Here is a 218,211-nt window from a genome sequence, read left to right as displayed (position 1 = left end):
TCGTCGCGGCAAAACGCGATGCGGCGACCGTCCTCGGGTTCGAGGGTGATGCAGAAACCGTCGCCCGCGACCTTACAGCGGCGTACGATTTCGAGACGGTCGTGGTCACCCGCGGCGAGGAGGGCGCACTCGCCATCGCAGACGGCGAGGTTTTCGAACAACCCGTCTACGAGGCGGACACGCTCGACCCAATCGGGACGGGCGACGCCTTCGTCGGCGGCCTGCTCACGAAACTCGTCGAAGGCGAGTCGGTAGCAGGCGGCCTCGCGTTCGGGGCGGCCGCCGCGGCGCTCAAACGAACCATCAGCGGAGACGTGGCCGCCATCACCCGCGCCGAGGTCGAACGCGTCATCGACGCGGGTGCGGCGGACATCTCTCGATAAGTCAGACGTCGCCGATTTCGGGGTTCCAGACGGGAGTTTTTGGGGCTTCGAGCCGTTCGATTTTCTCGTCGCTCAGGGACACTTCGAGTGCGTTCACACTCTCTTCTAGGTGCTGGACGGTTCGCGGTCCGATAATGGGCGCATCGACCACTTCCTTGTGCAACAACCACGCGAGGCTGACCTGCGATTCCGTCACGCCCTTCTCTTCGGCCACGGTCCGTACTTCGTCCAGTACGGTCCAGTTCTCCTCGGTGAATCGCTTTTGCATGAACTCGTCGCCAGCGGCCCGTCCCTCGGTGACATCCGCACCTCGTTCGTACTTCCCAGTGAGGAATCCTCCGGCCAGCGGTGACCACGGGACGACGCCAATACCTTCACTCCGACAGGTCGGGAGCACGTTCGCTTCTTCGTGGCGGTCGACGAGGTTGTACTCTGCCTGCATCGAGACGAACCGCTCGAAGTTGTTCAGGTCACTCTCGTAGAGTGCTTTCGTGAATTTCCAGGCGGGCATCGTACTCGCACCCACGTACCGGACTTTGCCCTGGCTGACGAGGGTATCGAGTGCCGAGAGCGTCTCCGTGATGGGCGTCTCGTCGTCCCAGCGGTGAATCTGGTAGAGGTCGATGTAGTCGGTTCCGAGACGGTCGAGACTGGCTTCGACCTGTTCTAAAATGTGGCGGCGCGAGAGGCCCTGCCCGTTCGGTCTGTCGGCCACCTTGCCAAACACTTTCGTCGCGAGGACCACCTCGTCACGACGACCAGACAGTGCCTCGCCGACGATTTCCTCGCTCTCGCCGTGTGAGTAGACGTTCGCCGTATCGAGGAAGTTGATGCCGAGTTCGAGGGCACGGTCGATTACGTCGTGGCTCTGTTCGTGGTTGTTTATCATCCACGGTTGACCAGACCCGAAGTTCATGCACCCGAGGCACAGTCTCGAAACTTCGAGTCCGGTTTCACCGAGCGTCGTGTATTCCATCGCACTCATACAAATTACACTACTCTTGGACGAGTAAAAATTATAGGCTACTTCTGCTGTCAGCGACGACGGTTCTGGAACACTCGAACTGCCTCGCGGGTCGGCAACGCGGTAATCGCGCCGGGTTCCGTCGTCGTGAGGGCGGCGACGGCGTTCGCGAATTCGAGTACCGACTCCGGCGCGGTTTCGCCACGCGCTAACTGCGACAGCACGCCCGCGACGAAGGCGTCGCCAGCGCCGGTCGTATCGACCGCATTCACCGGGTAGCCAGGGTGGGTCGTGACCGTCTCGCCCCACGGCGCGTCGGCCGTCGAGACGACGCGAGAGCCACCTTCGCCAATCGTCAGAAATGCGGTGTGTGGCCCCGCTCGCGTGAGGTTCTTTGCTACCACCATCGGACTCTCGTCGTGAAACGCCGTCACAGTGAGGTCCTCGACGGAAGTCTTGACCACGTCTACGAGTCCGACCATGCGCTCGATGACCTGCTCGAACTCTTCGTCACTCTCCCAGAGTTCGGGGCGGTAGTTCGGGTCGAAGACGACCGAACAGTCCTGTTCACGGGCGCGTTCGACCAACCTGAAGGCGGCCGACCGTGCCGGTTCCGCAGCGAGAATGACGCCGCCGACGTACAGCCACGCGCAGTCTGCGAGCGTGTTATCGCCGACTCGCTCTTGCGGGAGAACCGTGTCTGCCGTGTGATCGCGGTAGAACGTGAAGTCGCTGCCAGCGGATTCGTCGTGGCTCACGAACGCGAGGGTCGTCTTTCGCTCCTCGTCGCGCGTCACGAACTCCGTGGGGACGCCGTTTTCTGCGAGCGTCTCCGCGAGAAACTCTCCGAACGGGTCGGTCGAGAGATTGCTGAGGAAGTACGGCGCGGTTTCCAGTTGGGAGAGGGCGATGGCGACGTTCGCGGGTGCGCCCCCGGCGCGGCGGCTAAACGATTCGACTTCACCGAGGGGGCCTGCGGATTCGGGGAGGAAATCGACGAGCGTCTCGCCCGCGACGAGGATGGTCGGCGTGGTCATGTGCTCAGACAGACACTCGTTCCCCGCGCTCGTCACTCTTCTCGATGGCGTCGAGGACGCGCTGGACGGCCAGGCCGTCGGCGAAACTCGGCGCGAACGTGCCGCCTTCCGCGACGGTCGAGAGGAACTCGTAGTTCTCGTGGATGAAGGTGTGTTCCCACCCGATGACGTGGCCGGGCGGCCACCAGGCGTCGATGTAGGGGTCGTCTTCGTCCGTGACGAGAACCGTCTCGTAGCCCCGGTTTCCCTCGCAGAGCACCTCTAACTCGTTCAATCGTTCGAGCGAGAAGCGGAGGCTTCCCGCAGAACCGTGAATCTCGATGTGGTGGTCGTTCTTGTGACCGGTAGCGAACCGAGAGGCTTCGAACGTCCCGACAGCGCCGTTCTCGAATTCGGCCTGCGCGGTGTACGCGTCGTCCACGGTGACGGGGCGCGTTTCGTCGCTGCCCTCTACAGGTCGCTCCTCGACGAACGTTTTCAGGTTTCCACTCACGCTGGCGAGGTCGCCAACGAGGAAGTGCGCGAGGTCCACGGTGTGTGCACCGAGGTCGCCGAGCGCGCCGCTGCCGGCCAGTTCCGCGTCGTTGCGCCACGACCACGGAGCCTCGGGGTCCGCGAGCCAATCTTGCAGGTAGGTCCCCCGAAAGTGACGAATCTCACCGAGTTCGCCCGCGTCGATGAGTCGCTTTGCGTACTGGATGGCCGGGACGAACCGGTAGTTGAACGCACACCCGGCGAGCGCGTCGCTGTCCGAGGCCGACGTGGCCATCGCCGTCGCGTCCGCGGTGGTCGTCGCGAGCGGTTTTTCACAGAACACGTGCGTCCCCGCGTCGAGGGCGGCGATGGAGGGTTCTGCGTGCAGGTGGTTCGGGCCGAGGTTGTAGAACACGTCCACCTCCTCGACCACGTCCCGCCAGTCGGTGGCGGTGCGAGCGAAGCCGAAGCGGTCTGCCGCCTCGGAGAGCGCCTGCTCGTCGCGCCCGACCAGCACGTCGCGTTCGATTTCGGGGGCGTCCGGGAAGAACATGGGCAGGCGAGCCAGCGCGTTCGCGTGGGCCTTGCCCATGAATCGATAGCCGAGGATGCCGATTTGGAGGCTCATTCCGCCCAGTACGCCTCGCCGGGTTGGGTCTCGAAGACGGCACGCTGGAGCACGTCGACGGCCTTTTCGAGGCCTTCGCGGGAACTCGTGAGCGCGTCTTCGTGTTCGATGCTGAGTGCGCCGTCGTAACCGACCATCCGGAGGGTGCTGACCACGTCTTTCCAGTGGGCCTCACCGTGGCCGTAACCCACGGACCGAAACAGCCACGCGCGCTCTGTCTGCTGGTCGTAGGGAGTCATGTCGAAGACGCCTTTCGTCCGGGCGTTTGCCTCGTACACCTTCGTGTCCTTGGCGTGGACGTGGTGGATGGCGTCGTCTTCGCCGAGGAATCGGATGGCCTCGGTCACGTCGATGCCCTGCCAGTAGAGGTGCGAGGGGTCGAAGTTCGCGCCGATGCGCTCGTTCGTGGCGTCACGGAGCCGTTGCATCCCGTGGGGTTCGTAGACGAGCATGTTCGGGTGCATCTCGATGGCCACGTCCACGCCCTGTTCGTCCGCGTAGTCGGCGAGGTCGGTCCAGTAAGCGATGGCGACCTCCCACTGGTAGTCGTGGGCGTCCGAGTGCTCGGTCGGCCACGGCGCGGTCACCCAGTTCGGGACCTCGTCGTTCGGGCCGCCGGCTGGCAGTCCCGAGAAGCAGGTGACGGTCCCGACGTCGAGTTGTGCGGCGAGGTCGATGGCTTCGCGCAGTTCTTCGTCTGCGCGGGCCGCGTGGTCGTCGTCCGGGTGGATGGGATTGTTGTGCGTCGCGAGTGCGCTCATCCGGAGGTCGTGGTCTGCGAGGAGGCCGTGTAACTCGGCCTGTGCGTCCTCGTCGTCGAGGTACTGGTCTCGGGAGAGGTGGTCGTCGCCGGGGTTGCCACCACAGCCGAGTTCGACGGCCCCGACGCCGATGTCGGCTAAGTACGCGAGGGTGTCTGCGAGCGATTCGTCGCCGAATGGAACGGTGAGTACGCCAATATCCATGAGTGTGTACTGTGAGTAGTCGTCTGTCGATTCTTCAGTCGAGTCGGACGGCCCGCTGTTCTGCGTCAGAGCGGTAGATGCCGTCGATGATTCGCTGGACTGCGAGCGCCTGGTCGACCGTGTTTCGCTGCGGTGGGTCGCCGGTCCCCACCGCCTCCAGGAACGTACGGTCTTCTGCCTTGTGAAGGTCGATGTCGGTCGTCTCGATGGTCGAATCCGAGAAGTGGTCGATGCCGGCCCGCCCGGTCTCGAAGATTTCGAGGGCGCCGGTCTCGCGGTCGAAGTGCGCCCCGGCGTTCGAACCGTCGATGTGGAAGCCGTGATTCTTCCGCCGGTTGGTCGCCCACGCGACTTCGAGCGAGATGGTCTTGCCGTCGGCACACCGGATGAGTGCGGTAGCCGCGTCTTCGACGTCGAACCCACTCGCGCCGGCGTCTTCGCCCCACATCTCCAAGTAGGCGTAGTCGTCGCGCGACCCGAACTCGGCGTGGGTCGTGCCCGAAACTTCAACCACCTCGGGGAAGTCCAGAAAGTACATCGCGAGGTCGATGGCGTGGACGCCGATGTCGATGAGCGACCCGCCACCGGCGATTTCCTTGGTCGTGAACCACGACCCGCGTCCTGGCACGCCACGTCGGCGGACGTAGTTCGCCTCGACGTGGTTCACCTCGCCAAAGCGCCCTGCTCGCTGGTAGGATTTGAACACCTCCACGGCGGGCGCAAAGCGGTTGTTGAAGCCGACCATGCAGAAGCCGTCTGCGTCGTGGGCCGCTTGCGCGATTCGCTCTGCGCTTTCGAGCGTGTGGGCGAGTGGCTTCTCGAGGAGCACGTCGTAACCGGCTTCGAGCGCCGCGACGGCGTACTTCTCGTGGTACTTGTTCGGGGTGGTGATGACGATTGCCTCTACGTCCGTGTCGATGAGTTCGACGAAACTCGCGTACGTATCGACGTCGTACTTTCGAGCGAACGACTCACGGGCGGGTTCGCTCACGTCGACGCCGGCGACGATGTTGTGGCCGAGTTCCGTGATACGCTCTGAGTGATGATTGCCGATGCCGCCGAGACCGACGATACCGACGTTTACGGGTGCTTCGATAGAGTCTGTCATGTGGGGGTGAAACGAAATTTGTTCAGTATAACTGCTGTCGTTGGTCGTCGTGCTGTGCAGGTTGGTCGTCCGCGTCGCTTTCCTCGCGCTGCCCTCGAAGGGCCAACAGCGCCGGAATGAAGCGGTTCTTCAGGTCGCGGGCGAACGAGACGATGCCGTAGGCCCAGAAGAAAAACAGGAGTGTTCCACCGGCGAGGTAGAACCACCCGGCCGTGGTCACCACGGTCAGCGTCCCTCCATCTGGTCGCCCGAAATCCAGCCGTCGCCGCCGGGCAGTCCGTGTAGGAGCGCGTCTCCGGTCTTTCCGGAGAAGAGGTGCGCTCGCGTTCGGTCGATGACGACTTCGACGCGCTCGTCGGCCTCGATGTCGGCGTCCGGGTCGACGCTCATCAGGAGTTGCGAATCTGCATCCGGGTCCATGCCCTCGACCGAGCGACCCTCCGGCGTGAGGTAGACGAAAATCTCGTCGCCCATCGGCTCGAGCACGTCCGTCTCCATCGCTATCGGCTCCGTTTTGGCGGGCACGTCACCGGCGGCTTCGGCGAGGTGCACGTCCTCCGGACGCACGCCGAAGGTAAACTGGTCGCCTTCGTCGGCGTCGAGCGGTGCATCGTCGAGTGAGACGTCGAACACCTCGGTTTCGAGCGTGTCGCCGTGAACCGTCCCGTCGAGGAAGTTCATGCTCGGCGACCCGATGAACCCGGCGACGAACCGGTTTGCCGGTTCGTTGTAACAGTCGAGCGGGGGCGCACATTGCTGGAGTTCGCCGTCGTTCAACACGGCGATGCGGTCCGACATCGTCATCGCTTCAGCCTGGTCGTGGGTGACGTAGATGATAGTCGTGTCGAGTTCCTTGTGCAATCGCTGGAGTTCCGTCCGCATGTGGACGCGGAGTTTGGCGTCCAGATTCGCGAGCGGTTCGTCCATCAGGAACACGGCGGGTTCGCGCACGATGGCGCGGGCGATGGCGACGCGCTGGCGCTGGCCGCCGGACATCTCGTCGGGCATCCGGTCTAACATCCCTTCCAGCTGGACGATTTCCGCGGCACGTTCGACGCGGCGGTCGATTTCCGCCTTGTCGTACTTGCGAAGGCGGAGGCCAAACGAGATGTTGTCGTAGACGTCCATGTGGGGGAACAGCGCGATGTTCTGGAACACCATCGCGATGCCCCGGTCCTTTGGCGGGAGGTTCGTGACCTCGTGACCGGCGATGGCAATCTCGCCGTCTGACGGCATCGTCAGCCCGGCGATCGTTTCGAGCGTGGTCGATTTGCCACAGCCAGACGGTCCGACGAGCGTGACGAACTCGCCGTCTTCGATTTCTAGGTTCACATCGTCGACGGCGACGACGTCGCTGTACTGCTTTGCTACGCTATCGAGTGTGACTTTTCCCATAGTGAATCACTCCTTGAGTGCCCCCGAGGTGAGGCCGCTCACGATTTTTTCCTGTGCGACGACGACGAGAATGGCGACGGGGAGCACGCCGACGATGCTCGCGGCGGCCATGAGATTGTACGGCGTCTCGTGGTGGCCGCGGTAGCCGAGAATCCCCTCGACGATGGGTGCCCAGTTCTGCCAGGCGCCGTTGGTCATCAGCGAGGAGAAGAAATACTCGTTGTAGACAGTGATGAACGTGAGCACGCCAGCAGTTGCAATGCCGGGTGCAGAGAGGGGCACGATGACGCGGGCGAGTGCGCCGAGTCGGGTCGTCCCTTCGATTCTCGCGGCGTCCTCTAGGCCGTCCGGAATCTGGCCGTAGAACGTGGTGAGGATGAAGATAGACAGCGGCAAGAACAGCGCGCTGAACGGCATCACCATCGGCCACGGGGAGTTGTAGAGGTCCGGACTCTGGAGGCCGATGGTAATGGCGGACGTCTGGAAGTAGAGCGCCTTCCCGCCGGTGAACAGCGAGAACAGCGGCAACAGGAACGCCGCGGGCGGGAAATAGGAGATGGCCAGGATGACGAGCATGAGTGGCTTCTTCCCCGGGAAGTCGAGGCGGCCGAACACGTAGCCCGCGAGGCTCGCGAGCACGAGGACGATGATGGTCGTCGCCGTGGCGATGAGCAGGCTGTTGATGACGAACCGGTGGAACGGTATTGCCTGGAACACCTCGACGAACGCGCCGACGTTGGTTCCCTTCGGTAGGAGGCCCATGTCCACGATTTGCTCGTTCGGCGTGAGCGCGAGGACGACGAGCCAGTAGAACGGGAACAGCGTCGTGACGAGGAAAAAGCCGGTCACGAGGTAGAACATCGCCTGATAGACGTTTTCTGGATTCGATATCGAGCGGTTGACCCACGACTCGAACGGGCCGCGTTTTAGATCTGCGGTGTCGGTTGTGGGTGTGGTGTCTGTATCCTGTGACATGAGTTAGTCACCTCCGACCGAACTGCGAGCGAACTTCGCGATGTACACGGAGACAGCGACGCCGATGATGGCGGCGGTCACGAACGCGACGGTCGCGGCCGTGCCAATCTGTCGCTGGCTGAACCCCGCGACGACCATACAGGAAAGTGACGGCACGGTCTGGCAACTCGACACGGAATCGATGATGCCGTACACCCGCATCGCCGCGATGGTGCGAAACAGCATCGCGATGAGGACCGTCGGCAACACGAGCGGGAGCGTAATCAGCTTGAACTGTTGCCACTTCGACGCGCCGGCCACGCGAGCGACTTCGTACAGGTTGCGGTCGATGCTCTGGAGGCCCGCGAGGATGAGCAGGGCCATGAACGCCGAGGTCTTCCACACGTCGGCGACGATGATGATGAGCATCGTCTCGCCCGCGTTAGCGAGCGGCGTCTTGCCGAAGATGCCGAGTTGCTGGAGAATCGTCTGCTGAGCGTCGCCGATGAGGAAGCCGATGTTCGGCTGGAACAGCAGGTAGAAAATCATCCCCTGGATGACGACGGGCACGGCCCACGGGATGATGATGGCGACGCGAACCCACCGACGGCCCGTAAAGTCCTGGTCCAGAACGAGCGCCTGACCGAAGCCGATGATGGTCTCGAAGAAGACACTCACCACGGTGAACACGAGCGTCGCGCCGAGTGCCGTCGTGAACCAGCCCGTGACGTACGGGAACGTCCCCGTCAGCTTCGGCAGGAACGGCGCGGGCAGTGCGTAGGATTTCTGTCCGGTGAACAGTTCGACGTAGTTCTGGAGGCCGACGAACGAGCCGAGTTGGGCCGACCCGGTGAGGTTGTCCGCGAACAGCGACATGCGGAACGTGCTGAGCAGCGGCCAGAGCGCGATGACGGCGAGCAACAGCAACGCCGGCGTGAGCAGGAGGTAGGCGAACTGCGTCTCGCTTAACCCCTCCATCCAGCGCACTGCTGCGACGTAGGGGCCACTCCGGTCGCTGTCCCGGGGGCCGTCGTATGAATCGGTTTGTGTAGCCATGGGCGGGTTCTGGAGATTACTCGCCCTGACCCGCTTTCTGCTCGATCGTTTCGAGCGACGATTTGATTTCCGCGGTTGCGTCCTCGGGTGCGACTTCGCCGGCGATACAGGCGTTTATCCGGTCTGCAATCTTCCCCTTCTGCTGGGGCCAGACGACCGTCGTCGGACGCGGGATGGAGTTCTCCGCGGCGATTTTGAGGGTGTCCATGTACCGGCCCATGACGGGGACCTCCTTTGCCTTCTCCGAGTTGAACAGCGACGGAATCGGTGGCAACAACCCCATGATTTCCAGTAAATCGAGGCGGAACTGCTCGTTCATGAGCGCCTTTATGACTTGTAACGAAGCGGCCTTCTTTTTCGAATTCGGATTCATCGAGACGTGCCACCCGCCAAGCGAGGAGGTGTGCCCGCCGATGTTCTCGTAGTTCGACTCGGATTCGCTCACGGCGTGGGGAATCGGCATGATGCCGAGGTCCTCGCCGAACGCTTCCTCCTTGCCGTTTATCTTGATGGCGTAGGCCCAGTTGCGGTGGGCGACCGCCTGGCCGTTCGTGAAGGGCTTTCGCGATGGTTCCTCCGACCACTGGAGGACGGCGTTCGGGGCGAACCCGCCCGCGTAGCCTTCCATCGCGTGTTCGTCGTCCGCGCCGTGAACGAACGTCCGAATCATGCGCAGTGCGTCGTTGACCGGTTTCTCGTCCACCGTGATGGGGCGTTCGCCGACCGGGCCAAACAGGTTCTGCGTCCCGCCGAAGTACGCGCCACCCCAGCTGTGCATGAACTCGGGGAAGGTACAGCACGCGAGCCCTTCGTACACCTTCGCCTGGAAGGAAAAGCCGTACTTGGTCCCTGTCTGTTCTTTCGTTTTGGAGATAACTTCCGAGAACTGCTTCCATGACATACCCTCTTTTGCCCAGTTTTCACCCTCCGGATCGTACCCCGCTTCCTTCACGAGGTCTTTTCGGTACAGAATGGTCGCCACGGAGGGAAACAGCGGAATCCCGTAGAGGTCGCCGTCCATCTTCGCGGACTCGACCATCCGCGGGAGGTACTCGTTTTCGACCGGATCTATCATCTCCGCGGGGAGCGTCGCAGAGAGGTTCTGTAACTGCCCCCGGGCGATGAACGGAATCGTCCATCCGCTGTCCATCATCAGGAGGTCCGGCTCGCTCTGTCCCGCACGCAACCACTGCTGGTACTGAGACTGGCGCTTGTCCGTAACCTGCGATCCGGCGAGGATGTCGACGGTGATGTTGTCGGGAAGGCCCGCTTCGTGGAGCGCCGCCTTCACCTTTGGTGCGTTGTCCTTCATCCGGGAGTCTGCGGCCCACTGGACGGTCACCTCCTCCGTCGGCGCGGTCGTGTCGATGGGGGTTTCGGTATCGCCCCCGTTTCCTTTCGGTTTATTCTGATTTGCACCCTCTTTCGGGTCGGTCGTGATGCACCCGGCGACGCCCGCGACTGTCCCGGCAGCGCCCGTGTACTTCACGAACTCTCGGCGCGAGAGCCTGCGACGACGTTGATTCTGGCTACCATCTACCATGGTCGTTCATCAAAATGTGACAATCCATTATATAGCTTATGTCTTTTACTACTGTAGTTGTAAATAAATATTATTTACATGCATAGCTCCGCAGTCTGCTAATTACGACAATACTGTGTCAATAGTTGTATTCTTACAATGGCTAAATCAAACGTCTTTTGGCTACCGAATCAAGCTAAATCCCTACCATTGAAGGGCGTCACCCCAGAGGCAGTCACTATGGAACACCGCGACCGCCTCGACGCGTACCTCGCCACACGCGACCTCGAGGAACTCTGGTTCGCCCACCCGGCCTCGTTCGCGTGGCTGACCGGCGGAGACAACGTCGTGGACGCCCACGCTCCCGTCGGCGTCGCCGCCGCCGGCTACGACGGCGACCACGTCGAAGTGGTCACGAACACCATCGAGGCAGAGCGCCTCGCGACCGAAGAACTCCCCTCCGAGACGCTCGTCACGGCCTACGACTGGCACGAGTGGTCGCTCGCCGAGATGGTCCAGGCCCAGTCGAACGCCCCAGCAGCCGCCGACTTCGACGTTCCCGGGTTCGATTCACTGGACGCGAGTGCCCTGCGCCAACCACTCACCGAGGCAGACGTGGCCCGCTACCGGTCGCTCGGACGGGACACCGCCGCCGCCGTCGAGTCGGTCTGTCGCGACACCGACTCAGAGATGACCGAACAGGCCGTGGTGGCGGACCTCCGCCACACACTCGCCCAGCGGGGAATCGACGCTCCCGTCGCGCTCGTCGGTAGCGGGTCGCGTGCACCGCGCTACCGCCACTACACGCCAACCGAGACAGCACTTGGCTCGTACGCGCTCGTCTCCGTGACCGCAACGCGCGACGGACTCTACGCGAGCACCACCCGGACCGTCGCATTCGACCCGCCTGAATGGCTGCAACGTCGCCACGAACAGGCGGCCCGTGTCCAGACCACCGCCCTCGCCGCGACCCGCGAGACCGGCCGAGATGGGGGGACGGCTGGTGCGGTGTTTTCGGACATTCAAGCCGCCTACGCCCGTCTTGGACACGACGGCGAGTGGGAACACCACCATCAGGGCGGCGCGGCGGGCTACGCGGGCCGCGAGTGGATTGCGACGCCGGACTTCGACGAACCGGTGTCTCTGCCCATGGCCTACGCCTGGAATCCGACGATTCAGGGCGCAAAAAGCGAGGACACGTGGCTCGTGACCGAAGACGGCTTCGAGTGCCTCACCCGTACCGGCGAGTGGGAGACGACGCGACGCGACGCCGTCGGGTACGACTGCCGACTCGACCACCCGGACATCCTCACCCGCGCGTGAACCTGCAGCAACGACATCTTTTTCGCACTACTCCGCGCCTTTCAAGCTATGTTCCCCGAGGAATTCGAGACCGAGCGCCTGCGATTCGTTCAGGTCTCTCTCGACACGGTTGACCCCCTCGAACTCTACCCCTATCACTCGACGGAGGAAGGTATCGAGGAGGCGACCCAGTACATGTCGTGGAACCCCCACCAGACGCTCAAGGACACGTGGGATTTCGTGAAGCAGGTCGGTGACGCCGTCGAGGCCGGAAACGGCGCCGTATACGCCCTCTACCCGAAAGAATCAGAGAATGGGGCGGGTGAGTTCGCGGGCACGACTGGCCTCCACTGCGACTGGGACAAGCACACCGCCCGGTTCGGTATCTGGCTCAGAAAGACGTTCTGGGGCCGGGGCTACTCCGGCGAGCGGGCAACGAAACTCATGGAGATTGCCTTCGAGGACTTGGACCTGGACCTCGTCGCCGTCGAACACGCCGTCGAGAACGAAAAATCGAGGCGCGCCATCGAAAAGTACGTCGCCGCCCACGGTGGTCGCCTCGACGGAATGATTCGAAACCACCTCGTCCTCGACGGCGAACCCCACGACGGGCTGCGCTACAGCATCTCGCGCGAGGAGTGGGAGGCGAGCAGATGAGCCACCTGTTCCCGGACGAACTGAAGTCAGAACGCCTCACCTTCCACAGACTCAGCCGTGACAACCTCTCGGTTCGGGAATTCTACGACGCCTGCAAGCAATCCCCGGAGATGGAGACAGTGACCGAGTACATGCCGTGGGAACCCCACCAGACGATGAAGCCGAGTCGCGAGTTCCTCGAACGCCGCGAGAAGTTATGGGACGAGGGCGACGAGGCGACGTACTTCATCGTCCCGAAGGCTGGCGAAGACGGCGCGGGCGAGTTCGCGGGCGTGGCGACGCTCCACTGCCACTGGGACCGCCGCGTCGGCGGCCTCGGAACGTGGTTGAAAAAGGCCTACTGGGGGCGGGGCTACTCCGGTGAACGCGCCGGCGTGCTCATGGAACTCGCCTTCGAACGCCTCGACTTGGACTACGTGGAGGTCACCCACCACGCGGAGAACACGAAATCACAACGGGCCATCGAGAAGTACATGGCCGCCCACGGCGGTCAGCAGGACGCCATCCTGCGAAACTGGTTGCCCTACTCCGACCACGTCGCAGACGAGGTGTACTACTCGGTGAGTCAGGACCAGTGGCGCGAGGCGGTCTCGGCGGAATCATGAGGTCCCTGTTCCCGACCCGTGCCGAAAGCGACAGGCTTCGCTACGAACCGCTCCACGAGTCGCGTTCGCCGATGGAGTTGTACGAACTGCATCGCTCCGGCGAACTGGACGCGGTGATGCGTCCGCTCGGAGACCGCGTTCACGAAACGCCAAAACAGAGCCTCGACGAACTGACAGCCGTCCGCGAGAAGTGGGAGTCGGGCGACCGCGCGACCTACGCCATCGTGCAGCGGGCTGACGACGAGTTCGTCGGCGTCGCGGAACTCTGGCTGGAGTGGGACAAACGCACGGCGTCGTTCGGCACGTGGATTCGGAAACCGTTCTGGGGGCAGGGCTACTCCGGCGAACGCGCTGGCGTTCTGCTCGCCATCGCGTTCGACTGGCTCGATTTAGCCTTCGTGTCCGTCGGCCACGAACCCGACAACGACCAGTCGAGACGGGCCATCGAGAAGTACGTCGCCGCCTACGGGGGACAACAGGACGCCGTCTTGCGAAACTGGCTCCCACCAGGCGACACCGGCGGCCCCCGCGACCTGCGCACCTACAGCATCTCGCAGTTGCAGTGGCGCGAGGCTGTTACGGAGGCGGAACTGGCGAAGCTTCAGCTCGAACGCTAGCGCGGCAGGTAGTCGCGCGCTACAACTCCCGACAGACCAGTTCGCCCCAGTGGGCGAACTCGTGGCGGTCGTAGAACGCTTGCGCCCGGTCGTTTTGACGGTCCACGTCGAGGACGATTCGGTCGAGTGGGAGGTCCTGATCGCGGGCAAGCGCCAGTGCTCCCGCCATCAGGTCGTCGGCGACGCCCGTGCCCCGGTGTGCTTCGGCGACGAACAGTTCGTTGAGCACCGCGGCGTCCCAGATCATCGCCATCGTCTCGGGGAGGACGAACACGTAGCCGACGAGTTCGCCGTCCACCTCGGCGACGGTGATGCAGCGTTCGTCAGACTCGCAGCACCGCGCCGCCCACGACAGATACCGCTCTCGGTACTCGTCGGTGAGTTTTCCCTCGTACAGCTCCAGTTTGTCGTCGCCACCGGTCTCGCTGCCGAGGCCGAGTTCGAACTGTCGTTTCAGTGCCCAGAACCCATCGCGGTCGGTTGCGGGGTCGTACGGTCGAATCATACCAGTTCTCTCTCGGCAGGGGAGTCAAACCTTTGGCTCCTCGCGGAGTCGTCCCCACAGCACGATGCAACTGGTTACGATGAGCAGGAGTTGCCAGCCCGATTGGGCGACCGGGAAAATGCGGTCCACCCCCTCCGGTTCCGCCCCGCGATTCGGGTCGATACCGCTGTTGACGTGGACTTCGCTCGACGACCCAATCGCGCCGGGGTCGGGACTGCCAGTCGAGAAATCGACGAACGTCTGGACGAGGCCCCGGTTGGTCGAGTAGATGAGTTCCCCGGAGACGCGGTAAAACTGGTCGTGAACCGGATAGAACACGTTCGCTCCGGCGGTAAAGAGGTCGAGGCCGATACCCGCAACGGCGAAGGCGACGATGCTTACCCACGCCACCCGGACGCCGCGACGCCCCCACCGCTCCGCGAGCCACGAGGACTCCCGGCGGGTGTCGAGGTAGACGACGCCTGCTGCCGCGAGCGGGATAAGGAAGGTGTGCAAGACCGACCGGTGACCGCCGTCTACGAAGAATCCGGCGAACACGTCGAGGTCAGGAATGATTGTCACGCCGAGAACGACAGCGAGTGCCCGCCGGTCGAAGGCATCCCCGAGCAAGCCGGCGGCCAGCAGTCCAGCGAGCGCGAGGTGGACGACGGTCGAAGGCATGTCAACTCGTACCACTCGCGTCGCCCTGAGCATTTCGAACGAAACGTCGAAATCATTATCCGTCGAACGACGAAGGCCTACTTCAATGACCGAACGCGGCCCGCGGCGGGACCTCGCCGAGAAGATTGCCGGCGAAATCACGCTCAGCGACGACCCCGGCGCGACGCTTCGAAAGTGGCGCACCGATTTCGACGTTTCCCAGACCGACCTCGCCACCCAACTCGACGTCTCCTCCTCCGTCATCTCTGACTACGAGAGTGGCCGGCGAAAGAGCCCCGGCATCGGCGTCATTCGGCGCATCGTCGAGGCGCTCATCGCCATCGACGAACACCGCGGCGGTGGCCGCGTTCGTCAGTATGCCCGCGTCATCTCCGCCGGGTTCGAAAGCGACATCGTCCAGGACTTACGTGAGTATCCGACGACCATCCCGCTCACAAAATTCTACGACGCCATCGACGCGACGGAGGTGGCCACGGGGAAGCAGGATACCATCGCCGGACACACCGTGGTCAACAGCATCGAGGCCATCACCCGCCTGTCGAGCGAGGAGTTCTACCGGCTCTACGGACAGAGTACGAACCGAGCACTCGTCTTTACGCACGTCACCCGTGGAGAGTCGCCACTCGTCGCCATGCGCGTCGTCACGCCGACGCCGAACGCGGTGGTCCTCCACGGACTCACGGAGGACGACCTCTGGGAACACGCACCCGCCCTCGCTCGCATCGACGGCTTCTCGCTCGCGGTGACGACCAAGGACTTAGGCGATATGCTAGACGCGCTTCGCCAACTCCCCTAGAACTGGCGCTCTGCGTCTCGCAACCCCTTCGCGATCGCCTCGCGCATCTCCTCGTTCAACTCCTCGACTTCCATCATCACGTCTTCCGTGAGGACCTCCTCCGGTTCCATGTTCTCGCGCTCTGCACGCTGGCGCGCGCGGTCGACGGCGTCGTAGGTGACTGTCCCGACGAGGTCGTCACCCTCGAGGACGAGCGCCTGGTCGACGCTATAATTGTCCATCAGTTCCCCCGCCCGGACCACGGATGTCCGGGGCGAAACGGTCACGAAATCTCGGCTTCCGATACGGACGTGTTTGCCAGTCATGGGTAGGTTTCTGGGATGAGTGTCCCAGCGTAGGTGACACTTGGGCGGCTTGGGGTAAGAAGTAATGGTGGGATGGGGCATTTGCAGACTGCACCGCTTGCTCGCTGCGCTCGAAAAATCTGACCTGTGAAGCGTCGCTTCACAGGGTCAGCGAGACGCGGTGCGTCTCGCCCGACCCCAAAAAAGGGGAAAAGTCGGATTGAAGCTTACTCGACGAACCGGTACTTGCGCTCGTTCATGCGACCCCAGCCGTCGAACACGAATTCGTTTTGCGGGGCCGTGAACTCCTCTACGTCGACGTCCTTCTCGTGGTTGTGGACGTCGTGGATGTGCTCGTAGTCGTCGAAGCTAATCTCGTAGCGCGATTCGAGCTGGTCCATGATGTCCATCGCCTCCATCTCCTCCTTCCAGCCTTCCTGGACGATTTCGGAGTGGACCTCAGCCTGTGCGCCACTGCCGTAGGACCCGACGAGGAGTTGTTCGCCGGTCATGTCCGTGCCGGCTTCGAGGGCCTTGAGCAGGCCGCTGACGCGGGCGACGTGGACCGACCCGGTGTACCAGTTGCCGACGTGGCGTGCGAGGTAGAGCGTTGGGTCGACAGTCTCTGCGTACCAGGTCTGGTAGGCGTCGGTGCCCTTCAGGTCGTCCATGTACGCGCGGATGGCCTCGGTGTAATCTTCCTCCGAGTCGAACTCTTCTTCGCGTGGCTGGCGGCCGATTTCCGGCGCAAGTTCGTCCTCGACCTCGGTGTCGCGAATGATGTGGCGGAAGCCGAGCAGTGCGGCCTTGCGGACCATTCCGGGGAACGGCGTGTGGAATGGCGCGAGGGCAACGTCGTCGAGTTCGACCTTCCCGGCGACCGATTCGTAGTCTTCGAGCGCCTCGCGCATTCGGGCGAGGTAGACCTGCACCGAGCGCTTGCCGTCCACGCTCGGGAACTGCTGGTTCGGCTTCAGGAAGTCCGTCTCGTCTGCGCTGCCGAAGCCCTGCTCTGCGCTGAGCGAAACCAGTGACGGGTCCTCGCTGATGAGCATGGCCACCGCGCCAGCGCCCTGGGTCGCCTCACCGGGGTCGCCACGGGCGTAGAGGGCCGTGTCCGTGGCGATGACGATGGCCGAGCGGCCGCGGTTGCGGCCAGCGCGAATCCAGTTGTACGCGTCGTCGATGGACTGGGTCCCCGCGACGCAGGCGAACTTGCGCTCGCCCTTGTTCGCGTGGTGGAAGTCGCCGTCGAACACCTGTTCGAGACACCCGGCGATGTACGTCGAAACGGGCTTCGAGTTGTCGAACGCACTCTCCGTCGCGACGTCGATGCGACCGATGTCCTCGGGCGTGAGGCCCTTTCGCTCCATCAGCTTGTAGGCAGCGTTCGCCCCCATCGTCACGATGTCCTCGTACACGTCCGGGAAGGAACTCGCGTGGAGGCCAAGCCCCTTCGTGTACTTTTCGGGGTCGTCGCCCATCTCAGGGGCGAAGACCTCCGCGAGGTCCATTTTCAGCTTACCCGTGTAAATTTCAACGGCGTCAATCCCGACTTTTGTCATGGCTGTATCCTGTGTAGACCAGGTATATGTGTTTGTCGACTGGACTATCGACAGGTGTCGAAAAATACGCTATGTCACGGCATGGGCATCGTGCCTGACTGGTTGGGTTACGCCTCTAATCTCAGTTGTAGGAATTGATCAGAATCGTCGTTCAGGCTTTATCAGGTGCAAGGAAGTACGTTGCACTTTCACCGTTGGAGAAGGTGACCGAAACGACGATGAAATCGCCCTCTTTCACGTCGTGCTGCTTAGATTGCTTCGTATCTCCCCAAAATTCTAGTTGAACTCTGGTTGTGGCATCGTTTCCAGGCAACCCGATTTCTGGAGATAAATCGACGAATTCTCCTCTCACTTTCAAGGTAGTTCCACCGGAACCATCTGCTTGCCGAATTTTCGCATTATCGACCTCACCACTACCAGTCCCCGCGTCGTAGTAGAAACTGATTCGTGCCGAGGTGATTTGTGTTGTACTTGACCCCGTATTTTGGAGGACAAATTCTAGAATACTCTTGTCGCCGCCAATACCGTACTCAGAATCGAGCAGTCGAATATCCCCTGATTCACTCGGGTTAATCGCGTCCGTACCATCGTCATCATCGCCACCAGCCCCCGCACCGTCGCTCACGGTCACGTCGAACGTCACGTGCTCGTAGGCCTCATCGTCGTCGAGAATCGAGACGGTCGCCGAATCGGACCCCTCCGAACTCGGTGCGGTGTACTCGAACACCATCTCGCCGTTCTCGTCGGTCGCTTCCGTCACCGGTTCAAGATTCGATTCGCTCTCGTTCACGACGAACCCGCTCACCGGGTTGTTGTACTGGTCTTTGACCGTCACGGTGAACCGCTCGGTCGCGCCGGGTGCGACCGTCGGATTGGGCGTGTCCGTGGTGACGTACGTCGCGCCCTCTTCTTCGACCTGCGTCCCGACGCCGACCTTTGCGAGGCGGAGGTTGTACGTCTCGTCGCCCGTGAGCACGAGGGAAATCGTGCTCGGACTACCGGCGGTGTAAGTTGTCTCGTCTAAGTCAACGTACCCACCGTTTGCCACCGACTGGTCTTCGAGCGTCTCCATCCACTGCTCTTCGCTCATGCGCGTCGGAATCGTGATGGTCACCGGTTCGTCGGGCGCGGTGTTCGTCACCGCCACCGTCTCGGAGGAGACGCTCACCGGTCGGGCGTTGAGCGTGACGCTCCCAGAGGTCGATTCCTGGTAGGAGCCATCAAGGGTGATGAGCGTAATCTGTCGCCCGTTGACGATGCTCTGGTCTGCGAGGATGGTGTTGCGCGAGTCCTCGAACTGGTTGTAGAGCAGCGAGTGTTCGTACACCGTGTTCGGGGCGTTCTGGTACTCGTTGTAGGTGGGCCGGTACTGGAGGCCATTCGTCTCGTACTCGTGAGTGGTCCCAGAGCTCCAGTATGCGTTCTCGCCCACCGAGACGGCGTTCTCGATGGTCACGGTTCCGAGCGAGACGGTTTCGAGTGTCCCCCCCGGTGGCCCCGGATTCACTGCGAAGACGCGCTCGTCGTATTGGGTGCCGAGGGTGATGGAGACGGGTTGTTCGGTCCCCGTCGCCGCCGTCCGAACGATGGCGTTTCGCATGTCCTCCAGTTGGTCTAACACCCGGAGGTTGTGGTTGAACTCGACGTCCTTGTTGTTTTGCGGGACGACGTTCGCCTGATACAGCGAGAGTGCGATGATAAGTGTCGCAAAGAGGAGTATTGCACCTATCTGAATTGCCTGCCCCCGGCTGTCGCCCCACAGTCGCATGGGCTATGTCCGCGCGGGATAGATAAAAAGTCTCTGTCGAATGACTGTCCAGAAAAGCGAGTTATTCGTCGTCTTCTTCGACGACTTCGGGGTCGCTCATCGCGTTGTGGAGGCTGTCGAGGCCGTTTACCCACTCGGCGACGAGGCCGTATTCGATTTCCTCCGCGACAGAGAGGTCCAAGTCGTTGCCGTCGATGATGCGCGTCCCGGCCTGCACGCAGTATCCGAGCGCGGCATCAAGGTCGTCCTCTGCCTCCGCGTCGCCCGCGGCGAGGATGTACTCCTCCACGCTCGCGTCCTCGGCCGCCCCGTCGAGGATGTACTGCTCTGCGGCGTAGAACACGCAGAGCAGGGACGTCTGGACCCCATCGACGAGCATGACCTTTTCCTCGTCTTCGAACTCGACGTCCGCGAGGACGATGTCGCGAATCTTCCCGAGTTCTTCCTGCGCGGTGTCCGCGTCGATGTCACCGTCGTCGTAACTGGTCACGACCTTCACGATTGCGATGGCCGTGTCGTCCTGCAGGTTGAGCAGCAGGCGTGCTGAGTCTTCGTCTTCTGGGTCGATGTCCTCTTCTTTGATCCGGTCCAGCCAGTTCTGCCACCGGTCTTCGGTGTAGAACTCTCCAGGGGGCGTGCTCATACCGAGAGGAAACGGGTGATACGTGATAAGCCCTGTGTTCAGAAATCTGCCGTGTCAATGTCGTACACGGCCTTCGGCGTCTCGACGTGTGCGACCCTGACGGCGTCCTCGTGGCCCGATTCGAGCAGCCAGTTCACCCGTCGTGGCACCGTCTTCGGGCCGAGAACCGCGCCGGGACGGTCGGGGTCGTCGATGAAGTCGGTCTCCATCAGGAACGGTTCGTCCTGTTCCAGTGCAACCTCCAGTCGGTCGCGGTCAGCGAGCACGCTCGGCGTCGGCCCCGCCAGTTTCCCGACCGAGTAGTGTTTCACTACTTTGTGGCGCGGGAGGCCGCGTTCCTCGGCCCACTCGGCCACTTCGGTGAGGTCTTCGCTCGTCTCGGTGTGGAGTTGCACGGCGCAGTCGTGGTCAGCGCCAAGCGAGAAGGCGTGTTTCATCACGTCGTTCGACGCCTCCCACACGTCGTCTGAAACATCGTAGTGCGGGCGACCCGATTTGAGCGCGAGTGCCTCGTCGTCCGCGACGAACTCTGCGGCTACGTCGAGGCCCGTCTGCATCAGGTCGCACGCCTCGCCGGGAGTGAATCCGCGCTCGCCAACCAGCCGCGAGATGAGTGCGGGGTGGACGCCGAGGACGGCCCACGCCCGCCCCGCCAAAATCTCGGTCGCCTGTTCGACTGCGCCGATGGTCAGTTCGAACACTTCCCTGAAATCGCCGGGGCCTTCGACCTCGCGGTCCAGCAGGTGCCACGACGGTTTGTTGACGACGAGCATGTGGGTTCCGCCCGCGCGGGCGAAGTCCTTGACTGCTTCCTCGTTTCGCCCGTAGACGGGGTCGAGATGCAGGTGATTGTCGAGAATCGGCGTGTCGGGCATACCTGAGTGCGGGAGGCGCACGAAAAAAGGTCTTACTCGATGGTGATGGAGTCGTGGGCGGCGTTTCGTAGTGCGTCGGAGCGCCCGTGTTCGCCGGGGGCGATGGCGAGTGTCCGAACCCCGTAGCGGGCGGCCATTTCGAGCAACGGCTTGAAGTCGGTGTCTCGGGAGGCGATGGCGAGGACGTCGATCGACTCGGTCACGATGAATTCAGCCGCATCGACGGCGAGTTTCACGTCCACGTCGCCGCTCGTGATGACCACCTCGAAGCCGCGGGCCTCTGCGGCCTGGATGAGCGCGGGCGTCGCGTGTTCGTCGAGGTAGAGCCGCCGCGTCGCTAGCCAGCCTGCGGCCGTCCCCGCCTCTCGCACGTCGTCTAAGTCGACGTTGAATTCGTCACGCAACACGTTCGGCCCATCGACGAACAACCCAACTTTGGGTTCGTCGTGGTCCCCAACCAATTCATCGTTCCCACCGGGCATGGCCGGGCTAGGATGGGTACGCTAAAAGCGGTGGCGATTGGCGAACCTGTCAACTGAATTTCACCAGACTGTGAGCGAGTCTCTTCGGCGCCCAGGCTGCAGAATAATCGGGTCATCCACAGGGAAATCGCCCGTAGGAATGAAGCCCACCCGGCTTGCAGCCGGTGGGCGAAGTGGATGTGGTCGGTGCGGGAGATGACCCGCACGAACCGGATGACAGACACGTGTAGGTTGGATGACAGACACGCGTGTGGCCTGCGAACAGGCCGGGTGTTCCGTGATAGCCGAATCAGGCGGAGGTAGCGTTCACGGAGCCGTTTCCGCTCCCTTCGAGGACGGTTCCGTCTTCGGAGACGGACCCGTTCGTGAGGGCACCGAGGGTTGCGTTCAGTTCGTAGGCTGGGGTCTGAATCGTCACCTCAGTGTCAGCAGAGACGTTGACGAACCGGATGTTGAGTTCGTAGCTGCCGTCTTCTGCGATTTCGGTGGCCTCCTTCTGGTCCTGGTAGTAGGCCCAGGCGGCCTCGCCCGCGTGTTCCGGGTCGACTTGTCCGGTCACGGTCCAGGTCTTCGGGGCGTCCTTCGGGCTGGAGCCCTCCATCGGGTAGCCCTTCGAGCGCCACGCGCCGTAGCCCTCGTAGATGACGTACACGTTGCTGTAGCCTTCAGCCTTGAGAGCCGCGGCACGAATCGACGAGAGGTGGTGTGGGCAGTCGCAGTAGGCGACGATTTTGTCGTCCTTCGGCCAACTGGCCACCGGGTCGTCCTCCATGTCGCTTTTCGCGGGGCTGACGACCGCGCCGTAGATGTGGGAGACGTCGTACTCAGACTGGCTGCGGGCGTCGAGGAACCGCGCCTCGCCGCGGACGTACCAGTAGTAGGCGACGTCGAAGGGAACCAGCGTAATGTCGGTTTCCTCGATCGTGTTGGTTTCCCAGCGGGACTCGTCGACTTCGTAGTCTTCGAGCTTGATGTTGAACTCCGGCGGGTAGCCGTCGTTCGGGTCGGGGTCTTCTGGGAGGTCCATCTCGTTGGTTGGACCGTCGAACGCGAGACGCCCCTCTGCGGACATCTCGACTGCGACCTCCTGCTGGGCGGTGGTCGTCTCCGCCGCCGTGGTCGTCGCGTTCTCGGTCAGCTCCTGGGTACTCGTCGAGTTGTCCGAGCTACCGCCGTTCGAACAGCCTGCGAGCCCGGCAATAGCGGCCGCGCCGGACACCTGTAAGAAACGCCGGCGGGTCGTATTTCGATTCGTCATCGTCGTCATGGCGTTACCGACCATCCCCTATAATTATAGGGCTGGTAAGGTCACCCCACACGAAGCTTATCACCTCCATAAGCGCGTGTGAGTGTCTCGCACGCGCTTTTTCACTGTTTTCCCAATTCCCGTAGCTAACTGTTCAAAACATCGAAATTCAAAACTTTACGTAGAAACTGTCATGTGTGGCCGAACGATGGGACGCGCGCAACACCAAAACGTTACTTGGCGGGGGTGCGACCGGATGTGTATGGGTCTTCTCAAACCACCACTGCACGGCGTCCACGACGCCCGCGGTGCGAAGTTCACCGAGTTCGGCGGCTGGGATATGCCAGTCGAGTTCGACTCTATCCGAACCGAACACGAGAGTGTTCGGGAGGCCGCTGGCATCTTCGACGTGAGCCACATGGGCGAAATCATCGTCTCCGGCCCCGACGCCGAGGCGCTCATGCAGCGACTCACCTCGAACGACGTCACCGTCCTCTCGCCGGGCGACGCACAGTACTCGATGATTACGAACGAAGACGGCGTCATCATCGACGACACCGTCGTGTATCGGCTCCCCGACGCTATCGAGGGCGACTACCTGTTCATCCCGAACGCCGGGCACGACGGCGAGATGCAACGGCGATGGGAAACCCACCGCGACGAGTGGGGCCTCGACGCCAGCGTCGAGAACGTCACGTCAGACTGGACGATGTTCGCGCTCCAGGGCCCCGACGCGGAAAAGTTGCTCATGGCAGCGGTCGACGAGCACACGCCCGCCGAACCGACCGCCGTCCAGAACCTGAAGTCGTTCACGGCGACGGTGCTCTCGTTCGACGGCGCGGAGTGCATCGTCGCCCGGACGGGCTACACCGGCGAGGACGGGTTCGAAATCCTCGCACCGTGGGACGACGCAGAAGCCGTGTGGGAGCTGTTCGACGTGCAGCCGTGTGGACTCGGCGCACGCGACACCCTGCGCATGGAGATGGGCTTTCTCCTCTCCGGGCAGGACTTCCACCCGGAGGACAACCCGCGAACGCCCTACGAGGCGGGGCTCAGTTTCACCGTCAAACTCGACACCGAGTTCGTGGGCCGCGACGCGCTCGAACGCCAGCACGCAGAGGGCGTAGCGGAGAAGTTCGTCGGCTTCCAGCTCCTGGAGCGCGGCGTCCCGCGACACGGGTACGATATTACTAACATAGATGAGGAGCATATCGGCACAGTGACGAGCGGGACGATGAGTCCGACACTGGGCGAACCAATCGGACTCGGGTACGTTCCCGTCGACTATGCGGACCCGGACACGACGATTCACGTCCTCGTCCGTGGTAATCCGAAGAAAGCAGTCATCAAATCACTCCCCTTCAACCAATGACATTCGAAGTACCAGACGACCTCAAGTATCAGGAATCACACGAGTGGGCACGCGCAGCAGACGGAACGGCCAAAATCGGCATCACCGACTTCGCCCAGGACGAACTCGGCGACATCGTGTTCGTCGAACTGCCCGACGTCGGGGACGACGTGAGCAAGGGTGCGGAGTTCGGCGTCGTCGAATCCATCAAAGCCGTCTCCGACCTCTACGCACCGGTCTCCGGGACGGTCACCGCGGTCAACGACCAGGTGTTCGACGCCCCGGAACTCGTAAACGACGACCCGTACGGCGACGGCTGGATGCTGGAAGTCGAACTCACGGACGAATCTGAACTCGACTCCCTGCTCACACCGGACGACTACGAAGACCAGATCGCCTGACCCGGCGAGCGACTTTTTTGCGCCTCACCGAAGCGTGTCAGTCAAACACAATGCACGGGTGTGTATCGTCTGTCCCGGCAACCGCGTCGGATGGACACTGTCGTGATAATCGACGCAATCATATGCGATAGTCTGTAACCAACTACCATCGTGCGGCCACAAACCGGACAACAGCGGTTCTTCGCAAACTATGAGTGATTCAGCAACCCCCGGCAGTCCTTTCGCCCCGCACACGCCAGACGAGACGCAGGCGATGCTCGACGTTCTCGGCGTGGCGAGCGAAGAGGACCTGTTCGACATCCCAGACGACGTCGCGTTCGACGGCACGTTCGGCATCCCACAGCGCAGTGAGCAATCCGTTCGCGCACGCGCAGACAAGATGCTCAACCGAAACGCAAATCTGACCGAGTTCCTCGGGCGAGGCCACTACAGCCACTACATCCCCTCGCTCGTGGACAACCTCTCTATTCGGTCTGAGTTTCTGACCTCCTACACCCAATACCAGCCGGAAGTCGCCCAGGGCTTCCTGCAGGTGCTGTTCGAGTACCAGTCGATGCTCGCGGAACTCACGGGCCTCGAAATCGCCAATTGCTCGATGTACGACGCGGCGACCGCCCTCGGCGAGGCGGCCACGCTCGCAAATCGCCTGCGCAAGACGTCAGGCCACCGCGTGCTCGTCCCGAAAGCCATCTCCGTGGGTCGCCGCGACGTGCTCGAAAACTACGTCGATGGCTCCGAGATGGTCGTCGAATCCTACGCCATGGACGACGGAAACGCGGACCTCGACGTGCTCACCGACCTCGTAGACGACGACGTGGTCATGATTTACGCCGAGAATCCGACCGTCCGGGGGACGATAGAGGAGGGGCTCGCCAAACTCGGCAAACTCGCCCACGACAACGACGCCATCTTCACCCTCGGCAGCGACCCCGTCGCGCTCTCGCTGCTCGAAAAACCGTCCGACGTCGGCGCAGACGTGGTCGTCGGCGACGCCTCGACGCTCGGCATCCCGACGAGTTTCGGCATGGGCCTCGGCATCTTCGCCTGCCGCGAGGACTTCCTGCGGCAGGTTCCCGGTCGCCTCGTCGGCATCTCCGAGGATTCTGCGGGCATGCGCGCCTACACGCTCACGCTTCAGACGCGCGAACAGCACATCCGCCGCGAGCGGGCCACCTCGAACATCTGTTCGAACCAGGCGTGGGTCGCCCTCCGGGCGGCGATGCATATTGCCATGCTCGGCCCGGACGGCCTCGTGGACCTCGCGAGGGACTGCGTCACCCGTCCCGAGGAACTCGCAGAACGTCTCGACGATATCAGCGGGATTCAGGCCCCGGTTCACGACCGGTATCACTTCCGGGAGTTCGTCGCCCACACGGACCAACCTGCGAAGGCCATCGTTTCAGACCTCGCGGGCAAGGGCTTCGCCGTCCACCGGGTCGGCGAACACGAGGTGCAGGTGTGTGTGACCGAGACCAACGCCATCGCCGTAGACGAGTTCGTCGCGGCATTCGAGGAGGTAGCCTAGATGTTCTACGACCAGGCTCGCTGGACCCACGACTCAGAAGACGTGTACGAACCGCTGCTCTCTGAAAAGAGCACGAAGACGGTGAAAATCGACGAGTCACCGCTCCCGCCGTCGCTCACGCGCGACGACCTCGAACTGCCGAATCTCTCGGAGCCGGAACTCGCCCGCCACTACACCCGGCTGAGCCAGATGAACTACGGCATCGAGTCGGGGCCGTTCCCGCTCGGCAGTTGTACGATGAAGTACAACCCGAAATTCACCGACGACATCTCGACGATTCCGGCGGGAGCCGTCCACCCGGAGCGTCCAGACGAGACGATTCAGGGGACGCTCGAACTACTCTACAAGCTCCAGGACTACCTCGGGCGCATCGGTGGCATGGACGCGGTTACGCTCCAGCCACCTGCGGGCGCGGCCGGTGAGTTCACGGGCATCCTCATCGCCAAAGCCTTCCACGAGGCAAACGGCGACGACGAGCGGACGGAAATCATCATCCCCGACTCCGCTCACGGGACGAACTTCGCGACCGCTGCGCTCGCCGGCTACGACGTGGTTTCGCTGCCGAGCGACGAGGACGGGCGCGTGGACTTAGAAGCCCTCGAAGCCGCCGTCTCCAACCAGACGGCCGCGCTCATGCTCACGAATCCGAACACACTCGGACTGTTCGAGCGAAACATCGAGGAAATCGCCACCATCGTCCACGACGCGGGCGGCCTGCTCTACTACGACGGGGCGAATCTGAACGCCCTCCTCGGGCGGGCCCGTCCGGGTGACATGGGCTTCGACATCATGCACTACAACGTTCACAAGACGTTCGCGACGCCCCACGGCGGTGGCGGACCCGGGGCTGGACCGGTCGGGGTCACCGAACGCCTCGCCGAGTTCCTGCCACGTCCGCACATCAAACAGCACAAGGGCGGGTACCGACTGTACGACCCAGAACAGTCGGTCGGCAAGGTTCACGGCTTCCACGGCAACTGGCTCGTCCTCGTTCGTGCGTTCGCCTACATCGACCGTCTGGGTGACGCCGGTCTCGCCGACGCGAGCGCGAAAGCAGTGCTTAATGCGAACTATCTCGCGAGCCAGATAGACTACGACGTGCCGTACGGGCCGTTCCACCACGAGTTCGTCGCGAGCGCGGGCGACCAGGACGCAGCCGACGTGGCAAAGCGGATGCTCGACTTCGGCGTCCACCCGCCGACGACGAAGTGGCCGGACATCGTCTCACAGGCGCTGATGACCGAACCGACGGAAATCGAGAACCGCGAGACGCTCGACCAACTCGCAACTGCCTTCAACGCCGTCGTCGGCGAGGACGACGACGTACTCGAATCGGCCCCGTCTCGGACGGCGGCTCGCCGTATCGACCAGGTGCAGGCCGCGCGCAACCCGCGCCTGTCGTGGCACGCACTCGAGACGGAGGACTGAAGAAAGCCAGCCTTTTCTGAACATTTCGGGCACAATAAATAAAGTAACGCATGCCTCTAGTTCCGGTATGGATGATTGAGAAACTGGACCGGCGACGACTGGTGATTCTGTTCACGCTCGTCGTCGTCTTACTCTCGACACTGGTCCTCGCCCAGCCAACCACGGTCCAGGATGCTGCCCCTCCCGCAGAACTCAGGCAGACACCGGAGGGAGTTCACCTCGTCGAAGGCGCTCCGAACAGTTCGGCGATGCTCTGGCCCTACACGAGTCGCTCTCACTCGTTCTCCCAGCGGACGCTCCCGATAAATATGATCGTCCACGGGAACGCCTCGCGGGTTCGGTATATCCTGATGGAACAGACTGACGCCAAGTGGAACGTCACCAGAGACGAGTGGGTTCCGGCCCAACCCGAAGAGCAATTGGAAGGACAGCGCGGTCCGCGCATCGACTGGGGGTCTACCCGCGGTGCTGACCGCTTCGTCTACATCCACAACCCGGTCAGTCGGACCGGCCAGGTGGGTGTTGACCCCGAAACCGAAGGCGGCGGCCTCTGGGTTCCGGAGACGTATCAGGTCCACGACGGCACCTACCTCGGGACGCGCACGCACATCCGTCTCTACGCGGGCGGCTCTGGCGATTCGGCGTGGACCGCGATGCAGATTCACCACGAACACTGGGACTGGTTCCGCCTGCGACACACGGTCGGGAGTCTGGAGAAGGGGCGCACTGAGGTCGAACGCGACCTCATCGGTGCGCCCTTCGTGACGGACGTGACCCGTGAGTACCACGGCACGCGCCGCACCATCGACGCCGACGGCTGGACGACCATCATCGACCTCGATAGTCGCAACGCCACCGCGACCGGATTGTCGGTCGCACCGCTGCTCGGCCTCCTGTTCGTCCCGGCGCTTACCCGTCGGCTCGACGACGTCGCCATGCAGGTGAGAAAACGCACCCGCCACTGGCCGCTTCCGCCACGAAGCGTGCTCCTGTTCGGGTCGATGGTCGGACTGATGCTGTTCGTCCGCATCGGCGCGGTCACCGTGGAATCGTGGAACGTGACCGAATCGCCGAAACTCATCGCGGGGTTCTTCTACCCGTTCCTCGCTGCTGGGATTCCACTCGCGGCGTACAAGCTCGCCCAGGGACTGGAGCGCGACGACGCGTTCTTGCTCGCCATGTTCGGTCTCGGCTTTGGCATCCTCGCGGACTACGCCTACCTCGACATCGAGGTGATTCCCGTGAACGTGATGCTCCACCGCATCGTGCTCGCGGTGGCAATCGGCGTCCTCGCCGCTGGCGGTGCGCGCTACGGCGCTGGCGAGTCTCGGCTCAACAGACACCTCGTGGGCGGTCTCGTCCTCTGGATTTGCTCGCTCGTCTGGCCGCTGCTCGGCTGGGTGTGAGAAATCTACAATCTTTTTAGTGTTCGTTCAGTACAACGAAACACGTCAACCACGCTGTATTAGGCCCCCCGTAGTAACTGTGTAGAACGTATTGGAATGAAACGTACAACTATATCCCGGCACATACATCTACTCCCGAAAATGATTCACGGCATTCGAAAAACAGCGTAGAAAACGCTTTCATCTAACGAGCGACTCACGTTCACTGAACGAGACGCACGCCGATTTCGCCACCCCCATACCATGCCCCCTGACCCCTCATCTGCCCCTGCCCCTCCGCGCGCGCTCTCCCGTCGGACACTGCTGGCCGGTCTCGCGACGGGTAGTCTCGCCGCGACCAGCGGTTGCATTCGCCAACTGCGCACACTCGCGAACCGCGACGCCCCAGACCAGGTCTCACTCGAAATCAAAACCGCCCCGGCCGATGCCGACCCGCGGTCCATCTACATCGCCCGCTTTCTCTCCTCGAACCTGAACGCCGTCGGCATCGAGACGTCCATCGTCCCGATGAGCCTCGAGGAACTCCTGCGCGACGTGCTGTTGAACCAGTCGTTCGACATCTACGTGATGCGCCATCCGCGGACCGCCAGTCCGAACTTCGTCTACTCGCTGTTGCACTCGCGATTCGACGCGGAACCCGGCTGGCAGAACCCCTTCGGCTACGCCAACCTCGGCGTCGACGACATGCTTGACGAACAGCGCACCCAATCGGGCGACGCCCGCGAGGCGACGCTCCACGAGATACAGTCGGCCGTCGCACGCGACCAACCGTTCGCCCCAATCGCCATCCCCGACGAGATACGGGCGACGCGTGGCGACCGCTTTTCTGGCTGGTCGGCTGCCGACATGCACACGCTGCTCGGCTACCTCAGACTCCGTCCAACGACGACCGAGACCCCCGAACAACCGCAGAACGGACCCACCAACGAGACGACGACAGAGACGTCACAGCAGACGACGGCCCCGCCGCTCCGGATGACGCTCAAGGACCCTCGTGCGACGCGCAACCTCAACCCCATCGCGGTCGAGTTCCGCGGCGACGGTGACATCACCGAGATGCTGTACGACCCGCTTGCCCGCCCCATCGGTGGGGACCTCGTCCCGTGGCTCGCCCACGAGTGGTCGTGGGTCGATTCAGACACCGCCGGGCCCGCAGTCGAGGTCACGCTTCGCGAAGATTTGCTCTGGCACGACGCCACGCCACTCACGGCGGCCGACGTTGCCTTCACGTTCGACTTCCTCAGAGACACGTCAGGCGGGGCACTCGACAGTCCGGTGCCGGCCCCCCGCTATCGGGACCGTTCGACGTTGGTTACGCAGGCCGTCGAAACCGGTAGACGAACCGTCCGCATCGAGTTCGAACCGGTGAGTCGGGAAGTTGCCCAGACGGCGTTTTCACTCCCGCTGTTGCCAAAGCACATCTGGGAGACGAAGACGGGGCAGGCGACCATCGCGGGCCTCGATACCATCGGCGGCGTGACCGAGGCGCTCATCTGGAGTAACTCCAACCCGGTCGGGTCGGGGCCGCTTCGGTTCGTGAGCGCAACCGATGGCGAATCACTCACCCTCGCGCCGTTTGACGACCACTTCCTCACCCGGGACGTCTCGGATGGGCCGCTCGCCCCGTTCCAGGGTGGATTCGAACCGTCGGAACTCGAATTCGTCGTCGTCCCCTCCGACGGAGCCGCCCTCGCGCTGATGGAACAGGACGACGCGGACGCGACTGCCTCGCCGCTCGGCGCGGAGTCCATCTCACAGATTGGGCAGTCGGACGTCTTGCGCCTGCACGTCTCGAAGCCCACCTCGTTTTACCACGTCGGGTTCAACGTGCGCCAGTCGCCGCTCAGCAACCCGCGATTTCGTCGGGCGGTCGCGCAGCTGCTCGACAAACAGCACATCGTAAACGAGGTGTTCGGCGGCTACGCATCCGCCATCGCCACGCCACTCGCGCCCTATCCCGTGGCTGCGCCCGCCCTGCGCTGGGAGGGCGAAGACCCTGAGCTGCCGTTCCCCGGGGAAGATGGAGAACTCGACATCGAATTGGCGAAAGAGTCATTCCGGTCTGCTGGTTATCGATACAACGAAGCAGGCGAGCTGCTGAGGCGATAACTCGATGGCCCTGTTCGAAATCCTCGCGTATCTCGCGATCGGCGTCGGCGTCATGATTGCCATCGGGTCGGTGACGTTCATCGGCCCCAGTCAGCTCTCGGTGTTGCGCGAAAACTGGCGCTTCCGGTTGCGCGAGGTTTCCCCCTACCTTGGCTTACTTGCCGGTATCCTCGCGATAAACAAGGTCGCTCGCCAAGTCGGCCCCGAGATATCGTGGGTCGTCGGCCTCAACATCACGAGCTACATCTATCGCATCGAGGGTGACTTCGTCGCGTTCGTCCAATCAATCGCCACAGACCAGCTCACGGTGTATTTCTCGTTCATCTACCTCTACGGCTACGTGTTCTTGCTCGTGTTCCCGTTCATCCTCACGTTCGCGCTTCGGGAGACGAAGTACCTGAAACAGACGGCGGTCGCCTTCGCGCTCAACTACTCGCTCGGCCTCATCTTCTATATCCTGTTCGTCTCCTATGGGCCGCGAAATCTGATTCCGGACCTCGTGGACCCTCTCATGTACTCGATGTATCCACAATCACAACTCCTGACCGGGGAGGTGAACTCGAACACGAACGTCTTCCCGTCGCTGCACACCTCGCTTTCGGTGACGGTGGCGTACCTCGCGTGGTTCACCCGCGACCGGTTCCCCTACTGGTTCGTCACGAGTTGCTTCCTCGCCGCGAGCGTGGTTATGGCGACGATGTACCTCGGCATCCACTGGGGGACGGACGTCGTCGCCGGGACGATACTCGGCCTCGGCAGCGTCCACATCGCGAGAAAGCACTACGAAATCTTCGAGTTCCTCCGGGTTGACCTCTGGGCCCTCCCGGTCTTCAATCGACTGCGCTGAATTCTCCCTCCCGCTCGAAAGCGAGCGCGGAGTAGTACGGTGGCAGGTCGATTTCTTCGGTGCGGTCGAACCCACCCAGTGTCGCCACCGCAGCGGTTTCGTCGGTGCCATGTGTAAGGATTCTGCGGAGCCGCACTGCTCGCCGGCGACCACTGTTTCACTTCGCGGTCGGTCGTTTGACGACGACGAACCGACCGTCCGGTGAGCGCACGCCGAACCTCGCCGGCGAATGCCTGCTGATCTTCGACCCGTGATGGTGTTCGCCACGAGGACGATGTCGACCGCTGGCACGAGTGCACTGCGTTCGCGTGCGTCACCGGGTTGGCGTTCGACGTTCTCGACGTCGCGGGCCGAGAGTGCCGCGTCGAGTTCTGCGCGGAGTGATTCGTCGAGTTCGACGGCGGAGCCCGTTTCGTTACCGACGAGTGTCGCCCCGGGAATCGTGAAGTAGCCGTTGCCACAGCCAACGTCTGCGAGCGTGACCCCGGGGGTTTTGCCCACGGTTTCGAGAATCCTGCAGGTCGGACCAGAGTCTGCCTCACCACGCCCAGTCTGGCTGGTTCGTGCTCTGAAACCGGTCTACAGCGGTGCTACGCGACGGGCGCAGTAAATAGCACTGCCTCGAACACCGAATTCTCAATTTCATATCCCAGTATTTGGTTTATTCGTTCGCTCTCGACGGAGTAGCTTCGGGCACCTGACGCTCAGAACGCGGGAATTTCTCAAGATTTGGGTAACGTTCGCGATGTGCAACGGTGCCCGTGGGAAAGAGACACGCGCTGGCTGCACCACGCTCTTGCCCCCGCCAACCCCTGAGGTGGCGCACTCAGCGTTTCCACTCGCTGGTCGAGACGAAGAGAAGGGTGTGCTCAGGCGGAGACGCTGGAGTCGATGCCGTTGATCTTGATGAACGCGTAGTTGCACTCTGGACAGCGCCACTTGGTCTTCGTGCCGAGGTGGACCGTCATGCTCGCGGCCTTGTAGAACGTCCGCGTCTCCCCACACTGCGGGCAGTCGTGCTCGAGTTCGAGGCTCATATTCGTCCATCTATCCCCATCGCAATTTAACGTACTGGTTCGGTTACGGTGCAGGCTATGTACGCAACGATAGCACCCGAACAGTCCGCCCCGCGGTGGCCGCACGTGCGGCCACCAGGCAACTGAATTTGCTCGCATAAATGGTATGCGACGATACAAATTATTTCCTCAGGGATGTGCCCATCTATCTCCTAAAACCTGGCCACTTGAGTGCAATACGACCGCAGGAACTTCACCGAGTGTTGAATATAGAGAGTATGCAGCAGAAGATTCTGTTCAGCTATTAGCTGCGCTGCTAAATAGAGGGGCAGTTCTTAGTCGCTGTTCAGCGTGAGCACGCCTATGCGGAATTATCGAGTGTATTCGGGCGTCGGAATCGCAATCTGTCTCGCGGTGTCTGCACTCACGCTCGCTGCAGCCCCACAATTCATGCCAGAAGGCTACTCCTGGGTTAGCCACACGACCAGTGAGGCGGCGGCACAGGGGGTCTCGGCAGCGTGGGTTGCCCGACTCGGATTTCTCCTGTTCGGTCTCGGGGTTCTCTGGTTGACAGCAGAGCGACGCGTAGCCTGGAACCGGTTGCCAACAGTATTCCACTCCGGATTCGGCGCCTTCATGGTCGCAACAGCGGTGTTCTCGACGAGGTCGTGGGACGCTGCGGTAGCATACAATCCAGTGGAGGATGCCTTTCACTCAGCTACCGCCACCCTCCTGGGGTTCTGTTTCGCATTTGGCGTGTTGACGCTCGTACGACGACGCCAGAAGGACAAACTTGACGTTCGATGGTTCGATTTGTTCGCTCTTAGTTCGACTGTCGTGTTACCGGCAATGATGACGCTGTTAGCCCAATTCGCTGGCGTGTTTCAACGAATCATGTTCCTCGTGGCTTACGTTTGGTACCTGCGAGAGGACTATCTGTTTTCGAGTCGCTCTGACCCCGACACGAGGCAATAGTTGTGACCGACTCGCACACTGAGTTCAGCACGGCCACAGAAACGGTCAGAATCAGCGTGCAGCACTCAGAGGGCATGTTCATCGAAAAAGAACTCGGCATCTATTCTTTGCGCCAGTGAATCGTTATTTCCAATCAAGTCATTTATCCATTATGGGGCTCAGTAGTCTGCCGGACGTAGTGAAAGTAAACCTCATTATCTGGGGGTCACTGATTGCGGCCCTCAGTATCATTCTGTGGGATAAGATGTTCCTCGCTCAAGCAGTGCCATTGGCCTTCCTCGCTGCGATTGCCAGCAATCTCTTCCTCCTACGAGGGGCACGGAAAATGCGTGAAAAAGCGGCGGCTTGAGATCCAAGTATCGATTTTTTGTCGTGTTAGACTGGGTTCAATCCCGTTCGAGAACTGGTCGGTGAATCGATTAATGATGGATAGTATTTCTATTCAGTTCGACCGCTGAGACTATCCAGCCGTTGTTAGAATCGGCGTGCAACAAATAGAGAGTGTGTTCAGCAAACGCGCCACCCTCTGTTCCATGTATTCAGTATGTCGACTGAGAAACATTCGTACGAACTAAATGATTCAGTGGTCTCATTCGTCGAATGTTGCACCGGAGGCTACAACCAACGACGCCCCCAATCCCATTCTCACCGCGCTCCCCAATGCGATTCCGAGCGCGATATTATCTAGTACGACACCGAGGCCCGATTCGAGACCGGTTCCGAGAGCCATTCCCAATACAATCCACATCGACCAGCGATTCGTCGCTGAATCCCGCAGAGTCATCGCCACACATACCTGTTAGGTCGTCCCTGTGCCCAAAGTTTGTTTCCTCTGTAGTACGTAGAAATGGAAGGCAGTCGTGTGATCAACACGCGTACTTCAGCATGGCCGAAGAAACCTACGTGGGTTCTATCAGCAGATACGCGCTGCAGCAAACGGAGCCCACCTATTCCAACCGATTATTTGAGACGTGCCTGAAAGCAGTGTCCCCTGTGAGGAAGTGCCACACGTTTCAGGCACGAGTACTTACGATTTTTTGTCCAATAGCGACAAGCAAAGATGTATGAACGATTCGAGGGGGCGTCGCGGCGAATGACCACGGTGGGTGACTGGAACCCGCGTAGTCAACAATTCGTCTCGGCTCCGCCGCTATGAGGCTGCGCGTCGATTGGCGCGTCAGCGTCGCCTTCGTCGGCACGATAATCAAGTGGCTGTCGGTCCCGCTTCTGGTGCCGCTCATCGTCGCGATGTTCGACGGCACCTCGGTGTTCCCGTTCGTGTTGCCGATGGTCGGAACCGTGATACTGGGCGTCGCGCTCGAACAGCTCTCCGTCCGCCGGGACCTCGGCGCGAGAGAGGGGTTCCTGATGGTGTCTCTGACCTGGTTGAGTATCGCCGTCGTCGGGGCAGTTCCCTTCATCATCGCTGGCGAGGGGGTACTCGCTGAACCGGTGAACGCCCTGTTCGAGGCGATGAGTGGCATCACGACCACGGGTGCGACGGTGATACTCGACTTCGGCCTTCATTCCCGAGCGATTCTTATGTGGCGGGCAATCATCCAGTGGCTCGGCGGCCTTGGCGTTCTCGTCCTCGCGACGGCGGTGCTCTCGCAGTTGGCAGTCGGTGGGGCACAGCTCATGGAGACCGAAACGCAGACCCGCGACGTGAACAAACTCACGCCGCGAATATCGGAGACAGCGAGTCTGCTCTGGCAACTCTACCTCGGGTTGACCGGGCTTAATATCGCTGCGCTCTACGGGCTTCACCTCGTCGGCCTCGCGCCGGAGATGACTTTCTACGACGCCGTTGCCCACGCCTTCACGACGATTTCGACCAGCGGGTTCTCCCCGCGCCCGGAGAGTCTCGCCGCGTTCTCCCCGGTCGTCCAGTGGGTGACGATTCCGTTCATGGCCATCGGGGCGACGAGTTTCATCCTCATGTATTTCGTCTTGCAGGGGAACGTAGCCCGCCTTCGCAAAAGCGACGAGTTTCGCTTCTACGTGAGCATCCTCGCCCTGTTCACCCTCGGCGTGGCCGGCATCCTCATCGCGGACGGCGGTCCGCACACGGAACTCGAAGAAATCGTCCGCCACTCGCTGTTTCAGGTCGTCTCCATCGTGACCACTACGGGGTACGCGAGTACCGACTTCAACCTCTGGTCGTCGGGCGCGAAACACCTGCTGTTCGTCTGTATGTTCATCGGCGGGATGGCGGGCAGCACGACGTGTTCGATAAAGGCCCTCCGGTGGCTGGTCGTGTTGAAAGCCTTCCGTCGGGACCTGTTCACCGCCGCCCAGCCGAGTGTCATCCGACCAGTTCGACTGAGCGGGAGCGTCATCACCGAGGAGACAATCCGTGACATCTACGCCTACACACTGGTGAGCCTCGTCATCTTCATCTTCGCGACGATTCTGGTCGTCGTCAATTCGTCGCGTGTCGGCTCGCCCGTCACGGAGTTCGAGGCGATGAGCGCCGCCGCCTCGACGTTCTTCAACGTCGGTCCCGCCTTCGGCATCGCCGGCCCGTTCGCGAGCTACGAGCCGTTCCCCGAGACGACGAAACTCCTGATGACGTTCCTCATGTGGGTCGGGCGCATCGAAATCATTCCCGTGCTCGTGTTGCTCACGCCATCGTTCTGGCGTGGCTGACGAGTTTTAGCCCGAGTCTGACCCGAGAGAAAGTGCCTCCCCAGCGATGAAAAACGCGCCGACGATGATGATGGTCACCCACCCGAACACGAGCAGTGCGAGGACGAGCACGTCCAGTTCAGACTCGACGGGGAGCATGAGCAAGACGACGGTGCTCGCGACCAGTACGTAGACGAACCCCACCGCCAGAACCGCACGCAAACGAATGCGTGGCTCCCAGACGGAGACGGCAGAACCCCATCTCGAAACGCGCATATCTGACTAGACGCTCGCTGACCGGAAAGCCTTACAGCCGCGTTGCTCTGGCTGTGTACTACTCGAAAAACGGTGGTCCCGTACTTAGCCGAACAGCGAGCCGAGACCCTCGCCGGAGACGTCCTCTTCGTCCTCCTCTTCGTCTTCGTCACCGCCGGCTTCGGCTTCTTCGTCGGCTGCTTCGCTCTCGTCTGCGTCGCCCGAAGCGCCACCCGTCGAGGCGGCTGCGGCGGGCATGGCCGCTGCGTTGGCCATCGCGTCTTCGATGTCGACGTCTTCGAGCGCGGCGACGAGCGCCTTCACTCGGGATTCTTCGACGTCGAGTCCGGCGGCTTCGAGGACTGCCGTGACGTTTTCTTCGTTGATTTCACTCTCTGCTTCGTGCAGAATCATGGCTGCGTAGATGTATTCCATCAGTGTTCTCCCTCGGGTACATTGGTCTGCGACAGCGTAGGTGCTCACTTTCGTCGTGACGGACCCCGTTACTGGCGTAACTCCCCCTCCCCGATTACTCCTATATTCACGCTCAGTGATATTAGCTACTTCGCTGCCGCAGAAAAAGAAACCCTCTTACAACCGGTCGCGACCGGACCCAGCGTCGTCGAGACGGGACCGGAGCCAGTCGTGGATTCGAAGCCGAAGCGACGACTGCTCGCGGCGACTCGTGCGGTTGCGGCGAGGTGCTTCGTTTCGTGCGCGAATTCGTGCGACTCCCCAGCGTGACAGCGTCGGGAGCGTCGGAAGCGTCAGTCCAAATATACCTGTGACCCACCACGCCGGCGCGAAGAGTGCGACGAAGATGCCGACCGAGAGAAACCAGACGCCAACGACGGCCATCAGGTGATTGACCGTGACGAGTTTCGCCGCTGCCTGTTCTCGTTCGCGTCGCGCAGATGTGGCGAGCGGCGAGTGCCCAGATTGGTCGCTATGGCGATACGATCCGCCAAGTTGCCCTGCCATACGTGAATATTCCGTGGCACCCACAAAAACCCCCGTCAGACCGAAGTCTGACGTGTTTCGAGCCGCGTACAGGTAATCGAAGACAACGTACCAGCTGTGTGGTGTGTTACCAGTCCATCCCACGCGGCGACTCAGGGGGCGAAAGCGGACTTTTCGGGAGGTCGGGCGTTGGCTCCGGGCGGTTGTACTCTTTAGGTGCCACGTCGTTCGCCGCGTCGGGGTAGAACAACGAGGCGAGCGCGTGGATGTGCTCGCGTCCGACGTCCAGTTCGAACTGGCCGCCGCCGTACAGTTGTATTCCGGCTTCCTGGCAGTATTCGATGCTCTCTAGCACCGATTCGACGCTGCCAAAGCGCGAGGGCTTGATGTTGAGCCAGTCGGGTTCCCACGGCAGGTTCGTGATGTCGTCGAGTCCGTGGATGGCCGCGTCCCACGAGACGTGCCCCTCGTGGCCCTCGAACAGCGGGCGCGTCTCCGGGGTGAGCGCAGGGTCCTCGATGACCGCCTCGGGGAGCCCTTCGATGACGCGCCGATAGAGTTCGGGGTCGGGTTCCTGGTCTACGTCCGTCCCCTCGTACTGGCCTTTCAGGTCGCAGACGCGCACCGCGCCGGTCGCCGCGAGTTCGGCGACGAGGGCGTCGTCCCACTCGCTGGTCGGGTCGAGTTTGAACTCGTAGTCTCCATCGAACGAGAGCCACGTCTCGATGCGGTCTATCGAGGCGTCGGGGAGGCGCGTCGAGACGACGAACCGGACCGGGTCGTAGGTCAGGTCAAGCGCCTCGGCGAGGTTGGTGTCGGCCTGCCTGAGCGCGAGGTCGAGGGCGGCGCTCTCGAATCCCCACCGCCGGTAGTCACGAAAGTCGGGGCGGCCCGGCTCGCGGCCGTGAAAGAGGTCCGTCTCGCCGAGGTGAGCGGAGAACTCAGCAAACGTCCACTCACCTTCGAGGTCGAACGTGGGGGCGGCGTCCACGAGGGCGCGGTGGTCTTCGGCCTCGTAAGTCACGTCTTCGCCACGACCGGTTTCACCGTCCCCGGACAGGGAGACTGTGGTCGAAAGTCGGGTGAAGTCACTCGATGTTTCTGCTTCGTGGAGGTCGTACGAGACCGCGGAGATGGTGAGCGGCAGGTCTGAAAGCGCATCGAACAGTGCCATGTACCCGCTTCGGGCGGAATGCAGAAAAGTTAGGTCCCGCGCCAGTCCGTGACGACGGCGTAGATTTCGTAGGCGAAGATGGCGATGACGAGTGCCACCGACCCCCAGGCGAGGGCGGTAAACAGCGTCTGTCCAATTGCGCTCATCGTTCTTCACCGCCGTCCGTTCGCAGGTCGTCGATTTGCCGCACTTCTCGCGAGAGTTGTCCGAGGTCGAAGCGCCCGGGAGTCACCTGTGAGAGCACGAGAATTGCGACGCCGGACACGACTGCCGCGCCGACGAACGAGTTGAAGAACGACGCCGTCGGGAGTTGGTCGCCAACCACTGGCAGGAGTGCGAGTGGGGCGCGCAGCGTCGGGAAGTACGCGAGGCCGACGACGAGGCCGAGTAGACTCGATACGAGTGCGCCCACGCCAGTCGCCTTCGCCGAGTAAAGTCCGTAGAGCAGCGGGATGAACGTCGCGGCGGCGAGCAGGTCGGCGACGAGGAAGATAGTCAGGACGCTGTAGCCCTGCGCGCCGACGAAGATTGCGGCGAGCGCGACGACGACGGTGAGCGCACGCGCCGCTTTGGTGAGCGTAGACCGGTCGGGGTCGTCCATGATGAGCGGCAGGTCGGCAGTGACGATGCTCGCGATGGCGTTGAACAGCGTGTCTGCGGTGCTCATCACGAGCAGGATGGCGAGGATGACGACGACGAGCGTCACCCACTCGGGGAACGCGGCGTCCAGCACGAGGAAAAAGGAGATGTCCGCGTTGTAGCCCGCGCCGAACTCCGTGGTGACGAGGCCGAGGCCTGAAGCGGCGAGACCGAACAACCCGGCGAGGAACACCATCGGAATCACGGTAATCGCGGCGATGGTGAACGACCGGGCGAGCGTGCGCTCGTCTTTCGCGGCGTAGATGCGCTGCCACCACGCCTGATTCAGCATTTCCGCGGCGAGTACGGCGACAGCGATGTACGCGCCGAATTCGAGGCCCGGCAGGAAGCCGGGGTCGAGCAGACTCGGGTTCGTGTCCGCGACGGTCTGGTAGATTTCGCCCGTCCCGCCGAGGGCGAGCAGTGCCCCGGCGAAGCCGATGGCGAGGATGGGCAGGATGACGAGCGTCTGGACGGTGTCCGTGAAGATGCTCGCCTTCAGGCCGCCGTAGCCGGTGTACGCGAGGACGAACAGGCCAACGAGCGCCGCCGTCTGCCACGTCGGTACTCCGGCGACGAGCGAGAGCGCGCCGGCGATGCCGGTCATCTCCGCGGCGAGGAAGATGAACATGTACGTGATGCTCACGATGAGGACGTAGGCGTACATCGCGCCACCGTAGCGCGCGAGGGTGTACTCGGTGATGGAGTGGCCCTCGGGGATGAGTTCGCGGATGCGCGGCCCGATGACGATGAAGGCGAACAGCGGAAGGGCGCTGCCGATGGCGTAGCCGAGCACGGCCGTCAGTCCGCCGAAGGCCGCCCCTGCCTCGGCCGGACTGAAGAGAATCCACGCGCCCATCCCGGAGGCGATGAGCGTCGCGGTGGTCATTCCACTGCCCGTCGAGTTGCGGGCAGTGATGAAGTCTTCCACCGAATTAATGCGGCCGCGAGCGTACCACGTGCCGAGCGCGGCAAAGACGAACAGCGTGAGGACGGTGAGGCCGAGAGCGAGGCCCGCACTTACCATCGTCTCACCTCAGTGCGATTAGTCATACACCTCTCTCTGACAGGGGCGCAATTAAACGTTGGTAATACCACTCAATTATACCTGGTCGTAGGCGGCGTCGAAGAAATCGACTTCGAGGTCGACAGTCCGGGTGAACAGGCGACGAACGCGCTCCTTGCGCCGAGGCGAGAGCGTTCGTCCACACTCGTCGACCTGTGTTCGAAGCCACTCGACGAACGCCGTGAATTCGGGCGTCGCGTGCATCGAAATCCACTCGTCGTGGTAGAATCGTTTCGGGGTCGCGTCCGCGTGGGCAGTGGCCCAGGTGAGATACACCCACTCGGCAGGCAACAACACGGCGAGCGATTCTGCGTACCCGCCTTGATGGGTCGCCCGGACGAACAAGTCTTCGAGAGACTGCGTGACCGGCAGCAGTTTCGGATTGGTCCACTCTTCCTCCGGGACTGCGAGCGCGTCGAACGACCGCTCGAAGTAGTCGTTCTCCTCACCTGTGAGCGTGGCGAGAAACGACGTGAGCCGACGTTTTTCGGCCATCGTCGTGGCGTCTGCGATGGCACTCCCGACGAGTCCGGCGAGCGCTTCCACGAACGCGAAATCCTGCACCAGATATCGGCGAAACACGTCGTTCGGAAGCGTTCAGTCTGCCAGTTCTCGGGTGAACCGATGCTCCGTGGCCGCGGTCCACGCGGGCTCAGACTGACTCCGAAGGGAGGCAGAAAACCGTGGCTGGTCGCTCACACAGACCACTGCTCCTCGCGCCACGCTGCGTCCCAGAAGCGGTACTCGTAGCGAAACGAGGTGAGAAAGCGGTCGGTGAACTGCTCGCGGTCTGCCGGACTGGCCCGACCGGCCACCTCGTCAAGCAGGTCGAGACACCATTCGGTGAGTTCGGTGAACTCCTCACTCGCGTACATCTCGATCCACGCGGCGTACTGCTCGTGGTCTGGTTTCCCGCGCACGTCGAGGTGTCTGCCGGTCTGATTGAACCCCCACATACACGGCAAGAGTGCGGCGACGAGGTTACCGAAGGACTCGGTTGCGGCCGTCCGGACGAGGAAATCGGTGTACGCCTGCGTGGTCGGCGAGGGTTTCGTTCGTTCCAGGTCGGCTTCGCTGATTCCGAATTCGGCGGCGTACTCGCGGTGGAGGTCCATCTCGGTGTTGACGGTCTCTTCGAGAAGCGTTGCGAAGGTTCCCATCTCGTCGAGCGACGGGGCATTTGCGGCTCCGAGCGCGAACACGCGACTGTAGTCGACGAGGTAGACGTAGTCCTGTTTCACCCAGTATTCGAACGGGTCCGTAGAAAGCGTCCCCTCGCCGAGTTCGACGACCATCGGGTGGTCGAGAATCGCTTCGAGGATGGGGCGGCCCTCCTCGCAGAGTGATTCTGCGAATGACATAACTGGCCTTCGCAGACCGACGGGAAAACTATTCGCCCCGGCCTGGCCCGGCTATAAGTCGGTCCCGCCCCTCGATACGGACATGAAGATTTACACCAAACGCGGCGACGAGGGGAAGACCGACCTCTCGAACATGGCGCGCGTCTCGAAGGCGAGCCACCGAATCGAAGCCTACGGGAGCGTAGACGAGGTGAACGCGCTGGTCGGCGTTGTCCGACCGACGGGCTACGACGACGTAGACGAGATGCTTCGGTCGATTCAGAATCACCTCCACATCGTGCAGGCGGACTTCGCGAATCCCGACCCGAAGGCGGACGCGCCCGTGATTCGCGACGAACACGTCGAACAATTGGAGACGTGGATGGACGACCTCGATACGGAACTCGACCCGCTCAAGAGCTTCATCCTGCCCTCGGGCAGCGAACCCGGCGCGAAACTCCACCACGCCCGGGCGGTCTGTCGCCGGGCAGAGCGTCGTGCCGTCGCGCTCATCAACGAAGAGGAGGCGAACCCGGCGGCGGTGAAGTACCTGAACCGGCTCTCTGACGCGCTGTTCGTCCTCGCACGCGTGGTCAACAAACGCGAGGGCGTCCCCGAAGAGTCCCCCACCTACTGAGCGTCGGGCGTCAACCCGACCAGTTCCTGTGCCAGCACGTCCGCGTAGCCGTGTGGGGTCAGCTTGAGGGTGGGGACGCCGAGGAAGGTGAGCGTCGCCACCGCGAGCATCGGCTGGTCGGCTTCGACGCCGCGCTCCCAGAGCGCCTCGCGCACCGCCCGCACGCCTGCTGCGGCCTCCTCGATTGGGACGTCTGCGACGACGCCCGCGACCCGGCAGCGGTGTTCGGCGATGATTTCGCCCTCGTCCACCACGGCCCACCCGCCGCCGATTTTTGCGACGTGGGCTATCGCTTGCTGTATCGCCTCGTCGGTCGCGCCGACGGCGACGGTCATTCCTGCCTCCCAGACGGTGGTCGTCGCCACCGCACCTGAGCCGAGGCAGAAGCCCGTGAGAAAGCCCACGAACGCCTCGTGGTCGCTGTCGGGGTGGCGGTCGATGGCGACGACTTTGAGCACGTCGCGCTCCGGTGCGGCCCTGAGTGTGCCCTCTGCCTCGGCGGGTTCGACCGTCGCCATCCTCGAGAACAGGCCGGTGACGTACTCGATGGCGCGAACGCGTCCGCCTCGTGTGACGGTGGCTGGGACGCTCAGGTCGAGCGAGTCGGGGAGACCCACGCTATCGTAGAAGTGGGCGGGGTAGTCGTGGGGTCGGGGAGAGACAGTTGCGTCTCCGTTCTCGACGACGAATTCACCTCCCGAGATGACGGTTTCGACCGCGACCGATTCGAGGTCGGAGAGAAGGACGACGTCCGCCCGTGCGCCCGGCGAGAGGGTTCCTCGGTCGCGAAAGCCGAAGTGGCGGGCCGGATTGAGAGTGGCCATGCGGACGGCGTCTTCCGGGCTGACACCTGCTTCGATGGCACGGCGGACCACCCGGTCCATGCAGGTTCCTGCCTGCAGGTCGTCGGGCCAGAGGCTGTCGGTCGAGAGCGAAAGGTCCGCCGCGCCGACCTCCTGGTAGGCGTCTGCAATGGCCGCCGTGTCGTCGCGGATGGTTCCCGACCGCCCGATGACGTGGATGCCGTTTTCGAGGCGTTCTATCACCTCGTCGCCGGAAATCGCCTCGTGGTCGTTGTCGATGACCGAAGCGAACGCTTGCAGATTGGTCCCTTTGCAGCCAGCCCCATGGCCGCTGATTGGCTTCCCTGCCTCGCGGGCGCGTTCGTAGAGGTCGAAAAGTGGCGGGTCGCGCCCGACGACGTGAATCCAGTCCACCTCCCCGACGCCAACGACGCTGGGGTGCGAGAGAAGTGCGGTGAGTGCGTCTTTCTCCGCGTCGTCCGCCCACGCGGGACTGAAGGTGTTCACGAGCGGCTGTGGCGTGAGCGTGGCGAACACCGAGACGGGGAGGCCGTCGGTGGCGGAGAGCAGCTCCGAGACGCCTTCCGCTCCGTACATCGGCCCCATTCCCGTCACCTCGGTGACGACGCTGGTCGTCCCGCCTTCGAGGACGGAGGGGTAGGCGTATTCGAAGGCGTGCTGGGCCTCTATGTGCGTGTGGGCGTCGATGAACCCGGGGACGGCGACCTGCCCCGTGGCATCCACGACGGTGGTGTCGGGGCCGACCACTGACCCTGAGTCTGCGGGCAGCGCGGCGATGCGGTCACCGACGATTGCGATGGCGCGGTCGTGTTGGTCGCCCGTCTCTGGGAGCAGGACGCTCGCGTTCTGGATGACGAGGTCTGCGGGGGTGTTGCCGAGGGCCACGTCCTGTAGACGGGTCATGTTCGCTCGTAGACGATGACCCCGCCGTTTTCGTGGGCCGCGACCTTCCCGCGCGATTCGAGGACGTCCAAATGGCCCACGGCCTCGCTCATGCCTGGGAAGAACTCGGTGACGGGGAGGTCGCCGAACAACTCACCCATGATTTCGACCGCCGTCGTCGGCCCGTCTACGAGGCCGTACACCTTCTCCGTCCGCGCTTCGTGGGCGTCGAGCATCTCTCCGATTCGCTCGGTGAGATTCTCGATAATGGTCCGGTGGCCAGGGAGGAAGCGGTCGTACTCCGCTTCTTCGAGTCGGCGTAGCGATTCGTTGAACGCAGGAAGGGGACGTGGCCGTTCGTCTTCGCCGGGTTCCGGCGGCTGAAGCAGCGGATTCGGCGTAATCTCGTTCAGGACGTTGTCGCCGACGATGGCATGACGCTCGTTACCCTCGTCGAACGCGAAGATGAGTTCGCCGATTGCGTGGCCCGTCACCCGCTTTGCGACGAGGGGTTCGCCGTTGATTTCGATGCGGTCGTCCTCTGTGACTTCCGTGTCCGTCTCGACGCTCGGCGCGTAGGAGAGGTAGGATTCGGGAAGGTCCACGACCGCGTTGGCCGTCGCCGCGGACATCCCGTTGCGCTCGAAGAAATCGGCGAAGAACGTCTGCTCGTGCTGCAGTCGTCCGGGGAAGTCGGCCATGATGCGGGCAGCCTCGGGACTCGCGACGACGCTCGCGCCCTCGGCTTTCAGTCGTGAAGCCAGTCCGAAGTGGTCGGGGTGGGGATGGGTGACGACGACCTGTCGGAGGTCTGCCGGCGTCATTCCGTTCGCTTCGAGTCCGTCCAGGAGAGCCGCCCACGCCTCCTCGCTATCGGGACCGGGATCGACGACCGTCCGGCCCGAGAGATAGGCGTTTACCGCCCCGACCCGAAACGGCGTGGGAATCGAAAGCCGTGTGAACATATCACGAACTTCCGGCCGCGTCGCTAAAACAATTTGTGACAGGGCGGCATGGGACGGGTGCCTCAGAACGGGTGATGCCCACGGCCTGTAGGGGGTGTTCGCCGCACTCATCCAAGTCGGCATTGGGACAGACGCCGACTGCGACGAACGGTCGTCCACCGCGCACCGCCTGCAAGTTTAGGTCTGCCTAAAACAACCAAAAGTGTTGTGGTTTCGGTTCCGACGTTGATTTTTTCGAGGTGTCCCGTATCTGAAAATCCTTGACGAGAGTACTGTGAGTGGCACAAGGGTTTTATTTGGTGTTATCGTTATAACAGGTATGAACAAGCACTTTGAAGATACCCAGTACTACCTGAAGCGCGCGAGTGAGACGGCAAAGCGCGGCGTCACGGAAGAACTCTCTCCAGTTCAGGAGAAATTCCGCTCGATTACCGGCCGCGAGGAGGAGCCAGAACTATCCCGAATCGACGAAATTCGAGAGGAGCTTCGAAAGCTGCAGGACCGCGCCGAGGGTGAAACCCGCGAGGCAATCGCGAGTGCGCGCTCGCGCCTCGACGACTACCGAAGCCAGCGCTCGGAAGCGTCCGACTGAGCTGTTTTTTCGGCAGTCGAAAGTAACCCTTAAGGTTAGCCGCCGGAAACGAGGTACTGCAGAGGGTTGGTGATCTAGTCTGGTTATGATACCTCCTTCACACGGAGGAAGTCGGCAGTTCAAATCTGCCCCAACCCACTACTTCTGTCGCGAGCAACTCCGCGAGCGACTGCTGTTGTGACGCGGGGCAGTTTGAACCAGGGAGCGAGCAGCGCGAGCGACCAAGGTTCAAATCTGCCCCAACCTGTTGTCACACTACAAGCCCAATCGACACGAGTAGAAAGCCGAACAGTCCGAGAACTGAGGCGGAGACATACGCGTAGTCTCGTTGTTTCTTCGCGGCTTTTTCGGGGTCGGTTTGCCACTCCGCACCGTCGACCCAGTTTCGAGAGAATGACTGTGGGGCGAGCGCGCTCCCGGCAGCGAGCGCGAACATGAAGAGCCCAGTAACGACGACGAGCGGTTCCATGGCGATACTTGTTGACTGGGTGTCATGAACGTTCGGAAGGACACCGGCGTGCGTCCTAGCTGAGCCATGGCCAGTCGGTCGTTCACCTCCTATCGGCTCAGTTGGCCGTCTCGGTCGGCCCGGTCAACAGCCACCCCGAGCAGGAGCATTCCGAGGCCGAACGGCCACGTGAACAGGATCGGTGCGAGGTCGAAGCCGAGTGCGGTAGCCATCGGGTCCCAGAGGAGTTTGTCGGTGACGGCGAGCATCGGCAGCGAGACGGTCAGGAGCCAGGTGGCGGCGCGTGGGCCGTCGGTGCGGAGCAGGGAGATGCCGAGGAGCGTCCCGGCGGCCACGGCAAACGGGAAGGCGGCGAACACGAGTAGTCTACCGATGGCGGGATTCACGAGTCCGGCCACGCCGCCGGCGACCATGGCGGCGAACGCGAGTGCCATCGCGAAGACGGCCACCTTTCCGGTCCAACCTCGGACGAAGGTGGCGGCCACGCCGGGTAGCGACCCGAGGAGAAGGGCAGCAGCAACGGCGACCCACACCTGTCCGACGGTGTTCGTCGCGGGGATGGGCAGGCCGTTGAACTGGCCGGTGAGGAGGACGCCGAAGACGAGCAGTCCGGAGCGCGCGCCGTGCCGTTTCGAACCCACGGCTGGGGCGTCCCGTCGAAGCGTCGTATTCATACCCACAAGAACCGTGCGCTCAGGACAAAACTGTTGTTCGAGTTGCACGAACGCACGGCTGGTTGCCGTGGTGCATTCTGGCGGTGGCAGTGAGGCGAGGGGTGGGTTCGCTACTTGCGAATTCCCTCGTCGGTGGCGGCCACGCCGAGGATGTAATCGCAGGTCGGGCAGACCCACTGGGAGACGAGGATTTGTCCCTCCTCGATGACTTCTTCGACGGCCGAGACGGTGTTTTCGCAGTATGGACAGATTCCCATGGCCGGAGATGTGGGGGGTTGAGAATAGCTCTTTTCGCCGTAACGAGTCTCTGATGCCCGCTCGCTACTGACACCGATGGGCACGCGGAACGTGGGGCGTTTGAAATCCCCGTAGCCCAAATTCTCTTTTGTCGCCGAGTCCAAAACTCGCGCATGGAAGACGAACCAGAGATGCCGCGACTCGGTCTCGGCACCTACGACATGAAGGGCGACGAGGCGGCTGACGCCGTCGAGACGGCCATCGACATTGGCTATCGCCACATCGACACGGCCCAGCACTACGACAACGAGGAGGCGGTCGGACGAGGGATTGCGCGGGCTGACGTCCCGCGCGAAGACCTGTTCGTCGCGACCAAAATCTGGCACGACGACCTCGGATACGACGACGTCATCGAGGGCGCACAGGAGAGCCTCGACCGACTCGGCCTCGATTACATCGACCTGCTGTACGTCCACTGGCCGGCGGGCGACTACGACGCAAAAGACACGCTCGCTGCGTTCGACGAACTGTACGAGGAGGGCGTCATCCGCCACGTCGGCGTCTCCAACTTCACGACCGACCTGCTCGACGAGGCACAGGAATACCTCGACGCGCCAATCTTCGCCCATCAGGTCGAGTGCCACCCGCTGCTCCAACAGCGTAACCTCCGCATCTACGCCGCTGGTCACGACATCGAGCTGGTCGCCTACTCGCCGATTGCTCGCAACGAAGTTGCAGAAAACGAGGACATCAAGGCCGTCGCCGAGAACTACGACGCGACGCCCGCCCAGATCAGTCTCGCGTGGCTGCTCGCGAACGGCATCGTCCCGATTCCGAAATCGAGCGACGAGGAACATCTGCGGGCGAACTACGAGAGTCTCGACATCGAACTCACGCAGGAGGACAAAGAGCGCCTCGACAACCTAGACGACGAAGAGCGCCTCATCGACCCGGACTTCGCCCCCTGGTAATTCGGTCAGACCGGTCAGACGTGCTTCGTCAGGCCGCCGTCTACCCGGAGATTCTGTCCGGTGACGTAACTCGATTCGTCTGAGACGAGGTACGCGACGGCGTCGGCGATTTCTTCTGTCCTCGCGGCGCGATTCATTGGAATCTGCGCGCGAGTTTCGTCATCGATTTCGTAACTGTCTGCGAACCCGGGGAGCACGGCGTTCATGCGGATTCCCTCGCTCGCGTAGCGGTCTGCGTAGAGTTTCGTGTAACTGCCGAGCGCCGCCCGAAGCACGGAGGAGACGGGGAACTCGGGACTCGGCTCGAACGCAGAGAAGGTGGAGATGTTGACGATTGCTCCGCCACTGTCCTGCTGGCGCATGATGGGCGTGACGAGGCGGGCCATTCGAACCGCGTTCAAGAAGACGAGTTCGAACCCTGTCTGCCAATCTTCGTCCGGAATCTCGCCGATGGGGCCTTTCGGCGGGTGGCCGGTGTTGTTCACCACGGCGTCGATGCGGCCGTAGGTGTCGCGGGCGGCCTCGACCAGCGCGGCGAGGTCGTCGGAGTCGGTCACCGACCCCTCGAAACCGACGCCGCCGAGGGCTTCTGCCACGTCGATTGCTCCACCGGACTTCGAGAGAAGAACGGGTGTATAGCCGTCTGCGGCCAATTTTCGGGCGCTCGCGGCACCGATACCGCTGCCCGCCGCGGTCACGATTGCAACTCTGGAAGCGTCCATACAGTACCCACAGTGGTACTGACTTTGTGGGTTCTGAAAGCGGAAGGGGTTCCCGGTGACGTTCAGTCGTCTGCGGGTGCGGGCACTTCGTGGTCGCTGATGGTCGCCTTCGGTAGGAGCGTCTTCTCGAAGTCGAACTCGTCGAGGGCCTTGCCTTCGCGAACCTTCGTCGGCCAGTCTGGGTTCGCCAGTGCGCTCGTGCCGAGGGTGATGAGCGCGGACCCTGACTCGATTACGTCGCGGGCGCTCGCCGGGTCGCCGAGGCCGCCGTTTGCAATGACTGGTGCGTCACCGTGCTCGACTGCCGCCTCAGCGAGCGTTGGGCCGTCGTCGGCAAACGTCGCTGCTGTCGCGTCGCCGTCGGTCGTGTGGATGTAGTCTGCGCCGGTCTCACTGACCGCGCGGAAATAGACTTCGGCGTCGTCCTCGCCGCCGTCCCATTTGTGTTCTTCGTCGCTCACCATCGCCTGCGAGAGGCGGACGCCGACGACGAAGTCCTCGGGAGTCGCGTTCTGAACCGCCTCGATGACCTCTCGGGTGAGTCGAACGCGGTTCTCGGCGGAACCGCCGTATCCGTCTTTGCGTTCGTTGTACTCGGCGGAGAGGAATGTATTGAGGAGGTAACCGTTCGCGCTGTGAATCTCAACGCCGTCGAATCCCGCCGCTGTGGCCCGTTCTGCGGACGCGGCGAATCCCGCTACGACGGCGTCGATGTGGTCAGTCGTCATCTCGGTCGGGACAGGAAATTCGCCTTCACCGCCGTAGAGTGGGCTCTGTTCGCCCTTCGGTTGGACGGCGGAAGGGGCGATGGTCTCGTCGGTGTAGCGGTTACCCTGCGCCTGCGACCCGGCGTGCATGAGCTGGGCGAAGACGGCACTGTCCTCGTCGTGAATCTTCTCGATTACCGGCTCCCAGGCGGCCGCCTGCTCGTCGGTGGCGAGTCCGGGCTGATTGTGGTAACCCTGGCTGTGTGCCTCGTCGGTGTACACGCCCTCGGTGATGAGAAACGAGAAGCCGCCGCGAGCGAACTTGGCGTAGTAGCGAGCCATCTCAGGTGTGGCGTGCCCGTCTGCCGTGGCGCTCGTGCGGGTCATCGGCGCGAGGCCGACACGGTTGTCGAGAGTGAGCGATTCGAGATCGAACGGATCGAAGAGGGTATCGTCTGTTGGCATGACCGGATTCTGGGCACGGACGGCAAAAGCCGGCGGGCGGGTGTGCGAACCAGCTACCGTCCCGCCGTGATTGATTGTGTGATATCTCAACTGAGACGTTCGGACGATTGGCCAGTGGACGACTCTCGCTCCGTCGGTTGCTTTTCGGTCGTGAAATCCGCCGAGTGTACGCTTCGGCGACGGTGGCGGTATAGAAAATAGAAGATTTTTAAATTTATCGGAAATTCTCCTCTAAACGGTTCTATATTCTCTGTCTTACTAGGCACCTTCGATACTAAAACGACCTATTATTGACCTTATAGCCAACTTTTATCACCCCGTTCGTCCTTGCTGTGGATGTAATGTGTGAAACAGACGCGAAACGAGGTGGGGGTGGTCGATAGGACTCGCCACCCTCGGATCGATTACCACAATGACCACCATGGTCGTGCAAGCTGTACTATGGGTTAGCCACCCGGACTGACGCTGGGATGCGTCAGTCGCCTCTTTTGCTGGGTCAGGCACCAGGCCTCCCCTGGCATTTTACGTCAACGAACTGTCAACCTAACCGACGGTAAGGATACTCGCTGTGTGATATACTTTCTCCCATTCAGTGCACGCTGACTGTCGGCAAAACTATCGCGTTAAGGTCGGCTGAAACCGGGAGACTGAGACGGTGAGAAACGTTGACACCCACAATTATTCCACCCTCCTCGATGATACGATAATCTCCAACAATCATGTACGCTTACGAGACATCTTTTTCTCCTCAGCGTGCATTGTTTTATTCGGTGTAATACCATGCAGTATGAAGGCAGAATTCGGGCAAACTTCCTGGACTGGGCCTCGCTCATCCTCGTCATCGTGGGTGCGTTAAACTGGGGTCTGATCGGGATTGGGGGCTTTATCAATGCAAACTGGAACGTGGTGAATCTCATCTTCGGGTCCATCCCGACGCTTGAGAACCTCATCTACCTCCTCGTCGGCCTCGCGGGCGTCTACGAGCTGTACTTCGCGTACCAGCTCTACGACGCACGCAGCGAGCGCCCGATGACCGAAAAGCCCGCCTAAGCTTCGACTTTTTCGACGACACACCACCCCGTGAGCGGTCGCTCACGCCGTCAGTAAAAGAAAGGAAAAACCGAGTTAGAGGAACTCTTCGATGTGGTCTGCGACTTCCTCTGGAGTGTCGCCCACTGGAACGCCCGCGTCGTTGAGGGCGTTGATTTTGGACTCTGCGGTGCCCGTTCCAGAGCCGGAGACGATCGCGCCCGCGTGGCCCATGCGCTTTCCTGGCGGGGCCGTGCGACCGGCGATGAAGCCAGCGACTGGCGTGTCCATGTTCTCTGCGATGTACGCAGCGGCTTCCTCTTCGTCCTCGCCACCGATTTCACCGCACATGACGACGGCTTCGGTCTCTGGGTCGTTTTCGAACGCTTCGAGCGCGTCGACGAACGACGTGCCGATGATTGGGTCGCCACCGATACCGATGGCCGTGGTCTGGCCGATGCCGCGCTGGGTCAGGTTGTCGACGACCTGGTAGGTGAGCGTCCCCGAGCGGGAGACGAGACCGACGTTCCCGTCGGAGAAGATGTTGCCTGGCAGGATGCCGAGTTTCGCCTCGCCCGGCGTGATGAGGCCTGGACAGTTTGGCCCGATGAGTCGGGTGTCGACTTCCTGCAGACGCTTGTAGACCTTCGCCATGTCCTGGGTCGGAACGCCTTCCGTGATGGCGACGACGAGGTCTAAGTCGGAGTCGAGTGCCTCGAAGATGGCGTCCGCGGCGAACGCCGGTGGGACGAAGACGACAGAGGCGTCTGCGTCTTCTTCTTCGACGGCTTCACTGACGGTGTCGTAGACGGGAACGCCCTTTACTTCCTGCCCGCCCTTGCCTGGCACGGCGCCGGCGACGACGTTCGTCCCGTACTCCATCATCTGTTCGGTGTGGAACTTGCCTTCGCCGCCCGTAATCCCCTGGACGACGACGCGAGTGTCCTTGTCTACGAATACACTCATTGCTGGACCTCCTTTGCGCGTGCAACGGCCGCTTGAACGGCGGACTCGAGCGTGCCTTCGACCTGCACGAGGTCGGTGTTCAGAATCTCCATGCCCTCTTCTGCGTTCGTCCCGGCGAGACGCACGACGACGGGCTTTGGAATCTCGTCGAAGCTTTCGAGTGCCTCGTTGATACCCTTCGCCACCTCGTCACCGCGGGTGATGCCGCCGAAGATGTTGAAAACGACCGAATCGACGTTCGGGTCGGAGAAGACCATGTCCAGTGCGTTCGCCACACGGGAGGCCTTCGCACCGCCACCGATGTCGAGGAAGTTGGCTGGTTCGCCGCCGTAGTAATCGACGAGGTCGAGCGTCGTCATGACGAGGCCCGCACCGTTGCCGATGATTCCCACGTTGCCCTTGAGGCGGACGTAGTCGAAGCCGTACTCGCCGGCTTTGCGCTCTAAGTCGTCCTCGTAGGCTTCTTCTTCGAGTTCGGCGAGTTCCGGCTGGCGAAACAGCGCGTCGTCGTCGATGTTCATGACCGCGTCGGCCGCGATGACGTCGCCGTCCGAGGTGACCATGAGCGGGTTGACTTCGATGTCGCTCGCGTCCTTGTCGTCCCAGAGCTGGAACAGCGTCTGGAGAATCGAGGAGACTTCGCGGGCGACGTCTGCGTCCACACCGGCCCCGTAGACTGCACGACGGGCCTGGTATGGGTGCATGCCAAACGCCGGGTCGATGTGCTCGCGGGCGATGGCCTCGGGCGTTTCTGCTGCGACCTCTTCGATGTTGACGCCACCTTTCGTGGAGACCATGGCGACGGGTTTGCCCTCGCCGCGGTCCATCGTCACACCGACGTAGAGTTCGTCGACGAAGTCCACGGCTTCCTCTACGAGGACGCTCTCTACGGTGTACCCTTTGAGGTCCATGCCGAGGATGTCGTCGGCTGCCGCTCGCGCCTCGTCCTCGTCGGATACGAGTTTGATGCCTCCGGCCTTGCCACGTCCGCCCACGTGGACCTGCGCCTTTACAGCGACGGGATATCCAAGCGACTCTGCAGCCTCGACAACCTCGTCTACGGTGGTTGCAAGCTGGGAGTCCGGCGTTGGAATCCCCGCGTTTGCGAAGATGTCCTTCGCTTGATACTCGTGCAGCTTCATACGTATATTACCGTGTGAACACGTCGCTTAAATCCCTTTCATTCGGACTCCCGATTCTTGCCGCTACCAGTCCCCGTGTGGCAATATCTGCGGGGATTGCCAGCATGAGACACACTACCGTCGCCATCGAATCTCCGACAGGCGTACGCTTTTGCGGAGGGCGGCCGTCAACTCGGCCATGCGCGCCGTACGGTATCACGAACACGGTGGAACAGACGTACTCACCACAGAGGAACTGATGCGCCCGGAACCGGCAGCAAACGAACTGCTGGTCGCGGTTCACGCGGCCGGAATCAACCCCGTCGACACCTACTTCCGCGAGGGATCGTACAAACCCGCCACGCTCCCGTGGATTCCCGGCTCCGACGTCGCCGGCGTCGTTTCCGCCGTCGGGGACGACGTGACTGAATTCAAGGCAGGCGACGAAATCTACGCGACCGGTCTCGGGAACGGCCACCCCGGAACCTGCGCCGAGTACGCCACGGTTCCCGTCGAACTGGCCGCGAGTCTTCCCGACTCGGTCAGCTTCGAGCAGGCCGCCGCCGGGGCACTCGTCGGCGTCACCGCCTGGCAGTCGCTCATCGCGACAGCGAATCTCCAGCCAGCCGAGACGGTGCTCATCCACGGCGGGAGCGGCGGCGTTGGTCACATGGCCGTCCAGATTGCGAAAGCGACCGGCGCGACGGTGGTCACGACCGCCTCGCCGAAGTACCACGACGACCTCGACGCGATGGGTGCAGACGTGGTCCTTGACTACGCGCGCGACGACCTAGAGGACGCAATCGAGGAAGTCGGCAAGCCGGACGTCATCCTCGACCACCGCCTCGACGAGTATCTCCCGCTCGACTGTGCGGTCGCGGCGAAGGGCTGTCGCATCGTCGCCATCGGCAACGAGGACCAAGAAGCGACGTTTCCGAGCGTGCCAGCCGCCCGCGCGAAGGCGCTGTCGGTCCACCACGTCTCGATGTTCAACACGCCCGACATCGGCGACGTTCTCTCGCGACTCGCCACGCTCATGGAGGCGGGGGCCCTCACGCCGCGAGTGCACCAGACGTACGACTTAGCCGAGGTCGGTGCGGCCCACGACGACGTGTTGGCGGAGAGTTTCCTCGGGAAACTCGTGGTCACGCCCTGACCCGGCCGCCCCACCTTTATCCTGTTTCCGCACTAACCGGTTGCTATGAGTGTCGAGTTCGATTTCTCGGGAACGGTGGTCGTGGTAACCGGCGCGAGCGGTGCGCTCGGAAGCACTGTCGCAAACGAGTTCGCGAAAGCCGGCGCGACAGTCTGCGCGGCGGACGTGGTCGAACCGGACGAGGGGACGCTCGTCTCGGGAATTACGTTCTACGAGGGCGATTTCACGGACGAAACGGACGTCAAATCGACGTTCGACGAAATCGCAGATACCCACGGACAGGTGGATGCCCTCATCAACATTGCCGGGACCTGGAAGGGCGGAACGCACATCGAAGAAACCGACGTGGACACCTTCGACATGCTGTTCTCGGTCAACCTGAAGACGATGTTCCTCGCGAGCAAGCACGCGATTCCGCACCTCAAAGAGACTGAGGGTGCAATCGTCTCGACGAGTGCCCGCGCCTCGCTCGAAGGCGGCGAGGGTGACGGCCCCTATCGTGCCGCGAAGACCGGTGTTCGACTCTTGACGGAGACGATTGCAGAGGAGAACAAGGGAACCGTCCGGGCAAACGCCATCATGCCGAGCGTCATCGACACGCCACAGAACCGGGAGGCGATGCCCGATGCCGACCACGATAAATGGGTCGAACCAGCAGAAATCGCCCGCGTCATCATGTTCCTCTGTAGCGACGCCGCCGATGTGACCAGCGGCGCGGCGGTGCCGGTGTACGGCGAAGCTTGAGCCGTCTCCGACATCGCGTGACGGCGGGTCGAACCATTCAGTGATGTCGAACACGTTCTGATTTTTGCATGAAATTTAACATTGAAAGTTAGCGGCGGCGACTGCAACGCGTCCAGGTTTGCTCCCATAGACTTTATGTTCGTGCAATATTTGCTAGTTGGTACGTCGCTGGTCGCTAGATTCTCTGCTGCTGTTTTTACTATGATTGAATATTGATAAATTCGACTAGCTTCGGTGGGTGGTATTCTGTGGCGACCGTTCCGTGTCGTCATTTCACACATGTCCGATTAGGAAACCTAACAGTCATGTGGTTGGTAGGTCGCGGAAAATCGGGACATTTATTTGACCGATACTGATAGGGGGTTTCACACATGAGTGAAAGAGAGACATGGGCAACGCGGATGGGGTTCATCCTCGCGGCCGTCGGCAGCGCCGTCGGCCTCGGGAACCTCTGGCAGTTCCCCTTCAAGACGGCGACCAACGGTGGGGCGGCGTTCCTCATCGTTTACATCGGCGCGGTCCTCGCCATCGGTTTCCCGGCGATGCTCGCCGAGTTCGTCATCGGGCGACGAACCAACCTGAACACGATTAGCGCGTTCAAGAAACTCGGCTACGGCAACTGGCGCATCGTCGGCGCGCTCGGCCTCTTCACCGGGTTCTGGATTCTGTCGTACTACTCCGTGGTTGGCGGCTGGGTACTTCGCTACCTCGGCGGCAGCGCCACGGGCGCGTACTTCAGTGCGCCCGGTGAGTACTTCGCCACGATTTCGATGGGACCAGAGGCACTCGCACTCCACGCCGTGTTCATGGGCATCACCATCGGCATCGTCGCCTTCGGCATCGAGGGCGGCATCGAGAAGGCAACGAAGCTGATGGTTCCGTCCATCATCTTCATCATGGTCGGCCTCGCCGTCTTCGCGTTCATCAGCGACTCGGGCGCGGCCATGGAAGCGTACGCATACTTCCTCAACCCCGACCTGAGCGTCGTCCGAGCGAACTTCGGCGACATCGTCCCGTTCGCCGTCGGACAGGCGTTCTTCTCACTTTCACTCGGCATGGGTGCGATGATTACCTACGCTTCGTACCTCGGTAACGACGACAATCTCGCGAAAGACGGCCTCGCTATCGTCTTCCTTAATTCGGTCGTCGGCATCCTCGCAGGCCTCGTCGTCTTCCCGTTCCTGTTCGCACAGGGCATCAGCCCTGACACGAGCGGCCCCGGCGCGCTGTTCGTCGCCGTCGCCGGCGCGCTCGCCGAACTCGGAGCCATCGGACAGGTCGTCGGCGTCGTCTTTTTCTTCGTCGTCCTGATTGCTGCTCTCTCGTCGGCAATCAGCCTGCTCGAAGTCGTCGTCGCCTACGTCGTCGACCACTACGGCGTGAGCCGCAAACCGGCCGCCTTCGCCATTGGAGGCGTCATCTTCGCCCTCGGCATCCCCTCGGCGCTCGATACGGCGTGGCTCGGCTGGTTCGACACGCTCGCCTACAAACTGCTCTTGCCACTCGGCGTCCTCCTGCTCCTCCTGTTCGTCTCGTGGCAGCTCGGCCAGGACGCACGCACTGAACTCCTGAAGGGCATGAAAGACCGCACGACGTTCAGCGGGGTCTGGCTCTGGACGCTCCGATTCGTCGTCGTGTTCGCTGTCTACGAGACGCTTCGCCTTGGCATCGGTACGCTCGTCGAGACCGGCATCATGCCGCCCCTCTAGGGCGCTAACCCTCACCATTTTTACATCCAAATCGGCCGCCTGAGCGGCTGTGCTCCCATGTTATTACGGAATTGACTAATCGCAACTCGAAAGTAACTTAGGTGCGCCTTTGCGAGTGCGTTCCAATGACACGAGAAACCTGGGCAACCCGAGTTGGGTTCATTCTCGCGGCCGTCGGCAGCGCCGTCGGACTGGGGAACATCTGGCGGTTCCCCTGGATGACGGCGGAAAACGGCGGCAGTGCCTTTCTCATCGTCTATCTCGGTATCGTGCTCCTCGTCGGCGTCCCCGGTTTGCTGGGCGAATTCGTCATCGGACGGCGGGCGAAACGCAACCCCGCGGGCGCACTCAAGAAACTCTCTGGCTCGCGGGCGTGGGAATTGGTCGGCGGCTTTAGCGTGGTCACCGCGGTCATCTTGCTGTCGTTCTACAGTGTCGTTGGCGGGTGGATTCTCCGCTATTTCCTCGCCAGTCCGACCGGCGCGTACTTCGAGTCGCCGGGTGGGTACTACGACTCCATCGCATTCGGAACGACTGGGTCCGTCGGTTTCGGCCTCGTCTTCCTCGTGCTGACCGGTATCATCGTCTTCGCGGGCGTGCGCCGGGGCATCGAAGTCGCCACGAAGGTGATGATGCCGGCCATCGTCGCCCTGTTGCTCGCGCTCGCCGGGTGGGCGTTCTTCCAGCCGAACGCGATGGCGGGGTACGATTTCTACCTCGGGGCCGATTGGGGCTACTTGCAAGCGAACTTCTTCGACATCCTTCCGGCCGCCGCCGGACAGGCACTGTTTACGCTCTCCGTGGGAGCGGGGACGATGATTACCTACGCCTCGTACCTCGGCGAGGACCGGTCGCTTCCGTTCGACGGGTCAGCAATCGCCGTCCTCAACACGTTCGTCGGCGTGCTCGCAGGCCTCGTCGTCTTCCCACTGCTGTTCAGTTTCGCCCCCGACGCGGCGGGCACGAGCGGGCCGGGCGCGCTGTTCGTCGGCATCGCCGGAGCGTTCGCGAACCTCCCGTCCGTCGGTGGGATTCCGACGGGAATCCTCATCGCCACCCTGTTCTTCGGCGTGGTGACCCTCGCGGCGCTGTCGAGTTCCATCAGTATGCTCGAAATCCCCGTCTCGTTCCTCGTGGACGAATTCGGCGTCGAACGCAAGTACGCCACCGGCGGGATGCTCGCGCTGGTGTCGCTCACGATGACGGTCAATGCACTCCGGCCGCCGGTCTTCGAGTTCATCGCGGGCACGCTCGTCGACCTGATGCTCACCGCCGGCCTGCTCGCGTTCCTGTTGTTCGTCGGTTGGGTGCTCGGCCGGGACGCCATCGACGAATTCGCGAAGGGAGCGTCCGATTTCGGTCGCGCACTCGCATCGCCGTGGCTGCTTGCCGTCGGCGTCCTTCTTCCACTGTTCTTGCTGTTCACGCTGCTCACGGGCATCTTCGGGGCGCTCGGTATGGCGGGTGCAATCGAGACGTGGATGACCGTCGTGCTCAGCGTCGCACTCGGGCTGGTGGCCTTCGCCGGCCTCCGGGGTCCGACCTCCGTCCTGTAAATTCGACAACTGTCGAAGGGAGATTTGCCTCCTTGCGGAACCCTTTTTGTGGCGCTTCTGTATCGACCTAGCATGAATGCGGTTTGGGGTGATTCCCCGTGACCATGGAAGAGAAGATCGAGGAGCTACGCGAGAAACACGAGGAAGCCCTCCTTGGCGGCGGCGAAGACCGAATCGAAGCCCAGCACGACAAGGGCAAACTCACCGCGCGCGAGCGCATCGACTATTTCTTAGACGAGGATACGTTCACCGAGTTCGACCAGCTACGCACTCACCGGTCGCACAACTTCGGGATGGAAGAACAGCAGATTCCCGGGGACGGCGTCGTGACGGGCTACGGCGAAGTGGACGGGCGCACTGTCTTCGTGTTCGCTCACGATTTCACCGTCTTCGGCGGGTCGCTCGGTGAAGTGTTCGCCGAGAAGGTCGTGAAGGTGATGGACAAAGCGATGGAAGTCGGCGCACCAATCATCGGCCTGAACGACTCTGCCGGCGCACGCATCCAGGAAGGCGTCGTCTCGCTCGCGGGCTACGCGGACATCTTCCACCGCAACCAACAGGCGTCGGGCGTCATCCCACAGATTTCGGCCATCATGGGACCGTGCGCCGGCGGCGCGGTGTACTCTCCTGCCATCACTGACTTCATCCTGATGGTCGAGGACACGAGCCACATGATGATTACCGGCCCGGAGGTCATCAAGACCGTCACGGGCGAGGAAATCACGATGGAAGAACTTGGCGGGGCGGGCGCTCACAACACGAAGAGTGGCGTCGCCCAGTTCTCGACGGCCTCTGAGAAGGAGGCCCTCGACGACATTCGTCGCCTGCTCTCGTACATGCCCTCGAACAACGTCGATGACCCACCACGCGTCGAACCGTGGGACGACCCAGAGCGGATGGACGACGAACTCAAGGAAGTCGTCCCGGACCAGCCACAGAAGCCCTACGACATCGTCAACGTCATCGACAAAGTCGTCGACGAAGGGTCGTTCTTCGAAGTTGCGGAGAAGTACGCCCGCAACATCACCATCGGTTTCGCCCGACTCGACGGCCACTCCGTCGGCGTCGTGGCGAACCAGCCGAAAATTAACGCGGGTACCCTCGACATCGACTCCAGTTTGAAGGGCTCTCGCTTCGTGCGCTTCTGTGACGCCTTCAACATCCCAATCGTGACGTTCGTGGACGTGCCCGGGTTCATGCCCGGCACCGACCAGGAGCACAACGGCATCATCAAACACGGCGCGAAACTGCTCTACGCCTACTCCGAGGCGACGGTTCCGCTGCTCACCGTCATCACGCGCAAGGCCTACGGCGGCGCCTACGACGTGATGGCTTCGAAGCACCTCGGGGCGGACGTGAACTACGCCTGGCCGACGGCCGAGCTCGCCGTGATGGGGCCACAGGGCGCAGTGAACATCCTCTACCGCAAGGAACTGGCCGACGCAGACGACGTGGAGGAAAAACGCCAGCAACTCATCGACGAGTACCGTGACGCCTTCGCGAACCCCTACGAGGCCGCGGAGAAGGGCTACGTAGACGACGTCATCGAGCCACAGGAGACGCGTCCGCGCCTCATTCAGGACCTGAAGATGCTCCGGACGAAACGCAAGAGCCAGCCGGACCGTAAACACGGAAACATCCCACTCTGAGATGAACGTAGAAGACCTCCTCGCCGCACTCGACATCGACGACGCGGACGCAGACGAGGCCGCCGCCATCGCCGCCGCCATCGGCGCGCACTTACAGGACCTCGCCGCCGCCGCGGCGGACGCAGACGAGGAGACGTGGGAGGGCCGGCGCTGGACGTTCGCTGGCCGAATGGAAGCGCTCCAACAACGTACCGTTCGGGTTCCCGACGGTGCTCCGCAAAGCGCGTGGGCGGCCGCAGGCCGAACCGATAGAATGAGATAACCGGATATTCAACACACCCATATTCACAAATGTTCGATAAGGTTCTCGTCGCCAACCGAGGTGAAATCGCAGTCCGCGTCATGCGTGCCTGTGAAGAGCTCGGTATCGGCACCGTCGCAGTGTACAGTGATGCAGACAAAAACGCCGGTCACGTCCGCTACGCGGACGAAGCGTACAACATCGGTCCAGCCCGCGCCGCGGAGTCCTACCTCGACCACGAGGCTGTCATCGAGGCCGCAGAGAAGGCTGATGCAGATGCCATCCACCCCGGCTACGGTTTCCTCGCGGAGAACGCAGAGTTCGCCGGCAAAGTCGCCGACGCGGGCATCACCTGGGTCGGCCCGAGTTCGGAATCGATGGAGCAACTCGGCGAGAAGACGAAAGCTCGCAAACTGATGGAGGCCGCAGGCGTCCCAATCGTCCCCGGGACGACGGACCCCGTCACCTCCGGCGAGGAAGTCGAAGCCTTCGGCGAGGAACACGGCTTCCCCGTCGCCATCAAGGCAGAGGGTGGCGGTGGCGGCCGCGGGATGAAGGTCGTCAACTCGGCGGACGAAGCACAGGACAAGTTCGAGTCGGCCCAGCGCGAGGGTGAAGCCTACTTCGACAATCCGTCCGTATACGTCGAAAAGTACCTCGAAGCGCCACGCCACATCGAGGTGCAGATTATCGCAGACCAGCACGGCAACGTTCGCCACCTCGGCGAGCGCGACTGTTCGCTCCAGCGCCGTCATCAGAAGGTCATCGAAGAGGGGCCAAGTCCGGCACTCTCCGACGAACTCCGCGCCGAAATCGGTGAGGCCGCCCGCCAGGGTGTCATGGCCTCCGACTACGTGAACGCGGGGACCGTCGAGTTCCTCGTCGAGGACGGCGAGTTCTACTTCCTCGAAGTGAACACCCGGATTCAGGTCGAACACTGCGTGACCGAGGAAATCACGGGCATCGACATCGTGAAGTGGCAACTGCGAGTCGCCATGGGCGAAGAACTCGGCTTCGAACAGGAGGACGTCGAAATCGAGGGCCACGCGATGGAGTTCCGCATCAACGCCGAGAACGCGGCGAACAACTTCGCACCTGCAACCGGCACACTCGAGACGTACGCCCCGCCGGGCGGCATCGGCGTCCGCATGGACGACGCGCTCCGCCAGGGCGACAAAATCGGCGGCGACTACGACTCGATGATTGGCAAGCTCATCGTGTACGGCAAAGACCGCGAGGAGTGTATCGCCCGGTCGAAGCGCGCGCTCAAAGAGTTCGACATCGAAGGCATCGTGACGGTCATCCCGTTCCACCGCCTCATGCTCACCGACGAGCAGTTCGTCACGGGTACGCACACGACGAAGTACCTCGACGAGGAACTCGACGTCGAACGCATCAAGGACGCTCAGGAAAAGTGGGGGCCGACGAAGACCGGCGACGCCGAAGACGAGGAGACGGTCGAACGCGAGTTCGTCGTCGAAGTCAACGGCAAGCGCTTCGAGGTCAATCTGGAGGAACACGGCGCACCGGCCGTCGCCGCAACCGCGTCGAGCGGCAAGAAGCAGTCCTCCGCCCCGCGCCCATCGAGCAAGAACGGCGACGACAGCGACTCCGGGAGCGCCCCAGCAGACGGCCAGCAGGTCAAAGCCGAGATGCAGGGCACCATCCTCGCCGTCAACGTAGACGAGGGCGACGAGGTCACCTCCGGCGACGTCGTCTGTGTCTTGGAAGCCATGAAGATGGAAAACGATGTCGTGGCGAGTGCTTCGGGTACTGTCACGCACGTCAGCGTCTCCGAGGGCGAGAGCGTCAACATGGGCGACGTGCTCATAGTCATCGAATAATCGCGTCTTACTTTTCGATTTTTCAGGCGGTGAGCGACTGCATCACTCGACCAAACCCAAAAGAGCCTCGCGCACCAATACACCGCCATGAGCGAGCAACCAGCCACCCGAGAGATCCCAAAATCTGACGACGAGTGGCGAGAAATCCTCACCGAGGAGGAGTACAAAGTCCTCCGCGAACAGGGGACGGAACCGAAGTACACCGGAGAGTTCATCGACAAGGACGACCCCGGCACATACACCTGCAAGGGATGCGGCCAGAAGTTGTTCACCTCGGATACGAAGTTCACCTCCTCGGGGTGGCCGAGTTTCTACGACGCCATCGAGGGGGCAGTCGAGTTCGAGCGTGACACCAGTCACGGGATGGTTCGCACCGAGGTCCACTGCGCGAACTGCGGCAGCCACCTCGGGCACATCTTCGACGACGGGCCGAACCCCACTGGGAAACGCTACTGCATCAACTCCATCTGCCTCAACTTCGAAGAAGAGGCTTGAGTTACTGGTTCCACGGCGCGGCGTCGAATTCGACGGTGCGCTCCTCGCGCTCGATGCCGTCTATTTTCGCGATATCTGCGTCGGTGAGCGTCAGGTCACGCGCGGCAAAGTTGTCGGCGATGTGCTCGCGGCTGGTCGCCTTCGGGATGACCTTCGCACCCTTTTCGCGGAGCCACGCGAGGCTGACCTGAGCTTCGCTCACGTCGTGCTCGCTGGCGATTTCCTGCAGTTCTGGAATGTCGAACACCTCACCCTGCGCGAGTGGCGAGTAGGCGACGAAGTGGTGGTCCCCGTTTCCTGCCATCGCTCTGAGTTCGTCCTGTTGGCAGAGCGGGTTCATCTCGACCTGATGGGCGTAGAGCGGTGCGGAGAGCTGACCGAGCCCCTCGTCGAGCAGGTCCGGCGTGAAATTCGAGAGCCCGACGTGGCGAATGAGGCCGTCGTCGTACAGTTCGTCGAACGCTCGAAGCGTTCCCTCGGGGTCGTACTCCCCGAGTGGCCAGTGGACGTAGAGCAGGTCGAGGGTGTCCACGCCGAGCCTGTCGAGGCTCTCGCGAGTCGTGGAGAGAACGTCTTCGTAGGCGAGATTTCCGGTCTCGACTTTGGAGGCGAGGAAGACGTCCTCGCGTGGAACTGCCGCGTTCTCGATTCCTTCGCCGACAGCGGCTTCGTTGCCGTACTCCTGGGCGGTGTCGATGTGGCGATAGCCGACGTCGAGTGCCGTTTCGACGCTCGCGACACACTGGTCGTGGTCGTCTTGAAGGTACGTCCCGAGGCCGAATGCGGGGAGGTCGTTCATGGTTCGTGAAAGCGGGGTGGGGCAGTTAACGAGTTCGACTCGGTGGCGCTGTCACTCGCGTGGGTAACGGTCTAAAATGACGTCCGTCGAGGAAACCGGTGAGCGTACGATTCAGTCCGGTCGGCGTAACTCGACGGGAGTCGCGTGCCTCTGACGGTTGCGGTAAGTCAGCACACCCGTGTCGGGGGGACGCCACGGGCGGTTGAGGTGGGTGGGGGTAGGGGTACACTTCGATTTCGGTCCACGAAGCGTGGGATTGCTCACTTTCCGCAACTGCACTCAGTACTCTTCGAGACATAGGTTCGTACACTAGTCATTTCGTACGATGGACGGTGTGAACTCTAGTCACCTAGAGTCGCCTCGAATACGAGTTCGAACAGTTTGCGCTCTGCGGCCCGCAGATGGTAGAGATACGTCGGCGAGGAGATGTCGAGATGGTCTGCGAGTTCTTCTGCCGAACTGTGTCGTGGCCACTCGAAAAAGCCCCCGTAGTACGCGATTTTGACCGCCTCTGCCTGGCGGGGCGTCAGGCCTTCGAGGAATCGGCCGCGAATCTCGGTCACCGATTTTGCGGGCCGCGAGACCTCTCTTCGCGCGACGAGTCGAATCCGGGGATAGACGTCTTTGAGGGCGTGGACGAACGCTCGAACGGGCGCGGTCGCTGGCAGGCGGATGACGAGCGTGGAGTTCCCGTCGGTCGATTCGTGTGATTCGAGTGACGCACCAAATCTGGCGATGACGGGCAGGATGTTCAGTTCCGTGATGACTGCCTCGTATATCGCGCTCGTCGTTTCTGCCACCAGTAGACGCACGGACTCGATGGTCTCGGAGACGGCGAGGAACTCGGCTTCGGAGCGCTCTCCGCCGTCCTGGACGCCGATATATGCGATTGCCGTCTCGGTATCTTCGGGGACGTATCCCTCCAGGGTTACCGTACAGCCGAATCCCGCAGAGAGCTGGTTGAGCAACGAACTCTCGTCGTCGCTTTCGAGTTCGAGTTCGAGGGCTGATTCGGTGAGCGTCGAGGACTTTCGCACGATCGATTCGAGCGCGTAGCCGATGAGCTGGCCGAGTTCCCCGATTATCTCCTGTTCTCGCTCTCCGAAGGTGAACGCCTCCTCTGCGTGTAAAAAGAGGATACTCTCTGCCATGTGGCGGCCAATCGGAACCGCGGCGACGGCGTTGTAGGACCCGGAGAGTGCGTCCTTGCGCAGCGACCGCCACTCGGGCACGGCGAGGACGTTCTGGACCACCTGAACGACGTTCGTATCGAGCGCGTCTTGCCCGAGTGCGAACAGTGGGGCGTCCGGGCCGGCGGCGGCTTCGAGCTGTGCGGCGTACTGGGAGGAAATCCCCGCCTGCACCACCTGCGTGAACCCGCCGTTTACGGGTTCCCCGACCCAGGCGAACGCGTACTTCGACGACGCCTGCAACTGCTCGCAGACGGCGTGGAGTATCTCTTCGCGACTCCGCGCCTGCAACAGCGACCGGTTGATGCGTCGAATCGTGTCGTTGATCTGGTTCAGGTGAGCGAGCGCCTCGGTCTGTTCTGCCAGTCTGCGGTCGCGGTCGCGTATCGCGCGCTCGGTGTCTGCTCGTTCGAGGGCGTTTTCGACGTACACAGAGAGGAGGTTCGCCAGTTCTTTCGCCGAGGTGGAGAGCTTTGGCTCGGTCTGGGACCCGGCGACGAAGACGCTGTGGACGCCGATTGGTATCGCCAGACAGCTGCGAAGCGGTTTGTCGATGGGGCTGTCGTCCGGGTCTGCGTCCTCGATGTACGCCGGTTCGCCTGAAACGAAGATGTTCCAGAGGTTCGAGCCGCGTGGTTCGGCGTTCCGTTCACCGTCCAGTGTCGGCGTGGCATCGACGAGTGTGTCACCGGTTTCGTCGAGGTGATAGAAGGTACTGACAGGGAGTCCGATGATGTCTTTCGCCGCCCCGATTGCGACGTTGTACACCGCCGGGGCCGTCGTACAGGTGATAAACTGGGTCGCCGTCCGGTGGAGTTCGGTGAGTGCTCGTTCGTAGCGCGCCTGGTCCGTGATATCCTTGATGTGTGCGAGAAGCGCCCGCTCGCCGTCGAAGACGATGGGTTTCGAGATGGCTTCGACGATTCGCTGCTGTCCATTTATCAACACCTCACGCTGGAGTGGCATTTCGACGTCCCCACCAGTGAGCAACTGCTCGATGAGTTCTGTCGCCTCGTCGTGATCGTCCTGTGGGAGGAAATCGAAGATTCTCGCACCGAGGACGGTTTCGCGGTCCTGACTGACCATCGAGAGGAACGCTTCGTTCGCGAATACGAGCGTGTCGTCCGTCGTTACGACGATCGGATCCGGCGAACCTTCGACGAGCGTCCGATATCGGGTCTCGCTCTCTTCGAGTGCCCGTTCTCGGACCACTTGCTCCGATATGTCGCGACCGATGCCACAGCGACCGATTGGCGCTCCATCCGGGCCGGAAAGCGGGATGCTCCGGAACTCGTAGGGCAACCGGTCGCCGCCTTTCATGTACACGTCCATCTCGATGACGACCGGCTCAGTCGCCGGGAGCGCCTGCAGGTGTTGTCTGACCCGGTCTCTTTCTTCCGGGGCGACGAGTTCGACGATGTCGATTGCCGCGAGTTCCTCGTCCGTGTATCCGCTCACCGTTCGCAGGGCGCCGTTCCACTTCACGAGCCGGTTTTCCGGGCTGTAGATGTAGAAGATGTCCTCGATGCCGTCCAGAATCGTCTGCTCTCCGTCGGCGATTGCGCCGTTGTCGGCCGCTCGTTCGACGGCGCTTTCGATTCTGTCCGGCAGTGTGAACAGGGCTGTGGTCGGGACGTAATCGATAGCGGGGTCTGCGGCGACGAGTGACGCGACGTGAATCGGGGCTGACTCGGCGACGCAGATGAGGGGAAGCGTCGGAAATGCGGGACGGAGCCGTTTGACGGACTCGAAAAACTCGTCCCCAGCGACGAGGACGAGGCAATCGAACACATCCCGCTGTAGTCGCGCTTCGAGGGCGTCGCTGTCCGGTTCGAGGCTGGTAGAAAACGTGGTCGAAGGTACGGCCTCTTCGAGCACTGCAAGCACCGGGCCCGACTCGCCGTCACCCCCTACCAACACCGCGTATTCGCGGGAACGCGAGTCCGCAGGGTATATCGCGGACACGATAGTGTTGGTACGCTGGGAGGTGAGATAATCTCGCCGTTTCTCACGGTGGACGATTGTACGGAGAATCAAACCCTTTAACCACGGGCCACGGCAACCGAGACTATGGACCGAGAGGAGCGCGTACACCTCGTTTCGCGCAATACAGAGGAGGTCGTCACCGAGGAGGAACTGGAGGCCATTTTCGACGAAAAGGAGACGCCCACTGTCTACATCGGGTACGCTCCGACCGGCGAGATGCACATCGGGCACTTCACGACGATGCGAAAGCTTGCGGACTTTCTCAACGCTGGCCTGAAGGTGAAGGTGCTGGTCGCCGACCTGCACGCTCATCTGGACGACGAGAAGAGTCCGTTCGACCTGCTCGACGCCCGGACCGACTACTATCAGGAGGCCATCGAGGGCATGATCGACGCCGCCGGTGCGGACGGGTCGCAAATCGAGTTCGTCCGGGGACGCGACTTCGAACTCGATAGCTGGTACTCCCTCGACTTGCTTCGCATGGCCGCGGACACGACCATCAGTCGCGTCCAGCGTGCGGGCAGCGAAGTCGTCCGCCAGAGCGACAACCCGAAACTCGGCGGCCTCATCTACCCGCTGATGCAGACGCTCGACATCCCCGCGCTCGACGCCGACATCGCCTACGGTGGCATCGACCAGCGCGGCATCTACATGCTCAGCCGCGAGATTCTCCCAGAACACGGCTACGAGGCTCCTATCTGCGTGTTCGCCCCGCTGCTCTCCGGCCTCACGGGCGGCAAGATGAGCGCTTCGGACGAATCCTCGAAGGTGAACCTCACCGACGACGAGGACGACGTCATCGTGAAGATAAACGACGCCTACTGCCCGCAGGGTGAAGTCGAGGAAAACGGCGTCCTCGAATACCTCCGCTTCCTCGTCTTCCCGATTCTCGCAGAGCGCGGCGAGACCTTCGTCATCGAGCGCCCGGAGAAGTACGGCGGCAACATCGTCTACGAGTCGTACGACGAACTCGAAGCCGATTTTGTGTCAGAAGAACTGCACCCGCTCGACCTGAAGAACGCGACGGGTGCGTACATCTCGGACATCATCGACCCGATCCGCGAACGCTTCGCCGACCAGCATGACCTCCTCGCCGACGCCTACCCCGAGAAATACGCCTGAGCGCGACACTGCTTTTCGCCGTGTGACCCCGTAGCAATTACATTCGTGTAACGTGGGGGCATCTATCCACCCTGGTTACACCAATGTCAGCTAAATCATATATTCGCGTGGGTCCGAGCCAGTAACGTGATGCAACCAGCTACCCACACGAAATTCAGTATCGTCGTGCAACCTCGTCGGCCCGAGGAGGTGCGCAAATAATGGTGTTCGAGACGACCGGTGCGGCGGTCGCGTTCCTGCTCGCTCGTGTCCTGCTCGGCGGGATGCTCGCGTTCACCGGATTCAACCACTTCATGCAGACCGAACAGATGACTGGCTACGCTGACATGAAGGGCGTGCCCGCGCCGAAGCTCTCGGTGCTCCTCTCTGGAGGCCTCCTCGTCTTCGGCGGCCTCTCGGTGATTCTCGGGTTCTATCCCGTCGTCGGAGCCGGCGCGCTCGCGGTGTTCCTCCTCGTCACGACGCCGAAGATGCACGACTTCTGGAATGCGCCGGCAGACCAGCAGCAGTCGGAAATGACGGCCTTCCTGAAAAACGTCGGCCTGCTCGGTGGCGTGCTCCTCTTGCTCGCCCTCGGCGGCGTGACGTGGCCCTACGCGGTGGGCGTGGGCCTGTTCTGAGCGTCGGCTAGCACATCTCTTCGACGCTGACGAACGACCCCTCCGCCGCGGAAATCCACGTCGTCAGCCGCGCCTCCTCGCTCGCGTTGAGCGGGAAGAGCGTACACTCGTCGGGTTCGTCTTCGTATGGTTCGACGATGCAGCAGAGTGGCTCTGCCACGTCAAGTGCTGCCCACGCATCGCCGGTCGTTTCCACCCCACTCCCCTCTCCTACTGCGTTGTTGAACATGGTGTTATATCGGTTGTTAGTCACCGTTCGACCCCCCAGTCTCTCACTGACAGTCCCACGTGCCAGTGATATCGCTTGTGTAATCAGCAGTCTCCTATAAAACCCTGCCTACTTTTGGCTGAACAACCATGAGGGTCGTACACGTTCCGTCACCAGCACTCTCATTTGTACCCGGCGCTGAACCACAGGCATCTCGCAGGCGGGGCGATCCCGTCCGGGCACACTACTCATGGAAATCGACCCAACCACGCTCGATGGAACGTTGTACAGAACGCTCGCCGCCGGCGTCGTCCCCCGGCCAATCGCGTGGGTGAGTACCCGCAGCGAAGCCGGCGTCGATAACCTCGCGCCGTACTCGTTTTTCAACGTCGTGAGCGTCGACCCGCCGACGATAATGTTCGCGCCCGTGGACCGCGGCGACGACCTCAAAGACACGCCGAAGAACGTCCTCGACACCGAGGAGTTCGTCGTGAACGTCGTCACCGAGGAGTTCGCGACACAGATGAACGAGAGTTCCGCGACGCTCCCTCACGGCGAAAGCGAGTTCGACCACGCCGGCTTGGACCGCGTGGCATCGACGAAGGTGGCTCCACCGCGCGTCGCAGGCATCAAGGTCGCCTACGAGTGTCGCCTCGCCGACTTCGTGGACGTCGGCGCGTCCTCGATGGTCCTCGGCGAAGTCGTGAACGTGTACGTCGACGATTCGGTGACGACAGGCGGCAAACTCGACGTGGAGAAACTCGATGCCGTGGGCCGTCTCTCTGGAAGTTGGTACGCGAAGACGACGGACCGATTCTCGCTCGAACGCCCGGAGTAATCAGAACTGGTAGCGACGCTCGTCGTCGCGCTGGGGGTAGTCGTAGCCGCCGCCGGTCATGTCCTCGTAGGTCATCCCAGAGAGGTACTCGTCGTAGGTCACGTCGTAGCGCCGTCGGAGGTGGAAATCGAGCGTCCCGCGGTCGACGATGGACTGGAACAACAGGTGGACCGCCCGGCGGACGAGCTCGTCCGGGTTGTCAGGTTCGAGGGCGGTGGTGAGCATGGCGAGTTCGTTTTTCGTCTCCCGGTCGAGCGACACGGGCAGCGAATCGTCGAGTGCGGTATACTGATGCTCGATGTCTTCCGACAGGTCGTCGAGACTCATAGCGGGTAGGTGGGTGGCCGTGGCAAAACGATTTTCGCCTGCTCACTCGGTGGTGCGATTTTCTGCGTCGATAATCGACCCGAACACGTACCAGAACAGGCCACCGAAGACGGCGGAGAAGCCAAAAATCGTCGCTCCACTATCGCGAGAGAAAACCCCCACAACGAGGCGCACAATCCTCACCAGAAAGAGTGCGACGCGCCTGGTTTCCATACCCTCCACCCGAGGCGGGTTTCAGGAACCTTCTCAAAGTGGTGGCTCTGTAACCACGGCCTCGGCTTCGATTTCGACGAGCATCGCCGGGTCGATGAGTCGGCGTACCTCCACCATGCTCGTCGCCGGGCGAATCTCTCCGAACACCTCGCCGTGAGCTCGGCCAATCGCCTCCCAGTCGTCGATGTCGGTCACGTAGATGCGCGTTCGAATCACATCTTCGAAGCCTGCGCCAGCTTTTTCGAGCGCCTTGCCCACATTTTCGAGGGTTTGCTTCGTCTGGGCGGCGGGGTCGTCTTTGCCGACGATGGTCCCCGATTCGTCTGTGGCTGTCGTTCCCGAGACGGACACGCGGTTTCCGACACGAACCGCCCGCGAATACCCTACAAGCTGTTCCCACTCCGTCCCACTCGACACGTTCTGTCGGTCCATGCTGTCTCCACCACGGGATACCAGAAAATCACTACCCCTAAACGCGCGCTTTTCCTACCCCTCGGCATGTCTGATGTTCAGTGGTCCCTGTCCGAGGACCTGCCTGCGGTCCAGCAGGCGCTGGTCGAGTGGTACGAGGCGGACCACCGCGACTTCCCGTGGCGGCGGACCGACGACCCCTACGCCATTCTCGTCTCCGAGGTGATGAGCCAGCAGACGCAACTGGGGCGCGTCGTCGAGGCGTGGGAGGCGTTTCTCGAAAACTGGCCGACTCCGCAGGCGCTCGCCGACGCAGACCGCGCCGACGTGGTTGGCTTCTGGAGCGAAATGAGCCTCGGGTACAACAACCGGGCGAAGTACCTCCACGAGGCCGCCCGGCAGGTGGTCGAGGAGTTCGACGGCAAGTTCCCAGAGACTCCCGACACCCTCCAGGAACTGATGGGCGTCGGCCCGTACACCGCCAATGCGGTGGCAAGTTTCGCCTTCAACAAGGGCGACGCCGTGGTCGACACGAACGTAAAGCGCGTCACGTACCGTGCCTTCGACCTACCCGACGACGATGCCGTCTTCGAGGAAGCGGCCAACCGGCTCATGCCCGAGGGCGACTCCCGCGTCTGGAACAACGCCATCATGGAACTCGGCGGGATTGCGTGCGGAAAAGTCCCCGACTGCGACGGGGCGCAGTGCCCGTGGCGAGCGTGGTGTCACGCCTACGAGACGGGCGACTTCACCGCGCCGGACGTGCCAACTCAGCCGAAATTCGAAGGGAGTAGACGACAGTTCCGCGGGCGCGTCGTGAACGTCCTGAAGGAGTACGATTCGCTCACCCTCGACGAACTCGGCCCACGCGTCCGGGTCGATTACACACCCGAGGGTGACCACGGCCGCGAGTGGCTCGCCGGACTCCTCTCCGACCTCGACGCGGACGAACTGGTCGAGTTCGACGCCGCGACGGGCGAGGCGTCCCTGCGTCGCTGACGGCAGAAACCACCTCACTTTTGACGACCCGGCGGCGAATCGAGACTATGGCACCTACCCCTCACGTCGTCGCCGTTTGTGGAAGTCTGCGCGACGAGAGTTTCACCAGAATCGCCCTGCGTCACGCACTCGACGAGGCGGAGCTAGCGGGGGCGACGACGGAACTCGTTGACCCTCGCGGGCTCGACATCCCGATTTTCGACGCCGATAACAGGGAACCCGGCGACGTGCCGGAACTCATGGCAACCCTCCAGCAGGCAGATGCCATCATCCTCGGGACGCCTATGTACCACGGGTCGTACTCCTCGCCGCTCAAGACCATCCTCGACTACGCTGGATTCGACGAATTCGACGACAAGACGGTCGGGTTGCTCGCGGTCTCTGGCGGACGTTTCCCGACCACCGCCCTCGAACATCTCCGGAGCGTCGGCCGGTCGCTCGGCGCGTGGGTACTCCCCCACCAGGCCGCGATTCCGGGCGTCCGAAACCAGTTCTACGACGAGGAGTTCGTCGACGAAGACATGGAAAAGCGGGTTCGCACGCTGGGCCGTCGTGTGGTGCAGTTCTGGAACATCGAGGCTGACCCGGACACGGTCGAGAGCGAAGAGAACGTCGGCGCGAGCGACTAGCGGTTCCTGACTGTCTGCCCGCCGTGATTGACAACTATTTTGATGCTAGCTCGTTCGTCTACAGGGTATGCACGCAATCACCAACAGCGGGTGGATCGAGGTGGTCTCCGGCTGTATGTTCTCCGGGAAGACAGAGGAGTTGCTCCGCCGACTCAGGCGCGCTGAAATCGCCGGGCAAGAGGTGGCGGCGTTCAAACCCTCCATCGACGACCGCTACGGAACCGAAACCATCGGCTCGCACGACGGCGCGAAGTGGGAGGCGCTCGTCGTGGACCCTGACGACCCCGGGCCGGAAATCTTCGAGGCACTGAACGGCGAGCAGGTCGTGGGCATCGACGAGGCCAATTTCTTCTCCGACGAACTCGTCGCCGTCTGCGAGGACCTCGCGGCTGACGGTCGCCGGGTCATCGCGAGCGGGCTGGACCAGACCTTCCGAGGCGACCCGTTCGACCCGGTTCCTGACCTCATCGCCGTCGCCGAGTACGTGGACAAGGTTCAGGCCATCTGCGTCGAGTGTGGCGAACCGGCGACCCGCACCCAGCGGTTCATCGACGGCGTTCCAGCCCACGAAGACGACCCGACGATTCTCGTGGGCGCAGAGGAGAGCTACGAGGCGCGCTGTCGCAACTGTCATACCCTTCGCAGCGACTAGACCACCTGTGACTCAGTGGGTCGAAAACCCGACCGGCGGACGTGACCGCGGCCCGGTCGCGCTCGCGCAGGCGTGGGTCGAAGTGCTCGTCCGCCCTCGACGATTCTTCCGCGCAGCGGTCGCGCCCGGCGACCAGGCTCCTGGCCTCGTGTTCGCCGCGCTCGTCGTCAGCGTGGAGGAAGCGACTCGCTTTCTGCTCGTCGAGAACGCCTATCCCGTCCTCGGCGGGCAACCCGCGCTCTCGTTCGTTTTCGCGCTCGCGCTCGCCGCCCTCCTCGTCGCACCGGCGGCGCTGCACCTGACCGCGGCGGTCCAGACGCTCATCCTGATTCCGTTCGCGCCCGAGCGCGGCGGCGTGAGCGAGACGGTGCAGTTGCTCGCCTATTCTGCGGCCCCCTGCGTGTTCGCGGGACTTCCGATACCCGAACTCCGGGTCGCCTGTACGGCGTACGGTGCGTTTTTGCTCATCCTCGGCGTTCACCGCGTCCACCGCGTCTCGATGCCGCGTGCGGCCGTCCTCGGTGCGATTCCCGCGGCCATCATCTTCGGCTTCGGGTTCCGCGGTTTCGCGGCGCTCGAAACGGTGCTCCTCGGTATCGTTTAGACCCCGCGCCCACAAGGGGCGGGCATGCTCACGCTCAGCCTCTCTGAGTTCATGGTCGAGTTGAAAGACGGCGCGCTCAAGAACGTCGGGCCGGCGAACAAGTCCGCGACGGCGAAGTTGTTCGACGTGACCGAGGCGGAAGTACGGGAGTTTGGCGACAAACGCGTCAAACTCGTGTTCCACGACGAGGAGGGAAACGAGGTGCAGGTCGCCCTGTTCCCCGAGGACGCCCGAAACATCCGTGAGGGACTCCAGTCGCTCGAAGCAGACAGTCCGGTGTTCGAGTAGTTTGCTGACAGCAGGAATCCGATAACCGTTTTAGGCCGGGACCGTTTTTACCGGCTAATGGATAAGTGTATCATCTGTGGGGCCGATGCTAACGGCCCAATTTGCGACGTCCACCAGGAGGACGTCGTCTTCGAGTTCACTGGTAACCGACCCGGACAACTGAAACCCGGCCGCTTCTACAAAGGCTCGGTCGACGGCTTCGCCGAGTTCGGTGTGTTCATCGACATCGGCGACCACGTCACTGGTCTGCTGCACAAGAGCGAACTGGACCGGCGCCTCGACTCCCTCGACTGGGACACCGACGACGCCGTCTACGTGCAGGTCAAGAAGGTTCACAACAACGGCAACATCGACCTCGCGTGGTCCATCCGGCAGGCGGACAACGAGTTCCGCGGCAAACTCATTCAGACGCCAAGCGGCGACGAACTCCCCGAGAACTCGCCGAAGAAAGAAAAGCGCGCCGTCGTCCGACAGACGCTTTCTGACAAGCAGAAAGCCAAACAGGAAAAGGACGAGGCACGCCGCAAGCAAAAGCAGGCAGAACAGCAAACGGAACGACAGTCTGAACAGCAAGCAGACCAGCAAACCGAAACCGAGACCGAGCGCGAAACGCCAGACGAGACGCCCGCGACGCCGGCAGAATCCGACGAAGACGACGGCGTCACCTACGAGCGCGTCGAAATCGGCACCCTCTCTGACCACGTCGGCCAGAAAGCCCGCCTCGAAGGCACCGTGACCGGTGTCCGACAGACGAGCGGCCCGACCGTGTTCACCGTCCGCGACGAGACTGGCACCGTCGATGCGGCCGCGTTCGTTGAAGCAGGCGTCCGCGCCTACCCCGAAGTCGAAGTCGGCGACATCGTCGGCCTGAACGGAGAAGTCGAGATGCGCCGCGACGAACTCCAGGTCGAAACCGAAGACCTCGACATCCTCGAAGGTGGCGAGCGCGACGCCGTCGAAGGCCGACTCAAGAACGCTCTCGACGCCCGTGCCCGTCCCGAAGCGGCCGAACCGCTCGCAGAAGACGAAATCGTCTCCGCCCTCTCCGAAGAAATCCGAGACGTCGCGACGGCCATCCGCCGCGCAGTCATCGAGGGTCGCCCAGTCATCGTCCGCCACAGCGCGACGGTAGACGGCTACCTCACCGGGGCCGCAATCGAGCGTGCGACGCTGCCTCTCATCCGCGAGGAACACGCCCGCGAAGACGCGGTTTACCACTACTTCGACCGCCGCCCGCTCCAGGACGGCGTCTACGGCATGGACGACGCAACCGGCGACGTCACCAACATGCTCTCAAACCGCGACCGCCACGACGAGCAGTTCCCACTGTTCGTGCTCGCCGCCGCTGGCTCCACGAAGGAGTCCTTAGACGGCCTCGAACTGCTCGACATCTACGGCGCGCCGAAGGTCGTCATCGACGCGGCCGTCGCAGACGAGGAGATTGCAGCCGTGGTTGACACCATCGTCAACCCGAACCTCGCAGACGAGTCCTTCGACGCGAACGTCACGAGCACCGTTCTCGGCGCGAACGTCGCCGCGAACGTCAACAACGGCGTCCGCGACGATCTCGCACACCTTCCCGCGGTTAGCTTCTGGGAGAACGCCCCGGCACAGTACGTCGACCTCGCCGCCGAGGCTGGCTACGACGAAGCAGCCACGCGCGAACTCCGTGAAGCAATCGCGCTCGAAGCCTACTACCAGTCCTACGAGGACAAACGCGAGGTCATCACCGACCTCCTGTTCGGCGAAGTCGGCGGCCTCGCGAGCCACATCGCCCAGCAGTTCCGCACGAAACTCGACGACGAACTCGAAACCGCAGAGGCCAACTTAGATTACGTGGACGAAGGCGGCGTCAACTTCGCCGTCCTCGACACCGACGCTTACACGAACCGGTTCGACTTCCCGCCGACGGAACTCCTCTTAGACGAGGTCCACCGTCGCAACCGCGGGGGCGAACCGTTCGTGACCATCGGCCTCGCAGACGACGAGATTCACATCCGCTCGACCACGGCTGTTGACGTCCGCGAAATCGCCGAAGCCGCCCGCCTCCGCGTCCCGAACGCGGGTGTCACGCCGCGCAGCGCACACGACGGAAAACTCGAATTCCTCGTCGGCGAACGCGACGCCGTTCTCGACGCCGTCATCGCGACGGTTGCAGAAAAGCTCGCGTAATCGGACCTTCTCTCCGTTCTCACCACCCGTGAGTGACTACGTTGCGTCGAGGTCGAAACGCACGATTGGACGGGTCTTCTTGCGCCGGGCGACTTCGACGAACCCCGCCTCCGCGAACGCGCTCGCAAAGCCGTACCACGCCGAGGTGGGTGAAACGCGCTCGCCCTGCGGGTCCACTGGGTAGCCTTCGAGCACGGAGCCACCCTGCTCGCGGACGTACTCTTTTGCGGCTTCGAGGAGGGCGACGGTGAGTCCCCTCCCACGCGCGGCGCGGTCGACGTAGAAGCATACGATGGACCAGACGGGCGTGTCGTCTATGGGCTTCATGACGGGCGAACGGGCGAGTCTGACAAATGTCTCGCGTGGGGCGACCGAGCACCAGCCCGCCGGTTCCCCATCGAGAAATGCGAGGATACCCGGTCTTCCGTCGTCGTGGATGATGTCGTGCATCTGCTGGCGGTTTGCCGCGCCGCGGTTCGCGTTGTACTCCGCTTGTGTCTGTCGGTTCCACATACACCAGCAGCCGTCACAGGCCCCGCTCTCGCCGAACAGGGTCTCGAAGTCCTCCCAGCGGTCGGGCGTGACGACGTGGAATTCGAGGACTTCGGGCGGATTTACGGTGGGACGCGCCATGGTGCCACTACAGCGGGTGGCCACAAATACGTGTGCCAACTGGGGCCACGGACCCCGAACCGACGGTTTTCGAGCGACAATCTTATTCGCAACACGCCACGACCTACCCATAGCAACAGCTGATGCGAACTGACACGCAAGACCCGACGGAGACCGAGGCGTTCGAGCAGGCCTGTGCTGAGCTCGTAGACCGGATTCTCGCCGGCGACATCACGAGCGACAATTTGGAGAAAGAGAAACTGAACGTCTGTTCTGCGTTCTCCTCACCGAAGGTTCCAAAGAACACCGAATTGCTCGATTATGGCCCGTTCGAGCGTCGTGAGGAACTCATCGAAGTCCTCCAGCGAAAGCCGGTTCGGACCGCCTCCGGCGTCTCGCCGGTGGCCATCATGACCAGTCCGCACATGTGCCCCCACGGGAAGTGTCTGTACTGCCCCGGCGGGCCAGCCTCCGAGTTCTCCAGTTCGCAAAGCTACACCGGTCACGAACCCGCCGCCGCCCGCGGCGTCCAGAACGACTACGACCCCTACGGGCAGGTCACACTCCGCCTCGAACAGTTGCGTGAGATCGGCCACCCCGTGGACAAGGTCGAACTCATCCTGATGGGCGGGACGATGACCGCCCGGAGCCACGACTATCAGGAGTGGTTCGTCAAACGCGCACTCGAAGCCCTGAACGACTACGACGTTGACAAGCGCCCAGAACCAGCAGAGGGCGTGAGCTTCGCCCAGGATTTTGACGACTACGAGTTCAAATATCTCGAAGATGTCATTGCCGAAAACGAGACGGGCGACATCCGCAACATCGGGACCACCTTCGAGACGAAACCAGATTGGTGTGACCCGGAGCAAATCGACCGGATGCTCGACCTCGGCGGGACGAAAGTCGAGGTGGGCGTTCAGACGACCTACGAGCGCGTAAACCGCGATATGCATCGTGGGCACGGGATTCAGGCGTCGCTCGACGCCAACCAGCGCCTGCGCGATGCCGCGTTTAAGGTCGGCTTCCACATGATGCCCGGCCAGCCCGGGATGACACGCGAGATGTGTGTCGAGGACTTCCGCCAACTGTTCGAGAAACCAGACTGGCGGCCCGACTTCCTCAAAATCTACCCGACGCTCGTGGTTCGGGACACCATCACCTACGATATGTGGCGACGCGACGAGTACGAGCCACTCGACAACGAGGAGGCCGCGGACATCGTCGCCGAGGTCATGGACATGATTCCGCCGTACACCCGTCTCCAGCGCGTCCAGCGCGACATCCCCGCGGACTTCATCGACGCCGGCGTCTGGAAGTCCAACCTCCGTCAACTCGCAGAACAGCGACTGGAGGAAAAGGGTGGTAAATGCCGCGACATCCGCGCCCGCGAAGTCGGCATGAACGACGAGGACCCCGACCCCGAGAACATCGAGTTACAGGTTCTCGAATACGAAGCCGCAGGCGGTACAGAACACTTCATCAGCTTCGAGGACCCCGTAAAGGACCTCCTCATCGGCTTCTGTCGCCTACGCTTCCCCGGTAACACGGTGCGCCGGGAACTCGACAACGCCGCGCTCATCCGCGAACTCCACGTCTACGGCAACGAAATCGGCGTTGGGAAAGGCGAGGGCGACTGGCAACACCGCGGCTACGGGAAGAAACTCCTCGCCCATGCGGAGGAACTCGCCCGCGACGCCGGCTACGACAAGATGAGCGTCATCTCCGGCGTCGGCGTCCGCGAGTACTACCGGAAGAAACTGGGCTATCACCAGGACGGTCCGTACGTCTCGAAACACCTCTGAGGGCGCTCCCGGAGACCGTTTCACGGATTATGCCGAGAATAACGACTGTTCTACGCGCCTGATAATAAATACCCCCTGATGCTAACACACGTACAATAAATGGCAGCGAGAGGACGCAGGCGAGCAGTGTTGGCCGCAATCGTAGCCGTCGTCGTGGTCGCGAGTGCAGGCGCCGCGCTTTTTGCAACCGGTGACGGGTCGGCTCCCTTGGACGCTGATGCGGTCCCTGACCCACCGGGTGCAGCGGGTGCCCAGCAGACGACAGCGACCACGCCGCGCACGCCGTGGCCGACGCCCGAACCGTTCCCGAACCCCGACATGCAGGTCCTCTCGGAGTCCGACAACCAGACCGTTTCGACGTACAAACTGGCCCCCGGAACGGTGAACGAGACGGAGGTGTACGTCGTCGAATCGAGCGAACCGGGACCGACCGCGCTCGTCGTCGGTGGGATGCACGGCAACGAGGTGTCGGGCTTTACCGCGGCTCACAACATCGCCAACTGGACGATAGAACGGGGCACGCTCGTCGTGATTCCAGAGGCTAACAAGGCCGCGGTGACGACCCGGACGCGCAAAGCCTTCGGCACCGACCTGAACGACGAGTTCCCCGTCGGCGGCGTGTCCAACTCCACGCTCGCCAACGCCATCTGGACCGCCGTCGAGTACCACGACCCGGACGTCGTCATCGACCTCCATAGCTCGAAGGGCATCTACAAGGTGGACGAAGGCGGCGTCGGGCAGGCAATCTTCCCCGGCGCGACGGGCACCGCCCGCGAAGACACCGCCGCGGCAATCAACTATCTCAACGAAAACGAGGTACCCGACGAGATGCAGGAGCACAAGTTCAAACGCGGAAACATCCTCAAAGGCTCCGGCAAATCGCTGACCCGACGGGTGGTCGGCGACCTCGGCGCGTCGGCCATCCTGATTGAAACTGCAAAACGCGACACGACACTCGACCAACGCGTCCGCTGGACCGAGGTAGCGGTGCGAGTGATTCTGTCCCGACACGGGATGGTGGCCGCGCCCGGGACGTGATTGAAGCTGGAGTACGCGGGTCGGCCGTGGCGGATTTCTTCGGTCACGCGCCGGCATGGCTTCGCTGTCGGCGCGGACTAGTTCACGCCACGGCACGGCTTGCCTCGCCAACTGGCTCGGCGCTGCTGCCGGCGGAGTAGTTTCTCTGGTCACTCCACGGCATCGAATGCGCCACCTCCCGGTGGCGCGAGTCAGCCGTGGAGGACACTACTAACGACATATCTTTCCCACACTACCCGCTTGTACCGATATGGACCAAAAACGGGAACTGACGAGCGTCGACCTCGCCGCGCTCGTCACGGAGTTCGGGTCGTACGAGGGGGCCAAAATCGACAAGGCCTACCTCTACGACGACGACCTGCTCCGGCTGAAGATGCGTGATTTCGAACGGGGGCGCATCGAACTGATGATCGAAGTCGGCGAGCAAAAGCGCGCACATCTCCTCGCGCCAGAGCACGTCCCGGACGCGCCGGGCCGCCCGCCGAACTTCGCGATGATGCTCAGAAACCGGCTGTCGGGGGCTGATTTTGCCGGCGTCGAACAGTTCGAATTCGACCGCATCCTCTCGTTCCACTTCACGCGCGAGGACCAGGACACGACTATCGTCGCAGAACTGTTCGGCCAGGGGAATCTCGCCGTCCTGAACGAGGACAACGAGGTCATCAGCAGCTTGGAGACTGTTCGGCTGAAGTCGCGGACGGTCGCACCGGGGTCGATTTACGAGTTCCCCTCCTCGCGATTCCACCCGTTCAAGGCGAGTTTCGAGCAGTTCGTCGCGCGAATGGAGCAATCCGACACGGACCTCGTGCGGACGCTCGCGACCCAACTCAACTTCGGGGGCCTCTACGCTGAGGAACTCTGTACTCGCGCCGGCGTCGAGAAGGCGAAGGACATCGGGAACGCCACCGAAGACGAGTTCCAGGCGCTCTACGACGCACTGACGCGACTGAAGGACTCGCTCACGCCGGGCAATCTGGAACCCCGTCTCTACACCGACGAGGACGGCCGGCCCGTGGACGTGACGCCGATTCCGCTCGAAGAGCACGAGGACCTCGACGCCGAGGCGTACCAGACGTTCAACGCGGCGCTCGACGAGTACTTCGTCAAACTCGAAGCCGACGACGCGAAACAGCGCGGGAAACCCAAACAGAGCGCCGGGAGCAATCGACCCGATTTCGAGGAACGAATCGAACGCCAACAGCGCATTATCGAACAGCAGGAACAGGCCATCTCCGGGTTCGATGAGCGCGCGGACGCAGAGCGAGCACGCGCAGAACTGCTCTACCGCGAATACGACCTCGTAAACGACATCCTCTCGACGGTCAAGGGCGCCCGCGAGGAGGGCGTCCCGTGGCGCGAAATCGAGGAGAAGTTCGCAGAGGGCAAAGAACGAGGGATTCCTGCCGCCGAATCCGTCGTGAACGTGGATGGCTCCACCTCGACGGTCACGATTACTATCGACGACTACAAAATCGACCTCGACACGACGCAGGGAGTCGAACACAACGCAGACCGCCTCTACACCGAGGCAAAGCGCATCGCGGAGAAGAAGGAAGGTGCGCTCGCGGCTATCGAAGACACTCGCGAGGAACTCGAAGACCTCGAGCGCCAGCGCGACGAGTGGGAAGCGGGCGACGAAGACGACGCGGACGAAACCGAGGAAGCAGAAGAAATCGACTGGCTCACAGAACAATCGATTCCGATTCGCAAGAACGAGCAGTGGTACGAGCGCTTCCGCTGGTTCCACACGTCGGACGGCTTCCTCGTCATCGGCGGGCGCAACGCAAACGACAACGAGGAACTCGTAAAGAAATACCTCGACAAGGGCGACCTGTTCTTCCACACGCAGGCCCACGGTGGCCCAATCACGATTCTCAAGGCGACCGGCCCGAGCGAACCGGCCCGCGACGTAGACATCCCCGAACAGAGCAAAAAGGAGGCAGCGCAGTTCGCCGTCTCCTACTCTTCGGTCTGGAAAGACGGCCGCTTCGCTGACGAAGCGTACATGGTGAACAAAGACCAGGTGTCGAAGACGCCCGAGAGTGGCGAATACTTAGAGAAGGGCGCGTTCACGATTCGTGGCGACCGGACCTACTTCAAGAACACCGAAGTCGGCGTCGCCGTTGGAATCCGTTGTGAACCGCGAACCGAAGTCATCGGCGGGCCGCCGTCGGCTATCGAGAAGCAGGCGGTGACCACCATCGAACTCGAACCCGGCCAGTTCGCCCAGAACGACATGGCGAAGATGTGCTATCGCGAGTTCCGTGAGCGCTTTACGGACACGTCGTTCGTCAGGAAAGTGGCGTCACCGGACAAAATTCAGGAGTTCCTCCCGCCGGGTGGGAGTCGGATGCGCGAGTAGGCTCAGGCGATTCTGTCCGCGAGTCCTGCGGCGATGGGGATGCGCGGGGTCTTGCCCTGGTAGGCCCGGACCATCATGTAGATCCACAGCGCGAACGAGCCGACGGCGAACACGAGGTACACGAGGCCGAGCAGCAGCGACAGGATGCTGAACAGGGCGAACGACCCGCCGTTGCCGACGAACAGCAACGACGTGAGTATCGTCCCAATGAAGCTCAGGACGATGCTGATGACGACGATGACCGCAGAGAGCGCGATGCTCTGGGCAGCGTGGAAGCGCACGAACTCGTTTTCGGGCTCGACGAAGTACATGATGATACCCGTGATGAATCCGAGGAGGTACGAGAGCGCTCCCGCGACGTTTTCGTCTAACCCGGTTCCCGATTCACGGGTTACTTGCGTCTCGTCCATTGGTTGAGTGGTTTCAGTAGCCATAGACCCTAGAGAGACGGTGTGACGAGGCTATTGGTATGCGGGGCTTACATTTTAGAAGTCCGACAGATGGGTGGCGGCAATCGATTCATCATCAGTTAATTTGAACGGTCTGTCGAAATTGTCTGTGACACCAGTGCGAGCAGTCGGCGCGCTAATATTTCCCACATTGTTTAGTATAAAATATAAGATGTATGGCGGCCAAGGGCTAGTCGTAATGCTTAGTGAAGCACTGTCATATCCGCGGAACGGTGACAACTGGCTCAAGACCATCGCGATCGGAGGTGTTCTGACGTTGCTCAGTTTCCTCATCGTCCCCATCTTCCTGGTGCAGGGATACTTCATGCGAATCCTGCGCTCGGCAGTGCGGGGTGAGGCGGGCGCACCGGAGTTCGACGAGTGGATGGACCTGCTGACCGAAGGGCTCATGTCGTTCGTCATCGCCCTCGTGTACGTCGGCATCCCCGGCATCATCTTCACCGTCGGGATGTTCGTGCTGGGATTCGGCGCGGTAGCAGGCGCACAAACTGGGTCGAGCGGCCTGATGGCTGGCCTCGGCATCGTCGGCCTCCTGTTCGGCCTCGTGATGTTCGTCGTCCTGTTGCTCGCCGGGTACGTCGTCCCAGCGGCGATGGCGAACTTCGCGACCAAGCAGTCGTTCGGCGCTGGCTTCGAGTTCGGGACCGTCATGAGCATCGCGCTCACCAGCGACTACCTCGTCGCCTGGTTGCTCGCCATCGTCGTCTCCATCGTTCTCGGAACTATTGCAGGGATGCTCACGGCGATTCTCGTCGGCATCTTCCTGCTGTTCTACGTCCAGATGATGGTGTACTACCTCTACGGACGGGGCTACGCGAACGCACAGGAGACGACTGGTCCGCGGCCCACGGCACAGACTGCTGACTAATCAGTAGGCACTTACGGTCGCAGAGACGACCAATAGGCAATGCGAATCGCGAGCCGGACACGGACAGAGGGCGGCCGCGAGCGAATCGTGCTCGTGCCCGAAAGCCTCGACGACCTCTGGCATCTCACCTATATTTTAGAACCCGGAGACCACGTCTCGGGCGACACGACCCGCCGCATCCAGCGCGACGACGACATGATGCGCGACACGGGCGGCGAACGCGAACACATGAACGTCACCATCGAAGTTGACGAGACGGAGTTCCACAAGTTCGCGAACCGCTTGCGGGTTGGCGGCACCATCGTCGGCTGTTCGCGCGAAGACCAACTCGGCTTCCACCACACGCTCAACGTGGAGGAACGCGAGGAAATCACGGTCGAGAAAGTGTGGCAGGCAGACCAGTTAGACCGACTCGAAGACGCCGTCGAAGCCACCGAGAATCCCGACGTGGCCATCGTGACGGTCGAGGAGGCGCAGGCCTACGTCCACACCGTCGCCCAGTACGGCACGGAGGAGTACGCCTCGATTTCCGGGCCGACGGGGAAAGGCGAGTACGCTCGCTCTCGAAGCGAACTGTTCGAGGAGATTGCGAGCGTCCTCTCGCACTTGGAGGTGGACGCCATCATCCTCGCGGGACCGGGATTCACCAAGCAAGACGCGCTCAAGTTCCTCCAGGAGAACGCGAAGGACATCGCCGAGAAGATTACGACGGTGGACACGAGTTCCGTCGGCGACCGCGGGGTCCACGAAGTCCTGAAGCGTGGGGCGGTCGACCAGGTGCAGGCGGAGACCCGAATCGCCGAGGAGGCCGAACTCATCGACACGCTGATGGAGAACATCGCACAGGACGCGAAAGCCGCCTACGGCGTCGAAGAAGTGCAGAAAGCCTCCGACTACGGCGCAATCGAGAACCTGCTCATCTTGGACGAACGCCTCCGCATGGAACGGGGCGGACAAGGCGACTGGGACTTCGACGTGAACGACCTGATTCAGGCCGTAGAACAGAAAGGCGGCGAAGTCACCGTCTTCTCCAGTGAGTTCCCACCGGGCGAGCAACTCTCGAATTTAGGCGGGATTGCGGCGATTCTCCGCTACCGGTTGCAGTAGTCACTCTTCGTCGATACCGAGCGACAGTCCATCTTTCGCGAACCGTACGTCTCCCTCGTAGTGTTTTCCGATGGAATCGAGCATCTCGCGGTGTTTGCCGTCGGTGTGGGGGTAGAGGTGCGTCAGATAAACTCGTCCAATGTCGAGACCAGCGAGCGACTCGCCGAGCTGGCTCGGCGTCGGGTGGTTCGACACGTCGATTTCGTCCGGGAAGGAACAGTCGTGAGCCAACACGGCGGAGCCTTCTGCAAACTCGGCCAGTTCGCGGATCGCCTCTGAATCGCCCGAGAAGGTGAACACTGGGCCGTCGCTGCCGGTCGGGGTGAATCGGTAGGCGAGACAGTACATGGAGTGGATGGTCTCCCTCGCAGTGATGTCGAAGCCCTTGAGCGTGAATGGTGCATCCGGGTCGACTTCTTGAAGTTCCAGTTCGACTCGGCCTTTCAGATAGTCGTGAACGTCGAGCAGGTCGCTCACGAGGTCCGCGGTTCCTTGCGGTCCGACCACCGTCAGCGATTCTTCCCCCGCCAACCAGCGGGCCTTGAGGAGAGGCAGGAGGTCCGCGATGTGGTCTAAGTGGTGGTGGGTCAGCAAAACTGTGTCAACGGCTTCGTAGCCCGCTTCCGTGCGAGCGAGCGCGTTGAGGACGCCACTCCCACAGTCCACGAGCAGTCGCTCGCCGTTCGATTCGAGGAGGATGCCGGTCTGGTTGCGCTCCCCTGTCGGCATTGCGCTGCCAGTCCCGAGAAACGTCAGTCGCATACAGAACCAGACGCCCGCCTGCGGAAAAGGACTTTTCCTCGCTACCTCGCCCACTCGACCATGCGGGCGTAGAGGTCCATCGTCGAGAGCGCACCCTCGTCGCCGACGAGGACGAGTGCCTTTTTCGCCCGGGTGAGGGCGACGTTCACGCGGCGGTGGTCCTTGAAAATGGGGCTGTCGAGCGTCTCCGTCGTCACGAACGAGACGATGATGACCTCCTTGCTCGACCCCTGGAATCGGTCTACCGTGTCCACAGCAACCGCTTCCGGCACTGCTCGCGAGATTTCTGCTACCTGCGCCCGATACGGCGCGATGACGCCGATGTCCTCGTGGGGGACGCCAGCGGCGGCGTAGGCAGCCACCACGTCAGCGACGGCCGTCGCTTCGTCCGGGTTCGTGTTCCCGACCGCCTTTCCGTCCGGGTCCACGAACGAGACGGTTTCGCTGAGATGCGCTGGGAGCGCCGTCGCGTCCACGCCCGGCAGTTGATCGATGCGCTGGGCGGCCACCTCCGGGGTCGCCGGACGGAGTTTGCCGCCGTAAAATTCCCGCGAGGAGAACGCCTGAATCTTCTGTGCCATGCGGTACTGGCGGTCGAGCATCACCGAGGCCTCGGGAAACTGCTCGTGGAGTCGCTCGAACAGCGACCGCGAGAGGTCGCGGTCTTCGTCTTCGGGTTCGGATTGCACGACTGGCGGCAGTTGCTCGTGGTCGCCGACGAGGACGAACCGCGTTACGAGGTTGATGGCCGCGAGGGTTCCCGGTTCGGTGAGTTGGGCCGCCTCGTCGACGAGCGCCACGTCGAATTCCTGTTCGCGCATCATCCGCGAGCCGCAGGCCGCCGTCGTGGCCGCGACGACGGGGGCGTCGTTGACTTTCGCCGCCTGCGCGGTTGGGTCCCCGCGCGTCTCCAGGCGTTTGTCCTGCATGTCGTGGCGAACGCCAGTTTCTGACCCGACGCGCACGAAGTCCTCGAATCCCTGGTCGCGGAGGGCTTCGAGGGCGTTGTCCACCGCGCGATTCGTGAACGCAGAGAGGAGCACGCGGTCGCCGCGCTCTACGAGAGCCCGAATAATTCGGGCGATGGTGTACGTCTTCCCCGTCCCGGGCGGGCCGTGAATCAGGGCGCAGTCTTCACAGGTGACGGCGAGGTTCACTGCGGCGTTCTGTGATTCGTTATTGTCGATGTACGTGACCTGTTCGTCGCGGAATTCGGGTTCGCGACGGCCGAAGAGGATGTCCTTGCGGCGGACCTCACCCGTGAGAATCGCGTCGTGGAGCGCGACGAGCATCCGGTCTGCCGAGAGTTCGGATGGATACACGTCGAGACGCCGAAATTCGACTGGTTCGTCGGTGACGACGGTGATGTCGGAGCCGAGTTTCTGGATGCGCCCGAGTTCGGCGTGGCCCTGGACCGGGTCGCCGTCGCTCGCGAGTACGACGTCGCCCTCTCTCACCTTCGACACTGGGTCCTCACACGTCGCGTAACACTCCCAGCGACCGTCGTCGAGTTGCTGCTGGCCGGCGGGTTCCAACTCGATGAGTGCGAGGTCGGCGTCTGCACGCTCTGCTGCCGTCTGTTTCCAGAGTTTCGCGTACTCCGCGTGGACGGCACGGCGCTCGTGTTCGACGAGACGGTAGAACTGCTCGAAGTAGTCGCGTTCCTCGTCGGGGACGGATGCGCCAATCGTCCCGGCTTTCGAGTGCTGGCCGAGTCGCCCGGCGATGACCATGCAACTGTCGCGCTCGAAGCAGTACTCGCACTTCGCGTTCGCCTCTTCGCCGGTCGGGACGGACATGTCGTACTCCATCGCGGCGATTTCGTTGCGTTTTCGCAGGACGAACGCGAGAAAGCCCTTGCCCATCGAGAACTCTTTGGCTGGCGAGAGGTCGCCGGTGGCCTCTGCGCGGTCGAGCGCGGCATTTTTCGTGTAAAGCAGGGTTCCCGTGTCGGGCATCTCCCCACGGTCTGAGAGCAGGAGCGAGTAGCAGGCGACCTGCACCTTGTCGTGGAATCGAGGCTCTCGATTCGTGTTCTTCCCGGTCTTCAGTTCGACGGGATTTCCCCGGCGGAGGGCGTCGGCGCGGCCCTTGATGCCGTAGGTCTGGCTGATGAGCATCTGCTCGCTGCGCCAGTTATCTTCGGTTCCGAGCGTGCCCTGGGCCAGCCAGCCTTCGATGGCGCGGGCGTTCGCTTTCACGTCCTCGCGAACCTCCTCGACGTCTTTTTCGAGCAATCCGAGGTCGAGACCAGCCTCCTCAACGCGGTCTGCGACGGCTTCGTCCAAGTTGCCTCCCCGAAGGAGGTCGCCGAACACCTCGTGGACGATGGTCCCCTTGATGACGGGGTAGTTGAGCGGGATGCCGGTAATCTTGTTGAGGTAGTACATCCGCGGGCACTGCACCCACGAGCGGATGTCGGTCACGTTCACGAGGAAGGCGGGCTCGACGACGACCATCGTCTCCTTGGTCGTCGAGTACTGCGTTTCACCCTGATACTCGCGCTCGCTTGCGTCCTTCACCACGAGTTCCATGCCGGGTTCGAGATAGTCGGCGGTCTCTGCCCACTTCCCCCAGAGCGTGAGTTTCACGGGGTCTGCCTGCCCGTCTTCGGGGCGGAGCGTGACCTCTGCGAGGTCGCTCTCGCCGTATTTCGTGTTGACTTGTCGAACGTCCCCTACCTCGACGACGGGTCCCCGTAGATGCACGCCTGCACTCTGTGGCGAGCGGGCAAAAATCCTGCCCGTTTCAGCCACCTGCTGCGTTCGGAAGGGCTATTCGACGGGTGTCCCGAATTCGTGTGTACAAAGAGACCAGTTGCAGTTCTACGCCCTCTATCTCACCCGGTTTGCCGCCGGCTTTGGTCTCGTGACCCTACTCACGTTGCTTTCTGAATATATCGACCTGCTCAACCCCTCCAGGTTCGTCCTCGGCCTGTTCGTCACCTCGCTCACGCTCGCCCAGACCGTCGCCGTCATTCCGCTCGCCTACGGTGGCGACCGCTTCGACAAACGGCTCATCCTCGTCGGGAGTCTCCTCGTCAGCATCGCGGCCTACGTCGGGTTCGCGCTGGTCGATTCGACGACTGGCTTCCTCCTTGCCCGCGTTCCTCCCGCTGGTCGCCCTGAGTGGTCTGCTCGGTGTCGCAGACAGCCTCCGTGAACCGGCGAGCATGGCGCTGTTCGCACACGAGGGGAGCGAGGGTGGCGGCGTGGCGTCCAGTTTCGGTATCCGCGAACTCGTCTGGCGACCGGGCAGCGTCGTCGCGCCCATCGTGGCGGGCGTCGTCTGGGCCCGTTTCGGCATCGAGTGGGTGTTCTTCATCGGCGGCGGGGCGGCCCTCTCGGGCGTGCTCACCTTCGCCGGCATCCTCTATGCCACCCACGGAACGGACGCACTGAGCAGTTGGTAGGATTCCAGCAAGGTATCTGCGCCACCCTGCAAACGGGCAAAAAGTGATGAGGGGCGATACATTCATCCTCGCCCCCGGACTACGAGTGGTATGCGCGTACGGGACTGGCAGGACATTCTCGCAGACGTCGTCGAGAGCGGCGCGGACGCGGGCGACTGGCGGGCCGTCGCTGGCAATCGGTCGCGGGGCCTCGGCGAGGATTTGTACATCGGGCACCCGAAAGCCGGCGTCTTCCAACTCAAGACGTACGCGAAAAACCCCTTCGAGGTGAAGGGCGTTGGCACGCGCGTCGCCCGACGAATCGACGACGACATCGAGCCCTTCTTCCCGAACGAGAAGGTCGGCGGACGCTTTGGCATTCAATCTCCTATTGACGAGTCGAAGGCAGAACGGGCGGGGAAGAAACTCACGGAGATTCTGAACGCTCACGCCGCCGCGCCGACGACGCCGAACGACTTCTTCGAGGACGTCATGGGCGCACTGGAAAGTCCTGCCTTCGGCCCCCTCGAATTCGACCGCACCGAGCGGTCTGCAAAACTCGGGGACCTCGCGTCGACGTTTGAGGAGGCGGAGAAACTGCTCTCGGCCGAACTCGACGACCTCATCGAGGAAGACGAGGTCGGCCGCGGCTTCATGTGACCGGCGATCGAACGCACGGACGTTAAGATGCAGGCGGCCGTTTTCCGACGTATGACTCTCTGCGAGGAATTCCACTGATGGTCGGGCCCTTATCGAGCGAGGAGCGAACGGAGGCGACGACGCGGCTGAAAATTGGGTTCGTGTTGCTGGTCGGCTTCTCGGCCGGGCTGATCACCCTTCCTTCTGAGCCGACGTTCGTCGAATTCGGTGTGGCGTTCCTCGCCGGGTCGGCGCTCGGCGTGTTGCTCGTCTGGCTCGTGTTTCCCGGAACTGGCGACATCGCGGGCGACGCACGCAGACGCCGGTGAAGCGGACAGCGATGTCGGAATCACACGATTGATTACCGTGAAAATGAGAGTTCCAGTGAGAACAGATGGCACGAGCAAGCATCGTGGGAGCCGGCATGACGAAGTTCGGCGTCCACGAGGAAACCTTACCTGAACTCTTCTCCGAAGCAGCCCTTCCAGCGATGGACGACGCCGGTGTCGGAGCCGGAGACGTAGACGCATTCTATCTCGGCAACGCGATGGGCGGACAGACAGAAAACGACACGCACCTCGCGCCGACGCTCGCCTCGCACGTCGGCATCGCGGGCGTTCCGTGTCAGCGCTTCGAGGACGCGTGTGCGACCTCTTCGAACGCCTTCAAACACGCCGTCCAGGACGTGGAGTCCGGACTCCACGACGTGGTCCTCGTCGGCGGGGTCGAACGCTGTACCCCTGAGACGGGCCTCGGCACCGGCGAGATGACGCGCATCTTCGCCTCCGCCAGTCACCGCCAGTACGAACAACCGACGGGGCTCACCTTCCCCGGCGTGTTCGCGCTTCTGACGAAACGACACATGTTCGAGTACGGCACGACCGAGGAGCAACTGGCCGCCGTCGCCGTCAAGAACCACGCTCACGGTGCGCTCAACCCGCGCGCACACTTCGGCCGAGACATCACCGTCGAGGACGTCGTCGACTCGCCTATCATCGCCGACCCGTTCCACCTGATGGACTGCTGTCCATTCTCCGACGGCGCGAGCGCGGTCATCGTCGTCTCCGACGACCTCACAGCGAGTTTCGACGCAGAACCCGTGGACGTGACCGGCGTCGGCCACGGCACGGACATCGTTCCGCTCTCCGACAAACCCGACCTCCCGGCCACGATGTCGGCCCGGCGGGCCGCACAGCAGGCCTACAAGCAGGCGGGTATCACGGCCGATGACGTAGACTTCGCCGAAGTCCACGACTGCTTCACCGGCGCGGAGGTCATGGCCTCCGAGGCACTCGGCCTGTTCGAGGACGGACAGGGAGGCCCGGCTGCGGCAGAGGGACGCACTCGCATTGACGGCGACATGCCAATCAACCCGAGTGGCGGCCTGAAAGCGAAGGGCCACCCGATTGGGGCGACTGGCACGGCACAGATCGTCGAACTCGTCGAACAACTCCGCGGCGACGCTGGCGACCGGCAAATCGAAGATGTCGAAACGGGTATCGCCCACAACCTCGGTGGCGACGCCGGTACCACGCTCGTCTCGGTCCTGGAGGTGCGCGCATGAGCCAACTCGAGATTCCCGAACACCTGAAGTACGACAGCTGGAGTGAAGCACTGAAACAGGGCACGCTGCTCGGCCAGGAGTGTGCCGACTGCGGCCACCAGACCGCCGCGCCGAAAGCCGCGTGCGTCCGCTGTGGTAGCCGCGATATCGAAACCATCGAACTCGAAACCACCGGCGAAGTGTACTCCGAGACGACCATCGCCGTCTCTCCCGTCGGTTTCGAAGGCGGCTACAAAATCGCCATCGTCCACCTCGGCGAGGCCAAAGCGGTCGGCCGCGTTTCCGGCGACGTGGAGATCGGCGACACGGTGACGTTCTCCGGCGCGTTCGAACACGACGGCCAGCCGACGCCGCAATTCGAAGTCGTCTCCGAATAACCCACACTCGTCTTTTTCTCTCGAAACAGCGGTTCTGTTACTGTGCGAGCAGTCGTCGCAATGGTTGGCTAGCCTGCCAACTCTCGCCGAAGCAACACGACGCCAGCACGGACGAGAATGCCGACACTGAACGCGAGCGACCCGAGGACGACGCCGGCGATGGCGAAGAAGGCAAGTCCATCCCACTCGAAAACGACGGAAAGCTGCTCGCGAATCGATAGCCTCGAAATCCCGAAGAAAGCGTGGTCTGCGGTGAAGCCGAGGAGCGAGGCAAAGGTGCCGAGCCACGCGAACAGGAGGCCGTTCTGGGAGTAGCCGATTCCGAAGGCGGCAGCCATCCCGACGAGCGCCGCGTCGCCCGGGATAATCATGAGACAGCCCCCGACTTCGAAGAAACCGAGCGCGTACCCGGCGAAGGTGAACAGGAACAGGGAACTGCAGAGGGCTGCCCAGAACATTCGGTACGATGCGGTTCGATTCGTACCGAGGAGGACCGATTGGAGGGACGGGCGCATATCTCCAGTTTATTGGTCAATTACTTACCAGTTCGTCCGGACCAGTGTCCCGATAGCCGTCAACCTATCAGATTGCCTGAAAGCATTTATGGGCACATTTGAATGGTGGAATTATGTCCCCCCGTTCTCGCAGACACGTCCTCCGGTCCGGCGTCGTTTTCGCCGCCGCACTCGCGGGATGTGTCTCTGACTCGCCGCCACTTGGTGGCGATGGTGAAACGACCACGCAGGGACCGACTGCTACCGACGCGTCGACGCAGACAGCCGCGACTCCAACCGAAACACAGACTCCGGCGTACGACACGTCGGTGCTCACGACCAGTGCGAGTGTCGTTACGCAAGCGACCGCGGACCATCCGGCAGTCGTCAAGCTGCGCCTCACGAACGAAGGCGAGGAGGCGATTCCCATCCAACCCACGGAGGGCGGCGGCTATCCGCTCGAATACTTCCCCACGCTCGACGGCTCCGAGACGAACCTCGTGCTGTACCCGCGGGAACCGACTCACTGGCAGTTCTTCGGGGGCGACGAACTCGCCGACTCACAAACGAACGGCTGCTGGCGGTTCGTCACGGAGGAAGGTGAGAAGCCTCGGGAGGGGGTCCAGCAGCTGGGGTCTGCGGTGACCATCGAACCTAGGAAGTCGTACACCATTCGCCACGAGGTGTACGACCAATCCCCAGAGGGGCCGTGTAGGTCGGCCGGTGAGTATCGTTCGTCACAATCGCTCATGCTTGCGGAGACGCACGAAGAGGGGCCGACGAAAGCGTTCGAGTACACGCTGACCGTCGCCGGGTCGGGCGATATCTCCGTCGTCGCCAATAAACAGTAACCGCCCGCAACCGCTCGGTTTCTGCGATTCAGGCGACCCGGGCAATCCAGCGTGCCGGGTTCTCCAACTCGTCTTTCGTCGGTAGGTTCTCTGGCCGTTCCCAGACCAGTGCGGCCGTCTCGATGTCGCGGACTTCGGCCACCGTCTCGAAGAACTCTTTACCGAGTTCGTACTGACGGCGTTTCATTCCCATGCCGAGCATTCGGCGGACCAGTTGTGCGACGGGGCCGCCGCCCTTGCGTTTCTCGTCTAGTTTCCGTCGGAGGTCTGCGTACTCGCCGTCGAAGGCGTGGTCCATGATGAGTTCTGCATACCCCTCGACGGAGGTCATCGCCACGTTCAGTTCGGTGAACGCCTCGCGGTTCAGGTGTCCGCCGGAGAGGTCTTCGATGCCCTCGCGCATCTGCGCTTCGAGATGGTCAGAGAGCCACGGTGCAGCGCCGAACTCGGCGGCGTGGGCCACTTCGTGGAAGGCAATCCACCGGCGGAAACGCGGGAACGGGACGTCGAGCATGTCGGCCACCTTCTCGATGTTCGGGTGGACGAAGTAGAGGCCGTGGTCGATTTGCTCCTTGGATTCCTCTGCGAGCAGGAGCGGGTCGTACTGCCCAAGGACGTTGTTCGCGAGGAAGGAGAGCGCGAAGGCCATCGTCGCCGTGTTCACGACCCGGGCGACGCCCGGAATCATCGACAGCTGCTGGTCTTCGAGCGGGGCCATGACGCGCTCGAAGGTGGTGATGTTCGCGTCTACCCAGTGGTGTCGGTGCTGGATTTCGACGGTTCGGGGCACGTCGAAATCGATGCCGGACACCTCACGAACCCGCGAGCGGGCGTCGCGGACGTCGTCCGCATAGCCCTGCTGGGTTGACTCGTCTAGCGACAGGTCGCCGGGGTCAGTCGCGGCCTTGGTCGCCTCCGCGACAGCGTGCCAGTCGATGGGGCCGTCGCCCGAGGCGTTGGTGACCGCTCTGACGCTACGAAAGAAGTTCACGGATTGTCTTGGGATGGGCTGGTAAAATGGGTTGTGCCTACTCCAGGTCGACTTCCGACTCGCCGCCCTTGAGTTTCTTTACGACCATCGCCGCGCCGACGAGGAACAGAAGCGCGAGGAGGACGCCTTTCCCACCGACTGGTTTCGCGCGTCCGGACTCGTCGTCGCCGTCTTCGATTTCGATTTCCGTCTCCGATTCGGTATCGATTTTGTCGATGTTACTTTCGCTGTCCTTGTCCGAGCGGCGAAGGCGGCTGAGCCGCCCTCCTTTCTTCGACTCGGACGACTCGTCTGCAGTCGATTTACTGCCCTTTTTGCCACTCGTCTTGCTGAAGGACGGTTTGATGTCGAAATTACCGTCTTCGCCGTGCAGGTGGACCTCGAACAGGGTGAAGTTCGCCATACTATACCCTTGGCTCACCAACTGTTTAGTGGTTGTGGCCTGCTTCGGGAGATTGATACGTTACCCTCACCGAAACTGGGCCATGGACGACACACACCGCGCCTTTCTCGACTCGTTGCTCGACGCGGCGAGTCCATCCGGTTTCGAACTCCCGGCCCAGCGCGTCTGGGTGGAGTACGTCTCGCAGTTCGCAGACGAGGTCACCACCGACGCCTACGGCAACGCCATCGCCGTCTACGAAGGCGGCGACCCCAAACTCGCACTCACGGGGCACGCAGACGAAATCGGGTTCATCGTCCGAACTATCACGGACGACGGCTACGTCATGCTCGACCGAATCGGTGGGGCGGACAAGACCGTCTCGCGTGGTCAGCACATCATGGTTCACGCCGGAGACGGGCCGGTTCCGGGCGTCGTCGGCCAGGCAGCCATCCACCTGCGCGACCCCGAAGACGAGAAAATCTCCGACATCACCGAACAGCACGTCGACATCGGCGCGAGCGACCGGGAGGAGGCCGAGGAACTCGTCGAAATCGGTGACGCCGTCACCTTCTCGACGACGCGTCAGGACCTCCACGGGACGCGCCTCGCCGCCCGGGGAATGGACAACCGCATCGGCATCTGGGCCGCCGCAGAGGGACTCAGGCGGGCGGTGGAGGCGGACGTGGACGCGACGGTGTACGCGGTGAGCACCGTCATGGAAGAGATTGGTCTACAAGGTGCGAAGATGATCGCCCACGACCTGAACCCGGACGTGGCCATCGCCGTGGACGTGACCCACGCGACGGACAGTCCCGACGCGCCCTCGAACAAGGGCGGCGACATTTCACTGGGCGAGGGACCGGTCGTCGCCCGCGGGTCGGCCAACCACCCGACAGTGGTGGACCTGGCCCGACAGGCAGCGGAGAAGGCCGAAATCGACGTGCAATTGCAGGCGGCGGGGTCGTTCACCGGCACAGACGCTGACGCCTTTTTCACGACTCGCGGGGGCATTCCCTCCCTCAATATTGGGCTGCCGAACCGCTACATGCACACGCCGGTCGAGGTCATCGACACCGAGGACCTCTCTGCGATGGCTGACCTGCTCTGTGCTATCGCGGACCATGCCTCCGAATACGGGGAGTTCTCCGTCTCGCTTTGAGACAGGCCGGTACGTTTAATACCGCGACGAAGGGCCGTATGGGTATGAGTGGACGACCGCTCGACGTCCTCGAGGCGTCGTTAGGGGAGGAAGTCACCGTTCGCCTGAAAGACGGCGAGGTGTTCACCGGCGAGCTTGCCGGCTACGACCAGCATATGAATCTCGTGGTTGAGTCGGATGAAGACACAACCATTATACGCGGCGATAACGTCGTCACGATTACTCCATGACTGGTGCAGGCACTCCAAGCCAGGGTAAGAAGAACAAGACGACGCACGTAAAGTGTCGTCGCTGCGGGAACAAGTCCTACCACATCAAGAAGAAGGTCTGTGCGTCCTGCGGCTTCGGGAAAACGGCAAAGCGCCGTGAGTACGCCTGGCAGTCGAAAGCCGGCGAATAGACGCGACGAACGTGCGGCCGCGGTTGCGGCCGCGTAGCAGTTCTCTCTATGCTTCCTGTGGGACCAGCCCACAGGGTGCGTGTTGTTCTCATCCGACCCAGCGCACCGCTACCCGTACCACTCTCCATAAGCGGGCGTTCCCCACCATCGAATATACACGAACGTGTATATTTGCGTGAAAACTACAGGCGATTACGACACAATGGCGGGGGTTTTTAGGGTTGGCCACCACACCATCGACCATGGCAGATGGGCGGGATTCCCCACACACCCAATACGGCTTGACCGAAAAGTGCGGCGTCGTCGGCATCTCGCTGGCCGACCGGGCCGCCGCTCGACCCCTCTACTACTCCCTGTACGCACTCCAGCACCGCGGCCAGGAGTCTGCGGGCATCGTGACTCACGACGGCTTCCAGCAGTACAGCCACGTCGAGATGGGCCTCGTCGGCGACGCCTTTACGCTTTCAGACCTCTCGGGCCTCCACGGGCGCGTCGGTATCGGTCACGTTCGCTACCCGACGGCGGGCAGCGTCGATTCGAGTTGTGCCCAGCCCTTTTCGGTCTCGTTCAAGAGCGGGTCGCTCGGCCTCGCCCACAACGGCAATCTGGTAAACGCAGACCAAATTCGCGAAGAACTCGAAGGCCAGGGCCACGCCTTTACCTCCGACGGCGACACCGAGGTCATCGCCCACGACCTCGCGCGAAACCTCTTAGACGGCGACCTGATTCGAGCCGTGAAGAAGACCATGAACCGCATCCACGGGTCGTACGCACTCACCATCATGCACGACGACACGGTGATGGGCGTCCGTGACCCGGAGGGGAATCGCCCACTCGTCCTCGGCAAACTCGAAGACGGCTACGTGCTGGCCTCCGAAAGCGCGGCCATCGACACGCTGGACGGCGAACTCGTCCGCGACGTTCGACCGGGCGAACTCATCGTCCTCGCCGAAGACGGGTCCGAGTACGACTCCTACCAACTCGTCGAACAGGAGAACACGGCACACTGCTTTTTCGAATACGTCTACTTCGCCCGCCCGGATTCGGTCATCGACGGCAAACTCGTCTACGAGGTGCGTCGGGAACTCGGGCGCAAACTCTGGGAGGAGAGCGGCATCGAGACGGACGTCGTCATGCCCGTGCCCGACTCCGGCCGCGCGTTCGCCTCCGGCTACGCGGACGCCGCTGGCGACGGCGTCGAGTTCGCAGAAGGCCTGATGAAGAATCGCTACGTCGGGCGGACGTTTATCATGCCGACACAGGACGAACGCGAGCGAGCAGTCCGACTCAAATTGAACCCCATCAAGTCCACCGTCGAGGGCAAGACGGTCACCCTCATCGACGACAGTATCGTCCGGGGGACGACCTCGAACCAACTCGTCCAGTTGCTCAAAGACGCTGGCGCGACGGAGGTCCACATGCGCATCGGCGCACCCGCCATCATCGCGCCGTGTTACATGGGTATCAACATGGCTACTCGCGAGGAACTCATCGCCGCCGACAAGACGACGGCGGAGATTCGCGACGTCATCAACGCCGATAGCCTCTCCTATCTCTCCATCGACGCAATTGCGGAGACGCTCGACAAAGAGCGCCTCGACCTCTGTCTCGGCTGTGTCACTGGAGAGTATCCGTACGATATCGACGGTGAAGAGACCGACCGGAACGTCGCCAGACCGGTGCTGTCGGACGATTGAACGTCCGTCAGAAGATGATGTAGAGCAGCAGGTAGACACCGATTCCCATCGAGAACGACACGAGCCAGAGCGCCGCGGCGACCCGGCCGACGCGCTTGTGGTTCGATTTCGGAATCTCGTTGATGGGGCGCGTCACCGCCGTCAGTACCACGTAGTAGAGCAGCGGGATGCAGACGATGGCGAACACCATGTGGACGGCGAGAAACGGGTAGTAGAGGTAGAGTTTTACCGTCTCTGGACCCGCAAAGCTGGTCGTCCCGACGGAGGCGATGCGATAGAGATAGAGTAGCAGGAACAGGGCGAACAGGCCGAGCGCCGTGAGCATGGCTGCGCGGTGTTTCAGAATCTGTCCCTGTCGAATCCAGCGCCATCCCTGGACGATGGTGAGGATGGCGACGAAGCTGATGGCGGCGTTCGCGTGGGGAATTGCGTCGTAAACCCATGCTGGTGCGCGTGGCAGGACGCCTGCTGGAATCGCGCCGAGGACGGCCCCGAACACGAGCGCCAGCGAGATGGCCGTGAGCAGGCCGGTAAGGGCTGGCACACGGTCTCTGGTGAGGACCTCCATGCGTCTTCTTGCGCTTGCGGACGGATAGCCGTTACTCGTTGCTTTCAGCCGACGGCGCGATTTAACTCAGTTATAACCATCATCGTGTCGCGCCACCTATACGAGCAGATGACGCTACGCCGCCGCCACTTCCTCGTGACTGCTGGACTGCTCTCTCTTTCAGGCTGCTCCGTCACCCAGCCGGAACCGACCACGACCACGCGCACGGGAGACGACGAACCGACGACCACGACCACGACGCAGACGAGCACCCCCACAGCGACTCCAACGGAGACCCCCACCCCGACGGAAACCGAAACGCCGACCGAAACCCCCACCGAGACAGAAACGCCGACTGAGACGCCCGTCGAGACACCAGCAGAAAACGAAGACGCACGAGCAGCCCTCACTCGCGCCGACTTCCACGTCGCCGAGGCCGTCGAGATTTACAGCGACTTCGGGAACGGCGGGTTGATTCTCGGCGTGACCGGCGCGACCGAGGGATTCTCCTGGACGCGCGTCGCCAACAAGGTCCGCGAATCGTGGGACGAACTCGACACCGCGGACGCACTCGGTTCGGACGCCCAGCGCGAGCGCAGCGCACAGCTTCGTGACGTTGGCGAGTTCCTCCGCCTCGCAGCGCGGTGTCAGGACCGCCTCGTCGTCGCCTATCAGGAGACGGTCCGGGCGACCGACGGGCTTTACGCAGCCGACAATTTCGAGTTTACGGCGGGCCTCAACCGCGCCTCGGATGCGAGGACCAGCGCGACGAACATCCTCGAACGGATTCGCGAGGACACAGATCCCGAGAACACCCGTGCGACGGAGGCGCTCTCTATCTCCGAGTACGAGCAGAAACTCGCCCAGTTCGAAGACGAACTCACGGCGAATGCGGCGCTCGCCGACCTGCTCCGCGACCTCGACACGGCACTCGGGATCTACGAGGAGGCGGTTTCCGCGCTGTTCGCGACAGAGTACGCCACTGCGATGGAGGACTTCGAGGAGGTCATCGGCGAACTCGACGTGCTCATCGAGGATTTCGCGGACCTCGATCGCCCACGGGCCTACGACTCGCTCGTCTCCGAGCTGGAAGCCGCCACGTCGGTCTTACAGGACGCAGCAGAAGACCTGCGCGACAGCGCGATTGCCGGCGACGAAGACGACGACGCCACCCGCGACGACGCCCTCGAGGACGCGAGAGCGCGCCTCATGGCGAACGCAACGGTCGCCGAAATGGCACTCGCGGAAGCCGTCGTGGACGGCGAATTCAGCGCCTGACAACAACGGGTTTACGTCCCGGGCGGTCTCTCCTTTTCGTATGCGCATCGAGAACAGTTTCATTCCCGTTCGGGGGGTCGGTGAAGGGACCGAGCGCTCTCTCTGGCAGTCGGGAATCACCCACTGGGACGAGTTCGACCGCGACGCCGTCTCGGCGCGGAAAGCCGACGCGATAGAGCAGTTCATCGTGACGGGGTACGAACGCCTGGACGCAGGCGACGCCCGCCACTTCGACGACATCTTCCCGTCCGGCGAGCAGTGGCGTATTTACGAGAACTTCGCAGACGACGTCTGCTTTTTCGACATCGAAACGACGGGCCTCAGCCACCACAATTCCGTCGTAACGACGGTGAGCTTTCACCAGAACGGCGAGACGACCACACTCGTCCGCGACGACGACCTGACCGCTGACGCACTCTCTGCCATCTTCGACGACGCGAAGGTCATCGCCTCGTTCAACGGCAAGCGCTTCGACGTGCCGTTTCTCGAAGGGTCGTTCGACGTGAACATCGACCACCCTCACATCGACCTCATGTACACCTGCAAGAAGCTTGGCCTCTCCGGCGGGCTGAAGCAGATTGAGAAAGATATCGGCATCGACCGTGACGAACCCGACATCACGGGCCGAGACGCCGTTCGCCTCTGGAAGGAACACGAACGCGGGAAAGACGGGTCGCTCGACACGCTCGTCAAGTACAATCGCGCCGACACGGTGAATCTGGAGACGCTGATGCAGACGGCCACTCGCCGCCTCCACGAGAACGTGTTCGAGGCTGGCTGCAACGGGAACTGAACGACTTTTTCACTTCGCTCACGCGGTTCGACGTTCGTACTCAGCGAGCCGACTGCTCACCGATGGACCTCTACAGGACACTATCTGTCGAGACTACCGGCTGTTGAATATTGGTTCCGTAGTAAGTTTGTGCGTGGGTGCTGTCTCTGAGACGAGCACCCGCACTGTGGCGCAAATGAATGCGCCGGGCAGTGCGTGGGACCGGATTTGAACCGGCGGACCTCTACAGGACAGCGCCCTCAACGCTGCGCCGTTGGCCTGGCTTGGCTACCCACGCAAGCCGTTCTTTGTAAGCAATCTTTGTTTTCTCGGGGGTAAATAAAAGGGTGTTCATTTTCTGTCGGGGTCGGGAGGCGGTCACATGGCAGACGGCGGCCTGATTTGGCGGTCGGCTGTGCCCCGCTCACGAACGAGAAGTGCTTTTTCTCTCCGGCCGATACTCTCAGTTATGCGACCCCGGACGGTCCTCGCCCTCGCCCTCGTCGTGGTCACCCTCGGCAGCCTGGTCGTCCTCGGCGCGACGAGCGTGTTGAACCCGAGTGGCACTCTCACCGAGCAGTGGGTCTCTGACACCGGGCGGTCCGTCCAATCGAATCATCACGCCCCCGCCGCGGGTCGGATTCACGGGCAACCGTGGGTGTACGCCCCCGTGAGCGGCCCCACTGACCCCGAGGGCTGTGCGCTGGTCGCCCTCTCGGGTAGCGACGGACAGACGCGCTGGACTCACGAAATTCCCGAGGAAGGCTGTGAAATCCACTCCGTCGCCGACCCGGCGCTCGCCGACTACGACGGCGACGGTACCCGCGAGGTCATCGCGGCCACGACCGAGCAGGCCGTCATCGCCTTCGACCCACTGACCGGCGACGAGGAGCTGCGCTACGAACTCGGTTCGTATGGCTACACCCAGCCTGTCGTCGCGGACGTGACCGGTGACGGCGCGTCTGAAATCGTCGTCGTGGACATCAAGGGAACCGTCGCGGTCATCCGCCCGGACGGGACCGCCCTCTGGACGACGAACCTCTCTACGTACGTGTGGGGTCAACCCGCCGTCGCGGACTTCGACGGCGACGGGGAGGGGGCAGAAATCGCCCTCAGTCTGTCGAATGGCGAGATTCGCCTGTACGAAGCGGACGGGACGGAACAGTGGACGAAACAACCGTTCGACGGGTCGATAACCTGGATGACCACCGGGCAGGCAGACGACGACCCACAACACGAAATGGTCGTGGCGACAACCGCCGGAGTGGTCGGAATGGTCGATGGGGCGGACGGCACAATCGAGTGGGAGCACTCCTTTGGCCGTCTCGCTGCGGTTCACGCCTTTGGCGACGGCGACCGCGACGGCGACTCAGAGGTGTACGCCACGGCCAAGGACGGGAAACTCCGAAGCATGGACGCCGCCACGGGCGACATCGAGTGGGAGACGACCCTCACCACCGAGTCGGTCCAGATGATGCCGCCGCCGAAACTCGGCGACGTGGACGGCGACGGCGAGGACGAACTGGTCGCCGTTTCGAACGACGGTATCGTGTCGGTCGTCGACCCAGTTTCGGGCGACGTCCTCGGCTCTAGCCAGCGGGACGTGCAGATTTTCACCCACCCGGCGCTCGCGGACACAGACGGTGACGGAAAAGCAGAAATTTACGTCATGTACGGCGACGGACGGGTCTTTGCCTTCGACTACGACGAGCGCTGAAACGTCATCGGTTCCATGTCGATGAACGCGGTTTCGTACCCTTCGTGGCGGGCGACCTGCGGGACGATGTCCACGGTGACGCCGAGTTCGTCCCACGAGGCGTCCGCGTCTACGAGGGCTCCGTAGTGGTAGTTCAGAGCTGGGTCGAGCGTCCGCGTGAACTGGAGTTCCGAAACCGTCTCACCGGCCGCAGAGAGCGTTCCAGAGAGCCCCATCGCAGGGATGACGTACTGATTGTACGGCGTCCGCGCGGACAGGGCGAGGTAGGCGTCGCCGTCAATTCCCGCGGGTACCTCGTCGCCCGAGAGCAGAGTCGCGAGGAAGACGGCATCCCCGCTCGTCGCCTCACCGACGAGCGTCCCCGGAAGGTCGTCTTTCGCCGGGACGGTGCCGTTCGGCATCATCTCCATGTTCATCGGTTCGAGCGCCCCGCGATTTCCAGCCTCGTCTTCGAGGAGACGGTAGGGCAGTTCCTCCAGTTTCGATTGGCTGAACTCGAAGTCGATATCGACGGACGCCGGGTCGCCGAATTTGTCCTGGAACGCGCCGGTTCGGCGGATGTTGATCCCGCCCACCGAGATGGTCGCGGTGTAGGTGCCGTCACCGGACAGCGGCATGTTGTCCCCGTAGTGGAAGCCCATCTGCTGGGCGAGCATCGGGTAGATAACCTCCTCTTCGCCGTCGATTTCGACCGACAGGCCCGTCTCGGGGAGGACGACGCCCGTTTCCGGGTCCCAGACGGTGGCCATCAGGTGAACCGAATCGTCAGACTGTGCGTCCGTCCGCTGGGTAGCGCCCTCGTTCATGTTCCAGAAACGGTGGGGATAGCTGTACATCAGGGCGAACTGGTAGTCCCCGGATTTGCCCATGCCGACCATCTCCATGCCCTCTGCGTGCGTTGGAAGATAGACCGCGTTCGGGCGGAAGTCAGCGAGTGGGGGTTCGCGGACCGACCGAGTTTCGAACATCCCGGTACAGCCCGCGAGCGCGGCGGTTCCGACGACGCCGCTCGCCCGGAGAAAGGTGCGCCGATTCATTGCCGATTTCTTCGCACGGGCAAAGAAAGACGCTTCTGGTTCAGTTATCGAATGCGTGAACCAGTCTCATGCGACGGGGTTGAGAGGACGGTGGTTCGCTGCCAACCACGTCGAAAGCCCATCGAGGCCCGGAAAGAGCGTTCGGTGGTTGACGTTAGAGCGGTCGTGCCGGGCGCGAACCTCCCGTTTTCGCTCGGCGAGAAATTATCCTGGGCGGCTTTCGACTCTCGACAGCCCGGTTTTCACCGCTTGCGCCCGAGGAGGACGCTGAGGAGGGTCACGCCAGCGATGGCGCTCAACAGCCCGAAACCAGGCCCGTCGGTCGAAGTCGTCGTGGTTGCGGCGGGTTCTGTCGTCTCGGTGGCCGACTGGGTAGCGGTCGCAGACGGTGTGTTCACCAGTCCCCCGTCGCCGTTGTCGTTTCCGAGTGGCTTTTTGACCGTGAACAGCGACGCGACGGGTTGGTCGCCTGCGGTCACGAGTCGGTCCGTCTCGGGGTCGAACGTCCCGTCGCCGTCGTCAGCGTACACCGTCGCCCAGAGTAGGAACTGAGCCTGCTGGTCGTCGTAGTAGGCCAGGTCCACCGCGACAGAGACGTTGGTCGTCGTGCCGGCTTCGAGGGCGGTGTGGCCGACGATGGTCCCGGGCTGGCCATTCGTGTTCGTCTTCAGGACGACGAAACTCGACTGGCTCGTGGTGATCTGCGGGAGGAACACGGTGCCGTTCTGTGCCTCCTTCACGCTAAACCCGGAGGCAGCGACGGCGACTGACCCTGCACCCTTCCGGACGGTAATCGGGGTGGCAGCGGCTCCGCCAAAGCCCTGGAGTTCGCCATCGGTTTCGGGGTCGAACGTGCCGTCGCCGTTGTCCTCGTGAAGCACTGCCCACACGGTTTCGTTGCCGCTCATCGACCCCCAGAACTCGTCGCTCATGTTCACGCTAATCGGCGAGTGGAAGCCGCGGCGTAGTGGCTTGTGGCCGATGACCTCCCCCGGTTCGCCTTCGTCGTCTGCGTGCAGGACGAGGTACGAGTCCTGGTCGACGAACAGTCGTTCCACCATCACCGACCCGTCGCCGGATACCTGGCTGTCGGCACTGAGGTGGTTTCCGTGAGCGCTAACCGCTGTGGCTCCGGCGAGGAGGGACGCCGCGACGACCACTGCCACGACCACTCGACTGGCGCGTTTCATCGATTGTCGCCACGTTCTCGTTCGGCAGATAAAACCTCACTGCCCGGTCAGTGAGATTTCCATCTCACGCATCTGGAGGAACGCCTTCTCGTAGCCTTCGTGACGGGCGACCTGCGGCGGCGTGTCCACCGTCACCGTCAGCGTATCGCCCGGTTCGACGCCGGAGACGCCCGCTCCATAGTGATAGTTGAGCGTCGGGTCAAGCGTCCGTTCGAAGGTTCCACTATAAATCTCTTCGCCACCGCGCGAAAGTGTTCCACTGAGCGCCATCGCCGGGATGACAAAGCGGTTGTAGGGCGTGCGCGCCGAGACGGCGAGATAGTGGTCGGCGTCGATTCCCGCCGGTACTTCGTCGCCTTCGAGGTGGGTCACGACGAACACGGCGTCGTCGCTCGTCCCCTCGCCGAGGACAGTTCCCGGCAGTTCCTCGCGGGTCGGCGCATAGCCGAGGGGCATCATCATGTCCATCGGTTTGACCGCGCCGGGGTCCCCCGCCTGCTCGATTTCGGTGATTGAAATCTGCTCGCGGGTGTCCTTGTTGAACTCGAAGTCGATGTCCGCGCTCGCGGGGTCGCCGAATTTGTCCTGGAACGCGCCGGTTCGGCGGATGTTGATCCCGCCCACCGAGATGGTCGCGGTGTACGTCCCGTCACCCGAGAGTGGGATGTTGTCCCCGTAGTGAAACCCCATTCGCTGGGAGAGCATGGGGTAGATAACCTCCTCCTGCCCATCGACCTCGACGGAGACGCCGGTTTCGGGCAACACAGTTCCCGTTTCGGGGTCCCAGACCGTAGTCATCAGGTGAACCGAGTCGGATTCCTCGATGGTCGTCTTGCTCAGTTGACTCCCGTTTACGTTCCAGAAGTCGTGGGTGACGGTGTACATCAGGCCCACCTTGTACGGGCCAGCGTCGGCCATCCCGGCCATGTGCATCCCCTCGACGAACGACTGGATGTAGACGCCGTCTGCGTCAGGTTGTCCGGTGGTCGTCGGGGACTGGTCGCCGGCCGTCGTCGTGGCTGTGTCGGTTTCAGCGGGAGTGCCCTGGTCCAGACACCCCGCGAGGCCGACGCTGCCGAGGGCGCAGAGATGGAGGAGGTGGCGGCGATTCATGCCTGAGTGCGTGTGACCATGCTACATAGTCATTCTGGTCGGATTGTCGAACGGCCCGGAAAACAGTGAGAAGCGCGCATTTTTTACAGTCAGTTTACCTAAACCCGGACATGGCCAAGTACTCGACCGGCAGCAACCGCGGGGGCGGCGGTGGCGACTCGTGTGAGCTCTGTGGCAAGACCACCGGCGATTTGCGGACGGAAACGATAGCCGGGGCTGAGTTACTCGTCTGTCGCGACTGTGCGCCCCACGGCGACTCGAAGCGCGAACGAAAGGAGCGCGCAAACGAACCCGAGGAGCGCCGCGAAAGCCGCAAGAAACGCGCCGCACGGAACGTCGCGCGGATGGCGGATGCGCGAAAGGGGGACCCGACCCACTGGGAGAAAGAGGGAACCCACTATGACGAGGACCCACTTCCGTACCTCGTGAAGGGATACGGCGACCTCGTGACCGCCGCGCGCCAGGAGGCGGGTCTCACGGTCTCGGACCTCGCTGAAGACCTCGAACTCGACGAAGACGACGTCCTTGCGGTCGAACAGGGTCGCGCGACGAGTGCCGGCGTCGGCGGGTCGGTCATCGAAGCCCTGGAAGAACGCTTCGACCTGACGCTCGCCGAGTGAGGAAAGGGGCAACTTTTTCGACCCGCACTCCAGATTGTGGGTATGGAACTCACGCCAGAACAACAGGCGATACAGGAGGCCGTCCGCGAGTTTTCGCTAAACGAGATTCGGCCCACCGCCGAGGAGGCAGACCGCGAGCAGGTATTCCCGGAGGAGGTCTGGCAGGGCCTCGCCGACCTCGACCTGCTCGGGCTCAACATTCCCGAGGAGTTCGGCGGGTTCGGTGGCGACCGGATGACCTACAGCATCGTGAACGAGGAAGTCGCCTACGGGATGCTGGCGGCGGCGACGGCGATGTCCGTCCAGTACCTCGTAAACGCCTGTATCGACGAGTTCGGCAGCGACGACCACCGCGAGCAGTGGCTGCCCCGACTGGCGAGTGGCAAATCCATCGGCGCGTTCTGTCTCTCTGAACCAGGTGCGGGTTCGAACCCGGCACAGATGGAAACCGAAGCCAAGCGCGAGGGCGACGAGTACGTCATCAACGGCAAGAAACAGTGGATTACGAACGGCCAGCGTTCGGACGTCGCGGTCGTGTTCGCCAAAACTGACCGCGCCGACCCCCGCAGCGTCACGCAGTTCCTCGTCCCGAAGGACACCCCGGGCGTCGAAGTCGGGAAGAAAGAGGACAAACTCGGACTTCGGGCGAGCGACACGACGGGCCTCCTGTTCGACGACGTGCGTATTCCGGCGGAAAATCGGCTGACAGAGGAGGGCAAAGGCCTCTCGGCCGCACTCTCGATTCTTACGGGCGGGCGCATCGCCATCGCCTCACAGGCAGTGGGCGTCGCTCAGTCAGCGCTCGACGAGGCCGTCTCGTACGCACAGGAACGCGAGCAGTTTGGCAACCCCATCTCCGAGATTCAGACAATCCAGCACAAACTCGCCGACATGCAGACGAAAGTGCAGGCGGGGCGGTTGCTCGCTCGCGACGCCGCCCGCCGCGACGACGCCGGCGAGGACGTTCAGATGGCCGCGAGCATGGCGAAGTACTTCGCGAGCGAGAACGCCGTGCAGGTAGCCAATCAGGCCGTCCAGATTCACGGCGGTTACGGCTACACCACCGATTTCCCCGTCGAACGGATGTACCGCGACGCGAAGGTTACGACCATCTACGAGGGAACGTCGGAGATTCAAAAATTGGTCATCGCCCGGAACCTGCTCGGGTGAGCGTCTGACACCAGGAAACACGACAATCAGCTATACAGCAACCTTTTATCAATCTCCCGCGAAGGGTGTGTAAATGGTTCTCACGGGAACACCGTCGGTCGTCGGCTTCGACGTCGAATCGGCCATCGAAGCCGCACACGCCGTCGTCGGTGACGACCTGCTCATCGGCGTTGAGTACGATCGCGAGGCGTTCAACATCCTCTACGTCACCGAACCCGTCTCGTCGCTCTACACTGACGATGCGCAGATGGAGTCACACTTCGACAGCATCCACTCCTACGTCCACCTCGATTTCACCGAACGCGAACTGTTCAAAGACCTGTTCGTCGACCCCGTGGGCGTCCGGGCGTTCGTCACCTACATGGGGAACATGATTGCCATCCGGTTCATGGCCGGTGAGGATGGACTGTTTCTCGGGCTCGCGCCCGGAGCCGAAGTGACCGACGTGGTCTCGCAGGTGGAAGCCGCCATCGAAACCTGATGGCCGAAGGGGTTTTGAGCGGAGGGATGGATGATATGGCTGTGAATTCCTCCTCGCTCGCGTCGGCGGATGCGATCGTGTACGACCTCGACGGGACGCTGGTACGACTCGATGTCGATTGGAAGGTGGTTCGGGACAACGTGACCGCGGCGCTCGAAAAGAAGGGCGTCGAGACGAATGGCGAGGACCTCTGGGGCCTGCTCGACCTCGGGAGAGAGACGGGCAACGGCCCGCTCGTCGAATCGATAATCGCCGACCACGAGCGAACCGGCGCACAGACCTCGACGCGCCTCTTTCTAGCTGATGCGATTCCGACGACCGTGCCGGTTGGTGTCTGCTCGCTCAACTGCGCTTCTGCGGTCCACATCGCGCTCGAAGCCCACGACCTCACAGAGCGCGTCGCTGCTGTCGTCGGCCGCGACTCGCTCCCGGAGCAAAAACCCCATCCAGACCCGTTGCTCGCGGTCATCGAGGAACTGGGCGCTGACCCGGAGAACACGGTGTTCGTCGGGGATTCGAAGAGCGACGCAGAGACGGCAGAACGAGCGGGGACGAAGTTCGTCTACGTCGAGGCGCTTCGCCGGGCGTAGGTGTAGACGGAAAGCGCCGTGCAAATCCAGATGATGGCACCGATGCGGATGGCGAACGAGGCGCGGGCCGACCACGTCGGGAGCGAGTAGGGAATCGAGAGGACCGTCACGACGGGCGCGCCGATGAGGATGGTGAGGACGAACGTGACCTGCATTATCCACGTGTAGTCGATACCATCGACTTCGGTCGTCTCGACGCGTGTTGGCACAGGGTGACGTAGCGGGGGTGGGAGGTTAACGGTTGCCGTTTCGGGCCTGTCGGCGACCGAATACGTTTAATCCTCCCCCATCCACGTTTGGGATATGCCCACGACGGTCACGGATATCCGCAAGATGGCGGGCACGGCGCGCATCGCGATGATGACGGCGTACGATGCGCCGACCGCGAAAATCGCGGACGAACAGGGCCTCGACATCCTCCTCGTCGGCGACAGCCTCGGGAACACCTCCCTCGGGTACGATTCGACGCTGCCGGTGACGGTAGACGACACGGTTCGCCACACGGCGGCGGTCGCGCGCGCCGCGAAAAACGCACTCGTCGTCGCCGACATGCCGTTTCTGAGTTTCGGCGTGGACGACGCAGAAAGCGTCACGAACGCCGGACGGATGATAAAAGAGGCCGGCGCGAAGGCGGTCAAAATCGAGAGCGGACCGCACACCGTCGAACTCACGCGCAAGCTGACCCAGCTCGGAATTCCGGTCATGGCGCATCTCGGGTTGACGCCCCAGCAGGTGAACCAACTCGGCGGGTACACCCGGCAGGGGACGACTCGCGAGTCAGCGACCCAGATTCTCGACCTCGCAAAACATCACGAAGAGGCGGGCGCATTCTCGCTCGTCCTCGAACACGTCCCGGCCAACCTCGCCGCGCAGGTGACCGAGGCGCTCGAAATTCCTACTATCGGCATCGGTGCGGGCCCGGACACGGACGGGCAGGTGCTCGTCGTGGACGACGTCGTCGGCTTGAGCGACTGGCAACCGCCGTTCGCAAAACAGTTCGGCAACGTCCGCAAGGAGATGGAGCAGGCAATCGGAACGTACGCAGACGAGGTCCGGTCCGGGTCCTTCCCCGACCCCGAACACAGCCACGTCGAAGAAGACTTAGACGACCTCTACTGAGCGAGGAAGCGTTCGATTGCGTTCGCGAACGCAGCAGGTTGTTCTATCATCGCGAGATGGGCCGCATCTTCTATCATGGCAAGCGTCGCGTTCGGCATGTGTTCGACCAGATACTCGTGGTAGGACACGGGTGTCAGCCGGTCGTATTCGCCGACGAGCGCGAGCGTCGGCGTCTCCACGTTGTCGAGTTGGTCGCGAACGTCGAATCGGTGGCAGGTACGAAAGTCACGCTCTGTGACCGCGCTTCCGACGGCGTTCATCGTGGCTTTCGAATGGTCGACGACCGTGCTCGTGGTGTCGTGAAACAGCATGTCTTCGCCGTGGAGGAACTCGACCGCTCGCTCGTAGTCGTCGTCCAGCCAGCGGAGCAAGTCGTCGAGGACGGAGAGTTTCGCGCCCGTCCCCGCGAGGACGGCGGCTTCGAGTTCGACGTCGCGCTCGACCAGCAGGTGGAGGATGACCGCGCCGCCGAGTGAGTTGCCGACGAGGACGGACGCGCCCGTTTCTTCGACGACGGCGAGCACGTCGTCAGCGTAGGCCGCGAGCGTGCTAAAGCCAGGCTCTGCGTCGATGTCGTCGGATTCGCCGTGGCCACTCAGGTCGAGGGCGACGGCGGGTCGAGTATTCGCCCGCCGGCCATAGATGCCCGTCCACACGCGGTGGGTTCCACCGCTCCCGTGGACGTAGCAGATTGGCTGGCCAGCGTCGCCGAAATCGGTGCGTCGATACGCCGTCTCGCGGCCGTGGTGGGAAACTGTCTTCATACCGGACCAACACAGGCGCGATAGATAAATTTAGGACCCCTGAACCGCAATACTACCACAATCGATCGACCCCGTGCAGTACGCCGATTACCGGCGACAGTTTTAAATATTAATATGACTAACTTAATGTTAGTATGAAAATCTCGCTACACGACAGTCCGAGCGGCGATGAGGGGGCATTCACCCGCTACGACTACGCCGGGACGACCGTCTTCGCGGCGGACCTCGGCATGCGCGGTAACGCGTCGGTCGATCTCGTCGACCACACCGCAATCGTCGTCTGGGACGACGACGAACAACTCGAATTCGAGATTCCCGTCGAGGGTGCGGCACGAGCGTTTATCAAAAATGGCGTGCTAACAATCGAGGTAGACCGATGAAGCTCACCGTCAAGCCCCTGAAGCAAAAAGACGCCGGCCGCGGTCTGGCCGCCATCGACCGCGCAGCAATGGCCGAACTCGATCTCGAAAACGGCGATTACATCGTCATCGAAGGGAAAGACGGCGGCCGCGCCGTCGCACGCGTCTGGCCCGGCTATCCGGAAGACGAAAATCGCAGCATCATCCGCATCGACGGCCGCCTCCGTCAGGAAGCCACCGTTGGCATCGACGACCGCGTGACGGTCGAAAAGGCGGACGTAAAGCCCGCCAAGAAGGTTACTGTCGCCCTCCCACAGAATCTTCGTATCCGCGGAAACATCGGCCCGTACATCCGCGACAAACTCGCTGGACAGGCCATCACGAAGGGGCAGACGGTCCCCTTCTCGCTCGGCTTCGGCCCGATGACGAGCATGTCGAACCAGAAGATTCCGCTGCGCATCGCTGGCGTCTCCCCCTCCGGGACGGTCGTGGTGACCGACTCGACGGAAATCGACATCAGCGAGAAGCCCGCGGAGCAGATTTCGGGCGCAGAGCGCACCAGCCCGCTCGGCGGCCCCTCCATCACCTACGAGGACATCGGCGGCCTCGACAAGGAGTTAGAGCAGGTTCGCGAGATGATCGAATTGCCGATGCGCCACCCGGAACTGTTCAAACAACTCGGCATCGAACCGCCAAAGGGCGTGCTCCTGCACGGCCCACCGGGGACGGGCAAGACGCTCATCGCGAAGGCCGTCGCCAACGAAATCGACGCCACTTTCGAGACCATCTCCGGCCCCGAAATCATGTCGAAGTACTACGGGGAATCGGAAGAACAACTCCGTGAGGTGTTCGAACGCGCAGAAGAGGGCGCACCGGCCATCGTCTTCATCGACGAACTCGACTCCATCGCGCCAAAGCGCGGTGAGACGTCGGGTGACGTCGAACGTCGCGTGGTCGCCCAACTCCTGTCGCTCATGGACGGCCTGAACGAGCGCGGACAGGTGACGGTCATCGGTGCGACCAACCGTCTCAACGCCATCGACCCGGCGCTGCGCCGCGGCGGCCGGTTCGACCGCGAAATCGAAATCGGCGTCCCCGACAAACAGGGGCGCAAGGAAATCCTGCAGGTCCACACCCGCGGGATGCCCCTCGCAGACGGCATCGAACTCGACATGTACGCCGCGAACACGCACGGGTTCGTCGGCGCGGACTTAGAATCGCTCGCCCGAGAGGCGGCGATGAACGCGCTGCGACGTATCCGCCCCGAACTCGATCTCGAGGCCGACGAAATCGACGCGGACATCCTGGAGACGATTCGCGTTACCGAAGACGACTTCAAACAGGCACTCAAGGGTATCTCGCCCTCGGCGCTTCGCGAGGTGTTCGTCGAAGCCCCGGACGTGACCTGGGAAGACGTCGGCGGTCTCGAGGACACCAAAGAACGCCTCCGCGAGACCATCCAGTGGCCGCTCGAATATCCCGAAGTGTTCGAGACCATGGGCATGGAAGCCGCAAAAGGCGTCCTCCTCTACGGCCCACCGGGCACGGGGAAGACGCTGCTCGCGAAGGCGGTCGCCAACGAGGCGGAGTCGAACTTCATCTCCATCAAAGGCCCCGAACTGCTCAACAAGTTCGTCGGCGAATCGGAGAAGGGTGTCCGCGAAGTGTTCGCCAAAGCCCGCGAGAACGCCCCGACGGTGGTGTTCTTCGACGAAATCGACTCCATCGCCTCCGAACGCGGCCAACGCATGGGTGATTCGGGCGTCTCAGAGCGCATGGTTTCACAGTTGCTGACAGAACTCGACGGCCTCGAAGAACTCGAAGACGTCGTCGTCATCGCGACGACCAACCGGCCTGACCTCATCGACTCGGCGCTCCTTCGACCGGGTCGCCTGGACCGCCACATCCACGTGCCCGTCCCGGACGAAGACGCCCGTCGCGCCATCCTCGACGTCCACACCACGGACAAGCCAATCGCCGACGACGTGGACTTAGACTGGCTCGCAAAGGAGACTGAGGGATACGTCGGGGCCGACTTAGAAGCGCTCGTCCGCGAGGCGTCGCTGGCCGCAAGCCGCGAGTTCATCAAGAGCGTCTCGAGAGAAGAGGTCGCAAAGAGCGTCGGCAACGTTCGCGTCAACCGCGAGCACTTCGAGAAGGCGCTCAAGGAGATTCAACCGTCGGTCACCGACGAGACGGTTCGCCGCTACGAGGAAATCGAACAGCGCTTCCAACAGCGCGAACCCGAAACCGAAGAGCGGGAGTTCAGCCGGACGTTCCAATAGCAACTTTTTGAGTGCGCGGCACGAGTCCGCGCACGAAAAACTTGCATGAAAAAACCGCTGTGATGGGCGTGTATTCCCCTCGCAATTTGAAAACGTTCATAGAAGCAGGAGACCTGCTTCGAGCCCTCGTTCGCTACGCTCACGAAGACGTGAAAAAGGGTTGCGAGCACTCCGTGCTCGCACGAAGAGGGTTCGAGATACGACTTTTGATTATTGAGCTTTGAGATTGTTGAAGTTCGAGATTGTAGAGGTTTGAGGATAGCCGTGTCGAGAGAATTCGCTTTGGGGAGCCGCCTGTAACGCGGTTCAGCCCTGCGCTTCGACTTCTTCGTGGTCGTACTTCGTCCGGAACTCCTGGATGAGCGTTCCCATCTTCGCGTACCAGTCGTTGAGCAGTCGCTGGAGGTCGTCTGCGACATCGTCTGCGTTCGCAATCTTGTACACGTGGTGGTAGCCGCCCTGTTCGTAGTTCACCTGCTCTTTCTGGACGAAACCTGCCGTGAGCAATCGCTGGACGGCCCGGTAGGCGGTCGATCGCTCGCGCCCCACGCGGGTCGCGATTTCGTCTATCGTGAGTGGTTCGTCGGTGGTCGCGAGCACCTGAAAGCATTCCCGGTCGAGTTCGCGAAGGCCGTGGAAACATTCGAGGAGCCCCTCACACTCCATGTCCTTTCGCAGTAGTTCTGCCATCGAGTCAGGCATCGGTTATCACTACCTACTCGGCGGAACGGCAATAATGGTTCGTATGCGGACCGTTGGAGGGTGTCGGGCGACCAATCATTCATCTCGCCAGTGCGCGAAGTATCTGGTATGGTTGCTCGCATCTCCGCTTCGGATCTCCGTCGGCTCGTCGACGACGACGCCGATTTCGAACTCATCGACACGCGCCCGCCGGACAACTTCGCGGCGTGGCACGCCCCCGGTGCGCGAAACGTGCCGTTCAAACCGGGAGACGTAGACGTCGCCCAACGGCTCCGCGAGCAAACCGGGCTCGAACCCGACGCCCGAATCGTCACCATCTGCGCGATGGGTATCACCTCGGACCACTTCGCCACGGCACTCGAACAGGCAGGCTACGAGAACGTCACCGTCGTCGAGGGTGGAATGCGCGCGTGGAGCGCCGTCTACGACACGGTCACCGTCCCGACAGACGCAGACGACGTGACCATCATTCAGGTTCAACGCCGGGCGAAGGGTTGTCTCGGCTACCTCGTCATCTCCCGTCGAACCGGAACCGCCGCGGTCATCGACCCGACCAGACACACGGCCGAGTTCGTCTCGCTCGCAGACCGCCACGAGGTCGAAATCACGGACGTCTTCGACACCCACGTCCACGCAGACCACATCAGCGGTGGCCGAAAACTCGCGGACGAAGTCGGGGCGACGTACCACCTCGGCGAACGTGCGACGGAGCGTGGCGTCCAGTACGAGTTCGACCCGCTCTCGCGAAACGACGTCGTCACTGTGGGCGACCTCTCGATAAAGGCGCTCGCCGTGCCGGGACACACCACCGAAATGGCGAACTATCTCGTAAACGACGTCGCCGTCTTCACCGGGGATACGCTGTTCACCGCGTCGGTTGGGCGAACGGAACTCCAATTTGGCGACGCGGCGGCCGCAGACGGTGCGGCGCTCCTCTACGACTCACTCCACGGCACCCTGCTCGCAGAACCGGACAGCGTCCTCGTCTGCCCTGGGCATTTCGCCCTCGAAGCCGACGGAACGTCCTCCGAGGTGACGCCGGGCGAACCGGTGTTCGCGACGATTCGAGCCCTCCGCACGGCGGCTCCGTTGCTCCAGTTGCCCGAGGCAGAGTTCGTCGCTCGACTCACGGCCAACCTCCCGGAGAAACCGCCGAACTACGAGACGGTCATCGCCATCAACACGGGGGCGCGGGACCTGACGGACGAACAGGAGGCGACGAAGTTGGAACTCGGGCCGAACAACTGCGCGATAGCCGAACAGACCTAGCTGAAGAATAGCCCTAGTTGAGTGGTTCCGCCGCGTCGCGGTCGACGAGCGGTTTTGCGTTCGCAGACGGCAGCGTCACCACGTCTTCGGCCGAGAGGAAGTAGGTTCGCTGGTCGATACCGAAGATTTCGCCGATGTCCTTCGTGATGCGGACGGTCGTGCGCTCGTCGTCTGCGTCGGCAGCCGATTCGTCCGCGTCCTCCGGCGATTCCTCGCCGTCGGTTGCTGTCGGTGCGTCTCCGGCGACCGCATCCGCTTCGGCCTCCTCGACGGCGTCCGGTCGATTCCCGTCCGGGTGTTCTGGCTCGTCTGGTGGCACTTCGGGTGTGGGGTCGTCCGGGGCTGGTTCGTCCGGCGGAATCGGTTGCGTCTCGTGGTCGGTTGCTGTCTCGTCGCCCGCGCCCATCATTTCGGCGGCGCTCACGCCGCCGGTCGATTTCGTCGGCTCCGATTCTGGGTCCGCGTCCGGTTCCGGGCCGTCGCTCGACTGTGGGCCTTCACCTGCAAGCACTGAGAGGACGTGGGCACGATTTTCCTCGATGGCGGTGACGAGCGTCTCGTAGACGCCCTGTTCCTCTGCGGTCAGGCCGTCGTCGTCCACCGGCATCCCGGCGGCGTCGAGACTCGCCATCTTCACGAGTTTCCCGATTCGACGCTCGTAGACGGCTTCGACGGTGCTCTCTGCGGTTTTGATGTCGTCCGAGAGCCGCCTGACCTCCGGTGAATCGAAGGGGTCGTCGGCACGCGCGGCGGCGGCCTCGCGCTCGTCGCGTAGCGACTGGATGAACTCCGCGGCATCTGCATAAAAGGTCTCGCGAAGATGCTGCAGGCTGTCCTTTTGGCGCTCTTTGCTCCGGACAGATTGCAGGTCGTCTAAATTCATTCTTTCCCCTTCTCGGCACGCCCTCTGGCCATGAGGAAGATGCCGAGATACTCTGGAACTGTAACATCTCCTTCTGACAGTGTAAAACTATCGCCACCGAGTTCGACCTCGCCGCCCGTTGTCACTTCGACCGTGATATCGTGTCCGACGAACGTGTCCGGAACCGCGGCGCGGAGCGGGTCGAAGTCGTCGAGTTCGTCGCGTTCGAGCCTGAGAACCTGCAAGCCACTGCCACCGTGGAGGCTCCCCGGCAGGCGGATGAGTCGGTTCGTGTCAGTCGTCACCGGTTCGTCGATGGGTGCGTTGTCGAGTTCGACGACCTCTGTCATCACGCTGCGGGCGATGCGGTAGAAGGCGGCGTGAACGTCGATGTTGCCTGTGGCGATGGCGTCTCGATTCGACTGGATTGCCGTGTAGGCGGCTTTCGCTCGGCCCTCGCCGACGCCCTCGATTGACTGGAGTCGAGCGAGCGCCGCCTCTTCTTCTGCTTCCAGCACGTCGTCTACGAACGCCATGAGGTGGCGGTGTGCTCGCTTGCCCCAGCCACCTCGGGTGCGGAGGGTTCGTTTGTCTGCGGGCGTCTTTCGACCCAATCCCTGAACCGATTCGGTCGCGATGAGTTCGTCGAAGTCGAGGCCGATGCCGCGGACGTAATCGACGATTTCGCGCCGTTCCTCGCGTTCGAGTGCGTTCACGCTCTCGTCTCTGACGTGGACGTGGTAGCCTCGGCCGCCGGAGAAGACCACCTGCATATTCGAAAACCCGAAGTCGTCTTCGAGAAACGAGAGCAGGCGAAGGAGTGCTGCCTTACATTTCGCGAGCATCTCCGCGTAGGAGTCCTCCCCGAGCGTCACTGCGGGCAGGTGGTCCGCGTCGAGGTCGAACACGAGGTCGGAGCCCTGCCAGCGTTTCTTCTGCATCGAGTTCGCACTCGGGTCTGCGTACTGCCCGGCCGAGAAGTAGACGTGGCGCGGACGCTTGTGTCTGAGAAACTCACCGAGGTCGCCTAAATCGAGCAGCGACCGGTGGCGAACCATCGTCGTGCCCGGACTGTCGGTCCACGGGATGAATCCCCACTCTCGCTCGTGGGCGTTCGGTGGTGGCGTTATCTCGTGGCGTCTGTAGTAGTCGCGAAAGCGGCCACGGAGATACGCACGCGTACGCTCTTCCATCGACCGGGATTCGTCGTACGGTTAGAAAGGACTTGCCCTTCACCGTCGCATGAACTCGGAGAATCGACTCGTAATCGAGTTGTTCCCGAGTCGCAAGTAATAGGCCGCACCGCCGTCTTCGTAGTAGTTCGTGACCTCCCGGACCACCCGGAAGCCGACGTGTTTGTAGAAGCCGAGCGCCCGCTCGTTCGTCGTCCGTGCGTGGCAACTCACCGACCCGTACTCCTCTGCGACAGCGCCGATGAGTTGTTCGGCGAACCCTTCGCCGCGATAGTCGGCGTCGATTGCGAGAAAGAGTATGTACCCGTCACGACGGACCGAGCAGAAACCGACGAGTTTCTCGACCGGTCCGTCTTCGATGAGGAGGTACGCCGTAGACCGGCGGTAGGCGTCCATGAAAAAGCCACGTCGCTGGCGCAGGAACCCCTCGTTCTTACGGATGTGTTCTTTGAGCTCCCAGGCCTCCTCCGCGAAAGCGTCATTGCCAGGCCCGGCGACGCGCAGTTCGATGTTGACGCTCACTACCACGGATGATAGCGACGGAGTTGATATAATACCACCGCCCCTGCCACAACATTTTCGGTAGTGCACCCATTCGACATGGCTAATGGAATCCGGAGACGGCGAAGCGAATCTACAACGCGGTCACGCGCAGGGGGCCAAACAACGGCTCCGTCAAGTGTTTTTAAGCGGTGCGGCGTTGACGATTCCACTCATCATCACGTTCATCGTTCTGGGATTCGTCATCAGATTCGTTTCTGACATTTTGGCTCCGTTCGTGATGGTCGCGAACATGGTCTGGACCATCAACATGCCGGGGTATCTGGTGCAGGCGACGGCAATCGTCGCGACGGTCATGCTCATCTTCATCGTCGGCATCATCTCCGAAGGGACGAGCGGCCAGCACATGGCCGACCGTTTCCACACGCTCGTCGAAGCCATCCCAGGCGTCGGCGGCGTCTACCACAGTTTCCGACGGATGAGCGACGTACTCATCGAGAGCGACACCCAGAGTTTTCAGGAGGTCAAAATCGTCGAGTTCCCACACGAAGGGGCCTACACCATCGGTTTCCTCACCGCGGACACACCCGAAGAAATCGAGACGGCTGCGGGTCACTCCGACATGCAGACGCTGTTTCTCCCGCTCGCACCGAATCCCGTGATGGGCGGGTTTCTGGTTCACCTTCCGGCCGACAAAGTCCACGACGTGGACATGACCGTCGAGGAAGGCGTCCGGGCCATCGTCACGAGTGGGGTCGCCGTGGGTAAATCCGGGGAGTCACACGCCGCGCTCTCCTCTGACCAACTCACCCGTCTCACGGGGATGTCCACGGCGGGCGAAGTCGAACCTGACGACAGCGAACAGGGCGTCACCGCACCGAATTCGGAGGGAACCGGCGGACAGAAAGGCGACGGTAGCTAATTGGGCAATATGACCGATTCCGAGGACGCACGATTCGAACTCCGTGAACACACCGCAGACGTCGGCGTCGCGGCCACGGGCGACACCCTCGGCGACCTCTTTGCGGCCTTCGGTGACGGCCTCACCGCCTGCATGTGTGACGCGTTTCCGGACACCGGCGAACGCTTTTCGTTTACCGTCCGCGCAGAGAACCGCGAGGCCGCCCTGTTCGACTATCTGGACCAACTCATCTACGAACGCGACGTGCGCCTCGTCCTCCCCGTGGACAACGAAGCGATCGTCAGCGAGGAGGACGGCGAGTGGGTCGTCGAGGCGAGCGCCCGCGGCGTCCCGCTCGCCGACGTCACCGCCCGCGACATCAAGGCGGTCACGTACGCCGAGATGCGAATCGAGGAGACGCCAGCGGGCTGGGAGGGCTACGTCGTATTTGACGCCTGACCGGGAGATGAAAACCTAAACCGGGTGGCGCTCGTAGAGTCAGCTATGACTACCTACGAAGCCGGTGACATCACGCTTCACAAGGTGCGCGAGTTCGTCTGGGAGATTCCCAAAGAAGGCGACATGCGCGTCCCCGCTCGCGTCCTCGCGAGCGAAGCCCTCTTAGACGAAATCAGCGACGACCTGACCCTCTCGCAACTCAAAAACTCGACGCACCTGCCGGGTATCCAGAAGCACGCCGTCTGTATGCCGGACGGTCATCAGGGGTACGGCTTCCCGGTCGGCGGCGTCGCCGGTATCGACACCGAAAACGGCTGTATTTCGCCCGGAGCGGTCGGGTACGACATCAATTGCGGCGTCAGAATGATGAAGACGAACCTCACCTACGACGACCTCAAAGGCCACGAGGAGGAACTCGTAGACGCGCTGTTTCGGGCCATCCCGTCGGGCCTCGGCGGCGGCGGCGTCGTCGAAGACGACATCGACACGGTGAACGACGTGCTCGAAAACGGGATGCGGTGGGCGTTAGAAAACGGCTTCGCAACCGAAGCCGACCTCGCCCACTGCGAAGACGAGGGATTCCGCCCGGACGCGCAACCGGAGAAGGTCTCCGAGAAGGCGAAAAACCGTGGCCGAAACCAACTCGGGTCGCTCGGCTCTGGGAATCACTTCCTCGAAGTCCAGCGCGTGACCGACGTGTTCCGTGAGGACGTGGCAGAAGCGTTTGGCCTGTACGAGGACCAAATCGTCGTCCTCATCCACTGTGGGTCGCGCGGCCTCGGGCACCAGGTCTGTACTGATTACCTGCGGAAAATCGAGAAACAACACAGCGGCCTGCTCTCGCAGTTGCCCGACCGGGAACTCGCCGCCGCGCCCGCCGGGAGCCAACTGGCCGAGGACTACTACGGCGCGATGTGTGCGGCCATCAACTTCGCGTGGGTGAACCGCCAGCTCATCATGCACCGCACCCGGCAGGTGTTCGCACAGGTGTTCGACCGGCCGTGGGAGGACATGGAGATGGAACTGCTCTACGACGTGGCCCACAACATCGCCAAGAAGGAGCTGCACGACGTAGACGGCGAACAGCGCGAACTGTACGTTCACCGGAAAGGGGCCACGCGGGCGTTCCCCGCCGGGCGACCGGAACTCCCGCCCGCCTACCGGGACGTGGGCCAGCCAATCATCATTCCGGGGTCGATGGGCACCCACAGCTACATCCTGCGGGGCGGGGAGAACTCCCTCGACCTCACCTTTGGCTCGACCGCTCACGGTGCGGGCCGAGTCATGAGTCGGACGAAGGCGAAACAGCAGTTCTGGGGTGAGACGGTCCAGGAGGAACTGCGCGACCAGCAACAGATTTTCGTCAAGGCCCAGTCCGGCGCGACGGTGGCCGAGGAGGCCCCCGGCGTGTACAAGGACATCGACGAGGTCATCCGCGTCTCGGACGCGCTCGGCATCGGCGACCGCGTCGCCCGCACGTTCCCCGTCTGCAACATCAAGGGGTGAGACGCGGACCCAGAAGTTCTTTTGCCCCGAACGAGAAGCCTCAGGTATGATAGACGAGACGGTCGAGGAGATTCTCGAGATGCAGACCCACAGCTCCTCGGTGGTCGCGGTGAAAGCCGCAACTGCGCTCGCAGACCTCACGGACCGCGAGTTCGTGACCGTAGAGGAGTACATCCGTGACCTGGAACGAAACAGCAGCGCGCTTCGCCGGGCGAACCCCTCGCACGCCTCGCTGTTCAACACGCAACGGCAGATCGTCGACCTCGTCACGGAGGGCAACCCCGAATCGGTCGAGGAAGCGAAAAAGCTCACCATCGCCGCCATCGAGGAGGTCGTAGACCAGGTCGAGAAGGCAAAAGACCGCGCCGCGGAGAACGCCGCGAACGCCATCGAAGACGAGATGACGATTCTCACCCACGACTACTCCTCGACCGTCCTCGAAGCCATCGAACTCGCGGTCCGCGACGGCAAGCACCTGACGGTCTACGTCACCGAGGCCAGACCACGCTACCTCGGACGAAAGACCGCCCGCGTCCTCTCGGGGATGGACCGCGTCGAAACGCACCTCATGGTCGACAGTGCATGCGGTCACTTCCTGCCCGACTGTGACGTGGTGCTGTTCGGGATGGACTGCATCGTCGGCGACCAGTTTTACAACCGCGTCGGCACGTTCCCGATTTCTGCGACGGCCGCGCAGGTGGACGTCCCTGTCGTCGTCATCGGGTCGCGGGCGAAAATCATCGAGGACGGCTTCGTCTTCGAAAACGAGATTCGCTCGGGCAGCGAGGTCATGCTCGAACCGGCAGAGGGCTTCAAACTGGAGAACCCCGCCTACGACGCGACGCCGATTCGCCTCATCGAGTCCGTCATCACCGACCACGGCACCCAGCAGTTCTAGCCGAGCAGTTTCTCTTTGAGGTCGGCCGGTCCGTTCGCCACGTCGTCTGCCGCCGTGAGATTCTGCCCGGGTGAATCGGGTGCGTAGCCGATGCAGTACATCCCCGCCGCAACGGCCGCCTGGACGCCGTGGGTCGAATCTTCGACGACCACGCAGGCCGACGGCTCGACAGAGAGCCGTGAGGCGGCGTGGAGGAAGATGTCCGGTTCCGGCTTGCTCGCGCCGTCGATGTCCTCTGCGCTCACGACGAGGTCAAACGCCTCGTGTAAGTCGAATCGGTCGAGGACCATTTCGATCCAGTCGTGTTTCGACGAGGAGACGAGGGCGACTTTCACGCCCGCCGCTCGCAGCGAGGCGACGAGGTCGCGAAAGCCCTCCATTAGCGCGACTTCTTCGCGGTAGATGTGAGAGGCTGCGGTGTCGTAGCGACCGAGGAACTCGGCCTTCGACACCAATGTCTCGAACTCCGCGTCGAGGAAGTCGTAGATGTCTTCGACGTTCATTCCGGTCGTTTCTGCGGGTGTGATGTCACCTTCGACCGTCTCCGGGAAGATGTGGTCACGTTCCTGTTGTATCCAGTAGCGTTCCGAATCGACTATGACGCCGTCCATGTCGAACAGCACGGCTTCAGTCTGGTTCACACCGTGTCCCACCGCAGATTCGATAAAATAACTACCGGGCGTGGGTTCGCCTCCCTCCCGCGTCCCGCCTCACATGTACATTCGGTCTTCGGGTTTGGCCTTCGATTCGACCTTTTCGAGCCGATTCGCGAGGTCGGCGTAGTGTTGCTGGACGGCCTTCGCGAACGATTCGAGCGGCTCTGTGTCCACCTTCAGGTCGTACACCTGGTTCATCGCCTCTAACAGTCTGAGCGCGGCTTCCACGTCGGGGGCCTGCCCGTGGACTGGCGTCGTGTAGACGCAGGCGGAGAGCGACGAGTCGATGCCGCGCTCGATGATGCTCCCGTTGATGCCGTCGAGATAGCCGTTTGCCATTGCGGGGATGGTCGCTCCGTCGAGTCTGCGCTTTCTGTAGTCTTCCGTCGCGATGTAGAACGTGCGGTGGTCGTCCGGTCCGTGAGGGACGGGAACGCCCGAGAGGATGCAAATCTCGTCGACGTCGCTTTCGTCTGCCCACTTGAGAATCGCGTCCGCGAACGGGTCGGCCGCCCAGACGGGGACGAACAGTTCGCCCACGAGGAACGTGATGTCGAGGCCATCGCGGGAGAACAGTCGCGTGTGGTGGCGCGGACGACCGTTTTTGAACGGCGTTATCGACGGCAGGGCGTCGGTCGTGATGTAGCCGGTCTGGCGGAGGTCGAGATGTTCGACGAGGTAGTCGACCGCCGTCAGGCCGGCGAGTCCTGGCTGGGAGAACCCCGCGACGAGCGTCGAGGACGGCTCTTCTTCCTGTGTGACATTGAACATGCGTTCGAAGGCGGCAGGCATTCGATAGTCCATAGGTTCGTGTTCACACGCAACCCGTTTAGTCGTTGTCGCGGGGCGGTACGCAACGCTTTTTTCGCCGGCCGGTGACGGGGTGAACATGACGAGACTGGGATGGGTGGTGCTCCAGAGTACGGAGACGACGACGGCAGCGGGCGACCAGCCGTCGCTGTTCGACGGACTCCCCGGATTCATCCCTGAGATTATTCCGAGAATAATCATCGCTGTCGCCATCGTCGTGGTGGCGTATTTCGCCTCACGGACGCTCGTCCAGTTACTGAGTCGCCGTATTGCGCGGCGCTTTCGTCGGCCCAGCCTCACGCGAACCGTCCTGCGGTCGATTCAGACCCTCATTCTGCTGGCCGCCGGGTTCCTCGCCATGTTCATTCTCGGGCTCGAAATCTCTGACCTCACGCTCTCTGTGACCGTGTTCTCCGCAGCGGTCGGTTTCATCCTCGCGCCCATCATCGGGAGCATCGTAAACGGCCTGTTCGTCCTCTCTGACCAGGCCTACGAAATCGGCGACATGATCGAACTCGTAGACCGGGGTCAGACTGGCTTCGTCGAGGACATCACGCTCCGGTACACCAAGATTTTCACTCTCGACAACACCTTCCTCGTCATCCCGAACGGACAGATTCGGGACCGCGACGTCGTCAACTACTCCGCGGAGGACGAACGGACCCGGCTCGCTCTCGACATGACGGTCACCTACGAGGGGGATTTGACCGAGGCCCGCAGGCTCATGGAACAGGCGGCAGCGGAGGTCCCCGACGTCATCGAAGGCGGCCCGGACATCCGCATCGGGAGCGCCCGGTATCCCGCGAAACCCACCTGTTACATCGACACCTTCGCAGACCACGGGGTGAACCTGCGGCTTCGTTACTGGGTGAAACAGCCGTACAAACTGCTCTCTGCGCGGTCTGCGGTTCAGGAGAACGTGTGGGAACGCCTCGACGAAGCCGACGTGTCGATTCCGTACCCCCACTCACACGTGGTGTTCGACGAGACGAGCGGCGAACTCAACGTCTCGATGGACGAGGGACTCAGGCAGCAGACGCGGTAATCACTTTGCAGTCTAACTTTTCGTTCAGGTAGCGCTCGATGTCCGGGTCGTCGATGAGCGCCCGAACCATGCGCCGCCAGCGGCTCACCTGTTTGCGTCCGATGACGACCACGTCCGCGCCCTCCGCGGCGACTTCGTCGAGGATGGTCTCCTCTACGAGAAAGCCCTCACGGGTGACGTAGCGGGCGCGGGGCAGGCGTCCGAACTCGCGTTCGACGGCGGCCTTCAGGTCCGTGCGAGAGATGTGCCGACCGGACTGGTAGAGATTCACGTGTAACACCGTGAGGTCTGCGTCCTGCTCGTCTGCGACCTGAATTGCCTTCTCGACTGTAGCGCGTGAGTGCTCGGTCAGTGGGAACCGGACAGGGACGATGACGAGCGTCATTGCATTTGCGAACACGGGCGAACGGCCTGAACCTTTTGTTTACAGCCCACATCGTCTGACACGTTTCGTCACAAGCGGAGATGGGACAGTTCTTTATCGAATGCCGTCGAAACTACCCGACATGGACGCGATTGCGACCGATAGCGGTGAGACGCTCTACGTGACAGAGTCGAATGCCGAGCGCGGGTCTAAGGGTCCGTTTTTCGTCGTCTTCGAATCTGAGAGTGGCGAGGAACGCTGGGGCTACTACTGTACGAACTGTGAGTCGCTGAACACGGCCATGGATTCGATGGGCCGAATCAAGTGCAACGACTGTGGAAACCTCCACAAAGCCGACGAGTGGGACGCAGCCCACGAGTAAGGCACCTGGCTGCTTGCGTGCGGTTTCTGGAACGGGCCGAACAGTTAAGAGCCTCGCCGTGGTAAAATATGTCGAATGGGGCCTGTTAACACGCCACCAGTCGAGGAGGCGCGGTCGATTTTCACCACGCTCGGATACACGGTGTCCGGGTCCGGCACTGAGTTCACGGCGGAGCGCAAGTGGCGCACGGTAAACGTCACTGCCACCGACGGCGAGGGACGACTACCGTCGTCCGGCACATTGCGTTGTTTCGTGACCTGGCGACAGCGCGCCGACCCGCTGCGCCGTCGCCTGCTCGAAGAAAAACCGGACTACGACTGGGCGATTATCAGCGTCGACGCAGACGACGATTACGAGGTCATTCACCCTGTCGTCGGCCCAGCCCCCGTCGCGTAACTCAGAGCGCGTCGTTCGCCGCGGCGAGGCCCGCAGACACGTCCACGTCGACACCCTTTTCGTCTAAGACGCTTCCGAGCGCCCCGAGCAGCGAGAGCACGTTCTTCGGGCGCGCTGCGTGTCCCATACAGCCGATGCGGAAGATTTCTCCGGAGAGGTCACCGAGACCGCCCGCGATTTCGATGTCGTACTCGTCGAGGAGCGCCGAGATGACTTCGCCGTCGGTCACGCCGCCGGGAACGCGCACGGCATTCAGACTCGGGAGCCAGTACTCGTCGGGGGCGTTCATTTCGAGACCCATCGCTTCGACGCCGGCTTTGAGGCCGCCTGCGACCCGCCGGTGGCGGCTCCACCGCTCTTCGATACCTTCCTCTGCCACGAGTCGCAACGCCTCACGCAGCGCGTAGACGTTCGTGATGGGCGCGGTGTGGTGGTACGACCGGTCGTCGCCCCAGTAGCCCTGCAACAGCGAGAGGTCGAGGTACCACGAGCGGGTGTCTTCTTCGCGGGAGAGTACCTTGTCCATCGCCCGGTCGTTGAGCGTGAGCGGGCTCGCTCCCGGCGGACAGGAGAGACACTTCTGTGGCCCGGAGTACGCGACGTCTACGTCCCAGTCGTCGACGCGCAGTTCGACGCCGCCGAGGCTGGTGACGGTGTCTGCGATGACCAGCGCGTCGTGGTCGTGGGCGATGTCCGTGAGTTCGGGGACGTTCGGCTGGAGAACGCCCGTGCTCGTCTCCGCGTGGACGAACCCGAACACGTCCGGCTGGTGTTCGTCGAACGCGGCTTCCACGTCCGCCGGGTCGAGCGGTTCGCCCCACGGTGCGTCCACCTCGACGACGGACCCGCCCGCCCGGCGCGCCATCGAGGCCATCCGGCCGCCGAAGTAGCCGTTCGTCGGCACGAGGACGGTGTCGCCGGGTTCGGTGAGATTACCGATGGCCGCTTCCATGGCGGCAGAACCGGTCCCGCTCACCGGAATCGTCCACTGGTTCTCCGTCCGGAACGTGTACCGAAGCAAGTCCTGTACCTCGGTCATGATGTCGATAAAGTATGGGTCTAGGTGGCCCACGAGGGGCGTGCTCATCGCCTTGAGGACGCGGGGGTGTACGTCGCTCGGCCCGGGACCCATGAGCGTCCGCTCAGGGGGTGCTAACTCGGCTACATCAGGTCGCTTCATACCACGGCAGACGAACTGATGGGCAAAAAATGATGGCTCCCCGGCAGACGGCCACGGGAATTAATGGCGCACCTCTCACAATGTAGGCCACATGATAGCTCTGCAGACTGGAACAGAGTTGGTACAGACCGCTTTCGACCAGTTCATCTCCAACATCACGACGGCGCTTCCGGACCTCATCAGCGGACTCGTCTTCCTCATCATTGCGGGCACGTTCGTCCAACTAATCATGTTCGTGGTGAAGTCATTGCTGAAACGAACAATCGCGGGTGATTCGCCCGTCTACCGCCAGTTCATCGCGACGGTTATTGCGGTTTTCCTCTGGTTCGGCGTCGCCCTGTCGTTTCTCTCCATCGTCGGCCTCACGGCCATCGCCGCCTCCCTCGGGACGGCGACGGGCTTTCTCGCACTCGGCGTCTCCTACGCGCTCTCGGGGATGATAAAGGACGCCGTTGCGGGCGTTTACCTGCTTCGCGACCCGGATTTCATGCCCGGAGACACGGTGAAGACGAGCGACACCGAAGGCATCGTCAAGTCCATCGAACTTCGCAAAACTCGCCTCTCGGTGGATGGTAACACCGTCATCCGGGCCAACGGCGATATCGAACAAAAGTGGACGAAAGTCGACGACGAGACGTAATCGTGCCACGCTGACCCCCGCGAAGTTTATATTTTTCCTCGTCGCAGTTGCATGCGATGTTTGTCGGTCACGCGATGGTCGCGTTCGCCATCGCCGCCGCCGTTGGCGCGCGATTTGGGCTTCCGAGAGAGCGCGCGCTCGCGCTCGGCTTCGCCGCCGGGGCGTTCGCCATCGTCCCCGACGTGGACATGAGCTACGCCGTTTTCGGTCTCATCAAGACGAGTACGACCGGCGTGTTCGACGCGGCGGAGACGTTCTGGGCGTCGAGTACGCTCGTTCACCGCGTCGTCACCCACTCGCTCGTCGTGGGGTTCGTCGCGGCAGTTGGCGTCGCCGCGTGGAGTCGCGCCGATGCTGGCGACTGGTGGGCCTACCCGGTGACCGGCCTCGTCTTTGCCGCCCTGCTCGTCGCGGCGTTCGCCACCACCGGCCTCCTTGGGGGCGCTGTCATGCTCGCCTTCGTCGTCGCCGCACTCGCCGTGACGACCGCGATGCGCCGTCTCGCGGGGCTCTCGGGGTCCGTTCTGTTCGCCACCGCGCTCCTCGGCTTCCTGAGCCACCCGTTCGGTGACCTCTTTACGGGGAGTGCCCCGCACTTGCTCTACCCGCTCGACATGACCGTACTGGCCGGACGGGTGACGCTCCACCCCGACCCGACGGTGCACCTCGTCTGTGCGTTCCTCGTCGAACTCGCAACTATCTGGCTCGCCCTCTGGGTGTATCTCTCGCTCGACGGGCGCTCTCCGGTCGCCTATCTGAACCAGCGAGCGACCCTCGGTGGCGGGTACGCTGCGGCCGCCTTCCTGCTCCCCGCACCCACGCTCGATGCGTCCTATCACTTCGTGTTCAGCGTCCTCGCGCTCGGCGTCGTCGGAGTGCGTCCCCGGCGGCCGACCCGGTGGTCGATTACCGAACCCAACCTGCTCGAAACGCTGGTGACTGGACTCGCGGCAATTACCATCGCCGTGGTTGGCTACACCGCGGTGTATCTTGCGCTTTGAGGGAAGGTTACTAACCCCTCCGCCCTATAGTGAATGTATGGCACGGACGGGAAAACTCGGGAGCGTCGTCGAAGATGCGAGTCTCAACGCCGTTCTCTCGTGGTTTCTGGTCGGATTCGTCCTGGTCGTAATCGGCGAAAGTCTGCTCGGGGGCGACCTCCTCTGGGCAGTGTTCGCGCTGGGCGTGGCCGTGCTCGCACTCATTCCCGCCATTTCGTACCGAAACCCGCGAGCGATGCTTCCGTGGGAAGTGCTCGTCCTCGCCGTCCTCCCAATGCTTGGGAGGGCGTTTTCGACCATCCCGGTCACGGGCGAACTCGCCACCTACCTCTCTGTGGCCGCGCTCGCGCTCATCGTCGCGGTGGAACTCCACGTGTTCACGCCCGTCCAGATGACCCACGGGTTCGCCGTCCTGTTCGTCGTCATCGCGACGATGGCCGCCGCGGGCGTCTGGGCCGTGACCCGATGGGTCGCAGACCTCTACCTCGGAACGGGCTTCATCCTGAACGAAGAGGCGCTGATGTGGGAGTTCGTCTGGTCGACGGCGGCAGGCGTGCTCGCAGGCATCATCTTCGACCTCTACTTCCGGCGTCGGGCACCCATCGAGGTTCGCCTTCCGGAGGGCCTCGGAGGGATGGGTAAATGAAACTGCGCCACCGACTCGGCATCTCGAAGCATCGCCAGCGCCAGCTCACCCGCCTGATGGAGATTCTGCTCGTCGGGATGTTCTTCATCGGTCTCGAACGTCGTAACGGTGGTATCATGGTCAACACGGCCGTCGCGCTCCTCGTCGTCCAGCTGCCGCCGCTGCTCGAACGCGACTACAACATCCCGATGGATGCCGGTCTGACGCTCTGGATCACTTCCGCGGTGTTCCTCCACGCACTCGGGACGGTCGGCATCCCCGGTACCGGAATCGAGAGTTTCTACCGATACACCGGCACCTGGTGGTGGGACCACCTCACCCACGCCCTCTCGTCGTCAATCGTCGCCGCCGTCGGCTACGCCACCGCGCGGGCCATCGACGAGCACTCGGACAACATTACCCTGCCGCCGAAGTTCATGTTCGTCTACATCCTGCTGTTCGTCCTCGCCTTCGGCGTGTTCTGGGAGGTCATCGAGTTCACGCTCGACCAGACCGCACGCATGCTCGGCGTCGGGGGCGTCCTCACCCAGTACGGCCTCGAAGACACCATGCTCGACCTCATCTTCGACACTATCGGCGCGGTCGTCGTGGCCATCTGGGGCACCGCCCACCTCACGGGCGTCGTCGACGCGGTGCGGGTCAGACTGGATTCGCGGACCACCGATTAATTGCGATTGGCGACTACCTTTTTAAAATAGTATCACGAACCATCACTCGATGGTCTTCAAGAAGATAACGCTCATCGGGAGCAGCGAGGAGAGTTTCGACGAAGCCGTAGACGACGCCGTAGAGCGCGCAAAGGAGACGCTCAACAACGTCCAGTGGGTGGAAGTAAAAGAACTCAGCGTCGAAGTTGCCTCTGTCGAGGGGCACCAGTACCAGGCAGAAGTAGAAGTCGCGTTCAGACTCGAATAGGCTTCAGGTGCGGAAGCTTTCGCCGCAGCCGCACTCACTCACGACGTTCGGATTTTCGACGTGGAACCCGGCACCCTGGAGGCCGTCCTCGAAGTCGAGGACGCTCCCCTGGATGTAGTTCATACTCGCCGGGTCCACGAAGATTCGCAGGCCGTGGTGGGTGAACACCCGGTCGTCTTCTTCCGGTTCGGTGTCGAATCGCATCCCGTAGGAGAGGCCGGCACAGCCGCCTTGCTGGACGTACAGACGGAGGCCCGCCTCGTCGGTCGGGAGTCCCTCGTTCTCGATGAGTGAGAGGGCTTTCGCCGCCGCAGGCTCGGTCACCTCGATGAAGGTCTCAGAGCCGCTTTCGGCCGTACCTGTGCTCATAGCTACCTATTCTTGGTCCACGGTGTTAACCCTGACGCCGATTTCACGCCGTCGCCTCGGTCGATGGCGTCGATTCGAGTTCGCCCTTGAAGAATTTCTAATTCCTTCCCGAGTTGCCCGGCCATCAGCCGGCGCATCAACGGCCCGAGGACGGTGAACATGACCTTCGTGAACCGGCCGTCGGCACCGGCATCGATGCTGTTCGTGACGCGCGTCCCGGTGGGCGTCGCGGTGAGCAGCAACTCGCCTTCGAACGGGAACGGTCCCGTCCCGACCATCGCAAAGCGGTTCGGTGGCTCTACGGCGGTGATTTCGTAGGACATCTCCGTCGTCCGCCCGCTGTAGGTGTACTCGCTCGTGTACGTCGCGCCCACCTCGTTTTCCGCGCCCGAGACGTACCGAACGTTGCGCACGCCATCCGCCCAGTTCGCCATGTTCTCGACGTTCGAGATGTAGGCGTACACGTCTTCTATCGGGCGGTCTACGGTGATGGATGCAGAAGATTGCATTGGTCGTTCTCCGGCAGGAAAGACGCGTTGTGAGGGTAATTCGGTTGTGCCTGGGGTGAAAGTGGTCGATGTTCGTTCCAGAAAACTTATCATTTGATGTCGAATCAACGACATCATGGACCGCCGCCACTTTCTCGCCGCCGCTGCTGGCGCGAGCACCCTCCCCCTCGCTGGCTGTCTCGGGTCGTCCGAACTGGATTGGAAACGGCTACCCGACGAAGACCTGGGTGGTCTCGTGTTCTACGAGAGCGGGACGCGAACCGCAGCGTTCTCCGTGACCGAACGCCGAATCGAACCTGAAAACGGACGCTTCGGGCTCGCGCTCAACCTTTGGCACCGTGAAGACACGCACCTCGACTCGCTTCGCTACGAATTACGCGCCCCCTCGAATCCGAACGGGCCGCAGGTCGCCGTGTGGCTCGAACGACCTGGTGCGAGTCCCTGGCCGGAGATGACGTTCGGCAAGGGTCGGGACCTACACACCACTATAATCGACGTTCCGGAAGTCGGGTCGGTCGGCGTCGGCTCGCTTGGCATAGAACTCCGCCTCGAAGCCACTGAGATGCCGGATACGCTCCCGGCCCGCCTCGACCTCTCGTTCGACCTCTCCCACGAAGACCGCCTGTTCGAAACGTATACCGCAGAATCGTCCCTCGAATTCGACCTCCACCGAAACCCGAACGCTCAGTCCTGAAGTCGCGTCCGGACGCTTTCTGCGTGCGCCTCCAACCCTTCTGCCTCGGCGAGCGTCGTAATCGTCTCAGAGAGGTCTGCGAGTGCATCCTCGTTCAGTCGCTGCACCGTCGTCGAGCGCATGAACGTGTCCACGGAGAGGCCGCCGGTGACCTTCGCCTGCCCGTTCGTCGGCAGGACGTGGTTCGTCCCGGAAGCGTAGTCGCCGGCCGCCACGGGCGTGTACGGGCCAAGGAAGACGCTTCCAGCACTGGCGATGCGCGCTAAGATGGACTCGTCGTCGTCGGCCTGAATCGAGAGGTGCTCTGGGGCATACTCCTCTGCGAACAGAATCGCCTCGGACATCGAGCGGGCGACGAACAGGCCGCTCGCGTCGTTGTCGAGTGCCTCGCGGATGATGTCCTCGCGTTCGCGCTCCCCTGTCTGTTTCTCGACTTCCTCGGCGACGGCGTCGGCGAGGTCCTCGCTGTCGGTGACTGCCGCGACGGCCGCGTTCGGGTCGTGTTCGGCCTGCGCGACCAAGTCGGCGGCTACGAACTTGGGGTTCGCCGTCTCGTCTGCGACGACGAGAATCTCGCTCGGCCCGGCGAGCATGTCGATTTCCACGTCGCCGCGGACTTCAGCCTTCGCGGCGGTGACCCACTTGTTGCCCGGCCCGACGATTTTCTCGACGCGGGGGAGGGTTTCGGTCCCGTAGGCGAACGCGGCGATGGCCTGCGCCCCGCCGACCTGATAGACGGCGTCTGCGCCGGCGATGTGGATGGCCGCGAGCGTGACCGGGTTCACCTTCTTCGCCGGTGGGGTGGCGACGGCAATCTGGTCCACGCCGGCGACGTTCGCGGGGATAACCCCCATGAGGGCGCTCGACGGGTACGCCGCCGCGCCGCCGGGGACGTAGACGCCGACGCGCTCGATGGGTCGAAACCGTCGGCCGAGTTCGCGGCCGTCGTCCGCGACGCGCCAGTCGTCGGGGACCTGGCGCTCGTGGAAGGCGCGAATGTTTGCGGCGGCCGTTTCGATGGCCGAGCGGATGTCGTCGTCTATCGCATCGGCGGCGCGTTCTGCCTGGTCCGTGATGTCGAGGTTGCCGACGTCCACGCCGTCGAACTCCTTCGAGAACTGGCGCAGGGCTACGTCGCCCTCGTCTCGGACCCGAGAGACGATGTTCGCGACGTCACTGCGAATCTCGTCGATTCCCGCATCGCGGGAGAAAAGCGCGCGTCGCTCCCCGGGGCCGAGGTCTGCGACGGGTGTAGGTTCCATGCCCGGGCCTTCGGGCGAGACGGGAAAAACGGTTTCCACTCAGGCTTGCTGGTAGGCCCACCACGAGATGGCGAGCAGAATGATAAACGACCCGCCGAGGAAGAACGCGAGCGCCGGGTCGAGGAAGGGAGCCGACTGTGCTGCGGATTCGGCGGCGACTTGCGTGGTCTCCTGGGCGGCCATCGCGCCGTCTGCACCCCCGCTGCTTGCGTCTGCCGACGGCCCGCCGGCCGACTGTGCGAAGAAGTTCGCGAGTGCGTACTGCAAGCCGAGGGTCGCTCCTGCGAGCAGAACGATTGTACCGACCAGTCGAGTGAGGACGCCGCGAAGCAGCGACTGCTGGCGCTCGTCGCCCGCGAACAGTACGACAGACTCGCTCGTCGGTGCGAAGACGGTCATCTCCTTTCCCTTCTCCGAGTAGCCCGTCCCCGCCGCGGTGATGAGCCCGGCGCTCTGGAGTTTGTCGAGGTGGTAGTGGACGTTCTGGAGTGACGTTCCGACTTCCTCTCGAATCTCTGTCGGGGTGCGTGGGCTTTCATAGAGGACAGCGAGGATGCGACGTGCGGTGCGCGAGGAGAGCGCCTCGAACACCTCGTCTGCGGCCTCGCTGTCTACGTCCACCAGCCGGGGGTCCCCCGGCGCGACTTCCGGGTCCGCCCGGAGCGGAAGCAAACGGGCCATTGTGGCTGACTACGATACCGTAGAAAAAGGCCCTTCGCATAATTCAAATGGCCATTTGACTCTTCAAATCCCGATTTGAGGCTTTCACTCCTCTCGAATTTTGGCGACGCCGAGCGCAGAGAGGGTCCCCCGTGCGAGCAGATAGACGACGAGTACGAAGGCAGCGAACGTCGTCGGCGCGGCGAGTATCCGCGCGGTCTCGTAGGGGAGGACGAGCCGTGAGAAGCCGAGAATCACGAAGCTCACGAGGATGAGACCGAAGGCGAGCGCCGCGAGCTTGACGAACTGGTTTTGGTTCATGGCGTCGTCTGTGTCGTCTCGGCAACGCGCCCCAACAAAACCGTTTCTACTCCAGTAGGTCACTCGTCTGCGGCGTCCGACTCCCACCCTTCTGTGTAGATATTTGCCTCGTCTACGCCCGCATCGACGAGGAGGTCCTCCGTCTCGACGACCATCTCGGGGACGCCACAGATGTAGAAGTCGGTCTTTTCGAGGTTATCGAGCAGGTCCGGGAGGTGGTCCTGGACGTGTCCGGTGGGACCGTCCCACGCTTCGTCGGCGTCGGAGAGGACGTAATCGACGGTCAGCGTCTCGTTTTCAGCCTGCAACTGGTCTACACTCTCGCGAAAGATGATGTGTTCGCGGTCACGCTCTCCGAAGACGAGGTGGGCGTGACCCTCACCGTCTGCGGCGTACTGTCTCACCATCGGGTAGAGTGGCGTAATGCCGGTTCCGGTGGCGATGAACACGGCGTCTCGGTCGGGGTTCCGAAGGTGGAGGTTGCCGTCTATCTCCTCGATTTCTATCTCGTCCCCGCGCTCGCGCTCGTGCATGAAGACGGAGCCGTTTCCGTCGTCGTACCGCTTGATGACGAGGACGAGTTCGTTCGTCCCCGGGAGGGTCGCCGCCGTGTAGGGGCGGGCTTCCTCCTCGCCGTCGTTCACGAAGTGAACCATCGTGTGCTGGCCGGGTTTGTACTCGAAGGTGTGGTCCTTGGCGACGAGGCGGAATTGCTTCACGTCAGGCGTCAACTGGTGGACGTCGGCGACCGTGACAGTGAGCGTCATTGTAGTCGCAGATTAGGTTGACGGAAGTAAAGGCGTGGTGGCAGGAGTCTGCTGGAGAAATCGGTCGTCACTCTGATAATTTCTTCGAGTGGAACGACCGCCGCGACAATACACAGCGTCCCGAAGATGACCATGAGGATATACTGGACACGTGTCTCTCGGTTCGCACGCCGTATCTCTGACAACATAGACGTGGATGTAGGGGTTTTCGGCGTTAAGCGTGCACCCTAACCACTCCGGTTGTCGCCGCGTGGGTTCGCGCATTTTGGCGCGTTTCGGCGATTAGTCTCGTGGAGAAGAACGATATTCACCGCGTGAAAATATTCACTAGATAAGTACACCTTTCCGACTGCTGACTGTCAATGTGCTAAGAGGCGAACCTTGCAAACCGGTCGGCGAACCAGTGATTCGACGGTGGCGCCCGCTGTTGCCTGCCGGGAATCGTGTTCGCACCCGTCGGCGAGTTCGTCGCTTGGTGGCACGTGATCGAAATGATTCAAAACAAACAGGCGGTACCGGTGAGCATCGATTCGCCGGACGCCGTCGCGCGACAGCAGATGAACTTCGGCGACACGAGCGGCTACGGGGATTTCAGTGGCGAATACTTCACGCTCGCTGCCGGGACAGATATCACACCACTCCTTGAGGGACTCGAAGACGACCACTGCCAGTGCCCACACTGGGGCTACGTCATCGAAGGCAGACTCACGACGAGGTATTCTGACGGGCGCGAAGAGGTAACGCAAACCGGCGACCTCTTCCACTGGCCGCCCGGCCACACGGTCAGCGCGAACGACGATTCCGCATTCGTCATGTTCAGTCCACAGGAGGAACACGCCGCAGTCCTCGACCATATCTTGGAGAAAATGGGTGGGCAGGAGCCATGAGCGAACGCACGCTTTCCCAGACGCTGGAACTGGTCGCAGAAGTCTCCTGTCCCCACTGCGAACAACCGGTAAACGTTCCCGTGCCGAATCGGGACGTCGAACTGAACGTGCGACCGTACGTCGCCGCGTTTGGGGACCACCGCGTCGTCAACTGTCCCGCAGACCACCGGTTCTGGGTCTACTTTTGTTGAACGTCGTCTGCCCTCTCCCAGTCCAGATTTTTGTCTGGAACCAAGGATTTTATAGCTGCTATGCTATTCTTTAGCATGGATTCCGCGATTCGGGCCATCGAGTTTTTGGCGCGGTCAGAACACCGTCTCGCGGTACTGGAGGCGCTTTCTGAGGACCGATACGGCCGACGGGACTTGCGCGAAGCGACTGGTGCGTCAGACCCCACTATCGGTCGCATCGTTCGGGACTTCGAGGACCGCTCGTGGGTAACCCGCGTGGGACCATCCTACGAACTCACACCACTGGGTACGTTCGTGAGCGAGCGATTCTTCGAATTACACGAGGGAATGCGAACCAGCGAGACGCTTAGCGAGGTCTGGCGGTGGCTTCCGCGCGAGATGGAGGGATTCGCCGTCGAACACTTCGAAGATACGGTCGTCGCGTACCCCGGGCCAAACTATCCGTACACACCCGTCGAACGAGTCACGCACCTTCTCGAATCGACCGACTCCATCCGAGGGCTCGGAACGACCATCTACAAGTCGGGCAACCTCGACGTGTTTTGTCGGCGCGTCATCGAGGGGATGGAGATGGAGTACATCTATTCGCTCCCGGTCCTCAAAGCTATCATCGACTGGAATCCCGAGTTGGTTGCGCGCGCCTTCGAGCGTGACAACTGCACGGTCTACCTCCACGACGGCCTTCCCGACGACTCGCGATGCGGCCTCAACATCATTGACGACTGTATCGGAATTTGCGGCCACGACCCAGAGACGGCCCAACTCGAAGCCGTAATCGACACGACCTCTCCTGAGGCCCGCGAGTGGGCGACCGCCGTCTACGAGCGATGTCTGGCTGAGGCGCGACCGTTCGATGTACAGGAACTGGACACTTCTGGGGACGGTTCACGGGACGAAACGTATCAGGTCGAACCGGACTAGCAACCGGTCGAAATTAGCCTTCGCTCAACAAGCAGTTCTCACCTAAGTGGAGTGTGTCGCCCAGGACACTAACGGCCGGCGTCATCCCGAGGCGGCGTGCCGCGTCAGCCGGGAAACCCTCGTGCCAGGCGCCGTCGATTGACGGAGTCTCCGAATGTCGCGTGCCTGGGTTCGCCGCGCAGTCATTGCACCCTGAACAGGTACGCTCGGGCGGGGACTAATGGCACGCAGAAATCCGTAGGCGGCCCGGCCGTTTAAGCCTTCTCAGGCGGTGTACTCGTCTTCGCGAATCTGGACGTACGAGTGGTTCCGGTAGCCGAGTTTTATTTTGCGATACTTCGCGAGGAGCTTCGCCCCGGAGATACCCGAGGAGATGGCCTGTGTGGTGCTGTAGCCGCCGCGGTCGAGCAGGCGGTCCACGGTCCGGAACGTGTGGTCCCAGTCGCGGGGCGTAAAGTTTGTGACGTAGTCTGCCATCGCAATGCTCCGCAGAACCTCGTCGCCGAGGGCGCGTTTCCAGGCGGTGTTGTACGACCGCAGCGTTCCGCTCGCGGCCATCGCGCCGGCGAGTTTCCCGGTTCGAACCGCGACGTGGTCGCCGCCCTCGTGGAAGTGGGAGGTGCCGCCCATCGCACCGCCGGTCACGGCGATGTTCGCGGCCACGGGCGAGTCGATTGGTCGCGTCGAGGAAATCGGATAGGCTTCGGTTCCGCCGCTCTTGCCGCGGTCCTCCACGAGCGGGAAGTCGTCCTCGATGTCGTACTCGTCGCCGTAGAGCATTTCGAGCAGGCGTCGGAGGTACACCCGGCCCGGCGGAAGCTGCCGGTCGTCGTGGCGCAGCAGTTTGTATTCGTGTGGGTATTCGATGTTCCCCATTTCCATCCCGATGGGCATCGTGAGGCCGACGCGCTGGACGTTCCCGTCGTTGGGGAAGACCCACGGGTAGGCGGTGTGGCCGGGGATGACGCCCCACCAGAACTTGATGAGGTTGTCCTCGACCAGTTCTGCGGGGAACTCGCGGTGTTCCTGATACGCGATGTGATTCGCCTTCTTCGGGCCGAGGTAGTCGGCCACCGACCGTCCCGCGGGCATGAACTGGTCGACTGTTTCGAGGGTGACCTGTCGCTGGGGGCCGTCTGCGAGAATGAGGTATTCCGCTTCGATTTCAGCCCCGTCGCGCAGCGTCAGCGTGTGTTTCGGGCCGCCCGCGAGCGTGGTCGTCACGTCCTTGACCGCCGCTTTCACGCGGTACTCGGCCCCGGCTGCCTCCGCTTCGTCGCGAAGCCAGTCGTCGAACCGGGCCCGGTGGAAACAGAAGCCAAAGCCGTCGTACTTCGCCGGAATCCCGGTCTCCTGGAGCGTAAACTGCTCCGTGGGACCGATGAACTGCGCGCCGTCGAGTTCCGAGAGGATGGCCTCCTCGGGGAACTCGTGTGGCTCCATGTCCATCAAGTCGATCCAGTAGTCTAGCATCCCGGCGGCGTCGGTCGAGTCGGGACCGAGTCGCTCGCGGTCTGCTCGCGGCACCCCCTTTTCGAGAACGACGGCATCGGCACCCCGTTGGGCCGCCGCCTTCGCCGCCGAGGAGCCAGCAGGCCCCCCGCCGACTATCGCAACGTCAACGCGCTCCATACCACTACCCGTGCGTGGCGGGGTTAAATTCCTGACCCTTTGGGCCATCCCCTGATACGAATCTGCCGTCGCAGTATGGCATCCGGTAATGGTCGGCCTAATCTCTAGCCGTTCCAATCCTTTCAGCGATTACCGCCCGGATAACAATGTATCACATGGTGCTTGCTAGCATCGGAGTCAGACAATGCCAGCATGCAACAACTGCGGTGCGTTCGTGACGCCCGACTTCGCCCGCGTGTTCGGGGACAACCACAACCAAGTCAGTGCGTGCCTCGACTGTGAGACGCGTAACGTGCTTCAGGCAGGCGGCGCGAACGCCCGTCGAGCGAACTGAACGACGCTACAGTTTTCCCGGTGCCAAACACTCTGTGTGCCATGTCCGAATACGAGTACGTCTCGACCGACCAGACGGACGCCGTCCACACCATCCGCATCGACCGCCCAGCGGCGCACAACTCCTTCGACCGCCAACTCGCCGCAGAACTGCGCGAAGCCACCTACGACGCCGTCTCCCGCGACGACGTTCGCTGTCTCGTCCTCCGCGGCACGGGAGCGACGTTCTGTACTGGCGCGGACCTGGGCACGCTTGACGGCGATGAAACCGATGAGTCTCGTCTTCGCCACCTCGCCACCGACCTACACGCCATCGTGAGCGCCCTCGTCCACGCACCGATGCCCGTCGTGACGGGCGTAAACGGCGTGGCCGCCGGTGGGGGCCTCGGCCTCGCGCTGTGCGGCGACATCGTCCTCGCTGCCGAGTCTGCTCGGTTCGAGTTCGCCTACCCGCGCATTGGCCTCTCCGGGGACGGGGGTTCGACCTACTTCCTGCCGCGCCTCGTCGGCCTTCGGCAGGCCCAGCGACTCACCCTCCGTGACGAACCGGTCGGCAGCGAGGAAGCCGTAGACCTCGGACTCGTCACCGAACGGGTCGCAGACGAGGCGTTCGACGCGCACCTCGCGGACCTCGCCGCGAGCGTAGCGAGCGGGCCGACGGCCGCCTACGCTGAGACACGGCGATTGCTCCACGAGAGCTTCGAGAACACCCTCTCGGAGCAACTCACGTCGGAACTCGACCGCATCGCGGGACTGGCGAACACCGACGATTTCACCCGCGGACACGACGCCTTCTTCGAGAAATCCCCCGCAGAGTTCGAGGGTCGATAGGCGGGATATATAGGCGTCGGCGAAAACCTCGTCGTATGCAAGTGAGGTGGTCACACTGACCAACGACCCGGACGTGCTGATACTGCGCCGGTGCGTCCACGGCATGCCCGTCGAGGAGTACGCCGCGGCTCTCCGGGCGCGACTCCCCGACCACGATATCGCGGTTGCGAGAACTCCATCGGAAGAACGCGAGCTCATCGAACACGCGCCGGTCGTCACGGGCGGCGTCATCGACGAGGAGTTGCTCGACGCCGCGGAGAACCTCGAACTGTTCGCCTGCGTCTACGCCGGGTACAACCACCTGCCACTCGAAAAACTCGCTGCCCGCGACATCGCCGTCACCACCGCCTCCGGCGTCCACGGCCCGAACATCGGCGAGCACGTCGTCGGGTCGATGCTCGCGCTCGCCCGATCGTTCCCCGAAGGCTGGCGACGCCAGCAGACGCGCGAGTGGCGCCACTACGAGACCCGTGAACTGAAGGGTTCGACGGTGACCATCGTCGGCCTCGGAGCGATTGGCACGGCCGTCACGGAGCGGTTGCAGGGTTTCGACGTCACGACGCTCGGCGTGCGCTACTCGCCCGAGAAGGGTGGCCCAACCGACGAGGTGGTCGGATTCGACGACCTCCACGAGGCACTCGCCCGGACCGACTACCTCGTGCTCGCCTGCCCACTCACGGAGGAGACGCGGGGACTAATCGGCCGCGAGGCGTTCGCCACGCTCCCCCCGGAAGCCGTTCTCGTGAACGTCGCCCGTGGCCCCGTCGTGGACACGGACGCGATGGTCCGGGCGATTCGCCTCGGAAAACTCCGCGGGGCGGCCCTCGACGTGACCGACCCCGAACCGCTCCCGGCAGACCACCCGCTCTGGGGGTTCTCGAACGTCATCATCTCGCCGCACAACGCGGGCCACACGCCAGCGTACTACGAACGGCTTGGAGACATCGTGGCGCGGAATCTCCAGACGGTCGCAGAAACTGGTCGGTACGAAACACTCGAAAATCAGGTTCGCTAACGCAAAACGACCGCCCCTCAGGCCGTTTCCCTACCCACCCCGTGACGGAACCGCCAGACCGTACTCGTTTCCATTCGGCGCGGAAACCACAGCACACGTGTGCGCAATCCGGAGCAACCCCCATTGCAAACGGATGCAAGTTGTACTAACACCGAGTAGATGATATACTCATTTACTGTTCACTGTTCACGCCGTGAACACGACACAATACCTGAACACGGGAGCCACTTCTTTGTTTCAGAGATAGTCTCTGTCGAGAAGAAGTTCGCCGTTCAGCACGCTCGCGCCCGCCGCGCCGCGAATCGTGTTGTGCGCGAGACAGTTGTATTGCAGCCCGAACGTTGACGCGGAGAGGCCACCGACAGAGATGCTCATGCCGTCGCCGAGGTCGCGGTCGAGGCGTGGCTGTGGGCGGTCGAACTCCTCGAACACCTGGATGAACGGGTCCGGGGACAGCGGGAGGTCGAGGCCCGGATAGTCGCGCATGGCTTCGGCGGCGGCCTCGGGCGTGAGTTCCTCGCTGGCTTCGACCCAGACGTTCTCTAAGTGGCCGTCGAGCGTCGGAATCCGGTTACACGAGGCGGAGACTTCCACGTCGTGGAGGTTCACTTCGGCCCCGTCGAACTCGCCGAGAAGTCGGCGCGATTCAGTTTCTAACTTCTCCTCTTCGCCGCCGATGTGCGGGATGGCGTTGTCGATGATTTCCATCGACGTGACGCCGTCGTAGCCCGCCCCAGAGACCGCCTGCAGGGTTGCGACGTGGACGCGCTCTAAGCCGAAGTCGGTGAGCGCGGCGAGCGTCGGCGTGAAGGTGATGGTCGAACAGTTGGGGTTCTTCACGATGGCGCCGTCCCAGCCGCGTTCGTCCTGCTGGACTTCGAGCAGGCCAAGATGGTCTGCGTTCACTTCGGGAATGATGAGCGGCACGTCCGCGGCCATCCGCCAGTTCGAGGAGTTAGAGGAGACGACGTAGCCCGCTTCGGCGAAGCCTTCTTCGACGGCGGCCCCGACCGACGAGGGCAGCGAGGAGAACAGCAGGTCCACGTCGTTGGGTACCTCGTCGGGATTGGTGTCGGTGACGGTGAGGTCCGCGACGGAGTCTGGGATGGGCGTGTTGACCCGCCACTTTGCGGCGTCGCGGTACGACTTGCCCGCGCTATCCGCGCTCGCGGTGAGCGCGGCGATTTCGAACTGGTCGTGCGGTTCCAAAAGCTGAATGAGCCGTTGCCCTACGGCACCGGTGGCTCCAAGAATGCCTACCTTGACAGTCATCACCTGACGTAGAGAGAGGCCTGTTCAAAACAATTGTGGAACCTGCACTTGTTACTGCCCGCAGCCGGGGGACGAGGCCGTCGCTCGGGGGCGGGAAACGCGCAGAGAGGAGAACTGATTACGCTGCCGACGTCTTGATCTTGCGGGTGACGTAGCCCGCGATGCGGTTGCGAACGCTCTTCGACTCGATGTTGGTGAGCTCTTCGACGGTGTCCTTGTTGTGCTCGAAGTCCGTGTTGAAGGCTTCTGGGTACTTCTCCATCAGTCGGTGGCCGGTCTTCTTGACGTAGGCGGGTTTGATTGCCATTACCGTCTGGTTCCCCGTTCAGCGACTAAAAACGTTCGTTCTCACTCCCACGAGACGAGCGACCGCAGACGCTTCAGCGCCTCGCGTTCACGCGGTCCGCCACAGGTTTCGACCACGTCTGCGAGATACGACAGCCGTGCGGCCAGCGTCTCGGTGTCGTACTCGAGCACATCGAGGCGTGAGGCGGCCACAGTTGCCTCGATGACGGCGTTGAATCCCCGATTGATGGTCGGGACGGCGGCCGCGACCTCGGCAGACTCGACGGGCGTGAGTTCCCACGTCTCGACTGTTATCCCACCGCGCGCTTCTTCGCTCACCCGTTTCGTCTTCACGCGTGCCCATGCGGAGGCGCTATCGAGAATCGGGTCGGCCACCTCGTACACCGACAGTGCCCCCGCGACGAAATCGACGGGGTCGGTCGGAAATTGCACGTATCCCTCGCCGCGTGCGTGGAAGTTACGCCAGGTGCGCGTCCGACCGAAGGTTCGCGCGGTCACCGGGCCGCCCGCGTGGAGGCCGAGGGCCGCGACGTTCCACTTCCCGTTCGGGCCGCGCGTCGTGACGAGCGATTCGGTGACGCCGCGCAGTTCGACGGGCCATCCTGGCTCCATCGTCACACCTTTACGCCCCGTTCAAGGGCGATGAACAGCGCGGCCGCGACGATGTCTGCGGTGGTTCCCGGGTTGATTCCTTCTTTCACGAACTGGTCTGCCAGTTTCTCGGGGTCCGCCTTTCGCCGGAGATAGGCTTGCGCGCTCTCACTTGCCTCCTCGGCCACCTCGCGCCCGTGGTGCTTCTCGACGAACGTGTCCGGTTCGTCGGCGAGCAGTTCGAGGAACACCTGGGCCGCTCGGTCGGTGACCGGACCGTCGAGGCGACGGAGGCGTTCCGCACCGGCGAACGAACGCTCGAACCCGGTCGTCCACTCCTTCGCGACGCCGTCGGTCGGGGCGCTCATCTTCATGATATCGTACAGCGTGAGCTCGCGCGCTTCGAGCGTCGGAATGGCCCTCCGTCCGCGCCGTACGTCAAGGTCGTCTGCGTCTGCTGGCGGGTCGCTCACGAACACGTCCACGTGCTCGAAGGCGCGGTAGAAGTTTGCTGCATCCTCTACGGTCGTGTCCCTGACGAGGCGCTTTGCGGCCGCTGGAGAGAACTCGCCGGTCGCGGTTCGGACGAGCGGAACGAGCAAGTGGAGCGCCCCGAACTGGGTGTTCCCGCCGCGCTGTTCAGCCATGCCGGCCACCGCGCGTTCGAAGGCGTGACCGAGCGGTTCGCCCGCAGCGGCGAGTTGGAGACCGTTCTGCGCCCCCACCGCGCCGGCGAGGAAGTGCTCGAATCGCAGGTCTGCGTGGTCGCGGTGGCGGTCTACGTTGCCGGGCTTTGGGGTACTCGCCACTTCGAGGAGCAAGGCGAGTTCGGCGTTCTGTGCCGGCGTTCTCATGGCCGCCCTCCGAACCACTGCTGGGTCGCCCGCCGAACGCGAGCGAGCACCGTCGGATTGTCACTGGGGCGGCCCACGCTCACGGCGTCGGCCCCGAAGGCGAGGTACTCCCGCACCGTTTCTGTGCCCCGAACGCCGTTGTTGGCGATGACGAACAGGTCCGCGTTCGACACCTCCGCGATGACGGCCTCAGAGTCCATCGCATCGACGTGCAGGATGTCCGCGCCGGCGGTTTCGACCCCGCTGGCCGTCTCCGCGAGGTCTACACCTTCGACTTCGGCGCGGACTTTCACGCTGACCGTCGCGCCGGTTTCCGCCGCCACGTCGACGTACTTACAGAGGCGCTCCGTATCTGCAAGCAGCGTCTCTCCGGCCCCGACGGCGCACATTTCGTCCTGTCGACAGTGGGCGTTCAGTTCGAAGATTGCGTCGTGGCGTTCGCACACGGCCGCCGCCTCGCGCACCGGTTCTGCGGTGACGGTCCGGACGTTCACGCCCGGTTGGAGTGTCGTCTCTGCGAGCGCGCCGAGTTCGGTATCGATGAACGCGATGGGGTCTGCGGGCAGGAACTCCGTTCTGTCCCGGGCGACCAGTTTTCGGGCCGCGTCCCGTGTCTGGTCGTCGAGCGAGACGCCGCCGAGAAACGCGGCCCCAGCGTGGGCGGCTCCACGACGTGCCCACTGGGCGTCTGACTCCCCGGAGAGGCTCGCGAGGACAACGCGCGGTTCGAACACTCAGACCACCTCCAGTGCGTCTGCGACGGCGTCTACGACGCGCCTCGAATCGGCTTGTGTGTCCATTCGCGTATCCGTCCTGACCACGGGACGGTCGAGTCGCGTGCCGTCTTCGGTGTCGAGGACGAATGCATCCGCGAACGGGTAGGCCGCTGCAACCCCCGCCGTGCTGGGGTCGTAGCCCGACGCCGCCATCAACTCTGCTGCCGGGCCAGAGAAGACAGTGTCCTCGACGAACGGCGAGACGGCGACCACGGTTGTCGCTTCGAGCGCCTCGCGAATCTCGTCGATGGCGAGCATGGGCCCGATGCTCGTGATTGGGTTCGACGGGCCGATGACCACCGGTTCGGAGAGCGCGTTGAGAACCTCTTTCGTGGCGCTCGCCTCCGCTTCCCCGCGGAATTCGACGCGCTCGACTTCCGGCGCGGCGCGGTGGCCGACCCAGAACTCCTGGAAGTGCAGCTCGCCGTCCTGCGTGTGAACGATGGTCGCCACGGGGTCGTCGCTCATCGGGAGCAACGAGATGTCGAGGCCGTACGCGTCCGCGAGCGTCTGGGTGACTTCGGTGAGCGAGTTACCCTCGTCCAGCAGGCTCGTCCGGGTGATGTGAACCGCCCGGTCGCGGTCGCCAATCGTCATGAACTCGGCGACGCCGGAAAATCGTCGCCAGCGGGCCAATCTTCGCCCGGCAGTCTGGGCGTCGTCCGGGAGGTAGCGCGGGCCGGTTTCGAGGCCCGCGTCCGCCGCGAGTTCGAACAGTGCGTGATTCGTCTCGTCCGTGTCGTCTGCGATGCCCCACCACCGGTCGGTGTCGAGGACGCCGCCGCGTGAGAAGAGGACGGTGTCCACGTCGGGGCAGACGAGCAGGCCGCCGAGTTCCACGTCGTCCCCGGTGTTGCCGATGACGGTGGTATCGGCGGGCGAGAAGACGGCGTCGGCACCCCAGAGTAGCTTGGGGGTGCCAGTGCCGCCTGCGAGAAACGTGACCATGCGAGAGTGGTGACTGGCCGGCAGGTTAAACGCTCCCCCTCGAACGTGGAGCATCTGAACACCGTCTGTACCCGCGCCGAAAATTAGTAACAAGAACGTCGAGGCGGCTTACGCGCCGTTCAGCAGTTCGGCTTTACCTTCGAAGGCGTCGTCGTCGAATTCGAGAACGCGGACGCGCACTTTCTCGTCGACGTGGGCTTCCGTTGCCCCGTCGACGAAGAGGTGGGTGTCGCCCACGCGAGCGACAGCCCCGTCAGTGTCATACCCAGTGATGAACACCGAGAATTCCTGGCCCGGCTCGAACGACGGCGTGGAGGTCCGAAACAGGTTCGAGAGGAAGCTCATACGCGGGCCACCTCCTTCGATTCGCGGTCAGGAATGTACTCCCGCCCGTACCCGGTGAGGGCGGCGAGCAGGAACACGCCGACGAGGAACCAGCCGTGGAAGACGAACGGAACCACGTCGATGGCGTTCACGACCATGTCCGTGGTGAACCACGAGAACTGTCCCTCGTTTGCGGCGAGTTGCTCCATCTGAGTCACGCCGACGAGGACGCCACCAGCCCACGGGAAGATGTACCCGAGTGCGGAGGTGTTCGCGTCCAGGATGTTTGCCCGGCGGTAGCCGTTGATGTTGAACTTCTCACCCATACGAGAGATGTACGGCGCGATGGCGATTTCGGCGGCCGTGTTGATGGTAATCATCGCGTTCACGGACGCGGTGCCGAGTACCATCGTCGTCTCCGCACGGCGCACATTCGTCGCCACGGCGCTCAGCAGGAAGTTCTGGAGGGCTTCGAAGCCACCACCGCGAATCATGATCTGCGCACCGGCGACGATGAGCAGGGTCAAGACGATGAGCGGGAAGAACCCGGAGGCTCCGGTGACGAGTGCGCCACCGACGCCGGCGCTTACGTCTGCGCCTTCCGCGAACGTCTCGACGAACGGGAGGAATGCGAGCTGCGTGGCGAATGGCGCGCCCTCAGGGGCCGTGAACACCAGCATGTCGGTGACGGAGGCGAGACCGAGGCTGAGGTTCGCGATGAGGGCAGTAATGATCCCCCAAGAGATGGCCTCGACGATGTGGCGACCCCTGATGGCCGTCACGATGACGATCCCCATCGAGAGGAGGTGTACGAGACCGAGCGGGTTGCTCTGTTCTGCGAGCAACTGCTGGGCGTTCTGCCCGATGTCGATTCCCGGCATCGACATGCCAAGGACGATGTAGGCGGTGAAGGCCATGACGGCGGCGACGATTGCATACTTAAAGCGCGACTGCACGACGCCACCGATGTCGGAGTCCTGCGTGACAGCACTCACGATGGTCGTGTCGCTCACTGGGGCGAGATTGTCGCCGAACACTGCGCCCGAGAGAATGGCACCGAACAGGAGGACTGGATTCGCTCCGAGCAGGAGACCCGCCGGGAAGAACAACCCGGTGAACGCGATGGTGGTCCCGTAGCCAGTCCCGATACCCGTCGCGAGGAGTGCGGCGAGGATGAACGTCACTGCCGGGAAAATCTGTGGCAGAAGCGTCTCGCTTACGGGAAGCACCTGTGCCGCCCAGACGAGGCCGTCGACGAAGCCGCCGTCCTGGAGCGCCTGGGCGAACATGCCGGCCCAGAGCCAGGCGACGATGGCCGTCGCCGCGACCCGACGGGTCATGCCCTCGAAGATGGTGTTCGCGTAATCTTTCCAGTCGCCTTTGACGAACAGCATCCCGACGGTCAGGGAGACGAGCATTCCGATAGCAAGCCCTGTTGTGTCACCGATTCCCAGCAGCCCACTCTGGAAGATTGCCCAGGCGATGAACAATGCGATAGGGAGGGCGCTCATCCACTTCCCTCCGTAGAATTCTAATTTCGGCCCGGATTGACCCGACGCCCCCGCCAACTCCTGGCGGAGATTCTCGTCGAGTTCGTCGGACCCGGCTTGCTTGTCACTAGACATCATGGTCGCTTTGCCAATCCGCCGTTAACAATCTACCTATTTTTTCCGAAACTTCTCAGCGAATTGAATGAGGCGTGTTCTCAACCCTCACGAATAATCATCGTCTGCCCGATTGCCGGCCACGATGTTTTGTACCAAGGCGGCGAAGGGTGGCGTATGAAGCACATCAAGGATAGCGTCCACGACCACATCGAGGTCGCGGGCGTCGCCCAGGCGTTGCTCGATACGCCAGCAGTCCAGCGACTGCGCCACATCAAGCAACTGGGCACCGCCGGGCTGGTCTATCCTTCTGCGAACCACTCTCGGTTCGAACACAGCCTCGGCGTCTATCACCTGGCGACGCAGGCGCTTCGCCATCTTCGGGTCGAAGGGCGACAGGCAGAACGGGTCCGAGCCGCGGCACTGCTCCACGACGTTGGTCACACTCCCTTCTCTCACAACATCGAGACCATCATCGAACACCACACGGGCAAGTACCACGACGACGTTCACGAACTCCTCGCGACGGGAGCGGTCGGTGACGTGCTTCGGGCGCACAGTCTCGACCCCGACAAAGTGGCTGACCTCGTCGCTGGCGAGGGAGAACTGGGGCAACTCGTTTCTGGCGAACTCGACGTCGACCGGATGGACTATCTCGTGCGCGACGCCCACCACACGGGCGTCCCCTACGGAACAATCGACCACGGCCGACTCGTCCGAGAACTCCGGTTCGTGGACGGTGAACTCGTCCTCGGCGAGGGGAACGTCCAGACCGCAGAGAGTCTGTTGCTCGCCCGTGCGTTGATGAATCCGACCGTGTACAACCACCACGTCGCCCGCATTAGCAAGACGATGCTCCGGCGGGCGACCGAACACCTCCTCGAAAACGACGTGGTCACGCCGGACACCCTGCGCCGGATGGACGACCACGACCTCATCGTCGCCCTTCGGGAGTTCGCCGGAACGAAGGAGTTCGCAAATAGGCTCACGTACCGAAACCTGTACAAACGCGGCGTCTGGGCGGAGATGCGCGACGTTTCGGATGCCGTCATCGACGCCTCCCGGGAACAGATTCACGAGTGGGAGACGGACATCGCGGTGCAGGCGGAGGTGGACGTAGACGAGGTGCTCCTCGACGTCCCGAAACGGCCGAAGATGAAAGAATCCTCGACGCGCGTCATCGTCAACGGCGAAATCCGCCAGTTAGACCAGCAATCGACGCTCGTGAGTGCGCTCGAAACCGCCCAGCTCGACCAGTGGCGACTCGGTGTGTACGCCCCAGAGGGAGTCGCTGAACGGGTCGGCAATGCAGCCGTGCGCGAACTGGGCCTCGACATCGACGGTTCACTCGTCCAGGACGTGCGCCACGGCTTGCACGCTCGACTCGACGAGTTTGAATAAGGTGGCCCGGAAAACTGCATCCATGGAACTCACGGGTACGATACTTACCGGTCGGTCGTTCGACCCGATAGAAGGTCGCGTCGTCGTGGAGGATGGACGAATCACCGCGATAGAGGAGACATCGACGGATTCGACTGATATCATCCTCCCAGCGTTCGTCAACGCCCACACCCACATCGGCGATTCGATTGCCAAGGAGGCAGGCGGTGGCCTCTCGCTCGACGAACTGGTCGCGCCGCCCGACGGGCTGAAACACCGTCTCCTGCGAGCCGCAGACCGTGCCGACCTCGTGGCTGCGATGCGTCGGTCGATTCAGTTCATGGCGCAATCGGGAACCGCGTCGTTCATCGAATTCCGCGAAGGAGGCACGGACGGAGTCGAGGCGCTTCGCGACGCCGCAGACGGCCTGCTGGTCGAGCCAGTCATCCTCGGGCGCGAAGAAATCGAAGCGATGGAACTGGCAGACGGGTATGGCGCAAGTGGGGCGCGAGACGCCGAGTTCAGCCGCGAGCGAACCGCCACCAAGAACGCCGGCAAACTGTTCGGCATCCACGCGGGCGAACGCGACGAACTCGACATCAACGCGGCACTCGACCTGGAGCCAGACTTTCTGGTTCACATGGTTCACCCGAAATCGATTCACTACGAGCGCGTCGAGGACAATGAAATTCCCATCGTCGTCTGCCCGCGGTCGAATCTCGTGACGAAGGTGGGGCTGCCGCCTATCGCCGAATGGGTCGAGCGAACGACGGTCGCCCTCGGGACGGATAACGTGATGCTCAACAGTCCCTCGATGTTCCGCGAAATGGAGTTTACGGCGAAACTCACGGATGTTCCAGCCGCTGAAATTCTCCGCATGGCGACGGTGAACGGGGCCGAAATCACCGGCCTCGACTACGGCGTCGTCGAGGAGGGCAAACGGGCGAAACTCCAGGTTCTCGACGGCGACTCGCACAATCTCACGGGAGCCAAGGAACTCGTACGCGCCGTTGTCAGACGGGCCGGTGCGAGCGACGTCAAAGACGTCGTCCTCTAGTTACAAGAACACGCCAACGAGCACGCCGACCGGCCCCGCAACGAAGAGTAGGATGTCGAGCAGTTCGAGCGGATTTTCGAGCGCACACGAGGCGATTCCCACGAGCAAGTCGAGAAGCGTGAGCGGGAGCAAGAACAGCGCGATGATGCTGTCGAGGCTGATGGTCCCGCCACTGAGGAGTGCAGCCATCGTCTCGAAGAGCATGCCCACCGCGTCCAGTTGCTCCGGAAGCGAACGACAGGCAGGTTCGCCGGCGGGTTGCTCAGTCTGCTTCACCACTTCGCCGAGAATGTCCACACCCATTTCTCACACCCAGAGATACATAGTTTCGGTTACACGATAAACGAAACGTAACTATCAGAATAAAATTACTATCCAGTAATTCGTCGTTTCAACGAAGCAAAACGAGTGGTCGGTGGCGATTTTCGCTACAACAGTTAAGAGGCGTCGGCCTAAATGTGTTATCGACTAACACGATGTACGAGCGCATCCTCGTTCCAACTGACGGCTCTGAGGGGATGGACGGCGTCATAGAACAGGCCGTAGAGTTGGCCACGGTTCACGACGCGACGATACACGCCGTCTACGTCATCAACACCGCAAGCTTCGCAAATCTCCCGATGGAGACGTCGTGGGACGGCGTGAGCGAGATGCTCTCGAACGAAGGCAACGCCGCGCTCGACGAAGTGGAAACGCTCGTCGACGGTCGGGTTCCGCTCGAACGGTCGTTGCTGGAAGGAGCACCAAGCCGGGAAATCGTCCGCTACGCGGAAAACGAAAACTGCGACCTGATTTTCATGGGCACCCACGGACGGGGCGGCATCGACCGATTGCTCCTCGGGAGCGTCGCAGAAAAAGTCGTCCGCACCTCGGACGTTCCGGTGTTGACGGTACGCGTCTCCCATGACCGGGACTAACCTGAACTACACCGGCCGGAGGTGGTCACAATCGCCCGACGAAACCCTGACCAGGCCCTCGTCCGTTTCAATACAGAGGGTTCCGGGGAACTCGACGTCGACAGCTTTGCCAACGACGTCGCCGTTTGGCGTTTCGACTCGCACTCGCTGGCCGAGCGTGTGAGCGTATTCGCGCCACGCCGAAAGAATGTCGTCGCTTTCGCTGACTAAATCATGGAACTCTTCGAGGACGCGCTGGACGAATACGCGTCGATTCACCTCACCGCGCTCGACGAGCAGGCTCGTCCCCGTCTCCGGAATCTGGTCCCGTGTGAGGTTCGCGTTGACACCGATTCCGACCACGACCCAGGAGACGCGGTCTGCTTCCCCTGACATCTCGGTGAGGATGCCACACAGTTTCTTCTCTCCGTCATCAGTGGTCACGAGCACGTCGTTTGGCCACTTGATGACGGCTTCGACGCCCGCCTCTCTGGCTGCCCGGGTGACGGCAACTGCCGCGCCAAGCGTCAACAGCGGTGCGTGAGCGGCCGGAAGGTCGGGTCGAATGACGACGCTCATCCAAATGCCACCAGCCGGCGCGACCCACTCACGATTCAACCGCCCGCGTCCGCCGACCTGTTCGTCCGACAGCACGACGACGTTCTCGGCACCGTCCTTCGCGAGGTCTCGCGCCCGGCGGTTGGTACTGTCTATTGAATCATGGTACTCAATCGTGTACGGGGCTTCGAGGCCGTATTCGACGGCGGGACCACCGTACTCCGGAACGTCCGCGATGATGTACCCCTCGTCGCCCGATTCGATCGTGAATCCGGCGTCTCTGAGCCCCTCTACGTGTTTCCAGACCGCGGCCCGGGAGATGTCGAGTGAAGCGGCGAGTTCAGGACCGGACACCGGGCCTGCGGCGAGTGCCGCTAAGACTCGCGCTCTCGTTTCGTTCATACCTCGAGCAACGTACCGGGAGGTAAAAAGGCGTTTAGAAGGGGGCCTGTGGGCGGTTCTCGTCGTCGTCACGCCCCGAGAACGACGGCATCGAGGGTGCGGCGTCCATCCCGGTGTAGGCATGGACGGTGGTGATTTCGGGAATCTCCATGACCAGTCGGTGCTTGAGTGCCTGTACCGTCATCGGCGAGATACCACACCCGCTGCACGCCCCGCCGAGTGAGATAGACACTTCGCCCGTTTCGAGGTCGAGGTCCTGAATGGCCGCACTCCCGCCGTGCATCTGAATTTGTGGGAAGTTGCGCATCATGAACAGGCGGATCCGTTCCATAACGTCCGCTTCTGTCGTTTGCGTCTCTGTGCTCATGACTGAACGAAGGAAGTCCACAGATATAGCGCTTCGCACCGGTGAGGCGGCTGTTCTACCCGATTAGTCACGTCCCGCGAGCCAGCCAAAAACCCGTGAGCGCGATGGAGAGGGCGACGCCCACACCGACGCCCAGTCCACTCGGGAGACTCGCCGCGAAATCTTTCGTCAACATCCCGATACCTGTGGCCAGCAGGAACGCGACGACCCCCGCGACGAACGCCCGGCGAAGAACTCCACGGTAGATAGACATACTGCTACCTGGACGCCGGGAGGTAAAAATGAGCGGGAAGGGACCGGTCGGCAAACATTGAATGAAGATAAGTTTCTGACCCCTTCAACCCTTTCCAGTAGAAAAATCAATAAATAAGGCAAATGGACATTTTTGTATGGGGAGACTGGTCGATAACTTGAAAATATACGGTGTGTTGCTAATTGCCACCTTTTTGATTTTGAGTGTTGCAGGTATCTGGGATGATTTTGGATTTGGAGGGCCGTTTGGTGCGTTGAAATCGTTTATGAACCTGATATGGAACCCAATAATACATGGATTCCTGATTATCTCACTTGTTGCATTGATAGTCATTGACCATATTGAAGGATGATGAGAAGAAATGGAAATACAACAATTTTTGGCTGCGGCTATTACTATATTGGTGTCAATATTTGTATTTGATTGGATTGTTTCCAATCCTACGATAGCAAAAAGCCAAGCTGATGTCGCAATTTTGCCTCCAGAAACACTTGGTTTACTAATATTTATTGGAACTCCGACAACTGCGCTGTTGATATTTGCGGTCCGAGTGCTATTTTCTAATTAACTTTGACAAGATTATCAGCGCTCGAGCGTCCCGCGTTCGACCACTTTCAGGATGAACTTCATGTTGAGGTAGATGTCCTGTGGGGTGGTCTCTTCGTCTGGATCGTAGAGGTCGCTCACGCGGTACAGGAGCGCGGAAATCTTGTCGGCCTCGTCTGACCCGTCGCGGATTTCGTCTGCGATTTCCCGGATGGTTGCCATCCGTTCGGTGTCTTTCTCGACCATGGTTACTGCATTCCGCGACGGAGCAGAATTCCGATGTTCGTGGCAGTAGTCTCCGTAAACGCTCGAAATGCCGCGCCGGTCTCAGAGTCCTCGTCCATGACGACTGGTTTGCCTTCGTCACCGCCCGTACGCACGTGGGGGTCGAGGGGGATTTTCCCGAGGAACGGCATCTCGACTTCGTCGGCGAAGCGTTCGCCGCCGCCCTCACCGAAGATGGCGTGTTCACCACCGCAGTCGGGACAGCGGAAGGAACTCATGTTCTCGACGATGCCGAGAACGGGGGTCTGGTGTTTGCCGAACATCCGGAGCGCCTTGCGAGCGTCGTCGAGGGCGACTTCCTGCGGTGTGGTGACGATGACGGCACCGGTGACGGGAACGGTTTGGAGGAGGGTGAGTTGGGTGTCGCCGGTTCCGGGTGGGAGGTCGATGACCATGTAATCGAGGTGGCCCCACTCGACGTCCTCCCAGAGCTGGGTGAGGAGCTTGTGAACCATCGGGCCGCGCCAGATGACGGGGTCGTCCTCGCCCGTGAGCATGGCCATGCTCATGAGTTTCATGCCGTACTTCTCGGGTGGGACGATTTTTTCCTCGGCGGTGGCCTTCGGTCGTTCGTCAGAGCCGACCATCCGGGGGACGTTCGGCCCGTACACGTCGGCGTCGAACAGTCCGACGCGTGCGCCCATCTGCGAGAGGCCAGCGGCGAGATTCACCGCGACGGTCGATTTTCCGACGCCGCCCTTTCCGGAGGCGACGGCGATGATGTTCTTGACGTTCGGGAGGATGCTCTCTTCGGGGGTGATACCGCGGTCTACGTCCGCAGAAAGTTCCGGTTCGATGCCTTCCTTTGCGAGTACTTCGCGGACGCGAGCGGCGATTTGCGATTCGTGTGGCGAGTAGGGAGCTCCGAGTGCCAGGGAGATGTGGACGGTTCCGTCGGCGTCTGTCGTGACCTCGTTTACGAGATTCAGCGAGACGATGTCGTCGCCGAGGTCGGGGTCCTCGACGGTGCCGAGCAGGTCGAGGATTTCCGCTTCGTTCATGGTCGCATGTACATCACGACGCGGCGATAAGGCTTGTGAAGGGTTTCACTACCAGCTGGTTTGACGTGTTGACGTCTCTGGCAATGCAAGAGCTGCTAGTTTCAACGATACTCGATTCGTAACTGGTTGTGGTTACGTCCCCCCCCGATTTGTCCCGCCAATTTAAGCGGACGGAGGAGTAGTGTGTGATATGCTCACGGACGATTTTGGCCGCGAGGTGACGGGTGTCAGGGTCTCCCTCACCGACCGGTGTAACTTTGATTGCGTCTACTGTCACAACGAGGGGCTGGGCGACACGCGAGGGCCGATGGACCCACAGGACAACGAGATGAGCGCGGACGACGTCGTTCGCTTTCTCGAAGTGGTCGAGGAGTTCGGCGTAGAGAAGGTGAAGTTCACAGGTGGCGAGCCGATGTTGCGCCAGGACTTAGAGGAGATAATTCGGCGCACGCCAGAGTCGATGGAAGTCTCGCTCACCACGAACGGGACATTTCTACCGGGGCGGGCAGAAGGGCTGAAGGAGGCGGGTCTCTCGCGCGTAAACGTTTCACAGGACGCCCTCGACCCGACGGAGTTCGCGGAGATTACGAAATCGGGGGCATACGACCGGGTGTTAGAGGGCGTTCAGGCAGCCCTCGACGCTGGACTCGACCCAGTGAAGTTGAATATGGTCGTGTTCAAGCAGACGGCCGGCTACGTTCCCGAGATGGTTGACCACGTCGCGGAGAACGAAGGCCTGCAATTACAGCTCATCGAGTACATGCCCGAGTTGACGGGACACGACGAGTGGGCCATCGACATCCAGCGCGTTCACGATTGGTTGGCTGAGCAAGCAGACCACGTGGAGCGACGGGAGATGCACGGGCGAAAGCGGTACTACATCGGGAAGGGGATGGTCGAAATCGTCGACCCGGTCGGGAACAAGAGCTTCTGTGCGAACTGCCATCGCGTGCGCGTGACGCACGAAGGGTATCTCAAAGGTTGTCTCAATCGCAACGACGACCTGCGGCCGATGGGTGCGATGACGAAACCCGAGATTCGCGAGGCGTTTCGTGAAGTCGTGGCGAACCGCGTTCCGTACTACGGCGAGTACCTCATCGAGGAGGACGGCGAATGGGTGGTTAACGAAAAATACCTCCCCGACCAGAAACCGGCTGGCGCGTGAACGGGTAACACGGAAGGCCGGTTCAGTCATGCGGTTTTCTCGGTGATAATTTCACTACGCGGTCGACTTCTTTCGTTGTGTTTAAGTACCCCAACCGGGTTGGTATCAACGTAAGCGAATAGCTGTAGGGGCCCGCGCCCCGAGTCCAGCCGGGCGAAGATACTGAGCGCAGGTCGTGGTAGCCAAGTCTGGCCCAAGGCGCAGGGTTGCTAACTCTGTGGCGTCAAGCCTCCGGGGTTCGAATCCCCGCCACGACGTCTCGAACGTCCACTAACGGACACTTTCGACCGAAGCAATGAACTTGCTTCATCAACCATCCAGCAACAATGAGTGCAGAAGAACCCAACGCGGACGAAGAACAAGACGACATTAGATACTTCGTTCGCATCGGACAGACAGACCTCGATGGGACCAAAAGCATCGAGCGCGCACTGAGCGAGATGAACGGCATTGGCCGACGGACGGCCCGCATCATCGCGAACAAAGCCGGCATCGACCGACGTGAAACGTTTGGCCGCCTCGAGGAAGACGAGATCGAATCGATCGTCACGCTCGTAGAGGACTACGCTGACGAGGTGCCAGTTTGGCTCACCAACCGTCAGTCTGACTTCTACACAGGGCAGACGAAACACATCACCGGCAACGACGTGAGTCTCACGCGAACCCGTGACATCAATCGCATGAAGATGATCAACTCCTACAAGGGCGCACGCCACAAGCGCGGCCAGAAGGTCCGCGGGCAGCGCACCAAGTCCACCGGGCGTTCGGAGGGGACCATCGGTGTCAACGTCGAAGCCATCAAACAGGAGGAATAACGTATGTCGCTTCCCGGACAGAATACGAAGTTCTACGAAACCCCGAATCACCCGTTCCAGGGCGAGCGAATCGCCGAAGAGCACGGTCTCCTCGGCCGCTACGGCCTGAAGAACAAAGAAGAACTCTGGAAGGCGCAGTCGGAACTGCGTAACTACCGCCGCGAAGCCCGTGAACTGCTCGGGCAGACGCAGGGTGACACGGAAGCCGCGACCGAACTCGGCTCGCCGTTCCTCACGCGTCTCAAGCGCATCGGCGTCCTCTCCGAGGACGACGGCCTCGACGACGTCCTGAGTCTCGACGTGAACGACGTGTTAGAGCGCCGTCTCCAGACGGTCGCCTATCGCAAGGGCCTCGGCCACACGCCGAAGCAGGCACGCCAGTTCATCGTCCACGGCCACGTCACCGTAAACGGCAGCCGCGTCACGTCGCCGTCCGCGAAAGTGTACGTCGACGACGAGGACTCGGTCGCGTTCGACGAGACCAGTCCGCTCGCAGACGACCTGCACCCTGAGCGCTCGGAGGACCAACAATGAGTTCTGAAGAAAAGAAATGGGGCATCGCCCACGTCTACGCATCGTTCAATAACACCATCATCACCGTCACCGACCAGACCGGCGCCGAAACCATCGCCAAGTCCTCTGGTGGGACGGTCGTCAAGCAGAACCGTGACGAGGCATCCCCGTACGCGGCCATGCAGATGGCAGAGACCGTCGCCGAGGAGATCAAGGCGGCCGGCATCACCGGCCTCGACGTCCGCGTTCGCGGTCCCGGCGGGAACCTCCAGAAGAACCCCGGACCCGGTGCGCAGGCGACCATCCGCGCTCTCGCTCGTGCCGGTCTCGAAATCGGTCGTATCGAAGACGTAACGCCAATTCCGCACGACGGTACTCGCGGTCCCAAGAACAGCGGGTTCTAACAATGGCTATCGACTACGAAGTGGAGTTCATCGACTACACGGATCGCAGGTCGCGATTCCTCGTCCGTGGGGTCACCCCGGCATTCGCCAACGGCATCCGCCGAGCGATGATTACGGACGTCCCCACGATGTCGATCGACACGGTTCGGTTCATCGAGAACTCGAGTGTCATGTTCGACGAGATGATCGCCCTGCGGCTGGGGCTCGTCCCTCTCACCTCGCCAATCGGCGAGTTCGAGCTGGGTGAATCGGTCACCCTGAGTCTCGACGTGCAGGGGCCGGCGACGGCGTACTCTGGTGACCTCGTCTCGGCTGACGACCTCGTCCAGCCGGCGGACCAGAACGTGCCCATCGTCGAACTCAAAGAGAACCAGCGTCTCGAATTCGAGGCCGACGCGGTCCTCGACACCGGCAAATCCCACGCGAAGTTCCAGGGTGGGGTGGCCGTTGGCTATCGTCACCTCCAGCGCGTGGAGGTCGTCGGCGACGCGGGTGAGTTCGAAGACGACGAACCGAACATCCTTCGTGGTGTCATCGAAGCGGACGGGGAACTGGTCGGCACAGAGGAGTTCGACCACGACCTCACGCAGCGGTACCCCGGCAAGGAAGTGCAGGTCACCGACGTTCCGAACGCGTTCGTGTTCGACGTCGAAACCGACGGGTCGTTCTCCGTCGCCGACCTCGTCCTCGCCGCCGCCGACAGTCTCGGCGACCGTGCTGCGGAACTCGAAGAAGCAGTCCAGCTGTAACACAGACAAATGATACCTTCAAACCACATTCAGACCCGGACGCCCGCCCACAAAACCACCGGCGGGACCGGGTGCGCAATCGAAACAGGTTTGAAGGGCAACCCAAAACACATGAACACGAGCAGGGGTAGCCAAGTCAGGCCAACGGCGCAGCGTTCAGGGCGCTGTCTCGTAGGAGTCCGCAGGTTCAAATCCTGCCCCCTGCACTCAGTTTTCCATCAGGAGCGATATTATGAGTAAGACGAATCCGAGGCTCGCCAGTCTCATCGCCGACCTGAAGTCGACCGCCCGTGATTCGGGCGCAGACGTCTGGAGCGATGTTGCTGACCGGCTCGAAAAGCCCCGGCGTAACCACGCGGAGGTTAACCTGGGTCGCATCGAGCGGTACGCGAAAGAAGACGAAACCGTCGTCGTGCCTGGAAAGGTGCTCGGCAGCGGGATTCTTCAAAAGTCGGTCACCGTCGCTGCAGTCGACTTCTCGTCGTCCGCAGAGACGAAGATCAAGCAAGTCGGTGAGCCAGTCAAGCTGGAACAGATTCTAGAACAGAACCCCAACGGGACGAACGTCCGGGTGATCCAATGAGCGCAACCGAATTCGACGTCGACATCGTCGTCGACGCTCGCGACTGCATCATGGGCCGTGTGGCCAGTCAGGTCGCACAGCGCGCGCTCGACGGCGAGCGTGTCGCCGTGGTGAACGCGGAAGAAGCCATCATCACCGGGAGCAAGGAAGACGTGTTCTCCGTCTACGAGAAGCGCGTCGAGGTCGGGTCCGACCAGGGTCCGTACTACCCAAAGCGACCGGACATGATCTTCAAGCGTGCCATCCGTGGGATGCTTCCGTACAAGAAGTCCCGCGGCCGCGAGGCACTCGAATCCGTCCGCGTCTACGTGGGCAACCCGTACGACGAAGACGGCGAGGTACTTGACGGTACGTCGCTGGATCGCCTGTCGAACATCCGCTTCGTCCAGCTGGGCGAAGTGAGCGAAAAACTGGGAGCCAACGTCACATGGTAACGAACACGAGTGGTAAGAAGAAGACGGCCATCGCCCGTGCAACGGTCAAAGAGGGCGAGGGTCGCGTGCGTATCAATTCCCAGCCAGTCGAACTGGTCGAACCGGAGCTCGCCCGCCTCAAGATGCTGGAACCGTTCCGAATCTCCGAAGGCCTGCGCGACACGGTCGACATCGAAGTGCACGTCCAGGGCGGCGGCGTCGTCGGCCAGGCCGACGCAGTCCGCACCGCTATCGCACGTGGACTGGTTGAGCACTCCGCGGACGCCGAACTCCGCGACGCGTTCATGGAGTTCGACCGTTCCCTGCTGGTGAACGACGTTCGCCAGTCTGAACCGAAGAAGTGGGGTGGGCCCGGCGCTCGCGCCCGCTACCAGAAGTCCTACCGTTGAGGTGACCACGCCATGATGATACCAGTCCGGTGTTTCACGTGCGGCAAGGTTGTCGGCGAACACTGGGAAGAATTCGAAGCACGCGCCTTAGAGGGCGATGAAGACCCCGAAGAAGTACTCGACGACCTCGGGCTGGACCGCTTCTGCTGTCGGCGCATGCTTGTGTCGCACCGCGACCTCGTCGACGTCGTAGCCCCATACCAGTGATATCCATGCAACGATACAGCCGGTACGAGAAAGCACGCATCCTCGGGGCACGCGCCCTGCAGGTGTCGTACGGCGCACCCGTCCTCATCGAGACGGACGAATCCCAGCCGATTCTCATCGCGGCCGAGGAGTTCGACGCAGGCGTCCTGCCGTTCACCGTCAATCGGGGTGGACCGCAGTGACCCTCATCTCCGAGGTTCGCCTTCGCGCGATTCTCGACTCGCGGGGGAACCCGACAGTCGAGGCTGACGTGCGTACAGAGAGCGGCGGATTCGGCCGTGCAGCAGCCCCGAGCGGGGCGAGCACGGGTGAATTCGAGGCCATCGAACTTCCTGTCGAGGAGGCCATCGCGGCCGCCCGTGAACACGCCGTCCCACGACTCGTGGGGAACGTGTACGCAGGCGACCAGCGCAGTGTCGACGCGGCCCTGCGCGCCGCAGACGGGACGGACAACTTCTCCGAGATTGGTGCGAACAGCGCCGTTGCCATCAGTATGGCTGCGGCGAAGGCGGCCGCCGACCTGCTCGGTGCGCCCCTCTATCAGCACCTCGGAGGCACGTTCCGCGGGAACACGTTCCCCGTCCCACTCGGCAACGTCATCGGCGGCGGCGAACACGCCACCGACGCGACGTACATCCAGGAGTTCCTTTCGGCCCCCGTCGGCGCACCGAGCGTCGAGGACGCGGTGTTCGCAAACGCAGCGGTTCACGACACAGTCAAAGAACTGCTCGCAGACCGCGACATTGCGGCAGCCAAAGGCGACGAAGGTGCCTGGGCGCCCGCGATCGACGACGCAGAGGCGTTCGACATCATGGCTGCGGCAACCGACGCGGTCGAAGACGACGTCGGCTTCGAGATTCGGTTCGGCCTCGACGTGGCCGCCTCCGAACTGTTCGAAGACGGCGCGTACCACTACGGCGACATCACGCGCACGCCCGACGAGCAAGTCGAGTACATCGCCTCGCTCGTCACCGACTACGACCTCGTGTACGTAGAGGACCCCCTCGACGAGAACGACTTCGACGGCTTCGCGGCGCTCACCGAGCGCGTCGGCGACCAGACGCTCATCTGTGGCGACGACCTGTTCGTCACCAACACCGAGCGACTCGCCGACGGCATCGACATGGGCGCGGCCAACAGCATCCTCATCAAGCCAAACCAGATTGGCACGCTGAGCGACGCTTTCGACGCCGTCGAACTCGCCGTCCACAACGGGTACGACCCGGTCATCTCCCACCGCAGCGGTGAGACAGAGGACACGACGATCGCACACCTCGCTGTCGCGACTGACGCACCGTTCATCAAGACCGGTGCCGTCGGCGGCGAGCGCACTGCAAAACTCAACGAACTCATCCGAATCGAGGCAAACGCATGAGCGACAACGAACAAGAAGAAGGCCTCGAGGCGGCCGAAGAGGAGATCGACCAGGAGCCGACCGGCGAGTCCGGTGCGGAACCCGCGGTCGACCCCGACACGGACGTCCGAGAGGCAGACGAAGAAGAGCCGGCCGCGGAGGCCGAAGAAGAGAGCCCCGTGCTCGACGAGGACGTGATGGACAACCAGGAGGAAGCAGACCTCCTCATCCCGGTCGAGGATTACCTCGCCGCTGGTGTCCACATCGGTACCCAGCAGAAGACCAAGTACATGGAGCGGTTCATCCACCGCGTCCGTGACGACGGTCTGTACGTGCTGGACATCTCGAAGACCGACCAGCGCATCCGCACCGCCGCGGACTTCCTCGCCGAGTACAACCCCGAACAGATTCTGGTGACCTCCAGTCGCCAGTACGGTCGGTTCCCCGCCGAGAAGTTCGCCGACGCGGTCGGCGCACGCGCTCGCACGGGCCGGTTTATCCCCGGAACGCTGACCAACCCGGACTACGCGGGCTACATCGAACCGGACGTCGTCGTGGTGACTGACCCAATCGGTGACAGCCAGGCCGTAAAAGAGGCTATCACCGTCGGGATTCCCGTTATCGCGATGTGCGACTCCAACAACTCGACCAGCAACGTCGACCTCGTCATCCCGACGAACAACAAAGGTCGCAAAGCGCTGTCGGTCGTCTACTGGCTGCTGGCCAACGAGACGCTCGACCGCCGCGGCGCAGAGCCGTCCTACGCCCTCGACGACTTCGAGAGCGACATTTAAGCGAACCTTTTTCGTTTCTAGTCCTCGTCCGCGAGCGACGGCGTTCGCTCGGGGAGTGGCAACTGGTGTAACTCCGGATGCTGGAGCCGTGTCGGCAGCACGTCCCACCACTTGACGGCGGCGACTTCGCCCGGTTCGGGCGTGGGTGTTCCCGAGAGATGCTGACCGTCGAAGACCACAGAGAGGTTGAACAGCGTCGGTCGAGTGGGGTCTGTGGCGTCGGTGACCGCGGTGACGTGGACCTGATTCAGTCCGGTGAGCAGGCATTCGACGCTCGTCTCCTCGCGGACCTCCCGGCGGGCGGTCTGCTCGTAGGTCTCGTCGGGATTGATGTAGCCGCCGGGGGCGGTCCAGGTGGTCTCGCCGTCGCGCTGGATGAGGAGCACCTCGCCGTCGCGGTTCGAGAGCCAGACGCCGGCCCCGCCGAGGTCGCCGGTTTCGTCGAAGTGGGCGGCGACCTCGTCGTAGCGCTCGGTCGACCAGGTGGCCTCCTTCTCTACGATTTCGTAGGTGCCGTAGGCCGCGTCGAATCGTCGAATCGTCTCCTCGACGTGGCGACGCATTCGCGCGGTGATGGACATATCTCCACGAATGGTAGTCATCACTATTGAATTGTAAGGAAACTGGGCGAAGGGACAAATCCGCAACTACTGTTACGCCTCGCGCCTACGGGCACGTAATGACCATTTCAAGTGCTCCAGGCAAGGTCTATCTCTTTGGTGAGCACGCCGTCGTCTACGGGGAACCGGCAGTCCCCTGTGCCATCGAACGACGGGCGCGAGTCACCGTCGAGGCCCGCGACGACAACCGATTGCGCGTCGAGGCGGCCGACCTCACCCTCGATGGGTTCACCGTCGAATACAGCGGCGATGCCGACGGCGCGCCGGACGTGGACGTGCCAAGCGGCCTCGTTCGTGCGGCGATGGGCTACATCGACGGAGCCATCTCGACGGCCCGCGAGGCGGCCGACGACCCCGACGCCGGCTTCGACATCACCATCGAGAGCGACATTCCGCTCGGGGCCGGACTTGGATCCTCTGCGGCCGTCGTGGTCGCCGCCATCGACGCCGCCACCCGCGAACTGGGCGTCGAACTCACGAAAGACGAACTCGCAGATAGGGCGTATCAGGTCGAACTCGCCGTCCAGGACGGTCAGGCCTCGCGGGCGGACACCTTTTGCTCCGCGATGGGCGGGGCGGTTCGGGTCGAGGGCGACGACTGTCGCACCATCGAGACGCCCGCGAATCTCCCGTTCGTCATCGGCTACGACGGTGGGGCGGGCGACACCGGTGCGCTCGTCGCGGGCGTTCGCAAACTCCGCGAGGAGTACGATTTCGCGGCGAACACCGTCGCGGCCATCGGCGACATCGTCCGCCACGGTGAGCAGGCGCTCGCGGACGGTGACCTCGAGGAACTCGGCCGACTCATGAACTTCAACCACGGCCTGCTCGAAGCCCTCGGCGTCTCCTCGCGCTCGCTCGATACGATGGTGTGGGCGGCCCGCGACGCCGACGCACTCGGGGCGAAACTCACGGGCGCGGGCGGCGGTGGCTGTATCGTCGCGCTCGACGAGACGGACGCGACGACGACGGCACTGCGCTTTACGATGGGCTGTGAAGACGCCTTCCGGGCGGAACTGGACACCGAAGGCGTTCGGGTGGAGGAACGATGACGACGATACTCAAACTCGGCGGGAGCGTCATCACCGAAAAAGACGGCGTCGAGAAGATAGACGCCGCAAACCTGGCGCGGGCCGTCCACGTCATCGCGGAGGCGGACGTAGAAGACCTCGTGATTGTCCACGGCGGGGGAAGCTTCGGCCATCACCACGCGAACAAACACGACGTTTCGACGACGGCTGGGAGTCACGACCCCGACGCCGTCCTCGACATCCACGAGGCGATGAAGCGGCTGAACGAAGTCGTCGTCAATCGGCTGAACGAGGAGGGCGTTCCCGCCGTGCCCGTCCATCCGCTCTCTGCGGCGGCCCGCGACGAGGAGGGGGCGCTTACCCTCGCGACGACGGCGGTCGAAACGCTGCTCGGTGAGGGGTTCGTCCCCGTGTTGCACGGCGACGTCATCGCGCACGCTGGCGAGGGCGTGACGGTCGTGAGCGGCGACGAACTCGTCACGTCGCTCGCGCGGTCCCTGGCGGCAGACCGGGTGGGTCTCTGCTCTGGGGTTCCGGGCGTCCTCGACGAGTCCGACACCGTCATCGACGAAATCGACAGCTTCGAGGCCGTCGCGCCTGCGCTTGGCGGGAGCGACGCAACGGACGTTTCCGGCGGAATGGCCGGGAAGGTTCGCGAACTGCTCGCGTTAGGCTCGCCCGCTGACATCTTCGGGCTGGATGGACTCGCTGCGTTTTTGGCCGGTGAGTCTCCCGGCACGCGAATCGACGGTCGGACGGACTGACGGCCCAAACGAGTGGTGATTTTGACAGCCATTCCACGTTCTTTTTAACAACCGAGTTCGTACCGTTCCGTAACCGAGACAGCAAGCCGTCCACCTCGTGCGGTTGTGGGCGTTCGGCGGGGACCCGCCGGTCGCCCACGCGAAACCGTCTGGTTGGAGGGCTCCGCTCGGCGCGATAACTATGGAAATTGAAATTGCCACGATAGGCGGATACGAAGAAGTCGGTCGGCAGATGACTGCCGTCCGCGCAGGTGACGACGTTGTAATCTTCGACATGGGGCTCAACCTCTCGCAGGTCCTCATCCACGACAACGTCGAGACCGAACGAATGCACAGCTTAGACCTCATAGACATGGGTGCCATTCCGGACGACCGTGTCATGAGCGACTTAGAGGGTGACGTCAAAGCAATCGTCCCAACTCACGGTCACCTCGACCACATCGGCGCGATTAGCAAGCTCGCACACCGCTACAACGCACCGATCGTCGCGACGCCGTTCACCATCGAACTCGTCAAGCAGCAGATCGAAGGCGAGGAGAAGTTCGGCGTCCAGAACGATCTCATCAAGATGAGCGCGGGTGAGACGATGTCCATCTCCGACGAGGTGGAACTCGAATTCGTCAACGTCACACACTCCATCATCGACGCCATCAACCCCGTCCTCCACACCCCGGAGGGTGCGGTCATCTACGGCCTCGACAAGCGGATGGACCACACGCCGGTCCTCGGCGACCCAATCGACATGAAGCGCTTCCGCGAGATTGCGAACTCCGACAACGGCGTCCTCGCGTACATCGAAGACTGTACGAACGCCGGCCGCAAGGGGCGCACCCCGAGCGAGTCCGTCGCGCGCAAGCACCTCAAGGACGTCATCTACAGCATGGAGGACTACGACGGCGGCATCGTCGCCACCACGTTCTCCTCGCACGTCGCCCGTGTGAAGTCCCTCGTCGAGTTCGCCGAAGACATCGGCCGCCAGCCAGTCCTCCTCGGACGCTCGATGGAGAAGTACTCGGGCACCGCAGAGCGCCTGAACTTCGTCGACTTCCCCGACGACCTCGGCATGTACGGCCACCGCAAGTCGGTCGACCGCACGTTCAAGCGCATCATGAAGGAAGGCAAAGAGAACTTCCTCCCAATCGTGACGGGCCACCAGGGCGAGCCACGCGCTATGCTCACCCGCATGGGCCGCGGCGAGACGCCGTACGAACTGGACGAGGGCGACAAGGTCGTCTTCTCCGCGCGCGTCATCCCCGAGCCAACCAACGAGGGCCAGCGCTACCAGTCCGAGAAACTCCTGCGGATGCAGGGTGCACGCATCTACGACGACGTCCACGTTTCCGGGCACATGTCCCAGGAAGGACTCTACCAGATGCTCCGCACGCTCCAGCCACAGCACGTCATCCCAGCCCACCAGGACATGCGAGGCTTCGCGCCGTACGTGGACCTCGCAGAGAGTGAGGGCTACACGATGGGCCGTGACCTCCACGTCACGCGCAACGGGAACATCATCCAGCTGGTCGACTAGATGCCTATGCGGAACATGGCTGTAACCGATGCAATCGCGGCCCGCCGTGACCTCGTCAACGAGGCCATCGGCGCGGACCTGCCGATTACGAAGCCAGAGCGCCTCTATAAGGCCTCACGCCACCTGCTCGACGCCGGTGGCAAGCGCCTCCGCCCAGCGATGCTGTTGCTGGTCGGCGAGGCGCTGCTCGACGTCGACCCAGAAACGGTCGATTATCGGGCGTTTCCGACGCTCGATGGCAACACCATCGACCTGATGGCGGCCGCCGTGAGCATCGAGGTCATCCAGTCGTTCACGCTGATTCACGACGACATCATGGACGACGACGACCTGCGCCGCGGTGCGCCGTCGGTCCATCAGGCCTACGACCTCGAAACCGCGATTCTCGCAGGTGACACGCTCTACTCGAAAGCGTTCGAGTTCATGCTCGAAACCGGGGCCTCCGCAGACCGGTCGGTCCGGGCGCTCTCGATGCTCGCGACGACGTGCACGAAGATTTGCGAGGGCCAGGCCCTCGACGTCGCCTTCGAGACGCGCACGGACGTCCTGCCCGAGGAGTACTTAGAGATGGCAGAACAGAAGACAGCGGTGCTGTACGCGGCGGCGACGGCCATCCCGGCCATCCTGCTCGGCGCAGACGACGAGACGGTCGACGCCCTCTACGGCTACGGCCTAGACGTCGGTCGCGCATTCCAGATTCAGGACGACCTGCTCGACCTGACGGTGCCGAGTGAGAAACTCGGCAAGCAGCGCGGCAGCGACCTCGTCGAGAACAAACAGACCATCATCACCCTCCACGCCCGCCAGCAGGGCGTGGACGTCGATTCGCTCGTCTCGGCGGACACCGTAGACGGCGTCTCAGAGGACGAAATCGACGCGGCCGTCGAGCAACTCACCGAGGCGGGCTCTATCGAGTACGCCCGGGAGACGGCCGAGACGCTCGTCGCAGACGGGAAAGCACGCCTCGACGTGCTGCCGGACAGCGAGGTCCGCGACCTCCTCTACGACATCGCGGACTACCTCATCGACCGCGGCTACTGACCGGCGGGATACCACCCGTTTTCAACGTAGTTTTGAACAGGGACAGTCAATGCTTCTGCAATGGACCAGGAACTCCGAGAGCGAATCGAGAAGGAGGCCGAGAAGCACGCGCTCATCAACGCGGTCAAACACGAGAGCGACGCTGACGTCGGCGCGATTATGGGCCCGCTGATGGGTGAAAACCCGGAGTTTCGTCCCCACGGCGGTGACATTCCGGGCATCATCGGCCCCATCGTCGCGAAGGTGAACGCCGCGTCCACCGAGGAGAAACGCGAGCGGCTGGGCGAACTCGACCCCGAGTGGCTGGCGGACCTCGACGCAGAAGACGAGGCAGACGACCGAGTCCTTCCAGACCTGCCGAATGCGGAGGATTACGACGAGATTCGGATGCGCGTCGCGCCGAACCCGAACGGCCCGTGGCACCTCGGCCACGCCCGGATGCCCGCGGTCATCGGGACGTACAAAGACCTCTACGACGGCTGGTTCGTCTGCCGGTTCGACGACACGGACCCCGAGACCAAGCGCCCGGACATGGACGCCTACGACGCGATTTTGGAGGATATCGAGTATCTCGGTTTCAAGCCTGACGACGTGATGCGTGCCTCAGACCGGGTGCCCATCTACTACGACCACGCCCGCGAACTCATCGAGATGGGCGGGGCCTACACGTGCTCGTGTTCCGGCGAGACGTTCTCGGAGTTGAAGAACTCGGGCAAGCCGTGTCCCCACCGCGAGAAGGACGCCGAAACCACGATGGCGGAGTTCGAGAAGATGGTCGCAGGCGAGTACAGCGCCGGCGACATGGTGCTCCGCGTGAAGACGGACATCGAGCACAAGAACCCGGCGTTGCGCGACTTCGTGGCGTTCCGCATGGTCGATACGCCCCACCCGCGCGAGGAAGCGGCGGACTATCGGTGCTGGCCGATGCTTGACTTCCAGTCGGGTATCGACGACCAGCTCACGGGCGTCACCCACATCATTCGCGGCATCGACTTACAGGACTCGGCGAAGCGCCAGCAGTTCGTCTACGACTACTTCGGCTGGGAGTACCCCGAAGTCATCCACTGGGGCCACGTCCAGATCGACGCCTACGACGTGAAGGTGTCCACCTCGACCATCAAGAAACTCATCGACGACGGCGAACTCGACGGCTGGGACGACCCGCGAGCGCCGACGCTGAAGAGCGTCCGCCGCCGGGGTATCCGCGGAGAGGCTATCACCGATGCGATGATTCAACTCGGAACCTCCACGAGCAACGTGGACCTCGCGATGAGTTCGATTTACGCGAACAACCGCGCTATCGTGGACGACGAGGCGGCGCGCTACTTCTTCGTCCGTGACGGACAGGAGCTTCCCGTCGTCGGCGCACCAGAGGCAGGTCACCCGCCGGTTCACCCCGACCACGAGGACCGTGGGAAACGCGACATTCCCGTCTCCGGTGGGGTGCTCCTCGAAGCTGACGACGTGCCACCGAACGGTGAGCGCATCTGGCTCAAGGGTCTCGGCCTGTTCCAGCACACCCGCGACGCCCTCGAATATCTCGGCAACGACCTCTCCGCCGTCCGCGAGGAGGGCGTGGACGTGGTTCACTGGGTCGGTGCAGACGAGAACGTCCCCGTCACCATGCGAACGATGGAGGGCGACGTGACTGGCCACGCAGAACCCGACTTCGCAGAAACGGCTGTAGACGACGTAATTCAGTTCGAGCGCATTGGCTTCGTGCGCGTGGACGACCACGCTGGAGACGAGTCGGTCGTCTACTATACCCACCCCTAGTCAGTGCCAGTGATTCTCCGCGCCCGGTAAGGGTTCCGCGACGACGCCGTCTCGCTGGACCAGCACCCGGGCGTGTGCGGTACAGACGTCTTTTCTGTCGGCCCAGGGGATGTGCAGGCGGACCGTCGCTCGCTCGTCACACCCCTTCTCGTCGCAGCGTCGCATGGCGGGCATTGGGCGGCCACGGTAACAATCCTTCCGTGAGTCAGGTAACGAGAACGAACGAGACGAGCATCGCGGCCGTGAGCACGAACTGGAGGGCCGCCGAGGCGAGAATACCGACAGTCGTGTAAGCCGCAGCCTTGAGACTCTGGTCTACGTCCTCGTGTTTTCGGTACTCGAAGGCGAAGACGGTGCCCGCCACGCCGACGAAGATGCCAAGCGGGCCGAGGACGAACAGGAGCGCGAACCCAACCAGCGCGGCGAGTGCAGACACCTGCCAGGACGCGCCGGACACCTTCGCTGCGACGGCCCCGCCGAGATAGTCGAACGCCATCGCGGTGAGACCGACGAGGGTCAGTCCCACGAGGGCGAACAGGCCGGGTTCGGTGTAGCCCGTGTGCCACCAGTAGAGGTAGATACCCGCGAGCGAGGTTGGTGCACCGGGCAGGAGTGGGACGACGCTCCCGACGACGCCGAGGACGAGCAGGCAGATAGCGAGTAGGTACACGGTGTCGAGCATCATTCGAACCGCCTCCGTTCTGTCGCGACCACGGGCGAGCCGTAGGTTTCCACCAGCGGCCGGAGCGTGGCGCTCAGTTCGCGCATCGCGTGGGCCGGGGAGTGGAAGCCGAACTCCTCGGTGACGGTGCGCCAGTGGGTCGCCTGCAACACTTTTCTGACGAGCAGTCGTTCCTGACGGTCGGTGAGTAGCGTCTCGTCGTCGTGGTCCGTGAGGTGTTTCATCGCCAGTTTTCGCACGCTCGTCGGAGCGATTTCAGCGATGCCGGGGCCGAAGGCCGCCCCTGTGATGAGTCGCCACTCTCGCGCTGAGAGGGTCAGTTCCACGTCGGCATCAGTCGCTCGGAGCGCGGCGCGAACCACGTCGGGGTCGAGTCCGGAGAGTGCGTCTGAGAGCATGTCTCGCGTGCGTGCGACGAACCACCGGACGTGGCGGTCGTGGAGTGCTGTACCCGCGCCAGAGAGCGGGAGCATCATTACAGCAGAATGTTCGCCGCTCGCGTCGTTGCGCCCCGTCGAGAGGTAGACGGTGTGGTAGCCGTTTTGCCGCCAGAAGGAGAGGAGTTCCGGGGTTGCGCCGTAGCCGACACCGAGCCAGTCGAGCTGCTCGTCGAACTCCGCTCTGATGTCCGCGAGCAACCGAGAGCCGAGTCCACGAGAGCGAACCGCGGGGTGGGTGGCGATACGCATCACCCGCAGACCCGCGGTGGTGCCTGCAGACTCGTCTCTGACTTGACTCGTGAGCACGTCGGGGAGCATGTTGCCCCGGACGCGCCCGCCTTCGTACATCTCGGCGCGCAGGGAGGCCGGAAGGTTGCCCTCCCGGGCGAGGAGGGCGACGCAGACGACGTGGCCATCGTGGGTCAGTGTCCGAAGTTCGAGGTTCGGCGCGTCGAGCAGTCGGGCCAGGTCGTCGGGTTCGGTTCGGTAGTGGGCGTAGACGAGGAGGCCGAACACCTCGCGGAGCAAGTGCTCGTCCTCGCGCAGGGTTTCGGGAGTTGGGGATTCGTAGGTGGCCAATTCGGGCGAAGCAGTTTCGACCAGCGGGTCCACTGCGGGCCGGGCGTCGAGCAGGAGCGTGCGGAAGGCCCAAATCTCGACCGGGTCGCAGGCGGCGTAGCGGATTGGTGCGTCGAGACGGACGTCGGTCACGTCGTGGTCGGATGCGTCCAGTCGGTCGCGAAAGCGGACGGAGAAGCCTCTCCCTGTACCCTCGTAGCCGTGGACGGTCGTCGTGAACGCGACCCGGGAGGCGGCGAGGAAGCGTTCGAGAACGCGAACCGGGAGTGCGGCGGCCTCGTCTACGATGACCACGTTCTGGTCGTCCGGAAGTTCCGCCGCCGTGGTTGGCTTTTCGAAGCGGATTCGCCTGCCCGTCGTCGTCGTGAGCAGAGAGGGGTTGTCCGGGTGATTCACCGTTTCGAGTGCGCCGAGTGAGTCGAGGAGTTCCCGCGCCCGGGCGAACACCTCCGCGGCGTTCTGGTAGACGGGAGCGGTGACGAGCACGTCGTCTCCCGCGTGTGCGAGCGACCCGGCGGCGAGGCCCGCGGCACTGGATTTGCCCCGGCCCCGGTCTGCTTCGACGACGATGGCCGTCTCGGGGTCGGCGAGGCGCTCGAATGCTTCGACGGTCTCTGCCTGGTCTGTGGTGAGACAGCGCGTGTACGCCTCGGCCGGGAATCGGTGGGTCTTCGGTGGCGTCGGCGTCTCCGGTGGCCGGGCCGGCAGTGGGTCGGTCAGTCCGTCTTTTTCGACCCGTCCGGCGTCCACGTCGTAGATTGCGACGCCGGGGTGGGTTCGAAGGAGGTCGACCGTTCGCGTGCGGAAGTTACCCGTTACGTCTTCGAGTGAGAACGGAGGAACCGCGAGGCCCTCGTCGAACTCGTCTCGCTCGTGGGGCCACTGGTCGAGTGGGGGTGTGAGGATGAGAACGAGTCCGCCGCCCTCGACGGCTCCGACTGACCTGCCGAGGACGTTCGGACGGAAGGCGTCGTGGGCATCGATGACGACGGTGGTGCGGGTCGTTCCGAGGAGTGCGCTGGCTCGTTTGGGGGAGATGCGCTCGCAGTCGAGGTCGGTGTGGTGACTGAGGAACGTCGTGTCAGCGAGAGAGATATCGGCTGCAGAGAGGGCGGAACGTGCGGCTGTGACGGTCGCGTCGCGGTCGCCCGCGAGGACGAGCAGCCGGCGTTCGTTCGCCCGTGTGGCTTCGGCGCGAAGGGAGCGCGCGAGGTCTTCCATACTCGGTGTCAGACGTTCTACGAAAAAGGGCGTTTCTGTGCGTGTCTCGCCGTCGCATGGCGTACTCGCTTTGAAAGCGCTTTTATGGAGGGACTCTCTACTCGGTTGTACAGCCTGTGCGGGGTTGATGATGCTCCTAGCCATCTAGGACCCTTACGGCAGGGGAGCGCGAGCCCACGCACAGGAGGTGAACATATCATGCCAGTGTACGTCGATTTCGATGTACCCGCCGACCTTCAAGAGTCTGCCCTTGAGGCGCTCGAAGTCGCGCGGGACACGGGAGCTGTAAAGAAAGGAACAAACGAAACCACGAAAGCCGTCGAGCGCGGCAACGCGCAACTCGTCTTCATCGCAGAAGACGTCCAGCCTGAGGAGATCGTCATGCATCTCCCAGAGCTCGCAGACGAAAAGGGCATTCCGTACCTCTTCGTCGAGACCCAAGACGACGTCGGACACGCCGCCGGTCTCGAGGTTGGCAGCGCGGCTGCCGCCATCACCGACGCCGGTGAGGCATCCGACCAAGTCGAGGACATCGCCGGCAAACTCGAGGACCTCCGCTGAGGTGACTGTTGATGAGTGCTGAAGAGAACACTGACGGAGCCACTCCCGCCGAAGTCATCGAGGTCGTCGGCAAGACCGGGATGCACGGCGAGGCGATGCAGGTCAAGTGCCGCATCCAGCAGGGCTCCAACACGGGTCGCATCATCACGCGAAACGTGCTTGGACCAGTCCGAGAGGGCGACATCCTGCAGCTGCGCGAAACGGCTCGTGAGGCAGACTCCATTGGAGGCCAATAATGGTTCGCACACGAGACTGTGACTACTGTGGCGACGACATTGAGCCCGGGACGGGCACGATGTTCGTCTTCACTGACGGACGTACCGTAAACTACTGCTCGTCGAAGTGCGAGAAGAATGCCGAACTCGGCCGCGAGTCCCGCAACCTGCGCTGGACCGAAGAAGGCCGCCGCGTCGGTGGCGCGAACAAACGCGCAGCCGAGAAGGCAGACGCCGAAGCCGCAGCTGCCGCCGAGGCAGCAGCAGAAGAGGAAGAAGCGGAGAACGCAGACGCTGCGCCTGACCTCGAATCTGCCGAGGCCGAGGACGACGAGGAGACCGAAGAATGAGCGACCACGAGCGCACCTTCGTGATGGTCAAGCCGGACGGCGTCCAGCGTGGCCTCATCGGCGACATCGTCTCCCGCTTCGAGGACCGCGGCCTGAAGATGGTCGGCGGCAAGTTCATGCAAATCGACCAGGAGCTCGCCCACGAACACTACGGCGAGCACGAGGGCAAGCCCTTCTTCGAGGGCCTCGTCGACTTCATCACCTCCGGACCGGTCTTCGCGATGGTCTGGGAAGGACAGGACGCGACGCGTCAGGTCCGCGGCATGATGGGCGAGACGGACCCCGCAGACTCCGCCCCGGGCACCATCCGCGGTGACTTCGGCCTCGACCTCGGCCGCAACGTCATCCACGGCTCGGACCACGAGGACGAGGGCGCGAACGAACGCGAAATCGCGCTCTTCTTCGACGAGGACGAACTCGTCGACTACGAGCGCATCAACGAAGGCTGGCTGTACGAGTAAGCCAGTTCGATTTCACTTCACTTTCTACACCACGCGTAAGCGACGGCTGTATCGCGTGCAAACAGGACTGACCGAATCGTTCAATTTCGGTAGGAAATTCCTATCTTCGAGAATTACCGGACCCACAGGTTCTCACCGACGGCCTCCACCGCTCGCGATACGCCGAATGGATTTCCTACGGCAGTCTCATCGCAGACCTCGGCAGCCGTCACGTCGAGATGGACTCCATCGCGGACCGTCTGCATCGATTCGGGAAAGCGCGTCGTGTACGACCGCGAGAGCGACCTCTACGGCGTCCTCGACGGCGAGACGCTCTATTTCTTTGCGACCGGGAAGGAGGAGCACGCTCCAACCAAGCTGGACTCGCCACCGGGCAACGCTCGACCCGAACTCTCCGACGAGCAGTGATGACGGACCGACCTTGGACTTTCTTTCACCCCTTCTTCGCGGAGATTATGTATTCTTGAGGGAGTGCCATGATACTCTCCGAGTATTCTCAGAATCACCACAGAAATATTACAAATTAAATTTGTAAATAATAACTCTGTCCTAACATCGTTCACTGATTCTGTTTTCTCAGACTATCGTGGGAGATTTATCATTTTTATTGAGAATTTTCGGAATGGATACATTTATGCTCTCAGCGGGTAATTTATTGCTTGTGTCCTGTTGGGGGCGCAAGGCGGGAATCGACCCGCTGCGCCGAACGTGACTGGAGTCGCGAAACGGTGACACGAGGTTGAATTGTACACTGGTCCGGGGGGACCAAAAACCAACTTGGGGGATGGCTCGGGGGAGCCAACAAGTGGGAGAATGTTCGACCGGTTCGGGGGGACTGGCGACGAACAAACGCGTTTCGGGGGAAATGCAAACTGGTCCAGAGGGACCAACAAATTGGGGGCTCGCACACCGTTCGGGGGGACGCGTGTGCACAACGGAAATCGGGTGGTTTCGGGGGGAGCCACAAGGGGTGGACGAGTTGCAAAAGAGGCACCGTCCGGGCAAGGAACTATTCTGTGTCGGTCATGGTAACGTAAACATAATTGCTATCCTCGTTCCTGAACTGGTCCATCTCATGGACGAATTTCAGGAAGCGAACCGTCAAAATTGGGAGGAACGCGCTGCGTTGCATCCCGGGACGGATTTTTACGACGTCGATGGATTCCTCGCCGGTGCGTCGACGCTCAAACCACTCGAACGCGAGGAGCTCGGTGACGTCGCGGGGAAATCACTGCTTCACCTCCAGTGTCACTTTGGACTCGACACGCTCTCCTGGGCGCGCGAGGGGGCCACGGTCACCGGCGTGGACTTTTCGGAAACCGCTATCGAGAAAGCGAGAGAACTCAGAGACGAGACGGGACTCGATGCGAGATTCATCGCCGCGAATATCTACGACCTCCCAGCGCATCTCGACGACCAGTTCGACATCGTGTTCACCTCCTACGGGGTGCTGTACTGGCTTCCAGACATCGAGGGGTGGGCCGCCGTCGTCGCGCATTTCCTCGCCCCCGGCGGGACGTTCTACATCGCCGAAATTCATCCCTACACCGGCTCGCTGGCGTCGTTCGACGCAGCGGGTAACGCGACCTTCGAGTTTCCGTACTTCCACGAGGAAGACCCACTGCGCTTCGACGAGGACGGCTCCTACGCAGACCCGGACGCCGAGTTCGACCACGCGACGACCTACGAGTGGTTCCACAGCATGAGCGACATCTTGACGGCGCTGCTCGACGCGGGTCTGGACATCGAATTCGTCCACGAACACCCCTTCGCCACGTTCCAGATGTTTCCGACGATGGAACAGGCCGACGATGGCTGGTGGTACGTGCCGGGTCTCGAAACGAACCTGCCGTTTACCTTCTCGCTCAAAGCGACGAAACCGGCGCAAAAATAGCTCTTCGGTCGGCTCAGTCGGCCTTGACCGGTGCCCAGTCGAGTTCGAGTTCGCCTGCGTCGAGTTCGGCCTCGATTTCGCGGGCTGCCTGCACCATGTTGGCCATTTTGCCGTAGGCAACCTCGCGTGGAAGCAGCTTCAGCCCGCAGTCGGGGCTGACGACGAGTTGTTCTGGGGGCACGACTTCGAGGCCCTTCAGAATGTTCTCCTTTATCTGTTCGACGCTCTCGACCTTCGCGACGTGGGCGTCCGTGACGCCGAGTGCGAGGTCCTTCGTGAACTCGTGGGCCTTGAACACGTCCAGTTGGTCGTAGTCGCCGTTTGCGAGTTCGAGGTCGAACTCGTCGACTGGGTACTCGAGAATCTCCGGGTAGATGCGCGAGTAGTCGCCGTAACAGACGTGCAGGCCGATGCGCACGTTTTCGGGGATGTCCTTGACGATGCGCGAGAGACACTCGCCGACGATGGCGTGGTCGTCCGGCGTCGTCGCGAGGGCGGGTTCGTCTATCTGGATGTACTTCGCGCCCGCTTCGACCAGCTTCTGAATCTCCTCGTTTACGAGGTCAGCGAGGTCGTAGGAGAGGGCTTCTTCGTCGTCGTAGGCCTCGTTGAACGACCAGTTGGCGAGCGTGTACGGGCCGGTAATCGGCACCTTGACCGGGCGCTCTGCGACGCTCGCGGTGTACTTGTACTCGTCTACGAGCCACGTCTCGTCGTACTCGACTTCGGAGACGACGCTCGGCTTGTCGAAGTAGTTGTGTCCCCACACCTTGACGGGGCCGTTGAACTCGTAGCCGTCGATGCGGTGGGCGAAGTACTCGACCATCTCGGTGCGGCGCATCTCGCCGTCTACGACCACGTCGATGCCGGCGCGTTCGTGTTCGCGGGTGATGAGACGGGAAGCGTCGTTAGTCGCCTCCTCCCAGTCGTCGTCGTCGAAGTCCGCGTTCTCGTCGTTGTAGAGCGCGCGGACGCGGTCCAGCCACTTTGGCTTCGGATAGCTGCCGACGACCGTCGTCAGGATGAAGTGCTCGTTCGGGTGGTCCGGGCGGCGGAACTGGTCGCGAGTCATGCGGTGGTCACCTCTTTGCGCAGCGCAGCGGCCTCACCGAGCGCGGCGAGTTTCTCCTGATATTTGTTCACCGGCAGGTAGAACAGTTCTGTGTTGGGGGTCATGTATACTGTGTCAAACGACGCGACGGGGGTGTTGTCGAGCACCCAGTCTACGCGTTCGTTGATTTTCTCAGGCGTTTCGACGAGCGTGTTCTGCCCGTTGGTGACGCCGAGCGAGATGGATTTCTTGGTGCCGTACTCGTTGATGTTGTAGAGGTTCTCCTCGTGGTTCGAGACGAAGTCGTAGCCGACGGCGTCGATGTCCGCGTCGAGCAGGTGGGCGTGGACCTTCTCCGTGAGTGAGCCGTAGTGGGTGTGAACTACGACATCGGTGTCCGTCGCCGCGGCCAGCGCGTCGATGACCTCGCTCGCGTGCTCGTCTGCGCCGTCTTCGGGCGGGTTCGTGACGAGCGACGGTTCGAGCAGGTAGAGCGTCTCCGTCGCGGGGAACGCTTCGATTTCCCCGGCAAGGAACTCCCCGATGGCGTCGAGGAACGCTGCATCGTCTTCGTAATACTGATTCGAGGCGAGGTCGGCGAGAGAGTATGGGCCGGGAAGTACCGCCTGCAAGGCGTCGGTCTGGGAGGCGGCCTTCTCCAGTTCTGCGGCCACGTCGCCGCTGAAAGTGAGGTCACCCGTGACGACCGGGTCACGGTAGAAGTTGTTGTTGTCGTAGTACCGAACGATGCCCTTCGTCTCTACGTTCTCGTGGACGGCGAGGGGGTGGGCGAGCATGTCGTCCCACCGAAGTTGGCCCTCGACGATACGGTTGAGACCGGCGTTCTGCTGGTCCTCGATGACGGCGGTACGCGCACGGTCGGTGACACTCTCTATTTCGGGGCCTTCGTTCCCGGAGACCAGGTCCTCTTTCTGGTGGCCTTTCAGGTCCGAAAGCTCATCCTTTGCCCAGTCGGGCAGCGGGAACAATCCCGGCGTTGTCGCGACGAACTCTGTCATTCACCTGTGCAAACGATATGCTGCTGTTTAATATTTACTACTTCGACAAATTACTTCGAGTAATTATTCCTGGAAGAGTCGCTCGATGGTCAACCGCTCGAAGGGGTAGGATTCTTCGAGAATCGTCTCTGCGTCGAATCCTGCGTGGGCTGCCCGCTCGCGCACCGCTTCGAGGTTGGTGAGCGTGCTCACGAGCAACAGCACGTCGCCATCGGGGGCAAGGACGCGCCCCACCGAATCGAGGAACGGCTCGATGACTGCACGGCCGTCCTCGCCGCCAGAGAGCGCGACTTCCATCCAGTCGTCCCACTCTTCGGCCGGTTCGGTTGGCAGGTACGGCGGGTTGAACAGCACCACGTCGAAACTCCCGTCGCGAAACCCGTCGGTCAGGTTCGTTCGGACGGCTTCGACGCCCCGTTCGCGAGCCTGGACACAGGCGTGGGGGTTCACGTCACAGCCGACGACTCGCGCGCCGGTCTCTTGTGCGACGGTCGCCGCGACGTATCCAGACCCGGTTCCGACTTCGAGCACGCGATCGTCGGGCGTGACGTGCGAGACGGCGGCTTCCGCGAGCAGCCGCGAATCCTCCGCTGGCTGATACACCTCGGTCTCCACGCCACGACGGTCGGCGAGGTCTTTCATTCCGTTGCCTCCCCGTCTGCGGCCTGCTTTTCGGTTTCTGTTGACGCTTCGTCTTCTGGCGGTTCTCCGCCCTCCGACGACTCGTCGTCCTCCGTCGTCTCCTCGATGATGTCGGCGACGGTCTTGTCGTCGTCATCTTCTTCATTCCCATCGCCATCGTCATCCGTAGCCTCGTGGTCGTCGGCTGACTCGCCGCTGCCGTTCGCCGCGACTCCGGCCTGCGACTCCTGCCGAGCACTTGCTGCGCGCTGTTCCCCGCGAACCCGAAGGCCTTCGGATTCCGGGCGGCCCGTGAGTTCGCGCTGTGGGAACGGGATCTTGATGCCATCCTCGTCGAAGGCGGTTTTCACCGCGCTGATGACGGCCGTCTGGGCCTTCCACTTCTTGCGGGCGGTCGGGTCGTCGATCCAGAAGCGCAGTTCGAGGACGACCGCCGAGTCGCCGAACTCCTTTAACACGGCGTGGGAACTCGGAACTGAACGAATCTCGTCCAGCCCGTTCATCGCCTGTCCGGCGACTTCGACGGCGCGGTCTACGTCCGTCTCGTAATCGACGCCGACATCGACGGTGACGCGGAGGCGACCCCGTCGTGACTTGTTCACGATTTCGTCGCCCGTCACCTGGTCGTTCGGGATGATGAGGTACTCGTCGTCGAAGGTGCGAATGCGCGTGTTGACGAGGGTGATGTCGGTGACGATGCCCTCGTTTTCGCCGATTTCCACCCAGTCGCGCACCTCGAACGGACGGGAGAACAACAGGACGAAGCCCGCGAGCGCGGACCCGAGCGTCTGGCGGGCAGCGAGCCCGAGCACGAGGCCGAGGAATCCAGCGCCGAGCAGGAGGTTCCCGAGGTCCACGCCCCAGAGATTGAGCGCGATGAGCGAGGCGAGCGCGAAAATCGTGACCTGCGCGATGCGGTTGGTCATCTGGCGCTGGTGGTCTGTCACCTCGTCGTGTTTCTCGACGAATCGGTCGACGGTGTGCTTGACCGCCCGCATGAGTGCGACTGCGGTCATGAACAACACGAAGGTGAACAACACGAGGACGACTTGCGCTGGTGTGAGCGCGAGAAACGAGAGTGCAGAGAGGACCTGCGATGCTGCACCCCAGATGACGACGAGAAGCAACACTGCTCCCGTAATCAATGCTCCGCCGATTGCAATCTGTGAGACTTCGACCAGCCAACTGTTGATGTAGTCTTTCAGCACCGCTCCGGAGGCATTGAGCCCTAGGAGCGCAATGGCGAGTCCGACGGCGACGACGACCGTTCCGACGATTTGCGACTCGGGAGTCAAGAACAGCGATTCGAGCCACGCGAGAAATTCAGCGTGAAAACTCATACGTCGGGGTCGCCCACCTCGTAGGCCAGCGTCGCCAGTTCTGCGAACCGCGCAGGCGTCACCTTCCCTGCGCGCATACTCATCAGGTCCTCGTCGGCCGCCGCGACGACGGCCTTCGGGTCACCGAGGTGTGAGATGTGCGCCGTGTTCCGCACCGCGTTGCGCATCGTTTTGCGTCGCTGGGTGAACACCGCGGTCACGAAGTTCAGGAAGAACTCGTCGTCGGGCACTTCGTACTCCGGTTTTCGGGGCATCGCCCGGACGATGGCACTCTCGACCTGTGGCGGCGGCGAGAACGCCGACTTCGGGACCGTTTCGACGACGTCGATGTCGGCGTAGTGGCCTGCCGTCACCGAGAGACGACCGTACTCGTCGGTGGCGGGGGCCGCGGCCATTCGCTCTGCGAACTCCTTTTGGAACATCAAGATGAGTGGAATCTCGCGTGGAAGCAGGCGGAAGGAAATCTCACTGGAAACGCTGTACGGCAGGTTCGAGATGGAGGCCGTCACGTCGTCGGGCAGGTCCACGTCGAGGGCGTCGCCTTCGATGAGGGTGAGCCTTCCCGCGTCGATTTCTTCTGCGAACTCACGGCGCAGGAACTCGGCGAACCGTTTGTCGCGCTCGACGGCGGTGACTCGGTCTGCGACCGCGAGCAGGCGGGCCGTGAGCACGCCCGCACCGGGGCCGATTTCGAGAACGTGCGAGAGGTCGATGTCCGCGCCCGTCGCGTGGGTCGGCAAGCGGTCCAGCACACGGTCGTCTACGAGAAAGTGCTGGTCCTGGTTGGTGTCGGCGCGAACCCCCGCCCGCTTGGTGAGTGCGTCTGCTCGTCGGTGGCCGCTCGTCGCGTCACGCGTCGTCTCGCTCCCATCTGGGTTCGTCATTGGTTGGTGGCGAGTAGGAGGCCGCCCGTATCTAAAGCCTTCAGTTCTCCCGGCGGACGAACGCCTTGTACTTCAGGTCGTCGTCGTGGAGTTCCTCTAAGATGCGCTCTACGAGCACTTCCTTTGGCTTGTGCAGGCCTTTGACGCGCTCTTCGAGTTCCTCGAAGCTCTCGAAGGGGCCGCGCTTTCGCTGTTCTAAGATGTTGTTGCGCAGTTTCTTCCCGATGCCGGGCAGCAGGTTCAACTGGTGGAGGCGCAGGGAGATGGGTTGGGCGTCGTTGTAGAAATCGACGAACCGCTGTTCGTTCGCGTCCACGATATCGCGGACGACGTATTCGAGTTCCGCCCGGCCCGCCCCCGTCAGGTCGTCGTACTCGACGCGTCGAACCGTCTCGACCTGGTCGTCTCTCGGTTTTACGGTTACGCGGTCACCGATGTTCAGGTCGGCCTCCTCGGTGAGCAGCAACTCGAGGAGTTCGAAGCCTGCTTCGGTGAGTGCGTACGCGACGGCCTGTTTCTGGTACTGTGGTCGGTCGTCGCCACTCTTGCCGTGTGGAAGGTAGTCCAAGATGACGGCAGTCGTCGGTTCACCGCTCTCGGTATCGCTCATATGCAAAACCGTAGGACGGTGGCGAACTTAAATAGTCGCCACTCAGACGTATTTCGAGACGACGTTGAGAATCTCGTCGAGTTCGTCGCCCGAAAGTGCGAACCGCTCCTGTGCGTAGATGGCCCGCAGTTCGTCGCGGTCGCGCGGCAGGAGGTCCGCGATTTTGTACGCCGTCGGCTCCTCGACCTTCTCCAGGTCCTGGAGTTCGGCGACGAGCTCGTTCGCGTCCTCGGCAGAGAGGACCGCAAAGCGGTTTACGTGCTCAATGGCACGCGCGAGTTCATAGCGCATCTCACGCTCTTCGTCCGCGGCGCGCTCCATCTCTATCTCGGCGAGGAGTTCCTTCGCTTCGGAGATAGTGAGATACTCCTCGTCGAGCTTTTCTTTGAATATCGTCATTTCTGACGGCGGAGGTGAGCGGGCTTCGCGATGATGGTCTTCCGCTTTCCACCGTCAGTGATTGCGATTTTGTACGCGCGGCCCTGTGCTTCGAGGACCTCGCCGGTGTGACCGTTGAACCGCGGGTGGAAGCGGCCGTCCGGGACGGACGGGTCGATGTGCAGGTGCACCTTCTCGCCAGCCTCGAACTGCTGGACAGCACGCTGTGGCGGGGAAGTACCGCGCTCTCGTGGTTTGTTCGAAAGCTTGTTCCGGGTGTTTTTGAGGGGCCCGTGGGAGTTCGGCATAGTCGTGGGTCAATCTTATCCGGTCGGACTAATAAAACGTGCGTTCCCAGTCCGTCGAATCGAACTACTGGAGTGGGGGTATCGGGGCAGCCTCTGCTGCCGGTTCGAGGTCGAGTGCGACGCCGTGTGCGCCCTCGCGCTCCTGTGCGCTCGCTGCCACGCGAATGAACTCCGCGTTTGCCCGGGCTTCGGCGATGGTGTGTCCGCCGCAGTAGCTCACGCCGGACCGCACGCCCGCGAGGAACTCGGAGACGAGCGGCGCGAGGGAGCCTTTGTACGGCGTCAGACCGTCTACGCCCTCGTCGGCCGATGGGTTGCTCTCCTTGTCCGTTCGGGCGTTCGCGGCCGCCGAACTCGCCATCCCGCGGGTTCGCTTGAACCGCTGGTCGCCGTGGGTGACGATGTCGCCCGGTGCCTCGTCAGTTCCAGCGAAGAAACTGCCCATCATGACGGTGTCCGCCCCGGCCATGAGCGCCTTCGCTGCGTCGCCCGAGGTGCGGACGCCGCCGTCCGCGCAGAGTGGAATGCCCAGTTCCGTGGCGACGTCGGCACAGTCGTCGATAGCGGTCAGTTGCGGTTTGCCCGCGCCTGCCACCTCGCGGGTCGTGCAGTGTGACCCCGGCCCGACGCCGACTTTCACGCCGTCTGCGCCAGCCTCGTAGAGGTCCTGGACGGCTTCGGCGGTGACCACGTTCCCGACGACGAGTTCGGCGTCGTACTCCCAGTCGATGCGGGCGGCGGCGTCGAGACATGCCTCCATGTGGCCGTGGGCGACGTCCATCATGATACAGTCTGCGCCCGCTTCGAGGCACGCCTCCGTGCGTTCGAGGTAATCTTCGTTGATGCCGACGGCGGCGGCAACGCGTTCGCCTGCTGCCTTCACGCGTTCGACCTGTGCGGCCTGTTCGGCAATCGTGAGAAAGCGGTGGATGGTGCCGATGCCACCGAGCCGCGAGAGTTCGATTGCCAGGTCGGCTTCCGTCACTGTGTCCATCGCCGCGCTGACGAGCGGCGTGTCGAGTTCGAGATTCGGCGTCAAATTTGTCGAGAGGTCGATATCGCTCCGACTGTCCACCGCAGACCGCTGTGGCACGAGGAGCACGTCGCCGTAAGAAAGTCCCGTTCTGATTTCCATCGTTTGAACCCTCCTACACCAGATAGTTCCCAAACTTAAGCGTACTGAATTGGGTCGCTTCCAGAACGTGGCACGCCGGAACGGTACACGTAACCCGCAGGACTCCCATGTCTCGCCCATGGACTCAGAGCACATCGAGACGCGCGCCATCCACGCCGGCCAGGAACCCGACGAGGAGACGGGTGCGCTGATGACGCCAATCCACGCGAACTCGACGTACGTCCAGGACGGCCCCGGCGAGCACCGTGGCTACGAGTACTCTCGGACGGGCAACCCGACGCGCACCGACCTCGAAGCGAATCTCGCCGCGCTCGAAAACGGCGCACACGGGCGCTGTTTCTCCTCGGGGATGGGGGCCATCAACACCGTGCTCAACCTCCTCGAGTCGGGTGACCACGTCGTCGCGGGCAACGACGTCTACGGGGGCACCCACCGCATCTTCACACAGGTCTACGAGAAGTACGACCTCTCGTTCGACTTCGTGGACACGACTGATTTAGCCGCCGTCCGCGATGCCATGCGCGACGAGACGGCACTCGTCTGGGTCGAGACGCCGACCAACCCGCTGATGAACATAAACGACATCGGCGCGCTCGCGGACATCGCCCACGAACACGACGCCCTCTGCACGGTGGACAACACCTTCGCCACGCCGTACCTCCAGCGCCCCCTCGACCACGGCGCGGACATCGTCGCCCACTCGCTCACGAAGTACCTCGGCGGCCACTCCGACGTCATCGGCGGCGCGCTCGTCACGGACGACGCAGACTTAGACGAGGAAATCGGCTTCTACCAGAACTCCGTCGGCGCGACGCCCGGCCCGTTCGGGTGCTTCCTCGTCCTTCGCGGGACGAAAACTCTTCCCGTCCGCATGGACCGTCACTGCGAGAACGCCCGCGCACTCGCCGAGTGGTTAGCCGACCACGAGAACGTCTCCGAGGTGTTCTACCCCGGCCTCGAATCCCACCCACAACACGACCTCGCCGCAGAACAGATGGACGACTTCGGCGGGATGCTCTCGTTCGAATTCGACGGAACGCTCGAACAGGCCAGCACTGTCGTGAGCGAGACTGACGTATTCACGCTCGCAGAGAGTCTCGGCGGCGTCGAGAGCCTCATCGAGCAGCCGGCAGCGATGACCCACGCCGCTATCCCGAAAGAAGAGCGCCTCGCAGCGGGCCTCACGGACAGCCTCATCCGCGTCAGCGTGGGCATCGAACACGTAGACGACCTGAAAGCAGACCTCCAGCAGGCCTTCGACGCCGCGCTGTAGCTTTACGGCAACCGCCCGCGTAGTGCCCGTATGTCGCTCCCTGCGGCGGTTCACGACATCGCACTCTCCGTCCCGTTTGGTGACCGAGACATCCAGATTCATCCAGTCGCAATCGAAACTGACCACGGACTCATTCTCGTGGATGCGGCGGTTCCTGACGCGGTCGGTGATATCGACGCCCAACTTGGCGAGTTCGATTATTCCGTCGAAGACATCGCCATTGTCCTCCTCACGCACCACGACGCAGACCACATCGCTGGCCTCGCACAGGTCGTCGAACGAAGCCGTGCGCTCGTCTGTGCCCACCGCGACGAAGCCCCCTACATCGAGGGGCGGAAAGACCCAGTGAAGGGCAACTGGGTTCCCGACCCGGTGTCGGTCGACATCGAACTCGTCGATGGTGTCACGTTCCGCACCGACGCCGGCCCGATGCGCGTCGTCGCCACGCCCGGCCACTCACCGGGGCACTGCTCGCTCTATTTCCCGACAGCGCGGACGCTCGTCGCGGGCGACGCGCTCAACGTGGGCGACGGACTCGTGGGACCAAAGCCGGAGTTCACGCCCGATATGGACGGGGCGATAGAATCGGTTGCGAAACTCGCCCGGCTGGACGTGGCAACCACTCACTGCTACCACGGCGGAACCGTGGACGAAGGGACGAGCCGAATCAAGCGAATACGCGACGAACTCCAGTAGTCGCGTCGCTCTTCGATCGCTGTCCCGAAAGAAGTGACGCGTCGGCGTTAGATACGGCCGACGTTCTCGACGGAGACGGACTCGACTCCGTCGACTTCGATGAACGCTTCTTCGACTGCTTCCGTGCCGCCGGCACCGTCGGGGACGATGACGGTTGGCAGGAGTGCGATGAGGCCGAACGCGACGTTGTCGCGCTCGAAGCCGTTGATCTTTGCGCCCTCGGGCAGGGCCTGCTCCAGGCGGTCCTGGAGGTCGTCGAGATCGATTTCAGGGCTGCTCGGCATGACCTTCATCTTGGCGGCTACTTTTCCCATGATTATGGACCCGTGAATCCGCAGTCAGGACACTCATAGAGGTTACTCTGCTTTCGGCACTTCGCACAGCGGTAAATCTGCTGGCCGCAGTCTGGACACTTGAATGCGGCGGCGTTGGTGCCGGAAATGTTGATTCCGCACGAAACGCACTTCCGTGCAGAAACTTGTTGACTCCCGCTCATACCCCCTCCTTCCGTCTCGCCGCTTTTAACCGTTATCAAACGCGGTGGGAACTCAACTGCCCGGCAGAATATCGCCGAGCGCAGCGCCGATGACCATCGGCACGAACGCAACGCTCACCTGACAGAACGCGAGCCACGGGTCGGCCCAGCCAACCCGTCCCCACGCGCTCATCATGAGCACCGCCGCGCCAAAGGAGATGCCGACGACGCCGACCAGTCGCCGGGGGAACACTCCGAGGATAGGGTTCGTAATCCGCACGTCCTGAATGTCCGCGACGTAGAGCAGGCCGATGACGATGCCGACGGCGATGAGCACCGTCGCAACCAGATACAACGGGTGCGTCGAGATGAATGCTCCCGCTTCGAGCGTGCCACTTTCGACGAACATCGGGATGCCGAAGATGATGGCTCCGACGAACGCCTCCGCGGCGTCCGCCCGGTCGAAACCCTTGATCGTGTTCCCGAACACGGAGGCGGTGGTCTGCCCGACTTCCATCGCGACGGCACGCGCCTCGCGGACCTGTTCTTTCGCCTGTTCGTCGACCGTGGATTCGAGGCGGTCGAACTGCTGGGCGAGGTCCGCGAGCGTCGACCCCCCGTCTCGTGACCCGTTTCCACGGTCGTCCATACCCGACAGTCCCACGCGGTAACTAAAAGTGTGCCTGCTTCCCGCACCGAAAACAGGCGGTTGAGTCAATTACTCTGCGAGCGTCTACGTAGGTGTGACCAGCGCGGAATCGCTCCAAAATTCCGAGAGAGTGCTTCGATGATTGGCCAGTTACTCGGCGACGACATCGAGCCTTCGGGCCGATACATCGCCGAACTCGTCTATGGCGCAAACGACGGCATCGTCACCACGTTCGCCGTCGTCGCTGGCGTCGCCGGGGCCACGCTCTCGCCGACCATCGTCATCATCCTCGGCGTTGCCAACCTCTTTGCAGACGGCTTCTCGATGGGGATGAGCAACTTTCTCAGCCGTCGGTCTGACATCGCCTACAGAGAGACGATTGGTGAAGCGCCGGTCGCAGACGACAAAACGCCTGGAAAGACGGCCTTCGCCACCTTCCTCGGGTTCGTGACGGCCGGGTGGACTCCGCTTCTACCCTACGTGTTCGGCATGGAACCGGCGTTCACCATCTCGATTTTCGTCACTGCGTTCGTCTTCTTCTTCGTCGGCGCGAGTCGAAGCTTCGTCACGTCGCTGGGCTGGCTTCGCGCCGGTCTCGAAATGCTCGTCGTCGGGATGCTCGCCGCAGGCGTGGCCTACGCCATCGGTGCGGCCATTGCGGGACTCCTCTAACTCAGGCTGGTCCTTCTCGAATCGTCAGCACCGGTACCGGTGACATACGAACGACGCGCTCTGCGGTACTCCCGAGAAAGTACCGGCTGACTCCACGACGTCCGTGTGTTCCCATCACGACGAGGTCCACGTCGTGTTCGGTCGCGTAGTCCACGATTTCGTCGTCCGGAACGCCGACGACGACGGTCCCCGCTGTGGCGACTCCGGCCTTCGTTCCTCCGTCACGGGCTTTCTCGATGACCTTCGTCCCCTCGCGTTCGAGTCCTGCCTGGATGTCGTCGAGGAGGAGTACCTCACCGTAGTGACTCGTATCGACCACGTAGAGAAAGTGAATGTGTGCACCGACCACACGCGCGAGCGAGATCGCGTGGTTCTCGGCGAGAGCCGCCCCATCACTCCCGTCGGTGGGGACGAGAATCGTGTCGTACATGCAAGAAGTAGGGTGGATACTTCGGTGAACTTGTCGGTGAACCGCCGTAAGGAGGCGAGCCTACGGGGCTAAGCCGTCTGCAAGCGTTTATGCTGTCATGGTCACCGCTGCTGACAGAGCTCGGTATCTTGCTAACTGGCAGGATGAAATCGACAGCGCGTCACTCTATCGAACAATCGCCGCGAGTGAACCACAACCGCAACTCGCGGAGGTATACGCACGACTCGCCGAAACGGAAGCTGAACACGCGGCCTTCTGGGCCGAGAAGGCCGAGACCGCAGGCGGAACGCTTCCACCGGAACGCCCATCGTGGCGGGCACGAACGCTCGGGTGGCTCGCCCGGCGATTCGGCCCGAACCTGATTCTCCCGACGCTCACCGCCGCGGAGAATGCAGGACGGTCTTCCTACCTCGGGCAACCGGAAGTCGCGGGAACCACCCTGCCTGCGGACGAACGCTCGCACGCGACTTTGCTCCGGACCATCGACGCGACAGGGGGCGTCGAAGGGAGTACGCTCGCCCGACTGGAAGGTCGTCATCGCTCTGCGAGCGGGAACGCCCTTCGGGCTGCCGTTCTCGGGGCGAACGACGGCCTCGTCTCGAATCTGAGTCTCGTGATGGGCGTCGCGGGTGCGGCACTTTCCGGGTCTGCCATCCTCATCACTGGCCTCGCCGGACTGCTCGCCGGGGCGGGTTCGATGGCCATGGGCGAGTGGCTCTCGGTCCAGAGTTCGCGCGAACTCTACCAGCGTCAAATCGACATCGAAGCCGAAGAACTCCGTACGGTTCCAGCCGAAGAAGCCGAAGAACTCGCGCTCATCTACCAAGCGAAAGGGTTGCCAGAAGAACAGGCCCGCCACCTTGCGGACCGACTCGTTTCTGACGAGCAGACGGCGCTCGACACGCTGGCTCGTGAAGAACTCGGTATCAATCCCGAAGAACTCGGGGGTTCTGCGTGGGAGGCGGCGGCCACTTCGTTCGTGCTGTTTGCGCTCGGAGCCATCGTCCCCGTCGCGCCCTTTGCGTTCCTCAGCGGGACCACGGCCGTCGTCACCAGCCTCGGACTCAGCGCCGTCGCACTGTTCGCCATCGGTGCTGCAATCACCCTTCTCACCGGTCGGAGCCTGCTCTATTCCGGTGGCCGTCAGGTACTCATCGGGCTTGCTGCGGCCGCGCTCACCTTCGGCGTCGGGACGCTCATCGGCGTCTCGCTCGCCGGGTAATCAGCGGCCCGTCCACTCGGGGTCGCGCTTCTCGAAGAAGGCGTCCATGCCCTCCTGTTTATCTTCCGTAGCGAACAACTGCGTGAACAGTTCGGCCTCGTACTCGATGCCCTGGTCGAGGCTCATCCGCGAAGCTGCTTTGATGGCGTCTTTCGCAAATTCGAGCGCCACGGGACTCTTCGCGGCCATCTTCCCCGCAAGGTCGTAGACGCGCTCGTCGAATTCGTCGTCGCCGTACACCTCGTCTACGAGGCCGATTTCCTGCGCGTCCGCAGCGGAAATCAGCTCGCCAGAGAGAATCAGGCGCATCGCGTGGCCCTCCCCAACGAGGCGAGTCAGGCGCTGAGTGCCGCCGCCGCCGGGGATGATGCCGAGATTAATCTCTGGTTGCCCCAGTTTCGCCTTCTCGTAGGCGATGCGCACGTCGCAGGCCTGGGCAAGTTCACAGCCGCCGCCGAGCGCGTGGCCGTTGATGCGGGCGATGACCGGCTTCGGGAGTTCGTCTACCAACTCGTACACACGGGGCCGACGGCTCACCGTGCGCTGTTCGAGCGCGGAGCGTTCTCGCAACTCGCCGACGTCCGCCCCGGCGACGAACGCCTTCGCCTCGTCAGAGCCTGTGAGCACGACGACGCGAACCTCGTCTGCCTCCTCGATTGCGCTGAATAGTTTCTTCAACTCCTCTCGAACCTGCGCGTTCAGGGCGTTTCGGGCGTCCGGGCGGTCGATGGTGACCGTAGCGACGTGTTCGACCTCGCTTCCCACGTCGAGGTGGACGAGCGAGCAGTCTGCTGCCACGGCTTCGAGGTCGCTCATCGTTCCACCTCGCCGACGTTCTCGCCGTTCTCCCACCGGTAGAATCCCTGCCCTGATTTCTTCCCGTGGTGGCCGGCCCGGACCTTCCGCTTGAGCACCTGCGGCGGCCGGAATCGCTCACCGAGTTCCTCACGCAGGTATTCGAGGATGTCGAGTCGCACGTCCAGGCCCACGAGGTCGGTCAGTTCGAGCGGTCCCATCGGGTGGTTGTAACCGAGCGTCATCGCCGCGTCGATGTCGGCGGCGCTCGCGACGCCCTCTTCGTACATTCGCATGGCTTCGACGCCAATGGCGACGCCGAGACGAGAGGAGGCAAAACCGGGCGAGTCGGTGACGACGATGGGCGTCTTCGCGATGCCCTCGACGAACTCGACGGCCACCTCGCGCGTGGCGTCGTCGGTCTGCTCTGCGAGGACGACTTCCACGAGCGCCATGATGTGCACCGGATTGAAAAAGTGGATGCCGACGGCCCGGTGTGGGTCGCTAAGTTCGCTCGCGATGGCCGTCACCGACAGCGAGGAGGTGTTCGTCGCGAGAATGGCGTCGTCGGGCGCGACCGCCTCCACATCCGCGAACACCTGCTGTTTGAGGTCGAGGCGCTCGGGGACGGCCTCCACGATGAGGTCGGCGTCGCCCGCCGCTTCCTTCAGGTCCGTCGTCGTCGTGATGCGCGAGCGTGCTGCGTCCATCTCGTCCGCGGTGAGTTTGTCGCGCTCGACGCCGCCCTGGAGGTTGCGTTCGATAGCCGAGACGCCCTCGCTCAGGACGCTCTCGTCGATGTCTCGCAGAAAAACGTCGTGGCCGGCCATCGCGCTCACCTGCGCGATGCCGTGGCCCATGGTCCCTGCACCGAGTACGGTGACGTGCATACCGAAAGACCGCACGCGAACCGGGTTAATCGTTACCGTCGGCCGGACGCACCTTGAAGCCGTAACGGGTGACCCCTTCCTGGGTGTAGATGCGCCGGATGACTGCCTGCACGCGGTCGCCGACCGCGAGGTCGCCGTGGGCCACCTGTGCGGGGGCGCTCACCGTGTCACCCTCGTAGTCGAAGGCGACGATGGTGATGCCAAAGTCGCCGCTCTGTGCCTGCTGGACCGCGAACTCCGGCGGTGCGCCACCTTGTCCAACTCTGGTCACCGCTTCGACCGTTCCAGTCCCGGGTAACTGTATTGGGTCGTAGTCACCGAGGTGGCCGCACGCGTCGCAGGCACCCTCCGGCGGGAAGGCGAGCGCCCCGCACTCGGTGCATTTCCCGGCGATGAGTCGGTGGCGGTGCGGGAGTGACTGGTGCCACGCAGGCATGGAGACGTAGGCTCCGCCGCCTGTGGGCGAGTCACCGGTCAGGTCGCCTCGGAGCCGGAGGTACTCGGCGTACTCGATTTCCTCGCTCTCGTCGAGGGCGAGATTCGTCGCCACATCGTCTCCCTCGATGACGAGCGCGTCCGCGCCGCCGCCGGCCCCGTAACCGACCGCGAGGAGACGTTCGTGGCCCGCGTCGAGCGCCTTCGCGATACCGAGTGGGGCGCTCGCTGCGCCGGTGTCTCCGAGGTCGTGGACCGTCGTCCCGTTTTGGACGAGGCCTGCCTCGAAGCCGAGCGCCTTGGCCGCGCGATACGGGAGTTTCCCGTCGGGTGACTGGAGGCAGACCGCCCCGACGTCGCCGGGATACACTTGCTCGACTGCACCCCGGATGGTCGCGGAGAACGCCTCGCGGTCGTACCCCGTGACGCCCAACCCTTCGACGAACTCACTCCCGCGCTGGCGGAAACGGGTGCCGGGATACGGTGTCGTGTATTCTGCCTGACTTACGACCGCTGCGCCCGTCTCGCCGAGGACGAAGGCTACTGCCCCTGCCCCGGCGGCGTGTTCGTGTGAATCCGATGGATGGCCACGCGGACTGTCGCTCGCGATGACGAGCCCGACGCTGTCGTGCCACGGTCCGGATTCGAGGCTGGCGACGAGGGCGCGGGTCCCAGCGCGGGTGCTCCCACCGAACTGCTGGTGGGTGGCGGTCTCAGAGACGGCAAGCATCGACCCGAGGCGGGCGGTCAGCTCCTCCTCTTCTGCGGGCGGCGTGGAAGACGCGAACGAAAGGTGGGCGACGTCTTCGCCGGTCAGGTCCGCCGCTTCGAGTACGCGTTTACCCGCCTCGACGGCCATCGTGAGGGCGTCCTCGTCCGCGTCGAGCACCGACTTTTGTTTGATTCCCGCCGGCCCGCGACTCCACTCCGCCGCGAACTCCTTCGCCGAGATTCGGAATCGAGGCGCGTACGCCCCGACCGCCGTGATTTTCGGCACGGTCATGCTGTCTCCTCCTTCTCGAAGATGTGGACGACGGCTGCACCGCCGCTCCCGCCGACGTTGTGCGTGAGGCCCCAGCGGGCGTCCTCGACCTGTCGGTCACCCGCCTTCCCAGAGAGTTGCGTGAAGGCTTCTGCGACCTGTCCCGCCCCCGTCGCGCCGATTGGGTGCCCTTTCGATTTGAGGCCCCCGGAGGCGTTCACGACCACGTCGCCGCCGTAGTCGGTCGCCCCGGATTCGACGTAGGAACCCGCCTCGCCCGGCTCGCAGAAGCCGAGGTCCTCGTAGGCCATGAGTTCGGCAATCGAAAAGCAGTCGTGGACCTCGGCGAAGTCGATGTCTACGGGGCCGACGCCGGCCATCTCGTAGGCCTGTTTCGCGGCACGTTGAGAGGCTGGCACGCCGGTGTAGGTTTCGCGCTGGAAGAGTCCAACCTTGTCCGAGCCAGCACCCACGCCAGCGACCCGGATGGGGTCGTCCGTGTACTCCCCGACAACATCCTCGCTCACGATGAGCGCGCAGGCCGCCCCGTCAGTGGTCGGACAGCAGTGGTACAGCGTGAGTGGGTCGGCGACGGTTGGGGCGTTCATCGCGTCTTCGAGCGAGCACTCGAAGCGGAGTTGTGCGTGTGGGTTCTTCGCCCCGTTCCGGTGATTCTTGACGGCGACGTGCGAGAGGTGTTCTTTCGTGGTTCCGAACGCTTTCATGTGGGCGCTCGCCATCTGGGCGTAGACGCCGGCGAAGGTGGTTCCCGAGAGGCGTTCCCACTCGGTTTCGCCAGAGACGCCGAGCCACCAGCGCGTGGCGTCGCCAGAGAGGTCGGTCATGATTTCGACGCCGCCGGCGAGGACGACGTCCGCCATGCCACTCTTGACCGCCTGTACCGCCTGCCGGACGGAGTATCCGGAGGCGGCGCAGGCGTTCTCGACGCGGGTACAGGGAATGCCCGAGAGGCCGACGTGTTCGGTGACGGCGGGACCGGGGAGGCCAATCTGGCGACCGCCGACGCCGAGCGTGCCGACGACGGCCTCGTCTACGTCGGCGGGGGCGACCCCCTTCTCGACGCTCGCGAGCGTCGATTTGTACGCTTGTTCGAACAGGGAGCGGTAGGATTCGTCGGGGAACGACCCGAAATCGGACTGGGCCGCGCCAACGAGGTACGCTTCGCGCATACTCGCCAGTTGGCCGCCCGGCAAATATAGTGTGGGTGTCGCTCCCGCGAACAGTGTGCCCGACCGACAGAACGGTTTTGTGGGGTGGTAACATTGTCCGAAATAATGTACGGCGTTGTGGAATCTGCGACCCGGGACGAGTTGCGCGACATCCAGTCAGACCGCTTGCGAAACATGGTCGAGACGGCCGCTGGCGTGCCGTTTTACCAGCAGGCATTCGAGGAGGCGGGCATCACGGCCGAAGACGTAGAATCGGTCGAAGACATCGACAAACTCCCCTTCACCACGAAAGAGGACCTCCGGGACAACTACCCGGACAAACTGTTCGCCGTCCCTCGCGTGGACATCGTCCGCCTTCACGCCTCCTCGGGGACGACGGGCAAGCCGAAAATCGTCGCCTACACCCGCGACGACCTCGACGTGTGGCGCGAGGTGATGGCCCGGTCGCTCAACGCGGCGGGCGTCTCGGCGAACGACACGGTCCAGAACGCCTACGGCTACGGCTTGTTCACTGGAGGCCTCGGCTTCCACGACGGCGCAGAGGAACTCGGCGCGACGGTCATCCCCATCGGTGGCGGGAACACCGACCGCCAAATCGACTTCCTGCAGGACCTCGGGAGCACGGTGCTTTCGTGTACGCCCTCGTACTGTCTCTACCTCGCAGAGGCGCTGGAAGAGCGAGACGTGGACCCCCGCGACCTGCCACTCTCGACGGTCGTCATCGGGGCCGAACCCTTCACCGACCCGATGCGCGCAGAAATCGAAGACGCGCTCGACGTGACGGCAATCGACGTGTACGGGCTCTCTGAAATCGTCGGGCCGGGTGTCTCCATCGAGTGTGCGGAAGCCCAGGACGGCCTCCACGTCTGGGAGGACTACTTCTACCCCGAAGTGGTGAACCCGGAGACGGGCGAGGTACTCGACGAGGGCGAGGAGGGCGAACTCGTCCTCACGACGCTCTCGAAGCAGGCGATGCCCGTCCTGCGCTACCGCACGGGCGACATCACCTCCCTCAACTACGACGAGTGTGAGTGTGGACGAACCCACGTCCGGATGGACAACGTCACTGGTCGGGTGGATGACCTGCTCATCGTCCGCGGCGTGAACGTCTACCCGAGCCAAATCGAAGAGGCGATGCTCGAATTCGCTGAGGCGGCCCCGCACTATCGCATCGACCTGCGCCGAGAGGGGACGCTGGATACGATTGAACTCACCGTCGAGCATCATGCAGACGCAGAGAACGTGGAGGAACTCCGTGAGAAGATTCACGAGAAACTGAACTCCACGCTCGACGTGAGTTTGGACGAACTGCACGTTGTGGAACCGGGGACCATCGAGCGCACGACGGTTGGCAAGGTCAAGCGAGTGTTCGACCACCGCGAGTAATTCCCGGTAATTTTTTCTCGTCTTTCGGTGAAATCAGGGTGTGCCATACAGTTACGAACCGCACTTCTTCGAGGACATGGAAGTCGGGAAAACCTTTGAGAGCGTCGGCCGAACCATCACCGAGACGGACTTCGTCAATCATTCTGCGTTCGCGGGCGACTGGACGGAACTCCACACGAACAAAGAATACTCAAAAGACGGCCCGTTCGGCAAGCGCATCGGGCACGGGCCGATGACCTTCATCGTGACCACCGGGCTGGTCCAGCGCTGTGGGTTCGTCGAGCGCACCGTCATCGCCTTCCTCGGGATGAACTACATGGATGTACCTAATCCGGTTTTCATCGGCGACACCCTCTCTGCCGAGTTCGAAGTCACCGAGAAACGCGAGTTCGAAAGCCGCGACGACGCGGGCCTCGTGGTCATCGACGCGACGACGACGAACCAGAACGGAACCGTAGTCTTCCAGGGCGACATGAAGTTCATGTTCAAGCGCAAGGAGTGACCCATCCCTGAAAGTCACCAGAATCGGACGGTTCACATAGCGTTTTCTCCCTTTCCGGCGATTGGATAGTGAGGGGTTCAATCATGGCCGTACAAGATGTAAGAGAGATGAAAGACCTCGTTCTGAACATGGCTGTCGATGTGATGAACGACCGGAAACTGGACGACCTATCGAAATACTACATCGACGACTGCGTCACCCACTTCGCAGACCAGCGTCCTGACACCCACGGCATCGAAGGGGTGAAAACAAACTGGGAGGACGTCTTCCAGGGCTTCCCGGACTTCATGGCCGACCTGGACCACGTCGTCGCTGAGGGCGACAAAATCTGTGGCCACTTCACCTACAAAGGGACCCACGACGGTGAGTTCCTGGGGATGGAGCCGACGAACAAGGCAGCGAAGATTAGCGGGATGACCATGTACCGGTTCGAGGACGGGAAGATTGCAGAATCGTGGGTTCACACTGACTTCCTCGGCCTGATGCAGCAACTGGGCCTCGCGCCGATGCCCGGCGAGCAAGCCTGAAATCACGACACCTTTTCTGACGTTCGAGCAAGGGAAATGCTCTCAGCCGTCCTACCTACTCGTGGGTGGAACCCATGGCAGTACAATCGTCAATTGCAGAGAACAAAGCGCTCGCCCGACGCTTCTTCGAGGAAGTGCAGACGATGGACGACATCGACACGGTAGACGACATCTTCGCAGAGAGCTACGTCCACCACGACACCAACATGCCAGAACCGGTGCGCGGTCGTGACGCGTTTAAGGAATCGCTCTCCCAGTGGATGGGTGGCTTCTCTGACGCGACAATGACCGTTCTCGACCAGGTCGCAGAGGGTGACCGCGTCGTCTCCCGCGTCCGGATGGAAGGCTCGCACGACGGCCCGCTTCAGGGCATGGAGCCAACCAACAAGCACGTCGAGATTGAGGGCATCGTCGAACATCGCATCGAGAACGGCCGCATCGTCGAAGGGTTCCCGCAGTGGGACATCATGGGCATGATGCAGCAACTCGGCGCGATGGACGACCAGCGCGCGTAACCGTCACACGAACTGACGGCATCACTTTTTGCGGTGTGGAACCAACTGTCGAGGTATGCCTGTAGATGTCCTCGCCGATGGCGAACCGCGTGCCATCGACGTCCACGCTCACCAGCCGACCAAAGAGTTCCTGGAGGATGCCGGGGGCGAAATGATGCGTGACGCGGCGAAGAAGTTCGGCGCGACGATGGAGTTCGACACCTACGAGGGGATGCGCGAGGAGTACCACGCTGCGGGGGTAAAGCACGCCGTTCTCGTCGCGTGGGACGCCGAAACGAACACGGGGAATCCGCCGGTCACGAACGACTACGTCGCGGAGGTCCGAGACGAATTCTCCGATTTCATCATCGGGTTTGGCAGTGTGGACCCGCTGAAAGACGACTGCGCAGAAGAGGCAGCACGCGCCGTAGAGGACCTTGGTCTCTCGGGGTTCAAGTTTCAGCAAATCGCCCAGGGGTTCGACCCGAGTGCACCGAAACACGAACACCTGTTCGACACCATCGAGGACCTCGGCGTGCCCGTCATCTTCCACGGCGGAAACTCCACGCTCGGCGCGGGCAGTCCGGGCGGGCGCGGGCTGCGAATCAAGTACGGCAACCCGATGCTCGTAGACGACGTGGCGGCCTCCCACCCTGACCTCCAGATTCTCATCGCGCACCCCGCCTTCCCGTGGGAGCGCGAGCAACTCGCCATCTGCCAGCAGAAGGGGAACGTCTACATGGACTTCTCGGGGTGGATGCCCAAGTACATCGACGACGACTGGTTGCACTACGCGGGGACGCTCCTCCGGGAAAAGACGATGTTCGGGACCGACTATCCCATGATTCGCCCGGGGCAGTGGCTCGATAACTTCGCCGAGTACACCAACTACCCCGAGGACGTCCAGCGAAAGTTGCTCTGGGAGAACGCTGCGGAGTTCCTCGGCCTGTGAAAACTGAACAAATTGCGGGACATCCGGCCGTCACCGTCGGGAACGGGGCGGACCGCCTGCTCATCATCCCCGGATTGAACGACCCGCTCATGCGGGTCACCGAGACGTTCTGATTCGCACGAATTGTCGCCGCCTACTGCAATCGCTACGCCGAGGACCGGACGGTGTCGATGGTGTCTCGACCCGTCGGTTTTGGGCAGCAATCGACGGCGGCGATGGCCGACGGCTACGCAGGAGTCCTCGAAGAGACCGGCCCAGCGGCCATCATGGGGCTCTCGATGGGTGGGTTCATCGTCCAGCACCTCGCCGCCGAGCGCCCGGACCTCGTCACCGGGGCGATTCTTGGCCTCTCCGCGGCGGCGTTCAGTCACGATGGCCACGAAACAATCAGTCGGTGGCACGAGTGGGGCGGCCGTCGTCAATGGCGTCGCATCTATCGGGAAGCGGCAGATACAGTCTCGTCTGGACTCGTCCAACGGGGTTTCTCACTTGTCGCGCAGGCCTACAGTGTGATTACGCGCGGGCCGAAAACGCCCGCCGACTTCCTCGGAACTGCACAGTCCAGTCTCGACCACGACGCCCGAGCAACCCTCGGAGACATCGAGGTTCCGACCCTCACGATAGGCGGGACGAACGACCCGTTCTTCGACGAGGCGGACTTCCGTGAAACCGCGAATCTGCTGGGTGGCGACCTGCACCTTCTGCCGGGCCTCGGCCACGAGGCGGTTATCCACCACAGCAGAGACTTCGACGACCCAATCAATCGGTTTCTCGCGGACGGGGCACAGTTTTAACCACCCGGCGGGCGTCTCCCGGCGCATGGACGTAGAAGCCTTCTTCGAAGGGATGCCGTTCGCCGATTTCCTCGGTGTCGAGGTCACAGACGTCGGAGACGGTCACGCCGAGGGCCACATCGAGATGCGCCCAGAACTTTCGTGGAACGAAGAGAAACTCATGGCCCACGGCGGCGTCGCGTTCACGCTCGCGGACACCGTCGGCGGCGCGGCGCTCGTCTCGCTCGTCGACCAGCCCGTCCCGACCATCGACATGCGCATCGACTACTTGAAAGCCGGCACGGGCGACCTCTACGCCGAGGCAGACGTCGTGCGGTGTGGCTCCTCTGTCGGCGTCGTCGACGTGCTGGTCACAGACGAGGACGGAACTGAGGTGGCGAGTGTTCGCGGCGTGTACAAAACAGGGTAGAACAGAACACCGATACGGGTTAGAACACCTGCGTGAGCAGCCCGCGCTCACCTCGGTGCAACCGTTCTAAGAACGACGATTTGCTGATGCCGAGCGCCGCGGCGACCTCCGCGGCGTCGACGTTTCGCGGAACCTCGAAATACCCCATCTCGACCGCCGTTCTGAGCGCCTCCTCCTGGGCAGGCGTGATGTCCCATTGCTGGGCGACGGTCGTCTCGTCGTCCGACCCGAGTGGGTAGATGCGTTCGAGCGTGACTCCGACGGCGTCCGCCCCGGCCTCTGCGTTGCGGGCGGCGACGGTGTCGAGGACGCCCTGGAGCACGTCGCGTCCGACCACTGCCCCCGTGTACCGTTCGGTTCCGCGGTGGTACTGGAGCGATTCGGCGAGGAACCCGGCGTTCGTCAGTTCGTGGACGACACAGCGCTGTTTCGCGAGACAGCGAAAGTTGTAGCGCCCCTCTGTCTGGGACATGTGCAGGTAGCGAATGCGCTCGTCAGAATCGAGGATGGGGGCCACCGCGTCGTCCGGCGCACTGAATCGGAGAAGCACGTTTCCATCTGCGCGCAATTGCGGCGGGCGGGCGACGAGCGTGGTTCCAGCCTCCCGCGAGGCGTCCGCGAGCGGGCAGTTGTCACCCGTAACTCGGAACTCGACGACGAGGCATTCGGCAATCATGCGGAAAATGTAGCCGTCAACATATTTAAACCCCTGTCATGAACGGGGTAAGGAGTATCCGGTGTGGTCTGTTATTATCTTCCATCATGGACCTCGATACCGTGTTCGAACGGGCTGGTCCGCGGGCGTTCAGCCCGAAGGACGACATGCCCCAGGAATACCGCGAGGCGGCGACGCGGATGATTCAGTTCCACGCGAACTCAGAAATCATGGGCGCGTACTTAGAACGCCCCTTCATCCGCCAGGCCCCGAGCCTCGACCGAAAACTCGCGTTCAGCGCGAAAGTACAGGACGAAATCGGTCACGGTCAGTTGCTCTACCGCGCCGCAGAGTCCCTCGGCGTGAAAACCCGCGAGCAGATGTTAGACGAACTCGCCAATGGGAAAGGCAAGTTCCTCAACTGCTTCCACTATCCGATGGAACACTGGTGGGAAGTGCCGATGATTGGCTTCTTCGTGGATGGCGCGGCGATGCGCCGGCAGGCCACGCTCAAGGACACGAGTTGGGAGCCGTACGCCCACGCGATGGACAAAATCTGCTTCGAAGAAGGTTTCCACATCAAACACGGCGAGCACATCCTGCGGGAACTCGGCACGGGACCGAAGAAGCACCAGGAACTCGTCCAGGAAGCGTTCGAGGACTGGTGGCCGCGCATCATCCAGTTCTTCGGGCCAACGAACGACAAGAGCACCCACCACGACTTCGCCGCGAAGGTCGGTCTCAAGCGCAAGTCCAACGACGAACTCCGCAGTGAGTTCCTCACCGTCTACGTTCCGAAGGCAGAGCGTTACGGCCTCGAAATCCCCGAGTACCCGCGCATCTACCACGACGAAGAAACGGGGACCTACACCGTCGAAGAGGACGACCTCGACTGGGACGAGTTCTTCCAGATTGCGAAAAACCAATACGAACCCGGTCTCGGCCAGATCAACACCCGCAAGGCGGCACAGGACGCGGTCGAATGGGTCACCGAATCCTTAGAGAATCCGGGGTCCACGCCCCAGGCGGCTGACTGACCATGATCTGGGAAGTGTTCCGCCAGGAGAAACAGGGTGGCTACCACACCCACTGCGGGAACGTCCACGCGCCCGACCGCGAGATGGCGCTGATGTTCGCTCAGATTCAACACGCGCGCCGTCGGCCAACCCACAGCCTCTGGGTCGTTCCGAAGGACGAGATTGGCGAAGTAGACGCAGAAGAAGCCTCTTTCGGCGGCACGACCGACAAGATGTACCGCTGGGCGATGACGTTCAACACGGACGCGAGTTTCGCGAAGGAAATCGAGGACTCGGAGAAAGAGCAAATCGAGGCCGAACGCCAGCGGAGGGAGAAGTAATGTCCGTCGCAGAACTCCCCGGCCCGCAGGAATTAGACGAGGCCCAGCAGGCCGCGGTCGAAGAACTCCTCTTTCGGATGGCCGACGACGAATTCGTCCTCGCAGAACGCTACACCGAGTGGCAGGTTCGCGCGCCGACGCTCGAATCCGACCTCGCCATCGCGAACATCGCACAGGACGAGTACGGGCACGCACGGCTCTGGTACGATCTGCTCGAGGACTTTGGCTACGAGGAACCAGAACTCATCTGGGAGCGCGACCCGGACGACTTCCGCCACGCGACGCTCGTCGAACTGCCCGTCTTCGAGGGCGACTGGGCCGACACCATCCTTCGAAGTTACCTGTTCGACCAGTACGAGAAACTGCACCTGGAGTCGCTCAACGCTTCGTCGTACCCGCGTCTTCGCGACCGCATCGAGAAGGTGCAACTGGAAGAACGCTACCACCTGGAACACGGACAGAACTGGCTCGAACGCCTCTGTGACGACGACCCGGGCCGCGAGCGTGTTCAGCAAGCACTCGACCGCGTGCTGCCGTACGCCCTGACGCTATTCGAACCGGGTGACCACGAGGACGCGATTCTGGAGTACGGCATCCGCACGGAACCGCTCGACTCCCTGCGCACGCAGTGGCTCGAAATCGTCGTGCCGTTCCTCACCGCACTCGGCCTCGACGTGCCACACGACGTGGACGAACTGCCGGACGTGCCTGCCAAAACGGGCCGTCGCGGCGACCACACCGACGACTGGGAACCGCTGTACGAGGACTTCACGTTCACGTACCGCACCCTCGGGCTGAGCACCCCGACGAAGCTGCTCAAGGACCCAGACGATGTCAAGTAACCCAACCGAAAACACCGGCACGCCGTGTTCCTACACGGACTACGTCCACGGCCCCGAACGCGAGGGCTTCCCTGCAACCGGCGAGGGCGCGACGGGCGTCGAACGCCGCGTCTGGGACGCCCTCTACGAAATCGAGGACCCCGAGATGCCAATCAGCATCGTCGATTTGGGCCTCATCTACGGCGTCACCGTTGAAGACGGCCACGCAGACGTGAAGATGACGCTCACCTACACTGGCTGTCCGGCCCGCAAGATGCTGACCACGGACATCGAGGAGGCCGTCGCCGCCGTGGAAGGCGTCGAGAGCATGGACTTAGACCTCGTCTGGAGTCCGCCGTGGACCGTCGAGATGGTCACCGAGCAGGGAAAGGAGGACCTGCGCGAGTTCGGCCTCTCCATCTGACCATGCGATTCAACGACCCGAGCGTCACGACGACTGCGGACGAATCGCCAGCGGAGTGCCCGTACTGTGGCTCCGACGACACGGTTCGCGACCACCCGAAAGGGCCTGGCCTCTGCCGGTCGATGCACTACTGCAACGGCTGTGACCAGCCGTTCGAGAAGTTCGGGTAGTCGGTCCCCAGAACGCGCCTTTTAACCCCAACCCACTCGCTACCGACAGGTATGACCGAAAACGGATGGTTCGTCGGCGTCGATTCCGACGACACCGCCGAGGCCGTCGCGCACATTCGCGAGGGGTCGGCCGACGCTCCCGCCGACTGGCCCGCGCAGGCCGTCGACGCTGGGTTCGCCGCGGACGAGGAGTCGTATTACGAGCGACTCCACGCGGTGACCGTCGAGGCGGCCCGCCAGGAAGTCGTCGAGAAGGAGCGCGCGACGGACAAGCAGTTGATTCACGCCGTTCGCGCGATGGACGACGCCCGTCGCATGGCGAACGAACTGGCCGAACGCGTCGCGGAGTGGGCGGGAAGCCGTTTCGCCGACGCCGGCACGGGCGTGGAGTCCGCCCGGAAACTCGCCGAACGGGAACCCAAAGACGCCGCAGACGAGCGCCTCATCGCGCTCGCCACCCGGTGTGCGGAACTCGACGACGAGGCCAACGCACTCAAGGAGTTCGTCGAAGAGACGACGCCCCTCGTCGCACCGAACCTCTCGAACCTCGCAGAGCCGGTTCTCGCGGCGCGACTCATCGCGCTCGCCGGTGGCCTCGACACGCTCGCGAAGAAGCCAAGTGGGACGGTGCAGGTCCTTGGCGCGGAGGACGCCCTCTTTGCCCACCTGAAGGGGCAGGCATCGTCGCCGAAACACGGTATCATCTTCATGCACCCGGCGATTCGACACACCCGCCGAGAGGACCGCGGGTCTGCGGCCCGCGCCCTCGCAGGGAAACTCACCATCGCCGCGCGCATCGACCACTACGCGGGTGACCTGCGCCCCGAATTGAAAGACGAATTGGACGAACGTATCGCGACTATCCAGGCACGGGGTGAGAACTGATGTTGCCGGCTGGTGTCGAGCGGCGCACCTTCGACGGCAAAGAACGCCTCGCGACGAAGGGGCAATCCGTGTACGGCGAACCCGTCTCCGAGGGGTGGCGACTCTGGGATGTGAACCGCTCGAAACTCGGTGCGATGCTCGAAACGGAGATGGACGTCGGCCTCTCGGGCGGCGAGAAAGTGCTGTACCTCGGTGCGGCAAGTGGGACCACCGTGAGCCACGTCGCGGACTTTTCTGGTCCCACATACGCCGTGGAGTTCGCCCCGCGCCCGGTCCGTGACCTGGTGGGTGTGGCGCGTGACCGCCCGAACCTGTTCCCGCTGCTCAAAGACGCCCGGAAACCCGAAACCTACGCCCACGTCGTCGAATCGAAGCTGGACGTACTCGTCCAGGACGTGGCCACCCGCGGGCAGGCAACCGTGGCCGTCCGCAACCGTCAGTTCCTCGCGGACGATGGACGCGCGCTCATCGCCATCAAGGCCCGCAGTGAGGACGTAACTCGCGACCCAGACGTCGTGTTCGAGGACGTGCTCGCTGAGCTGGAGGAGGGCTACGATATCGTCGAAACGGCCCGACTCGAACCGTTCCACGCGGACCACCTCGGCGTGGTTGCGACACCGAAGTGAGCGACTGGTCAATTCCCATACCTTTCGATACAGTTGGGTAACACCTGTGCGGGAAGCCAGAACTGTTTAAGTTCCGGCGGACGTACCGCGGACAAGATGGATACGGGCTCTGCCGAGAATTTCACCCGAACCGGGACACTCGGAATCGAAGAGGAGTTTTTCGTCGTCGATGACGTAGGCCGGCCGACGTCGGGGACGGACGAACTCGTCTACGAATCTGACCCTCCCGAACTGCTGGCTGGTCGCATCGACCACGAACTGTTCAAGTGCGTCGTAGAGACGCAGACGCCGGTCATCGAACGACTTTCTGCGGCCCGCGAGCAGCTGCTCGCAATCCGTGAGGCGCTTCTGTCCCACGCCGAAACCCACGGTTTTGGCATCGCCGCGGCGGGCCTCCACCCGGCGGCAAAATGGCGCGAACTCGAACACGCCGAGAAATCGCGCTACAAGGCGCAACTCGACCGGATTCAGTACCCGCAGCACCGCAACACGACGGCTGGCTTGCACGTCCACATCGGCGTCGACGATGCGGACAAGGCGGTCTGGATTGCGAACGAGATTCGCTGGTATCTCCCCGTGATGCTCGCACTCTCCGCGAACTCGCCGTTCTGGAACGGGTTCGACACCGGCCTCGCCTCCGCACGGGCGAAGATTTTCGAAAACCTCCCCAACACCGGGATGCCGACCGACTTCGACTCCTACGAGGACTTCCTCTCGTTCGAACACATGATGGTCACGCAAGGGTCGATAAACGACCGCGGTGAACTCTGGTACGACGTTCGCCCCCACACCGAGTACGGCACACTCGAAGTTAGAACGCCGGACGGACAGACCGACCCGGAGCGCGTCATGGCGTTCGTCGAGTACACGGCGGCGCTGGTCGAGGACCTCGGCGCGCGCTACGACGACGGCGAGGAAGGCTATCGCCACCGGCGGGAACTCTTAGACGAGAACAAGTGGCGGGCGATGCGCTACGGCCACGACGCCTCGTTCATCGACCTCGACAGACAAGGGACGAGCACCCTCGGCGAAATCGTCGACGAAGAGTGTGAGAGACTCGGCATCTCCGGCATCCGCGAGCTGTACGACGGCGAGAGCGGGGCCGACATGCAGCGCAGACTCCTCGAAGCGGAGGGGCTCCCCGCGCTCTGTGACGCACTTCGACTGTAGCCAAGGGTTTTTACCCGACAGTCTCTTTTCCCCTTCTCAGAGGAGCATGGCTGCTGACGACGCACCAGACAAACCGAAGGAGGGTGAACCAGCGGGTCACAGGGGACCACGGGAGCGACTCGAGCAACACCGGTCGCGACTCGAAGACGAAACCGACCGGGCTGTCGGGCAGTTCGACGACCGCATCGTCGAACTCCTCTCGTGGGTCCTCGACACCGAAACGCGAGCACGCATCTACGTCTATCTGCGCCAGCATCCGTGGGCGACCAGCGAGGAAATCGCCGACGGAACCGGGCTGTATCCGAGCACCGTCCGGGAGGCGCTCGCGGAACTCCATACCGAAGAAGTGCTCGAACGCCGGAAACGCAAGAGTTCGGGCGCGGGGAACAACCCATATGAGTACACGGCGATGCCGCCGAGCGAACTCGTCACCGCGCTCGCAGAGCAGGTGCAGGACGAACTCAATACGGTGTTCAACCTCGACTGCTATCTCGGCAGGCGCGACCCGAAGACGGCGACCGAACCCGTGACGATCACCGTCGAGGAAGAGGCGGACGAATAACCGGTCTGTGCGCGTCGGTTTTCTGATTGTTCATCGATTCATTGAGTCGAAGCCACTAAGCCAGCGGCGGTAGTTGGGTGGGGTATGAAAGTCGCGCTGGGCGGGACGTTCGACCCGGTCCATGATGGGCATCGAGAACTGCTCAAACGGGCCTTCGAACTCGGGGACGTGACAGTTGGCCTCACGAGTGACGAACTTGCGCCGAAGACGCGCAAGGAGGACCGCTACGTCAGACCGTACGACGAGCGCAAGGCGGACCTCGAAAAAGAACTCGAACAGTTCGCCGCCGAGTACGACCGCGAGTGGGAAATTCGGACGCTCACCGAGCCGACTGGCATCGCCACCGAACCGCAGTTCGACGTGCTCGTCGTCTCCACCGAGACTCAGCGCGGAGGCGAACTCGTAAACGAAATCCGCGAAGAGCGCGGCCTCGAACCGCTCCGAATCGAGGTTGTAGACCGCGTCTACGCGAAAGACGAGGACGTGATTTCGAGTACGCGCATCGTCCGTGGCGAAATCGACGAACACGGGAACCTCACGCCCGAACGCGAGGGGCGACCCGCAGAACGAGAGCAGTAAGTTACCAGCCCGGCGGCCGCAGGCCCGCGGTCTCCAACAACTCCTTCCAGCGCTGTTGAATCGTCAGACGAGCGACGCCGACGGCCTCAGCGACGTCACCCTGTGAGCGTTCGTCACCGGCGATGAGTGCCCCGGCGTAGAGACTCGCCGCGACGGCCGCGCGCTTCGAGCGTTCCTTTTCGGGGACCGTCGAGAGAAAGAGGTCCGCCGCCCGAGAGCGCGCTTCGGTTCCGAGCGACAGTCGGTCTGCCGCCTGTTCGAGTTGCGCGAGCCACTCTTCGTTTTCCACCTGGTCGCCGGCCCGATACACGAACTGCGATTCGGCGTGATAGGATATAAGCCCTCGCCACCCGAGAGCGACAGGTATTTTGTTTAATGCGGGAAATCGGTAGACGCGCGTGGGTAGCCAAGCCAGGAAACGGCGCAGCGCTTAGGACGCTGTCTCGTAGGAGTCCGCCGGTTCAAATCCGGTCCCACGCATTCCAAGGACCTCGCTGTCTCTCGGTTTTTCGCCCTGCACATCGACTATGTCAGGGAACCTAACGAACTCCAGCGACAATAGAATAGACGCCGATTTAGACCCCGGTAGACACATCGTGATTGTCCCATCTGATAACGAAAATCAACTCTCAAAGAAGCAGTACGTGGACTATCACAGCTACCGAGAACAGTTCTTGAAGTGGCTTCTCCACATTGGAAAGAACCCCGAGAAGGCACTCGGATACTCTGCATATACGGTCTACGAATCCGGCTACAGGGCTGCTGCGTTCGATCGATGGGTGTGGAACACCCATGATGAGTATCGGATCCCTCCTTCGCACGAGGACGCAGACGGCTATCTACAAGAAGTGGCCTACAGTGACCGTGCCCAAGCTAGCAAAGGAAAAATCGAAGAGATGCTGAAGCGGTACTTCCGATGGCTTGCCCACAAGTACGGAAAAGACGAGTGGGAAGCGCAGTTTTCCTTCCAGAGTAGTGGTGATGGGCAGCCTCGGGACTTCTTGACCATCGATGAGAGGCGGAAGATACGGCAGGCGTCACTCGAACACGGGAGTATTCCGACCTACAACACACTATCTCCACAGAAGCGTAGCGAGTGGAAAGGCTATGTCGCCCAAACACTAGGGAAACCAGTTGACAAAGTAACACCTGAAGATTGGAATAGGGTTGAGGGATGGAAAATTACGTCGATGGTCTGGGCCAGTCTTGACGCCGGTCTCCGACCGGTTGAAGTCCAACGTGCCCAAACGACGTGGGTAGACATCGAAAATGGGATTCTACGAATACCTAAGGAAGAGTCGAGTAAGAACCGAGATAACTGGCGTGTCAGCATCACCGACCGAACCGCAAAGTCACTCGAACGGTGGATGAATGAACGGTCGAATTACGACCGATACGAAGATACTGAGACTCTTTGGCTGACGACACACGACAATCCCTACGGGTCGAAGAGTTTGGGTCGGCTTTTACGAAAACTCTGCAAGAGGGCCGGAATACGGACCGACAATCGCCAGCTGTCCTGGTATGCGATACGGCATAGTGTAGGGACTTATATGACTCATGAACGAGATCTCGCAGCCACTAAAGCCCAACTTCGTCATAAGTCGGTTAAGACTACGATGAAGTACGATGCTGTACCCGTAGAAGACCGTCGGGAGGCATTAGACCGTATGGGGTAACCTCTGTACTATTCTCTGTTATTCAGCTGAGTAGCATTTTTATTAAGCATGGATGGTTGAAAGAGGTTGCAGAGGAAATCGTGGACAGTAATTGCAAACCTTGCAGAGAATATTGATTCAGAAGAGTAACGGTAATTCATACGTGGAAAATAAAACAGACAAATGATTAATCGACTGACTTTCGGTCGGAATGTCTCTTTCGCCGCTGAATTCGCAGTTGCGACAATACCTCTTCTCTTTGCATCCACACTTCAGACACCTCTTCGGCTATTTGTCGGCTTGGATGAACAAATAATAACCACCATCGCAATTCTCACTTCAATCTTTAGTTTTGGTATGTCACTTCTTGTACTCACGAAGGTTGGCCAATCCACCTACTCGCCAAAACTCCATGAACAAGGATTCATATTTACTTCTGGAGTGCTGTATTTTTTGTTTTCGATATTGATAACATATCTCGGTTATTTATTACTAATATATCCATATTCTGGGCAAATTATTCCCGAAACCAACGATATTTTCGCAGGAATAGTAATCAGCTCACTATATTTGATAGCCCTATCTGGAGTTAATGTCCTTACTGTTTGGTCACTTGAGAGAAGAAGAAGAAAAGGCGAAATGGTCTCTGAATTCCTCCGAGTGACAGAGAACCTCCGAGAAGCCGACCTAGCTGAAGCTCGCGAACTAGGGGACCGCACACTTATCGTGGGTAGAAAGATTGAGGAAGAATTGAGAAAAGAGCCAATGAATGATACAATCGGACTTCATACCACACTCAAACAGTGGCTGGATGATTTCCAGCAATTTACTGCTTCAGACCAACGAAAAATGGTAGGATGGACTTCTGAGAGTTACGGGAACCGTAGTAAACACTGGAACTCCTACTACACTAAATATACGGATATTCACAAGGAATTAAGTAAACTGGAAATGTCATCGTAGGTTAAGACATGAAATGCCTACTGCACCGACGTTAGACAAGGTCGAATCCCGTTCTGACTATTCATTTCACAGGGAGAGTGTACTCTTAGTCAGTGAAACGAACCGTTGCTTTGGTTATGAACTGACGGATTTACTCGAAGATGTTTTAGGAGATGCATCTGGATATGAGGAATTCTTCGCCTATACCCCACATAGTCACGGATTTGACCTTTTAGACGAAGCAAACGCTGAGGACAAAATCGTGTCCTTGGAGAATAGTATGTGGCTGGTCGAGGCCAACTGCTTTTCTCGTGATTCACTCAGACTACGCAGTTTTATTCAAAACAAAGTCCCTCCAGAAGCCGAAATTGTTGTTTGGAAAAATCATGAAATTGACCTCGGTGTTGACTTGGAGGACATAGCTAGCATTTCTCACAAGATATTCGTCACCAAAAGTGAACAGAGTCTTAAGACATCTATACGTAGCTATTTTACTAGAGACTGCCATCCTCGTCGATCCAAGCATTGTGTGGACTGGAAAATATCAGCAAGAACTCAACAAGAGACAATAATATGATACACGCTTGGAGGGCAATACAGCGGGTAGGGGAAGACCTTGGTTTATCTGGAGACGTCTTCGATGCCTATCTCAAAGTTACTTCTGAAGTACACGACGAAATGTTGGACGAGTATGAAGAAGAATACGACTTAGATAGTGAATACTTTGACTTCCTCAATAACGAAGTTCTAAGCAACGAACGGGTCCTGGCCATTATTTCAGAAACAAACGTTTCAGATGAACGGTTATCCAAAATGAGGGGGGCAGAGTTTGACATCGAGAGTTCCTTCCGAGAATCTTGGAAAATCAAAAACAAACTGGATGAGGTTGTTGACCTGGTTATGCTTCTCAAGCTGATTGCTGACTACCAATCACGAACTGGTGAGAATAGTGTTTCCCGAGACCGTATTCAGTACCTCACTTACCTCACAAATGATGTTCTCTCCGGTAGAGAGGACCATTCTATCAAACCACAAAAAACAACCTTGGGAATGTTGGAACGCACTGGTTATCGGTATACATTCAGAAAACGAGACTCAACGGTCCATTCCAGTAGACTGTCACAAGATCGAAACAGACTCATCGCATCAAAAATATTTGATGAGCGCGTTGACGAGTCTATTGACCCAAATGTACAGCAACCATTCAATTTGTCATTGGGTTTTTCGGGTGAGTTCATCGCGACCCGTTATCGCGACAATCTAAATAAAATTGATACAGCTGAGAGCGTTCTATTACGCGAGTGGGCACTCTGTCAGAAGAGGGTACTGCAGAAATGGAGTGGAGAACCAATCAGTGAGCTGGAAAGCCGGGTCAAAAGTATGAATTCATTTGATGAAAACAGGAACGGTAGCGTGTTACTCACAGGACGAACCCGTATCTTTAGCCTCGACAGTGAAGGACTGGTAATGGACGTATTCAACGGAGTGAAACGGGCAAATGCCTGAGCTAGAACCTATCGCAGATATCCATGACCGGATTGAGAACGAGAAGATCTTCCCAGAGGACGTCAAAGAGGAATTCAAACAGTTTGTCTCCAATAACTATTATGACGTGGAATTTGGGGCTGGCTCTGTAAATCTCGACAATTTCTTGGTGAAAGGATTCAATAATCTCTCCGAAGCAGAGGTCAATTTTGGTGGGAGCGACTATATTGTATATGGTAAGAACGCCCTAGGAAAGACGACTCTCATTAGAGCGATCCAGTACAATCTCATGGGTCTTCCAGTCGACAAACAGAAGCACGGGATGACTGGAATCATTCAGACCGGTAAAAAGCGACTATTCACGCAGGGTGATTGGTGGATTGGAAAAAACCGTACCCAGATTCAGAGGGAACTGTATCGAGAGGGTCGAGGGGGGGCACTTCACGGAGAAGAAAAACCAGTTGTAATAGAGGATATCGACAACTCAACTGTCCCTGAAGATCGCCACGACCAACCCGAGACTGTTTTCAATAAAGTCGGGATTTCTCCTCTATATAACAGGGATTACGACGTGTACGATTTCATGTCTTTGTTCTTTCTAATGTCACGTGACTTTTTGAATTTCATAAACTGGAAGGGCAATTCAACAGAAGTCATCGACATCCTGTTTGGTATATATCTCACAAATGTCTCGAATGCGGTTGATAATCGTATGGATAAGTTGGGTGATATCGGAGACTCTATGGAGGATGCTAACTGGAAATCTGAAGAATACAAGAAAAAACTAAAAAATCGTCGCGAGGATTTTAAAGAACTGGAAAAAAGTCGTGAAGCGATTGCCTCTATAATTGCAGATAAGAGAGAGAATTTGGAGTCGTTACGAAATAGTGGTGATTCTGAAGAGCGCCTCAATCGACTTCGTTCTAGGCAAAGTTCTCTAAAGTCAAAGTTGGCCGACCTAAAAAGTCAACGTACAGAACTAGTATCCGACCTCGCAGCGGCCCGTCGAGTAATAGAACGATACGAAGACAATGAACTGACTGGCGACCTCAAAGAAATTGCAGACGAGTTGCACGATCTGCTGTCCGTTCCTGACCGCTGTCCTGTCTGCATGAATGACGTCGATGCAAACCAAAGACGCCAGTTGAAGAATGAACACAGCTGTCCTCTTTGCAGCAAAGAAATGCCTGAGGACAGGATTGAAAAGGAAAAGGAGTACCAGACCCCTAAATCCCTCTCTGAGCGGCGTGAACAACAACAACAAGAACTCGAAGAACTCCTTGAGGAGGAGGCAGAACTAGAAGCCCGTATTTCGCGACTTGACTCGAGGATTTCATCAGCTGAGACAGACATCAAAGAAGTAGAACAACGTCTTGAAGAAAGTGATTTAGACAAAGAGATTGAGCGGCGCGAAGAGTTAGAGTCGGAAATCCGGACTCTTCGAGAAAAGGCTGTTAATTTGGATGTAAAGCTTGACACTACCCGTATAGAGATTACCGAACTGGAGTGGGAGGTGAAAGCTCAAGAATATCTTAAGGAGATGAAGGATAATCGTAAAGACAGAAGTTCTTATTTAAGCCGTCTCTCGGGTATTGTCGACTCCGAACGGAAGAATCAACGAAGAAAACTTCAGATGCAGTTAGACGAACAAATGGAATATTTAATTGAAAATTGTCTTACTGAGGGATTCTTTTCAGAAGTCACTTCAGTATCATTTGACGGTCCCGAAAACTACCATTTCACAGTCCACACTCCGACTCGAAGATACAAATCATCACAAGCTGAAAAAGAATCCGCAGAGGCAACTCTACAGTCACTCATCTTCCACACTGCAGTATTAAGACACCTGTCCAAGTCACAAAACGAAAGTTTTCCTTTCAGATTGTTCGTAATCGACTCACCTCTCTCAAACGACATGGACTCCGGGAACGAGAGTGACGTCCTCTCTATTCTTTCGTTTTTACCGGAATATCTCGACGAGTATCAAACGATAGTTACTATGGCTAAGCCCGAAAAAGAAACTATGACAATGCTAGAGAATTCTGGACACACTCTACTAAACTTCAATGCAATTTGAGAAGTGCCCCTGGCGAAGAAATAGGTCCATTGACGAGGGAATAGTGCGGACTGATGAGACACTGGACAGACTCTCCCCCAATAAGGGATATCTAAAATAGCATCTCCAATTTTACTAGGATTGCCCGACCTCCCAAAACGGACCGGTCCATCGACGCCGAGAGGTAGCATGCCGACCGAGTTAGGCCGATAGGATTCACCAAGGTCATCTCCCTGCTTTACATCTCCCTCCCCCTGACCCTTATACACCAGGTAGGAGTTCTCATCTCGGCTGTAAATCAAGAGAAGATGAGGGAACAGGGTCCTCGGGGATATAGTTGCCCCACACTTAGCACAATATCTACTACTCCGTCAGTCATCCACGCCAAGGCGGGTTTGTTATCGTGTGTCCACCGTAATCCAAGCGTGTCGTTTCAGGGCCGTGCATGATGCAAGGATTTCCCGTTTAACTTGAACCCATTCATATATTCAAGTACCGAGCCTCTTTCGAGGGTATTCTCGGGCGACAAATTGCGCCCTCTCAAGACGCACCTACGTACCCTTCCATGGATACGGTTTTGTTCAGTTCAATCACGGCCTAGGATTGCCGAGGTGGAACTGTGAAACGGCCTTAACCCGGCGACGCCCCACAGATGCTTATTGGATAAAAATTAGACTGTGTGGACTTAAACTCCATGTAGATAATATTGACAAAAATCCCCGAGGAGGGGGACATCGCCGGGTTAAAGCGCATTTGGAAAATCATACTTACCGCTAATAACTTTATCCCATGAAGGGTATTACTGATTCTGGCACCCCTCTGAATTGGTCTGAATCTCTGGACCAACCGTATCTTGAATATCCGTAAATTATGGGTGCAACAAAACCCCCCCTCACCAGGGTATTCAATAGGGCTATCAGCGAATTGCTTTGATTTGCGGATGGGTGACTACATGGTTATTGTATCCAAGGTACTCTGGCCCCACTTGGTGTTCATCTTCGACTATTAATTCGCGTCCATTGATTTCGGAATCGTAGAAGTGAGTGATTTCCATGGAGCTTGAGTCAATTGATATCATTCTATTCTCGAAATCGATATGATGATTTGGACAGACAACAACCACGTTCTCTGGGATGTCTGGACTATCCTCTCCAAGAGGCATTAAATAATGTACCTCGGAATAACCGTTTTGAGGGCCTTGAAGACGTTTCTCTCCGAGAAAACCACCCACTCGCTCCCCCGACTGGAGGGCGAGGTCTCACTCGGTGACTCCTCCGGCGACCGGTACGAGTGTCCCCCCAAGGCAGTCGAGAAAAGAGACTTGGTGGGGCTCTAACAATTCGAAAACTCAGAACAGCCACAAAGCTTCGAGATGACTGGTGCGCAGTTCGCCGACCTCCGCGGGTTTTTTCGTGATGCGTTCTAGACTGTGGGAGTCCCAACTTCATCCGATGCGACCGTGGAACCTCGCCGTAGCGCTTGAGCGTACCTCGATGAAGTCCGAATGCGTCTCATAGCGCTCTTCGTTGCGAATCATGTGTTTCATCAAGCAGTGGACGGTGGGGTTAGTGCGTAGACTCACGATTTCTTGGTGCGGTTGCCCATGTCGCCCTCTCGGCCACCACCCCATAACGGTAAGTTAGGAGATACTTCTCTTATTATGCGAACGCGCATCCACAGCGTCGCGGGTGTTATAGTGCATCCAGATTCACACGAGTGTTAGTGTTTTGTTGGCTTCGTGTTCTAGTCGTCGGGAATTTAGGCGGGCCAGATCCCAGTGTGCGGTGGTGAGTGGAGGTTTGAGGTATTCGTGGATGGTGGGGTCGAGGCGTTCGATTTTTTCGCTGTATTTCGCTGGCGTCAACTCTCGGAAGGTGAAGCGGTTGTCGAACGCCACGATGCGTCCGTCTGATTCTGGGCGGCGGAAGACGATTCCCGACTCAATCGTGGGTGGGCCATCTTCGCGCTTTTTGAGTTCGGGGGGGATTTCCCATGGTTCTGCTAGTTGGGCGGCATCGTAGAGGAGGGCGTTGTCGAACACGTGGGTCGCGGTGTAGTCGGTGGCGGCGAAACAGAGGATGTAGCTGACCCAGTGTTTGTCTTCGAGGCGGTATTCGGGGTTATTCGAGAAGAAGTGTTTTCGCATCTTGTTGAACTGGCGGATGATGTCTTGTGCCCCGTGGGCTTCTTCGATGGCGAGGTCTGATTTGATTTCGATGACGCGGCACCATTCTTTGCCGCTCTTGCTTTCTCCATTGACGACGAGGTCTGCGTATCCTTGGTTCTGGTATTCGCCAAAGTGGACTTCGGGGTCGAACCAAACGGTTTCGTGAGCTTGCCCACCGATAATTGATTTGGCGATGCTGGACTCTGGGAGTTTGTATGCCATTACCACGTACTAATGGAGGCAGAGAATATAAACATGTCACATAATATACCATTGGTTGCTGTAGTAATAACGGTTTCTCTGGGACAACGTCCTCGGGTATTGGTTCACTCCTCTTCTGCCTTATAACCACTATAGTCGCTTTTCCGCCACATTGTCGAACCATTCATATGAATCGAGTGGCGTCGGTTGGCACCCATTCAGCACGGGCGAGCGCATCCGCGATGTGTTCGTAGAAAGATGGATTTTTCTCACGGACAAAGTCCGCGTATTCGCTCGGTGTTAGAGACAAGCACGAGAAGTCCTTGTTGAACACGGGAACTGGGTTTCCCACGCTCGCCGGGTGGCGAAAATTGACTGCACTAGTGAGCGTGAGAGGCAGTTTGCTGTGGGGAGAGAGTCGCTTTCGGGGAACCGGGGTGGGGTCTAACTGTTGGGCAGCGCGATAGAGGGCAAGGTTATCGAACACGTGAGAGGCCACAGTATTGGTCGCGTAAAAACTGAGTTCGTTTCGGATGTGGCTGAGTCTAGCGGGCGAATATCGAGGGTTCTTTTGGAGGAAGAACTGGCGCATTTTGTTGAACTGGCCAATGATGTCTTGGGGGCCAGTGGCGCGTTGAATTGCGTTCTCGGATTTGAACTCCATGAGGGTGAGCGTTCTCCCGGATTTGACAACGAGGTCTACGCGGCCTCGATTGCCGTAATAGTTGTAGTGGGATTCGAGTTCGAATTCGAATTTGGGGTGTTCGTAGGTGGTGATGAATGCATTGGCGATGTGGTGTTCTGCCGTGGAATTCGACGCCATACCACGCTGGAATGCCGTAGTCTGAGATAACCCTCTGGCGAGCGGAGTGAAAGTGTGACCATGAACACGTCGCCCAAACTATATCACTCACTGGTGTGGTAAAAACAGATTCTCCAAAACAGCGCGACAGGACGGGTTCACCCGTCAGGGACGATATGCCTCAAGTATCATCCTACGCACTTCACTCGTGGAATTCTCTCCCCATGATTACCATTTCGTCTACGATAGCCACGACAGAATCGTTCGTCGCAATGCGAACAGTCTCTTTGAAGTCAGGGACGATTAGGTCGTCCCAATCCACGAACGAGTGCATCTTCGTGTATTTTTCTCTTTCATTGTCCGCCATCTCGAAGTCTGATTTCAAATCTTCTAAATGATACTTGATTCCGAGAGCGATTAATTCGTAGTCCTGCGCAGAGTCTAATACCCTGCGAGCGCTCTCAAGGTAGGCATCTTGCCATTGAACGATAGCCTCGATTCTTGAGTTGTAACCAGTCTCGCCGATATCAAGGACGTAGTTGTGAGCGGTTTTGTACCCACCTGGGGGAATTTCAAGTTTTCTCCACCCGGTGGAATCGGGCTTGTATTTGCGAGTTTCGAGGTGAGAGGCGAGATGATGAATTCTTGTCCGGCATTGTGAATCGGTTGCATCAACCTCTCCCGATTCGATCCGTCGGATTGTTGATGGGTGACACCCGATACTCTCCGCTAACCCGTTTGGCCCACCGCATTCCCTGTATAGGCTTTTTACTGTCTCAGGATAATCGATTTCCACTTCCATATACAACACATGTACGTGTAGATATTAGTTTTATTAGGTAACACGACTCCAATCGTGGGTCGATGACTGCGGTCCCGGTAGCGTCCGTGACGAGCTTATGCCTGAAAACGTATTATATCTGTCATGTATCGAAGAACTGCCTTGAGGGCGCTTGGAACTGCTGTTCTCGCCGCTCTCGCCGGATGCACGACGTACTCACTGGTCCACAATTTGTGTCGTAGGTTGAATCACTCTCCGAGAGAATCACCATTTAATGGGTCGAGTTCGCGACGGTGTATAAATACTTTAAAAGCAAGTTAGCAGTTAGTCCATCATTTTTGTATGGAGTTTTGCCAACTCTAAATAAGTCTACAGAGGGAAGCGCTGTGACGTGGGGGGATTTATAATATTATAACGCGAATTTGAGGGTGAAAGGGCGTCAAACCGGGTTTCAGCGTGGGTAGCCAAGCCAGGAAACGGCGCAGCGCTTAGGACGCTGTCTCGTAGGAGTCCGCCGGTTCAAATCCGGTCCCACGCATTTTCTGTCGCGAACCAAACGGTGAGCGACGAAAATCGTACGGTCGGTTTGAAGCAGGGAGCAACTTGTTGCGACCGAGGTTCAAATCCGGTCCCACGTACTCTTCTGCGCGAGTATCACGAGCGCTAAAAATGGTCTGACCGATTTGAACGTTCGAGCGAAGCGAGAGAAGTTCAAATCCGGTCCGTCTTCGTCAAATCCGGTCTCTCGTTCCAAAAAAAGCGTCCGTCGTCACTCCGTCCGTTTCCCGCCGTCTGCGATGCGTTCTGCGTCCGCGTGCCCGTCGTTGAGTGGTTCTGCGCGATTCGAGTCAGCAATTCGGATGTGTTCTCTCCCGGTTCCATCGACGGCGCGTGCGGCGCGATTTTGCTGGAGTGCGGTGCCGATGCGGATGCCCGCGACGCCGAGGAAGAAGGGGACGAGCACCCACCAGAAGAGGGTCTGTGTGCCCGCGAAAAACCAGACGAGTGCGGCGACCGGCGCGAGAAGGAAAAGGGCGAGCCGGAGGCCCCACCAGGAGGATGCTGTGAGAGGTGTTCGCATTACACGGCATTACGCCGTCTGTATGATAAGTGTTGGGACAGCGCCAACGATTTCGCGGTCACTCCGCGAAGGTGATGCGTTCTCGTGCAGAATCGACCACGACGCGCCCGCCGATTGGTGGTGCGGCGGTCGGATACGTGTGGCCGAATTCGAGGTCGAAGACGATGGGTGCGTCAGGGTTGTATTCTCGGACCGTGTCGATGATGGCTTCGCGCTGGCGGGTTCGGTACGCCTCGCGTTCGTCGGGTGGGTTGGGGTCGAAGACGCTTCTGGCGCGGGCGCGGCCGACGAGTACGGCGGCAAAGCGTTCGAGCAGGCCGCGTTCGCCGAGGCCGAGGAGGAACCACCGGACGTCGAAGTCGCGGGGCAGTTCCTCTGAGGTTTCGAGGCAGAGGACGGTGCCAGAGAGTGCGTCCGGGTCGGGAAGGTAGTGGCTCACCGCGAGCTGGAGGTCCACGATTTCGAGACAGCCACCCCACGTCCGTCCGGAGACGACGGTTTCGGGGCCGTCCCAGTGCCAGCCGTCGCTGTCCTCCCATTCTGGTTCGTAGTCGAGCGTGTCCGGGTCGGCCCAGTCGTGGCCGTCGTCGGTGAACGCGGTGGCGGGTTCGAGTTCGCCGTGTTCCTCCTCGAAGAAGGCGCGTCTGAGATAGCGTTCGGTGTAGTCGGGGTGGCCGCCGTGGACCGCGAGGTCGGTCATGACCATGCCACCGTAGTAGGAGACGAGGCCCGCGTTCCAGAGTGCGAGTTGGAGGTTCGTGTTGTCACTCACGCCGTAGAACCGGGTGGGATGCTCCCGGAGCACGTCGGTGTCGAGGTGTTTGAGGATGCGAATCTGGTCCTCGCCGCCGATGGTGGCGATGACGCCCGCGATGTCCGGGTCGACGAAGGCGTCTTCGACGTCCCGTGCTCGTTCTTCCGGGTGGTCGTAGAGGTACTCGCTCGACTTCGTCGCCGTCGGGAATTCGACGGGTTCGAGGTCGAACGTCTCGCGCAGCGTTTCGAGGCCCTGTTCGTAGACGTGGGGAAACTGGCTGGCGTGACCGCCGGCTGGAGCGACGATGGCGACTCGGTCGCCGGGTTCGAGCGGTGGTGGGACGACGAATTCGTGCATGCGTTGGTTTCACCGAATCGTCTGATAACAGTTATGCACGTTCTGCCGGGAAATCGCACCCGGGCGCCACAAACCTTTTTGTCGGCTTCACGAGTGGATAGAACCAATGAGTGAAATCCGCGACCTTCTGGGACCGATTGTGTCCGAGGTCGACGCTATCTTGCTGTTCTCTCCGAGCGCCTCCTACTACGGGCGCTTCGCAGAGGTTGACGATGTCAAGGTCGTGGTCGTCGCCCCCGAGAACACGGTCTCTGCGACCCAGTTTGTGGAACTTCCACTCGAATTCGATAACGTCGCCTCACGCATTCGCTACGGTATCGAAGGGGCGATCAACAACGACATCATCGACGACGGCGACGACCTGCTCTGTGCGACGAAGATGTTCGACGAGGAAATCGATTCCCTCACGCGGGTCCGCGCGAGTGAGTTCACCCACACCGGCATCTACGACCTCTTCATGAACTCGCGGGCAGAGCCGACTGTCATCCGCGACGTGCTCGAAGTCGCCATCGAACTCGGGAAGAAAGGACAGAAAGGCAAGCCCGTCGGCGCGCTGTTCGTGGTTGGCGACGCGGGCAAGGTGATGAACAAGTCTCGGCCCCTCTCGTACAACCCGTTCGAGAAGTCTCACGTCCACGTCGGCGACCCCATCGTGAACGTCATGCTGAAGGAATTCTCCCGTCTCGACGGGGCGTTCGTCATCTCTGATGCGGGCAAGATTGTCTCAGCCTACCGCTATCTCGAACCGTCTGCGGAGGGCGTCGACATTCCGAAAGGACTCGGGGCGCGGCACATGGCAGCGGCGGCGACCACTCGTGACACCAACGCAATCTGCATCGTGTTGAGCGAGAGCGACGGGCTGGTTCGGGCGTTCAAGGGTGGCGAACTCATCCTCGAACTGGACCCCGAGGAGTACTGAACAATGGTCGACGTCATCTCGCAACTGGAGCAGTTGTTCACCGACGAGTTCAGGTTCTTCTTTGCGCTGTTCGTCTTCGTCGGCGGCCTCCTCCTCGGCTACGTCATCGGGCGGTCGATTCAGCGACTGCTCGTCTCCTCTGGCGTTCCGGATGCGGTGGAGGGGACGCCCTTCGAGCGCACGGCTCGCGGCCTCGGGACGTCGACCGTCTCGCTCATCTCACAACTCACAGCCCTGTTTATCGCCATCCTCGCCACGCTGCTGGCGCTCAGGATTCTCGGTCTCAGCACGGAGTTTTTCTTCGGTCAACTGACGGCGTTCATGCCGCGACTGTTCGTCGCGGCGCTCGCCATCATCCTCGGCCTCATCATTTCTGACAAAGCCGGACTGGTCGTCTCAGAGCGCCTTCGTAGCATCAAACTCCCCGAGGTGAACATCATCCCGCAGATGGTGCGCTACAGCATCATCTACATCGCCGTGCTCATCGCGCTCGGGCAAATCGGCGTCGCCACGGGCGCACTGCTCATCCTGCTCGGGGTGTACGTCTTCGGCGTCGTCTTCCTCGGGGGTATCGCCTTTCGCGACCTGCTCTCGTCGAGTGCGGCGGGCGTGTATCTCCTGCTCAACCAGCCCTACGGCATCGGCGACGAAATCGCAATCGGCGACCGCCGGGGTATCGTTCAGGAGGTGGACGTGTTCGTCACTCACATCGAGAGCGACGGCGAGGAGTACATCATCCCGAACGCCCACGTCTTCGACTCGGGAATCGTCCGAATTCGAACTTAATCGGACACTGATTCTGCAGACATCTCTTTTGCTGGAACGCCCGCCACAGTTGCACCGGCGGGCACGTCTCGCGTGACGAGCGAGTTCGCCGCCACGGAGGCTCCGTCGCCAATCGTGACGCCCGGCAGGACGATGGCTCCCGCGCCAATCATCGCCCGTTCGCCGATGTGGACTTCCCCGGTTCGGTACTCGTCCTGCAGAAACTCGTGGCAAAGAATTGTCGCGTTGTAGCCGATGATGGCGTGGTCACCCACCGTGATGAGGTCAGGCCAGAACACGTCCGGCGTCGATTCGAGGCCCCACGAAACCCCCGTTCCAATCGTCACGCCGAGGCGACGCAGGAGCCAGTTTTTGAGCCGCAGGCTCGGTGAGATTCGCGCGAGGACGATGACGGCGTAGTTGATGGAGACGCGAACGGGGTTGCGGGCGCTGGTCCAGTGGCGAAGCGAGTTCGCCGGCCCGGGCGTCGGGTGGCGCGTGATGCGCTCGTGGCGCGGCGTCGGGGCGTCGTCGGTCACGTCAGTTGGTTCGGCCGTGGAGGATTTGAACCTACTCCCACGCGGCCGACTCCGTTTCGACGATTCGCACGCCCTTCGCCGCGAGGTGACGCATCCGCTGGCGGGCGAAGTCCTCCTCAGAAGTGCCGCGCGTGGCGAGGACGTACATCCGCGAGTTGCCCACCGGGCGCATGGTTCGTCCGGCGCGCTGTGCACCCTGCCGACGCGACCCCCCGAGCCCGGAGGCGGCGATGGCAACCGACGCTTCGGGCAGGTCGATACCCTCGTCACCAATTCGAGAGACGATGAGCGCGTCGCGCGGGCCGGTGTTGAACTGTGAGAAGAGACGACGGCGCTCTGCGTGAGGCGTCTCACCGCTCACGAACGGGATGTTGAGTTCCTCGCTCAACTGCTGGCCCTGTTCGAGATACTCGACGAAAATCAGGGCTTTCTCGCCGGGGTGCTCGTCGAGAATCGACCGTACCTCCTCGATTTTCGCCGGATTCGAGGCGGCAATCATCCGCTTTTCGTGGCCCTCTGCGCTTCCGTATTCGTTCAGGCCGAACTCGTCGATCCACGGCACGTAGCGGATTTCGACCTCCGGTTCGGCCACGTAGCCCGCTTCGAACAGCGCGTTCCAATCGGTGCCGATTGGCGGGCCGATGAGCGTAAAAATCTCCTGTTGTTTGTCGTCTTCGCGGATGGGCGTCGCGGAGAGACCGAGGCGGTGGCGGGTCTGTAAATCCGCACTCCGGCGGTGAATCGGACTCGGGATGTGGTGGACTTCGTCGTAGACGATGAGGCCCCAACGGCGTTCGTCGAACAGTATCCGGTGGCGGTCCATCCCCGCCGTCTGGTAGGTAGCGATGGTGACGGGCCGAATCTCCTTTTTGCCGCCGTGGTACTCGCCGACCTGGTCAGGGTCGAGAGTGGTGTGCAGGAGAATTTCGTCTTTCCACTGGGCGGCGAGTTCTCGACCCGGAACCAGAATCAGCGTCTCGCCCTCGATGGCGGCCATGATACCGAGTGCAGCGACGGTCTTCCCGCTGCCCGGCGGCCCGACGAGGACGCCCGACTTGGCTTCGAGGAAGCGCGTCACCCACGTCTGCTGGTAGTCGCGCAACGGCAGGAGGAGTTCGTGGGGCAGGTCGTCGCCCTCCTCCAGCGTGCGCTCGTCCTGGACGGGGTAGCCCGCCTCGTAGAGAATTCGCTTGACGGAGGCGGTGGCCTCGCTCGCGACCCACGCCTCCTCGTCGGAGATGCGAGCGCGAATCTCGCCGTTCTGGAGTTTCGGCAGCGCGACGTTCCCGAGCAGGTCCGCACTCCCGGCTTCCAACACGACGTACCCGTCATCGTGGGTGTAGAGGCGGAACTTCCGGGCGCGCTCCCACTGGCTTTCGACCCACTCTTCGAGGTGGGGCGAACGTTCCCCGAACGCCTGGCGCATGGTGCGCAGGAGGTCGCCGAGACTCTCGTAGGGGGCCTGCCAGATGTCCTCTTCACGGAGTTTGTAGACGTAGCCACCGGTGCGGTTGGTCTCCACGAGGTGCGAGAACTGCGTGAGCTGCGCCCGGGTGAACTGCGAGGGGTGGTCCACCACGACTTCGCGGCGTTTCGGAAAGAGGACGACTCGCTCGCGATTGGTCGTCTCCTTCCAGTCGCGCGGATACCAGACGATGGGGTCGGTTTCGACGTTCAGTGATTCGACCCGGCCGTCTTTCGTGAGTTGGGAGAGGGCGTTGGTGGCTTCGGCCTGGGAGATACCCAATCGGCGGGCGACTTCACTCGCCGTGACGACGGGTCGGCCTCGGTCTTCGAGGACGTCGTAGAACTCGTCTATGTCGAAGGTTTCGGACAGGTCGTCGTCGGTGGGTTCTGGGGACTCGTCGGCTTCGGGCGAGCCGTCGGGTGCCTCTGAATCAGTCACTGGACTCGTGTAGGGGGTGTGGCGCTAAAAGGAACCGCTCTTACGAGGGTTTGTTCGATTTAGACTACGCGAACGCTGTGACCGCACGACTGCCGGGTCACAATGAATCAGCACGTCTGCCCTCCCCCGGGTCGCGCGACGAGACGCGCTTCCCGGCCCACCGTGTGGGCGCACCTGTTCAGATAGTCTTATCCGCGTGTCAATTCAACTACAAAACCACGATGGAATCAAGCATCTCGCGAGGGTGGCGGGTAACGTTTTCGCTGCTCTTTGGTTACTTTCTCGTGAGCGCTGCGAGTGAGTTTGTCCTCGATGCAGCTTCCCTGTCTAACGAACTGACAATCGCCGTGTTGAGTTCGC

General features: G+C 61.9%; 251 protein-coding genes, 6 tRNA genes and 2 pseudogenes (2 of these 259 cut by a window edge). 143 read left to right on the top strand and 116 right to left on the bottom strand.

What is annotated here, in order from left to right; all coding sequences use genetic code 11:
- Positions 1-383, top strand: the end of a protein-coding gene (gene kdgK1 / locus P0648_RS13180) for a bifunctional 2-dehydro-3-deoxygluconokinase/2-dehydro-3-deoxygalactonokinase (RefSeq protein ID WP_277504264.1). 577 nt of this gene lie to the left of the window's left edge; only the last 383 of its 960 coding nucleotides appear in the window; its start codon lies beyond the left edge, outside the window; the stop codon is at positions 381-383.
- A 1-nt stretch (position 384) separates the two neighbouring features.
- Here the strand turns inward: kdgK1 and P0648_RS13175 are convergent, their stop codons facing one another.
- From P0648_RS13175 to P0648_RS13130, 10 genes are all read right to left on the bottom strand, one after another.
- Positions 385-1,359, bottom strand: coding sequence for an aldo/keto reductase (locus tag P0648_RS13175; protein WP_369685684.1), 975 nt, complete (start codon positions 1,357-1,359; stop codon positions 385-387).
- Between the two features lie 59 nt (positions 1,360-1,418).
- Positions 1,419-2,384, bottom strand: coding sequence for a carbohydrate kinase (locus tag P0648_RS13170; protein ID WP_276246806.1), 966 nt, complete (start codon positions 2,382-2,384; stop codon positions 1,419-1,421).
- A 4-nt stretch (positions 2,385-2,388) separates the two neighbouring features.
- Entirely contained in the window at positions 2,389-3,486 is a 1,098-nt protein-coding gene (locus P0648_RS13165; protein WP_276246807.1) for a Gfo/Idh/MocA family protein, read from the bottom strand.
- A complete protein-coding gene (locus P0648_RS13160) occupies positions 3,483-4,451 on the bottom strand; it encodes a sugar phosphate isomerase/epimerase (protein WP_276246808.1) in 969 nt (322 codons plus the stop codon). Before P0648_RS13160 ends, P0648_RS13165 begins: the two co-directional genes overlap by 4 nt.
- 34 nt (positions 4,452-4,485) lie before the next feature.
- Positions 4,486-5,559, bottom strand: coding sequence for a Gfo/Idh/MocA family protein (locus tag P0648_RS13155; RefSeq protein WP_276246809.1), 1,074 nt, complete (start codon positions 5,557-5,559; stop codon positions 4,486-4,488).
- A gap of 22 nt (positions 5,560-5,581) precedes the next feature.
- Positions 5,582-5,779, bottom strand: a complete 198-nt coding sequence (locus tag P0648_RS13150; RefSeq protein ID WP_276246810.1) for a hypothetical protein — start codon at positions 5,777-5,779, stop codon at positions 5,582-5,584.
- A 5-nt stretch (positions 5,780-5,784) separates the two neighbouring features.
- Positions 5,785-6,954, bottom strand: coding sequence for an ABC transporter ATP-binding protein (locus P0648_RS13145; protein WP_276246811.1), 1,170 nt, complete (start codon positions 6,952-6,954; stop codon positions 5,785-5,787).
- 6 nt (positions 6,955-6,960) lie between these two features.
- The gene (locus P0648_RS13140; RefSeq protein WP_276246812.1) at positions 6,961-7,929 is read right to left on the bottom strand and encodes a carbohydrate ABC transporter permease; all 969 of its coding nucleotides are present in this window, start codon (positions 7,927-7,929) and stop codon (positions 6,961-6,963) included.
- A gap of 3 nt (positions 7,930-7,932) precedes the next feature.
- The gene (locus P0648_RS13135) at positions 7,933-8,886 is read right to left on the bottom strand and encodes a carbohydrate ABC transporter permease (protein WP_369685114.1); all 954 of its coding nucleotides are present in this window, start codon (positions 8,884-8,886) and stop codon (positions 7,933-7,935) included.
- Between the two features lie 94 nt (positions 8,887-8,980).
- Positions 8,981-10,507, bottom strand: a complete 1,527-nt coding sequence (locus P0648_RS13130) for an extracellular solute-binding protein (protein ID WP_277504263.1) — start codon at positions 10,505-10,507, stop codon at positions 8,981-8,983.
- A gap of 219 nt (positions 10,508-10,726) precedes the next feature.
- Between P0648_RS13130 and P0648_RS13125 the strand changes: the two genes are divergently transcribed.
- Genes P0648_RS13125 through P0648_RS13110 form a run of 4 tightly spaced genes read left to right on the top strand, consistent with a single transcriptional unit; the run spans position 10,727 to position 13,667 of the window.
- Positions 10,727-11,809, top strand: a complete 1,083-nt coding sequence (locus tag P0648_RS13125) for a Xaa-Pro peptidase family protein (RefSeq protein WP_276246815.1) — start codon at positions 10,727-10,729, stop codon at positions 11,807-11,809.
- Between the two features lie 48 nt (positions 11,810-11,857).
- A complete protein-coding gene (locus P0648_RS13120) occupies positions 11,858-12,445 on the top strand; it encodes a GNAT family N-acetyltransferase (protein ID WP_276246816.1) in 588 nt (195 codons plus the stop codon).
- The gene (locus tag P0648_RS13115) at positions 12,442-13,050 is read left to right on the top strand and encodes a GNAT family N-acetyltransferase (RefSeq protein ID WP_369685082.1); all 609 of its coding nucleotides are present in this window, start codon (positions 12,442-12,444) and stop codon (positions 13,048-13,050) included. Before P0648_RS13120 ends, P0648_RS13115 begins: the two co-directional genes overlap by 4 nt.
- The gene (locus tag P0648_RS13110; protein ID WP_276246817.1) at positions 13,047-13,667 is read left to right on the top strand and encodes a GNAT family N-acetyltransferase; all 621 of its coding nucleotides are present in this window, start codon (positions 13,047-13,049) and stop codon (positions 13,665-13,667) included. The genes P0648_RS13115 and P0648_RS13110 overlap by 4 nt, the downstream gene beginning before the upstream one ends.
- 19 nt (positions 13,668-13,686) lie before the next feature.
- On the opposite strand, the gene P0648_RS13105 is transcribed toward P0648_RS13110, so the two are convergent.
- A complete protein-coding gene (locus P0648_RS13105) occupies positions 13,687-14,172 on the bottom strand; it encodes a GNAT family N-acetyltransferase (protein ID WP_276246818.1) in 486 nt (161 codons plus the stop codon).
- Between the two features lie 24 nt (positions 14,173-14,196).
- Positions 14,197-14,832 carry a metal-dependent hydrolase gene (locus P0648_RS13100; RefSeq protein ID WP_276246819.1) on the bottom strand — a complete coding sequence of 212 codons (636 nt, stop codon included), beginning with the start codon at positions 14,830-14,832 and terminating at the stop codon, positions 14,197-14,199.
- An 85-nt stretch (positions 14,833-14,917) separates the two neighbouring features.
- On the opposite strand from P0648_RS13100, the gene P0648_RS13095 reads away from it, so the two are divergent.
- Positions 14,918-15,628: a helix-turn-helix domain-containing protein gene (locus tag P0648_RS13095; protein WP_276246820.1), complete on the top strand. Its 711-nt coding sequence runs from the start codon at positions 14,918-14,920 to the stop codon at positions 15,626-15,628.
- Here the strand turns inward: P0648_RS13095 and P0648_RS13090 are convergent.
- The 7 genes from P0648_RS13090 to P0648_RS13060 all read right to left on the bottom strand — a co-directional run bounded on the left by P0648_RS13090 (position 15,625) and on the right by P0648_RS13060 (position 22,503).
- Entirely contained in the window at positions 15,625-15,933 is a 309-nt protein-coding gene (locus tag P0648_RS13090; RefSeq protein ID WP_277504262.1) for a CBS domain-containing protein, read from the bottom strand. The genes P0648_RS13095 and P0648_RS13090 overlap by 4 nt on opposite strands.
- Positions 15,934-16,139: 206 nt before the next feature.
- Positions 16,140-17,477 carry a hydroxymethylglutaryl-CoA synthase gene (hmgB, locus tag P0648_RS13085; RefSeq protein WP_276246822.1) on the bottom strand — a complete coding sequence of 446 codons (1,338 nt, stop codon included), beginning with the start codon at positions 17,475-17,477 and terminating at the stop codon, positions 16,140-16,142.
- 151 nt (positions 17,478-17,628) lie between these two features.
- The gene (locus tag P0648_RS13080; RefSeq protein ID WP_277504261.1) at positions 17,629-19,245 is read right to left on the bottom strand and encodes an Ig-like domain-containing protein; all 1,617 of its coding nucleotides are present in this window, start codon (positions 19,243-19,245) and stop codon (positions 17,629-17,631) included.
- A gap of 61 nt (positions 19,246-19,306) precedes the next feature.
- A complete protein-coding gene (locus P0648_RS13075) occupies positions 19,307-19,888 on the bottom strand; it encodes a DUF2150 family protein (RefSeq protein WP_276246824.1) in 582 nt (193 codons plus the stop codon).
- Between the two features lie 38 nt (positions 19,889-19,926).
- Positions 19,927-20,763 carry a TatD family hydrolase gene (locus tag P0648_RS13070; RefSeq protein ID WP_276246825.1) on the bottom strand — a complete coding sequence of 279 codons (837 nt, stop codon included), beginning with the start codon at positions 20,761-20,763 and terminating at the stop codon, positions 19,927-19,929.
- Positions 20,764-20,795: 32 nt separating this feature from the next.
- Complete coding sequence (locus tag P0648_RS13065; protein ID WP_276246826.1) at positions 20,796-21,245, bottom strand: NYN domain-containing protein; 450 nt, start codon at positions 21,243-21,245, stop codon at positions 20,796-20,798.
- 289 nt (positions 21,246-21,534) lie between these two features.
- Positions 21,535-22,503 (bottom strand): rhodanese-like domain-containing protein, encoded by a 969-nt coding sequence (locus tag P0648_RS13060; protein ID WP_277504259.1) that lies wholly within the window; start codon positions 22,501-22,503, stop codon positions 21,535-21,537.
- A 250-nt stretch (positions 22,504-22,753) separates the two neighbouring features.
- Between P0648_RS13060 and gcvT the strand changes: the two genes are divergently transcribed.
- From gcvT to P0648_RS13025, 7 genes are all read left to right on the top strand, one after another.
- A complete protein-coding gene (gcvT, locus tag P0648_RS13055; protein WP_277504256.1) occupies positions 22,754-23,863 on the top strand; it encodes a glycine cleavage system aminomethyltransferase GcvT in 1,110 nt (369 codons plus the stop codon).
- On the top strand, positions 23,860-24,243 hold the full coding sequence (gene gcvH, locus P0648_RS13050) for a glycine cleavage system protein GcvH (protein ID WP_276246829.1): 384 nt from the start codon (positions 23,860-23,862) through the stop codon (positions 24,241-24,243). Before gcvT ends, gcvH begins: the two co-directional genes overlap by 4 nt.
- Positions 24,244-24,433: 190 nt before the next feature.
- On the top strand, positions 24,434-25,768 hold the full coding sequence (gene gcvPA, locus P0648_RS13045; RefSeq protein WP_276246830.1) for an aminomethyl-transferring glycine dehydrogenase subunit GcvPA: 1,335 nt from the start codon (positions 24,434-24,436) through the stop codon (positions 25,766-25,768).
- On the top strand, positions 25,769-27,196 hold the full coding sequence (gene gcvPB, locus P0648_RS13040) for an aminomethyl-transferring glycine dehydrogenase subunit GcvPB (protein ID WP_277504254.1): 1,428 nt from the start codon (positions 25,769-25,771) through the stop codon (positions 27,194-27,196).
- A gap of 71 nt (positions 27,197-27,267) precedes the next feature.
- Positions 27,268-28,602, top strand: a complete 1,335-nt coding sequence (locus P0648_RS13035; RefSeq protein ID WP_277504253.1) for a hypothetical protein — start codon at positions 27,268-27,270, stop codon at positions 28,600-28,602.
- 243 nt (positions 28,603-28,845) lie between these two features.
- The gene (locus tag P0648_RS13030; protein WP_276246833.1) at positions 28,846-30,711 is read left to right on the top strand and encodes an ABC transporter substrate-binding protein; all 1,866 of its coding nucleotides are present in this window, start codon (positions 28,846-28,848) and stop codon (positions 30,709-30,711) included.
- A gap of 4 nt (positions 30,712-30,715) precedes the next feature.
- The gene (locus tag P0648_RS13025; protein WP_277504252.1) at positions 30,716-31,558 is read left to right on the top strand and encodes a phosphatase PAP2 family protein; all 843 of its coding nucleotides are present in this window, start codon (positions 30,716-30,718) and stop codon (positions 31,556-31,558) included.
- An 869-nt stretch (positions 31,559-32,427) separates the two neighbouring features.
- On the opposite strand, the gene P0648_RS13020 is transcribed toward P0648_RS13025, so the two are convergent.
- Complete coding sequence (locus P0648_RS13020; protein WP_276246835.1) at positions 32,428-32,595, bottom strand: hypothetical protein; 168 nt, start codon at positions 32,593-32,595, stop codon at positions 32,428-32,430.
- A 342-nt stretch (positions 32,596-32,937) separates the two neighbouring features.
- Between P0648_RS13020 and P0648_RS20570 the strand changes: the two genes are divergently transcribed.
- Complete coding sequence (locus P0648_RS20570) at positions 32,938-33,549, top strand: DUF998 domain-containing protein (RefSeq protein WP_369685661.1); 612 nt, start codon at positions 32,938-32,940, stop codon at positions 33,547-33,549.
- Positions 33,550-34,701: 1,152 nt separating this feature from the next.
- The gene (locus P0648_RS13015; protein ID WP_276246836.1) at positions 34,702-36,198 is read left to right on the top strand and encodes a TrkH family potassium uptake protein; all 1,497 of its coding nucleotides are present in this window, start codon (positions 34,702-34,704) and stop codon (positions 36,196-36,198) included.
- Between the two features lie 6 nt (positions 36,199-36,204).
- Here the strand turns inward: P0648_RS13015 and P0648_RS13010 are convergent, their stop codons facing one another.
- The 7 genes and pseudogenes from P0648_RS13010 to tenA form a co-directional block, all read right to left on the bottom strand.
- Complete coding sequence (locus P0648_RS13010) at positions 36,205-36,453, bottom strand: hypothetical protein (RefSeq protein WP_276246837.1); 249 nt, start codon at positions 36,451-36,453, stop codon at positions 36,205-36,207.
- Between the two features lie 84 nt (positions 36,454-36,537).
- Positions 36,538-36,867, bottom strand: a complete 330-nt coding sequence (rpl12p, locus tag P0648_RS13005) for a 50S ribosomal protein P1 (RefSeq protein ID WP_276246838.1) — start codon at positions 36,865-36,867, stop codon at positions 36,538-36,540.
- Between the two features lie 156 nt (positions 36,868-37,023).
- Positions 37,024-37,413 carry a hypothetical protein gene (locus tag P0648_RS13000; protein WP_276246839.1) on the bottom strand — a complete coding sequence of 130 codons (390 nt, stop codon included), beginning with the start codon at positions 37,411-37,413 and terminating at the stop codon, positions 37,024-37,026.
- Positions 37,414-37,519: 106 nt separating this feature from the next.
- A complete protein-coding gene (locus P0648_RS12995; protein WP_277504251.1) occupies positions 37,520-38,566 on the bottom strand; it encodes a hypothetical protein in 1,047 nt (348 codons plus the stop codon).
- Positions 38,567-38,708: 142 nt separating this feature from the next.
- Positions 38,709-40,232, bottom strand: a complete 1,524-nt coding sequence (locus P0648_RS12990; protein WP_276246841.1) for a sodium:proline symporter — start codon at positions 40,230-40,232, stop codon at positions 38,709-38,711.
- Positions 40,233-40,307: 75 nt separating this feature from the next.
- Positions 40,308-40,856: pseudogene (locus P0648_RS12985) on the bottom strand (TenA family protein); the annotation flags it as partial.
- Between the two features lie 110 nt (positions 40,857-40,966).
- Positions 40,967-41,632 (bottom strand): thiaminase II, encoded by a 666-nt coding sequence (gene tenA / locus P0648_RS12980; protein WP_276246842.1) that lies wholly within the window; start codon positions 41,630-41,632, stop codon positions 40,967-40,969.
- An 82-nt stretch (positions 41,633-41,714) separates the two neighbouring features.
- Here tenA and P0648_RS12975 point away from each other — a divergent pair, with 82 nt between their 5' ends.
- On the top strand, positions 41,715-42,248 hold the full coding sequence (locus P0648_RS12975) for a cob(I)yrinic acid a,c-diamide adenosyltransferase (protein WP_276246843.1): 534 nt from the start codon (positions 41,715-41,717) through the stop codon (positions 42,246-42,248).
- Here P0648_RS12975 and P0648_RS12970 read toward each other — a convergent pair.
- Together P0648_RS12970 and P0648_RS12965 are read right to left on the bottom strand one after the other, a co-directional pair.
- Positions 42,242-43,975 carry an adenine deaminase C-terminal domain-containing protein gene (locus tag P0648_RS12970; RefSeq protein WP_277504250.1) on the bottom strand — a complete coding sequence of 578 codons (1,734 nt, stop codon included), beginning with the start codon at positions 43,973-43,975 and terminating at the stop codon, positions 42,242-42,244. The two genes, P0648_RS12975 and P0648_RS12970, sit on opposite strands and share 7 nt — an antisense overlap.
- Complete coding sequence (locus tag P0648_RS12965) at positions 43,972-44,919, bottom strand: MBL fold metallo-hydrolase (RefSeq protein WP_277504248.1); 948 nt, start codon at positions 44,917-44,919, stop codon at positions 43,972-43,974. The genes P0648_RS12970 and P0648_RS12965 overlap by 4 nt, the downstream gene beginning before the upstream one ends.
- 319 nt (positions 44,920-45,238) lie before the next feature.
- Here P0648_RS12965 and P0648_RS12960 point away from each other — a divergent pair, with 319 nt between their 5' ends.
- Both P0648_RS12960 and P0648_RS12955 read left to right on the top strand, forming a co-directional pair.
- Positions 45,239-45,511, top strand: a complete 273-nt coding sequence (locus tag P0648_RS12960) for a hypothetical protein (RefSeq protein WP_276246846.1) — start codon at positions 45,239-45,241, stop codon at positions 45,509-45,511.
- A 63-nt stretch (positions 45,512-45,574) separates the two neighbouring features.
- Positions 45,575-45,649, top strand: a tRNA-Val gene (locus tag P0648_RS12955).
- A gap of 112 nt (positions 45,650-45,761) precedes the next feature.
- On the opposite strand, the gene P0648_RS12950 is transcribed toward P0648_RS12955, so the two are convergent.
- The 3 genes from P0648_RS12950 to P0648_RS12940 form a co-directional block, all read right to left on the bottom strand.
- A complete protein-coding gene (locus P0648_RS12950; protein ID WP_276246847.1) occupies positions 45,762-45,980 on the bottom strand; it encodes a hypothetical protein in 219 nt (72 codons plus the stop codon).
- A gap of 89 nt (positions 45,981-46,069) precedes the next feature.
- Positions 46,070-46,654, bottom strand: a complete 585-nt coding sequence (locus P0648_RS12945) for a hypothetical protein (protein WP_276246848.1) — start codon at positions 46,652-46,654, stop codon at positions 46,070-46,072.
- Positions 46,655-46,764: 110 nt separating this feature from the next.
- On the bottom strand, positions 46,765-46,911 hold the full coding sequence (locus tag P0648_RS12940; protein WP_276246849.1) for a hypothetical protein: 147 nt from the start codon (positions 46,909-46,911) through the stop codon (positions 46,765-46,767).
- Between the two features lie 153 nt (positions 46,912-47,064).
- Between P0648_RS12940 and P0648_RS12935 the strand changes: the two genes are divergently transcribed.
- The gene (locus P0648_RS12935) at positions 47,065-47,862 is read left to right on the top strand and encodes an aldo/keto reductase (protein WP_276246850.1); all 798 of its coding nucleotides are present in this window, start codon (positions 47,065-47,067) and stop codon (positions 47,860-47,862) included.
- Positions 47,863-47,876: 14 nt separating this feature from the next.
- On the opposite strand, the gene P0648_RS12930 is transcribed toward P0648_RS12935, so the two are convergent.
- Both P0648_RS12930 and P0648_RS12925 read right to left on the bottom strand, forming a co-directional pair.
- Positions 47,877-48,584 carry an SDR family oxidoreductase gene (locus tag P0648_RS12930; RefSeq protein WP_276246851.1) on the bottom strand — a complete coding sequence of 236 codons (708 nt, stop codon included), beginning with the start codon at positions 48,582-48,584 and terminating at the stop codon, positions 47,877-47,879.
- Between the two features lie 62 nt (positions 48,585-48,646).
- Positions 48,647-49,756: an NADH:flavin oxidoreductase gene (locus P0648_RS12925; protein WP_277504245.1), complete on the bottom strand. Its 1,110-nt coding sequence runs from the start codon at positions 49,754-49,756 to the stop codon at positions 48,647-48,649.
- A 780-nt stretch (positions 49,757-50,536) separates the two neighbouring features.
- On the opposite strand from P0648_RS12925, the gene P0648_RS12920 reads away from it, so the two are divergent.
- Entirely contained in the window at positions 50,537-50,806 is a 270-nt protein-coding gene (locus tag P0648_RS12920) for a DUF378 domain-containing protein (RefSeq protein WP_276246853.1), read from the top strand.
- A gap of 75 nt (positions 50,807-50,881) precedes the next feature.
- On the opposite strand, the gene sucD is transcribed toward P0648_RS12920, so the two are convergent.
- Both sucD and sucC read right to left on the bottom strand, forming a co-directional pair.
- Entirely contained in the window at positions 50,882-51,751 is an 870-nt protein-coding gene (gene sucD, locus P0648_RS12915) for a succinate--CoA ligase subunit alpha (RefSeq protein ID WP_276246854.1), read from the bottom strand.
- Positions 51,748-52,893: an ADP-forming succinate--CoA ligase subunit beta gene (gene sucC, locus P0648_RS12910; RefSeq protein ID WP_277504244.1), complete on the bottom strand. Its 1,146-nt coding sequence runs from the start codon at positions 52,891-52,893 to the stop codon at positions 51,748-51,750. Before sucC ends, sucD begins: the two co-directional genes overlap by 4 nt.
- Positions 52,894-53,071: 178 nt before the next feature.
- Between sucC and P0648_RS12905 the strand changes: the two genes are divergently transcribed.
- From P0648_RS12905 to msrB, 8 genes are all read left to right on the top strand, one after another.
- Positions 53,072-54,028 (top strand): NADPH:quinone reductase, encoded by a 957-nt coding sequence (locus tag P0648_RS12905; protein ID WP_277504243.1) that lies wholly within the window; start codon positions 53,072-53,074, stop codon positions 54,026-54,028.
- Between the two features lie 45 nt (positions 54,029-54,073).
- Positions 54,074-54,772: an SDR family oxidoreductase gene (locus P0648_RS12900; protein ID WP_277504242.1), complete on the top strand. Its 699-nt coding sequence runs from the start codon at positions 54,074-54,076 to the stop codon at positions 54,770-54,772.
- 371 nt (positions 54,773-55,143) lie between these two features.
- Positions 55,144-56,481 carry a sodium-dependent transporter gene (locus P0648_RS12895; RefSeq protein WP_277504241.1) on the top strand — a complete coding sequence of 446 codons (1,338 nt, stop codon included), beginning with the start codon at positions 55,144-55,146 and terminating at the stop codon, positions 56,479-56,481.
- A gap of 125 nt (positions 56,482-56,606) precedes the next feature.
- Complete coding sequence (locus P0648_RS12890) at positions 56,607-58,037, top strand: sodium-dependent transporter (protein ID WP_277504240.1); 1,431 nt, start codon at positions 56,607-56,609, stop codon at positions 58,035-58,037.
- A 104-nt stretch (positions 58,038-58,141) separates the two neighbouring features.
- The gene (locus P0648_RS12885) at positions 58,142-59,686 is read left to right on the top strand and encodes an acyl-CoA carboxylase subunit beta (RefSeq protein WP_369685660.1); all 1,545 of its coding nucleotides are present in this window, start codon (positions 58,142-58,144) and stop codon (positions 59,684-59,686) included.
- Between the two features lies 1 nt (position 59,687).
- Positions 59,688-59,948, top strand: a complete 261-nt coding sequence (locus P0648_RS12880; protein ID WP_277504238.1) for an acc operon protein — start codon at positions 59,688-59,690, stop codon at positions 59,946-59,948.
- Positions 59,949-59,977: 29 nt separating this feature from the next.
- Positions 59,978-61,771, top strand: coding sequence for an acetyl-CoA carboxylase biotin carboxylase subunit (locus P0648_RS12875; protein ID WP_277504237.1), 1,794 nt, complete (start codon positions 59,978-59,980; stop codon positions 61,769-61,771).
- 87 nt (positions 61,772-61,858) lie between these two features.
- Complete coding sequence (msrB, locus tag P0648_RS12870) at positions 61,859-62,266, top strand: peptide-methionine (R)-S-oxide reductase MsrB (RefSeq protein ID WP_277504236.1); 408 nt, start codon at positions 61,859-61,861, stop codon at positions 62,264-62,266.
- A gap of 1 nt (position 62,267) precedes the next feature.
- On the opposite strand, the gene P0648_RS12865 is transcribed toward msrB, so the two are convergent.
- Both P0648_RS12865 and P0648_RS12860 read right to left on the bottom strand, forming a co-directional pair.
- A complete protein-coding gene (locus tag P0648_RS12865) occupies positions 62,268-63,065 on the bottom strand; it encodes an aldo/keto reductase (RefSeq protein WP_277504235.1) in 798 nt (265 codons plus the stop codon).
- 341 nt (positions 63,066-63,406) lie between these two features.
- Positions 63,407-66,172, bottom strand: coding sequence for a PAS domain S-box protein (locus tag P0648_RS12860; RefSeq protein ID WP_277504233.1), 2,766 nt, complete (start codon positions 66,170-66,172; stop codon positions 63,407-63,409).
- A gap of 153 nt (positions 66,173-66,325) precedes the next feature.
- Here P0648_RS12860 and P0648_RS12855 point away from each other — a divergent pair, with 153 nt between their 5' ends.
- Both P0648_RS12855 and P0648_RS12850 read left to right on the top strand, forming a co-directional pair.
- On the top strand, positions 66,326-67,363 hold the full coding sequence (locus tag P0648_RS12855; protein ID WP_276246866.1) for a tyrosine--tRNA ligase: 1,038 nt from the start codon (positions 66,326-66,328) through the stop codon (positions 67,361-67,363).
- 200 nt (positions 67,364-67,563) lie between these two features.
- A complete protein-coding gene (locus P0648_RS12850) occupies positions 67,564-67,983 on the top strand; it encodes a DoxX family protein (RefSeq protein ID WP_276246867.1) in 420 nt (139 codons plus the stop codon).
- Between the two features lie 7 nt (positions 67,984-67,990).
- Here P0648_RS12850 and P0648_RS12845 read toward each other — a convergent pair whose 3' ends face one another.
- Positions 67,991-68,236 carry a hypothetical protein gene (locus tag P0648_RS12845; RefSeq protein WP_277504232.1) on the bottom strand — a complete coding sequence of 82 codons (246 nt, stop codon included), beginning with the start codon at positions 68,234-68,236 and terminating at the stop codon, positions 67,991-67,993.
- Between the two features lie 205 nt (positions 68,237-68,441).
- On the opposite strand from P0648_RS12845, the gene P0648_RS12840 reads away from it, so the two are divergent.
- On the top strand, positions 68,442-69,029 hold the full coding sequence (locus tag P0648_RS12840) for a flavin reductase family protein (protein ID WP_277504231.1): 588 nt from the start codon (positions 68,442-68,444) through the stop codon (positions 69,027-69,029).
- Here P0648_RS12840 and P0648_RS12835 read toward each other — a convergent pair whose 3' ends face one another.
- Genes P0648_RS12835 through P0648_RS12825 form a run of 3 tightly spaced genes read right to left on the bottom strand, consistent with a single transcriptional unit; the run spans position 69,030 to position 70,001 of the window.
- Complete coding sequence (locus tag P0648_RS12835) at positions 69,030-69,356, bottom strand: hypothetical protein (RefSeq protein ID WP_276246870.1); 327 nt, start codon at positions 69,354-69,356, stop codon at positions 69,030-69,032.
- Positions 69,357-69,398: 42 nt separating this feature from the next.
- Positions 69,399-69,569: a hypothetical protein gene (locus P0648_RS12830; protein ID WP_276246871.1), complete on the bottom strand. Its 171-nt coding sequence runs from the start codon at positions 69,567-69,569 to the stop codon at positions 69,399-69,401.
- A gap of 33 nt (positions 69,570-69,602) precedes the next feature.
- Positions 69,603-70,001 carry a RidA family protein gene (locus tag P0648_RS12825; RefSeq protein WP_276246872.1) on the bottom strand — a complete coding sequence of 133 codons (399 nt, stop codon included), beginning with the start codon at positions 69,999-70,001 and terminating at the stop codon, positions 69,603-69,605.
- Between the two features lie 66 nt (positions 70,002-70,067).
- Here P0648_RS12825 and P0648_RS12820 point away from each other — a divergent pair, with 66 nt between their 5' ends.
- The 6 genes from P0648_RS12820 to P0648_RS12795 all read left to right on the top strand — a co-directional run bounded on the left by P0648_RS12820 (position 70,068) and on the right by P0648_RS12795 (position 75,324).
- Positions 70,068-70,979, top strand: a complete 912-nt coding sequence (locus P0648_RS12820) for an A/G-specific adenine glycosylase (protein WP_276246873.1) — start codon at positions 70,068-70,070, stop codon at positions 70,977-70,979.
- A 47-nt stretch (positions 70,980-71,026) separates the two neighbouring features.
- On the top strand, positions 71,027-71,608 hold the full coding sequence (locus P0648_RS12815; RefSeq protein WP_276246874.1) for an NADPH-dependent FMN reductase: 582 nt from the start codon (positions 71,027-71,029) through the stop codon (positions 71,606-71,608).
- A 67-nt stretch (positions 71,609-71,675) separates the two neighbouring features.
- On the top strand, positions 71,676-72,260 hold the full coding sequence (locus P0648_RS12810; RefSeq protein ID WP_276246875.1) for a thymidine kinase: 585 nt from the start codon (positions 71,676-71,678) through the stop codon (positions 72,258-72,260).
- Between the two features lie 7 nt (positions 72,261-72,267).
- On the top strand, positions 72,268-72,864 hold the full coding sequence (locus P0648_RS12805; protein WP_276246876.1) for a YIP1 family protein: 597 nt from the start codon (positions 72,268-72,270) through the stop codon (positions 72,862-72,864).
- 24 nt (positions 72,865-72,888) lie between these two features.
- The gene (locus tag P0648_RS12800; RefSeq protein ID WP_276246877.1) at positions 72,889-73,152 is read left to right on the top strand and encodes a hypothetical protein; all 264 of its coding nucleotides are present in this window, start codon (positions 72,889-72,891) and stop codon (positions 73,150-73,152) included.
- A gap of 57 nt (positions 73,153-73,209) precedes the next feature.
- Positions 73,210-75,324 carry a DHH family phosphoesterase gene (locus P0648_RS12795; protein ID WP_277504226.1) on the top strand — a complete coding sequence of 705 codons (2,115 nt, stop codon included), beginning with the start codon at positions 73,210-73,212 and terminating at the stop codon, positions 75,322-75,324.
- A gap of 36 nt (positions 75,325-75,360) precedes the next feature.
- Here P0648_RS12795 and P0648_RS12790 read toward each other — a convergent pair whose 3' ends face one another.
- Complete coding sequence (locus P0648_RS12790; protein ID WP_277504223.1) at positions 75,361-75,957, bottom strand: GNAT family N-acetyltransferase; 597 nt, start codon at positions 75,955-75,957, stop codon at positions 75,361-75,363.
- 122 nt (positions 75,958-76,079) lie between these two features.
- Between P0648_RS12790 and P0648_RS12785 the strand changes: the two genes are divergently transcribed.
- The 3 genes from P0648_RS12785 (at position 76,080) to rqcH (ending at position 81,141) form a co-directional block, all read left to right on the top strand.
- Positions 76,080-77,741 carry a tRNA uridine(34) 5-carboxymethylaminomethyl modification radical SAM/GNAT enzyme Elp3 gene (locus tag P0648_RS12785; RefSeq protein ID WP_276246880.1) on the top strand — a complete coding sequence of 554 codons (1,662 nt, stop codon included), beginning with the start codon at positions 76,080-76,082 and terminating at the stop codon, positions 77,739-77,741.
- Between the two features lie 99 nt (positions 77,742-77,840).
- A complete protein-coding gene (locus P0648_RS12780) occupies positions 77,841-78,779 on the top strand; it encodes a succinylglutamate desuccinylase/aspartoacylase family protein (protein ID WP_276246881.1) in 939 nt (312 codons plus the stop codon).
- A gap of 250 nt (positions 78,780-79,029) precedes the next feature.
- The gene (gene rqcH / locus P0648_RS12775; RefSeq protein WP_276274823.1) at positions 79,030-81,141 is read left to right on the top strand and encodes a ribosome rescue protein RqcH; all 2,112 of its coding nucleotides are present in this window, start codon (positions 79,030-79,032) and stop codon (positions 81,139-81,141) included.
- Between the two features lie 2 nt (positions 81,142-81,143).
- Here rqcH and P0648_RS12770 read toward each other — a convergent pair whose 3' ends face one another.
- Positions 81,144-81,551: a DUF4870 domain-containing protein gene (locus tag P0648_RS12770; RefSeq protein ID WP_276246883.1), complete on the bottom strand. Its 408-nt coding sequence runs from the start codon at positions 81,549-81,551 to the stop codon at positions 81,144-81,146.
- Positions 81,552-81,789: 238 nt separating this feature from the next.
- On the opposite strand from P0648_RS12770, the gene P0648_RS12765 reads away from it, so the two are divergent.
- Together P0648_RS12765 and P0648_RS12760 are read left to right on the top strand one after the other, a co-directional pair.
- On the top strand, positions 81,790-82,479 hold the full coding sequence (locus P0648_RS12765; RefSeq protein WP_276246884.1) for a DUF4013 domain-containing protein: 690 nt from the start codon (positions 81,790-81,792) through the stop codon (positions 82,477-82,479).
- 39 nt (positions 82,480-82,518) lie between these two features.
- Complete coding sequence (locus tag P0648_RS12760) at positions 82,519-83,586, top strand: mRNA surveillance protein pelota (protein WP_276246885.1); 1,068 nt, start codon at positions 82,519-82,521, stop codon at positions 83,584-83,586.
- Here P0648_RS12760 and P0648_RS12755 read toward each other — a convergent pair whose 3' ends face one another.
- Both P0648_RS12755 and P0648_RS12750 read right to left on the bottom strand, forming a co-directional pair.
- Complete coding sequence (locus P0648_RS12755) at positions 83,587-84,348, bottom strand: MBL fold metallo-hydrolase (protein ID WP_276246886.1); 762 nt, start codon at positions 84,346-84,348, stop codon at positions 83,587-83,589.
- 41 nt (positions 84,349-84,389) lie between these two features.
- Complete coding sequence (locus tag P0648_RS12750) at positions 84,390-87,056, bottom strand: AAA domain-containing protein (protein ID WP_277504220.1); 2,667 nt, start codon at positions 87,054-87,056, stop codon at positions 84,390-84,392.
- 109 nt (positions 87,057-87,165) lie between these two features.
- On the opposite strand from P0648_RS12750, the pseudogene P0648_RS12745 reads away from it, so the two are divergent.
- The 5 genes and pseudogenes from P0648_RS12745 (at position 87,166) to P0648_RS12725 (ending at position 90,319) form a co-directional block, all read left to right on the top strand.
- Positions 87,166-87,760: pseudogene (locus P0648_RS12745) on the top strand (MFS transporter).
- Positions 87,761-87,850: 90 nt separating this feature from the next.
- Complete coding sequence (locus P0648_RS12740; protein ID WP_276274824.1) at positions 87,851-88,399, top strand: hypothetical protein; 549 nt, start codon at positions 87,851-87,853, stop codon at positions 88,397-88,399.
- Between the two features lie 77 nt (positions 88,400-88,476).
- Positions 88,477-88,707 carry a hypothetical protein gene (locus tag P0648_RS12735; protein WP_276246889.1) on the top strand — a complete coding sequence of 77 codons (231 nt, stop codon included), beginning with the start codon at positions 88,477-88,479 and terminating at the stop codon, positions 88,705-88,707.
- Between the two features lie 65 nt (positions 88,708-88,772).
- Positions 88,773-89,942: a thiolase domain-containing protein gene (locus P0648_RS12730; protein ID WP_277504219.1), complete on the top strand. Its 1,170-nt coding sequence runs from the start codon at positions 88,773-88,775 to the stop codon at positions 89,940-89,942.
- A complete protein-coding gene (locus tag P0648_RS12725; RefSeq protein WP_277504218.1) occupies positions 89,939-90,319 on the top strand; it encodes a Zn-ribbon domain-containing OB-fold protein in 381 nt (126 codons plus the stop codon). Before P0648_RS12730 ends, P0648_RS12725 begins: the two co-directional genes overlap by 4 nt.
- A gap of 68 nt (positions 90,320-90,387) precedes the next feature.
- Here P0648_RS12725 and P0648_RS12720 read toward each other — a convergent pair whose 3' ends face one another.
- Positions 90,388-90,834, bottom strand: coding sequence for a hypothetical protein (locus tag P0648_RS12720; RefSeq protein WP_276246892.1), 447 nt, complete (start codon positions 90,832-90,834; stop codon positions 90,388-90,390).
- A 113-nt stretch (positions 90,835-90,947) separates the two neighbouring features.
- On the opposite strand from P0648_RS12720, the gene P0648_RS12715 reads away from it, so the two are divergent.
- Positions 90,948-91,664, top strand: coding sequence for a hypothetical protein (locus P0648_RS12715; protein WP_276246893.1), 717 nt, complete (start codon positions 90,948-90,950; stop codon positions 91,662-91,664).
- Positions 91,665-91,692: 28 nt separating this feature from the next.
- Here P0648_RS12715 and P0648_RS12710 read toward each other — a convergent pair whose 3' ends face one another.
- Together P0648_RS12710 and P0648_RS12705 are read right to left on the bottom strand one after the other, a co-directional pair.
- Positions 91,693-92,655 carry a zinc-dependent metalloprotease gene (locus tag P0648_RS12710; RefSeq protein ID WP_276246894.1) on the bottom strand — a complete coding sequence of 321 codons (963 nt, stop codon included), beginning with the start codon at positions 92,653-92,655 and terminating at the stop codon, positions 91,693-91,695.
- Between the two features lie 37 nt (positions 92,656-92,692).
- The gene (locus P0648_RS12705) at positions 92,693-93,058 is read right to left on the bottom strand and encodes a hypothetical protein (protein ID WP_276246895.1); all 366 of its coding nucleotides are present in this window, start codon (positions 93,056-93,058) and stop codon (positions 92,693-92,695) included.
- Between the two features lie 82 nt (positions 93,059-93,140).
- On the opposite strand from P0648_RS12705, the gene P0648_RS12700 reads away from it, so the two are divergent.
- From P0648_RS12700 to purF, 4 genes are all read left to right on the top strand, one after another.
- Complete coding sequence (locus P0648_RS12700) at positions 93,141-94,199, top strand: M20/M25/M40 family metallo-hydrolase (RefSeq protein ID WP_276246896.1); 1,059 nt, start codon at positions 93,141-93,143, stop codon at positions 94,197-94,199.
- Between the two features lie 44 nt (positions 94,200-94,243).
- On the top strand, positions 94,244-94,429 hold the full coding sequence (locus P0648_RS12695; RefSeq protein ID WP_276246897.1) for an LSM domain-containing protein: 186 nt from the start codon (positions 94,244-94,246) through the stop codon (positions 94,427-94,429).
- On the top strand, positions 94,426-94,599 hold the full coding sequence (locus P0648_RS12690) for a 50S ribosomal protein L37e (RefSeq protein ID WP_276246898.1): 174 nt from the start codon (positions 94,426-94,428) through the stop codon (positions 94,597-94,599). Before P0648_RS12695 ends, P0648_RS12690 begins: the two co-directional genes overlap by 4 nt.
- A 242-nt stretch (positions 94,600-94,841) precedes the next feature.
- A complete protein-coding gene (purF, locus tag P0648_RS12685; RefSeq protein WP_369685085.1) occupies positions 94,842-96,296 on the top strand; it encodes an amidophosphoribosyltransferase in 1,455 nt (484 codons plus the stop codon).
- Positions 96,297-96,303: 7 nt separating this feature from the next.
- On the opposite strand, the gene P0648_RS12680 is transcribed toward purF, so the two are convergent.
- Complete coding sequence (locus P0648_RS12680) at positions 96,304-96,864, bottom strand: DUF420 domain-containing protein (RefSeq protein ID WP_276246899.1); 561 nt, start codon at positions 96,862-96,864, stop codon at positions 96,304-96,306.
- Positions 96,865-96,972: 108 nt separating this feature from the next.
- On the opposite strand from P0648_RS12680, the gene P0648_RS12675 reads away from it, so the two are divergent.
- Positions 96,973-98,121 carry a hypothetical protein gene (locus P0648_RS12675; RefSeq protein ID WP_276246900.1) on the top strand — a complete coding sequence of 383 codons (1,149 nt, stop codon included), beginning with the start codon at positions 96,973-96,975 and terminating at the stop codon, positions 98,119-98,121.
- Positions 98,122-98,161: 40 nt separating this feature from the next.
- Entirely contained in the window at positions 98,162-98,914 is a 753-nt protein-coding gene (locus P0648_RS12670) for a ribonuclease H-like domain-containing protein (protein WP_277504214.1), read from the top strand.
- 192 nt (positions 98,915-99,106) lie between these two features.
- Here P0648_RS12670 and P0648_RS12665 read toward each other — a convergent pair.
- Positions 99,107-99,191: transfer RNA gene (locus P0648_RS12665), tRNA-Leu, on the bottom strand.
- Between the two features lie 84 nt (positions 99,192-99,275).
- On the opposite strand from P0648_RS12665, the gene P0648_RS12660 reads away from it, so the two are divergent.
- On the top strand, positions 99,276-100,610 hold the full coding sequence (locus P0648_RS12660) for a PQQ-binding-like beta-propeller repeat protein (RefSeq protein WP_276246902.1): 1,335 nt from the start codon (positions 99,276-99,278) through the stop codon (positions 100,608-100,610).
- Here P0648_RS12660 and P0648_RS12655 read toward each other — a convergent pair.
- The 3 genes from P0648_RS12655 to P0648_RS12645 form a co-directional block, all read right to left on the bottom strand.
- Positions 100,595-101,647 carry a twin-arginine translocation signal domain-containing protein gene (locus tag P0648_RS12655; protein WP_277504213.1) on the bottom strand — a complete coding sequence of 351 codons (1,053 nt, stop codon included), beginning with the start codon at positions 101,645-101,647 and terminating at the stop codon, positions 100,595-100,597. The genes P0648_RS12660 and P0648_RS12655 overlap by 16 nt on opposite strands.
- Positions 101,648-101,889: 242 nt before the next feature.
- Positions 101,890-102,837, bottom strand: a complete 948-nt coding sequence (locus P0648_RS12650; protein ID WP_276246904.1) for a hypothetical protein — start codon at positions 102,835-102,837, stop codon at positions 101,890-101,892.
- Positions 102,838-102,873: 36 nt separating this feature from the next.
- Entirely contained in the window at positions 102,874-103,950 is a 1,077-nt protein-coding gene (locus tag P0648_RS12645; protein WP_276246905.1) for a fe2+ transport protein, read from the bottom strand.
- Between the two features lie 110 nt (positions 103,951-104,060).
- Here P0648_RS12645 and P0648_RS12640 point away from each other — a divergent pair, with 110 nt between their 5' ends.
- From P0648_RS12640 to P0648_RS12625, 4 genes are all read left to right on the top strand, one after another.
- On the top strand, positions 104,061-104,570 hold the full coding sequence (locus P0648_RS12640) for a multiprotein-bridging factor 1 family protein (protein WP_276246906.1): 510 nt from the start codon (positions 104,061-104,063) through the stop codon (positions 104,568-104,570).
- 42 nt (positions 104,571-104,612) lie between these two features.
- Positions 104,613-105,740, top strand: coding sequence for an acyl-CoA dehydrogenase family protein (locus tag P0648_RS12635; protein ID WP_276274825.1), 1,128 nt, complete (start codon positions 104,613-104,615; stop codon positions 105,738-105,740).
- Between the two features lie 73 nt (positions 105,741-105,813).
- On the top strand, positions 105,814-106,221 hold the full coding sequence (locus P0648_RS12630; RefSeq protein WP_276246908.1) for a hypothetical protein: 408 nt from the start codon (positions 105,814-105,816) through the stop codon (positions 106,219-106,221).
- A gap of 35 nt (positions 106,222-106,256) precedes the next feature.
- The gene (locus P0648_RS12625) at positions 106,257-106,811 is read left to right on the top strand and encodes an HAD family hydrolase (protein WP_276246909.1); all 555 of its coding nucleotides are present in this window, start codon (positions 106,257-106,259) and stop codon (positions 106,809-106,811) included.
- Here P0648_RS12625 and P0648_RS12620 read toward each other — a convergent pair.
- On the bottom strand, positions 106,784-107,020 hold the full coding sequence (locus tag P0648_RS12620; protein WP_276246910.1) for a DUF5822 domain-containing protein: 237 nt from the start codon (positions 107,018-107,020) through the stop codon (positions 106,784-106,786). The genes P0648_RS12625 and P0648_RS12620 overlap by 28 nt on opposite strands.
- Positions 107,021-107,114: 94 nt before the next feature.
- On the opposite strand from P0648_RS12620, the gene panB reads away from it, so the two are divergent.
- Positions 107,115-107,930 carry a 3-methyl-2-oxobutanoate hydroxymethyltransferase gene (gene panB, locus P0648_RS12615; protein ID WP_276246911.1) on the top strand — a complete coding sequence of 272 codons (816 nt, stop codon included), beginning with the start codon at positions 107,115-107,117 and terminating at the stop codon, positions 107,928-107,930.
- Here the strand turns inward: panB and P0648_RS12610 are convergent.
- Positions 107,924-108,694: an alpha/beta fold hydrolase gene (locus P0648_RS12610; protein WP_276246912.1), complete on the bottom strand. Its 771-nt coding sequence runs from the start codon at positions 108,692-108,694 to the stop codon at positions 107,924-107,926. The genes panB and P0648_RS12610 overlap by 7 nt on opposite strands.
- A gap of 134 nt (positions 108,695-108,828) precedes the next feature.
- On the opposite strand from P0648_RS12610, the gene P0648_RS12605 reads away from it, so the two are divergent.
- Both P0648_RS12605 and P0648_RS12600 read left to right on the top strand, forming a co-directional pair.
- Entirely contained in the window at positions 108,829-109,074 is a 246-nt protein-coding gene (locus P0648_RS12605; protein ID WP_276246913.1) for a hypothetical protein, read from the top strand.
- On the top strand, positions 109,071-111,338 hold the full coding sequence (locus P0648_RS12600) for a CDC48 family AAA ATPase (protein ID WP_277504212.1): 2,268 nt from the start codon (positions 109,071-109,073) through the stop codon (positions 111,336-111,338). Before P0648_RS12605 ends, P0648_RS12600 begins: the two co-directional genes overlap by 4 nt.
- A 306-nt stretch (positions 111,339-111,644) precedes the next feature.
- Here P0648_RS12600 and P0648_RS12595 read toward each other — a convergent pair whose 3' ends face one another.
- The gene (locus tag P0648_RS12595; RefSeq protein WP_276246915.1) at positions 111,645-112,040 is read right to left on the bottom strand and encodes a helix-turn-helix domain-containing protein; all 396 of its coding nucleotides are present in this window, start codon (positions 112,038-112,040) and stop codon (positions 111,645-111,647) included.
- 108 nt (positions 112,041-112,148) lie between these two features.
- On the opposite strand from P0648_RS12595, the gene P0648_RS12590 reads away from it, so the two are divergent.
- On the top strand, positions 112,149-113,309 hold the full coding sequence (locus P0648_RS12590; RefSeq protein WP_276246916.1) for a rhodanese-like domain-containing protein: 1,161 nt from the start codon (positions 112,149-112,151) through the stop codon (positions 113,307-113,309).
- A 13-nt stretch (positions 113,310-113,322) separates the two neighbouring features.
- On the opposite strand, the gene P0648_RS12585 is transcribed toward P0648_RS12590, so the two are convergent.
- Genes P0648_RS12585 through P0648_RS12575 form a run of 3 tightly spaced genes read right to left on the bottom strand, consistent with a single transcriptional unit; the run spans position 113,323 to position 115,886 of the window.
- On the bottom strand, positions 113,323-114,192 hold the full coding sequence (locus tag P0648_RS12585; RefSeq protein ID WP_276246917.1) for a hypothetical protein: 870 nt from the start codon (positions 114,190-114,192) through the stop codon (positions 113,323-113,325).
- Positions 114,189-115,364 (bottom strand): DNA primase small subunit PriS, encoded by a 1,176-nt coding sequence (gene priS / locus P0648_RS12580; RefSeq protein WP_276246918.1) that lies wholly within the window; start codon positions 115,362-115,364, stop codon positions 114,189-114,191. The genes P0648_RS12585 and priS overlap by 4 nt, the downstream gene beginning before the upstream one ends.
- Positions 115,365-115,403: 39 nt before the next feature.
- Complete coding sequence (locus P0648_RS12575) at positions 115,404-115,886, bottom strand: N-acetyltransferase (protein ID WP_276246919.1); 483 nt, start codon at positions 115,884-115,886, stop codon at positions 115,404-115,406.
- 85 nt (positions 115,887-115,971) lie between these two features.
- Here P0648_RS12575 and P0648_RS12570 point away from each other — a divergent pair, with 85 nt between their 5' ends.
- From P0648_RS12570 to P0648_RS12555, 4 genes are read left to right on the top strand one after another with little or no spacing between them, the layout of a single operon-like run.
- Positions 115,972-116,787, top strand: a complete 816-nt coding sequence (locus P0648_RS12570; RefSeq protein ID WP_276246920.1) for a DUF502 domain-containing protein — start codon at positions 115,972-115,974, stop codon at positions 116,785-116,787.
- Positions 116,788-116,796: 9 nt separating this feature from the next.
- Positions 116,797-117,225 (top strand): archease, encoded by a 429-nt coding sequence (locus P0648_RS12565; protein WP_276246921.1) that lies wholly within the window; start codon positions 116,797-116,799, stop codon positions 117,223-117,225.
- Positions 117,226-117,270: 45 nt separating this feature from the next.
- Positions 117,271-118,731 carry an RtcB family protein gene (locus P0648_RS12560; protein WP_277504211.1) on the top strand — a complete coding sequence of 487 codons (1,461 nt, stop codon included), beginning with the start codon at positions 117,271-117,273 and terminating at the stop codon, positions 118,729-118,731.
- A 46-nt stretch (positions 118,732-118,777) separates the two neighbouring features.
- Entirely contained in the window at positions 118,778-119,629 is an 852-nt protein-coding gene (locus tag P0648_RS12555) for a translation initiation factor eIF-2B (RefSeq protein WP_277504208.1), read from the top strand.
- Here the strand turns inward: P0648_RS12555 and P0648_RS12550 are convergent.
- Positions 119,626-120,270, bottom strand: a complete 645-nt coding sequence (locus P0648_RS12550) for an HAD family phosphatase (protein WP_277504205.1) — start codon at positions 120,268-120,270, stop codon at positions 119,626-119,628. The genes P0648_RS12555 and P0648_RS12550 overlap by 4 nt on opposite strands.
- Before the next feature lie 69 nt (positions 120,271-120,339).
- Positions 120,340-121,089, bottom strand: a complete 750-nt coding sequence (locus P0648_RS12545; protein ID WP_276246925.1) for a proteasome assembly chaperone family protein — start codon at positions 121,087-121,089, stop codon at positions 120,340-120,342.
- Between the two features lie 85 nt (positions 121,090-121,174).
- Between P0648_RS12545 and P0648_RS12540 the strand changes: the two genes are divergently transcribed.
- The gene (locus P0648_RS12540; RefSeq protein ID WP_276274826.1) at positions 121,175-122,140 is read left to right on the top strand and encodes a mechanosensitive ion channel family protein; all 966 of its coding nucleotides are present in this window, start codon (positions 121,175-121,177) and stop codon (positions 122,138-122,140) included.
- On the opposite strand, the gene P0648_RS12535 is transcribed toward P0648_RS12540, so the two are convergent.
- Entirely contained in the window at positions 122,121-122,525 is a 405-nt protein-coding gene (locus tag P0648_RS12535) for a universal stress protein (RefSeq protein ID WP_276246927.1), read from the bottom strand. The genes P0648_RS12540 and P0648_RS12535 overlap by 20 nt on opposite strands.
- Before the next feature lie 121 nt (positions 122,526-122,646).
- On the opposite strand from P0648_RS12535, the gene P0648_RS12530 reads away from it, so the two are divergent.
- Positions 122,647-122,886, top strand: a complete 240-nt coding sequence (locus tag P0648_RS12530; protein ID WP_276246928.1) for a DUF5816 domain-containing protein — start codon at positions 122,647-122,649, stop codon at positions 122,884-122,886.
- A 75-nt stretch (positions 122,887-122,961) separates the two neighbouring features.
- On the top strand, positions 122,962-123,282 hold the full coding sequence (locus tag P0648_RS12525) for a hypothetical protein (RefSeq protein ID WP_276274827.1): 321 nt from the start codon (positions 122,962-122,964) through the stop codon (positions 123,280-123,282).
- A 1-nt stretch (position 123,283) separates the two neighbouring features.
- Here P0648_RS12525 and P0648_RS12520 read toward each other — a convergent pair whose 3' ends face one another.
- Positions 123,284-124,462, bottom strand: coding sequence for an alanine--glyoxylate aminotransferase family protein (locus P0648_RS12520; protein ID WP_277504202.1), 1,179 nt, complete (start codon positions 124,460-124,462; stop codon positions 123,284-123,286).
- A 100-nt stretch (positions 124,463-124,562) separates the two neighbouring features.
- Between P0648_RS12520 and P0648_RS12515 the strand changes: the two genes are divergently transcribed.
- Genes P0648_RS12515 through P0648_RS12495 form a run of 5 tightly spaced genes read left to right on the top strand, consistent with a single transcriptional unit; the run spans position 124,563 to position 127,664 of the window.
- Positions 124,563-125,102 carry a mechanosensitive ion channel domain-containing protein gene (locus P0648_RS12515; RefSeq protein ID WP_277505880.1) on the top strand — a complete coding sequence of 180 codons (540 nt, stop codon included), beginning with the start codon at positions 124,563-124,565 and terminating at the stop codon, positions 125,100-125,102.
- A 56-nt stretch (positions 125,103-125,158) separates the two neighbouring features.
- Entirely contained in the window at positions 125,159-126,103 is a 945-nt protein-coding gene (locus tag P0648_RS12510; RefSeq protein ID WP_277504201.1) for a metal-dependent hydrolase, read from the top strand.
- 37 nt (positions 126,104-126,140) lie between these two features.
- Positions 126,141-126,749 (top strand): hypothetical protein, encoded by a 609-nt coding sequence (locus P0648_RS12505; protein ID WP_277504200.1) that lies wholly within the window; start codon positions 126,141-126,143, stop codon positions 126,747-126,749.
- Complete coding sequence (locus tag P0648_RS12500; protein ID WP_277504199.1) at positions 126,746-127,417, top strand: hypothetical protein; 672 nt, start codon at positions 126,746-126,748, stop codon at positions 127,415-127,417. The genes P0648_RS12505 and P0648_RS12500 overlap by 4 nt, the downstream gene beginning before the upstream one ends.
- A 49-nt stretch (positions 127,418-127,466) precedes the next feature.
- Positions 127,467-127,664: a dodecin gene (locus P0648_RS12495; RefSeq protein ID WP_276246934.1), complete on the top strand. Its 198-nt coding sequence runs from the start codon at positions 127,467-127,469 to the stop codon at positions 127,662-127,664.
- A gap of 3 nt (positions 127,665-127,667) precedes the next feature.
- Here the strand turns inward: P0648_RS12495 and P0648_RS12490 are convergent, their stop codons facing one another.
- Both P0648_RS12490 and P0648_RS12485 read right to left on the bottom strand, forming a co-directional pair.
- Positions 127,668-128,033 carry an iron-sulfur cluster assembly accessory protein gene (locus P0648_RS12490; protein WP_276246935.1) on the bottom strand — a complete coding sequence of 122 codons (366 nt, stop codon included), beginning with the start codon at positions 128,031-128,033 and terminating at the stop codon, positions 127,668-127,670.
- 2 nt (positions 128,034-128,035) lie between these two features.
- Positions 128,036-128,542 (bottom strand): SRPBCC family protein, encoded by a 507-nt coding sequence (locus tag P0648_RS12485; protein ID WP_277504195.1) that lies wholly within the window; start codon positions 128,540-128,542, stop codon positions 128,036-128,038.
- A 115-nt stretch (positions 128,543-128,657) separates the two neighbouring features.
- Here P0648_RS12485 and P0648_RS12480 point away from each other — a divergent pair, with 115 nt between their 5' ends.
- Positions 128,658-129,236, top strand: coding sequence for a hypothetical protein (locus tag P0648_RS12480; protein WP_276246937.1), 579 nt, complete (start codon positions 128,658-128,660; stop codon positions 129,234-129,236).
- On the opposite strand, the gene hisD is transcribed toward P0648_RS12480, so the two are convergent.
- From hisD to P0648_RS12460, 4 genes are all read right to left on the bottom strand, one after another.
- Complete coding sequence (gene hisD / locus P0648_RS12475) at positions 129,227-130,498, bottom strand: histidinol dehydrogenase (protein ID WP_276246938.1); 1,272 nt, start codon at positions 130,496-130,498, stop codon at positions 129,227-129,229. The two genes, P0648_RS12480 and hisD, sit on opposite strands and share 10 nt — an antisense overlap.
- Before the next feature lie 39 nt (positions 130,499-130,537).
- Positions 130,538-131,179 (bottom strand): winged helix-turn-helix domain-containing protein, encoded by a 642-nt coding sequence (locus P0648_RS12470; RefSeq protein ID WP_277504191.1) that lies wholly within the window; start codon positions 131,177-131,179, stop codon positions 130,538-130,540.
- An 84-nt stretch (positions 131,180-131,263) separates the two neighbouring features.
- The gene (locus P0648_RS12465; protein WP_277504189.1) at positions 131,264-131,479 is read right to left on the bottom strand and encodes a hypothetical protein; all 216 of its coding nucleotides are present in this window, start codon (positions 131,477-131,479) and stop codon (positions 131,264-131,266) included.
- Between the two features lie 59 nt (positions 131,480-131,538).
- Positions 131,539-132,246, bottom strand: coding sequence for a ferredoxin--NADP reductase (locus P0648_RS12460; protein WP_277504188.1), 708 nt, complete (start codon positions 132,244-132,246; stop codon positions 131,539-131,541).
- 491 nt (positions 132,247-132,737) lie between these two features.
- Between P0648_RS12460 and P0648_RS12455 the strand changes: the two genes are divergently transcribed.
- From P0648_RS12455 to P0648_RS12445, 3 genes are all read left to right on the top strand, one after another.
- Positions 132,738-133,133 carry a cupin domain-containing protein gene (locus P0648_RS12455; protein WP_277504187.1) on the top strand — a complete coding sequence of 132 codons (396 nt, stop codon included), beginning with the start codon at positions 132,738-132,740 and terminating at the stop codon, positions 133,131-133,133.
- Complete coding sequence (locus P0648_RS12450) at positions 133,130-133,324, top strand: hypothetical protein (protein ID WP_277504186.1); 195 nt, start codon at positions 133,130-133,132, stop codon at positions 133,322-133,324. The genes P0648_RS12455 and P0648_RS12450 overlap by 4 nt, the downstream gene beginning before the upstream one ends.
- Positions 133,325-133,399: 75 nt before the next feature.
- Positions 133,400-134,245, top strand: a complete 846-nt coding sequence (locus P0648_RS12445; RefSeq protein ID WP_277504185.1) for a winged helix-turn-helix domain-containing protein — start codon at positions 133,400-133,402, stop codon at positions 134,243-134,245.
- A 264-nt stretch (positions 134,246-134,509) separates the two neighbouring features.
- On the opposite strand, the gene P0648_RS12440 is transcribed toward P0648_RS12445, so the two are convergent.
- Entirely contained in the window at positions 134,510-135,877 is a 1,368-nt protein-coding gene (locus P0648_RS12440) for an NAD(P)/FAD-dependent oxidoreductase (protein ID WP_277504184.1), read from the bottom strand.
- Between the two features lie 184 nt (positions 135,878-136,061).
- On the opposite strand from P0648_RS12440, the gene P0648_RS12435 reads away from it, so the two are divergent.
- From P0648_RS12435 to P0648_RS12425, 3 genes are all read left to right on the top strand, one after another.
- Complete coding sequence (locus tag P0648_RS12435; protein WP_276246947.1) at positions 136,062-136,211, top strand: hypothetical protein; 150 nt, start codon at positions 136,062-136,064, stop codon at positions 136,209-136,211.
- A gap of 41 nt (positions 136,212-136,252) precedes the next feature.
- The gene (locus tag P0648_RS12430) at positions 136,253-137,041 is read left to right on the top strand and encodes an enoyl-CoA hydratase/isomerase family protein (protein WP_277504182.1); all 789 of its coding nucleotides are present in this window, start codon (positions 136,253-136,255) and stop codon (positions 137,039-137,041) included.
- Between the two features lie 103 nt (positions 137,042-137,144).
- The gene (locus P0648_RS12425) at positions 137,145-138,056 is read left to right on the top strand and encodes a D-2-hydroxyacid dehydrogenase (protein ID WP_276248463.1); all 912 of its coding nucleotides are present in this window, start codon (positions 137,145-137,147) and stop codon (positions 138,054-138,056) included.
- Between the two features lie 237 nt (positions 138,057-138,293).
- On the opposite strand, the gene asd is transcribed toward P0648_RS12425, so the two are convergent.
- The 8 genes from asd to P0648_RS12385 form a co-directional block, all read right to left on the bottom strand.
- The gene (gene asd / locus P0648_RS12420) at positions 138,294-139,328 is read right to left on the bottom strand and encodes an aspartate-semialdehyde dehydrogenase (RefSeq protein WP_276246949.1); all 1,035 of its coding nucleotides are present in this window, start codon (positions 139,326-139,328) and stop codon (positions 138,294-138,296) included.
- A 118-nt stretch (positions 139,329-139,446) separates the two neighbouring features.
- Positions 139,447-139,635, bottom strand: a complete 189-nt coding sequence (locus P0648_RS12415) for a 30S ribosomal protein S17e (protein ID WP_276246950.1) — start codon at positions 139,633-139,635, stop codon at positions 139,447-139,449.
- Positions 139,636-139,676: 41 nt separating this feature from the next.
- Complete coding sequence (locus P0648_RS12410) at positions 139,677-140,246, bottom strand: DUF447 domain-containing protein (protein WP_277504178.1); 570 nt, start codon at positions 140,244-140,246, stop codon at positions 139,677-139,679.
- 2 nt (positions 140,247-140,248) lie between these two features.
- Complete coding sequence (locus P0648_RS12405; RefSeq protein WP_277504177.1) at positions 140,249-141,079, bottom strand: triphosphoribosyl-dephospho-CoA synthase; 831 nt, start codon at positions 141,077-141,079, stop codon at positions 140,249-140,251.
- Entirely contained in the window at positions 141,076-141,813 is a 738-nt protein-coding gene (locus P0648_RS12400) for a tRNA-dihydrouridine synthase (RefSeq protein ID WP_277504174.1), read from the bottom strand. Before P0648_RS12400 ends, P0648_RS12405 begins: the two co-directional genes overlap by 4 nt.
- The gene (gene cofD / locus P0648_RS12395) at positions 141,814-142,803 is read right to left on the bottom strand and encodes a 2-phospho-L-lactate transferase (RefSeq protein ID WP_276246954.1); all 990 of its coding nucleotides are present in this window, start codon (positions 142,801-142,803) and stop codon (positions 141,814-141,816) included.
- A 108-nt stretch (positions 142,804-142,911) separates the two neighbouring features.
- Positions 142,912-143,148 (bottom strand): hypothetical protein, encoded by a 237-nt coding sequence (locus P0648_RS12390; RefSeq protein ID WP_277504171.1) that lies wholly within the window; start codon positions 143,146-143,148, stop codon positions 142,912-142,914.
- The gene (locus P0648_RS12385; RefSeq protein WP_277505879.1) at positions 143,145-144,752 is read right to left on the bottom strand and encodes a Na+/H+ antiporter NhaC family protein; all 1,608 of its coding nucleotides are present in this window, start codon (positions 144,750-144,752) and stop codon (positions 143,145-143,147) included. The genes P0648_RS12390 and P0648_RS12385 overlap by 4 nt, the downstream gene beginning before the upstream one ends.
- A 156-nt stretch (positions 144,753-144,908) precedes the next feature.
- Here P0648_RS12385 and P0648_RS12380 point away from each other — a divergent pair, with 156 nt between their 5' ends.
- Positions 144,909-146,132: an HD domain-containing protein gene (locus tag P0648_RS12380; protein WP_276246956.1), complete on the top strand. Its 1,224-nt coding sequence runs from the start codon at positions 144,909-144,911 to the stop codon at positions 146,130-146,132.
- Positions 146,133-146,154: 22 nt separating this feature from the next.
- Positions 146,155-147,168 carry an amidohydrolase family protein gene (locus P0648_RS12375; protein ID WP_276246957.1) on the top strand — a complete coding sequence of 338 codons (1,014 nt, stop codon included), beginning with the start codon at positions 146,155-146,157 and terminating at the stop codon, positions 147,166-147,168.
- On the opposite strand, the gene P0648_RS12370 is transcribed toward P0648_RS12375, so the two are convergent.
- A complete protein-coding gene (locus P0648_RS12370; RefSeq protein WP_277504168.1) occupies positions 147,169-147,471 on the bottom strand; it encodes a hypothetical protein in 303 nt (100 codons plus the stop codon).
- 173 nt (positions 147,472-147,644) lie between these two features.
- On the opposite strand from P0648_RS12370, the gene P0648_RS12365 reads away from it, so the two are divergent.
- The gene (locus tag P0648_RS12365) at positions 147,645-148,085 is read left to right on the top strand and encodes a universal stress protein (protein WP_276246959.1); all 441 of its coding nucleotides are present in this window, start codon (positions 147,645-147,647) and stop codon (positions 148,083-148,085) included.
- 6 nt (positions 148,086-148,091) lie between these two features.
- Here P0648_RS12365 and P0648_RS12360 read toward each other — a convergent pair whose 3' ends face one another.
- From P0648_RS12360 to P0648_RS12350, 3 genes are all read right to left on the bottom strand, one after another.
- Entirely contained in the window at positions 148,092-149,024 is a 933-nt protein-coding gene (locus P0648_RS12360) for a biotin--[acetyl-CoA-carboxylase] ligase (protein ID WP_276246960.1), read from the bottom strand.
- 34 nt (positions 149,025-149,058) lie between these two features.
- The gene (locus P0648_RS12355; RefSeq protein WP_276246961.1) at positions 149,059-149,391 is read right to left on the bottom strand and encodes a NifU family protein; all 333 of its coding nucleotides are present in this window, start codon (positions 149,389-149,391) and stop codon (positions 149,059-149,061) included.
- A 67-nt stretch (positions 149,392-149,458) separates the two neighbouring features.
- Positions 149,459-149,644: a hypothetical protein gene (locus P0648_RS12350; protein ID WP_276246962.1), complete on the bottom strand. Its 186-nt coding sequence runs from the start codon at positions 149,642-149,644 to the stop codon at positions 149,459-149,461.
- 136 nt (positions 149,645-149,780) lie between these two features.
- Here P0648_RS12350 and P0648_RS12345 point away from each other — a divergent pair, with 136 nt between their 5' ends.
- Positions 149,781-149,996, top strand: coding sequence for a hypothetical protein (locus P0648_RS12345; RefSeq protein WP_276246963.1), 216 nt, complete (start codon positions 149,781-149,783; stop codon positions 149,994-149,996).
- Positions 149,997-150,226: 230 nt separating this feature from the next.
- Here P0648_RS12345 and P0648_RS12340 read toward each other — a convergent pair whose 3' ends face one another.
- Entirely contained in the window at positions 150,227-150,436 is a 210-nt protein-coding gene (locus P0648_RS12340; RefSeq protein ID WP_276246964.1) for a hypothetical protein, read from the bottom strand.
- Positions 150,437-150,438: 2 nt separating this feature from the next.
- A complete protein-coding gene (locus P0648_RS12335; RefSeq protein WP_276246965.1) occupies positions 150,439-151,476 on the bottom strand; it encodes an Mrp/NBP35 family ATP-binding protein in 1,038 nt (345 codons plus the stop codon).
- Positions 151,477-151,666: 190 nt separating this feature from the next.
- Between P0648_RS12335 and moaA the strand changes: the two genes are divergently transcribed.
- From moaA to rpsB, 14 genes are all read left to right on the top strand, one after another.
- The gene (gene moaA / locus P0648_RS12330; protein WP_276246966.1) at positions 151,667-152,641 is read left to right on the top strand and encodes a GTP 3',8-cyclase MoaA; all 975 of its coding nucleotides are present in this window, start codon (positions 151,667-151,669) and stop codon (positions 152,639-152,641) included.
- Positions 152,642-152,813: 172 nt separating this feature from the next.
- Positions 152,814-152,898 (top strand) — tRNA-Ser (locus P0648_RS12325).
- A 69-nt stretch (positions 152,899-152,967) separates the two neighbouring features.
- Positions 152,968-153,456 carry a 30S ribosomal protein S13 gene (locus tag P0648_RS12320; protein WP_276246967.1) on the top strand — a complete coding sequence of 163 codons (489 nt, stop codon included), beginning with the start codon at positions 152,968-152,970 and terminating at the stop codon, positions 153,454-153,456.
- 3 nt (positions 153,457-153,459) lie between these two features.
- Complete coding sequence (locus P0648_RS12315; RefSeq protein ID WP_276246968.1) at positions 153,460-153,990, top strand: 30S ribosomal protein S4; 531 nt, start codon at positions 153,460-153,462, stop codon at positions 153,988-153,990.
- Positions 153,987-154,373 (top strand): 30S ribosomal protein S11, encoded by a 387-nt coding sequence (locus P0648_RS12310; RefSeq protein ID WP_276246969.1) that lies wholly within the window; start codon positions 153,987-153,989, stop codon positions 154,371-154,373. Before P0648_RS12315 ends, P0648_RS12310 begins: the two co-directional genes overlap by 4 nt.
- A gap of 2 nt (positions 154,374-154,375) precedes the next feature.
- On the top strand, positions 154,376-155,122 hold the full coding sequence (locus P0648_RS12305; RefSeq protein ID WP_276246970.1) for a DNA-directed RNA polymerase subunit D: 747 nt from the start codon (positions 154,376-154,378) through the stop codon (positions 155,120-155,122).
- Between the two features lie 121 nt (positions 155,123-155,243).
- Positions 155,244-155,328, top strand: a tRNA-Leu gene (locus tag P0648_RS12300).
- Between the two features lie 26 nt (positions 155,329-155,354).
- Positions 155,355-155,705, top strand: a complete 351-nt coding sequence (locus tag P0648_RS12295) for a 50S ribosomal protein L18e (RefSeq protein ID WP_276246971.1) — start codon at positions 155,355-155,357, stop codon at positions 155,703-155,705.
- The gene (locus P0648_RS12290) at positions 155,702-156,139 is read left to right on the top strand and encodes a 50S ribosomal protein L13 (RefSeq protein ID WP_276246972.1); all 438 of its coding nucleotides are present in this window, start codon (positions 155,702-155,704) and stop codon (positions 156,137-156,139) included. Before P0648_RS12295 ends, P0648_RS12290 begins: the two co-directional genes overlap by 4 nt.
- Positions 156,133-156,528: a 30S ribosomal protein S9 gene (locus tag P0648_RS12285; protein WP_276246973.1), complete on the top strand. Its 396-nt coding sequence runs from the start codon at positions 156,133-156,135 to the stop codon at positions 156,526-156,528. The genes P0648_RS12290 and P0648_RS12285 overlap by 7 nt, the downstream gene beginning before the upstream one ends.
- 12 nt (positions 156,529-156,540) lie before the next feature.
- A complete protein-coding gene (locus P0648_RS12280) occupies positions 156,541-156,735 on the top strand; it encodes a DNA-directed RNA polymerase subunit N (protein ID WP_276246974.1) in 195 nt (64 codons plus the stop codon).
- Positions 156,735-156,917, top strand: coding sequence for a DNA-directed RNA polymerase subunit K (locus P0648_RS12275; protein WP_276248465.1), 183 nt, complete (start codon positions 156,735-156,737; stop codon positions 156,915-156,917). The genes P0648_RS12280 and P0648_RS12275 overlap by 1 nt, the downstream gene beginning before the upstream one ends.
- The gene (gene eno / locus P0648_RS12270; RefSeq protein ID WP_276246975.1) at positions 156,914-158,110 is read left to right on the top strand and encodes a phosphopyruvate hydratase; all 1,197 of its coding nucleotides are present in this window, start codon (positions 156,914-156,916) and stop codon (positions 158,108-158,110) included. The genes P0648_RS12275 and eno overlap by 4 nt, the downstream gene beginning before the upstream one ends.
- Positions 158,107-158,883, top strand: a complete 777-nt coding sequence (rpsB, locus tag P0648_RS12265) for a 30S ribosomal protein S2 (RefSeq protein ID WP_276246976.1) — start codon at positions 158,107-158,109, stop codon at positions 158,881-158,883. The genes eno and rpsB overlap by 4 nt, the downstream gene beginning before the upstream one ends.
- Before the next feature lie 17 nt (positions 158,884-158,900).
- Here the strand turns inward: rpsB and P0648_RS12260 are convergent, their stop codons facing one another.
- On the bottom strand, positions 158,901-159,464 hold the full coding sequence (locus P0648_RS12260; protein WP_277504163.1) for an NUDIX hydrolase: 564 nt from the start codon (positions 159,462-159,464) through the stop codon (positions 158,901-158,903).
- 26 nt (positions 159,465-159,490) lie between these two features.
- Here P0648_RS12260 and mvk point away from each other — a divergent pair, with 26 nt between their 5' ends.
- From mvk to P0648_RS12235, 5 genes are all read left to right on the top strand, one after another.
- The gene (gene mvk, locus P0648_RS12255; RefSeq protein WP_277504161.1) at positions 159,491-160,555 is read left to right on the top strand and encodes a mevalonate kinase; all 1,065 of its coding nucleotides are present in this window, start codon (positions 159,491-159,493) and stop codon (positions 160,553-160,555) included.
- Positions 160,552-161,298 carry an isopentenyl phosphate kinase gene (locus tag P0648_RS12250; protein WP_276246979.1) on the top strand — a complete coding sequence of 249 codons (747 nt, stop codon included), beginning with the start codon at positions 160,552-160,554 and terminating at the stop codon, positions 161,296-161,298. The genes mvk and P0648_RS12250 overlap by 4 nt, the downstream gene beginning before the upstream one ends.
- Before the next feature lie 181 nt (positions 161,299-161,479).
- Positions 161,480-162,826, top strand: coding sequence for a ribonuclease J (locus P0648_RS12245; protein WP_276246980.1), 1,347 nt, complete (start codon positions 161,480-161,482; stop codon positions 162,824-162,826).
- Complete coding sequence (locus P0648_RS12240; protein WP_276246981.1) at positions 162,827-163,867, top strand: geranylfarnesyl diphosphate synthase; 1,041 nt, start codon at positions 162,827-162,829, stop codon at positions 163,865-163,867. It abuts the gene before it with no gap.
- 60 nt (positions 163,868-163,927) lie between these two features.
- Positions 163,928-165,643 carry a glutamate--tRNA ligase gene (locus P0648_RS12235; protein WP_277504157.1) on the top strand — a complete coding sequence of 572 codons (1,716 nt, stop codon included), beginning with the start codon at positions 163,928-163,930 and terminating at the stop codon, positions 165,641-165,643.
- On the opposite strand, the gene P0648_RS12230 is transcribed toward P0648_RS12235, so the two are convergent.
- From P0648_RS12230 to tmcA, 3 genes are read right to left on the bottom strand one after another with little or no spacing between them, the layout of a single operon-like run.
- Complete coding sequence (locus P0648_RS12230) at positions 165,644-165,808, bottom strand: hypothetical protein (protein WP_276246983.1); 165 nt, start codon at positions 165,806-165,808, stop codon at positions 165,644-165,646.
- Between the two features lie 40 nt (positions 165,809-165,848).
- Complete coding sequence (locus P0648_RS12225) at positions 165,849-166,325, bottom strand: DUF456 domain-containing protein (protein WP_276248466.1); 477 nt, start codon at positions 166,323-166,325, stop codon at positions 165,849-165,851.
- Positions 166,325-168,565, bottom strand: coding sequence for a tRNA(Met) cytidine acetyltransferase TmcA (gene tmcA / locus P0648_RS12220; protein ID WP_277504154.1), 2,241 nt, complete (start codon positions 168,563-168,565; stop codon positions 166,325-166,327). The genes P0648_RS12225 and tmcA overlap by 1 nt, the downstream gene beginning before the upstream one ends.
- A gap of 198 nt (positions 168,566-168,763) precedes the next feature.
- Here tmcA and rpl7ae point away from each other — a divergent pair, with 198 nt between their 5' ends.
- From rpl7ae to P0648_RS12190, 6 genes are all read left to right on the top strand, one after another.
- Entirely contained in the window at positions 168,764-169,126 is a 363-nt protein-coding gene (gene rpl7ae / locus P0648_RS12215) for a 50S ribosomal protein L7Ae (protein WP_276246985.1), read from the top strand.
- A gap of 11 nt (positions 169,127-169,137) precedes the next feature.
- Positions 169,138-169,362: a 30S ribosomal protein S28e gene (locus P0648_RS12210; protein ID WP_276246986.1), complete on the top strand. Its 225-nt coding sequence runs from the start codon at positions 169,138-169,140 to the stop codon at positions 169,360-169,362.
- Positions 169,362-169,691 carry a 50S ribosomal protein L24e gene (locus tag P0648_RS12205; RefSeq protein WP_277504152.1) on the top strand — a complete coding sequence of 110 codons (330 nt, stop codon included), beginning with the start codon at positions 169,362-169,364 and terminating at the stop codon, positions 169,689-169,691. The genes P0648_RS12210 and P0648_RS12205 overlap by 1 nt, the downstream gene beginning before the upstream one ends.
- Positions 169,688-170,152, top strand: a complete 465-nt coding sequence (gene ndk / locus P0648_RS12200) for a nucleoside-diphosphate kinase (protein ID WP_276246988.1) — start codon at positions 169,688-169,690, stop codon at positions 170,150-170,152. The genes P0648_RS12205 and ndk overlap by 4 nt, the downstream gene beginning before the upstream one ends.
- 264 nt (positions 170,153-170,416) lie before the next feature.
- Entirely contained in the window at positions 170,417-170,560 is a 144-nt protein-coding gene (locus tag P0648_RS12195) for a hypothetical protein (RefSeq protein WP_277504151.1), read from the top strand.
- A gap of 667 nt (positions 170,561-171,227) precedes the next feature.
- On the top strand, positions 171,228-172,046 hold the full coding sequence (locus P0648_RS12190) for a bifunctional 2-polyprenyl-6-hydroxyphenol methylase/3-demethylubiquinol 3-O-methyltransferase UbiG (RefSeq protein WP_277504149.1): 819 nt from the start codon (positions 171,228-171,230) through the stop codon (positions 172,044-172,046).
- 13 nt (positions 172,047-172,059) lie between these two features.
- On the opposite strand, the gene P0648_RS12185 is transcribed toward P0648_RS12190, so the two are convergent.
- From P0648_RS12185 to P0648_RS12145, 9 genes are all read right to left on the bottom strand, one after another.
- Complete coding sequence (locus tag P0648_RS12185) at positions 172,060-173,118, bottom strand: methionine synthase (RefSeq protein ID WP_277504147.1); 1,059 nt, start codon at positions 173,116-173,118, stop codon at positions 172,060-172,062.
- On the bottom strand, positions 173,115-174,116 hold the full coding sequence (locus P0648_RS12180) for a 5-methyltetrahydropteroyltriglutamate--homocysteine methyltransferase (RefSeq protein WP_277504145.1): 1,002 nt from the start codon (positions 174,114-174,116) through the stop codon (positions 173,115-173,117). The genes P0648_RS12185 and P0648_RS12180 overlap by 4 nt, the downstream gene beginning before the upstream one ends.
- A 63-nt stretch (positions 174,117-174,179) precedes the next feature.
- Positions 174,180-174,758 carry a HemK2/MTQ2 family protein methyltransferase gene (locus tag P0648_RS12175; RefSeq protein ID WP_276246993.1) on the bottom strand — a complete coding sequence of 193 codons (579 nt, stop codon included), beginning with the start codon at positions 174,756-174,758 and terminating at the stop codon, positions 174,180-174,182.
- Positions 174,755-176,098 carry a mechanosensitive ion channel family protein gene (locus P0648_RS12170; RefSeq protein WP_277504143.1) on the bottom strand — a complete coding sequence of 448 codons (1,344 nt, stop codon included), beginning with the start codon at positions 176,096-176,098 and terminating at the stop codon, positions 174,755-174,757. The genes P0648_RS12175 and P0648_RS12170 overlap by 4 nt, the downstream gene beginning before the upstream one ends.
- Positions 176,095-176,982 (bottom strand): 16S ribosomal RNA methyltransferase A, encoded by an 888-nt coding sequence (locus P0648_RS12165; protein WP_277504141.1) that lies wholly within the window; start codon positions 176,980-176,982, stop codon positions 176,095-176,097. Before P0648_RS12165 ends, P0648_RS12170 begins: the two co-directional genes overlap by 4 nt.
- Positions 176,983-177,022: 40 nt before the next feature.
- The gene (locus tag P0648_RS12160; protein ID WP_276246996.1) at positions 177,023-177,592 is read right to left on the bottom strand and encodes a DUF655 domain-containing protein; all 570 of its coding nucleotides are present in this window, start codon (positions 177,590-177,592) and stop codon (positions 177,023-177,025) included.
- 42 nt (positions 177,593-177,634) lie between these two features.
- Positions 177,635-177,991, bottom strand: a complete 357-nt coding sequence (locus tag P0648_RS12155) for an RNA polymerase Rpb4 family protein (RefSeq protein ID WP_276246997.1) — start codon at positions 177,989-177,991, stop codon at positions 177,635-177,637.
- The gene (locus tag P0648_RS12150) at positions 177,988-178,278 is read right to left on the bottom strand and encodes a 50S ribosomal protein L21e (protein ID WP_276246998.1); all 291 of its coding nucleotides are present in this window, start codon (positions 178,276-178,278) and stop codon (positions 177,988-177,990) included. The genes P0648_RS12155 and P0648_RS12150 overlap by 4 nt, the downstream gene beginning before the upstream one ends.
- A gap of 64 nt (positions 178,279-178,342) precedes the next feature.
- Positions 178,343-179,413 (bottom strand): guanosine monophosphate reductase, encoded by a 1,071-nt coding sequence (locus P0648_RS12145; RefSeq protein WP_276246999.1) that lies wholly within the window; start codon positions 179,411-179,413, stop codon positions 178,343-178,345.
- A 118-nt stretch (positions 179,414-179,531) separates the two neighbouring features.
- Between P0648_RS12145 and P0648_RS12140 the strand changes: the two genes are divergently transcribed.
- Together P0648_RS12140 and P0648_RS12135 are read left to right on the top strand one after the other, a co-directional pair.
- Complete coding sequence (locus P0648_RS12140) at positions 179,532-180,686, top strand: cystathionine gamma-synthase (RefSeq protein WP_276247000.1); 1,155 nt, start codon at positions 179,532-179,534, stop codon at positions 180,684-180,686.
- A 30-nt stretch (positions 180,687-180,716) separates the two neighbouring features.
- Positions 180,717-181,382 carry an MBL fold metallo-hydrolase gene (locus P0648_RS12135; RefSeq protein ID WP_276274836.1) on the top strand — a complete coding sequence of 222 codons (666 nt, stop codon included), beginning with the start codon at positions 180,717-180,719 and terminating at the stop codon, positions 181,380-181,382.
- Between the two features lie 47 nt (positions 181,383-181,429).
- Here P0648_RS12135 and P0648_RS12130 read toward each other — a convergent pair whose 3' ends face one another.
- From P0648_RS12130 to P0648_RS12120, 3 genes are read right to left on the bottom strand one after another with little or no spacing between them, the layout of a single operon-like run.
- Positions 181,430-181,696, bottom strand: coding sequence for an elongation factor 1-beta (locus tag P0648_RS12130; protein ID WP_276247002.1), 267 nt, complete (start codon positions 181,694-181,696; stop codon positions 181,430-181,432).
- A 2-nt stretch (positions 181,697-181,698) separates the two neighbouring features.
- Positions 181,699-181,878 carry an HVO_2753 family zinc finger protein gene (locus P0648_RS12125; protein ID WP_276247003.1) on the bottom strand — a complete coding sequence of 60 codons (180 nt, stop codon included), beginning with the start codon at positions 181,876-181,878 and terminating at the stop codon, positions 181,699-181,701.
- 52 nt (positions 181,879-181,930) lie between these two features.
- On the bottom strand, positions 181,931-182,506 hold the full coding sequence (locus tag P0648_RS12120; RefSeq protein ID WP_276247004.1) for a DUF2391 domain-containing protein: 576 nt from the start codon (positions 182,504-182,506) through the stop codon (positions 181,931-181,933).
- A 138-nt stretch (positions 182,507-182,644) separates the two neighbouring features.
- Between P0648_RS12120 and P0648_RS12115 the strand changes: the two genes are divergently transcribed.
- Complete coding sequence (locus P0648_RS12115) at positions 182,645-183,178, top strand: VIT1/CCC1 transporter family protein (protein WP_276247005.1); 534 nt, start codon at positions 182,645-182,647, stop codon at positions 183,176-183,178.
- Position 183,179: 1 nt separating this feature from the next.
- Here the strand turns inward: P0648_RS12115 and P0648_RS12110 are convergent, their stop codons facing one another.
- Positions 183,180-183,608 (bottom strand): universal stress protein, encoded by a 429-nt coding sequence (locus P0648_RS12110; protein WP_276247006.1) that lies wholly within the window; start codon positions 183,606-183,608, stop codon positions 183,180-183,182.
- 97 nt (positions 183,609-183,705) lie between these two features.
- Here P0648_RS12110 and P0648_RS12105 point away from each other — a divergent pair, with 97 nt between their 5' ends.
- Positions 183,706-184,830, top strand: a complete 1,125-nt coding sequence (locus P0648_RS12105) for a VIT1/CCC1 family protein (protein WP_277504136.1) — start codon at positions 183,706-183,708, stop codon at positions 184,828-184,830.
- Here the strand turns inward: P0648_RS12105 and P0648_RS12100 are convergent, their stop codons facing one another.
- Genes P0648_RS12100 through P0648_RS12085 form a run of 4 tightly spaced genes read right to left on the bottom strand, consistent with a single transcriptional unit; the run spans position 184,831 to position 189,122 of the window.
- The gene (locus tag P0648_RS12100; RefSeq protein ID WP_276247008.1) at positions 184,831-185,646 is read right to left on the bottom strand and encodes an enoyl-CoA hydratase/isomerase family protein; all 816 of its coding nucleotides are present in this window, start codon (positions 185,644-185,646) and stop codon (positions 184,831-184,833) included.
- The gene (locus P0648_RS12095) at positions 185,643-186,515 is read right to left on the bottom strand and encodes a 3-hydroxyacyl-CoA dehydrogenase family protein (protein ID WP_276247009.1); all 873 of its coding nucleotides are present in this window, start codon (positions 186,513-186,515) and stop codon (positions 185,643-185,645) included. Before P0648_RS12095 ends, P0648_RS12100 begins: the two co-directional genes overlap by 4 nt.
- A gap of 25 nt (positions 186,516-186,540) precedes the next feature.
- Positions 186,541-187,953: a zinc ribbon domain-containing protein gene (locus P0648_RS12090; RefSeq protein ID WP_276247010.1), complete on the bottom strand. Its 1,413-nt coding sequence runs from the start codon at positions 187,951-187,953 to the stop codon at positions 186,541-186,543.
- A complete protein-coding gene (locus tag P0648_RS12085) occupies positions 187,950-189,122 on the bottom strand; it encodes a thiolase domain-containing protein (RefSeq protein WP_277504129.1) in 1,173 nt (390 codons plus the stop codon). The genes P0648_RS12090 and P0648_RS12085 overlap by 4 nt, the downstream gene beginning before the upstream one ends.
- Positions 189,123-189,227: 105 nt before the next feature.
- On the opposite strand from P0648_RS12085, the gene paaK reads away from it, so the two are divergent.
- From paaK to P0648_RS12050, 7 genes are all read left to right on the top strand, one after another.
- Positions 189,228-190,508: a phenylacetate--CoA ligase PaaK gene (paaK, locus tag P0648_RS12080; protein WP_276247012.1), complete on the top strand. Its 1,281-nt coding sequence runs from the start codon at positions 189,228-189,230 to the stop codon at positions 190,506-190,508.
- Between the two features lie 40 nt (positions 190,509-190,548).
- Positions 190,549-191,010, top strand: coding sequence for a MaoC/PaaZ C-terminal domain-containing protein (locus tag P0648_RS12075; RefSeq protein WP_276247013.1), 462 nt, complete (start codon positions 190,549-190,551; stop codon positions 191,008-191,010).
- 83 nt (positions 191,011-191,093) lie between these two features.
- Positions 191,094-191,537 carry an ester cyclase gene (locus P0648_RS12070; RefSeq protein WP_276274841.1) on the top strand — a complete coding sequence of 148 codons (444 nt, stop codon included), beginning with the start codon at positions 191,094-191,096 and terminating at the stop codon, positions 191,535-191,537.
- 74 nt (positions 191,538-191,611) lie between these two features.
- Positions 191,612-192,052 (top strand): ester cyclase, encoded by a 441-nt coding sequence (locus tag P0648_RS12065; protein WP_276247015.1) that lies wholly within the window; start codon positions 191,612-191,614, stop codon positions 192,050-192,052.
- A gap of 55 nt (positions 192,053-192,107) precedes the next feature.
- Entirely contained in the window at positions 192,108-192,983 is an 876-nt protein-coding gene (locus P0648_RS12060; protein ID WP_276247016.1) for an amidohydrolase family protein, read from the top strand.
- A 170-nt stretch (positions 192,984-193,153) separates the two neighbouring features.
- On the top strand, positions 193,154-193,777 hold the full coding sequence (locus P0648_RS12055; RefSeq protein ID WP_277504125.1) for an alpha/beta fold hydrolase: 624 nt from the start codon (positions 193,154-193,156) through the stop codon (positions 193,775-193,777).
- 25 nt (positions 193,778-193,802) lie between these two features.
- On the top strand, positions 193,803-194,186 hold the full coding sequence (locus tag P0648_RS12050; RefSeq protein WP_276247018.1) for a PaaI family thioesterase: 384 nt from the start codon (positions 193,803-193,805) through the stop codon (positions 194,184-194,186).
- A gap of 19 nt (positions 194,187-194,205) precedes the next feature.
- Here P0648_RS12050 and P0648_RS12045 read toward each other — a convergent pair whose 3' ends face one another.
- Positions 194,206-194,862 (bottom strand): helix-turn-helix domain-containing protein, encoded by a 657-nt coding sequence (locus P0648_RS12045; protein WP_276247019.1) that lies wholly within the window; start codon positions 194,860-194,862, stop codon positions 194,206-194,208.
- Between the two features lie 86 nt (positions 194,863-194,948).
- On the opposite strand from P0648_RS12045, the gene paaA reads away from it, so the two are divergent.
- The 10 genes from paaA (at position 194,949) to P0648_RS11995 (ending at position 201,435) form a co-directional block, all read left to right on the top strand.
- Complete coding sequence (gene paaA, locus P0648_RS12040) at positions 194,949-195,878, top strand: 1,2-phenylacetyl-CoA epoxidase subunit PaaA (protein WP_276247020.1); 930 nt, start codon at positions 194,949-194,951, stop codon at positions 195,876-195,878.
- 2 nt (positions 195,879-195,880) lie between these two features.
- The gene (gene paaB, locus P0648_RS12035) at positions 195,881-196,198 is read left to right on the top strand and encodes a 1,2-phenylacetyl-CoA epoxidase subunit PaaB (protein WP_276247021.1); all 318 of its coding nucleotides are present in this window, start codon (positions 195,881-195,883) and stop codon (positions 196,196-196,198) included.
- Positions 196,198-197,040: a 1,2-phenylacetyl-CoA epoxidase subunit PaaC gene (paaC, locus tag P0648_RS12030; RefSeq protein ID WP_276247022.1), complete on the top strand. Its 843-nt coding sequence runs from the start codon at positions 196,198-196,200 to the stop codon at positions 197,038-197,040. The genes paaB and paaC overlap by 1 nt, the downstream gene beginning before the upstream one ends.
- Positions 197,030-197,443, top strand: a complete 414-nt coding sequence (gene paaD, locus P0648_RS12025) for a 1,2-phenylacetyl-CoA epoxidase subunit PaaD (RefSeq protein WP_276247023.1) — start codon at positions 197,030-197,032, stop codon at positions 197,441-197,443. Before paaC ends, paaD begins: the two co-directional genes overlap by 11 nt.
- Before the next feature lie 2 nt (positions 197,444-197,445).
- Positions 197,446-197,613 carry a 1,2-phenylacetyl-CoA epoxidase subunit PaaE gene (paaE, locus tag P0648_RS12020; protein ID WP_276247024.1) on the top strand — a complete coding sequence of 56 codons (168 nt, stop codon included), beginning with the start codon at positions 197,446-197,448 and terminating at the stop codon, positions 197,611-197,613.
- A gap of 51 nt (positions 197,614-197,664) precedes the next feature.
- Positions 197,665-198,498 carry an NOP5/NOP56 family protein gene (locus P0648_RS12015; protein ID WP_276247025.1) on the top strand — a complete coding sequence of 278 codons (834 nt, stop codon included), beginning with the start codon at positions 197,665-197,667 and terminating at the stop codon, positions 198,496-198,498.
- Complete coding sequence (locus P0648_RS12010) at positions 198,498-199,124, top strand: fibrillarin-like rRNA/tRNA 2'-O-methyltransferase (protein ID WP_369685659.1); 627 nt, start codon at positions 198,498-198,500, stop codon at positions 199,122-199,124. Before P0648_RS12015 ends, P0648_RS12010 begins: the two co-directional genes overlap by 1 nt.
- Before the next feature lie 96 nt (positions 199,125-199,220).
- Positions 199,221-200,294: a glutamate--cysteine ligase gene (locus tag P0648_RS12005; RefSeq protein WP_276247026.1), complete on the top strand. Its 1,074-nt coding sequence runs from the start codon at positions 199,221-199,223 to the stop codon at positions 200,292-200,294.
- 46 nt (positions 200,295-200,340) lie between these two features.
- Positions 200,341-200,856 carry a winged helix-turn-helix domain-containing protein gene (locus P0648_RS12000; RefSeq protein ID WP_276247027.1) on the top strand — a complete coding sequence of 172 codons (516 nt, stop codon included), beginning with the start codon at positions 200,341-200,343 and terminating at the stop codon, positions 200,854-200,856.
- Positions 200,857-200,940: 84 nt separating this feature from the next.
- Complete coding sequence (locus P0648_RS11995) at positions 200,941-201,435, top strand: phosphopantetheine adenylyltransferase (protein WP_276247028.1); 495 nt, start codon at positions 200,941-200,943, stop codon at positions 201,433-201,435.
- A 1-nt stretch (position 201,436) separates the two neighbouring features.
- Here the strand turns inward: P0648_RS11995 and P0648_RS11990 are convergent, their stop codons facing one another.
- A complete protein-coding gene (locus P0648_RS11990) occupies positions 201,437-201,745 on the bottom strand; it encodes a transcription initiation factor IIB family protein (protein ID WP_277504122.1) in 309 nt (102 codons plus the stop codon).
- Between the two features lie 86 nt (positions 201,746-201,831).
- On the opposite strand from P0648_RS11990, the gene P0648_RS11985 reads away from it, so the two are divergent.
- The 6 genes from P0648_RS11985 (at position 201,832) to P0648_RS11960 (ending at position 207,597) form a co-directional block, all read left to right on the top strand.
- Positions 201,832-201,915: transfer RNA gene (locus tag P0648_RS11985), tRNA-Leu, on the top strand.
- 47 nt (positions 201,916-201,962) lie between these two features.
- The gene (locus tag P0648_RS11980) at positions 201,963-203,114 is read left to right on the top strand and encodes a site-specific integrase (RefSeq protein WP_277504119.1); all 1,152 of its coding nucleotides are present in this window, start codon (positions 201,963-201,965) and stop codon (positions 203,112-203,114) included.
- 162 nt (positions 203,115-203,276) lie between these two features.
- Positions 203,277-204,056 (top strand): hypothetical protein, encoded by a 780-nt coding sequence (locus P0648_RS11975; RefSeq protein WP_277504115.1) that lies wholly within the window; start codon positions 203,277-203,279, stop codon positions 204,054-204,056.
- A 13-nt stretch (positions 204,057-204,069) separates the two neighbouring features.
- Complete coding sequence (locus tag P0648_RS11970; RefSeq protein WP_277504113.1) at positions 204,070-204,612, top strand: hypothetical protein; 543 nt, start codon at positions 204,070-204,072, stop codon at positions 204,610-204,612.
- Positions 204,609-205,541, top strand: a complete 933-nt coding sequence (locus P0648_RS11965; protein ID WP_277504112.1) for a hypothetical protein — start codon at positions 204,609-204,611, stop codon at positions 205,539-205,541. The genes P0648_RS11970 and P0648_RS11965 overlap by 4 nt, the downstream gene beginning before the upstream one ends.
- Positions 205,534-207,597: an AAA family ATPase gene (locus P0648_RS11960; protein ID WP_277504110.1), complete on the top strand. Its 2,064-nt coding sequence runs from the start codon at positions 205,534-205,536 to the stop codon at positions 207,595-207,597. The genes P0648_RS11965 and P0648_RS11960 overlap by 8 nt, the downstream gene beginning before the upstream one ends.
- Before the next feature lie 895 nt (positions 207,598-208,492).
- Here P0648_RS11960 and P0648_RS11955 read toward each other — a convergent pair.
- On the bottom strand, positions 208,493-208,738 hold the full coding sequence (locus P0648_RS11955; RefSeq protein WP_277504109.1) for an HNH endonuclease: 246 nt from the start codon (positions 208,736-208,738) through the stop codon (positions 208,493-208,495).
- A 6-nt stretch (positions 208,739-208,744) separates the two neighbouring features.
- Here P0648_RS11955 and P0648_RS11950 point away from each other — a divergent pair, with 6 nt between their 5' ends.
- Complete coding sequence (locus P0648_RS11950) at positions 208,745-208,912, top strand: hypothetical protein (RefSeq protein WP_277504108.1); 168 nt, start codon at positions 208,745-208,747, stop codon at positions 208,910-208,912.
- A gap of 372 nt (positions 208,913-209,284) precedes the next feature.
- Here P0648_RS11950 and P0648_RS11945 read toward each other — a convergent pair whose 3' ends face one another.
- The 3 genes from P0648_RS11945 to P0648_RS11935 form a co-directional block, all read right to left on the bottom strand.
- Positions 209,285-209,965, bottom strand: coding sequence for a hypothetical protein (locus P0648_RS11945; RefSeq protein ID WP_277504107.1), 681 nt, complete (start codon positions 209,963-209,965; stop codon positions 209,285-209,287).
- Positions 209,966-210,128: 163 nt separating this feature from the next.
- On the bottom strand, positions 210,129-210,767 hold the full coding sequence (locus tag P0648_RS11940) for a hypothetical protein (RefSeq protein WP_277504106.1): 639 nt from the start codon (positions 210,765-210,767) through the stop codon (positions 210,129-210,131).
- A 181-nt stretch (positions 210,768-210,948) separates the two neighbouring features.
- The gene (locus tag P0648_RS11935; RefSeq protein WP_277504104.1) at positions 210,949-211,548 is read right to left on the bottom strand and encodes a hypothetical protein; all 600 of its coding nucleotides are present in this window, start codon (positions 211,546-211,548) and stop codon (positions 210,949-210,951) included.
- A gap of 433 nt (positions 211,549-211,981) precedes the next feature.
- Here P0648_RS11935 and P0648_RS11930 point away from each other — a divergent pair.
- A tRNA-Leu gene (locus P0648_RS11930) sits at positions 211,982-212,065 on the top strand.
- Between the two features lie 231 nt (positions 212,066-212,296).
- On the opposite strand, the gene P0648_RS11925 is transcribed toward P0648_RS11930, so the two are convergent.
- Together P0648_RS11925 and P0648_RS11920 are read right to left on the bottom strand one after the other, a co-directional pair.
- Positions 212,297-212,608, bottom strand: coding sequence for a hypothetical protein (locus P0648_RS11925; protein ID WP_276247030.1), 312 nt, complete (start codon positions 212,606-212,608; stop codon positions 212,297-212,299).
- Between the two features lie 58 nt (positions 212,609-212,666).
- Positions 212,667-213,722 carry a S66 peptidase family protein gene (locus P0648_RS11920; RefSeq protein WP_276274844.1) on the bottom strand — a complete coding sequence of 352 codons (1,056 nt, stop codon included), beginning with the start codon at positions 213,720-213,722 and terminating at the stop codon, positions 212,667-212,669.
- Positions 213,723-213,828: 106 nt separating this feature from the next.
- On the opposite strand from P0648_RS11920, the gene dacZ reads away from it, so the two are divergent.
- Together dacZ and P0648_RS11910 are read left to right on the top strand one after the other, a co-directional pair.
- Positions 213,829-214,641 (top strand): diadenylate cyclase DacZ, encoded by an 813-nt coding sequence (dacZ, locus tag P0648_RS11915; RefSeq protein WP_276247032.1) that lies wholly within the window; start codon positions 213,829-213,831, stop codon positions 214,639-214,641.
- A 3-nt stretch (positions 214,642-214,644) separates the two neighbouring features.
- Positions 214,645-215,427 carry a mechanosensitive ion channel domain-containing protein gene (locus P0648_RS11910; protein ID WP_276274845.1) on the top strand — a complete coding sequence of 261 codons (783 nt, stop codon included), beginning with the start codon at positions 214,645-214,647 and terminating at the stop codon, positions 215,425-215,427.
- On the opposite strand, the gene P0648_RS11905 is transcribed toward P0648_RS11910, so the two are convergent.
- The gene (locus tag P0648_RS11905) at positions 215,424-215,945 is read right to left on the bottom strand and encodes a DapH/DapD/GlmU-related protein (RefSeq protein ID WP_277504102.1); all 522 of its coding nucleotides are present in this window, start codon (positions 215,943-215,945) and stop codon (positions 215,424-215,426) included. The two genes, P0648_RS11910 and P0648_RS11905, sit on opposite strands and share 4 nt — an antisense overlap.
- A gap of 31 nt (positions 215,946-215,976) precedes the next feature.
- Positions 215,977-217,782 (bottom strand): DEAD/DEAH box helicase, encoded by a 1,806-nt coding sequence (locus P0648_RS11900; RefSeq protein ID WP_277505877.1) that lies wholly within the window; start codon positions 217,780-217,782, stop codon positions 215,977-215,979.
- 290 nt (positions 217,783-218,072) lie between these two features.
- Between P0648_RS11900 and P0648_RS11895 the strand changes: the two genes are divergently transcribed.
- Positions 218,073-218,211 carry the 5' portion of a hypothetical protein gene (locus P0648_RS11895; RefSeq protein WP_277504101.1) on the top strand. It continues 302 nt past the right edge of the window, so only the first 139 of its 441 coding nucleotides appear in the window; the start codon lies at positions 218,073-218,075; its stop codon lies off the right edge, out of view.

Origin of the sequence: Haladaptatus sp. DYSN1 (assembly GCF_029489995.1) — an archaeon.
Taxonomy (GTDB): domain Archaea; phylum Halobacteriota; class Halobacteria; order Halobacteriales; family Halococcaceae; genus QDMS2.
Note: the sequence above shows the minus strand (reverse complement) of the source record. Positions and strands in the feature narration are given on the sequence as shown.

Bases quoted from the DNA above. Each gene is read 5' to 3' on its own strand.
- P0648_RS13175 (WP_369685684.1), bottom strand. From the start codon at position 1,359: ATGGAATACACGACGCTCGGTGAAACCGGACTCGAAGTTTCGAGACTG.
- P0648_RS13170 (WP_276246806.1), bottom strand. From the start codon at position 2,384: ATGACCACGCCGACCATCCTCGTCGCGGGCGAGACGCTCGTCGATTTC.
- P0648_RS13165 (WP_276246807.1), bottom strand. From the start codon at position 3,486: ATGAGCCTCCAAATCGGCATCCTCGGCTATCGATTCATGGGCAAGGCC.
- P0648_RS13160 (WP_276246808.1), bottom strand. From the start codon at position 4,451: ATGGATATTGGCGTACTCACCGTTCCATTCGGCGACGAATCGCTCGCA.
- P0648_RS13155 (WP_276246809.1), bottom strand. From the start codon at position 5,559: ATGACAGACTCTATCGAAGCACCCGTAAACGTCGGTATCGTCGGTCTC.
- P0648_RS13145 (WP_276246811.1), bottom strand. From the start codon at position 6,954: ATGGGAAAAGTCACACTCGATAGCGTAGCAAAGCAGTACAGCGACGTC.
- P0648_RS13140 (WP_276246812.1), bottom strand. From the start codon at position 7,929: ATGTCACAGGATACAGACACCACACCCACAACCGACACCGCAGATCTA.
- P0648_RS13135 (WP_369685114.1), bottom strand. From the start codon at position 8,886: ATGGAGGGGTTAAGCGAGACGCAGTTCGCCTACCTCCTGCTCACGCCG.
- P0648_RS13130 (WP_277504263.1), bottom strand. From the start codon at position 10,507: ATGGTAGATGGTAGCCAGAATCAACGTCGTCGCAGGCTCTCGCGCCGA.
- P0648_RS13125 (WP_276246815.1), top strand. From the start codon at position 10,727: ATGGAACACCGCGACCGCCTCGACGCGTACCTCGCCACACGCGACCTC.
- P0648_RS13120 (WP_276246816.1), top strand. From the start codon at position 11,858: ATGTTCCCCGAGGAATTCGAGACCGAGCGCCTGCGATTCGTTCAGGTC.
- P0648_RS13115 (WP_369685082.1), top strand. From the start codon at position 12,442: ATGAGCCACCTGTTCCCGGACGAACTGAAGTCAGAACGCCTCACCTTC.
- P0648_RS13110 (WP_276246817.1), top strand. From the start codon at position 13,047: ATGAGGTCCCTGTTCCCGACCCGTGCCGAAAGCGACAGGCTTCGCTAC.
- P0648_RS13105 (WP_276246818.1), bottom strand. From the start codon at position 14,172: ATGATTCGACCGTACGACCCCGCAACCGACCGCGATGGGTTCTGGGCA.
- P0648_RS13100 (WP_276246819.1), bottom strand. From the start codon at position 14,832: ATGCCTTCGACCGTCGTCCACCTCGCGCTCGCTGGACTGCTGGCCGCC.
- P0648_RS13095 (WP_276246820.1), top strand. From the start codon at position 14,918: ATGACCGAACGCGGCCCGCGGCGGGACCTCGCCGAGAAGATTGCCGGC.
- P0648_RS13090 (WP_277504262.1), bottom strand. From the start codon at position 15,933: ATGACTGGCAAACACGTCCGTATCGGAAGCCGAGATTTCGTGACCGTT.
- hmgB (WP_276246822.1), bottom strand. From the start codon at position 17,477: ATGACAAAAGTCGGGATTGACGCCGTTGAAATTTACACGGGTAAGCTG.
- P0648_RS13080 (WP_277504261.1), bottom strand. From the start codon at position 19,245: ATGCGACTGTGGGGCGACAGCCGGGGGCAGGCAATTCAGATAGGTGCA.
- P0648_RS13075 (WP_276246824.1), bottom strand. From the start codon at position 19,888: ATGAGCACGCCCCCTGGAGAGTTCTACACCGAAGACCGGTGGCAGAAC.
- P0648_RS13070 (WP_276246825.1), bottom strand. From the start codon at position 20,763: ATGCCCGACACGCCGATTCTCGACAATCACCTGCATCTCGACCCCGTC.
- P0648_RS13065 (WP_276246826.1), bottom strand. From the start codon at position 21,245: ATGCCCGGTGGGAACGATGAATTGGTTGGGGACCACGACGAACCCAAA.
- P0648_RS13060 (WP_277504259.1), bottom strand. From the start codon at position 22,503: ATGACGAATCGAAATACGACCCGCCGGCGTTTCTTACAGGTGTCCGGC.
- gcvT (WP_277504256.1), top strand. From the start codon at position 22,754: ATGGGTCTTCTCAAACCACCACTGCACGGCGTCCACGACGCCCGCGGT.
- gcvH (WP_276246829.1), top strand. From the start codon at position 23,860: ATGACATTCGAAGTACCAGACGACCTCAAGTATCAGGAATCACACGAG.
- gcvPA (WP_276246830.1), top strand. From the start codon at position 24,434: ATGAGTGATTCAGCAACCCCCGGCAGTCCTTTCGCCCCGCACACGCCA.
- gcvPB (WP_277504254.1), top strand. From the start codon at position 25,769: ATGTTCTACGACCAGGCTCGCTGGACCCACGACTCAGAAGACGTGTAC.
- P0648_RS13035 (WP_277504253.1), top strand. From the start codon at position 27,268: ATGATTGAGAAACTGGACCGGCGACGACTGGTGATTCTGTTCACGCTC.
- P0648_RS13030 (WP_276246833.1), top strand. From the start codon at position 28,846: ATGCCCCCTGACCCCTCATCTGCCCCTGCCCCTCCGCGCGCGCTCTCC.
- P0648_RS13025 (WP_277504252.1), top strand. From the start codon at position 30,716: ATGGCCCTGTTCGAAATCCTCGCGTATCTCGCGATCGGCGTCGGCGTC.
- P0648_RS13020 (WP_276246835.1), bottom strand. From the start codon at position 32,595: ATGAGCCTCGAACTCGAGCACGACTGCCCGCAGTGTGGGGAGACGCGG.
- P0648_RS20570 (WP_369685661.1), top strand. From the start codon at position 32,938: ATGCGGAATTATCGAGTGTATTCGGGCGTCGGAATCGCAATCTGTCTC.
- P0648_RS13015 (WP_276246836.1), top strand. From the start codon at position 34,702: ATGAGGCTGCGCGTCGATTGGCGCGTCAGCGTCGCCTTCGTCGGCACG.
- P0648_RS13010 (WP_276246837.1), bottom strand. From the start codon at position 36,453: ATGCGCGTTTCGAGATGGGGTTCTGCCGTCTCCGTCTGGGAGCCACGC.
- rpl12p (WP_276246838.1), bottom strand. From the start codon at position 36,867: ATGGAATACATCTACGCAGCCATGATTCTGCACGAAGCAGAGAGTGAA.
- P0648_RS13000 (WP_276246839.1), bottom strand. From the start codon at position 37,413: ATGGCAGGGCAACTTGGCGGATCGTATCGCCATAGCGACCAATCTGGG.
- P0648_RS12995 (WP_277504251.1), bottom strand. From the start codon at position 38,566: ATGGCACTGTTCGATGCGCTTTCAGACCTGCCGCTCACCATCTCCGCG.
- P0648_RS12990 (WP_276246841.1), bottom strand. From the start codon at position 40,232: ATGGTAAGTGCGGGCCTCGCTCTCGGCCTCACCGTCCTCACGCTGTTC.
- tenA (WP_276246842.1), bottom strand. From the start codon at position 41,632: ATGTCATTCGCAGAATCACTCTGCGAGGAGGGCCGCCCCATCCTCGAA.
- P0648_RS12975 (WP_276246843.1), top strand. From the start codon at position 41,715: ATGAAGATTTACACCAAACGCGGCGACGAGGGGAAGACCGACCTCTCG.
- P0648_RS12970 (WP_277504250.1), bottom strand. From the start codon at position 43,975: ATGACCCGTCTACAGGACGTGGCCCTCGGCAACACCCCCGCAGACCTC.
- P0648_RS12965 (WP_277504248.1), bottom strand. From the start codon at position 44,919: ATGTTCACACGGCTTTCGATTCCCACGCCGTTTCGGGTCGGGGCGGTA.
- P0648_RS12960 (WP_276246846.1), top strand. From the start codon at position 45,239: ATGAACAAGCACTTTGAAGATACCCAGTACTACCTGAAGCGCGCGAGT.
- P0648_RS12950 (WP_276246847.1), bottom strand. From the start codon at position 45,980: ATGGAACCGCTCGTCGTCGTTACTGGGCTCTTCATGTTCGCGCTCGCT.
- P0648_RS12945 (WP_276246848.1), bottom strand. From the start codon at position 46,654: ATGAATACGACGCTTCGACGGGACGCCCCAGCCGTGGGTTCGAAACGG.
- P0648_RS12940 (WP_276246849.1), bottom strand. From the start codon at position 46,911: ATGGGAATCTGTCCATACTGCGAAAACACCGTCTCGGCCGTCGAAGAA.
- P0648_RS12935 (WP_276246850.1), top strand. From the start codon at position 47,065: ATGGAAGACGAACCAGAGATGCCGCGACTCGGTCTCGGCACCTACGAC.
- P0648_RS12930 (WP_276246851.1), bottom strand. From the start codon at position 48,584: ATGGACGCTTCCAGAGTTGCAATCGTGACCGCGGCGGGCAGCGGTATC.
- P0648_RS12925 (WP_277504245.1), bottom strand. From the start codon at position 49,756: ATGCCAACAGACGATACCCTCTTCGATCCGTTCGATCTCGAATCGCTC.
- P0648_RS12920 (WP_276246853.1), top strand. From the start codon at position 50,537: ATGCAGTATGAAGGCAGAATTCGGGCAAACTTCCTGGACTGGGCCTCG.
- sucD (WP_276246854.1), bottom strand. From the start codon at position 51,751: ATGAGTGTATTCGTAGACAAGGACACTCGCGTCGTCGTCCAGGGGATT.
- sucC (WP_277504244.1), bottom strand. From the start codon at position 52,893: ATGAAGCTGCACGAGTATCAAGCGAAGGACATCTTCGCAAACGCGGGG.
- P0648_RS12905 (WP_277504243.1), top strand. From the start codon at position 53,072: ATGCGCGCCGTACGGTATCACGAACACGGTGGAACAGACGTACTCACC.
- P0648_RS12900 (WP_277504242.1), top strand. From the start codon at position 54,074: ATGAGTGTCGAGTTCGATTTCTCGGGAACGGTGGTCGTGGTAACCGGC.
- P0648_RS12895 (WP_277504241.1), top strand. From the start codon at position 55,144: ATGAGTGAAAGAGAGACATGGGCAACGCGGATGGGGTTCATCCTCGCG.
- P0648_RS12890 (WP_277504240.1), top strand. From the start codon at position 56,607: ATGACACGAGAAACCTGGGCAACCCGAGTTGGGTTCATTCTCGCGGCC.
- P0648_RS12885 (WP_369685660.1), top strand. From the start codon at position 58,142: ATGGAAGAGAAGATCGAGGAGCTACGCGAGAAACACGAGGAAGCCCTC.
- P0648_RS12880 (WP_277504238.1), top strand. From the start codon at position 59,688: ATGAACGTAGAAGACCTCCTCGCCGCACTCGACATCGACGACGCGGAC.
- P0648_RS12875 (WP_277504237.1), top strand. From the start codon at position 59,978: ATGTTCGATAAGGTTCTCGTCGCCAACCGAGGTGAAATCGCAGTCCGC.
- msrB (WP_277504236.1), top strand. From the start codon at position 61,859: ATGAGCGAGCAACCAGCCACCCGAGAGATCCCAAAATCTGACGACGAG.
- P0648_RS12865 (WP_277504235.1), bottom strand. From the start codon at position 63,065: ATGAACGACCTCCCCGCATTCGGCCTCGGGACGTACCTTCAAGACGAC.
- P0648_RS12855 (WP_276246866.1), top strand. From the start codon at position 66,326: ATGGACCGAGAGGAGCGCGTACACCTCGTTTCGCGCAATACAGAGGAG.
- P0648_RS12850 (WP_276246867.1), top strand. From the start codon at position 67,564: ATGGTGTTCGAGACGACCGGTGCGGCGGTCGCGTTCCTGCTCGCTCGT.
- P0648_RS12840 (WP_277504231.1), top strand. From the start codon at position 68,442: ATGGAAATCGACCCAACCACGCTCGATGGAACGTTGTACAGAACGCTC.
- P0648_RS12835 (WP_276246870.1), bottom strand. From the start codon at position 69,356: ATGAGTCTCGACGACCTGTCGGAAGACATCGAGCATCAGTATACCGCA.
- P0648_RS12830 (WP_276246871.1), bottom strand. From the start codon at position 69,569: ATGGAAACCAGGCGCGTCGCACTCTTTCTGGTGAGGATTGTGCGCCTC.
- P0648_RS12825 (WP_276246872.1), bottom strand. From the start codon at position 70,001: ATGGACCGACAGAACGTGTCGAGTGGGACGGAGTGGGAACAGCTTGTA.
- P0648_RS12820 (WP_276246873.1), top strand. From the start codon at position 70,068: ATGTCTGATGTTCAGTGGTCCCTGTCCGAGGACCTGCCTGCGGTCCAG.
- P0648_RS12815 (WP_276246874.1), top strand. From the start codon at position 71,027: ATGGCACCTACCCCTCACGTCGTCGCCGTTTGTGGAAGTCTGCGCGAC.
- P0648_RS12810 (WP_276246875.1), top strand. From the start codon at position 71,676: ATGCACGCAATCACCAACAGCGGGTGGATCGAGGTGGTCTCCGGCTGT.
- P0648_RS12800 (WP_276246877.1), top strand. From the start codon at position 72,889: ATGCTCACGCTCAGCCTCTCTGAGTTCATGGTCGAGTTGAAAGACGGC.
- P0648_RS12795 (WP_277504226.1), top strand. From the start codon at position 73,210: ATGGATAAGTGTATCATCTGTGGGGCCGATGCTAACGGCCCAATTTGC.
- P0648_RS12790 (WP_277504223.1), bottom strand. From the start codon at position 75,957: ATGGCGCGTCCCACCGTAAATCCGCCCGAAGTCCTCGAATTCCACGTC.
- P0648_RS12785 (WP_276246880.1), top strand. From the start codon at position 76,080: ATGCGAACTGACACGCAAGACCCGACGGAGACCGAGGCGTTCGAGCAG.
- P0648_RS12780 (WP_276246881.1), top strand. From the start codon at position 77,841: ATGGCAGCGAGAGGACGCAGGCGAGCAGTGTTGGCCGCAATCGTAGCC.
- rqcH (WP_276274823.1), top strand. From the start codon at position 79,030: ATGGACCAAAAACGGGAACTGACGAGCGTCGACCTCGCCGCGCTCGTC.
- P0648_RS12770 (WP_276246883.1), bottom strand. From the start codon at position 81,551: ATGGACGAGACGCAAGTAACCCGTGAATCGGGAACCGGGTTAGACGAA.
- P0648_RS12765 (WP_276246884.1), top strand. From the start codon at position 81,790: ATGCTTAGTGAAGCACTGTCATATCCGCGGAACGGTGACAACTGGCTC.
- P0648_RS12760 (WP_276246885.1), top strand. From the start codon at position 82,519: ATGCGAATCGCGAGCCGGACACGGACAGAGGGCGGCCGCGAGCGAATC.
- P0648_RS12755 (WP_276246886.1), bottom strand. From the start codon at position 84,348: ATGCGACTGACGTTTCTCGGGACTGGCAGCGCAATGCCGACAGGGGAG.
- P0648_RS12740 (WP_276274824.1), top strand. From the start codon at position 87,851: ATGCGCGTACGGGACTGGCAGGACATTCTCGCAGACGTCGTCGAGAGC.
- P0648_RS12735 (WP_276246889.1), top strand. From the start codon at position 88,477: ATGGTCGGGCCCTTATCGAGCGAGGAGCGAACGGAGGCGACGACGCGG.
- P0648_RS12730 (WP_277504219.1), top strand. From the start codon at position 88,773: ATGGCACGAGCAAGCATCGTGGGAGCCGGCATGACGAAGTTCGGCGTC.
- P0648_RS12725 (WP_277504218.1), top strand. From the start codon at position 89,939: ATGAGCCAACTCGAGATTCCCGAACACCTGAAGTACGACAGCTGGAGT.
- P0648_RS12720 (WP_276246892.1), bottom strand. From the start codon at position 90,834: ATGCGCCCGTCCCTCCAATCGGTCCTCCTCGGTACGAATCGAACCGCA.
- P0648_RS12715 (WP_276246893.1), top strand. From the start codon at position 90,948: ATGTCCCCCCGTTCTCGCAGACACGTCCTCCGGTCCGGCGTCGTTTTC.
- P0648_RS12705 (WP_276246895.1), bottom strand. From the start codon at position 93,058: ATGGCGAACTTCACCCTGTTCGAGGTCCACCTGCACGGCGAAGACGGT.
- P0648_RS12700 (WP_276246896.1), top strand. From the start codon at position 93,141: ATGGACGACACACACCGCGCCTTTCTCGACTCGTTGCTCGACGCGGCG.
- P0648_RS12695 (WP_276246897.1), top strand. From the start codon at position 94,244: ATGAGTGGACGACCGCTCGACGTCCTCGAGGCGTCGTTAGGGGAGGAA.
- P0648_RS12690 (WP_276246898.1), top strand. From the start codon at position 94,426: ATGACTGGTGCAGGCACTCCAAGCCAGGGTAAGAAGAACAAGACGACG.
- purF (WP_369685085.1), top strand. From the start codon at position 94,842: ATGGCAGATGGGCGGGATTCCCCACACACCCAATACGGCTTGACCGAA.
- P0648_RS12680 (WP_276246899.1), bottom strand. From the start codon at position 96,864: ATGGAGGTCCTCACCAGAGACCGTGTGCCAGCCCTTACCGGCCTGCTC.
- P0648_RS12675 (WP_276246900.1), top strand. From the start codon at position 96,973: ATGACGCTACGCCGCCGCCACTTCCTCGTGACTGCTGGACTGCTCTCT.
- P0648_RS12670 (WP_277504214.1), top strand. From the start codon at position 98,162: ATGCGCATCGAGAACAGTTTCATTCCCGTTCGGGGGGTCGGTGAAGGG.
- P0648_RS12660 (WP_276246902.1), top strand. From the start codon at position 99,276: ATGGCAGACGGCGGCCTGATTTGGCGGTCGGCTGTGCCCCGCTCACGA.
- P0648_RS12655 (WP_277504213.1), bottom strand. From the start codon at position 101,647: ATGAATCGGCGCACCTTTCTCCGGGCGAGCGGCGTCGTCGGAACCGCC.
- P0648_RS12650 (WP_276246904.1), bottom strand. From the start codon at position 102,837: ATGAAACGCGCCAGTCGAGTGGTCGTGGCAGTGGTCGTCGCGGCGTCC.
- P0648_RS12645 (WP_276246905.1), bottom strand. From the start codon at position 103,950: ATGAATCGCCGCCACCTCCTCCATCTCTGCGCCCTCGGCAGCGTCGGC.
- P0648_RS12640 (WP_276246906.1), top strand. From the start codon at position 104,061: ATGGCCAAGTACTCGACCGGCAGCAACCGCGGGGGCGGCGGTGGCGAC.
- P0648_RS12635 (WP_276274825.1), top strand. From the start codon at position 104,613: ATGGAACTCACGCCAGAACAACAGGCGATACAGGAGGCCGTCCGCGAG.
- P0648_RS12630 (WP_276246908.1), top strand. From the start codon at position 105,814: ATGGTTCTCACGGGAACACCGTCGGTCGTCGGCTTCGACGTCGAATCG.
- P0648_RS12625 (WP_276246909.1), top strand. From the start codon at position 106,257: ATGGCTGTGAATTCCTCCTCGCTCGCGTCGGCGGATGCGATCGTGTAC.
- panB (WP_276246911.1), top strand. From the start codon at position 107,115: ATGCCCACGACGGTCACGGATATCCGCAAGATGGCGGGCACGGCGCGC.
- P0648_RS12610 (WP_276246912.1), bottom strand. From the start codon at position 108,694: ATGAAGACAGTTTCCCACCACGGCCGCGAGACGGCGTATCGACGCACC.
- P0648_RS12605 (WP_276246913.1), top strand. From the start codon at position 108,829: ATGAAAATCTCGCTACACGACAGTCCGAGCGGCGATGAGGGGGCATTC.
- P0648_RS12600 (WP_277504212.1), top strand. From the start codon at position 109,071: ATGAAGCTCACCGTCAAGCCCCTGAAGCAAAAAGACGCCGGCCGCGGT.
- P0648_RS12595 (WP_276246915.1), bottom strand. From the start codon at position 112,040: ATGCCTGACTCGATGGCAGAACTACTGCGAAAGGACATGGAGTGTGAG.
- P0648_RS12590 (WP_276246916.1), top strand. From the start codon at position 112,149: ATGGTTGCTCGCATCTCCGCTTCGGATCTCCGTCGGCTCGTCGACGAC.
- P0648_RS12585 (WP_276246917.1), bottom strand. From the start codon at position 114,192: ATGAATTTAGACGACCTGCAATCTGTCCGGAGCAAAGAGCGCCAAAAG.
- priS (WP_276246918.1), bottom strand. From the start codon at position 115,364: ATGGAAGAGCGTACGCGTGCGTATCTCCGTGGCCGCTTTCGCGACTAC.
- P0648_RS12570 (WP_276246920.1), top strand. From the start codon at position 115,972: ATGGAATCCGGAGACGGCGAAGCGAATCTACAACGCGGTCACGCGCAG.
- P0648_RS12565 (WP_276246921.1), top strand. From the start codon at position 116,797: ATGACCGATTCCGAGGACGCACGATTCGAACTCCGTGAACACACCGCA.
- P0648_RS12560 (WP_277504211.1), top strand. From the start codon at position 117,271: ATGACTACCTACGAAGCCGGTGACATCACGCTTCACAAGGTGCGCGAG.
- P0648_RS12555 (WP_277504208.1), top strand. From the start codon at position 118,778: ATGATAGACGAGACGGTCGAGGAGATTCTCGAGATGCAGACCCACAGC.
- P0648_RS12545 (WP_276246925.1), bottom strand. From the start codon at position 121,089: ATGGACTATCGAATGCCTGCCGCCTTCGAACGCATGTTCAATGTCACA.
- P0648_RS12540 (WP_276274826.1), top strand. From the start codon at position 121,175: ATGACGAGACTGGGATGGGTGGTGCTCCAGAGTACGGAGACGACGACG.
- P0648_RS12535 (WP_276246927.1), bottom strand. From the start codon at position 122,525: ATGACGCTCGTCATCGTCCCTGTCCGGTTCCCACTGACCGAGCACTCA.
- P0648_RS12530 (WP_276246928.1), top strand. From the start codon at position 122,647: ATGGACGCGATTGCGACCGATAGCGGTGAGACGCTCTACGTGACAGAG.
- P0648_RS12525 (WP_276274827.1), top strand. From the start codon at position 122,962: ATGGGGCCTGTTAACACGCCACCAGTCGAGGAGGCGCGGTCGATTTTC.
- P0648_RS12520 (WP_277504202.1), bottom strand. From the start codon at position 124,462: ATGAAGCGACCTGATGTAGCCGAGTTAGCACCCCCTGAGCGGACGCTC.
- P0648_RS12510 (WP_277504201.1), top strand. From the start codon at position 125,159: ATGTTTGTCGGTCACGCGATGGTCGCGTTCGCCATCGCCGCCGCCGTT.
- P0648_RS12505 (WP_277504200.1), top strand. From the start codon at position 126,141: ATGGCACGGACGGGAAAACTCGGGAGCGTCGTCGAAGATGCGAGTCTC.
- P0648_RS12500 (WP_277504199.1), top strand. From the start codon at position 126,746: ATGAAACTGCGCCACCGACTCGGCATCTCGAAGCATCGCCAGCGCCAG.
- P0648_RS12495 (WP_276246934.1), top strand. From the start codon at position 127,467: ATGGTCTTCAAGAAGATAACGCTCATCGGGAGCAGCGAGGAGAGTTTC.
- P0648_RS12490 (WP_276246935.1), bottom strand. From the start codon at position 128,033: ATGAGCACAGGTACGGCCGAAAGCGGCTCTGAGACCTTCATCGAGGTG.
- P0648_RS12485 (WP_277504195.1), bottom strand. From the start codon at position 128,542: ATGCAATCTTCTGCATCCATCACCGTAGACCGCCCGATAGAAGACGTG.
- P0648_RS12480 (WP_276246937.1), top strand. From the start codon at position 128,658: ATGGACCGCCGCCACTTTCTCGCCGCCGCTGCTGGCGCGAGCACCCTC.
- hisD (WP_276246938.1), bottom strand. From the start codon at position 130,498: ATGGAACCTACACCCGTCGCAGACCTCGGCCCCGGGGAGCGACGCGCG.
- P0648_RS12470 (WP_277504191.1), bottom strand. From the start codon at position 131,179: ATGGCCCGTTTGCTTCCGCTCCGGGCGGACCCGGAAGTCGCGCCGGGG.
- P0648_RS12465 (WP_277504189.1), bottom strand. From the start codon at position 131,479: ATGAACCAAAACCAGTTCGTCAAGCTCGCGGCGCTCGCCTTCGGTCTC.
- P0648_RS12460 (WP_277504188.1), bottom strand. From the start codon at position 132,246: ATGACGCTCACTGTCACGGTCGCCGACGTCCACCAGTTGACGCCTGAC.
- P0648_RS12455 (WP_277504187.1), top strand. From the start codon at position 132,738: ATGATTCAAAACAAACAGGCGGTACCGGTGAGCATCGATTCGCCGGAC.
- P0648_RS12450 (WP_277504186.1), top strand. From the start codon at position 133,130: ATGAGCGAACGCACGCTTTCCCAGACGCTGGAACTGGTCGCAGAAGTC.
- P0648_RS12445 (WP_277504185.1), top strand. From the start codon at position 133,400: ATGGATTCCGCGATTCGGGCCATCGAGTTTTTGGCGCGGTCAGAACAC.
- P0648_RS12440 (WP_277504184.1), bottom strand. From the start codon at position 135,877: ATGGAGCGCGTTGACGTTGCGATAGTCGGCGGGGGGCCTGCTGGCTCC.
- P0648_RS12435 (WP_276246947.1), top strand. From the start codon at position 136,062: ATGCCAGCATGCAACAACTGCGGTGCGTTCGTGACGCCCGACTTCGCC.
- P0648_RS12430 (WP_277504182.1), top strand. From the start codon at position 136,253: ATGTCCGAATACGAGTACGTCTCGACCGACCAGACGGACGCCGTCCAC.
- P0648_RS12425 (WP_276248463.1), top strand. From the start codon at position 137,145: ATGCCCGTCGAGGAGTACGCCGCGGCTCTCCGGGCGCGACTCCCCGAC.
- asd (WP_276246949.1), bottom strand. From the start codon at position 139,328: ATGACTGTCAAGGTAGGCATTCTTGGAGCCACCGGTGCCGTAGGGCAA.
- P0648_RS12415 (WP_276246950.1), bottom strand. From the start codon at position 139,635: ATGGCAATCAAACCCGCCTACGTCAAGAAGACCGGCCACCGACTGATG.
- P0648_RS12410 (WP_277504178.1), bottom strand. From the start codon at position 140,246: ATGGAGCCAGGATGGCCCGTCGAACTGCGCGGCGTCACCGAATCGCTC.
- P0648_RS12405 (WP_277504177.1), bottom strand. From the start codon at position 141,079: ATGAGAACGCCGGCACAGAACGCCGAACTCGCCTTGCTCCTCGAAGTG.
- cofD (WP_276246954.1), bottom strand. From the start codon at position 142,803: ATGGTCACGTTTCTCGCAGGCGGCACTGGCACCCCCAAGCTACTCTGG.
- P0648_RS12390 (WP_277504171.1), bottom strand. From the start codon at position 143,148: ATGAGCTTCCTCTCGAACCTGTTTCGGACCTCCACGCCGTCGTTCGAG.
- P0648_RS12385 (WP_277505879.1), bottom strand. From the start codon at position 144,752: ATGTCTAGTGACAAGCAAGCCGGGTCCGACGAACTCGACGAGAATCTC.
- P0648_RS12380 (WP_276246956.1), top strand. From the start codon at position 144,909: ATGAAGCACATCAAGGATAGCGTCCACGACCACATCGAGGTCGCGGGC.
- P0648_RS12375 (WP_276246957.1), top strand. From the start codon at position 146,155: ATGGAACTCACGGGTACGATACTTACCGGTCGGTCGTTCGACCCGATA.
- P0648_RS12370 (WP_277504168.1), bottom strand. From the start codon at position 147,471: ATGGGTGTGGACATTCTCGGCGAAGTGGTGAAGCAGACTGAGCAACCC.
- P0648_RS12365 (WP_276246959.1), top strand. From the start codon at position 147,645: ATGTACGAGCGCATCCTCGTTCCAACTGACGGCTCTGAGGGGATGGAC.
- P0648_RS12360 (WP_276246960.1), bottom strand. From the start codon at position 149,024: ATGAACGAAACGAGAGCGCGAGTCTTAGCGGCACTCGCCGCAGGCCCG.
- P0648_RS12355 (WP_276246961.1), bottom strand. From the start codon at position 149,391: ATGAGCACAGAGACGCAAACGACAGAAGCGGACGTTATGGAACGGATC.
- P0648_RS12350 (WP_276246962.1), bottom strand. From the start codon at position 149,644: ATGTCTATCTACCGTGGAGTTCTTCGCCGGGCGTTCGTCGCGGGGGTC.
- P0648_RS12345 (WP_276246963.1), top strand. From the start codon at position 149,781: ATGGGGAGACTGGTCGATAACTTGAAAATATACGGTGTGTTGCTAATT.
- P0648_RS12340 (WP_276246964.1), bottom strand. From the start codon at position 150,436: ATGGTCGAGAAAGACACCGAACGGATGGCAACCATCCGGGAAATCGCA.
- P0648_RS12335 (WP_276246965.1), bottom strand. From the start codon at position 151,476: ATGAACGAAGCGGAAATCCTCGACCTGCTCGGCACCGTCGAGGACCCC.
- moaA (WP_276246966.1), top strand. From the start codon at position 151,667: ATGCTCACGGACGATTTTGGCCGCGAGGTGACGGGTGTCAGGGTCTCC.
- P0648_RS12320 (WP_276246967.1), top strand. From the start codon at position 152,968: ATGAGTGCAGAAGAACCCAACGCGGACGAAGAACAAGACGACATTAGA.
- P0648_RS12315 (WP_276246968.1), top strand. From the start codon at position 153,460: ATGTCGCTTCCCGGACAGAATACGAAGTTCTACGAAACCCCGAATCAC.
- P0648_RS12310 (WP_276246969.1), top strand. From the start codon at position 153,987: ATGAGTTCTGAAGAAAAGAAATGGGGCATCGCCCACGTCTACGCATCG.
- P0648_RS12305 (WP_276246970.1), top strand. From the start codon at position 154,376: ATGGCTATCGACTACGAAGTGGAGTTCATCGACTACACGGATCGCAGG.
- P0648_RS12295 (WP_276246971.1), top strand. From the start codon at position 155,355: ATGAGTAAGACGAATCCGAGGCTCGCCAGTCTCATCGCCGACCTGAAG.
- P0648_RS12290 (WP_276246972.1), top strand. From the start codon at position 155,702: ATGAGCGCAACCGAATTCGACGTCGACATCGTCGTCGACGCTCGCGAC.
- P0648_RS12285 (WP_276246973.1), top strand. From the start codon at position 156,133: ATGGTAACGAACACGAGTGGTAAGAAGAAGACGGCCATCGCCCGTGCA.
- P0648_RS12280 (WP_276246974.1), top strand. From the start codon at position 156,541: ATGATGATACCAGTCCGGTGTTTCACGTGCGGCAAGGTTGTCGGCGAA.
- rpsB (WP_276246976.1), top strand. From the start codon at position 158,107: ATGAGCGACAACGAACAAGAAGAAGGCCTCGAGGCGGCCGAAGAGGAG.
- P0648_RS12260 (WP_277504163.1), bottom strand. From the start codon at position 159,464: ATGTCCATCACCGCGCGAATGCGTCGCCACGTCGAGGAGACGATTCGA.
- P0648_RS12250 (WP_276246979.1), top strand. From the start codon at position 160,552: ATGACGACGATACTCAAACTCGGCGGGAGCGTCATCACCGAAAAAGAC.
- P0648_RS12245 (WP_276246980.1), top strand. From the start codon at position 161,480: ATGGAAATTGAAATTGCCACGATAGGCGGATACGAAGAAGTCGGTCGG.
- P0648_RS12240 (WP_276246981.1), top strand. From the start codon at position 162,827: ATGCCTATGCGGAACATGGCTGTAACCGATGCAATCGCGGCCCGCCGT.
- P0648_RS12235 (WP_277504157.1), top strand. From the start codon at position 163,928: ATGGACCAGGAACTCCGAGAGCGAATCGAGAAGGAGGCCGAGAAGCAC.
- P0648_RS12230 (WP_276246983.1), bottom strand. From the start codon at position 165,808: ATGCGACGCTGCGACGAGAAGGGGTGTGACGAGCGAGCGACGGTCCGC.
- P0648_RS12225 (WP_276248466.1), bottom strand. From the start codon at position 166,325: ATGCTCGACACCGTGTACCTACTCGCTATCTGCCTGCTCGTCCTCGGC.
- tmcA (WP_277504154.1), bottom strand. From the start codon at position 168,565: ATGGAAGACCTCGCGCGCTCCCTTCGCGCCGAAGCCACACGGGCGAAC.
- rpl7ae (WP_276246985.1), top strand. From the start codon at position 168,764: ATGCCAGTGTACGTCGATTTCGATGTACCCGCCGACCTTCAAGAGTCT.
- P0648_RS12210 (WP_276246986.1), top strand. From the start codon at position 169,138: ATGAGTGCTGAAGAGAACACTGACGGAGCCACTCCCGCCGAAGTCATC.
- P0648_RS12205 (WP_277504152.1), top strand. From the start codon at position 169,362: ATGGTTCGCACACGAGACTGTGACTACTGTGGCGACGACATTGAGCCC.
- ndk (WP_276246988.1), top strand. From the start codon at position 169,688: ATGAGCGACCACGAGCGCACCTTCGTGATGGTCAAGCCGGACGGCGTC.
- P0648_RS12190 (WP_277504149.1), top strand. From the start codon at position 171,228: ATGGACGAATTTCAGGAAGCGAACCGTCAAAATTGGGAGGAACGCGCT.
- P0648_RS12185 (WP_277504147.1), bottom strand. From the start codon at position 173,118: ATGACTCGCGACCAGTTCCGCCGCCCGGACCACCCGAACGAGCACTTC.
- P0648_RS12180 (WP_277504145.1), bottom strand. From the start codon at position 174,116: ATGACAGAGTTCGTCGCGACAACGCCGGGATTGTTCCCGCTGCCCGAC.
- P0648_RS12175 (WP_276246993.1), bottom strand. From the start codon at position 174,758: ATGAAAGACCTCGCCGACCGTCGTGGCGTGGAGACCGAGGTGTATCAG.
- P0648_RS12170 (WP_277504143.1), bottom strand. From the start codon at position 176,098: ATGAGTTTTCACGCTGAATTTCTCGCGTGGCTCGAATCGCTGTTCTTG.
- P0648_RS12165 (WP_277504141.1), bottom strand. From the start codon at position 176,982: ATGACGAACCCAGATGGGAGCGAGACGACGCGTGACGCGACGAGCGGC.
- P0648_RS12160 (WP_276246996.1), bottom strand. From the start codon at position 177,592: ATGAGCGATACCGAGAGCGGTGAACCGACGACTGCCGTCATCTTGGAC.
- P0648_RS12155 (WP_276246997.1), bottom strand. From the start codon at position 177,991: ATGACGATATTCAAAGAAAAGCTCGACGAGGAGTATCTCACTATCTCC.
- P0648_RS12150 (WP_276246998.1), bottom strand. From the start codon at position 178,278: ATGCCGAACTCCCACGGGCCCCTCAAAAACACCCGGAACAAGCTTTCG.
- P0648_RS12145 (WP_276246999.1), bottom strand. From the start codon at position 179,413: ATGGAAATCAGAACGGGACTTTCTTACGGCGACGTGCTCCTCGTGCCA.
- P0648_RS12140 (WP_276247000.1), top strand. From the start codon at position 179,532: ATGGACTCAGAGCACATCGAGACGCGCGCCATCCACGCCGGCCAGGAA.
- P0648_RS12135 (WP_276274836.1), top strand. From the start codon at position 180,717: ATGTCGCTCCCTGCGGCGGTTCACGACATCGCACTCTCCGTCCCGTTT.
- P0648_RS12130 (WP_276247002.1), bottom strand. From the start codon at position 181,696: ATGGGAAAAGTAGCCGCCAAGATGAAGGTCATGCCGAGCAGCCCTGAA.
- P0648_RS12125 (WP_276247003.1), bottom strand. From the start codon at position 181,878: ATGAGCGGGAGTCAACAAGTTTCTGCACGGAAGTGCGTTTCGTGCGGA.
- P0648_RS12120 (WP_276247004.1), bottom strand. From the start codon at position 182,506: ATGGACGACCGTGGAAACGGGTCACGAGACGGGGGGTCGACGCTCGCG.
- P0648_RS12115 (WP_276247005.1), top strand. From the start codon at position 182,645: ATGATTGGCCAGTTACTCGGCGACGACATCGAGCCTTCGGGCCGATAC.
- P0648_RS12110 (WP_276247006.1), bottom strand. From the start codon at position 183,608: ATGTACGACACGATTCTCGTCCCCACCGACGGGAGTGATGGGGCGGCT.
- P0648_RS12105 (WP_277504136.1), top strand. From the start codon at position 183,706: ATGGTCACCGCTGCTGACAGAGCTCGGTATCTTGCTAACTGGCAGGAT.
- P0648_RS12100 (WP_276247008.1), bottom strand. From the start codon at position 185,646: ATGAGCGACCTCGAAGCCGTGGCAGCAGACTGCTCGCTCGTCCACCTC.
- P0648_RS12095 (WP_276247009.1), bottom strand. From the start codon at position 186,515: ATGCACGTCACCGTACTCGGTGCAGGGACCATGGGCCACGGCATCGCG.
- P0648_RS12090 (WP_276247010.1), bottom strand. From the start codon at position 187,953: ATGACCGTGCCGAAAATCACGGCGGTCGGGGCGTACGCGCCTCGATTC.
- P0648_RS12085 (WP_277504129.1), bottom strand. From the start codon at position 189,122: ATGCGCGAAGCGTACCTCGTTGGCGCGGCCCAGTCCGATTTCGGGTCG.
- paaK (WP_276247012.1), top strand. From the start codon at position 189,228: ATGTACGGCGTTGTGGAATCTGCGACCCGGGACGAGTTGCGCGACATC.
- P0648_RS12070 (WP_276274841.1), top strand. From the start codon at position 191,094: ATGGCCGTACAAGATGTAAGAGAGATGAAAGACCTCGTTCTGAACATG.
- P0648_RS12065 (WP_276247015.1), top strand. From the start codon at position 191,612: ATGGCAGTACAATCGTCAATTGCAGAGAACAAAGCGCTCGCCCGACGC.
- P0648_RS12060 (WP_276247016.1), top strand. From the start codon at position 192,108: ATGCCTGTAGATGTCCTCGCCGATGGCGAACCGCGTGCCATCGACGTC.
- P0648_RS12055 (WP_277504125.1), top strand. From the start codon at position 193,154: ATGGTGTCTCGACCCGTCGGTTTTGGGCAGCAATCGACGGCGGCGATG.
- P0648_RS12050 (WP_276247018.1), top strand. From the start codon at position 193,803: ATGGACGTAGAAGCCTTCTTCGAAGGGATGCCGTTCGCCGATTTCCTC.
- P0648_RS12045 (WP_276247019.1), bottom strand. From the start codon at position 194,862: ATGATTGCCGAATGCCTCGTCGTCGAGTTCCGAGTTACGGGTGACAAC.
- paaA (WP_276247020.1), top strand. From the start codon at position 194,949: ATGGACCTCGATACCGTGTTCGAACGGGCTGGTCCGCGGGCGTTCAGC.
- paaB (WP_276247021.1), top strand. From the start codon at position 195,881: ATGATCTGGGAAGTGTTCCGCCAGGAGAAACAGGGTGGCTACCACACC.
- paaC (WP_276247022.1), top strand. From the start codon at position 196,198: ATGTCCGTCGCAGAACTCCCCGGCCCGCAGGAATTAGACGAGGCCCAG.
- paaD (WP_276247023.1), top strand. From the start codon at position 197,030: ATGTCAAGTAACCCAACCGAAAACACCGGCACGCCGTGTTCCTACACG.
- paaE (WP_276247024.1), top strand. From the start codon at position 197,446: ATGCGATTCAACGACCCGAGCGTCACGACGACTGCGGACGAATCGCCA.
- P0648_RS12015 (WP_276247025.1), top strand. From the start codon at position 197,665: ATGACCGAAAACGGATGGTTCGTCGGCGTCGATTCCGACGACACCGCC.
- P0648_RS12010 (WP_369685659.1), top strand. From the start codon at position 198,498: ATGTTGCCGGCTGGTGTCGAGCGGCGCACCTTCGACGGCAAAGAACGC.
- P0648_RS12005 (WP_276247026.1), top strand. From the start codon at position 199,221: ATGGATACGGGCTCTGCCGAGAATTTCACCCGAACCGGGACACTCGGA.
- P0648_RS12000 (WP_276247027.1), top strand. From the start codon at position 200,341: ATGGCTGCTGACGACGCACCAGACAAACCGAAGGAGGGTGAACCAGCG.
- P0648_RS11995 (WP_276247028.1), top strand. From the start codon at position 200,941: ATGAAAGTCGCGCTGGGCGGGACGTTCGACCCGGTCCATGATGGGCAT.
- P0648_RS11980 (WP_277504119.1), top strand. From the start codon at position 201,963: ATGTCAGGGAACCTAACGAACTCCAGCGACAATAGAATAGACGCCGAT.
- P0648_RS11975 (WP_277504115.1), top strand. From the start codon at position 203,277: ATGATTAATCGACTGACTTTCGGTCGGAATGTCTCTTTCGCCGCTGAA.
- P0648_RS11970 (WP_277504113.1), top strand. From the start codon at position 204,070: ATGCCTACTGCACCGACGTTAGACAAGGTCGAATCCCGTTCTGACTAT.
- P0648_RS11965 (WP_277504112.1), top strand. From the start codon at position 204,609: ATGATACACGCTTGGAGGGCAATACAGCGGGTAGGGGAAGACCTTGGT.
- P0648_RS11960 (WP_277504110.1), top strand. From the start codon at position 205,534: ATGCCTGAGCTAGAACCTATCGCAGATATCCATGACCGGATTGAGAAC.
- P0648_RS11955 (WP_277504109.1), bottom strand. From the start codon at position 208,738: ATGCCTCTTGGAGAGGATAGTCCAGACATCCCAGAGAACGTGGTTGTT.
- P0648_RS11950 (WP_277504108.1), top strand. From the start codon at position 208,745: ATGTACCTCGGAATAACCGTTTTGAGGGCCTTGAAGACGTTTCTCTCC.
- P0648_RS11945 (WP_277504107.1), bottom strand. From the start codon at position 209,965: ATGGCATACAAACTCCCAGAGTCCAGCATCGCCAAATCAATTATCGGT.
- P0648_RS11940 (WP_277504106.1), bottom strand. From the start codon at position 210,767: ATGGCGTCGAATTCCACGGCAGAACACCACATCGCCAATGCATTCATC.
- P0648_RS11935 (WP_277504104.1), bottom strand. From the start codon at position 211,548: ATGGAAGTGGAAATCGATTATCCTGAGACAGTAAAAAGCCTATACAGG.
- P0648_RS11925 (WP_276247030.1), bottom strand. From the start codon at position 212,608: ATGCGAACACCTCTCACAGCATCCTCCTGGTGGGGCCTCCGGCTCGCC.
- P0648_RS11920 (WP_276274844.1), bottom strand. From the start codon at position 213,722: ATGCACGAATTCGTCGTCCCACCACCGCTCGAACCCGGCGACCGAGTC.
- dacZ (WP_276247032.1), top strand. From the start codon at position 213,829: ATGAGTGAAATCCGCGACCTTCTGGGACCGATTGTGTCCGAGGTCGAC.
- P0648_RS11910 (WP_276274845.1), top strand. From the start codon at position 214,645: ATGGTCGACGTCATCTCGCAACTGGAGCAGTTGTTCACCGACGAGTTC.